The sequence below is a fragment of the Pseudooceanicola sp. NS-SX9 genome (assembly GCF_057380705.1).
Window position 1 is genome coordinate 2248619 of record NZ_CM170818.1, and the last position, 226466, is coordinate 2475084.

195 protein-coding genes, 4 tRNA genes and 1 riboswitch (2 of these 200 running past the window's edge) are annotated in these 226466 nt (G+C 67.9%); of the genes, 90 read left to right on the forward strand and 109 right to left on the reverse strand.

The genetic code is table 11. The features are described from left to right. The 7 genes from bamA to pyrH all read right to left on the reverse strand — a co-directional run. Nucleotides 1-1295, reverse strand: partial view of an outer membrane protein assembly factor BamA gene (gene bamA / locus AC2ITM_RS10750; RefSeq protein ID WP_486466644.1) — the 5' portion only. 1057 nt of this gene lie to the left of the window's left edge; 1295 of the gene's 2352 nt are visible here — the first part of the coding sequence; its start codon is at nucleotides 1293-1295; its stop codon lies off the left edge, out of view. Nucleotides 1296-1449: 154 nt separating this feature from the next. Continuing rightward, nucleotides 1450-2808: an RIP metalloprotease RseP gene (rseP, locus tag AC2ITM_RS10755; RefSeq protein ID WP_486466645.1), complete on the reverse strand. Its 1359-nt coding sequence runs from the start codon at nucleotides 2806-2808 to the stop codon at nucleotides 1450-1452. Then, the gene (gene dxr, locus AC2ITM_RS10760) at nucleotides 2805-3989 is read right to left on the reverse strand and encodes a 1-deoxy-D-xylulose-5-phosphate reductoisomerase (RefSeq protein WP_486466646.1); all 1185 of its coding nucleotides are present in this window, start codon (nucleotides 3987-3989) and stop codon (nucleotides 2805-2807) included. The genes rseP and dxr overlap by 4 nt, the downstream gene beginning before the upstream one ends. Before the next feature lie 4 nt (nucleotides 3990-3993). Continuing rightward, nucleotides 3994-4782 carry a phosphatidate cytidylyltransferase gene (locus AC2ITM_RS10765; RefSeq protein ID WP_486466647.1) on the reverse strand — a complete coding sequence of 263 codons (789 nt, stop codon included), beginning with the start codon at nucleotides 4780-4782 and terminating at the stop codon, nucleotides 3994-3996. Between the two features lie 2 nt (nucleotides 4783-4784). Continuing rightward, nucleotides 4785-5519 (reverse strand): polyprenyl diphosphate synthase, encoded by a 735-nt coding sequence (gene uppS / locus AC2ITM_RS10770; RefSeq protein WP_486466648.1) that lies wholly within the window; start codon nucleotides 5517-5519, stop codon nucleotides 4785-4787. Nucleotides 5520-5560: 41 nt separating this feature from the next. Then, complete coding sequence (gene frr / locus AC2ITM_RS10775) at nucleotides 5561-6124, reverse strand: ribosome recycling factor (protein WP_486466649.1); 564 nt, start codon at nucleotides 6122-6124, stop codon at nucleotides 5561-5563. A gap of 165 nt (nucleotides 6125-6289) precedes the next feature. Next, a complete protein-coding gene (gene pyrH / locus AC2ITM_RS10780; protein WP_486466650.1) occupies nucleotides 6290-7021 on the reverse strand; it encodes a UMP kinase in 732 nt (243 codons plus the stop codon). 113 nt (nucleotides 7022-7134) lie between these two features. On the opposite strand from pyrH, the gene miaA reads away from it, so the two are divergent. From miaA to AC2ITM_RS10795, 3 genes are all read left to right on the forward strand, one after another. Further along, nucleotides 7135-8034, forward strand: a complete 900-nt coding sequence (miaA, locus tag AC2ITM_RS10785; RefSeq protein ID WP_486466651.1) for a tRNA (adenosine(37)-N6)-dimethylallyltransferase MiaA — start codon at nucleotides 7135-7137, stop codon at nucleotides 8032-8034. Between the two features lie 123 nt (nucleotides 8035-8157). Then, nucleotides 8158-8958, forward strand: a complete 801-nt coding sequence (locus tag AC2ITM_RS10790) for a helix-turn-helix domain-containing protein (protein WP_486466652.1) — start codon at nucleotides 8158-8160, stop codon at nucleotides 8956-8958. A gap of 181 nt (nucleotides 8959-9139) precedes the next feature. After that, nucleotides 9140-10780, forward strand: coding sequence for an ABC transporter substrate-binding protein (locus AC2ITM_RS10795; protein ID WP_486466653.1), 1641 nt, complete (start codon nucleotides 9140-9142; stop codon nucleotides 10778-10780). Between the two features lie 19 nt (nucleotides 10781-10799). On the opposite strand, the gene AC2ITM_RS10800 is transcribed toward AC2ITM_RS10795, so the two are convergent. Continuing rightward, nucleotides 10800-11312 (reverse strand): lytic transglycosylase domain-containing protein, encoded by a 513-nt coding sequence (locus tag AC2ITM_RS10800; RefSeq protein ID WP_486466654.1) that lies wholly within the window; start codon nucleotides 11310-11312, stop codon nucleotides 10800-10802. Between the two features lie 326 nt (nucleotides 11313-11638). Between AC2ITM_RS10800 and ssb the strand changes: the two genes are divergently transcribed. Continuing rightward, nucleotides 11639-12190, forward strand: coding sequence for a single-stranded DNA-binding protein (ssb, locus tag AC2ITM_RS10805; RefSeq protein WP_486466655.1), 552 nt, complete (start codon nucleotides 11639-11641; stop codon nucleotides 12188-12190). Nucleotides 12191-12504: 314 nt separating this feature from the next. Here the strand turns inward: ssb and AC2ITM_RS10810 are convergent, their stop codons facing one another. Next, the gene (locus AC2ITM_RS10810) at nucleotides 12505-12705 is read right to left on the reverse strand and encodes a hypothetical protein (protein WP_486466656.1); all 201 of its coding nucleotides are present in this window, start codon (nucleotides 12703-12705) and stop codon (nucleotides 12505-12507) included. A 45-nt stretch (nucleotides 12706-12750) separates the two neighbouring features. Between AC2ITM_RS10810 and AC2ITM_RS10815 the strand changes: the two genes are divergently transcribed. Further along, nucleotides 12751-13560: a GNAT family N-acetyltransferase gene (locus AC2ITM_RS10815; protein WP_486466657.1), complete on the forward strand. Its 810-nt coding sequence runs from the start codon at nucleotides 12751-12753 to the stop codon at nucleotides 13558-13560. 70 nt (nucleotides 13561-13630) lie between these two features. Continuing rightward, a complete protein-coding gene (gene typA, locus AC2ITM_RS10820; RefSeq protein ID WP_486466658.1) occupies nucleotides 13631-15448 on the forward strand; it encodes a translational GTPase TypA in 1818 nt (605 codons plus the stop codon). A gap of 78 nt (nucleotides 15449-15526) precedes the next feature. Here typA and AC2ITM_RS10825 read toward each other — a convergent pair whose 3' ends face one another. The 4 genes from AC2ITM_RS10825 to recA form a co-directional block, all read right to left on the reverse strand. Beyond that, nucleotides 15527-16309 (reverse strand): pyrroline-5-carboxylate reductase family protein, encoded by a 783-nt coding sequence (locus tag AC2ITM_RS10825; RefSeq protein WP_486466659.1) that lies wholly within the window; start codon nucleotides 16307-16309, stop codon nucleotides 15527-15529. 97 nt (nucleotides 16310-16406) lie between these two features. Continuing rightward, complete coding sequence (locus AC2ITM_RS10830) at nucleotides 16407-16697, reverse strand: DUF1330 domain-containing protein (protein ID WP_486466660.1); 291 nt, start codon at nucleotides 16695-16697, stop codon at nucleotides 16407-16409. Between the two features lie 11 nt (nucleotides 16698-16708). After that, nucleotides 16709-19363 carry an alanine--tRNA ligase gene (gene alaS / locus AC2ITM_RS10835; protein WP_486466661.1) on the reverse strand — a complete coding sequence of 885 codons (2655 nt, stop codon included), beginning with the start codon at nucleotides 19361-19363 and terminating at the stop codon, nucleotides 16709-16711. Between the two features lie 238 nt (nucleotides 19364-19601). Further along, nucleotides 19602-20681: a recombinase RecA gene (gene recA, locus AC2ITM_RS10840; RefSeq protein WP_486466662.1), complete on the reverse strand. Its 1080-nt coding sequence runs from the start codon at nucleotides 20679-20681 to the stop codon at nucleotides 19602-19604. A 210-nt stretch (nucleotides 20682-20891) separates the two neighbouring features. Between recA and AC2ITM_RS10845 the strand changes: the two genes are divergently transcribed. Continuing rightward, nucleotides 20892-21485: a gamma-glutamyl kinase gene (locus AC2ITM_RS10845; protein ID WP_486466663.1), complete on the forward strand. Its 594-nt coding sequence runs from the start codon at nucleotides 20892-20894 to the stop codon at nucleotides 21483-21485. Here AC2ITM_RS10845 and AC2ITM_RS10850 read toward each other — a convergent pair. From AC2ITM_RS10850 to AC2ITM_RS10860, 3 genes are all read right to left on the reverse strand, one after another. Then, nucleotides 21467-23821, reverse strand: a complete 2355-nt coding sequence (locus AC2ITM_RS10850; RefSeq protein ID WP_486466664.1) for a hybrid sensor histidine kinase/response regulator — start codon at nucleotides 23819-23821, stop codon at nucleotides 21467-21469. The two genes, AC2ITM_RS10845 and AC2ITM_RS10850, sit on opposite strands and share 19 nt — an antisense overlap. Before the next feature lie 98 nt (nucleotides 23822-23919). Then, nucleotides 23920-25098, reverse strand: a complete 1179-nt coding sequence (locus tag AC2ITM_RS10855) for an RsmB/NOP family class I SAM-dependent RNA methyltransferase (protein ID WP_486466665.1) — start codon at nucleotides 25096-25098, stop codon at nucleotides 23920-23922. Continuing rightward, nucleotides 25095-26498, reverse strand: coding sequence for an FAD-binding oxidoreductase (locus tag AC2ITM_RS10860; protein WP_486466666.1), 1404 nt, complete (start codon nucleotides 26496-26498; stop codon nucleotides 25095-25097). The genes AC2ITM_RS10855 and AC2ITM_RS10860 overlap by 4 nt, the downstream gene beginning before the upstream one ends. 571 nt (nucleotides 26499-27069) lie before the next feature. Between AC2ITM_RS10860 and AC2ITM_RS10865 the strand changes: the two genes are divergently transcribed. Beyond that, nucleotides 27070-27993 carry a carbohydrate kinase family protein gene (locus AC2ITM_RS10865; protein ID WP_486466667.1) on the forward strand — a complete coding sequence of 308 codons (924 nt, stop codon included), beginning with the start codon at nucleotides 27070-27072 and terminating at the stop codon, nucleotides 27991-27993. A 55-nt stretch (nucleotides 27994-28048) separates the two neighbouring features. Here the strand turns inward: AC2ITM_RS10865 and xylB are convergent, their stop codons facing one another. Both xylB and guaB read right to left on the reverse strand, forming a co-directional pair. Then, a complete protein-coding gene (gene xylB / locus AC2ITM_RS10870; protein WP_486466668.1) occupies nucleotides 28049-29503 on the reverse strand; it encodes a xylulokinase in 1455 nt (484 codons plus the stop codon). Between the two features lie 136 nt (nucleotides 29504-29639). After that, nucleotides 29640-31088: an IMP dehydrogenase gene (guaB, locus tag AC2ITM_RS10875; protein WP_486466669.1), complete on the reverse strand. Its 1449-nt coding sequence runs from the start codon at nucleotides 31086-31088 to the stop codon at nucleotides 29640-29642. A gap of 429 nt (nucleotides 31089-31517) precedes the next feature. Between guaB and AC2ITM_RS10880 the strand changes: the two genes are divergently transcribed. The 3 genes from AC2ITM_RS10880 (at nucleotide 31518) to AC2ITM_RS10890 (ending at nucleotide 34939) form a co-directional block, all read left to right on the forward strand. Next, the gene (locus AC2ITM_RS10880) at nucleotides 31518-33563 is read left to right on the forward strand and encodes an ASKHA domain-containing protein (RefSeq protein ID WP_486466670.1); all 2046 of its coding nucleotides are present in this window, start codon (nucleotides 31518-31520) and stop codon (nucleotides 33561-33563) included. 79 nt (nucleotides 33564-33642) lie between these two features. Then, nucleotides 33643-33716: transfer RNA gene (locus AC2ITM_RS10885), tRNA-Gly, on the forward strand. A 140-nt stretch (nucleotides 33717-33856) separates the two neighbouring features. Further along, nucleotides 33857-34939, forward strand: a complete 1083-nt coding sequence (locus AC2ITM_RS10890) for an AbrB family transcriptional regulator (RefSeq protein WP_486466671.1) — start codon at nucleotides 33857-33859, stop codon at nucleotides 34937-34939. Here the strand turns inward: AC2ITM_RS10890 and AC2ITM_RS10895 are convergent, their stop codons facing one another. The 3 genes from AC2ITM_RS10895 to AC2ITM_RS10905 form a co-directional block, all read right to left on the reverse strand. Further along, entirely contained in the window at nucleotides 34940-36751 is a 1812-nt protein-coding gene (locus tag AC2ITM_RS10895) for an ABC-F family ATP-binding cassette domain-containing protein (protein WP_486466672.1), read from the reverse strand. Nucleotides 36752-36966: 215 nt separating this feature from the next. Continuing rightward, entirely contained in the window at nucleotides 36967-37704 is a 738-nt protein-coding gene (locus AC2ITM_RS10900) for a GNAT family N-acetyltransferase (RefSeq protein ID WP_486466673.1), read from the reverse strand. Between the two features lie 88 nt (nucleotides 37705-37792). Next, entirely contained in the window at nucleotides 37793-38212 is a 420-nt protein-coding gene (locus AC2ITM_RS10905) for an outer membrane protein assembly factor BamE (RefSeq protein WP_486466674.1), read from the reverse strand. A 121-nt stretch (nucleotides 38213-38333) separates the two neighbouring features. Between AC2ITM_RS10905 and AC2ITM_RS10910 the strand changes: the two genes are divergently transcribed. From AC2ITM_RS10910 to AC2ITM_RS10945, 8 genes are all read left to right on the forward strand, one after another. Beyond that, nucleotides 38334-38894 carry a YceD family protein gene (locus AC2ITM_RS10910; protein WP_486466675.1) on the forward strand — a complete coding sequence of 187 codons (561 nt, stop codon included), beginning with the start codon at nucleotides 38334-38336 and terminating at the stop codon, nucleotides 38892-38894. A gap of 184 nt (nucleotides 38895-39078) precedes the next feature. Next, nucleotides 39079-39285 (forward strand): 50S ribosomal protein L32, encoded by a 207-nt coding sequence (gene rpmF, locus AC2ITM_RS10915; protein WP_486466676.1) that lies wholly within the window; start codon nucleotides 39079-39081, stop codon nucleotides 39283-39285. Between the two features lie 29 nt (nucleotides 39286-39314). After that, complete coding sequence (gene plsX / locus AC2ITM_RS10920) at nucleotides 39315-40448, forward strand: phosphate acyltransferase PlsX (RefSeq protein ID WP_486466677.1); 1134 nt, start codon at nucleotides 39315-39317, stop codon at nucleotides 40446-40448. Beyond that, nucleotides 40445-41419, forward strand: a complete 975-nt coding sequence (locus AC2ITM_RS10925; RefSeq protein WP_486466678.1) for a beta-ketoacyl-ACP synthase III — start codon at nucleotides 40445-40447, stop codon at nucleotides 41417-41419. Before plsX ends, AC2ITM_RS10925 begins: the two co-directional genes overlap by 4 nt. Nucleotides 41420-41531: 112 nt before the next feature. After that, the gene (ihfA, locus tag AC2ITM_RS10930) at nucleotides 41532-41837 is read left to right on the forward strand and encodes an integration host factor subunit alpha (RefSeq protein ID WP_486466679.1); all 306 of its coding nucleotides are present in this window, start codon (nucleotides 41532-41534) and stop codon (nucleotides 41835-41837) included. An 11-nt stretch (nucleotides 41838-41848) separates the two neighbouring features. Then, entirely contained in the window at nucleotides 41849-42874 is a 1026-nt protein-coding gene (locus tag AC2ITM_RS10935; protein ID WP_486466680.1) for a MerR family transcriptional regulator, read from the forward strand. A gap of 130 nt (nucleotides 42875-43004) precedes the next feature. Next, nucleotides 43005-43081 (forward strand) — tRNA-Pro (locus tag AC2ITM_RS10940). Between the two features lie 107 nt (nucleotides 43082-43188). After that, a complete protein-coding gene (locus tag AC2ITM_RS10945) occupies nucleotides 43189-44265 on the forward strand; it encodes a 2'-deoxycytidine 5'-triphosphate deaminase (protein WP_486466681.1) in 1077 nt (358 codons plus the stop codon). Here the strand turns inward: AC2ITM_RS10945 and AC2ITM_RS10950 are convergent, their stop codons facing one another. From AC2ITM_RS10950 to rlmB, 8 genes are all read right to left on the reverse strand, one after another. After that, complete coding sequence (locus tag AC2ITM_RS10950; RefSeq protein WP_486466682.1) at nucleotides 44266-44445, reverse strand: hypothetical protein; 180 nt, start codon at nucleotides 44443-44445, stop codon at nucleotides 44266-44268. A 153-nt stretch (nucleotides 44446-44598) separates the two neighbouring features. After that, complete coding sequence (gene scpB, locus AC2ITM_RS10955) at nucleotides 44599-45285, reverse strand: SMC-Scp complex subunit ScpB (RefSeq protein ID WP_486466683.1); 687 nt, start codon at nucleotides 45283-45285, stop codon at nucleotides 44599-44601. Next, on the reverse strand, nucleotides 45278-46102 hold the full coding sequence (locus AC2ITM_RS10960; protein ID WP_486466684.1) for a segregation and condensation protein A: 825 nt from the start codon (nucleotides 46100-46102) through the stop codon (nucleotides 45278-45280). Before AC2ITM_RS10960 ends, scpB begins: the two co-directional genes overlap by 8 nt. Before the next feature lie 14 nt (nucleotides 46103-46116). After that, complete coding sequence (gene nagZ, locus AC2ITM_RS10965) at nucleotides 46117-47112, reverse strand: beta-N-acetylhexosaminidase (protein ID WP_486466685.1); 996 nt, start codon at nucleotides 47110-47112, stop codon at nucleotides 46117-46119. Nucleotides 47113-47116: 4 nt separating this feature from the next. Beyond that, nucleotides 47117-48004, reverse strand: a complete 888-nt coding sequence (locus AC2ITM_RS10970; protein WP_486466686.1) for an SPOR domain-containing protein — start codon at nucleotides 48002-48004, stop codon at nucleotides 47117-47119. A gap of 111 nt (nucleotides 48005-48115) precedes the next feature. Beyond that, a complete protein-coding gene (gene argS, locus AC2ITM_RS10975; protein WP_486466687.1) occupies nucleotides 48116-49861 on the reverse strand; it encodes an arginine--tRNA ligase in 1746 nt (581 codons plus the stop codon). Between the two features lie 187 nt (nucleotides 49862-50048). Continuing rightward, a complete protein-coding gene (locus AC2ITM_RS10980) occupies nucleotides 50049-50495 on the reverse strand; it encodes a CoA-binding protein (protein WP_486466688.1) in 447 nt (148 codons plus the stop codon). A gap of 202 nt (nucleotides 50496-50697) precedes the next feature. Beyond that, on the reverse strand, nucleotides 50698-51474 hold the full coding sequence (gene rlmB / locus AC2ITM_RS10985; RefSeq protein WP_486466689.1) for a 23S rRNA (guanosine(2251)-2'-O)-methyltransferase RlmB: 777 nt from the start codon (nucleotides 51472-51474) through the stop codon (nucleotides 50698-50700). A gap of 252 nt (nucleotides 51475-51726) precedes the next feature. Between rlmB and AC2ITM_RS10990 the strand changes: the two genes are divergently transcribed. Further along, nucleotides 51727-51810 (forward strand) — tRNA-Tyr (locus AC2ITM_RS10990). 113 nt (nucleotides 51811-51923) lie between these two features. Here the strand turns inward: AC2ITM_RS10990 and AC2ITM_RS10995 are convergent. Next, the gene (locus tag AC2ITM_RS10995; protein WP_486466690.1) at nucleotides 51924-52799 is read right to left on the reverse strand and encodes a LysR family transcriptional regulator; all 876 of its coding nucleotides are present in this window, start codon (nucleotides 52797-52799) and stop codon (nucleotides 51924-51926) included. A gap of 96 nt (nucleotides 52800-52895) precedes the next feature. On the opposite strand from AC2ITM_RS10995, the gene AC2ITM_RS11000 reads away from it, so the two are divergent. Continuing rightward, nucleotides 52896-54110 carry an MFS transporter gene (locus tag AC2ITM_RS11000; RefSeq protein WP_486466691.1) on the forward strand — a complete coding sequence of 405 codons (1215 nt, stop codon included), beginning with the start codon at nucleotides 52896-52898 and terminating at the stop codon, nucleotides 54108-54110. 3 nt (nucleotides 54111-54113) lie between these two features. Here AC2ITM_RS11000 and AC2ITM_RS11005 read toward each other — a convergent pair whose 3' ends face one another. Continuing rightward, on the reverse strand, nucleotides 54114-54665 hold the full coding sequence (locus tag AC2ITM_RS11005; protein ID WP_486466692.1) for a helix-turn-helix domain-containing protein: 552 nt from the start codon (nucleotides 54663-54665) through the stop codon (nucleotides 54114-54116). Between the two features lie 130 nt (nucleotides 54666-54795). Between AC2ITM_RS11005 and AC2ITM_RS11010 the strand changes: the two genes are divergently transcribed. Further along, on the forward strand, nucleotides 54796-55881 hold the full coding sequence (locus AC2ITM_RS11010; protein ID WP_486466693.1) for an LLM class flavin-dependent oxidoreductase: 1086 nt from the start codon (nucleotides 54796-54798) through the stop codon (nucleotides 55879-55881). Between the two features lie 215 nt (nucleotides 55882-56096). After that, nucleotides 56097-56240: a hypothetical protein gene (locus tag AC2ITM_RS11015; protein ID WP_486466694.1), complete on the forward strand. Its 144-nt coding sequence runs from the start codon at nucleotides 56097-56099 to the stop codon at nucleotides 56238-56240. 9 nt (nucleotides 56241-56249) lie between these two features. Here AC2ITM_RS11015 and AC2ITM_RS11020 read toward each other — a convergent pair whose 3' ends face one another. Then, complete coding sequence (locus AC2ITM_RS11020) at nucleotides 56250-56708, reverse strand: hypothetical protein (protein ID WP_486466695.1); 459 nt, start codon at nucleotides 56706-56708, stop codon at nucleotides 56250-56252. 500 nt (nucleotides 56709-57208) lie between these two features. Here AC2ITM_RS11020 and AC2ITM_RS11025 point away from each other — a divergent pair, with 500 nt between their 5' ends. Then, a complete protein-coding gene (locus AC2ITM_RS11025; RefSeq protein WP_486466696.1) occupies nucleotides 57209-57730 on the forward strand; it encodes a response regulator in 522 nt (173 codons plus the stop codon). A gap of 364 nt (nucleotides 57731-58094) precedes the next feature. On the opposite strand, the gene AC2ITM_RS11030 is transcribed toward AC2ITM_RS11025, so the two are convergent. Beyond that, on the reverse strand, nucleotides 58095-59639 hold the full coding sequence (locus tag AC2ITM_RS11030; RefSeq protein WP_486466697.1) for a hypothetical protein: 1545 nt from the start codon (nucleotides 59637-59639) through the stop codon (nucleotides 58095-58097). 284 nt (nucleotides 59640-59923) lie between these two features. Between AC2ITM_RS11030 and AC2ITM_RS11035 the strand changes: the two genes are divergently transcribed. After that, nucleotides 59924-60124 carry a hypothetical protein gene (locus AC2ITM_RS11035; protein WP_486466698.1) on the forward strand — a complete coding sequence of 67 codons (201 nt, stop codon included), beginning with the start codon at nucleotides 59924-59926 and terminating at the stop codon, nucleotides 60122-60124. Between the two features lie 18 nt (nucleotides 60125-60142). On the opposite strand, the gene treY is transcribed toward AC2ITM_RS11035, so the two are convergent. Genes treY through AC2ITM_RS11050 form a run of 3 tightly spaced genes read right to left on the reverse strand, consistent with a single transcriptional unit; the run spans nucleotide 60143 to nucleotide 65814 of the window. After that, nucleotides 60143-62392: a malto-oligosyltrehalose synthase gene (gene treY, locus AC2ITM_RS11040; protein ID WP_486466699.1), complete on the reverse strand. Its 2250-nt coding sequence runs from the start codon at nucleotides 62390-62392 to the stop codon at nucleotides 60143-60145. Then, nucleotides 62389-64146 (reverse strand): malto-oligosyltrehalose trehalohydrolase, encoded by a 1758-nt coding sequence (treZ, locus tag AC2ITM_RS11045; protein ID WP_486466700.1) that lies wholly within the window; start codon nucleotides 64144-64146, stop codon nucleotides 62389-62391. The genes treY and treZ overlap by 4 nt, the downstream gene beginning before the upstream one ends. Before the next feature lie 30 nt (nucleotides 64147-64176). Further along, nucleotides 64177-65814: an alpha-amylase family glycosyl hydrolase gene (locus AC2ITM_RS11050; protein WP_486466701.1), complete on the reverse strand. Its 1638-nt coding sequence runs from the start codon at nucleotides 65812-65814 to the stop codon at nucleotides 64177-64179. Nucleotides 65815-66028: 214 nt separating this feature from the next. Between AC2ITM_RS11050 and glgB the strand changes: the two genes are divergently transcribed. Genes glgB through glgX form a run of 4 tightly spaced genes read left to right on the forward strand, consistent with a single transcriptional unit; the run spans nucleotide 66029 to nucleotide 73180 of the window. Beyond that, a complete protein-coding gene (gene glgB, locus AC2ITM_RS11055; protein WP_486466702.1) occupies nucleotides 66029-68248 on the forward strand; it encodes a 1,4-alpha-glucan branching protein GlgB in 2220 nt (739 codons plus the stop codon). Next, a complete protein-coding gene (gene glgC, locus AC2ITM_RS11060) occupies nucleotides 68245-69516 on the forward strand; it encodes a glucose-1-phosphate adenylyltransferase (protein WP_486466703.1) in 1272 nt (423 codons plus the stop codon). Before glgB ends, glgC begins: the two co-directional genes overlap by 4 nt. Nucleotides 69517-69527: 11 nt before the next feature. Further along, entirely contained in the window at nucleotides 69528-71009 is a 1482-nt protein-coding gene (glgA, locus tag AC2ITM_RS11065; protein WP_486466704.1) for a glycogen synthase GlgA, read from the forward strand. Then, entirely contained in the window at nucleotides 71006-73180 is a 2175-nt protein-coding gene (gene glgX / locus AC2ITM_RS11070) for a glycogen debranching protein GlgX (protein WP_486466705.1), read from the forward strand. Before glgA ends, glgX begins: the two co-directional genes overlap by 4 nt. Nucleotides 73181-73396: 216 nt before the next feature. Here the strand turns inward: glgX and AC2ITM_RS11075 are convergent, their stop codons facing one another. Next, a complete protein-coding gene (locus AC2ITM_RS11075) occupies nucleotides 73397-74116 on the reverse strand; it encodes a dimethylsulfonioproprionate lyase family protein (protein ID WP_486466706.1) in 720 nt (239 codons plus the stop codon). A gap of 1123 nt (nucleotides 74117-75239) precedes the next feature. Beyond that, the gene (locus AC2ITM_RS11080; protein WP_486466707.1) at nucleotides 75240-76586 is read right to left on the reverse strand and encodes a methyl-accepting chemotaxis protein; all 1347 of its coding nucleotides are present in this window, start codon (nucleotides 76584-76586) and stop codon (nucleotides 75240-75242) included. A gap of 122 nt (nucleotides 76587-76708) precedes the next feature. Between AC2ITM_RS11080 and AC2ITM_RS11085 the strand changes: the two genes are divergently transcribed. Beyond that, entirely contained in the window at nucleotides 76709-77545 is an 837-nt protein-coding gene (locus AC2ITM_RS11085) for an inositol monophosphatase family protein (RefSeq protein ID WP_486466708.1), read from the forward strand. On the opposite strand, the gene AC2ITM_RS11090 is transcribed toward AC2ITM_RS11085, so the two are convergent. From AC2ITM_RS11090 to AC2ITM_RS11100, 3 genes are all read right to left on the reverse strand, one after another. Further along, the gene (locus AC2ITM_RS11090) at nucleotides 77520-78719 is read right to left on the reverse strand and encodes an MFS transporter (RefSeq protein ID WP_486466709.1); all 1200 of its coding nucleotides are present in this window, start codon (nucleotides 78717-78719) and stop codon (nucleotides 77520-77522) included. The genes AC2ITM_RS11085 and AC2ITM_RS11090 overlap by 26 nt on opposite strands. A 4-nt stretch (nucleotides 78720-78723) precedes the next feature. Then, entirely contained in the window at nucleotides 78724-79401 is a 678-nt protein-coding gene (locus AC2ITM_RS11095; protein ID WP_486466710.1) for a YbhB/YbcL family Raf kinase inhibitor-like protein, read from the reverse strand. Between the two features lie 88 nt (nucleotides 79402-79489). Continuing rightward, complete coding sequence (locus AC2ITM_RS11100) at nucleotides 79490-80353, reverse strand: AraC family transcriptional regulator (RefSeq protein ID WP_486466711.1); 864 nt, start codon at nucleotides 80351-80353, stop codon at nucleotides 79490-79492. A gap of 281 nt (nucleotides 80354-80634) precedes the next feature. On the opposite strand from AC2ITM_RS11100, the gene AC2ITM_RS11105 reads away from it, so the two are divergent. The 3 genes from AC2ITM_RS11105 (at nucleotide 80635) to AC2ITM_RS11115 (ending at nucleotide 83727) form a co-directional block, all read left to right on the forward strand. Beyond that, entirely contained in the window at nucleotides 80635-81960 is a 1326-nt protein-coding gene (locus AC2ITM_RS11105; RefSeq protein ID WP_486466712.1) for a hypothetical protein, read from the forward strand. Nucleotides 81961-81994: 34 nt separating this feature from the next. Next, nucleotides 81995-82855 (forward strand): right-handed parallel beta-helix repeat-containing protein, encoded by an 861-nt coding sequence (locus tag AC2ITM_RS11110; protein WP_486466713.1) that lies wholly within the window; start codon nucleotides 81995-81997, stop codon nucleotides 82853-82855. An 89-nt stretch (nucleotides 82856-82944) separates the two neighbouring features. Continuing rightward, entirely contained in the window at nucleotides 82945-83727 is a 783-nt protein-coding gene (locus tag AC2ITM_RS11115; protein ID WP_486466714.1) for a siderophore-interacting protein, read from the forward strand. Nucleotides 83728-83900: 173 nt separating this feature from the next. Here AC2ITM_RS11115 and AC2ITM_RS11120 read toward each other — a convergent pair whose 3' ends face one another. From AC2ITM_RS11120 to AC2ITM_RS11150, 7 genes are all read right to left on the reverse strand, one after another. After that, nucleotides 83901-84953: an ABC transporter ATP-binding protein gene (locus AC2ITM_RS11120; protein WP_486466715.1), complete on the reverse strand. Its 1053-nt coding sequence runs from the start codon at nucleotides 84951-84953 to the stop codon at nucleotides 83901-83903. Nucleotides 84954-85090: 137 nt separating this feature from the next. Then, nucleotides 85091-86347, reverse strand: coding sequence for a hypothetical protein (locus AC2ITM_RS11125; RefSeq protein WP_486466716.1), 1257 nt, complete (start codon nucleotides 86345-86347; stop codon nucleotides 85091-85093). 81 nt (nucleotides 86348-86428) lie between these two features. Further along, on the reverse strand, nucleotides 86429-87274 hold the full coding sequence (locus AC2ITM_RS11130) for a carbohydrate ABC transporter permease (protein WP_486466717.1): 846 nt from the start codon (nucleotides 87272-87274) through the stop codon (nucleotides 86429-86431). Beyond that, nucleotides 87271-88218: a carbohydrate ABC transporter permease gene (locus AC2ITM_RS11135; RefSeq protein ID WP_486466718.1), complete on the reverse strand. Its 948-nt coding sequence runs from the start codon at nucleotides 88216-88218 to the stop codon at nucleotides 87271-87273. The genes AC2ITM_RS11130 and AC2ITM_RS11135 overlap by 4 nt, the downstream gene beginning before the upstream one ends. Before the next feature lie 14 nt (nucleotides 88219-88232). After that, entirely contained in the window at nucleotides 88233-89510 is a 1278-nt protein-coding gene (locus tag AC2ITM_RS11140) for an ABC transporter substrate-binding protein (protein WP_486466719.1), read from the reverse strand. Between the two features lie 127 nt (nucleotides 89511-89637). After that, nucleotides 89638-90132 (reverse strand): hypothetical protein, encoded by a 495-nt coding sequence (locus tag AC2ITM_RS11145; protein WP_486466720.1) that lies wholly within the window; start codon nucleotides 90130-90132, stop codon nucleotides 89638-89640. Between the two features lie 64 nt (nucleotides 90133-90196). Further along, nucleotides 90197-91075 (reverse strand): DAPG hydrolase family protein, encoded by an 879-nt coding sequence (locus AC2ITM_RS11150; RefSeq protein WP_486466721.1) that lies wholly within the window; start codon nucleotides 91073-91075, stop codon nucleotides 90197-90199. Nucleotides 91076-91267: 192 nt separating this feature from the next. On the opposite strand from AC2ITM_RS11150, the gene AC2ITM_RS11155 reads away from it, so the two are divergent. From AC2ITM_RS11155 to AC2ITM_RS11165, 3 genes are all read left to right on the forward strand, one after another. Further along, on the forward strand, nucleotides 91268-91756 hold the full coding sequence (locus AC2ITM_RS11155; protein WP_486466722.1) for a MarR family winged helix-turn-helix transcriptional regulator: 489 nt from the start codon (nucleotides 91268-91270) through the stop codon (nucleotides 91754-91756). Nucleotides 91757-92532: 776 nt separating this feature from the next. Next, nucleotides 92533-93600 carry a porin gene (locus AC2ITM_RS11160; RefSeq protein WP_486466723.1) on the forward strand — a complete coding sequence of 356 codons (1068 nt, stop codon included), beginning with the start codon at nucleotides 92533-92535 and terminating at the stop codon, nucleotides 93598-93600. A 189-nt stretch (nucleotides 93601-93789) separates the two neighbouring features. Next, nucleotides 93790-95142 (forward strand): hypothetical protein, encoded by a 1353-nt coding sequence (locus AC2ITM_RS11165; RefSeq protein WP_486466724.1) that lies wholly within the window; start codon nucleotides 93790-93792, stop codon nucleotides 95140-95142. Here the strand turns inward: AC2ITM_RS11165 and AC2ITM_RS11170 are convergent. The 3 genes from AC2ITM_RS11170 to AC2ITM_RS11180 form a co-directional block, all read right to left on the reverse strand. Beyond that, nucleotides 95139-95813, reverse strand: coding sequence for a YoaK family protein (locus AC2ITM_RS11170; protein ID WP_486466725.1), 675 nt, complete (start codon nucleotides 95811-95813; stop codon nucleotides 95139-95141). The genes AC2ITM_RS11165 and AC2ITM_RS11170 overlap by 4 nt on opposite strands. A 9-nt stretch (nucleotides 95814-95822) precedes the next feature. Next, a complete protein-coding gene (locus AC2ITM_RS11175) occupies nucleotides 95823-97151 on the reverse strand; it encodes an LLM class flavin-dependent oxidoreductase (protein WP_486466726.1) in 1329 nt (442 codons plus the stop codon). Nucleotides 97152-97323: 172 nt separating this feature from the next. Continuing rightward, on the reverse strand, nucleotides 97324-98670 hold the full coding sequence (locus AC2ITM_RS11180) for a dicarboxylate/amino acid:cation symporter (RefSeq protein WP_486466727.1): 1347 nt from the start codon (nucleotides 98668-98670) through the stop codon (nucleotides 97324-97326). Between the two features lie 203 nt (nucleotides 98671-98873). Next, a riboswitch (TPP riboswitch) is annotated at nucleotides 98874-98994 on the forward strand. Between the two features lie 121 nt (nucleotides 98995-99115). On the opposite strand from AC2ITM_RS11180, the gene thiC reads away from it, so the two are divergent. From thiC to AC2ITM_RS11210, 6 genes are read left to right on the forward strand one after another with little or no spacing between them, the layout of a single operon-like run. Next, nucleotides 99116-100900, forward strand: coding sequence for a phosphomethylpyrimidine synthase ThiC (gene thiC / locus AC2ITM_RS11185; protein WP_486466728.1), 1785 nt, complete (start codon nucleotides 99116-99118; stop codon nucleotides 100898-100900). Further along, entirely contained in the window at nucleotides 100900-101838 is a 939-nt protein-coding gene (locus tag AC2ITM_RS11190) for an FAD-dependent oxidoreductase (protein ID WP_486469420.1), read from the forward strand. The genes thiC and AC2ITM_RS11190 overlap by 1 nt, the downstream gene beginning before the upstream one ends. Next, complete coding sequence (gene thiS / locus AC2ITM_RS11195; RefSeq protein ID WP_486466729.1) at nucleotides 101823-102020, forward strand: sulfur carrier protein ThiS; 198 nt, start codon at nucleotides 101823-101825, stop codon at nucleotides 102018-102020. Before AC2ITM_RS11190 ends, thiS begins: the two co-directional genes overlap by 16 nt. A gap of 3 nt (nucleotides 102021-102023) precedes the next feature. After that, nucleotides 102024-102782, forward strand: a complete 759-nt coding sequence (locus AC2ITM_RS11200; protein WP_486466730.1) for a thiazole synthase — start codon at nucleotides 102024-102026, stop codon at nucleotides 102780-102782. Next, entirely contained in the window at nucleotides 102779-103387 is a 609-nt protein-coding gene (locus AC2ITM_RS11205; RefSeq protein WP_486466731.1) for a thiamine phosphate synthase, read from the forward strand. Before AC2ITM_RS11200 ends, AC2ITM_RS11205 begins: the two co-directional genes overlap by 4 nt. Then, complete coding sequence (locus tag AC2ITM_RS11210; RefSeq protein ID WP_486466732.1) at nucleotides 103384-104292, forward strand: HesA/MoeB/ThiF family protein; 909 nt, start codon at nucleotides 103384-103386, stop codon at nucleotides 104290-104292. Before AC2ITM_RS11205 ends, AC2ITM_RS11210 begins: the two co-directional genes overlap by 4 nt. 57 nt (nucleotides 104293-104349) lie before the next feature. Here AC2ITM_RS11210 and AC2ITM_RS11215 read toward each other — a convergent pair whose 3' ends face one another. The 3 genes from AC2ITM_RS11215 to AC2ITM_RS11225 all read right to left on the reverse strand — a co-directional run bounded on the left by AC2ITM_RS11215 (nucleotide 104350) and on the right by AC2ITM_RS11225 (nucleotide 106789). Then, nucleotides 104350-104772 (reverse strand): DoxX family protein, encoded by a 423-nt coding sequence (locus AC2ITM_RS11215; protein ID WP_486466733.1) that lies wholly within the window; start codon nucleotides 104770-104772, stop codon nucleotides 104350-104352. A 219-nt stretch (nucleotides 104773-104991) separates the two neighbouring features. Further along, complete coding sequence (locus tag AC2ITM_RS11220; RefSeq protein WP_486466734.1) at nucleotides 104992-105183, reverse strand: hypothetical protein; 192 nt, start codon at nucleotides 105181-105183, stop codon at nucleotides 104992-104994. A gap of 160 nt (nucleotides 105184-105343) precedes the next feature. Further along, nucleotides 105344-106789 carry an MFS transporter gene (locus AC2ITM_RS11225; protein WP_486466735.1) on the reverse strand — a complete coding sequence of 482 codons (1446 nt, stop codon included), beginning with the start codon at nucleotides 106787-106789 and terminating at the stop codon, nucleotides 105344-105346. 94 nt (nucleotides 106790-106883) lie between these two features. On the opposite strand from AC2ITM_RS11225, the gene AC2ITM_RS11230 reads away from it, so the two are divergent. Continuing rightward, the gene (locus tag AC2ITM_RS11230; RefSeq protein WP_486466736.1) at nucleotides 106884-107786 is read left to right on the forward strand and encodes a LysR family transcriptional regulator; all 903 of its coding nucleotides are present in this window, start codon (nucleotides 106884-106886) and stop codon (nucleotides 107784-107786) included. 287 nt (nucleotides 107787-108073) lie between these two features. On the opposite strand, the gene nikR is transcribed toward AC2ITM_RS11230, so the two are convergent. Beyond that, the gene (gene nikR / locus AC2ITM_RS11235; protein WP_486466737.1) at nucleotides 108074-108541 is read right to left on the reverse strand and encodes a nickel-responsive transcriptional regulator NikR; all 468 of its coding nucleotides are present in this window, start codon (nucleotides 108539-108541) and stop codon (nucleotides 108074-108076) included. A 184-nt stretch (nucleotides 108542-108725) separates the two neighbouring features. Here nikR and cbiM point away from each other — a divergent pair, with 184 nt between their 5' ends. From cbiM to AC2ITM_RS11250, 3 genes are read left to right on the forward strand one after another with little or no spacing between them, the layout of a single operon-like run. Further along, on the forward strand, nucleotides 108726-109784 hold the full coding sequence (gene cbiM, locus AC2ITM_RS11240) for a cobalt transporter CbiM (RefSeq protein ID WP_486466738.1): 1059 nt from the start codon (nucleotides 108726-108728) through the stop codon (nucleotides 109782-109784). A gap of 8 nt (nucleotides 109785-109792) precedes the next feature. Beyond that, nucleotides 109793-110662, forward strand: a complete 870-nt coding sequence (gene cbiQ, locus AC2ITM_RS11245) for a cobalt ECF transporter T component CbiQ (RefSeq protein ID WP_486466739.1) — start codon at nucleotides 109793-109795, stop codon at nucleotides 110660-110662. After that, nucleotides 110659-111396 (forward strand): energy-coupling factor ABC transporter ATP-binding protein, encoded by a 738-nt coding sequence (locus AC2ITM_RS11250; RefSeq protein ID WP_486466740.1) that lies wholly within the window; start codon nucleotides 110659-110661, stop codon nucleotides 111394-111396. Before cbiQ ends, AC2ITM_RS11250 begins: the two co-directional genes overlap by 4 nt. 4 nt (nucleotides 111397-111400) lie before the next feature. Here AC2ITM_RS11250 and AC2ITM_RS11255 read toward each other — a convergent pair whose 3' ends face one another. The 6 genes from AC2ITM_RS11255 to AC2ITM_RS11280 form a co-directional block, all read right to left on the reverse strand. Beyond that, a complete protein-coding gene (locus tag AC2ITM_RS11255) occupies nucleotides 111401-112300 on the reverse strand; it encodes a metal ABC transporter solute-binding protein, Zn/Mn family (protein WP_486466741.1) in 900 nt (299 codons plus the stop codon). Nucleotides 112301-112318: 18 nt separating this feature from the next. Further along, nucleotides 112319-113191, reverse strand: coding sequence for a metal ABC transporter permease (locus tag AC2ITM_RS11260; protein ID WP_486466742.1), 873 nt, complete (start codon nucleotides 113189-113191; stop codon nucleotides 112319-112321). Beyond that, the gene (locus tag AC2ITM_RS11265) at nucleotides 113188-113940 is read right to left on the reverse strand and encodes a metal ABC transporter ATP-binding protein (RefSeq protein ID WP_486466743.1); all 753 of its coding nucleotides are present in this window, start codon (nucleotides 113938-113940) and stop codon (nucleotides 113188-113190) included. The genes AC2ITM_RS11260 and AC2ITM_RS11265 overlap by 4 nt, the downstream gene beginning before the upstream one ends. Before the next feature lie 170 nt (nucleotides 113941-114110). Next, the gene (locus AC2ITM_RS11270) at nucleotides 114111-115007 is read right to left on the reverse strand and encodes a LysR family transcriptional regulator (protein WP_486466744.1); all 897 of its coding nucleotides are present in this window, start codon (nucleotides 115005-115007) and stop codon (nucleotides 114111-114113) included. 74 nt (nucleotides 115008-115081) lie between these two features. Further along, the gene (locus AC2ITM_RS11275; protein WP_486466745.1) at nucleotides 115082-115480 is read right to left on the reverse strand and encodes a nuclear transport factor 2 family protein; all 399 of its coding nucleotides are present in this window, start codon (nucleotides 115478-115480) and stop codon (nucleotides 115082-115084) included. 21 nt (nucleotides 115481-115501) lie between these two features. Further along, on the reverse strand, nucleotides 115502-116512 hold the full coding sequence (locus AC2ITM_RS11280) for a zinc-binding alcohol dehydrogenase family protein (protein ID WP_486466746.1): 1011 nt from the start codon (nucleotides 116510-116512) through the stop codon (nucleotides 115502-115504). Nucleotides 116513-116722: 210 nt separating this feature from the next. On the opposite strand from AC2ITM_RS11280, the gene sbmA reads away from it, so the two are divergent. The 3 genes from sbmA to AC2ITM_RS11295 all read left to right on the forward strand — a co-directional run bounded on the left by sbmA (nucleotide 116723) and on the right by AC2ITM_RS11295 (nucleotide 120863). Continuing rightward, a complete protein-coding gene (gene sbmA / locus AC2ITM_RS11285) occupies nucleotides 116723-118054 on the forward strand; it encodes a peptide antibiotic transporter SbmA (protein ID WP_486466747.1) in 1332 nt (443 codons plus the stop codon). A 246-nt stretch (nucleotides 118055-118300) separates the two neighbouring features. Continuing rightward, complete coding sequence (locus tag AC2ITM_RS11290; RefSeq protein WP_486466748.1) at nucleotides 118301-119302, forward strand: YcjF family protein; 1002 nt, start codon at nucleotides 118301-118303, stop codon at nucleotides 119300-119302. After that, nucleotides 119289-120863: a GTPase family protein gene (locus tag AC2ITM_RS11295; RefSeq protein ID WP_486466749.1), complete on the forward strand. Its 1575-nt coding sequence runs from the start codon at nucleotides 119289-119291 to the stop codon at nucleotides 120861-120863. The genes AC2ITM_RS11290 and AC2ITM_RS11295 overlap by 14 nt, the downstream gene beginning before the upstream one ends. Nucleotides 120864-120867: 4 nt before the next feature. Here the strand turns inward: AC2ITM_RS11295 and AC2ITM_RS11300 are convergent, their stop codons facing one another. Then, nucleotides 120868-121761, reverse strand: coding sequence for a helix-turn-helix domain-containing protein (locus AC2ITM_RS11300; protein ID WP_486466750.1), 894 nt, complete (start codon nucleotides 121759-121761; stop codon nucleotides 120868-120870). Between the two features lie 101 nt (nucleotides 121762-121862). Here AC2ITM_RS11300 and AC2ITM_RS11305 point away from each other — a divergent pair, with 101 nt between their 5' ends. Both AC2ITM_RS11305 and aroE read left to right on the forward strand, forming a co-directional pair. Further along, nucleotides 121863-123419: a GMC family oxidoreductase gene (locus tag AC2ITM_RS11305; RefSeq protein ID WP_486466751.1), complete on the forward strand. Its 1557-nt coding sequence runs from the start codon at nucleotides 121863-121865 to the stop codon at nucleotides 123417-123419. A gap of 13 nt (nucleotides 123420-123432) precedes the next feature. After that, nucleotides 123433-124281: a shikimate dehydrogenase gene (aroE, locus tag AC2ITM_RS11310; RefSeq protein WP_486466752.1), complete on the forward strand. Its 849-nt coding sequence runs from the start codon at nucleotides 123433-123435 to the stop codon at nucleotides 124279-124281. A gap of 551 nt (nucleotides 124282-124832) precedes the next feature. Here aroE and AC2ITM_RS11315 read toward each other — a convergent pair. The 3 genes from AC2ITM_RS11315 to AC2ITM_RS11325 form a co-directional block, all read right to left on the reverse strand. After that, a tRNA-Leu gene (locus AC2ITM_RS11315) sits at nucleotides 124833-124916 on the reverse strand. 158 nt (nucleotides 124917-125074) lie between these two features. After that, complete coding sequence (locus AC2ITM_RS11320; RefSeq protein WP_486466753.1) at nucleotides 125075-125863, reverse strand: inositol monophosphatase family protein; 789 nt, start codon at nucleotides 125861-125863, stop codon at nucleotides 125075-125077. Between the two features lie 80 nt (nucleotides 125864-125943). Then, complete coding sequence (locus tag AC2ITM_RS11325; protein WP_486466754.1) at nucleotides 125944-126909, reverse strand: LysR family transcriptional regulator; 966 nt, start codon at nucleotides 126907-126909, stop codon at nucleotides 125944-125946. A gap of 91 nt (nucleotides 126910-127000) precedes the next feature. On the opposite strand from AC2ITM_RS11325, the gene metF reads away from it, so the two are divergent. After that, nucleotides 127001-127867: a methylenetetrahydrofolate reductase [NAD(P)H] gene (gene metF, locus AC2ITM_RS11330; RefSeq protein WP_486466755.1), complete on the forward strand. Its 867-nt coding sequence runs from the start codon at nucleotides 127001-127003 to the stop codon at nucleotides 127865-127867. 238 nt (nucleotides 127868-128105) lie between these two features. Here metF and AC2ITM_RS11335 read toward each other — a convergent pair whose 3' ends face one another. The 5 genes from AC2ITM_RS11335 to AC2ITM_RS11355 all read right to left on the reverse strand — a co-directional run bounded on the left by AC2ITM_RS11335 (nucleotide 128106) and on the right by AC2ITM_RS11355 (nucleotide 136505). Next, nucleotides 128106-129170, reverse strand: coding sequence for a DUF2235 domain-containing protein (locus AC2ITM_RS11335; protein WP_486466756.1), 1065 nt, complete (start codon nucleotides 129168-129170; stop codon nucleotides 128106-128108). After that, nucleotides 129148-131445 carry a xanthine dehydrogenase family protein molybdopterin-binding subunit gene (locus AC2ITM_RS11340; RefSeq protein ID WP_486466757.1) on the reverse strand — a complete coding sequence of 766 codons (2298 nt, stop codon included), beginning with the start codon at nucleotides 131443-131445 and terminating at the stop codon, nucleotides 129148-129150. Before AC2ITM_RS11340 ends, AC2ITM_RS11335 begins: the two co-directional genes overlap by 23 nt. Before the next feature lie 166 nt (nucleotides 131446-131611). Then, nucleotides 131612-134737 (reverse strand): valine--tRNA ligase, encoded by a 3126-nt coding sequence (locus AC2ITM_RS11345; RefSeq protein WP_486466758.1) that lies wholly within the window; start codon nucleotides 134735-134737, stop codon nucleotides 131612-131614. Nucleotides 134738-134841: 104 nt separating this feature from the next. Further along, a complete protein-coding gene (locus AC2ITM_RS11350; RefSeq protein WP_486466759.1) occupies nucleotides 134842-135078 on the reverse strand; it encodes a DUF2842 domain-containing protein in 237 nt (78 codons plus the stop codon). Nucleotides 135079-135209: 131 nt separating this feature from the next. Further along, complete coding sequence (locus AC2ITM_RS11355; RefSeq protein WP_486466760.1) at nucleotides 135210-136505, reverse strand: adenylosuccinate synthase; 1296 nt, start codon at nucleotides 136503-136505, stop codon at nucleotides 135210-135212. Between the two features lie 321 nt (nucleotides 136506-136826). Here AC2ITM_RS11355 and secG point away from each other — a divergent pair, with 321 nt between their 5' ends. From secG to AC2ITM_RS11370, 3 genes are all read left to right on the forward strand, one after another. Beyond that, nucleotides 136827-137216, forward strand: a complete 390-nt coding sequence (secG, locus tag AC2ITM_RS11360) for a preprotein translocase subunit SecG (protein WP_486466761.1) — start codon at nucleotides 136827-136829, stop codon at nucleotides 137214-137216. A 263-nt stretch (nucleotides 137217-137479) separates the two neighbouring features. Then, nucleotides 137480-139123 carry a CTP synthase gene (pyrG, locus tag AC2ITM_RS11365; protein WP_486466762.1) on the forward strand — a complete coding sequence of 548 codons (1644 nt, stop codon included), beginning with the start codon at nucleotides 137480-137482 and terminating at the stop codon, nucleotides 139121-139123. A gap of 412 nt (nucleotides 139124-139535) precedes the next feature. Further along, nucleotides 139536-140564, forward strand: a complete 1029-nt coding sequence (locus tag AC2ITM_RS11370) for an Atu2307/SP_0267 family LLM class monooxygenase (RefSeq protein ID WP_486466763.1) — start codon at nucleotides 139536-139538, stop codon at nucleotides 140562-140564. Between the two features lie 114 nt (nucleotides 140565-140678). On the opposite strand, the gene AC2ITM_RS11375 is transcribed toward AC2ITM_RS11370, so the two are convergent. Then, complete coding sequence (locus AC2ITM_RS11375) at nucleotides 140679-141980, reverse strand: MFS transporter (RefSeq protein ID WP_486466764.1); 1302 nt, start codon at nucleotides 141978-141980, stop codon at nucleotides 140679-140681. Nucleotides 141981-142247: 267 nt separating this feature from the next. On the opposite strand from AC2ITM_RS11375, the gene ppk2 reads away from it, so the two are divergent. The 7 genes from ppk2 (at nucleotide 142248) to AC2ITM_RS11410 (ending at nucleotide 148944) form a co-directional block, all read left to right on the forward strand. After that, a complete protein-coding gene (ppk2, locus tag AC2ITM_RS11380) occupies nucleotides 142248-143180 on the forward strand; it encodes a polyphosphate kinase 2 (protein WP_486466765.1) in 933 nt (310 codons plus the stop codon). Between the two features lie 228 nt (nucleotides 143181-143408). Next, a complete protein-coding gene (locus AC2ITM_RS11385; protein WP_486466766.1) occupies nucleotides 143409-143855 on the forward strand; it encodes a tellurite resistance TerB family protein in 447 nt (148 codons plus the stop codon). 94 nt (nucleotides 143856-143949) lie between these two features. Continuing rightward, a complete protein-coding gene (locus tag AC2ITM_RS11390; protein WP_486466767.1) occupies nucleotides 143950-144720 on the forward strand; it encodes an ABC transporter ATP-binding protein in 771 nt (256 codons plus the stop codon). Between the two features lie 167 nt (nucleotides 144721-144887). After that, on the forward strand, nucleotides 144888-145607 hold the full coding sequence (locus AC2ITM_RS11395) for a transporter substrate-binding domain-containing protein (RefSeq protein WP_486466768.1): 720 nt from the start codon (nucleotides 144888-144890) through the stop codon (nucleotides 145605-145607). Between the two features lie 146 nt (nucleotides 145608-145753). Then, nucleotides 145754-146629 carry an ABC transporter permease gene (locus AC2ITM_RS11400; protein WP_486466769.1) on the forward strand — a complete coding sequence of 292 codons (876 nt, stop codon included), beginning with the start codon at nucleotides 145754-145756 and terminating at the stop codon, nucleotides 146627-146629. Then, complete coding sequence (locus AC2ITM_RS11405; RefSeq protein WP_486466770.1) at nucleotides 146626-147462, forward strand: ABC transporter permease; 837 nt, start codon at nucleotides 146626-146628, stop codon at nucleotides 147460-147462. Before AC2ITM_RS11400 ends, AC2ITM_RS11405 begins: the two co-directional genes overlap by 4 nt. A 165-nt stretch (nucleotides 147463-147627) precedes the next feature. Next, nucleotides 147628-148944 (forward strand): glutamine synthetase family protein, encoded by a 1317-nt coding sequence (locus tag AC2ITM_RS11410; protein WP_486466771.1) that lies wholly within the window; start codon nucleotides 147628-147630, stop codon nucleotides 148942-148944. A 153-nt stretch (nucleotides 148945-149097) separates the two neighbouring features. Here the strand turns inward: AC2ITM_RS11410 and AC2ITM_RS11415 are convergent, their stop codons facing one another. After that, entirely contained in the window at nucleotides 149098-150126 is a 1029-nt protein-coding gene (locus AC2ITM_RS11415; RefSeq protein WP_486466772.1) for a nucleoside hydrolase, read from the reverse strand. Between the two features lie 195 nt (nucleotides 150127-150321). Here AC2ITM_RS11415 and AC2ITM_RS11420 point away from each other — a divergent pair, with 195 nt between their 5' ends. The 3 genes from AC2ITM_RS11420 (at nucleotide 150322) to AC2ITM_RS11430 (ending at nucleotide 153765) form a co-directional block, all read left to right on the forward strand. Then, entirely contained in the window at nucleotides 150322-151017 is a 696-nt protein-coding gene (locus tag AC2ITM_RS11420) for a type 1 glutamine amidotransferase (RefSeq protein WP_486466773.1), read from the forward strand. Further along, nucleotides 151014-152378: a glutamine synthetase family protein gene (locus tag AC2ITM_RS11425; RefSeq protein ID WP_486466774.1), complete on the forward strand. Its 1365-nt coding sequence runs from the start codon at nucleotides 151014-151016 to the stop codon at nucleotides 152376-152378. The genes AC2ITM_RS11420 and AC2ITM_RS11425 overlap by 4 nt, the downstream gene beginning before the upstream one ends. An 82-nt stretch (nucleotides 152379-152460) precedes the next feature. Then, nucleotides 152461-153765, forward strand: coding sequence for an NAD(P)/FAD-dependent oxidoreductase (locus tag AC2ITM_RS11430; RefSeq protein WP_486466775.1), 1305 nt, complete (start codon nucleotides 152461-152463; stop codon nucleotides 153763-153765). A 75-nt stretch (nucleotides 153766-153840) separates the two neighbouring features. On the opposite strand, the gene AC2ITM_RS11435 is transcribed toward AC2ITM_RS11430, so the two are convergent. Next, complete coding sequence (locus AC2ITM_RS11435) at nucleotides 153841-154683, reverse strand: 3-oxoadipate:acetyl-CoA acetyltransferase (RefSeq protein WP_486466776.1); 843 nt, start codon at nucleotides 154681-154683, stop codon at nucleotides 153841-153843. Between the two features lie 140 nt (nucleotides 154684-154823). Here AC2ITM_RS11435 and AC2ITM_RS11440 point away from each other — a divergent pair, with 140 nt between their 5' ends. Together AC2ITM_RS11440 and AC2ITM_RS11445 are read left to right on the forward strand one after the other, a co-directional pair. Next, entirely contained in the window at nucleotides 154824-156044 is a 1221-nt protein-coding gene (locus tag AC2ITM_RS11440; RefSeq protein ID WP_486466777.1) for a DegT/DnrJ/EryC1/StrS family aminotransferase, read from the forward strand. A 162-nt stretch (nucleotides 156045-156206) separates the two neighbouring features. Continuing rightward, nucleotides 156207-156572 (forward strand): hypothetical protein, encoded by a 366-nt coding sequence (locus AC2ITM_RS11445; protein WP_486466778.1) that lies wholly within the window; start codon nucleotides 156207-156209, stop codon nucleotides 156570-156572. A gap of 26 nt (nucleotides 156573-156598) precedes the next feature. Here the strand turns inward: AC2ITM_RS11445 and AC2ITM_RS11450 are convergent, their stop codons facing one another. The 3 genes from AC2ITM_RS11450 to truA all read right to left on the reverse strand — a co-directional run bounded on the left by AC2ITM_RS11450 (nucleotide 156599) and on the right by truA (nucleotide 159418). Beyond that, nucleotides 156599-157552, reverse strand: coding sequence for a dioxygenase family protein (locus AC2ITM_RS11450; protein ID WP_486466779.1), 954 nt, complete (start codon nucleotides 157550-157552; stop codon nucleotides 156599-156601). 88 nt (nucleotides 157553-157640) lie between these two features. After that, nucleotides 157641-158591, reverse strand: a complete 951-nt coding sequence (locus tag AC2ITM_RS11455; protein WP_486466780.1) for an isopenicillin N synthase family dioxygenase — start codon at nucleotides 158589-158591, stop codon at nucleotides 157641-157643. 50 nt (nucleotides 158592-158641) lie between these two features. Continuing rightward, a complete protein-coding gene (gene truA, locus AC2ITM_RS11460; protein WP_486466781.1) occupies nucleotides 158642-159418 on the reverse strand; it encodes a tRNA pseudouridine(38-40) synthase TruA in 777 nt (258 codons plus the stop codon). A gap of 114 nt (nucleotides 159419-159532) precedes the next feature. On the opposite strand from truA, the gene AC2ITM_RS11465 reads away from it, so the two are divergent. The 4 genes from AC2ITM_RS11465 to ileS all read left to right on the forward strand — a co-directional run bounded on the left by AC2ITM_RS11465 (nucleotide 159533) and on the right by ileS (nucleotide 165701). Next, on the forward strand, nucleotides 159533-160942 hold the full coding sequence (locus AC2ITM_RS11465; RefSeq protein ID WP_486469421.1) for a YcjX family GTP-binding protein: 1410 nt from the start codon (nucleotides 159533-159535) through the stop codon (nucleotides 160940-160942). After that, nucleotides 160939-161400, forward strand: coding sequence for a GNAT family N-acetyltransferase (locus AC2ITM_RS11470; RefSeq protein WP_486466782.1), 462 nt, complete (start codon nucleotides 160939-160941; stop codon nucleotides 161398-161400). The genes AC2ITM_RS11465 and AC2ITM_RS11470 overlap by 4 nt, the downstream gene beginning before the upstream one ends. After that, nucleotides 161397-162410, forward strand: coding sequence for a YcjF family protein (locus AC2ITM_RS11475; RefSeq protein ID WP_486466783.1), 1014 nt, complete (start codon nucleotides 161397-161399; stop codon nucleotides 162408-162410). Before AC2ITM_RS11470 ends, AC2ITM_RS11475 begins: the two co-directional genes overlap by 4 nt. 384 nt (nucleotides 162411-162794) lie before the next feature. Then, complete coding sequence (gene ileS / locus AC2ITM_RS11480; RefSeq protein WP_486469422.1) at nucleotides 162795-165701, forward strand: isoleucine--tRNA ligase; 2907 nt, start codon at nucleotides 162795-162797, stop codon at nucleotides 165699-165701. Nucleotides 165702-165973: 272 nt separating this feature from the next. Here the strand turns inward: ileS and AC2ITM_RS11485 are convergent, their stop codons facing one another. Beyond that, nucleotides 165974-166288: a hypothetical protein gene (locus AC2ITM_RS11485; protein WP_486466784.1), complete on the reverse strand. Its 315-nt coding sequence runs from the start codon at nucleotides 166286-166288 to the stop codon at nucleotides 165974-165976. 427 nt (nucleotides 166289-166715) lie between these two features. On the opposite strand from AC2ITM_RS11485, the gene AC2ITM_RS11490 reads away from it, so the two are divergent. Continuing rightward, nucleotides 166716-167171 carry a methylated-DNA--[protein]-cysteine S-methyltransferase gene (locus tag AC2ITM_RS11490; protein WP_486466785.1) on the forward strand — a complete coding sequence of 152 codons (456 nt, stop codon included), beginning with the start codon at nucleotides 166716-166718 and terminating at the stop codon, nucleotides 167169-167171. 64 nt (nucleotides 167172-167235) lie between these two features. Here the strand turns inward: AC2ITM_RS11490 and phaZ are convergent, their stop codons facing one another. After that, complete coding sequence (phaZ, locus tag AC2ITM_RS11495; protein WP_486466786.1) at nucleotides 167236-168498, reverse strand: polyhydroxyalkanoate depolymerase; 1263 nt, start codon at nucleotides 168496-168498, stop codon at nucleotides 167236-167238. A gap of 137 nt (nucleotides 168499-168635) precedes the next feature. On the opposite strand from phaZ, the gene AC2ITM_RS11500 reads away from it, so the two are divergent. The 4 genes from AC2ITM_RS11500 to AC2ITM_RS11515 all read left to right on the forward strand — a co-directional run bounded on the left by AC2ITM_RS11500 (nucleotide 168636) and on the right by AC2ITM_RS11515 (nucleotide 172864). Further along, nucleotides 168636-170444 carry a PHA/PHB synthase family protein gene (locus tag AC2ITM_RS11500; RefSeq protein WP_486469423.1) on the forward strand — a complete coding sequence of 603 codons (1809 nt, stop codon included), beginning with the start codon at nucleotides 168636-168638 and terminating at the stop codon, nucleotides 170442-170444. Between the two features lie 154 nt (nucleotides 170445-170598). Then, a complete protein-coding gene (locus tag AC2ITM_RS11505) occupies nucleotides 170599-171054 on the forward strand; it encodes a phasin, PhaP (RefSeq protein ID WP_486466787.1) in 456 nt (151 codons plus the stop codon). A gap of 294 nt (nucleotides 171055-171348) precedes the next feature. Continuing rightward, nucleotides 171349-171900 (forward strand): polyhydroxyalkanoate synthesis repressor PhaR, encoded by a 552-nt coding sequence (gene phaR / locus AC2ITM_RS11510; protein WP_486466788.1) that lies wholly within the window; start codon nucleotides 171349-171351, stop codon nucleotides 171898-171900. A 1-nt stretch (nucleotide 171901) separates the two neighbouring features. After that, nucleotides 171902-172864 (forward strand): LysR family transcriptional regulator, encoded by a 963-nt coding sequence (locus tag AC2ITM_RS11515; protein WP_486466789.1) that lies wholly within the window; start codon nucleotides 171902-171904, stop codon nucleotides 172862-172864. Nucleotides 172865-172990: 126 nt separating this feature from the next. On the opposite strand, the gene AC2ITM_RS11520 is transcribed toward AC2ITM_RS11515, so the two are convergent. The 7 genes from AC2ITM_RS11520 to AC2ITM_RS11550 form a co-directional block, all read right to left on the reverse strand. Further along, a complete protein-coding gene (locus tag AC2ITM_RS11520) occupies nucleotides 172991-173980 on the reverse strand; it encodes an ABC transporter substrate-binding protein (protein ID WP_486466790.1) in 990 nt (329 codons plus the stop codon). Nucleotides 173981-174017: 37 nt separating this feature from the next. Further along, nucleotides 174018-174863, reverse strand: coding sequence for an ABC transporter permease (locus tag AC2ITM_RS11525; protein WP_486466791.1), 846 nt, complete (start codon nucleotides 174861-174863; stop codon nucleotides 174018-174020). Nucleotides 174864-174881: 18 nt separating this feature from the next. Then, complete coding sequence (locus AC2ITM_RS11530; protein ID WP_486466792.1) at nucleotides 174882-175802, reverse strand: ABC transporter permease; 921 nt, start codon at nucleotides 175800-175802, stop codon at nucleotides 174882-174884. Between the two features lie 243 nt (nucleotides 175803-176045). Continuing rightward, nucleotides 176046-176828 carry an ABC transporter ATP-binding protein gene (locus tag AC2ITM_RS11535; RefSeq protein ID WP_486466793.1) on the reverse strand — a complete coding sequence of 261 codons (783 nt, stop codon included), beginning with the start codon at nucleotides 176826-176828 and terminating at the stop codon, nucleotides 176046-176048. Between the two features lie 115 nt (nucleotides 176829-176943). Next, nucleotides 176944-178404, reverse strand: coding sequence for a dihydropyrimidinase (gene hydA, locus AC2ITM_RS11540; protein WP_486466794.1), 1461 nt, complete (start codon nucleotides 178402-178404; stop codon nucleotides 176944-176946). A 46-nt stretch (nucleotides 178405-178450) separates the two neighbouring features. Continuing rightward, nucleotides 178451-178732, reverse strand: coding sequence for a hypothetical protein (locus tag AC2ITM_RS11545; RefSeq protein ID WP_486466795.1), 282 nt, complete (start codon nucleotides 178730-178732; stop codon nucleotides 178451-178453). A 37-nt stretch (nucleotides 178733-178769) separates the two neighbouring features. After that, nucleotides 178770-180020, reverse strand: coding sequence for a Zn-dependent hydrolase (locus AC2ITM_RS11550; protein WP_486466796.1), 1251 nt, complete (start codon nucleotides 180018-180020; stop codon nucleotides 178770-178772). Between the two features lie 240 nt (nucleotides 180021-180260). Here AC2ITM_RS11550 and AC2ITM_RS11555 point away from each other — a divergent pair, with 240 nt between their 5' ends. After that, a complete protein-coding gene (locus AC2ITM_RS11555; protein WP_486469424.1) occupies nucleotides 180261-180875 on the forward strand; it encodes a TetR family transcriptional regulator C-terminal domain-containing protein in 615 nt (204 codons plus the stop codon). Nucleotides 180876-180887: 12 nt separating this feature from the next. Here the strand turns inward: AC2ITM_RS11555 and AC2ITM_RS11560 are convergent, their stop codons facing one another. From AC2ITM_RS11560 to AC2ITM_RS11585, 6 genes are all read right to left on the reverse strand, one after another. Next, nucleotides 180888-181265, reverse strand: coding sequence for a YigZ family protein (locus AC2ITM_RS11560; RefSeq protein ID WP_486466797.1), 378 nt, complete (start codon nucleotides 181263-181265; stop codon nucleotides 180888-180890). Nucleotides 181266-181364: 99 nt separating this feature from the next. After that, the gene (locus tag AC2ITM_RS11565) at nucleotides 181365-182837 is read right to left on the reverse strand and encodes an amidase (protein ID WP_486466798.1); all 1473 of its coding nucleotides are present in this window, start codon (nucleotides 182835-182837) and stop codon (nucleotides 181365-181367) included. Then, entirely contained in the window at nucleotides 182834-184003 is a 1170-nt protein-coding gene (locus AC2ITM_RS11570; protein ID WP_486466799.1) for a M20/M25/M40 family metallo-hydrolase, read from the reverse strand. The genes AC2ITM_RS11565 and AC2ITM_RS11570 overlap by 4 nt, the downstream gene beginning before the upstream one ends. Continuing rightward, the gene (locus AC2ITM_RS11575; RefSeq protein ID WP_486466800.1) at nucleotides 184000-185169 is read right to left on the reverse strand and encodes a M20 aminoacylase family protein; all 1170 of its coding nucleotides are present in this window, start codon (nucleotides 185167-185169) and stop codon (nucleotides 184000-184002) included. Before AC2ITM_RS11575 ends, AC2ITM_RS11570 begins: the two co-directional genes overlap by 4 nt. 1012 nt (nucleotides 185170-186181) lie before the next feature. Further along, entirely contained in the window at nucleotides 186182-186502 is a 321-nt protein-coding gene (locus AC2ITM_RS11580; RefSeq protein ID WP_486466801.1) for an H-NS histone family protein, read from the reverse strand. 247 nt (nucleotides 186503-186749) lie between these two features. Then, entirely contained in the window at nucleotides 186750-188912 is a 2163-nt protein-coding gene (locus tag AC2ITM_RS11585; protein WP_486466802.1) for an anthranilate synthase component I, read from the reverse strand. A 424-nt stretch (nucleotides 188913-189336) separates the two neighbouring features. Here AC2ITM_RS11585 and AC2ITM_RS11590 point away from each other — a divergent pair, with 424 nt between their 5' ends. Further along, complete coding sequence (locus AC2ITM_RS11590; protein ID WP_486466803.1) at nucleotides 189337-190365, forward strand: ketopantoate reductase family protein; 1029 nt, start codon at nucleotides 189337-189339, stop codon at nucleotides 190363-190365. A gap of 128 nt (nucleotides 190366-190493) precedes the next feature. Here AC2ITM_RS11590 and AC2ITM_RS11595 read toward each other — a convergent pair whose 3' ends face one another. Together AC2ITM_RS11595 and AC2ITM_RS11600 are read right to left on the reverse strand one after the other, a co-directional pair. Then, nucleotides 190494-191303, reverse strand: a complete 810-nt coding sequence (locus tag AC2ITM_RS11595; RefSeq protein WP_486466804.1) for a UPF0280 family protein — start codon at nucleotides 191301-191303, stop codon at nucleotides 190494-190496. Next, nucleotides 191300-192748, reverse strand: coding sequence for a 6-hydroxynicotinate reductase (locus tag AC2ITM_RS11600; RefSeq protein ID WP_486466805.1), 1449 nt, complete (start codon nucleotides 192746-192748; stop codon nucleotides 191300-191302). The genes AC2ITM_RS11595 and AC2ITM_RS11600 overlap by 4 nt, the downstream gene beginning before the upstream one ends. 117 nt (nucleotides 192749-192865) lie before the next feature. Here AC2ITM_RS11600 and AC2ITM_RS11605 point away from each other — a divergent pair, with 117 nt between their 5' ends. Beyond that, nucleotides 192866-193303 carry a MarR family winged helix-turn-helix transcriptional regulator gene (locus AC2ITM_RS11605; protein WP_486466806.1) on the forward strand — a complete coding sequence of 146 codons (438 nt, stop codon included), beginning with the start codon at nucleotides 192866-192868 and terminating at the stop codon, nucleotides 193301-193303. Between the two features lie 15 nt (nucleotides 193304-193318). On the opposite strand, the gene AC2ITM_RS11610 is transcribed toward AC2ITM_RS11605, so the two are convergent. The 6 genes from AC2ITM_RS11610 to AC2ITM_RS11635 all read right to left on the reverse strand — a co-directional run bounded on the left by AC2ITM_RS11610 (nucleotide 193319) and on the right by AC2ITM_RS11635 (nucleotide 199507). Next, entirely contained in the window at nucleotides 193319-194017 is a 699-nt protein-coding gene (locus tag AC2ITM_RS11610) for an ABC transporter ATP-binding protein (RefSeq protein ID WP_486466807.1), read from the reverse strand. Continuing rightward, entirely contained in the window at nucleotides 194004-194729 is a 726-nt protein-coding gene (locus tag AC2ITM_RS11615) for an ABC transporter ATP-binding protein (RefSeq protein ID WP_486466808.1), read from the reverse strand. Before AC2ITM_RS11615 ends, AC2ITM_RS11610 begins: the two co-directional genes overlap by 14 nt. Beyond that, nucleotides 194726-195664 carry a branched-chain amino acid ABC transporter permease gene (locus AC2ITM_RS11620; RefSeq protein ID WP_486466809.1) on the reverse strand — a complete coding sequence of 313 codons (939 nt, stop codon included), beginning with the start codon at nucleotides 195662-195664 and terminating at the stop codon, nucleotides 194726-194728. Before AC2ITM_RS11620 ends, AC2ITM_RS11615 begins: the two co-directional genes overlap by 4 nt. Next, on the reverse strand, nucleotides 195661-196587 hold the full coding sequence (locus tag AC2ITM_RS11625; protein ID WP_486466810.1) for a branched-chain amino acid ABC transporter permease: 927 nt from the start codon (nucleotides 196585-196587) through the stop codon (nucleotides 195661-195663). Before AC2ITM_RS11625 ends, AC2ITM_RS11620 begins: the two co-directional genes overlap by 4 nt. Nucleotides 196588-196676: 89 nt before the next feature. Continuing rightward, nucleotides 196677-197924: an ABC transporter substrate-binding protein gene (locus tag AC2ITM_RS11630; protein ID WP_486469425.1), complete on the reverse strand. Its 1248-nt coding sequence runs from the start codon at nucleotides 197922-197924 to the stop codon at nucleotides 196677-196679. Between the two features lie 212 nt (nucleotides 197925-198136). Beyond that, nucleotides 198137-199507, reverse strand: a complete 1371-nt coding sequence (locus AC2ITM_RS11635) for a hypothetical protein (RefSeq protein ID WP_486466811.1) — start codon at nucleotides 199505-199507, stop codon at nucleotides 198137-198139. 170 nt (nucleotides 199508-199677) lie between these two features. Here AC2ITM_RS11635 and AC2ITM_RS11640 point away from each other — a divergent pair, with 170 nt between their 5' ends. From AC2ITM_RS11640 to AC2ITM_RS11655, 4 genes are all read left to right on the forward strand, one after another. After that, nucleotides 199678-201729 (forward strand): hydantoinase/oxoprolinase family protein, encoded by a 2052-nt coding sequence (locus tag AC2ITM_RS11640; RefSeq protein ID WP_486466812.1) that lies wholly within the window; start codon nucleotides 199678-199680, stop codon nucleotides 201727-201729. Between the two features lie 55 nt (nucleotides 201730-201784). Beyond that, nucleotides 201785-203521, forward strand: a complete 1737-nt coding sequence (locus tag AC2ITM_RS11645) for a hydantoinase B/oxoprolinase family protein (RefSeq protein ID WP_486466813.1) — start codon at nucleotides 201785-201787, stop codon at nucleotides 203519-203521. 1257 nt (nucleotides 203522-204778) lie between these two features. Continuing rightward, nucleotides 204779-205756: an NAD(P)H-dependent flavin oxidoreductase gene (locus AC2ITM_RS11650; protein ID WP_486466814.1), complete on the forward strand. Its 978-nt coding sequence runs from the start codon at nucleotides 204779-204781 to the stop codon at nucleotides 205754-205756. 197 nt (nucleotides 205757-205953) lie between these two features. Further along, a complete protein-coding gene (locus AC2ITM_RS11655) occupies nucleotides 205954-206586 on the forward strand; it encodes a TetR/AcrR family transcriptional regulator (protein WP_486466815.1) in 633 nt (210 codons plus the stop codon). Between the two features lie 163 nt (nucleotides 206587-206749). Here the strand turns inward: AC2ITM_RS11655 and AC2ITM_RS11660 are convergent, their stop codons facing one another. The 3 genes from AC2ITM_RS11660 to AC2ITM_RS11670 all read right to left on the reverse strand — a co-directional run bounded on the left by AC2ITM_RS11660 (nucleotide 206750) and on the right by AC2ITM_RS11670 (nucleotide 209110). Beyond that, a complete protein-coding gene (locus AC2ITM_RS11660) occupies nucleotides 206750-207976 on the reverse strand; it encodes an aminopeptidase P family protein (RefSeq protein ID WP_486466816.1) in 1227 nt (408 codons plus the stop codon). A gap of 220 nt (nucleotides 207977-208196) precedes the next feature. Beyond that, entirely contained in the window at nucleotides 208197-208682 is a 486-nt protein-coding gene (gene bfr / locus AC2ITM_RS11665; RefSeq protein WP_486466817.1) for a bacterioferritin, read from the reverse strand. A 173-nt stretch (nucleotides 208683-208855) separates the two neighbouring features. Further along, complete coding sequence (locus AC2ITM_RS11670; protein WP_486466818.1) at nucleotides 208856-209110, reverse strand: (2Fe-2S)-binding protein; 255 nt, start codon at nucleotides 209108-209110, stop codon at nucleotides 208856-208858. A 303-nt stretch (nucleotides 209111-209413) separates the two neighbouring features. Between AC2ITM_RS11670 and AC2ITM_RS11675 the strand changes: the two genes are divergently transcribed. Next, on the forward strand, nucleotides 209414-211450 hold the full coding sequence (locus tag AC2ITM_RS11675) for an oxidoreductase (protein WP_486466819.1): 2037 nt from the start codon (nucleotides 209414-209416) through the stop codon (nucleotides 211448-211450). Nucleotides 211451-211592: 142 nt separating this feature from the next. On the opposite strand, the gene AC2ITM_RS11680 is transcribed toward AC2ITM_RS11675, so the two are convergent. From AC2ITM_RS11680 to AC2ITM_RS11705, 6 genes are all read right to left on the reverse strand, one after another. Further along, on the reverse strand, nucleotides 211593-211811 hold the full coding sequence (locus AC2ITM_RS11680) for a formate dehydrogenase subunit delta (protein ID WP_486466820.1): 219 nt from the start codon (nucleotides 211809-211811) through the stop codon (nucleotides 211593-211595). A 5-nt stretch (nucleotides 211812-211816) separates the two neighbouring features. Then, nucleotides 211817-212629 (reverse strand): formate dehydrogenase accessory sulfurtransferase FdhD, encoded by an 813-nt coding sequence (fdhD, locus tag AC2ITM_RS11685; RefSeq protein ID WP_486466821.1) that lies wholly within the window; start codon nucleotides 212627-212629, stop codon nucleotides 211817-211819. 3 nt (nucleotides 212630-212632) lie between these two features. Beyond that, complete coding sequence (fdhF, locus tag AC2ITM_RS11690) at nucleotides 212633-215509, reverse strand: formate dehydrogenase subunit alpha (RefSeq protein WP_486466822.1); 2877 nt, start codon at nucleotides 215507-215509, stop codon at nucleotides 212633-212635. 97 nt (nucleotides 215510-215606) lie between these two features. After that, entirely contained in the window at nucleotides 215607-217124 is a 1518-nt protein-coding gene (locus tag AC2ITM_RS11695; protein WP_486466823.1) for a formate dehydrogenase beta subunit, read from the reverse strand. Next, entirely contained in the window at nucleotides 217121-217588 is a 468-nt protein-coding gene (locus tag AC2ITM_RS11700) for a formate dehydrogenase subunit gamma (RefSeq protein WP_486466824.1), read from the reverse strand. The genes AC2ITM_RS11695 and AC2ITM_RS11700 overlap by 4 nt, the downstream gene beginning before the upstream one ends. A gap of 90 nt (nucleotides 217589-217678) precedes the next feature. After that, nucleotides 217679-218575, reverse strand: a complete 897-nt coding sequence (locus AC2ITM_RS11705) for a LysR family transcriptional regulator (protein WP_486466825.1) — start codon at nucleotides 218573-218575, stop codon at nucleotides 217679-217681. A 242-nt stretch (nucleotides 218576-218817) separates the two neighbouring features. Here AC2ITM_RS11705 and AC2ITM_RS11710 point away from each other — a divergent pair, with 242 nt between their 5' ends. After that, nucleotides 218818-220209 (forward strand): bifunctional enoyl-CoA hydratase/phosphate acetyltransferase, encoded by a 1392-nt coding sequence (locus AC2ITM_RS11710; protein WP_486466826.1) that lies wholly within the window; start codon nucleotides 218818-218820, stop codon nucleotides 220207-220209. Next, entirely contained in the window at nucleotides 220206-221378 is a 1173-nt protein-coding gene (locus tag AC2ITM_RS11715; protein ID WP_486466827.1) for an acetate/propionate family kinase, read from the forward strand. The genes AC2ITM_RS11710 and AC2ITM_RS11715 overlap by 4 nt, the downstream gene beginning before the upstream one ends. Nucleotides 221379-221532: 154 nt before the next feature. Here AC2ITM_RS11715 and hemP read toward each other — a convergent pair whose 3' ends face one another. Beyond that, a complete protein-coding gene (gene hemP, locus AC2ITM_RS11720; RefSeq protein ID WP_486469426.1) occupies nucleotides 221533-221694 on the reverse strand; it encodes a hemin uptake protein HemP in 162 nt (53 codons plus the stop codon). 594 nt (nucleotides 221695-222288) lie between these two features. On the opposite strand from hemP, the gene AC2ITM_RS11725 reads away from it, so the two are divergent. From AC2ITM_RS11725 to AC2ITM_RS11740, 4 genes are all read left to right on the forward strand, one after another. Further along, the gene (locus AC2ITM_RS11725; RefSeq protein ID WP_486466828.1) at nucleotides 222289-223410 is read left to right on the forward strand and encodes an extracellular solute-binding protein; all 1122 of its coding nucleotides are present in this window, start codon (nucleotides 222289-222291) and stop codon (nucleotides 223408-223410) included. Nucleotides 223411-223539: 129 nt separating this feature from the next. Further along, entirely contained in the window at nucleotides 223540-224655 is a 1116-nt protein-coding gene (locus AC2ITM_RS11730) for an ABC transporter ATP-binding protein (protein WP_486466829.1), read from the forward strand. Continuing rightward, a complete protein-coding gene (locus AC2ITM_RS11735) occupies nucleotides 224652-226076 on the forward strand; it encodes an ABC transporter permease (protein ID WP_486466830.1) in 1425 nt (474 codons plus the stop codon). The genes AC2ITM_RS11730 and AC2ITM_RS11735 overlap by 4 nt, the downstream gene beginning before the upstream one ends. A 103-nt stretch (nucleotides 226077-226179) precedes the next feature. Further along, on the forward strand, nucleotides 226180-226466 hold the 5' portion of the coding sequence (locus AC2ITM_RS11740; protein WP_486466831.1) for an ABC transporter permease. It continues 541 nt past the right edge of the window; only the first 287 of its 828 coding nucleotides appear in the window; the start codon lies at nucleotides 226180-226182; its stop codon lies beyond the right edge, outside the window.

Genomic DNA, 226466 nt, shown 5'->3' on the forward strand with positions numbered 1-226466 from the left:
ACCTGGCTATCGCTGCTGCCCTTGCGGGCCTGCACGTCCGAGGTCTTGAAGAAGCCAAGGGCGCGGATGCGTTCGGCGGCCTCGCGGATGGCGCGCGGGTTGAACGGGTCGCCTTCGACGGTGTGGAACTGGTTGCGGATCACCCGGTCCAGCGTCGTGGTGTTGCCCTGGATGTTGATCCGTTCGACGAAGATGGGCTTGCCCTTGTTCAGCTCGAAGGTGACATCCAGCGTCTGGTCGCGGTCGTTGCGGGTGATCTTGGGATCGACGCGCAGGAAGTCGAGGCCGTTGCGCACTGCCAGACGTTCCATCCGGGTGACCGAGTTGTCGATCAGGTTCGGCGAATAGACCATGCCGGGATGGATCTTGATCGCATCGGCATAGGCCTTGGCATCGACGCCCGGGTAATTGCTGACGGTATTGACCTTGCCGAGGTGGAACTGCTGCCCTTCCTCGATGTTGTAGGTCACCACATAGCCGTCACGCTCGGGCGAGAGCTCGGCGTTGACTCCGGTGATGCGGAAATCGACATAGCCGCGCGAATGGTAGAAATCGGTCAGCGCCTGCTTGTCGAACTGCAGCCGGTCGGCGACGAAGGTGTCGTTCTTGAACAGCGCGCGCAGGATGTTGGCCTGCTTGGACTGCAGCACCTGACGCAGGCGGCGGTCGGAATAGGTGCGGTTGCCGACGAAGGAAATCCGCTCGACCGAGGTGACGCCGCCCTCGAAGATTTCAAAGACCAGATCGACGCGGTTGTCGGACCGGCGGATGATCCGCGGCGTGACCTTGGCGGCCAGACGACCCTGGGCAGTATAGGACTGGCTGATCAGCGCGGCATCGGCCTCGGCCTGCGAGGGCGAATAGACCTGGCGCACCTTCGACTTGATCAGCTTGGCCAGATCATCGTCCTTGAGGCGCGCGTTGCCCTCGAAGTCGATCTTGTTGATCGTGGGATATTCCGCGACGTGGATCTTCAGCGTGCCGCCCGAGGGCGTCAGCTCGACCGTTTCGAACAGGCCCGAGGCGACGATGCGCTGATAGGCGTCGTTCAGATCCGCCGCGCTGACGGCCTTGCCGCGCGCGATTCCCGCATAGGACAGGATCGTGCCGGTGGGGATCCGGGTGTTGCCGTCGACGGCCACGCTGCTGAAGCTGTAGCTTTGTGCGGCGGCGACCTGCGGAAGGGCCATCGAAAAGCCGGACACGGCCACGAAAAGCGCCGCTGCAAGCGGCGCGGAATAGAGGCGGGGGCGGACCGGTGCTGCGGCGGCTCCCGCTTCGGGGTTCTTCGGCATGTGACTGTCCCGTCTAGACTGCTCTTCTTTGGCAATCTGAGTACCGGGTATGTGACCCCTTGTCAAAACACGACCCGCCTTCTTTTCAGCTTGCAGGCCGGGGTCCGCCTGCCGGACCGGCGCGCCCCAGTGGCGGTCCGGTCCGGTGCCTTTTTCAGGGGCAGGTGACGTCGTTGGTCAGCGCAAACAGCATCAGCGCCAGCACCAGCGTCATGCCCGCGATCATCAGCACCCGCAGCGCCCCGTCCGAGGGCGGACGGCCGGTGACGGCCTCCCAGGCGTGAAAGACCAGGTGGCCGCCGTCCAGCACCGGCACCGGAAAGAGGTTCAGCAGCCCCACCCCCGTCGACAGCGCCGCGACGAACCACACGAAGCTGACCAGGCCCTGGCTGGCCATCGCACCGGATGTCTTGGCGATGCCGATGGGCCCCGTCATGTTGCACGACGAAATGGCGCCGGTGGCGATGTTCCACAGCCCGTCAAGCGAGGTCACGATGACCTGCCAGGTCTGCACCACCCCGCCCGAGATCGACTGCCACAGCCCCGCCCGGGTGGTGGCCAGTTCAAAGGCCATGCCGCCGGCGATGCCGATGCGCCAGTGGGTGACGAAACCGCCATTGGCAGCCGGTTCATCGACGCGGCGCGGCACAAGGGTGAAATGCAGATCCCCGGCCTGCCCCGGTCGCCAGACCGTCAGCGCCTGCGGCGCGCCGTTCGATCCCTCGACCTTCTGGCGCAGCTGGTCGAAGGCGACGATCGGATCGCCACCCACGGCGGTGATCACGTCGCCCTGTTTCAGCCCCGCATCATAGGCGGCGGAATTGGGCGACAGCTGCACCACCAGCGGCGGATAGGGATAGGGGCCGGGCACGGTGATCTGTTCCCCGTCGCGCTTGACGGTATAATCGACCAGCGGGTCCTGCGGCACGGTCTTGGTTTCGCTGGCATCGGTGTCGTCGCTCATGCCGGGCAGCGTGACGCCACCGATGGCGACGATCTGGTCGCCCGGCTGCAGTTCCGACTGCATCGAGCCCGCAACCGGCGGCAGCGCCCGCAGGCTGCCCACGGCAATCGGCTGGGCCACGTCGCCGCGTGCGAACAGCAGCACCGCGAACAGCACCGACGACAGGATGAAGTTAAAGACCGGCCCCGCCGCCACCGTCGCGGCCCTGGCCCAGAGCGGCGCACCCATCATCGTCTCGCGCCGTTCGGCGGCGGTCATGGCGCGGATCGCCTCGCCGTCCTGGGTGGCCGAGGCCGCATCGCCGTCGCCGCGGAAACGCACGTAGCCACCGAAGGGCAGCGCCGCGATCTGCCAGCGCGTGCCGTGCCGGTCCATCCGCGACACCAGCACCGGCCCGAACCCCAGCGAGAAGACCTCGGCCTTGATGCCCGACCAGCGGCCGACGATGTAATGCCCGTATTCATGGATGGCGACGATGATCGACAGCGCGATCACGAAGGCCACGACCACGTAAAGCGTGCTCCCGAAGAGGGGCAGAAGAGAAGTCATGCGGTCCCAGTTCCTGTAACGGCGGGCAGGTCGTCGCGCGCCCATAGCCTACCCATCTGGTCCGCGCCGAGCACGTTATCAAGGGTGAAATCCGCGTCGATCAGCGACGTATCGCCATCGGCGCGGTCAAGAACCCGCGACACGGTGCGCGCCATGTCGTTGAAACCGATCCGCCGGTCGATGAAGGCATCCATCGCGACCTCCTTGGCGGCGTTCATCACCGCCCCCGACAGGCCGCCGCGGCGCATCACCCGCTGGGCGATCTGCAGCGCCGGATAGCGCGCCGGATCGGGCGCCCGGAAGGTCATCTGGCCGATCTTGGCGAAATCCAGCCGCTCGACCGGCAGGGGCGCGCGGGCGGGCCAGTTCAGCGCATAGCCGATGGCATGGCGCATGTCGGGCGGGCCCACATGGGCCAGCAGGCCGCCGTCGACATGGCCCACCATGGCGTGGATCAGGCTTTCGGGATGGATCAGCACCTCGATCTGGTCGGGATCCAGGTGGAAGAATTCGCGCGCCTCGATCACTTCCAGCGCCTTGTTGAACATCGAGGCGCTGTCGATGGTGATCCGCTGCCCCATCGCCCAGTTCGGATGGGTCGAGGCCTGTTCCGGCGTCGCCTGCGACAGCGCCTCGATCGGCCAGTCGCGGAAGGCGCCGCCCGAGGCGGTGATGATCACCCGCTCGACCGAGGCCATGTCTTCGGTGCCAAGGGCCTGGAAGATCGCCGAATGTTCGCTGTCGACGGGCAGCATCCGGGCGTCGTGGGCGGTGGCCTCCGACAGCATCAGACGGCCGGCGCAGACCAGGCTTTCCTTGTTGGCCAGCGCCAGCGTCGTGCCCTTGCGCAGCGCCGCCAGACCCGGCGCCAGACCCGCAGCCCCGATGATCGCCGACATCACCCAGTCGGCCGGACGTTCGGCCGCCTCGACCAGCGCCTGCGCGCCGGCGGCGGCCTCGATCCCGGTGCCCGACAGCGCGTCGCGCAGGTCGTCCAGGCGGCTTTCATGGGCGGTGACGGCCAGCCGGGCGTTCAGCCGGATCGCGTCCCGCGCCAGCTGGGCGATGTTGTGGCCGCCGGTCAGGGCCTCGGTGGCATAGGCGTCCGGGTCCCGGGCAATAAGGTCGATGGTGCTCTGACCGATGGAACCGGTCGCACCCAGGATGGTGATCCTGCGCATGGGTTTACCCCGCGATGAAGAAGAGCCCGGTCCAGGGCCCGGTGATCAGCAGCATGAGCGTCGCGCCCAACATGCCGTCGAACCGGTCCAGCAACCCGCCGTGGCCGGGAATGAGATTGGAGCTGTCTTTCACGCCCACCCGCCGCTTGGCGGCGCTTTCGGCGATGTCGCCCATCTGGGATGCCATCGACAGAGCGACGGAAACGGCCGCGATTTCAACGCCGTGGTCGGTGTAATGGCCGACCCATGCGCCCAGGATCGCAGAGGCGACCCAACCCGCCGTGGTGCCCGCCCAGGTCTTCTTGGGGCTGACGCGCGGCCAGAATTTCGGCCCCCCGATCAGCCGGCCCGCGAAATAGCCCGCCACATCGGTGACGACGACAACGGCCACGACCCAGGCCAGCCAGCCCAGGCCCTGATCGTCGCGCAGCCGCACCATGCCGTAGCCCGCCAGCAGGATCATCGCGCAGAAGGTCAGGAACATCGAGCGCCGCTGCGGCACTACCGCGATCCCCGCCATCGAGGGGATCAGCAGGAACGGCAGCGCCAGCCCCCCCGGCAGGTAGATCGCCGCCGCCAGGCAGACGGTGGCGATGGCGCCCATCAGCAGCGCCTCGCGCTTGCAATAGGGCGCGATCATCCGCGCCAGCTCCCAGGCCATGCCCCCGCAGACCAGCGCGATGAACAGCCGAAACCAGGTGCCGCCCGCCCAGATCAGCGCGCCGCCCCCCAGCACCATCACCACCCCCGACAGCACGCGGGGCATCAGGTCGGACCAGTTGCGCCCTGCCATGATCAGCCCTTCACCCCGCCAAAGCGGCGGTCGCGACAGGCGTAGTTCTGGATCGCACGGCCAAAGACCTCGCGCGAGAAATCGGGCCAGAGCGTGTCGACGAAATCGTATTCCGCATAGGCCGACTGCCACAGCAGGAAGTTCGAGATCCGCGCCTCGCCGCTGGTGCGGATCACCAGATCGGGATCGGGCAGCACGCAGGTATCCAGGTATTTCGGCAGCGTTTCCACGTCGATATCGGCCGGGTTCAGGCGACCGGCGGCGACATCCTCGGCCAGGCGCTTGGTGGCGCGGGCCACCTCGTCGCGGCCGCCGTAATTCAGCGCGATGGTCAGGTTGGTGCCGGTGCAATGCGCCGTCATCTCTTCCAGCTCGTCCATCAGCGCCTGCAGCTTGTGATCCAGCCCCGGGCGGTCGCCGATGAAGCGCACGCAGACATTCTGGTCGCGCAGCGCCCGCGCCTCCTTGCGGATATAAGAGCGGAAGAGGCTCATCAGCCCCGCCACCTCGATCTGGGTGCGTTTCCAGTTCTCGGTCGAGAACCCGAAGATCGTCAGATACTTGACCCCGAAATCGGGGCAGGCCTCGACGATCTCGCGGACGCGCTTGGCGCCCGCGTGGTGGCCGAACAGCCGCGGCCGGCCGCGGTTCGTCGCCCAGCGGCCGTTGCCATCCATGATGATCGCCACATGACGCGGACCGGGCCTGACCGGAACGGATGCCTCGTCCTGCGCCATGGGATCTCCTTCCGTCTTCTGCCGATGCGCGGGGGCGCGCATCAGACCTGCATGATCTCGGCTTGTTTGACCTCCAGGGCCTTGTCGACCTTGGCGATATAGGTGTTGGTCAGGTCCTGCACCTCGGATTCCCAGAACTTCTGGTCATCCTCGGACATGCCGTCGGCCTTGGCCTTCTTGATCTGGTCCATGCCGTCGCGGCGCACGTTGCGCACGGCCACGCGGGCGTGCTCGGCATATTGGGCGGCGACCTTGGTCAGCTCCTTGCGGCGTTCCTCGTTCAGCTCGGGGATCGGCAGCATGATGATCGTGCCGTTGAGCTGCGGGTTGATGCCAAGACCGCTTTCACGGATCGCCTTTTCGACCTTGCCGACCATGCCGCGGTCCCAGACGTTGATCGTGACCATGCGCGGCTCGGGCACGTTGACGGTGCCCAGCTGGTTGATCGGCGTCGGCTGACCATAGGCGTCGACGGTCACCGGCTCCAGCATCGAGGCCGAGGCACGGCCGGTGCGCAGCGAGGCGAATTCCGTTTTCAGGTTGGTCATCGCACCATCCATGCGGCGCGAGAGAGCGTCGGTATCGAGCTCGAATTCGTCGGACATCTGCTCTTTCCCCCTCGGGTATGCTTATTCGCTGCTCCTATAGCCCCAGTCACGGCATGTTGTATAGAGCAGCGCCAAATTTCACGACGCCGGGCAACGCAAAGGCAGGTCCCGTCCACCGGGGCGGACGGGGCGGCAGTTCGCGAAAGCGCCGGCAGGCGGCCCTCAGTCGTGGACCGTGGTATAGGTGCCCTGGCCGGCCAGGATACCCTTGAAGCCGCCCGGCTCGTCCAGCGGGAAGACGATGATCGGCTTGTGGTTGTCACGCGCCAGCGCAATGGCCGAGGCATCCATCACCTTCAGGTTCTTCTGCAGCGCCTCGTCATAGGACACATAGTCATAGCGCTTGGCATCGGCGTGCTTCTTGGGGTCCTTGTCATAGACCCCGTCGACGCCGTTCTTGCCCATGAAGATCGCCTCGCAGGCCATCTCGTTGGCGCGCAGGGTCGCGGCGGTATCGGTGGTGAAATAGGGGTTGCCGGTGCCGGCGGCGAAGATGCAGACGCGCTTCTTCTCAAGGTGGCGGACGGCACGGCGGCGGATGTAGGGTTCAGCCACCTCGTCCATGCGGATGGCGCTGATGACGCGGGTGAAGACGCCAAAGCCTTCCAGCGCCGACTGCATCGCCAGCGCGTTCATCACCGTCGCCATCATGCCCATGTAATCGGCCGTGGTGCGTTCCATGCCCTGCGCGGACCCCGCCAAGCCGCGGAAGATGTTGCCGCCGCCGATCACCATGCAGATCTCGACGCCGAGGTCATGCACCGACTTCACTTCCAGCGCCAGGCGCTCGACGGTCGGCGGGTGCAGACCGAATCCCTGCGGACCCATCAGAGCTTCGCCGGAAATCTTAAGAAGAACCCGTTTGTACTTGGGGTCCTGGGCGGTTTCGGACATAGTGCACTCCTCTGCGAGCCGGGCTGGATGGGGTCCGGCGCAAAATGTCCGAAATGCCCGGGGGGTTCAATGCGGGAAATCATGAACTTGCACCGGATGATTAGGGTGTGCCGATGATGCAGGCATTGCGCCTTCTGCCCGGGCAGCATGTTCTGATTGCCGGACCGACGGCCTCTGGCAAGACCGCGCTGGCGCTCGACATCGCGGAACGCCAGGGCGGCGTGATCGTCAATGCCGACGCGCTGCAGGTCTATGACAACTGGCGCATCGTCTCGGCCCGGCCATCGGTCGCGGAAACCGCCCGGGCGCCGCACCGGCTGTTCGGCCATGTCGGGCGGCAGCAGGCCTACAGCGTCGGCGACTGGCTGCGCGAGGTCTCGGGCCTGCTGGACGGCCCCGAGCGGCTGATCATCATCGGCGGCACGGGCCTCTACTTTACCGCCCTGACCGAGGGCCTGGCCGAGATCCCGCCGATCCCCGAGGTGGTGCGCGCCCGGGGCAATGCGCTGCGCGCCGCAGGCGGTCTGGCGCAGATGATCGCGGAACTGGACCCCGAGACCGCCGGCCGGATCGACCGCGCCAACCCCGCCCGCGTGCAGCGCGCCTGGGAGGTCCAGCAGGCCACCGGCCGGGGACTTGCCGCCTGGCAGGACGACACGCCGCAGCCCCGGCTGCCGCTGTCCGACGCGCTGCCGCTGCTTTTGCAGGCACCCAAGGACTGGCTGACCCCCCGCATCGAGAGGCGATTCGACCAGATGCTCGCGGAAGGCGCGCTGGAGGAAGCGCGGGCCAACCTCGACGGGTGGGATCCCGCCCTGCCCTCCTCGCGGGCCATCGGCGGACCGGAACTGATCGCGCATCTGCGCGGCGAAATTTCGCTGACCGAGGCCCGCGAACGGGCGATCATTGCCACCCGCCAGTATGCAAAACGCCAGCGTAGCTGGTTTCGCGCGCGCATGACGTTGTGGAACCCGCTGATCCCGGGTGAGGTTTTGCAATTTTCCGCGGAGTAGGTAGTATTGCGCGATCCAAGGACGATGCGCCCCGGCCATCTTCCGCCCCTCGATCCTGACACCCCGGCCCCACCCTTGCAGACAGGACCGGAGCCATCCGCGCCTTAACCGGAGCCTGCCACCTTGAACGACCAATCGCCCCCTGCCGTCACCAGCATGACCCTTTCGCGGCTCACTGCCGGCGGCAACTGGCGGCTGCAGCTGCCGCATGAGCGCGACCACCATTTCTTCCTGTTCCTGGCCCGTGGCCACGGGCGCTGCGTGGTGAACGGCCGGCGCCGGGGGCTGTCGACCAATGCCGCGCTGTTCGTGCCCGCGCATGTGCTGATGAGCCTCGACATCGGCCGCCAGAGCTATGGCGAGGTGGTGCTGATCCCGCCCTCGGCGATGGTGCAGGTGCCGAACGAGACGGTGCTGATCTCGGTGCGCACGCCGCCCGCCCAGGCCGAGCTGACGATGGGCCTCGATGCCATCCGCCGCGAGCAGGAAGAGGCCCGCCCCCATGCTGCCGAGGCGCTGGAGGCCCATGCCGCGCTGCTGTCGATCTGGATGCGGCGGATGCTGCGGGCCGAACGCTCGATCCCGCGCCCCCATAACGAGGACGAGGCCCTGGCCGCGGCCTTTGCAGGCATGGTGTCGCGCGACTATCGCACCAACCGCGGCGTGCCCGAGCTGGCCGATGACCTGGGCGTCAGCACCCAGGCGCTGACCACCAGCCTGGCCCGCACCGCCGGCGTCGACCCCGAGGACCTGCTGGCCGGCCGCCGCCTGCACGAGGCCCGCGCCATGCTGGAAGACGGCCGCCTGCCGCTCAGCCTGATTGCGGACATGCTGGGCTTTGGCGGGGCGGCCAAGTTCTCGACCTTCATCCAGCAGCAGACCGGCCTGCTGCCCGATGCGCTGCGCCGCCGCCCAGGCGCCTGATACCGCCCCTTTTGCATCGCAATCCCGCCACAGGGACATGCGAAGGATTTGACCGGCACCGGATGCATCCTGTGCTATGCAGATCCCAGGGCCGCCCGGCGGACCCCGGCACCATCCGGGGCCGCCGCGGTGCATCCCGGCCCTACGGCCGGGCGGGCCCCAGGCACAGGGGGGAACCGTCATGACCAGCACCACACGCCACCCGGGCAGACCGCATCCGGCCGCCCGCATGTATGCCCGCGAATTCCGCGCCGGCCTGCTGGAGCGACGAGAGTTCCTGGCGCGCGTCTCGGCCCTGGGGGTCAGCGGTGCGGCGGCCTATGCCCTGGGCGGCCTGCCCGGCCCCGCGAGCGCCCAGGAGGCGCCGCGCCGGGGCGGCACGCTGCGCGTCCAGATGACCACCCGCCCCCTGAAGGACCCACGGACCTTCGACTGGCCCGAGATGGCCAATTTCACCCGTGGCTGGCTGGAATACCTGGTGGAATACGACCGCGACGGCACGTTCCACGGCCGCCTGCTGGACCATTGGGAGGTCAGCGAGGACGCCGCGCATTACCGGCTGCACCTGCGCCGGGGCGTGCGCTGGTCGAATGGCGACGGCTTCGTGGCGCAGGACGTGGTCTTCAACCTGCAGCGCTGGTGCGACACGACGGTGGCGGGCAATTCCATGGCGACGCGGCTGGCGTCACTGGTCGATCCGGCCACCGGCCAGCTGCGCGCGGGCGCGGTGACGATCGTCGATCCGCATACGCTGGATGTCACCTGCGCGGTGCCGGACATCACCCTGATCCCCAGTTTCGCCGATTACCCGGCAGCGGTGGTGCACCCGTCCTATGACGGCGGCGATCCTTCGGTGGCGCCGCTGGGCACCGGGCCCTACCTGCCCGCCGAAAACCTGGTGGGCGAACGTCAGGTGCTGGTGCGCAACAGCGCCCATGACTGGTGGGGCGACGGCGCCTGGCTGGACCGGATCGAGCTGATCGACCTGGGCACCGACATGGCGACCTGGGCCGCCGCGGCCGAAGACGGCCAGATCGACATGACCTACCAGACCACCGGGGATTTCATCGCCGCCCTCGACCGGCTGGGCTGGACGCGCTCCGAGGCGATCACCGCCGCCACGCTGACCGTGCGCTTCAACCGCGCCCATGCGCCCTATGACCAGCAGGCCGTGCGCCGGGCGCTGGTCGATGCGGTCGACAATGCCGTCATCCTGGAACTGGGCTATGGCAACCTGGGCACCGTGGCCGAGAACCACCATGTCTGCCCGATCCATCCCGAATATGCCGCCGTGCCCGGCATTCCCACCGACCCGAAAGGCGCGCTGGCGCGGCTGCAGTCGTTGGGCCAGGCGGAGACGGAATTCGAGCTGATCTCGCTCGATGACCAGTGGCAGTCGGAAACCTGCGATGCCGTCGCCGCCCAACTGCGCGATGCGGGCATCCGGGTGCGGCGCACGATCCTGCCGGGCTCGACCTTCTGGAAGGACTGGCAGGGCTATCCGTTCTCGGCCACGGAATGGAACATGCGGCCGCTCGGAGTGCAGGTGCTGGCGCTGGCCTACCGCAGCGGTGCCTCTTGGAACGAGACCGGCCATGCCGATCCCGCCTTCGACGCGCTGCTGGATCAGGCGCTGGCGCTGGCCGATGCCGGGCAGCGCCGGGTGATCATGGCACAGCTGGAAACCCGGCTGCTGGAGGATGCGACGATGATCCAGCCCTACTGGCGCTCGCTCTTCCGTCATGCCCGCCCCGGGGTCCAGGGCGCCGAGATGCACCCGACGCTGGAGCTGCACCATTACCGCTGGTGGCTGGACGCCTGACCGGCAGGCGCCCGTCCGCTCAGATCTTGCCCCAGATCGCCCGGACGTAGTTCTGGGTTTCCTCGAACGGCGGGATGCCGCCGTACCGCTGCACCATCTGCGGGCCGGCATTATAGGCCGCCAGAGCCAGCGGCCACGAGCCGAAGCTGCGGTACTGCGCCGCCAGATAGCGCGCGCCGGCATCCAGGTTCTGGTAGGGGTCATGGGCATCCGCCCCCATCAGCCGTGCCGTCCCCGGCATCAGCTGCGCCAGCCCGATCGCCCCCTTGGCCGACACCGCCCGGGGGTTCCAGTTGCTCTCGCGCTGGACCAGCCGCAGGAACAGCGCCTCGGGGATCGAATGGCGCGACGCGGCAGAACGCGCCATGTCCAGATAGGGGCCGGAATACGTGCCCTGGTAAAACAGCGCCGCCGCACCGCCATCCCATTTGCTGGGGGCCGCGAAGCTGCGGGGGGTCAGAGAGATCTCGGAAGCGTAATCCTGAGAGATGCGGGCATCCAGAACCTTGGTCCTGGCCTTGAACTGTGCCATCCGCGACCTGTCCGATGACGTATCCGCACCTGCCGGCTGGCTCATGCAGATGGCCAGCCCGAACGCGACCGCTGTCGCGACCCCCGTACCCTTCATGTCCCATGCGTCCTTGTTGTTGCGCGGTGCCTGTAGAGCACAGGCGGCGGAAAATTGCACCCTTCCCCTTGCGCTTGTCGGCAATGGGCCGCGCATGCGATGAAACAATGGAACCCGGGGGAAAGCGGCGGAAAGATTCGCAGCGCTTTACCTTTTGCGCCCGCTTTGGTGTAACGCTCGGAACCGACGCACCCGGATTCGACCGGGACTACAGATATGGGGAGATGCGAATGGCCGGATCCGTCAACAAGGTGATCCTGATCGGCAATCTCGGGCGTGACCCGGAGGTCCGCTCGTTCCAGAATGGCGGCAAGGTCTGCAACCTGCGCATCGCCACGTCCGAGACCTGGAAGGACCGCAACTCGGGCGAGCGCAAGGAACGCACCGAATGGCACACCATCGCGGTCTATTCCGAACCGCTGGTGCGCGTGTGCGAGCAGTACCTGAAGAAGGGCAGCAAGGTCTATATCGAGGGCCAGCTGGAAACCCGCAAGTGGCAGGACCAGAACGGCGCCGACCGCTATTCGACCGAGATCGCGCTGCGCCCCTACCGCTCGGAACTGACGATGCTGGATGGCCGCGGCGAAGGCGGCGGCGGTGGCAGCTACGGCGGCGGCGACAGCTATGGCGGCGGCAGTGACGGCGGCTATGGCGGCGGCCGGTCCTCCGGGGGTGGCGGGCGCTCTTCGGGCGGTTACGACGACCGTGGCGGATACGGCGGTGGCAGCAGCCAGGGCGGCGGGGCACCCAGCCGCGATTTCGACGACGAAATCCCGTTCTGAGGGCCCGGCCCTGACCCCCTGACATCCGACCGCCCCCGCAGTGCCGCTGCGGGGGCGTTTCTGTTTCGGCAGCGGGCCTGTTCTGGTGTTGTGGAGGGGCATGTGAGCCGGCTCCCGCCCGGATGCCCGCTGTCTTTGGCCGCGCGGCCCCTTGCAGGGGATCGGCACATCCTGCCGCCGGGCGCCGCGCCCCTTGCCCGGCCCAGCATGACCGACGCGGCGTGTTCCGCGTAGCGTGTTCGGTGTCCCTTGCCCCGCGCCGCGCGGCCAAAGGCGGGCGGCCCCAATTGAGCGGCCAAGGCGGGGCACCGGGGTCAGTGCCGGGGCGGCGGCAGCAGCGGTTGCAACTGCGCGGGAATATCGGGATCCAGCGGCGGCCCCCGCGGCGTCACCAGCCAGGATACGGCCGTCAGCGCCAGAAAGGTCGGCACGCCCGCGGCACAGGCCAGCAGCAGCGCCGACTGCCAGGTCGGATGCGGCGGCTCGATCTTCGGAAGGGATGGGGTGCGGCTCATGCGGTCATTAACCGGGAAGTAGGTTTCCACATGCTTAACAGGGGCATGATGGATGGAATCCGCCCCCTGCCGCGGTTGCGGCAGCACCCGTTCTACCCCAAGGTCCTGCAGCGGCTGGGCCATGACCCGCAGCCGCTGCCGGGCGGCGGGCTGGTGCTGCGGCGCCGCGCGGGGCCCCTGCCCCTGGCCTGGCTGCCCGAACCGCCCGAGCTGCCGGACCTGACGGGCTGGCCCGGCATCGTGCTGATCAACGCCGCCGATGCGGCGGGCGACCGGGCGGCCCGCGCGCAGGGCGCCGTGCCGCTTCTGACCCCGCAAAGCCACGCCCTGCTGCCGATCACCGAACCGCAGCAGATGCAGGCCACGCTCTGGCCGAAATGGCGCAACCGGCTGCACCGGGCCGAACGGCTGGAGGTCCGCCATGCCCCCCTGCCCGCCGATCCCGGCCACTGGCTGCTGGCCGAGGAAGCCCGCCAGCGCCACGCCCGCCGCTACCGTGGCCTGCCCGACGCGCTGGTGCTGCACTGGCCGCAGACGCGGCTGTTCACCGCCCATGCCGGGGCCGAGCCCATCGCGGCGCTGCTGCTGCTGCTGCATCCGCCCTCGGCCAGCTACCAGATCGGCTGGAGCAGCGCCGAGGGCCGCGCCGCCTGCGCCCAGCATCGCCTGCTGTGGGAGGCGATGCTGTGGCTGCACCGCCAGAAGATCGCCCAGCTGGACCTGGGCACGATCGAGACCCGACAGGCCCCGGGGCTGGCGCGGTTCAAGCTGGGCACCGGGGCGCGGATCTTTCGCGCAGGCCATGCCTGGGGCTGGCAAAGAGGTGTCGCGGGGCTGCTCAGGCGGATAGGATAGGCGCTTTCTTCTGGCCTTTTGCGCCTTCCCGGTATAGGCGCGGGCGCGAACCCAAGAGGAACCCCATTCAATGGATCTGCGAAATATCGCCATCATCGCCCACGTCGACCACGGCAAGACCACGCTTGTCGACGAGCTGCTGAAGCAGTCCGGGGCCTTCCGCGCGAACCAGGCCGTCGCCGAGCGTGCGATGGACTCGAACGACCTGGAACGTGAACGCGGCATCACCATCCTTGCCAAGGCGACTTCGGTCGAGTGGAAAGGTCACCGCATCAACATCGTCGACACGCCCGGCCACGCCGACTTTGGCGCGGAAGTCGAGCGCATCCTGTCGATGGTCGACGGCGTGGTGCTGCTGGTCGACGCCGCCGAAGGCCCGATGCCGCAGACGAAATTCGTGACCTCGAAGGCGCTGGCCCTGGGCCTGCGTCCGATCGTGGTGCTGAACAAGGTCGACAAGCCCGACGCCGAGCCCGACCGGGCGCTGGACGAATGCTTTGACCTGTTCGCCAACCTGGGCGCGGACGAGGACCAGCTGGACTTCCCGCATCTTTACGCTTCGGGCCGTTCCGGCTGGGCAGACACGACGCTGGACGGGCCGCGCAAGAACCTGGACGCGCTGTTCCAGCTGGTGCTGAACCATGTGCCGAAGCCCAAGCAGCTGACCAAGCAGGATGACGATTTCCGCATGCTGGCGGTGACGCTGGGCGCCGACCCCTTCGTGGGCCGGATGCTGACGGGCCGCGTGGAATCGGGCAAGCTGAAGGTCGGCCAGACCGTGCAGGCGATTTCCCGCATCGGCCAGAAGATCGAACAGTTCCGCGTCACCAAGATCCAGGCCTTCCGTGGTCTGGGCCAGCAGGACATCGAGGAAGCCGTGGCCGGTGATATCGTGTCGCTGGCCGGCATGACCAAGGCGACCGTGGCCGACACGATCTGCGCCCTGGCCGTGGACGAGCCGCTGGAAGCCCAGCCGATCGACCCGCCGACCATCACCGTGACCTTCGGCATCAACGACAGCCCGCTGGCAGGTCGTGACGGCAAGAAGGTGCAGTCGCGCGTCATCCGCGACCGCCTGATGAAGGAAGCCGAGACCAACGTCGCCATCAAGATCAAGGACACCCCCACGGGTGACGCCTTCGAAGTGTCGGGTCGTGGCGAACTGCAGATGGGCGTTCTGATCGAGAACATGCGCCGCGAAGGGTTCGAGCTGTCGATCTCGCGTCCGCAGGTGATCCTGAAGGAAGACGAGAACGGCCAGAAGCTGGAGCCGATCGAGGAAGTCACCATCGACGTGGATGACGAGTACTCGGGTGCCGTGATCGAGAAGATCACCGGTGCGCGCAAGGGCGAGATGACCGAGATGAAGCCCGCCGGCGTCGGCAAGACCCGCATCATGGCGCTGGTCCCGGCCCGTGGCCTGATCGGCTATCACGGTGAATTCCTGACCGATACCCGCGGCACCGGCGTGCTGAACCGCGTGTTCCACAGCTGGGCCCCGTTCAAGGGGGCGATCCCCGGCCGTCGGGCTGGCGTGCTGATTTCCATGGAACAGGGCCAGACCGTGGCCTATGCGCTGTGGAACCTGGAAGAGCGCGGCCGCCTGTTCCTGGGTGCGCAGGCGGATGTCTACCAGGGCATGATCATCGGCGAGCATTCGCGCGACAACGACCTGGAAGTGAACCCGCTGAAGGGCAAGAAGCTGACCAACGTGCGCGCCTCGGGCACCGATGACGCGGTGCGTCTGACCACGCCGATCACGCTGTCGCTGGAAGAGGCCATCGCCTACATCAACGACGACGAGCTGGTGGAAGTGACCCCGAACGCGATCCGTCTGCGCAAGCGCTACCTTGACCCGCACGAGCGCAAGCGCATGTCGCGCGGCTGATCGGGCGAACTGGCGCCGCCCTGCGGCGCCAGGCCTCCGGCGGAGGTATTTAGGAACAAGAAAATGGGGCGCGTCGGATCAGATCCGGCGCGCCTTTTCCGTGGCCGCGGTCAGCGCGCTGGAGAGGGCGCGGTCGAAGGAACCGTGCTGGAGGGTCTCGAGCCCGGCGGCGGTGGTGCCGGCATAGGCCAGCATCCGCTGCACATGCATCGCGGGCGTTGGATCGTGGCGCAGCATTTCGCCGCTGGCGTGGAAGAGCTGGCGGATGGCGCGCAGGGCAATGTCCTCGGGGATGCCGCAGGCGGTGGCGTGGCGGATCATGCTGTCGGCCATGTAGGCCACGAAGCCCGGAACCGGGCCGGTCATGGCGGTGAAATCGTCGATATGGCGTTCCTCGGGGATCTCGTCCGTGGTGCCAATGGCGCCGAAGAGCGCCCGGGCGGTGGCGCGGTCGGCCTCGGAGACATCGGGCGTGGCGATCCAGGGGGTATAGGCCAGGCGCTGTTCGGCGGCGGGGCTGGACATGGCGCGGATGCAGCGGGGGCTGCCGGTGGCCTGCTGCATCTGCTGAAGCGTCAGGCCCGCGACCACGGAAAGGATCAGCGTGTCCGGGGCGTCGAGGCGCAGCGCGGGCATGGCGGCGGGCGGGATGCACAGCAGCACCGCGTCGCAGGACGCCACCAGCGCCTGGGGATCGGTGGTGAAGGTGACGCCTTCGGCCGCGTCCAGAGGCACCGGGCGGGCACTGCGGTTGCACAGCATCAGGTTGGCGCCGGGCAGACCCGCGTGAAGCAGGCCCTGCGCGATGGCGCGGCCCAGCATGCCGCTGCCGATGATACCGAAACGGATGGATGAAAGCATGGCCTGACCTCCCCTGTCGGGATCACGATAGCAGGCGTGCGGCCATGAAAAAAGCCGCGCGAGGGGCGCGGCTTTTTCCGGACGATGGGAGGGCGGTTTATTCGTCGCCCTCGACGATCATCAGATCGCGTTCCGAGGCGCCACGGGCGTGGCTGAGGGCCTCCTGGTATTCCGGGCCGCGATAGCAGGCTTCGGCCTGTTCGAGACTGGGGAAGACCGCCAGGACGTTGCGGACGCGCTCGTTGCCTTCCAGCCAGACATAGCGGCCGCCGCGGGCCAGGAAGCGGCCCTCGTACTTGGCGATCGCGGGACCTGCAAGTTTCGCGTAGCGGCCGTAGGCCTCTTCATCGGTCACGCTGACATGCGCGATCCAGTACCCTTTGGACATTCTGGTTCTCCTTATCCGGCAATCGCGGCACGACCGGCCGCGATGGCATCCTCGGCACCGGCAAAGTCCTTGCCGCCGCCCTGGGCCATGTCCGGGCGGCCACCGCCGCCCTTGCCGCCGACAGCCGGCACGGCCGCCTTCAGCACATCCACGGCCGAAACCTTGTCCGTCAGGTCGTCGGTGACGCCACAGGCGACCGCAACCTTGCCGTCCTCTTCCGCGACCAGCAGGATCACGCCCGAGCCCAGACGCTGCTTGTGCGCATCAATGAGCGCCCGCAGATCCTTGCCCGAGACGCCCTGCAGCGCCTGGCCCAGGAAGGGCACGCCGTTCACCGTCTCGACCTCGGGGCCGGCACCGGTGCCCGAGCCACCCATGGCGATCTCGCGCTTGAGCTGCGAGACCTCGTTCGAGAGGTGGCGGCGTTCCTCCAGCAGCGCCTTGACGCGTTCGATGGCATCGCTGCCGGTGGCCTTCAGCAGGCCCTCAATCGTGGCAAGGGCGGTGTCGCGGCCGCGCAGTTCCGCAAGCGCCGCGGCGCCGGTCAGGGCCTCGATCCGGCGGACACCGGCCGAGGAGGCGCTTTCCGAGGTCAGCGCGAAGGCACCGATGTCGCCGGTGCGGGTGACGTGGGTGCCGCCGCAAAGTTCCAGCGACCAGGTCTTGCCGTCGGCGCCCTTGCCGGTGTCGGCGCGGCCCATCGAGACCACGCGGACCTCGTCGCCGTACTTTTCCCCGAACAGCGCCTGCGCGCCCAGGGCGCGGGCGTCATCGGGGGTCATGATGCGGGTTTCGACGGGGGTGTTCTGGCGGATGAAGGCGTTCACATCGGCCTCGACCTTCGCCAGTTCCTCGGGCGTCAGCGCCGCGGAATGGGTGAAGTCGAACCGCAGGCGGTCGGGCGCGTTCAGCGAGCCGCGCTGCGCGACGTGATCGCCAAGCGCATCGCGCAGGGCCTCGTTCAGCAGGTGGGTGGCCGAGTGGTTGGCGCGGATCTGGCCACGGCGGGCATGGTCGACCTCGAGGATCGCGGCGGCACCACGGGTGATCCGGCCCTGGGTCACCTCGCCCATGTGCAGGAAGAGGCCGTTGACCTTCTTGGTGTCGGTGACGCGGAAGATGCCGCCTTCGACGCGGATCTCGCCGGTGTCGCCGACCTGACCGCCGCTTTCGGCGTAGAACGGCGTCTGGTTCAGCACCAGGGTGACGGTGGCGCCGGTCTCGGCGGCCTCCTGCGCGGCGGCATCCTTGACGATGGCAAGGATCTGGCCTTCGGCGGTCTCGGTGTCATAGCCCAGGAACTCGGTCGCGCCGTGCTGGTCGGCCAGGTCGAACCAGATGGTCGCATCGGCGGCCTCGCCGGTGCCGGACCAGGCGGCGCGGGCCTTGGCCTTCTGTTCGGCCATGGCGGCATCGAAGCCGGTGGTGTCGACGGTGCGGCCCTTTTCCCGCAGCGCATCCTGTGTCAGATCGAGCGGGAAGCCGTAGGTGTCATAGAGCTTGAAGGCCGAGGCGCCGGGCAGCTCTGCCCCTTCGGGCAGGTGCGTCAGCTCTTCGTCCAGCAGTTTCAGGCCACGGTCGAGGGTCTGGCGGAACCGGGTTTCCTCCAGCTTCAGGGTTTCCTCGATCATCGGCTGGGCGGCGCGCAGTTCCGGGTAGGCATCGCCCATCTGGCGTACCAGTTCCGGCACCAGGCGGTGCATCAGCGGATCCTGAGCGCCCAGCAGGTGGGCGTGGCGGGCGGCGCGGCGCAGGATGCGGCGCAGCACGTAGCCGCGGCCGTCATTGCCGGGCATCACGCCATCGGCGATCAGGAACGAGGTCGAGCGCAGGTGGTCGGCGATGACCCGGTGATGGGTCTTGCCGGGGCCGTCGGGATCGCTGCTGGTGGCATTGGCCGAGGCCTCGATCAGCGCGCGCATCAGGTCGGTGGCGTAGTTGTCGTTGGTGCCCTGCAGGAGGGCCGCGACCCGTTCGATGCCCATGCCGGTGTCGATCGACTGCATGTCGAGCGCGCGCATCGAGCCGTCCTCGAACTGCTCGTTCTGCATGAAGACGACGTTCCAGATCTCGATGAAGCGGTCGCCGTCTTCCTCGGGGGATCCGGGCGGGCCGCCCCAGAATTTCTCGCCGTGGTCGTAGAAGATTTCCGAGCACGGGCCGCAGGGGCCGGTCGGGCCCATCTGCCAGAAGTTGTCGGAGGTGGCGATGCGGATGATCCGGCTTTCCGGAACACCGAGCTTCTTCCACAGCTCATAGGCCTCGTCATCGGTGTGATAGACGGTGGTGGTCAGCTTGTCCTTCGGGATGCCGAATTCCTTGGTGACCACATCCCAGGCGAAGGGGATCGCCTCGGTCTTGAAATAGTCGCCGAAGGAGAAATTCCCCAGCATTTCAAAGAAGGTATGGTGGCGGGCGGTATAGCCCACATTGTCGAGGTCGTTGTGCTTGCCGCCGGCGCGCACGCATTTCTGCGCCGACGTTGCGCGGGTGTAGTCGCGGGTCTCGACCCCGGTGAAGCAGTTCTTGAACTGCACCATCCCGGAGTTCGCGAACATCAACGTCGGGTCATTGCGCGGCACCAGAGGGGAAGACGGCACGACCGTATGTCCCTGAGCCTTGAAATAGTTCAGGAATGTCGAGCGGATCTCGTTCAGCGTCTGCATTCTTGTCGGCCTTTTCCGGTTGCACGGCGTTCTGGTGATTTAGCGGGGCGGGCGGGCAGTGTCTACAGGGGGTGTGGCTGCCGCCGCGCCCAAAGTCACAGGGCGTGGAAGGGGGGCTCTGCCCCCGTCCCCTTCGGGGACTCCCCCGGAGTATTTGGGGCCAGATGACGGGGAACCATGCGAAAGGGGGGCGGCATTGCGGCCACCCCCCTGCGAATGCGGTTGCGGGCGAAGGGCCTCAGCCCTCCATCACATCGTCGCCGTCGCCATCGTCCTTGTAGCCCGCGCCGAAGTCGATGCCGTGGGCGGCGCGGATCTTTTCCTCGATCTCGTAGGCGAGGTCGGGGTTTTCCTTGAGGAAGGTCTTAGCGTTTTCACGACCCTGGCCGATACGCTCGTCCCCGTAGGAATACCAGGAGCCGGATTTCTCGACCACGCTGGCCTTGACGCCAAGGTCGAGGAGTTCGCCGGTCTTGGAGATCCCCTCGCCGTACATGATGTCGAATTCGACCTGCTTGAAGGGCGGGGCCACCTTGTTCTTGACGACCTTGACGCGGGTGGCGTTGCCGACGACCTCGTCGCGGTCCTTGATGGCGCCGATGCGGCGGATGTCGAGGCGCACGGAGCTGTAGAATTTCAGCGCGTTGCCACCCGTCGTGGTTTCGGGGCTGCCAAACATCACGCCGATCTTCATGCGGATCTGGTTGATGAAGATCACCATGCAGTTCGAGCGCGCGATCGAGCCGGTGAGCTTGCGCATGGCCTGGGACATCAGCCGGGCATGGACGCCGACGTTGCTGTCGCCCATGTCGCCTTCGAGTTCGGATTTCGGCGTCAGGGCCGCGACCGAATCGACGATGACCATCGAGACCGCGCCCGAACGCACCAGCGTATCGGTGATTTCCAGAGCCTGTTCACCGGTGTCGGGCTGCGAGATCAGCAGCTCGTCCAGGTCGACGCCCAGCTTGCGCGCATAGCCGGGATCAAGGGCATGTTCGGCGTCAACGAAGGCGCAGACGCCGCCCTTCTTCTGTTCCTCGGCCACGCAATGCAGCGTCAGCGTCGTCTTGCCCGAGGATTCGGGGCCGTAGATCTCGATGATGCGGCCCTTGGGCAGGCCGCCGATCCCCAGGGCAATGTCGAGGCCCAGAGAGCCGGTCGAGGTGGATTCGATCTGCTGGATGGCATCCTTGCCCCCCAGTTTCATGATCGAGCCCTTGCCGAACTGACGTTCGATCTGGGCCAGAGCGCTTTCCAGCGCCTTCTGCTTGTTCGGGTCGCGTTTGTCGCTCATGGAAAGTAGATCTGCCGTTGCCATTCTTTGCACCCCTTATTTCACACCCCCGGCGGGGCGGCAATCTTTGTGGATGTTCGCCTCTTGTTCACGACTTTATGGGATCAAAGCGCGAACATTGCAAGTCATACTTCGTCAACCATGCTTCTCCGACACCGGTTAAGGAGTGGTTTACCGCACACCCCGCAGGATGGCAGTCTGACAAGGGTCTGAGAGGGGGTCGGGATTTCCGCCATGCTGGTGTTCCACAGCGCAAAGCTGGTGATGCTGTCGGTGCCGAAGACCGGCACTACATCCTACGAAATGGCGCTGGCGCCGCTGGCCTCGATGGTGGTGCGCGACCCGCCCGAGCTGAAACATGCCCCCGTCTACCGCTACAACCGCTTTTTCCGGCCAATGCTGGAGAAATTCCTGGGCGAAGGGATCGAGGTGATCGCGGTGATGCGAGAGCCGCTCGACTGGCTGGGCAGCTGGTATCGCTACAGGCAGCGCTCCTTCCTGGAGGGGCAGCCGGTGTCGACCCGGGGGATCAGTTTCGACGCCTTCGTGCAGGGCTACCTGCAGGGCCAGCGCCCCGCCTATGCCGATGTCGGCAGCCAGGCCAAGTTCCTGGAGCCCGCAAAGAACGGCTGCGCCGTCAGCCGGATCTTCCGCTACGAGGACCCCGCGCAACTGCTGGCGTTCCTGCAGGACAGGCTGGGAACGGCGATCGAGCCCGGGCGGATGAACATCTCTCCGCAGATGGAGCTGACCCTTACCCCCGAGACCGAGGCGCATCTGCACCGCAAATGCGCCGAGGATTTCGACCTTTATGCCTCGCTGCGCTGAGCCTTCGCGGTCTCGACCTGGGTGCGGACCGTCTCGGTCAGCTCGGCCAGCGAGAAGGGCTTGGGCAGGAAGACCGAATTCGGGATGCGGGCGGCGGATTCGCTGAAGCTGTCCTCGGCATAGCCCGAGACGAAGACCACCCGCACGTCGGGACGGTCCACCAGCGCCTTGCGCACCCAGCTGGGGCCGTCGAGGCCGGGCATGATCACGTCAGTGACAAAGACGTCGATCTGCATCTTGCTGCCCGCAAGAGTTTCCAGCGCCTGTTCGGCATTCTCGGCCTCCAGCACCGAATAGCCCTTGAGGCGCAGCGCCCGGCTGGCGAAGGCGCGCACCGGCGCCTCGTCCTCGACCAGCAGGACGACGCCGTCGCCATTGGCCTCGGTGCGGGCGGCGGCCTGCTGCGCCACCGGCAGCGCCGCGCGCATGTCGCGCAGCGCCGGGAACAGCAGGGTAAAGCAGGTCCCCACCCCGGGCGTGCTGTCGACGAAGATGAAGCCGCCCGACTGCTTGACGATGCCATAGGCGGTCGACAGGCCCAGCCCCGTCCCCTCGCCCACGCGCTTGGTGGTAAAGAAGGGCTCGAACACTTTCGAGAGCTTGTCGGCCGGGATCCCCACCCCGGTATCCGTCACCTTGACCGAAACATATTCCCCCGCCGCCACCAGGGCGCGGTCGCGACTCATGTCATCGGAAAGGTGCAGGACCTCAGTGGTGATGCGGATCTCGCCGCCCGAGGGCATGGCGTCGCGGGCGTTGACCACCAGGTTCATCAACACCTGTTCCAGCTGACGCTTGTCGGCGCGAATCTCGGGCAGGACGGGTTCGTGGTTGAACGACAGGCGCACCTTCTCGCCCACCAGGCGGTTCAGCAGATGCGTCAGATCCGACAGCGTGTCCCGCAGGTCGAGCGTCTCGGGGCGCAGCGTCTGCTTGCGCGAGAAGGCCAGAAGCTGCCCCACCAACGCCGCCGCGCGATTGGCGTTCTGGTTGATCTGGATGAGGTCGCCATAATCGGGATCGCCCGCATCATGGCGCAGCAGCAGCAGGTCGCAATGCCCCGAGATCGCCGTCAGCAGGTTGTTGAAATCATGCGCCACACCACCGGCAAGCTGGCCGATGGCCTGCATCTTCTGGGTCTGGACGAACTGCGCCTCCAGCGTCTTCAGCTCGGTCGCGTCGCTCAGGACGGCGACCAGCGCCGGGCGACCCTCATGGCGCACGGGCCGAATTGCCACCTGCACGAAGACCTCGCGCTCGGACCGCGACAGGCGCAGGAATTCCGAATGCGGCTTGCAGGGGATGTCGCCGTCATGCTCGGCCACCTCGCGCAGCCATTCCGGCAGCGAACGCCCCAGCCCCTCCATCAGGTTGATCAGGTTCTCGTCCGGGCAGGCATCAATATCGAGCAACATGCAGGCGGCGGCATTGGCCAGCTCGATCCGGCCGTCCACCGACAGCCGCAGGATCGGCACCGGCAGCCCATCGACCAGGTCCCAGATCGTCGCCGTGCCGGTGGCGGCGGCGGTGCGCCCCTCGGCGCCCCCCAGCGGCAGCAGCAGCACGTCGCGGCGGCCGTCCTCGCCGGGAATCTCGATCATCTGGCGGCGGGCGGGGCCGGCGGCTGCGCGCAGCTCGACCTCGTGCCCCGGCCGGGCGGGGCCGATGAACAGATCGTCCAGACGTTGCGGGCGGCGTCCCAGCAGGGTGCGGGCGGCGGCGTTCATGTAAAGGACCGCGCCGCCGCGGCCCAGGGTGATCAGCGGCAGGCGGCCGTCCAGCTCGGCCTCGCCGCGGCCACGGCCGAAATCCTCGAGCCGCCAGTAGTAGCGGCCGTCCTGCAACGCCTGCACGCTAAGGCGCGCATGGCCGGACAGCGTCACCACGTCCTCGCGCGCGGCGCCATCCTGCAGCGCGGCCTCCTGCAGGCGGTCGATCACCGGGCCGACGCTGCTGATGCGTTCCGACAGGGCGGCATCGACGCTGCGCAGCTGCGCCGCATCCAGGTCGCGCCCGGCCACGCCATTAGCAAAGCGCACCGCACCGTCGCCATCTGCCACCAGCACCGCCGCCGGATCGCCTTCGGCAAAGCTGCGCAGGGCGGCCTCGGCCCCCGGCAGGGGATCGTTGCGGCCGCGACCACGCAGCGCCAGCCCCCCCAGCACCGCCGCCAGCAGCGCCCCCGTCAGGGCAAATGTCAGCGCGACCTCGGGCGAGGGCACCAGGAAGGCCAGCAGCAGGAAGGCGAAGCTGCACAGCATCACCAGATGCCTGCGCGCCACCAGGCGCCGCATTGCCAGCCCCATCACCTCTCTGTCCGCGCCGATGTCGACCATGAGAGACCTCCCCGTCCGAAACCCTCTGTTAACATCAGTGAAGCGTACTGATTAAACGCAAGTTAACGGAAGGGGGCGGTCTTCACCAATCGTCAGCCTTATGTCCGGCGGAACCGCGCGAGGAAGAAGCCGTCGCCGCCATCAAGGGGCGTCAGCGCCAGGCGCTGCTCTTCCTGCCACTGGGCGCCATGGCGGGCCAGGAAGGCATCCGCCTGGGCGCCGTTTTCCTGATCGAAAAGCGAGCATGTCGCATAGGCCAGCTGGCCGCCCGGCGCCACCAGGCTGCACGCCTGATCCAGGATCTGCGCCTGGATGCGGCAGACCTCGTCCAGGCGGTCGGGGGTCAGCAGCCACTTGCCCTCGGGGGCGCGGCGCCAGGCCCCGCTGCCGGAACAGGGCGCATCGCACAGCACCAGATCATAGGGTCCCTGGGCGGCCAGGTCGCGGGTATCCGACAGGCGCACCGCCAGACCCGCCCGCGCCGCGCGGCCGGGCAGGTCCTTCATCCGCGCGGGCGCGGCATCATGGGCGGTCAGGTTCAGCATCATCCGCGCGCCAAGCGCCAGCGTCTTGCCGCCGCCACCCGCGCAATAGTCCAGCACCCGCGCACCGGGGGTCAGCGGGATCGCGGCACAGATCGCCTGGCTGGCGGCGTCCTGCATTTCAAACAGGCCCTCGGAGAAGGCATCCAGCTGCTGCAGACGGCGCGCGCCCGCGGTGACCTCAAGCGCCGTGTCGGCCAGCGCCAGCGGCACCGTCGCCACCCCCTGCCCGTCCAGCAGCGCCGCCAGATCGGCCACGGAAATCCGCGCGGTGTTCACCCGGATCTGCACCGGGGCGCGGTGGCGCAGCGCCTCGGCCACGGGTCGGGCGCGTTCGCCCAGGGCGCGCTCCATCAGCGGCCAGACCCAGCCCGGCATATCCAGCCGAACCGCCGGATCGTCGGGCAGCGCGAAGGGGCCGGCCTCTTCGGGGCGCAGCACTGCGGGGGCGTGGCCCTCGCCGGTAAAGACCGTCTCGGGCGCCTCTCCGGCGGCCCGCAGCAGCCCCAGCACCAGCGCGCGGCCGGTCTCGGGCGCCGCGCCATGGCCAAGCGCGTTGAAGCTGCGCCGGCAGCGCAGCGCATCAAAGACGTGATCGCGGATCGCCGCGCGGTCCTTGGACCCGGCAAAGCGCGAGCGCCTTGCCCAGCCCGTCAGGGCCTTTTCCGCGGCCGTGCCCGCGATCACCTGGTCGAGGATCTCGGCCGCGGCGGCCAGTCGTGCCGCCGGGGTCATTGGACCTCGCCGAAGATCTTGGCCGGATTCAGGATGCCCTTGGGATCCAGCGCCGCCTTGATGGCGCGCATGACGTCCAGCGCCGGGCCCACCTCGTCGGCGAGCGAGGCCATCTTGCCCTGCCCCACGCCATGTTCGCCGGTGCAGGTGCCGCCGCAGGCCTGCGCCCGCCGGGTGATGCCCTTGAGGAATTCCTTGACCTGCACGCCTTCGGCCGCATCCGCCGGATCGGTCATCAGCACGACGTGAAAATTGCCGTCGCCGACATGGCCCAGGATGGTGCCCACCAGGCCGCGGGCCTCAAGATCGGCAGCGGCGGCGATGATGTTGTCCGCCAGTTCGGAAATCGGCACGCAGGCGTCGCTGACCAGCCCCTTGCAGCCCGGCCGCAGCGACAGCGCCGCCCAATAGGCATCGTGACGGGCGCGCCACAGCTTGTTGCGGGCATCGCGGTCGGCGGTCCAGTGAATGTCGGTGGCGCCATGTTCCTCCGAGATCTCGGCAAAGACGCGGGCATTGTCGCGCGCGCCCGCATCGGTGCCGGCGCATTCGAAGAACAGCGTCGGCATCTCGGCCAGATCGAGCTTGGAATAGGCATTGCAGGCCTTGATCTGGGTGACATCCAGCAGTTCGACCCGCCCCACGTCGAGGCCGATCTGCACCATGGTGATCACCGCCTCGGAGGCCGCCTGCAGCGTCGGGAAGACCGCGACGCCGCCCAGGGTTTCCTCGGGGATGCCGCGCAGGCGCAGCGTCACCTCGGTGATGATGCCCAGCGTCCCTTCCGAGCCGATCATCAGCCGCGTCAGGTCATAGCCTGCGGCGCTCTTGATGGCGCGGGTGCCGGTGCGGATGATCCGGCCATCGGCCAGAACGACCTCCAGCGACAGGACGTTTTCCGCCATGGTGCCATAGCGCACCGCATTGGTCCCCGAGGCCCGCGTCGCGCACATGCCCCCGATCGAGGCATCCGCACCCGGATCGATCGGGAAGGTCAGGCCGGAATGGCGCAGTTCCTGGTTCAGGCGCTTGCGGGTCAGGCCGGGTTCGACCACGGCGATCATGTCCTCGGGCTTGACCTCGCGGATCGTGTCCATGCGGCTCATGTCGATCGACACGCCCCCCAGCGGCGCGTTCAGCTGGCCTTCCAGCGACGACCCCGCGCCGAAGGGGATCAGCGGCACGGCATGGTCCCAGCAGGTGCGCGCGATGGCCGAAACCTCGGCGGTGGTCAGCGGAAAGGCCACCATGTCGGGGGCCTCGGTGCCGCGGCCGGTGGCCGTGTTGGCATGTTGCTCGCACATCGCAGCCGAGGTCTGCAGGCGCTCCCCGAGCATGTCCTGCAACGCGGCGCGTACCGCCTCGAGCGCTGCCTGACCGGGTTTCACCATCACGTTCATGGCCTGCCTCCTTGGGGGGTCGGGAATTGGGGTCCGAAGGGATGTGACACTTCGCTGACAGGGCGATCCCTACTCCTCCCCCCCGGGCGAGGCAAGCACCAGTCGGGCGCCCGCACAGTCCTGCCGCACAAGGCCCGCGCGGAATATCCCCAGATACTTGTTGCCCTTAGGGAATATACAATCACAATCATAGGTTGCACATTGTTTCCAACCCTCACAGCGACCCAAAGTGCCACCTTTGGACGACCGCCGGGTCAGCGGCGCGGACTCGTCGTACAAATCCATGATCTTGCGTGTCTTTTCACCAAATGCCGGGCTTTCCGGCAAGCCGTGGCGGTTCGCCGCAACAGAGGGGCGAAAACCCTACGCATCCGGGTTTTCCACGATATATCCAGAGATTACCCCACAGTTATGCACGCCCGCCCACAGGCTTATCCACAGGCCGTCCGGGAATTACATGTGATCATCATGCATCTGGCGCATCCCGGCCATGACATCTCGACAGGCCCGGCGGAATCTTCTACCCCTGCCTCCGGATAACGCTAACACCCTCGCGGGAGGACAGGACCCCATGATCATCTGCTGCGGCGAAGCCCTGATTGACATGATCCCCGGCACCAGCACCGAGGGCGACATCGCCTTCCGTCCACTGGTGGGCGGCGCGATCTTCAACACCGCGATCGCGCTCGGCCGTCTGGGGGCGGATTGCGCGATGCTGTCGGGGATCTCGACGGACCTGTTCGGCAACCGCCTGGCCGATGCGCTGGCGCAGGCGGGCGTGTCAACCGACCTGCTGGTGCGGCTGAACCTGCCGACGACGCTGGCCTTCGTGACCCTGGTCGACGGCAAGGCCAGCTATGATTTCTATGACGAGAACTCGGCCGGAAGGATGATCACCGCAGCCGACCTGCCGGCGATCCCGGATGCGGCAAGGGCGCTTTACTTCGGGGGCATCTCGCTGGCCGTCGAACCCGGCGCCGAGGCCTATGCGGCGCTGTGCAAGGCCGCGCCTGCCGACCGCGTGGTGATGGTCGATCCGAACATCCGCCCCGGCTTCATCCGCGACGAAGCCGCCTTCCGCGCCCGCCTCGAAGGCATGCTGGCGCGCGCCGACATCGTCAAGATTTCCGACGAGGACCTGGAGTGGCTGCGCCCGGGCCTGGGCTCGCTGGCGGAAAAGGCGGCGACGCTGGCGCCCCAGGCGATCACCGTTGTGACCCGCGGCGCCGACGGCGTGCTGGCGCTGCTGCGCGGCCAGGAACTGCTGGTGCCCGCCCGCAAGGCGCAGGTCGTCGACACCGTGGGCGCGGGCGACACGTTCAACGCGGGCCTGCTGTTCCGCCTGGAAGAGCTGGGGATGCTCAGCCGCGAGGCGCTGCAGACGATCAGCCCCGAAGACCTGTCCCAGGCGCTGGATTTCGGCGCCCGCGTGGCGGCCGTCACCGTGTCGCGTGCCGGGGCCAACCCACCCTTCCGCGCCGAAGTGCCCGAATAAGGCCAAGCGGACTTTCTGCAAAGAAAACGGGCCCCTGTTGGGGCCCGTTGATGTTTTACTGGATGCTGCGGATCGCCGGATAGGCGGCGCGGTGCTTCTGGTAGGCGGCCTCGTAGGCATCGACCAGCGCGGCCTTCGGTTCGATCGTGCGGCCGATCTCGGGGCGGGTCATCAGCGCCGTGGGATCGCCCCCGGTGGCCGCGATCAGGCCCAGCCGCGCAGCCCCCAGGGCCGCACCGAATTCCCCCGCCTTCGGCAGCATCATCGGCAGGCCCAGCACTGTCGCGATCATCTCGACCCAATGGGCCGAGGCCGATCCGCCGCCGATGATCAGCAGCGGGCCCAGCCGCGCCCCGGCGCTGCGCAGCGCCTCGGCGGAATCACGCAGACCGAAGGCCACGCCTTCCAGCACGGCGCGGGTCATGTCGGCGCGGGTCGTGTCGCTGCCCAGCCCGGTGAAGGCGCCGCGAATGAAGGCATCGTTATGCGGCGTGCGTTCGCCCGCCAGATAGGGCAGGAAGCGTTCCCGCCCGGGCGCCGCCAGATCGCCCAGTTCAGCCGTCAGGGCGGCGGGCTTCAGCCCGGTGATCCGCGACAGCCAGTTCAGGCTGTCAGTCGCCGACAGCATCACCCCCATCTGGTACCACTGCCCCGGTACCGCGTGGCAGAAGGTGTGCAGCGCGCTCGCGGCCTCGGGGTGGTAGCCATCGCGCGCCGCCAGCAGCACCCCCGAGGTGCCCAGGCTGACGAAGCCCTCGCCCTCGGCCAGGGATCCGGTGCCGCAGGCCGAGGCCGCGTTGTCCGCCGCCCCGCCCGCCACGACCGCGCTGCGCGGGATCCCCCAGCGATCGGCCAGCTCGGGCTTCAGGCGGCCCGCGACCGCGCAGCCCTCGACCAGCGCGGGCATCTGCGCGCGGGACAGGCCCGTGGCGGCCAGCAGGTCGTCGGACCAGTCGCGGGCGCCGCAATCCAGCCAGGCCGTGCCCGCCGCATCCGACATGTCACTGACGAAATCGCCGGTCATGTAATAGTTCAGATAGGCAGCAGGCAGCAGAACCTTCGACGTCTTTTCAAAAACTTCCGGCTCGTTCTTCGCAACCCACTTTAACTTGGGCGCGGTAAATCCCGGAAAGACGATATTGCCCGACAGCGCCCGGAACGCCGGCATCGCATCCAGCTCCGCCGCCTCGGCATGGCTGCGGGTGTCGTTCCACAGGATGCAGGGGCGCAGCACCGCGCCCGCCCCATCCAGTAGCGTCGCCCCATGCATATGCCCCGAGACCGCGATCCCCGCCACCTCGGCCATGGCATCAGGATGGCCCTTCGCCAGCTCCGCCATCGAGGCCTCCAGCGCCGCGACCCATTGCGCCGGATCCTGCTCGGACCAGCCGGGATGCGGATTGGTCGCCACGGCGCTTTGCGCGGCCGAGGCGATGACGCGGCCATCCTCTGCCATCAGCAGGGCGCGCAGCCCCGACGTTCCCAGGTCAAGCCCCAGTGCATTGGCCATGACGACCTCTCCCAAATTCAGTTTCCAGGCCCCCTTGGGACCCCTCCCAAACGGCACGGGCGCCCCAGAGGGCGCCCGTCCAGTCGGTTCGGAAGATTGCGGCTTCGCGCCGGAAAGTCTAGTACGCGTTCGGCAGTTAACCGATACGATAATTCGGGCTTTCGCGGGTGATCTGCACGTCATGCACGTGGCTTTCCGACAGGCCCGCATTGGTGATCTTCACGAAATTGCAGTTCTTGCGCATCTCGTCGATCGTGCCATTGCCGGTATAGCCCATGGCCGCGCGAAGACCGCCCACCAGCTGGTGGATCACCGCGCCGGCCGCGCCCTTGTAGGGCACCTGACCCTCGATGCCTTCCGGCACCAGCTTGTCGCTGGCAGCATCTTTCTGGAAATAGCGGTCGGCCGAACCGCGCGCCATGGCGCCCAGGCTGCCCATGCCGCGGTAGGACTTGAACGAACGGCCCTGGTACAGGATCACCTCGCCCGGCGCCTCGTCGGTGCCCGCGATCATGCTGCCGACCATTGCGCAGGACGCGCCCGCCGCAATCGCCTTGGCAAAGTCGCCCGAGAACTTGATGCCGCCATCGGCGATGATCGGCACGTCGCCCGCTTCCTTCGCGCAATCCATGATCGCGGTCAGCTGGGGCACACCCACGCCCGCCACCATCCGCGTCGTGCAGATCGAGCCAGGGCCGATACCGACCTTGACCGCATCCGCCCCCGCATCGATCAGCGCCCGGGTGGCCGCGGCGGTGGCCACGTTGCCGGCGATGATCTGCACATTGTTCGACAACGCCTTGATGCGGCTCACCGCATCGATCACGCCGCGCGAATGGCCATGGGCGGTATCCACCACCAGGATGTCGACCCCCGCATCAATCAGCGCCGCCGAGCGTTCAAACCCCGCATCCCCGACCGAGGTCGCCGCCGCCACCCGCAGCCGCCCCAGGTCATCCTTGCAGGCGGTGGGGTTCAGCACGGCCTTTTCGGTATCCTTCAGCGTCAGCAGGCCGGTCAGCTTGCCGTTGCCATCGGTCACCAGCAGCTTCTCGATCCGACGTTCGCGCATCATGGCGATCGCCTGCGCCCGGTCGGCGGGTTCCACCAGCACGGCCAGGTTCTCGGTGGTCATCATGACCCGCACCGGGGTTTCGTCCTTCTGGGCGAACCGCATGTCGCGGTTGGTCACGATGCCGACGACGCGCTTGTTCTCGTCCACCACCGGAAAGCCCGAAAAGCCGTAGCGTTCGGTCAGCGCCTTGGCATCGGCCAGGGTCTGATCGGGGGTCAGCGTCACCGGGTTGTAGACGATGCCGCTCTCGAACCGCTTCACGCGGCGGACTTCCTCGGCCTGTTTCAGGGTATCGAGGTTCTTGTGGATCACACCGATGCCGCCGGCCTGGGCCATGGTGATGGCCATGCGGGCCTCGGTCACCGTGTCCATTGCCGAACTCAGCAGCGGGATGTTCAGGGAAATCGCCCTGGTGACCCTCGTGCGCGTATCGGCCGTCGACGGCAGAACCGAAGAGGCAGCAGGTACGAGCAGAACATCATCGAAGGTGAGAGCCTCGCGAATCTCCATTGGTCACTCCATGGGCAAGTTCACTTGGCGCCCCCCTATTGCATGACTTCGCCGGGGTGGAAAGCCGAAAAGCGGCCCCGCCGCCCCGCACATCACCCTGTGCGGTGCGGGCACTGGACGCCACCGCCGATCCATCCGATACGCAAGGGGTTTGGCCCGCCCGCACCGGCACCGCCTTCCCCCACCTCCACCCCTCCTTTTCCGACCCCGCCCCTCCCTTTTCCGACCCCGCCCCTCATTTTCCGACCCCGCCCCTCATTTTCTTGTCCCAAATACCTCGGGGGAGGCAGCCGCAGGCTGACGGGGGCAGCGCCCCCCTTGCCCCCCTCCATCGCCCGGCGCCCCGGGTCTGCCCTTTCCCTTCGCCGCCCCCCCGCTTAAGTTGCCGCCAAAGCGCCCCAAAGGGCCACGCAGCGAAGGACATCCGGCATGAGCGAACAGGACCCCCTGGTCATCTTCACCCCCTCGGGCAAGCGCGGCCGCTTCCCGAAGGGCACGCCCGTCCTGCAGGCCGCCCGCAGCCTCGGGGTCGATCTCGAATCCGTCTGTGGCGGCCGCGGCATCTGCTCGAAATGCCAGATCACCCCCAGCTATGGCGACTTCCCCAAGCACGGCGTGCATGTGCAGCAGGACGCGCTCTCGGCCTGGAACGCGGTCGAACAGCGCTACGACGACAAGCGCGGCCTGAAACCCGGCCGCCGCCTGGGCTGCCAGGCCCAGGTGATGGGCGATATCGTCATCGACGTGCCCCCCGAAAGCCAGGTCCACAAGCAGGTCATCCGCAAGCGCGCCGATGCCCGCGCCATCCACATGAACCCCGCAACCCGGCTGCTTTTCGTCGAGGTCGCCCAACCCGACATGCACGAACCCTCCGGCGATTTCGAACGCCTTTCCCAGGCGCTGGCAACGCAGTGGCAGGTCGAGGGGCTGACCGCCGATCTCAGCTTCCTAGCGAAACTCCAGCCGGTGCTGCGCAAGGGCGACTGGAAGGTCACCGTCGCGGTCCACAAGGACCACACCGGCGCCGCCCCCCGCGCGATCGAGATCTGGCCCGGCCTGCAGGAAGACGGCCTCTACGGCCTTGCCATCGACCTTGGCTCGACCACCATCGCCGCGCATCTGACCGACCTGCGCACCGGCGCCGTCACCGCTTCGTCGGGGCTGATGAACCCGCAGATCCGCTTCGGCGAAGACCTGATGAGCCGCGTTTCCTACGTGATGATGAACCCCGGCGGCGATGTCGAGATGACGAAGGCCGTGCGCGAGGCGCTCTCGGATCTGGCGAAGGCGCTGGCCGAGGAGGCCGCCATCGATCCGGCGCTGATCGTCGAGGCGGTGCTGGTCTGCAACCCGGTGATGCACCACCTGATGCTGGGGATCGACCCGGTGGAACTGGGTCAGGCGCCCTTTGCGCTGGCCACCTCCTCGTCGCTGTCGCTGCCCGCGCGGGCGCTGGATTTCACCACCATCAACCCGCGTGCCCGCGCCTATGTGCTGCCCTGCATCGCTGGCCACGTGGGCGCCGATGCCGCCGCCGTGGCGCTGTCGGAGGCGCCCGAGAAATCGCAGGACCTGGTCCTGGTGATCGACGTGGGCACCAATGCCGAGATCCTGCTGGGCAACACCACGCGCGTCCTTGCCTGCTCCTCGCCCACCGGCCCCGCCTTCGAGGGCGCCCAGATCAGTTCCGGCCAGCGCGCCGCCCCCGGCGCCATCGAACGGGTCGAGATCGACCCCGCCACCAAGGAACCCCGCTTCAAGGTGATCGGCTGCGACCTGTGGTCGACCGAAGAGGGTTTCGACCAGGCCGTGGGCAAGGGCGGCGTCACCGGCATCTGCGGCTCGGGCATCATCGAGGCCGTGGCCGAGATGCGCATGGCGGGCGTGCTGGATGCCTCGGGCCTGATCGGTTCGGCCGAGCAGACCGGCACCGCCCGCTGCATCCCCGAGGGCCGCACCCATGCCTATGTGCTGCATGACGGCACTGCCGCCGGCGGCCCGCTGGTCAGCGTCACCCAGGGCGACATCCGGGCGATCCAGCTGGCAAAATCGGCGCTTTATGCCGGGGCGCGGCTGCTGATGGACGAGATGGGCGTCGATCACGTCGACCGCGTGGTGCTGGCGGGGGCCTTCGGCGCGCATATCTCGGCCAAACATGCCATGGTGCTGGGGATGATCCCCGACGTGCCGCTCGATCATGTGACCTCGGCCGGCAATGCCGCGGGGACCGGTGCACGCATCGCGCTGTGCGACATCGATGCCCGCCACCTGATCGAGGACAACGTCCGCCGCATCGCCAAGATCGAGACCGCCATCGCCCCCGCGTTCCAGACCCATTTCGTCAATGCCAACGCCATCCCCCATGCCACCGACCCGTTCACCCTGCTGCGTCAGGGAACCCCCCTGCCCGATGTCAGCTTCAACAGCGGCGGCGCCGAGGGCGGCGGCCGCGCCCGGCGTCGGCGCCCGCGCTGAGGCGCCGCTTGCCGCTACGGCGGCCGCAGGTTTCGTCTTGACGACACCGCGGCCGTCGCTTAGATCCGAAAGCGTCGCGGCGGGTATGATGTAATGGTAGCCTGTCAGCTTCCCAAGCTGAACGCGCGGGTTCGATTCCCGCTACCCGCTCCAGATATTCCCCTTTGAAAGCAAAAGCGTAGCTGCATCCCTTCGGGGTTATTCGCGGTTGTGTCCGGCGCATTGCGGGGCGATCTTGCGGGCGGGCCCGGCGCCCTTCCCCTCTTTGATTGCCTCTGCCCGAAGGGTCTGCCTTGACGACATTCCTCCGCTCTTTGCCGCTTGCCATCGGATTGTGCCTGCTGGGCGGCATCGGCGGCTGGATCGCCAGCCATCTGCATGTGCCGCTGCCCTGGATGCTGGGGTCGCTGTTCATGGTGGCGCTGGTGACGGGGCTGGTGCCGCGGATCCTGCCGCCGGGCTATGCCTACCCCGAGAGCATCCGGCGCTATTTCATCGGCGTGATCGGTGCCGCCATCGGCGCCAAGATGACCGTCGATGTGGTGGCACAGATGCCGCAATACCTGCTGTCGCTGCTGGCGCTGGTGATCTTCGTGCCGGTGGTGCAGTACCTGAACTTTCAGATGTTCCACCGCCTGGGCGGCTATGACCGCCCGACCGCCTATTTCGCCGGCGCCCCCGGCGGCATGATCGACGCGCTGATCCAGGGCGAGGAAGCCGGCGGCGACATCCGCCTGCTGGCGATCCAGCAGTTCCTGCGGGTGATCATGGTGGTGACGCTGCTGCCGGTGGGTCTGTCGATCTGGTACGGCCATCCGGTGGGCTCGGCCGCGGGCGTGTCGCTGAACAGCACGCCCCCCGGCCCCTGGGCGGTGCCACTGGTCTTTGCCGCCTCGATCGCCGGGGTGATGCTGTTCCGCCGCCTGCACATCCCGGCCTCGCAGCTGATCGGGCCGATGATCCTGGCGGGCGTGCTGAACCTGACCGGGCTGATCACCATCGAGGCCCCGGGCTGGCTGATCTGCCTGTGCCAGGTGATGATCGGCGCCAGCCTCGGCTGCCGCTTTGCCGGGCTGAAGGCCTCGATGCTGCTGCGGGCGGCGGGGCTGTCGCTGGCATCGACACTGCTGATGCTGGGGATCGGGGCGGCCATGGCCTTTGCCCTGGCCCCCTTCATGCACGGCCAGCATGTCGATGTGCTGCTGGTCAGCTTCGCCCCCGGCGGCGTGACCGAGATGGCCCTGGTGGCGCTGTCGCTGAACGCGAACCCGGCGGTGGTGACGCTGCACCACCTGTTCCGGATCCTGCTGACCACGACCTCGCTGGTCTATGTGCGCAAGCGCGGCTGGGTCAGCCAGCCGCGCCCGCGGGACTGATCAGGCCCCGGCCGCCTTCTCTTCCAGCTCCAGCCATTCCTCTTCGGCCTTCGACAGCGCGTCCTGGCGCTGCGTCAGCATCTCGGTGCCCTTGGCGAATTTCACCGGCTCCTTGCTGTAGAGGTCCGGCTGCGCCAGAAGATCCTGCAGCTTGGCGATCTCGGCCTCCAGCCGCTCCATGACCGAAGGCAGTTCCTCAAGGCGGTGCTTTTCGGTGAAGGACAGGCCGGATTTCTTCGCCTTGGGGGCGGGTTTCGCCGCCTCGACCTTCGGCGCGGCCTTCGGCCGGGTCTCGGCCAGGCGCTCCTGCCGCTGGTCCTGGTAGTCGGACCAGCCGCCGGCATAGACCGTGGCCCGCCCGTCGCCTTCCATCGCGATGGTGGTCGAGGCCACCCGGTCCAGGAAATCCCGGTCGTGGCTGACCAGCAGCACCGTGCCGTCGTAATCGTCCAGCAGTTCCTGCAGCAGGTCGAGCGTCTCGACATCGAGGTCGTTGGTCGGTTCGTCGAGGATCAGCAGGTTCGATTCCCGCGCCATCAGCTTGGCCAGCAGCAGCCGCGCCTTCTCGCCGCCGGACAGCGACTTGACCTGCGCCCGCGCCTGCCCCTCGTCAAACAGGAAATCCTTCAGATAGCCCACGACATGCTTGGGCGTGCCGCGCACCATCACCTGGTCCGCCTGCCCCGAAACCCGCATGTCCTTGTCGCCGGTCAGGCTTTCCCACAGCGTCATCTCGGGATCGAGCTGCGCGCGCGACTGGTCGAAGATCGCCGGGATCAGGTTGGTGCCCAGCTTGACCTCGCCGGCATCGGGGGCCTCCTGGCCCATCAGCATCTTGATCAGCGTGGTCTTGCCGACGCCGTTCGGACCCACGAAGGCGATGCGGTCGCCGCGGTTCACCAGCAGGTCGAACCCCGAGACGATCTGCTTGCCGCCATAGGCCTTTTCAAGCCCCGTGACCTCGATCACCTTCTTGCCCGAGGTCGGACCGCTGTCGAAGGCCATGGCCGCCGTGCCCTTGCGGCGGATCTGGCTGGAGCGTTCCTCGCGCAGGGCGGCAAGGTTGCGCACCCTCCCCTGGTTGCGCTTGCGCCGGGCGCTGATGCCCTCGACGGCCCAGCGGGCCTCGGCCTTGATCTTGCGATCCAGCTTGTGGCGGGCGATGTCTTCCTCTTCCCAGATCTTGTCGCGCCAGATCTCGAAATCCTCAAAGCCCTTCTCCTGCCGGCGCACCTGGCCGCGGTCGATCCACAGCGTCGCGCGGGTCAGGTTGCGCAGGAAGGCGCGGTCGTGAGAAATCAGCACGAAGCCCGCCCGGGTCTGCGACAGCTCGCTTTCCAGCCAGGCGATGGCCTCGATATCCAGGTGGTTGGTCGGTTCATCGAGCAGCATCAGTTCCGGCGCCTCGGCCATCAGCCGCGCCAGCGCCGCACGCCGCCGCTCGCCCCCCGAGGCGGTCTCGACCGGGCGGGCGGGGTCGAATTTCAGACCCTCGCCGGCGATCTCGACCTTGTACTGCTCGGACGGGTCCAGCCGCGCCATGGCGAAATCACCGAGCGTGGCAAAGCCCGTCATGTCGGGCTCCTGCTCCATGTAGCCGACGGTGGTGCCGGGGGCGGTGACGACCTCGCCGCGGTCGGCCTCAACGAGGCCGGCCATGACCTTCATCAAGGTCGACTTGCCCGAGCCGTTGCGCCCCACGAGCGCCACGCGGTCGCCGGGCTGGACGGCAAGGGAAAGCCCGTCGAAAATGGGATCGCCACCGTAGGTGAGCGCGATGTCGGAAAGCTGGAGGAGCGGTGTCTGTGCCATGGCGCGCAGCTAATCAGGCGTAACGTCCGCGTCAAGCGGGGTTGGGGGGGCTCTGCCCCCGCCGCGGCTGCGCCGCGCCTCCCCCGGAGTATTTACGGCCAGATGACGGGGAACCCGTCCCTTCTTTCATCTTTCCCCAAATATGTCGGGGGAGTCGCTCCGCAGGAGCGGCGGGGGCAGAGCCCCCTGCGCCGGCATCCACGGGATCTGCGGTTTCAGGCCGGCGCCGCGCGCAACAGGCGCTTGCGGGCCGGTGGAATGGCGGCGATCTCGACCCCGGTGAAGACATGCAGCGTGTTCATCTGAGGGTCCACCACCGCATGGTCGCTGACCCAGCCGCCCATCGCCAGATAGCTGCGCAGCAACGGGGGCATCATCTGCATCGCGCGCTTCGAATCAGGCGGGCGGCGGAGCAGACGCGAGAAGCGGAAGACACGGGGCGCCTTGACCCGGGGCAGCCAGCGTCGGGGTGCCAGGTGGCGGTCCCGCAACAGGGTAAAGGCATCCAGATAGGCTTCGGCATCCGTGCCCTTGAAGGAGGAACAGCCGAAGAGAAGCTCGACCCCGTGGCCATCGACATGATCCGTGACCGCGCGCCAGGCCGTGCGCAGGATGTCGGGATCGCGGCGGCCGGGTTCGATGCAGAAGCGGCCCAGTTCGACCATCGGGCCCGAGAAGGCCTCGAGTGCGGCAAGGCCGTAGTATTGCGCCGAGTAGCTGCGCCCGATCTCCGCCCCCGAAAGCGGCAACATCCGAAAGCAGCCCGCCAGGCTGCCGTCACGGCGGTCCTCGATCAGGATATGGGTGCACAGGGCGTCGAAATCATCGGCATCGCGGGCATCTTGCGCCTGTCCGGGCAAGAAGGCCCGTGCCCGCAGCCTTTGGGCGGCCAGCAGGTCGGCCTCGTCCCGGGCAGGACGGGCAAGGTAGCGGGGCACGGCAGGCTGGCTCATGGGGCGGCTCCGGGCGGCAGGGACACGTTGCCGTTCCCTACCCTCCAGATGTGACCGCGCCGTGACGCCGGCAAGGCCCCGCCGGGACTTATTCGGTGCCCAGAACGCTTGCCGCGTTGAAGTTGCCGAGGTTGGTCATCAGCTGACGCAGGAAGGTATGGTCGCGGCCGCCTTCGTCCGTCACGCGGCGATCCAGCGCCACCACCTGGCCATCTTTCAGGCCGAAGGTCTCGATGTTCGACACCACGCCCTTCTTGTCGAAGTCGATGGCGACGATCTCGCGGCTGACGATCTGCGGCCGGGCGGCGCCGAAGGTCCGCTCGCGCGAGCGGACGTAGTAGAAGGCGCTGTCGTCCTGCATGCCCGATGTGGTCGGCGGGCCGATCGTGCGCGCCACGGTTTCCCGCGTGTCCTTGCCGACGGTGATCTGCTGCAGGGCCGCCGCATCCGGCACGAAGCCGTGATTGCGGTAGAGCGGCGTGCAGCCCGCAAGGGCAGCCACCACCACGAGAACGGCGCACGCTCCCGCCCGGTTCCTAGTAAGACCCATCTCTGCCCCTCTTGTCTTTCCTGCCACAGGCTTCTACCTCGCTTACAAAAGGAACGCAGGCTGTTCAAGAAAGGATGCCATGACAGGCTTTTCCGACCATAGACTTGCCGTAGCGGAATTGGCACGAACCCGCCCGACCGGCTTTGAGATCCGCCCCGAGAAGGCCGATCTTGCAGCACTGGCGCTGGAGCTGGAACTGTCGGACCTGCGCAAGCTGTCGTTCACCGGCACGCTGCGCGCGGTCGGCAAGAAGGACTGGCTGCTGGAGGCCATGCTGGGCGCGACCGTGGTGCAGCCCTGCTCGATCACGCTGAAGCCGGTAACCACCCGCATCGACGAGGCCGTCAGCCGCCGCTTTGTCCCCGAGCTGCCCGACGAGGCCGCCACCGGCGACGAGATCGAGATGCCCGAGGACGAGACGCTGGAACTGCTGGGCAGCCATATCGACCCGGCCGCCGTGATGATCGAGGCGCTGGCCCTGGCCGTGCCGCTTTACCCGCGGGCCGACGATGCGTCGCTGAATGAAACGACCTTTACCGAACCGGGCCAGCAGGCGATGACCGACGAGGACGCGAAACCCTTCGCGGGCCTGGGCAAGCTGATGGCGCTGAAGGGCGGCAAGGCCAGCGAGGACGAGTGAACCGGCCGGAGGCGCGGCAACGAATCGCTTGCGGAAGGACGATTTCGCAGTATTTTCGCGCCTTCATCCGAATTTGGGGTTGAATGCGACGGGCCTGTCCGACTAAGAGCCTCGCATCCACGAGAAACCGGGCCCGGGTGTCTGAATGATCAGCGCCCCGGCCCCCGAATTGATAGGTTGTGACATGGCTGTCCAACAGAACAAAGTCTCCAAGTCGCGCCGCAACAACCGCCGCGCACATGACGCACTGACGGCTGCAAACCCGAACGAGTGCTCGAACTGCGGCGAACTCAAGCGTCCGCACCACGTCTGCCCCTCCTGCGGCCATTATGGCGACCGTGAAGTCGTTGCCATGGCCAACGAAGTCGACCTGGACGAAGACGCGGCATAAGCCGAAGCCCAGGAGGACGGTCGGACGAGATGAGCGTGACGCACCATCCGTCAGCTAATTCTGACGAGATCGCGAAGCCGAATACGACCACCGCCTCCAGCGGCCGTATCGTCATTTCTGTCGACGCCATGGGCGGCGACCGCGGGCCGGCAACTGTTGTTGCCGGTCTATCGCGCTCTGCGCATATGAATCCCGACATCGACTTCATTCTTCACGGTCCTCAGGACGAGCTGGAGAAACTGGTGGCGCGCAAGCGGAACCTGGCCGACAGGGTCAGCATCCGCCACGCCTCCGATGTCGTTACAATGCATGACAAACCCAGCCAGGTGGTGCGCCAGGGCAAGCAGACCTCGATGTGGTCGGCGCTCGAATCGGTGCGCGCGGGCGAGGCGCAGATCTGCGTCTCCTGCGGGAACACCGGGGCGCTGATGGCGCTGTCGATGCTGCGCCTGCGCAAGCTGCCGGGGATCAACCGCCCCGCCATCGCCGTGCTGTGGCCGTCGCGCAATCCGCAGGGCTTCAACGTCATGCTGGATGTCGGCGCCGATATCCGCGCCGATGAAAAGGACCTGCTGCAATACGCGCTGATGGGCGCCTCTTACGCGCGCAACGGGCTGAACCTGGCCCGGCCGCGCGTCGGGCTGCTGAACGTCGGCACCGAAGAGCACAAGGGCCGCGCCGAGCTGAAGCTGGCGCAGGAGCTGATCGGCAAATCCGCCGAAGCGGCGAATTTCGACTTTGTCGGCTTCGTCGAGGGCGGCGACATTCCGGGCGATGTCTGTGATGTCATCGTCACCGACGGCTTCACCGGCAACATCGCGCTGAAGACCGGCGAAGGCACGGCCTCGCTGATCGGCGATCTGCTGAAAGAGGCCTTCCAGTATTCGCCGCTGTCGCGGATCGCGGCGCTGCTGGCGCTGACCTCGATGCGGCGCCTGAAGAAACGCATCGACCCGCGCCGGGTCAACGGCGGCGTCTTCCTGGGGCTAAACAGCCCGGTGGTAAAGTCGCATGGATCCGCCGATGCCACCGGCGTTTCCGCCGCCATCAAGCTGGCCTATCAGCTGGTCGAGTCCGGTTTCCAGGACAAGATCGCGGCACGGGTTGCAACCGCCGTTTCGCTGGCACAGGATGCCGCGGAACGAGGGACGGGAACTGAATGACACTTCGCGCAGTAGCCATCGGCATCGGGCACTACCTGCCTGAACGAATCGTACCGAACAGCGAATTCGAAAAGACACTCGACACGTCCGACGAATGGATCCGCACCCGCACCGGCATCGAACGGCGCCATTTCGCCGCCGAGGACGAAACGACGTCCCAGATGGCCGTGATCGCTGCCGAACGCGCGCTGGCGATGGCGGGGCTGAAGGCCGATGACATCGACGCCATCGTCGTTGCCACCTCGACCCCCGACCTGACCTTCCCGTCTGTCGCCACGATGGTGCAGCAGGGCCTGGGCATGACCAAGGGCTTTGCCTTCGACGTCCAGGCGGTCTGCGCGGGCTTCATCTATGCGCTGACCAATGCCAACGGGCTGATCCTGTCGGGCCAGGCCGAGCGCGTTCTGGTCATCGGCGCCGAGACCTTCTCTCGTATCATGGACTGGACCGACCGGGCGACCTGCGTGCTGTTCGGCGACGGCGCCGGCGCGCTGGTGCTGGAGGCCCGCAACGGCTCTGGCAACCCGCAGGACCGCGGCATCCTGGCCTGCGACCTGAATTCGGACGGCCGCTACCGCGAGATGCTTTATGTCGATGGCGGGGTCTCGACCTCGGGCGAGGCAGGCAAGCTGCGGATGCAGGGCAACGCCCTGTTCCGGCAGGCGGTGTCCAAGCTGAGCGAAACCGCCGAGACCTGCCTGGCCAAGGCGCGCCTGACGGCAGATGATGTCGCCTGGATCGTGCCGCACCAGGCCAATATCCGGATCATCCAGGGCACTGCCAAGAAGATGGGCCTGCCGATGGAGAAAGTCATCGTCACGGTGCAGGATCACGGCAACACCTCGGCGGCATCGATTCCCCTCGCCTTGTCGGTGGGGGTGGCCGAAGGCAAGATCAAGACCGGCGACCTGCTCGTAACTGAGGCAATCGGCGGCGGTCTGGCCTGGGGATCGGTCGTGATCCGCTGGTAAAGTGTCACCGGCTGCCCTCTTCCCGCTGCTTTACGTAAAAGCAGCAGGGCGTTGTTATTGACTTGTAAAATTTACCGCGACTAAGCTGTGCACAACCAGAAGGGGACTTCGCATGAGTGAGAAGACTTTAACCCGGATGGACCTCAGCGAAGCGGTGTTTCGCGAGGTCGGACTGTCCCGGAACGACTCGGCCCAATTGGTCGAAGCCGTGCTGAACCACATGTCCGACGCTCTGGTCCGGGGCGAACAGGTCAAGATTTCGTCCTTCGGGACCTTCTCGATCCGGGAAAAGGCGGCGCGTGTCGGCCGCAACCCGAAGACCGGGGAAGAGGTGCCGATCAACCCCCGGCGGGTCCTGACCTTCCGCCCGTCGCACCTGATGAAAGAGCGTGTTGCTGCGGGCAACAAGGACGACTGAAGGTCCCCGCCATGAGCAAGAGCGCGGACGCCTTCCGGACCATCAGTGAAGTCGCGGACTGGCTGGATACGCCCGCGCATGTCCTGCGATTCTGGGAAAGCAAGTTCAGCCAGATCCGCCCCGTGAAGCGCGCGGGCGGGCGGCGCTATTACCGCCCCGCAGACATGGAGCTGCTGGGCGGTATCAAGCGGCTGCTGCACGAGGAAGGCCTGACCATCAAGGGCGTGCAGAAGATGCTGCGCGACAAGGGGGTCGGGCATGTCTCGGCGCTGTCGCAGCCCCTGGGGGACCTTGCCGTTCCGCTGGACCCCGAGGTTCCGCCGCTTAGCGGGCCCGGCCCGAAAACGCCCCCCACGATCGACGACCTGCCAGCCGAGGCACCCGATGCGGCGGTGCCCCCAGGCGATGCCGGTGCCGACCTGCCCCCCCCAGAAGGCAACACCTCTGCCCCAGAGCCTCTCACAAACGAGGCCAATGCAGAGGCAACCGCGCCTGAAGGCGACGCCCCTGCCGATCTGGAGCCGGGCAATGCCAGTGCCGAGGCGACCGCGTCCGAAGGCAATGCCCTTGCCGGCCCGGAGCCCCTCACAAACGACCCCAGTGCCGAGGCGACAGCCCCCGAAGGCGAAACCCTTGCCGACCCGGAGCCCCTCACAAACGCCCCCGAAGGCGATGCTCAGGACGCACCGGTGCCAGAGGCGGAAACCGCCGGCGCTCTCTTGGCAGAGGCCGATGCAGCCCGCGATCTGCCCCCGTCAGATCCCGAAGCACAGATGCTGGCCCCGATCACCTTCCCCGCCCATCTGGGACAGCCCGAAGGCGATGGGCCGATGGCCCTCGACAGCACCGACACCGGCCCGGACCGCCTGCAGCAGCTTCACGCGGCTCTGGCCGCCGTTCCCGCCGATCCGCCGAACGATGCCCTGCCGGTCGCCGATGGCCTGCTGCGCCTTCTGGCGCAGCGCGCCCGCCCCCTGCCCGCCGGCCAGGCCGAACAGGCCCTGGACCTGTGCCGCAAGCTGCCGTTCGCGGTCTGAAGCCTGTTTCACAAGGCCTTCTGGCCATTGAATAAATCTCTCTTTGCATTCCCTTGCGGCAGCGCAAGAAGAAAGTCGAAAAAAGCCCTTGTGCTCGCGCTCAGATAAGGTAGAAACCGCTTCATCAAGTCGGGCTATAGCGCAGCCTGGTAGCGCGTCCGTCTGGGGGACGGAAGGTCGCAGGTTCGAGTCCTGCTAGCCCGACCAAAACTCTCCGGCTTGATCCGAAGGGGACTACACAAAAGGCCGCGTGGGTGCTTCCCTCGCGGCCTTTCGTCTTTTAAAGCAGTCGCATCGCGACCCGAGGAGGCAACATGACGGGTATCCTGCCAAGCCAGACCCTGAAGCAGATGGTGTCCCGTGGCGAGATCGCCGCGACCCCGGCCATCACCGAAGCCCAGGTGCAGCCCGCCAGCCTCGACCTGCGGCTTGGCACGCGCGCCTGGCGGGTCCGGGCCTCGTTCCTGGCGGGTCAGGGCCGCACCGTCGCCGAGCGGCTGCAGGAATTCGAGATGCACCAGGTCGACCTGACCCAGGGCGCAGTGCTGGAAAAGGGCTGCGTCTACGTGGTGCCGCTGATGGAATCGCTGGCCCTGCCGCAGACCGTCGCCGCCATGGCCAATGCCAAAAGCTCGACCGGGCGGCTGGATCTGCTGACCCGGCTGATCACCGATGGCGGCACCGAATTCGACCGCATTCCCGCAGGCTACACCGGCCCCCTTTATGCCGAGATCTGCCCGCGCAGTTTCTCGGTTCTGGTCCGGCCGGGGATGCGGCTGAACCAGGTGCGCTTCCGCGCCGGCGAGGCCCGGCTGAGCGATGACGCGCTGCGCGCCCTGCACGCCACCACGCCGCTGGTCGACGGCCTGCCGGTGATCGAGCAGGGCCTGGGCTTTTCCGTCGATCTGCGGCCCGGTCAGGACGGTCTGGTGGGCTATCGCGCCAAGCCGCATACCGGGGTGATCGACCTGGACCGGATCGGCGCCTATGACGCGCGCGAGTTCTGGGAAGCCGTGCGCACCGATGCGCGCCGCAGCATCATCTTGGATCCCGGCGCCTTCTACATCCTGGTCAGCCGCGAGGCCGTCACCATCCCCCCCGATTACGCCGCCGAGATGGCCCCCTATCTGGCCATGGTGGGTGAATTCCGCGTCCATTACGCGGGCTTCTTCGACCCGGGCTTTGGCCATGCCGAGGCAGGCGGGCAAGGCTCGCGCGGGGTGCTTGAGGTGCGCTGCCACGAGGCGCCCTTTGTGCTGGAACACGGTCAGGTCGTCGGCCGTCTGGTCTATGAACGCATGTCCGAACGCCCCGAGACGCTGTATGGCGCGGGCATCGCGTCGAACTACCAGGGTCAGGGCCTGAAGCTGGCCAAGCACTTCCGCGCCTGATCACCGCCCCTTCGAGATCAACCGGATGATCCGCTGCGCCTGACGGGCGCGGCGGGCCATCTGTTTCGACTGGCGGGCGCGCCTGCGGCCCTCGGGGCTGTCGCCCGCCATGTGGTCGATGCCCTTGTTCAGCGCCTGGCCGAACAGACGTCGCAGCAGCATGGTGATCAGACGGTTCATAGGCGCCTCCCTGCCCCGGATGAGGGCAGGATAGCACACTCTATACGGGAGTCATCGCCAAACCCAACGGTCAGGCCTGCCCGGGACCCGGGACGGAATGCCCCCGGCGCGGCATCACAGGCCAGGCAGGACCGGGCGCCCGACGCGCCCGTGTCAGGCCTCGTCTTCGGGGAAATCCTCGTCCTCGAACATGTCGGGGGCGTCGTCCTCGGGATCCTCGTCCTCGACCTCTTCGCGGCCGGGGATCGGGCGGTTGTCCAGAAGGCCCGCGGCGCGCAGATCCTTCAGCCCCGGCAGATCGCGCGGGCTTTCCAGGCCGAAGTGATCCAGGAAGCCCGGCGTTACCACGAAGGTCACCGGACGGCCGGGCGTCATGCGGCGGCGGCCGAAGCGGATCCACTCCATCTCGAGCAGCTGGTCGACCGTGCCGCGCGACACGGTGACACCGCGGATCTCCTCGATCTCGGCGCGGGTGACGGGCTGGTGGTAGGCGATGATCGCCAGGGTCTCGATCGCGGCGCGCGACAGCTTGCGCTGCTCGACCGTTTCCTTCTGCATCAGATAGCCCAGATCGGGCGCGGTGCGGATCGCCCAGGCCTCGCCCACGCGCACGACACGGACGCCGCGCCCCTCGTAGCGGCGCTGCAAATGCACCAGCGCCTGAGCGGCATCGCAGCCATGGGGCATCCGGGCGGTCAGCTCGGTCAGGCCGACGGGCTCGGAGGAGGCGAACAGGATCGCCTCGGCCATGCGTTCCTGCTCGGCCATGGGGGGGGCCTCGAACAGGCTGTCCCGCGGGATCTGCTGCGCCTGCGCGGGCGCGTCGGGGGTGTCAGCCATCTGTCTTGCGGCCCTCTTTTCGGCGCAGCTGGATCGGTGCGAACGTGTCGGATTGGCGGATCTCGATCTGGCCCTGCTTGGCCAGTTCCAGCGAGGCCGCGAAGGTCGCGGCCGTCACCGAACGCCGGCGCATCCCGTCGCCGTCCCAGCCCACCGGCATGTAGGAGGCCAGATCGGTCCAGGTCCCGGCAAAGCCGATCATGCCGCGCATGTGGTCCAGCGCCTGTTCCATGGTAAAGACATTGTCGCGGTCCATCACGAAGGGGCGGAATTCGTCGCGGGTGCGGATGCGGGCATAGGCCTGCATCAGATCCAGCAGGTTGGCGGAATAGACCACCCGGCGCATCCGGGTGACGCTTTCCGGCAGACCGCGCACGAAAAAGTCACGCCCCCGCTGGTCGCGCGCCATCAGCCGGGCGGCGGCATCGCGCATCGCCTGCAGCCGTTCCAGCTGGAAGGCCAGATGGGCGGCCAGTTCCTCGCCCGAGGGGCCCTCTTCCTGGGGATCGGGGGGCAGCAGCAGGCGCGATTTCAGGAAGGCCAGCCAGGCCGCCATGACCAGGTAGTCGGCGGCCAGTTCGATCCGCAGGGACTTGGCGCGTTCGACGAAGGCCAGGTACTGCTCGGCCAGCTTGAAGACCGAGATCTTGCGCAGGTCGACCTTCTGCGTCCGCGACAGCGTCAGCAGCACGTCCAGCGGCCCCTCGAAGCCCTCGACATCGACGATCAGCGCCTCGGCCGCCAGCCGTTCGGCGACAGACAGCGGCGGGTCGCCCGCATCGCGGGACGCAAAGTCTTCGTCATCGGGATCGCTCATGGGGTGCGGCCTGCCTATCCGTTGAGGATGGCGTTCAGCCTGCCCTCCATCGCCGATATGTCAAGATCGGGGGCCGGGCCGCGCAGCGCCATGACACGGTCGGCCCGGGCCTGGGCGGCAGGCGTCATGCGGCCCGCGGCGGCGGCGACACGCACGCGGTCGGCGAAATCGGCATTGCACAGCAGCACCACGTCACAGCCCGCAGCCAGGGATTCCTCGGCGATGCGTTCCATCCCGCCGCTCAGCGCCTTCATCGAGATGTCGTCGGTCATGATCAGGTTGTCGAACCCGATCCGGTTGCGGATCGCCTGCATGACGACGGGCGACAGGGTGGCCGGCAGATCCGGGTCCAGCGCCTCGAAGACGATATGGGCGGTCATGCCCATGGCCAGATCGTTCAGCACCTTGAAGGGCGCGAAATCCACCCGATCCAGCTGATCGAGCGGCGCGCTGACGCGCGGCAGTTCCTTGTGGCTGTCGGCGCGCGCCCGGCCATGGCCCGGCATGTGCTTGACCACCGGCAGCACGCCGCCCTGCATCAGCCCCTCGGCCACGGCGCGGCCCAGGCGGGCGACGGTGGCGGGATCGGTGCCGTAGCAGCGGCTTTTCAGGAAGGGATGGGTGTCGGCTTCGGCCACATCGACCAGCGGCGCGCAGTCGACATCAATGCCCAGGGCCCGCATCTCGGTGGCGATCAGCGCATAGCGCAGCCGCATCGCCTCTTCGGCATGGGCGCCGGCCCGGGCGGCAAAGTCCAGCGGCTCGTCCCACTGGCGGCCCAGCGGCGGACGCAGGCGCTGCACCCGGCCGCCCTCCTGGTCCAGCAGGATCGGGACGTCGCGGCCCACGGCCTCGCGCAGGTCGCCGCACAGGCGGCGGACCTGCTCGGCGGTCTCGATATGGCGGGCGAACAGGATGAAGCCGAAAGGATCGGCCTCGCGGAAGAAGGACCGTTCCTGATCGCTCAGGACCGGCCCCGTGGAATCGAGGATCGTGGCTCCGAAGGGCATCTTCTTACTTCGTCAGAACGGGAATGCAGTCCACCCGCCCCGCGACCAGCGCGGCGCAGAAGCGGCGGGCGTCGGACAGGTCCGAGAAGCCCATGACACGCAGCCGGTAGAAGGTCCGGCCGCCGGTTTGCGCCACCTCGATCACCCGCTTGCGGTCCTGCAGGTAAATCGAGAAGTCCTTGGCGATGCGGTCCCATTCGGATTTCGCGATGGCTTCGCTGGCGAAGGCGCCGACCTGGGCCAGGAAGGTGCCCGGCGGCACGGCCGTGGGCGCGACATCGATCGGGCCGCTGGCGGCGGCAGGCACCGGGGCCGCAGCTGCCGCAGGCGCCACAGCCGGGTTCGGCGCCAGCACCGTCGGCCGCAGCTTGGGACGCACGGCCGCCGCGACACCCGATCCGCTGGCTGCGGGCGCGGGCGTCGCGGCATCCTGCGTGGAATCGAGCGGCGTCGTGCCGTCATCCGACATGGTGGCAATGCGCGAGGCGATGTCTTCCAGCGACTGCGGCTTTTGCGCCGCGGCGGCAGCATCGGCCTTGCCCTGCGCGGTGGCCTGGCCCAGCTGTTCCGGCGTCAGCGCATCATCGCCCAGATCCACCGGACCGGGCGCCAGCTGCACCTTGTTGGGCGGCGCGGCTGCGGTGCCGCCCTCGGCCACATGGTTGACGGACAGGCCCTGGAATTCCGCCTCGGATCCGCCGGCCTCTTCGGGCACGCGGCGGGTTTCGCCGGTCATCGCCTTGACCACCGGCACGCCCGAGACGTCCCGGATCACCATCCGGTAGCCCCAGAAACTGATACCGGCCACGATGGCCAGGGACAGCACCGCACCGGCCCGTCGCATCGCCCGGCCGCCGTTTTCGGGTTCGGGGGGATCATCGTAGCCGGACATGTAAGGCCCGTCTGCCTGGAAATCTGCCATAACGCCTCAACCGCCGGGGCTCGAACTGGCCCGGTCTCGCTGTCACTATACCTGAACTGCTCGATCCCGGCGGCGTGGCTTTCAGCGCATTTCTTCCGCCGGGGTCACCCCAAGGATAGCAAGACCTGCGGAAATGACAACGGCCACGGCACGGGCCAGCGCCAGTTTGGAGCGGCTCTGGTCGTGATCGCCCTCCTGCACGAAGCGCAGCTGGGTCTCTTCATTGCCCCGATTGTAGAGCGCATGAAGGTCCGAGGCCAGTTCATAGAGGTAGAAGGCGATGCGGTGCGGCTCGTTGGTGCGGGCAGCGATCTCGACCAGGCGCGGCCATTCGGCAAGTTTCCGCGCGACGTTCAGTTCCGACTCGTGGGTCAGGCCCGACAGGTCGGCGGCCGCCAGCGCCGCATCATCACAGGCAATCCCCGCCTCGGTCGCACGGCGGATGGCCGAACAGACCCGCGCATGGGCGTATTGCACGTAGAAGACCGGGTTGTCCTTCGACTGCTCCAGCACCTTGTCGAAATCGAAATCGAGCGGCGCGTCATTCTTGCGGGTCAGCATGACGAAGCGCGTCACGTCGGGGCCGACCTGCTCGACCACGTCGCGCAGCATGATGAAGGTGCCGGCGCGTTTCGACATCTTGAACGGCTCACCGTTCTTGAACAGCTTCACCAGCTGGCACAGCTTGATGTCGACCGGCACGGCGCCGTCCGACAGCGCCGAAACGGCGGCCTTCATCCGCTTGACATAGCCGCCATGGTCGGCACCGAAGACGTCGATCAGCAGGTCGAAGCCACGGCTGACCTTGTCATAGTGATAGGCAATATCGGGGGCGAAATAGGTCCAGGACCCATCGGACTTCATGATCGGCCGGTCGACATCATCGCCATGTTCGGTCGATTTGAACAGGGTCTGCTCGCGCGGCTCCCAATCCTCGGGCAACTTGCCCTTCGGCGGCTCCAGCACGCCGCGATAGATCAGCCCCTTGGCGCGCAGGCTATCGATGGCCGCCTCGATCTTGCCAGTGCCGTACAGGCTCTTCTCGGAATAGAACACGTCCATCCTGACGCCCAGCAGCGCCAGATCCTCGCGGATCAGCGCCATCATGGCCTCGGTGGCGAACAGGCGCACCTCCTCCAGCCAGGTCTCCTCGGGCTGGTCGACATAGGCATCGCCCACCTTCGCCTTCAGCGCAGCCCCCACCCCGATCAGGTAATCGCCCGGATAGGTGCCGTTCTCGAAGGCCACTTCACGGCCGAACTGCTCCAGGTAGCGCAGGTAGACGGACCGCGCCAGCACGTCGACCTGGGCGCCGCCATCGTTGATGTAGTATTCGCGCGTAACGTCATAGCCCGCGTAATCCAGCAGCGCCGCCAGCGCATCGCCAAAGACCGCGCCCCGGGTATGGCCCACATGCAGCGGCCCGGTCGGGTTGGCCGAGACATATTCCACGTCGACCTTCTTGCCCGCCCCCATATCCGAACGGCCATAGGCCCGGCCCTCGCGCAGCGCCGCCAGCACGACCGTCCCCCACAGCTCCGTCGACAACCTCAGGTTCAGGAACCCCGGCCCCGCGACCTCGGCCGCCGCGATACGCGGATCGGCCACCAGCAGCGCCGCCAGCTTCTCGGCGATGTCGCGCGGCTTCATCCCGGCGGGCTTGGCCAGCACCATCGCGGCATTGGTCGCCATGTCCCCATGGGCGGCATCTCGCGGCGGCTCCACGGCAACATTGTCGAAGGAGAGATCGCCCGGCAGATCCCCGGTCCCCTGAAGGGTCGAGAGGCTGTCCAGAACGAGGCTGCGGATATCGGTAAAGAGGTTCATAACGCTTTCCTGACGGCTTCCGGGCGGGTTTACCACCCGCATCCCGAAGGTCAATGCATCTAAGGGATAGCGCCCGGCTGCGCATTCCCGCCGCCGGGCTCATTTTCTTGTCCCAAATACCTCGGGGGAGTCTCCGCAGGAGACGGGGGCAGAGCCCCCTCTTCCCTGTCCGCCGCTCTACCCGCGCCTACCGCTGCACCCCAGCCGGAAACAGCCGCGGAATGTCGATGGCCGGGCAGCGATCCATCACCACACCGACCCCGGCCGCCTCCGCCATCGCCGCGGCCTCTGCGCTGACCACCCCCAGCTGCATCCAGGCCCCTTTCAGCCCCGGCAGCGCCGCCAGCGCCGCGGCCATCACCTCGGGCACCGCCTCCGAGCGGCGGAAGATATCGACCATGTCCACCGCCGCACCATGCCGTGCCGCCACCTCGTCCAGCGTCGCGCAGACCGTCTCGCCTGCCACCACCTGCCCCGCGGCGCCGGGGTTCACCGGGATCACCCGATAGCCCGCCGCCGCCAGAAAGGCCGCCACCCGGTTGCTGGGCCTTGCGGGGTTCGGCGACCAGCCCACCAGCGCGATGCAGCGCACCTCCCGCAGCAGCTGCCGCAGCCCGTCATCCGTCGTGATCATGGCACCCTCCCTGCCCGGCTGCCCCAAGAAAAAGGCGCCCAAGGAAAGCCTTGGGCGCCAGTGCGGAACGAGGGACAGTGAAAGGAAACATCGGCGTTCCAGGCCGGTGCTTCTGAACGATACCTAGGGTAAACGTACCGGACTTGAAGAGGCTGTAATAAGAATGTGAACGAATCGTTACGCTCACCACAGTCTCCGGCGCTCACCCCCGCGAGGCATAAAGCGCCACGGCCGCCGCGTTCGACACGTTCAGCGACCCGAAGGCGCCGGCGAAATCGATCCGCACCAGCGCATCGCAGAATTCACGCGTCTTTTCGCGCAGCCCCGGCCCCTCGGCCCCCAGAACCAGCGCCACGGGGCGGTCGCGACGACCCTCCAGGGCGCTCTCGATGGTGGCCTCGGCCTCGCCCGCCAGACCCAGCACCACATAGCCCATGTCCTGCAGTTCGCGGATCGCATCCGCAAGGTTCTTCACCCGCAGGTAGGGCTGGCGTTCCAGCGCCCCCGAGGCGGTCTTGGCCAGCGCCCCGGTTTCCGGCGCCGAATGGTGGCGCGGCGCGATCACCGCACAGGCGCCGAACACCTCGGCCGAACGCAGGATGGCTCCGACGTTATGCGGATCCGTCACCCGGTCCAGCAGCACCACCCGCGGCGGCCGCGTGCCATCGCCCAGGCAGACATCGGGGATGCGGCCCCAGTCCAGCGGCTTGACCTCCAGCGCCACGCCCTGGTGCACCGACTGCGGGTCGATGGGCGCCGCGAATTTTCGCGGGTCGCAGATCTCGGGCTCGATGCCCGAGGCGGCGACCACGTCCTCCAGTTTGTCGAGCGCATTCTTCGTGATCACCAGCCGCAGCTTGACGCGCGCGGGGTTTTCCAGCGCGTCGCGCACCGCATGCAGCCCGAACAGCCAGACCGTTTCGGCCGACGAGGCGCGCTTGGCCTGTTCCTTCTCGATCACCCACTTCGGTTTCTTCATCGTTTCCGTCCTGTGCCTCCGGGCCTGTCCCGGCGTTTTGCCAACCTTACCCCGTGCAGACGCCGGGCGCTGCACCGAAGTTGCGCTTCTGCCGGGGGCCGTGGCCCCGCGCAAGGGCCGCCTCTTGCAAGCTGACGCAAGGGCGTGAAAATTCCTGCCGCTTTCCCGGATTTTTCCTGTTGACGCCCCCCGAGGCCGCCAGTAGATACCCGCTCACGGTCAGCGACGGACGGCAACGAACGACGCAGATCAGGGCGACGAGCTGCAAGGTGCGGCAGCGGACTGTAACTCCGCCGGGGAGACCCATGCCTGGTTCGATTCCAGGGTCGCCCACCACTTCCCCCTTCGGGTCTGGAAGTGGTGGGATCAAAATCCAGAAAATCAAACATCTGAAAAATCGACGAAATGACACGCTTTCGGGCGCGTTTCGGCATGTCTGCCACCTGCGCTCAGGCGGTCTCCAGGAAGGCGCGCAGCACCGGCGACAGCGGCCCGCGCTGCATGGCCAGCGCCAGCACCACGCAGGGCGATTGCCCGCGCAGGCGCTTGTAGACGATATTCTCGATCGACAGCTGCGACATGGTTTGCGGCACCAGGGTAAAGCCCAGCTCGGCCGAAACCAGCGACAGGATCGAGGCGATCTGCGGCGCAAGCTGCCCCAGACGCGGCTCGAACCCCGCCGCCCGGCAGGTTTCAAGCGCTGTGTCATGCAGGCTGATGCCCACCTCGCGCGGGGTCAGGATCAGCGGCATCCCGGCCAGCTGCGCCAGGTCGATCTCCTCCGAGGCCGGCGCCGGATCGACACCGCGCGGCAGGGCCGCCAGCAAGGGCTCGGACAGCAGCGGCCGCAGGCGCATCTCGGGCGGATCATCGGCACTGGGGCGCAGGATCGCCACGTCCAGACGCCCGGCCAGCAGGTCGCGGCGCAGCAGGATGGAATTCGCCTCGACCAGCCGCAGGCGCACCTCGGGCCGGGCCCGCCGGAAGGTGCGGATCAGCCGCGGCACCGCCGGGTTCAGCGCCGCGGTGCCGGTAAAGCCCAAGGCCAGCTCTCCGGTTTCGCCGCGATCAGCGCGGCGCGCGGCATCTGTGGCCCGCAGCGCCTGCGCCGGCATCGCCGCGACCTCGGCCTGAAAGGCCCGTCCCGCCTCGGTCAGCTCGGCCCCATGTGGCAGGCGGTGGAACAGCCGCGCGCCCACCTCCTCCTCCAGGTTGCGGATCTGCTGGCTGAGCGGCGGCTGACCGATCCCCAGCCGTTCCGCCGCGCGGGTAAAGCTCTGCTCCTCGGCGACGGCCAGGAAATAGCGGATGTGGCGCAGCTCCATGGTATCTGCCCTGCATATGGAAAACGCCACTCCAATATATTGGAAATATCGAGGGGCCGAAAGTAGCTCTGACAGGACCCGCTGAAGGAGCCTCTCATGTCCCTCTCCCCCTCCCCTTCGCTGCCCGCAGGCATCCTGCGCGGCAGCCCCGCCTATCGCAACACCGGCCTGGCGCTGTTTCTGGCCGGCTTTTCCAGCTTTGCACTGATCTACTGCGTGCAGCCGCTGCTGCCCGCATTCGCCCGCGCCTTCGACCTGAGCCCGGCGCACAGTTCGCTGGCGCTGTCGCTGACCACCGGCTGCCTGGCGCTGTCGATCCTGCTGCTGGGGGCGCTCAGCCAGCAACTGGGGCGCAAGGGGCTGATGCTGGCCTCGATGCTGGGGGCGGCGGCGCTGAACCTGGCGGCGGCCGTATCGCCCGGCTGGTCCACGCTGCTGGTGTTGCGCGCCCTTGAAGGGCTGGCCCTGGGCGGCGTACCGGCAGTCGCCATGGCCTATCTCGCGGAAGAGATCGCCCCCCGGGACCTGGGCCGGGCCATGGGGCTTTACGTCTCGGGAACGGCCTTCGGGGCGATGATGGGCCGGGTCGGCATGGGCCTGTTGCTGAGCCTTGGCGACTGGCGGCTGGCCATGGCGGTGCTGGGCCTGGCCTGCCTGGCCGCCGCCCTGGGCTTTTGGGCGCTGTTGCCGCCGTCGCAGCGCTTCGTGCCGGCCCCGCCCCAGGGCCCCGGGCCGCATCTGCGGGCATGGGCGCAGCATCTGGCCAATCCGCGGCTGCGGCGGCTGTATCTGCTGGGCTTCTGCCTGACCTCGATCTTCGTCACCATCTTCAACTACGCCACCTTCCGACTGACCGGCGCGCCCTACGGGCTGGATGCCAGCCAGGTCAGCCTGATCTTCCTCGCCTTCGGCTTCGGGGTGGTCTCGTCTTCGGTCGCGGGGCGGCTGTCGGACCGGATCGGGCGCCGCCCGCTGCTGCTGAGCGCCTTTGCCATCGTGCTGGTGGGCATCGGGCTGACACTGTTCGCCCCCGTCGCCGCGATCTGCGCCGGGGTGGCGCTGATCGCCACCGGCTTTTTCATCGGCCATTCGGTGGCCAGCGGGGCGGTGGGCGCCGCCGCCGAGGGCACCAAGGGCCATGCCGCAGCCCTGTACCTGCTTTTCTACTACATGGGCTCCAGCCTGATGGGGTCGCTGGGGGGCTGGGTCTGGCAGCACCAGGGTTGGGACGGCATCGCCGTGATGACCACGCTGGTCTGCCTGCTGGCCCTGAGCGTCGCCGCCTTTGGCCCGCGCGTCACCCCGCGCTGACCCCTAGCGGCGGTGCGTCGCGACCACGCGGCTGGCGGTCTCGTAAATGCCGCTCAGCATGTTCAGCGTGCGCACCGCCTCCTGCATCCGGGGCCGGAAATCGGCAATGTCGTTGACCTCGGACAGCAGCAGGCGGCGGCGCAGTTCAGCATAGCTGTCGGTCACCGCCCGCCCCTTCTCGGTCGCCTCATAGCTGACCCCGGTGCGGCTGGAGCCCTGCTTGGCCACCAGCCCTTCCGAGACCATCTTGCGCAGCGAATACTGGATGTTCGCAATGTCGTCGCGGTTGGTCAGCCGGGCCATGTCCTTGACCGATTTCGCCCGGTCGTTCATCCGGATAACATGCAGCAGCGCGTTCTCGGGGCCCGACAGCTGCAGCTGCGCCGCCCCCGCCAGGCATTCCGCCTGCCAGCGTCCGAAGCTTTCGAAGGTCCGCATCAGCGCAAATTCCAGCTCGGTCGTCGCAATCTCGGCCTCATCCGCCGACAGGTGCCAGCGGAAATCCAGCCCCGTCCCCTCGGTCGGCCCGGCCTGTGCTGCCGCTTTGTCGCTCACGTTCCGTACTCCCGTCCAGTGCCGCACCAGTGTCGCCCCGTGCGGCGCTTGACACAAGGCGGCAGCATGCTTCAGGTTTAAAATAGATTTTTAATTTAAAAATCGAATCAAAAACCAACAGGACGAGATCATGACAAACAGGATGCTGGCCCGGCAGGGCTTCAAGCTGGGCACGTTCGCGACCAACTGCAGTTCGGGGATGACAGTCAGCACGCTGCCGGAACGCTGGGACAACAGCTGGCAGAACAACCTCGCGCTTGGGCAGATGCTGGATGCGGCGGGGATCGATTTCATGCTGCCGATCGCGCGCTGGATCGGCTATGGCGGCGAAACCGATTTTCACGGTGGTGTGCTGGAAACCATCAGCTGGGCCACGGCGCTGCTGGCCAGCACCCGGAACATTTCGGTCTTTGCCACGGTCCATGCGACCGCCAACCACCCGGTGGTGGTGGCCAAGCAGATCGCCACGATGGACCAGGTCGGCGCCGGCCGTGCCGGGCTGAACGTCGTGGCCGGCTGGAACAAGCCCGAATACGAGGCCCTGGGACTGTCCCTGCCCGAGGACCATGAGACGCGCTATCGCTATGCGCAGGAATGGCTGGACGTGATCACCCGCCTCTGGACCAGCACCGAAGCCTTCGACTGGGCCGGAGACTACTTCAACCTCAAAGCAATCAAGGGCGATCCCCGACCGGTGAACGGGCGGGTGCCGATTCTGAATGCCGCCGGATCGGGGCTGGGCCGCGACTTTGCCACCAGCAATGCCGACTACCTGTTCACCCCGGCCATCGACCTGGAACGCTCGCGTGCCGAGATCGCCGCGCTGAAGGCGCAGGGCGCACAGAAGGGGCGCGATGTCGGCGTGCTGACCTTCAGCCATGTCATCTGCCGCCCGACCGAGGCCGAGGCCCGCGACTATCATGATCACGTGATGGCCCATATCGACTGGCCCGCGACCGACAATCTGGTGAAGCTGCAGTTCGCCCATGCCCAGAGCTTTCCGCACGACCTGCTGGCACAGATCCGCAACGTGATGGCCCTGGGCCACGGAGGCTTCCCGCTGGTCGGCACCCCCAGCCAGGTCGCCGAGGGGCTGATCCGCCTGCACGAGACCGGCTTTGCCGGGACCACCCTGTCCTTCGTCGATTACCTGGCGGAATTCCCGCTGTTCCGCGACGAGGTCCTGCCGATCCTGGCCGAAAAGGGCCTGCGCTGAAACGATCCGGGGCAGCCATCTGCCCTGCCCCCGCCCCCCCCTTTGGAAACAAGACTGGCCATTGTCACAATTAAAGATATATTATGCATACAACCTGGAGGAGACGGGCGCGGATGGAATCGCCCCGGGTGTGCTCCAGGGGGCAAGGGAGGGTCTTCACTTTGACCACAGACAGTCCACAGACGCTGGTCCTCGACCGCATTCTGGGTGCCCGAATGACCCGTCACGAAGACGGTCTTCTGGATCAGTGCGAAATCCACGCCACCACGGCAACCGGAGACATACGGATCCGTCTGGATCGCGCCGCGACGCAGCGCCTGATCGAACTGGTGCAGTCTGCGCGCAGCGATTTCCTGTAACCTGCCGCGTCAATCAAGCGGGATCCGCAGAGCGGCCTCGATTTCGGCCCGCAGATGCCGGGCCCTGGCGCGCCAAGCGGTGATCCGGGCATCCTCATGACAGCGCCGGGCCTGTCCCAGCAGAAAGTCCCGCCGCGCCGACATCTGCAGCTGCAGGATCTCTTCGGCCCGCGCCCCCGACAGGCGATCGGCCAGACGCGGATGCCGCCACATCGCGATCCGCGTCGCCAGGGCCTCGACCTCGGCCATGCCCGGCCCCTCGGGACAGGGCGAGACCCGGCCTGCCGCGCGCGCATATTCCCGAAGATCCAGCGCCATCAGCTCGCGACGGTTGCCGCTGGCGATCACCGCCTGGCGCAGCATCTGTTCAGCGGCATAGAAATATGGCAGCGGCGTGGGATCGGCACAGGCCATGGTCGCGCAGATCGCCACGGCCGCAGCGCCCGCCCCTGCCAGTTCTGCCCTCATGAAGCTCTCCGTCCCAGCTGCGCAGGCAGCCCTAATCGGCCCCGAAACGCCCCACCTGTTCACGATATCGGAATTTGAAAGGTTTTAGTAAGGTTTTATCGGTCGCGGCGGGGCGTCAAAGCGGATCGCGGATCACAATCCGGTGAGCCTACGGTGCCGTTGGGCCTGTTTGCGCTGCCATCGCGGCGGGGCCCTCCGGCAGGACGGACCAGGTGGCGCATGTGGCCTGGGCCTGCGAAGGGGACAAGCCGGTGCGGCCCCGATCCACGGCAGGTCCGTTTCCGCGCGGCCAAGCTCGCCTTGCCGAGCGCACCGGTCGGACCACGGTCGCCGGGTACACCAATGTGCAGCGCCTTGTCGCTGTCCCGCCCGCACCGGCTTTCGCTGGCGAAGCAGGGGCCCGTGCCAGGGCGAAAGGATCGGCCTCTCCAGGGCATTCACCATGCGTTAATCAGAACGCCTTTTAGTCTCGGACCGAGAGACGTCAGCAAGAGACAGGCATGGGCACCGCGCAGGCACCGACGGCAGGGATTGTCATCATCGACGATGAAGCGGATTTCCGTGTCATGCTGACCGAAATTCTACGCAGGAACGGGTATCGCGTCACCGCCTATGACAGTGGCAGGGCCTTCCTGTCATGCCTGCCCCACATCCGTGGCCCGGCGGTGATCCTGCTTGATGTCAACATGCCAGAGTTCGACGGCATCGACATCGCCCATTTCCTGATCAACTGCGGCCTGTGGTTCCGGCTGCATTTCATGACCGGGGGCGGCAGCACCACTGCGCTGATGGCCCGGCTGATGGCCGAGGGCCGGGGGATCGACGTTGGCCACCCGCTGTACAAGCCGATCCCGCGGGCAGTGCTGCTAAAGACGATCAGCGACAGCGCCGCGCGGCTGCAGCAGGGCCATGGGGCCGACCGGCCGATCCCGTCCCGCGCAGGGCCGCAGCTGTCGGCCCTGCCCCGCCCCGGCAGTCCCCTGGACCTGCCGCCATCCTGCCTGCCCGCCCTGCGGAAATGACGGGCCTTGCCGGAAAGTCCGGCGCAGATGCGCGAAAACGGCGATGCCCTGCCCTTTGACCGGGGAGTCATTTTGCAACCGTTTATGACAATTTTTCCCCGTCATAGGACGAAGTTGGGCGAAGCCGGCCCGGTGCGAAACGGCGTTCAGCAGCGCCTGTCGCAGTCCTGTTGGTAACGAGTCACGCCGGCTTTGCCCGCCCGCCCCGCCCCGAACATCGGCAACAAGACGCCGCCCGGCGGGCTGGGCAATTGACCCAATACATATCAAATATCACACTCAGTTCCGGGGCCGGCGGTGTTTCCCTGGCATGCCGCAAAGCGAACCTCCCCGCTGAACGGAAAGCCGGCCCCATCCAGGGATCTCAACGCGATACGCCCCGCAGCGCCGCAAGCTCGGCCACCTCCGAGGGGTGAAACGCCCGGTCGGCGACCAGCGCGATCTGGATCTGCCCCCGCAGCCCCCCGATGCCCGAGGCATCGGTGCCGCCCAGATACAGGCCCGCCCCGGGCGGCGGCACGGCCATCTCGGCCCGGCCCAGAAGCTGGCCGTCGCCATGCAGATGCAGCCGCCTGCCATCCCAGCCCAGCACCAGCCAGAGCGGCTGCCCCGGCACCGGCCGGAACGCAGCGGCCAGCCGCACCCCCCCGTCCTGCTCGACCACCAGCGCACCGGGCCGCGCCGCGTAATGCCATCGCAGCGCACCGGGCGCCGCACCTGTGCCGGCAATGCCGTGGCTGTCGCCATCCGAGAACGCCAGCCGCAGGGCCAGCGCATAGCCCGCCTGCGGCAACGGCTGGGCGCGCAGCAGCGGGCGCCCCTCGCCTTCGGGCAGGTCGCAGACGGCGGTCCCGAAGGCCTCGGACCAGCGCACCAGCGGCGGCAGACGCTCTGGCGGCTGCTGCAGGTCGGCCTGCCCTTTCCAGTCGACCGGCAGACCGCTGCGCCAGTCATAGAGGCTGGAGAGGGTATCGTAGATCCCGAGGTCAGGCAGTGGCGCGCGCGGATCGGCATTGGCGGCCGCCCGCGGCAGGGCGGCATGGATCAGGCGGCCCTTGGTCAGCTCTCCGACGCGGTCGGCATGGACGCCGTCGAAGGGATGGACAGGCAGCTGCGTGCCCTCGACCCCGGGCTGCCCGGCCACGACGTCGATGGCCCCGGTCCAGGGCCTGCGGTAGCCGATCGCCGTGCCCAGGGCATGGGCCACCGCATAGCCTGGGCCCAGGGCCCGGATCTGGTGCAGCGTCATCGCATTCGTCACCAGGATCGGCGTATCGGGCCCGATCCCGTCGAACCCCGCGCGCAGGAAATCGGCCAGGGCATCCTGATCCGCGCAATAGCGCCGCATCGAAGCAAGCCCGGTGCCGCGCGCCTGCAGGCGAATGTGATTGCTGTCGGGGCGACTGTTCAGAAACACCGCGCCCAGGGTCTCGACCGGTCCGCCCTGGGCCAGCAGATGCGCCCGGCAGGCGTTCCAGCGGGTCTGCGCGCGGGTCAGCCGGTTGGGCTGCCGGGCGGGATCCGGCGACCAGACGCCATCGCGGATGCCGGTCGATCCCTGCGCCTCGGAGACGAAGACCAGACGCGACGGCGGACCGCCCCCCTGGTCGGCGCCAAGCGCCCAGGCGCAGGACAGCATCGGCGACAGGCGGTCCGGCCCGAAGGCCTTCGACGTGTCACCGGTCTCAAGCGCCGTGGTGGTGATCCGCGCCAGCCCCCCCTGCCGGGTCCATTGCCAGGCGTCCTCGGGGAAGGCATCCGAGGGCGCCGCCGGAACCCGCCCGTCGCTATGCGAATTGCCCAGCACCAGGATCATCCGGGCCGCAGACGGCGGCTCCTGGGCCCGCAGCCCCCCGGCAGGCCCAAGGGCCAGGCCAGCCGCCCCCAGGATCACCCCGCGACGGCCCATGGCCCCACGCCTTGCCCTGCCCCGTCCTGCCGTCATCTGCCGCTCCTGATCCTGATGCCCGCGGACCACGCCCGCCGCGACAAAGGCTAGCCCGCCCCCCCGGGCAGGTCCCGCCACAGCCGCGTGAACCGGCGGCAGACCGCCACTGCCGCTCTGGCTGCCGCAGCGACAGCCCTCAGGGCGGCAAATGCGCCGGCAACCAGCCGGATCGTGGATATATCCTTGCATACCGCCGGGAGCCGCCCCACGTTCCGCACCTACTGGAAGTAATGTGAGAGGGTGACATGCCGATCCCCGGTACCACGGACGACCTGAAGACCTACCTGCAGCAATACCTCGGGGAGGCCGCCGACGCCCTGCTGATCGACTGCCTGATCATCGCCATCCGCCGCCGTCAGAACGAGGCGCCCGAACTGGCCGAAGCCGAGGTGCGCCTGCTGCTGCAGGCCCTGGAAAAGGACGCCCGGCTGCACCGCGTGGCCTGACCCGCCTCTGCCTGGCCGTCACAGCGCGTCGCAGCGCGTCACCGGATCGGCCGAAAGGATCTCGACGCAGGCCTGCGGGCCCGCCGCCGGATCAAGGCGCAGCCGCAGACCTGTGCCACGTTCCAGCACAAGCGCCCGCCCCTCGGGGCGCAGACGCAGGGGGCCGGTCAGGAACAGCTGCGGATCGGCCCGCCGGCAGGCCAGCAAGCGGCGCGTCAGCCGGGCCTTGTCGCCCCGTTCGGCCTGCAGCGCCGCCAAAGACACCGGACGACGGTTGTCAGGGTCGGTCAGCTCGTGGCGGAAGTGCTCGCAGCCGCGGTAGATATCCGGGATCCCCGGCATCGCCAGCTTCAGCGCCAGCTGGCACAGCGACAGCGCCCGGGCGCGCTCGGCCACCTGCACCAGCGCCTCGGGCGGGGTCTGCCAGGCTGCCATCACCGCAAGCGACAGCGCCCGCACCGGGTCTTCGACCGCCGCGACGGGGCGGGTCCAGAAAGTCCGCTGCTTGGCCTCGCGCAGAGCCTTTTCCATATGCGCCGCCAGCCGCGGACCGGTGTCGCCCTCCTGCGGATCCCAGATCGCCGCCGCGCTCTGCGTCAGGTACCACAGGGTCTCGGGTGCCACGCCCGCCGCCTCGCGACGGGCCGAAACATCCGCCAGAAGCCGCGCGAAGGCGCCGGGCAGATGGCCAAGCGCCACCAGCCGCATCCGGGCATCCTCGGAGCGCTTGGTGTCATGCGAGGAAGTCAGCGTCAGCGCCCCGGGCCAATGCTGCACACGCTCGGCGCAGAAGGCCTCGAAGGCTTCGGGGGCCGTGGTCGGCTGGTCGGGTTCAAAGCCCACCTCGTTCGCGGCCAGATAAGGGGTGTGGCGAAAGCCCGCAGTATCCTCGTGCGACTTGGCAATCAGCGCCCCCGAGACCTGCTGGAACCGCACCCGCAACGCCGCCGCCGCAGGGCCCGCCCCTTCGGCGATCCAGCGGCCAAGCGCGCGCAGCACGCGGTCGTCGCGCAGATGGCGCGCGGCGCGGTCCTGCACCTGCGCCCACAGCGCGCGATCCTCGGGGCGGGGCGCGCGGTCGGTGAAATAGCTGCGATAGCGTGGCATCTCGACCAGCAGGGCGATCAGGGCTTCGCGCAGGGTTTCGGGGCCGGCGGCAAGGGTGGGATCGGTCGCTGCACAGGCCCGGGCCAGCGCGCAAAGCTGCCACAGTTCGGACGCCAGTTCCTGCAACAGCACCTCGGGCTTGGCGGCCTGCAGGGCGGCGTGGAAATCACCCTCGCAGCCGGTGCGGCGTTGCCAGTCGGTGGTCAGCCGGGCAATGCCGTGGACATCCCCCAGAACCCCGGCGATCGCCCGGGCGGCCTCGTAGCCGGTGGTTCCCTGCACCGGCCAGGCAGGAGCCAGCGCCTCATTGCCCGATAGGATCTTTTCGATCCAGACCGGGCAGCCGGGCAGCCGGGCCGCGAGGCGCCGCAGATAGCCCTCGGGGTCCGCAAGGCCGTCGACGTGATCGACCCTGAGCCCCTGCACCAGCCCGCGATCCACCAGATCGAAGATCAGCGCATGCATGTCCTCGAAGACCTGCGGGTCCTCGATCCTCATGCCGATCAGCGAGGTGACGTTGAAGAAGCGCCGGTGCCGCAGGCTGTCGCGTTCCAGCACCCAATGCGCCAGTTCCCACGGCTGGCGGGCGATCAGCGCCTGGGCCTGCGGGGCGGCAAGCTGGCCTGCGGCGGGCGCGGTCGAAGGATCAAGGGGCACCTCAAGCCCCGCCAGTTGCAGCACCGGCCCGTCAAAGGCCTGCGCCACCCGGGCGGTTTCCTGCGCCAGCACCTCGGGCAGCGGCGCGGTCAGCATCGGCAGCAGCAGGGGCCCCGCGTCAGCGTCGATGTTGAAATGCGGCGCGTAGCGGCTGGCGCGCCCGTGGCGCAGCACGTCCCGCAGCCACAGGTTCTGGAAATTGAACGCCGTGTGGTTGGGCACGATATCAAGGATCACCCCCAGCCCCTGCGCCCGCGCGGCCTGCGCCAGCCGGGTGAACCCCCCGATCCCGCCCAAGGCAGGGTCCACCTGGTCGGGCCGCGTCACGTCATAGCCATGGCTTGAGCCGGAGGTCGCGGTGAAGATCGGCGACAGATAAAGATGCGAGACCCCCAGATCCGCCAGATAGGGCAGCCAGTCGCGGACGGCATCGAAATCGACCCCGTTCCTCAGCTGGATGCGGTAGGTGGCGGTGGCGTGGCGCAGGGCGGGATGCAGGCTCATGCGGGGCCTCCGGTGGCGCGGGCGATCAGGGCGTAATGTCCGGTGTCCCAGTCGCCCACCGTCAGGTCGGGGGCGAAGGGCGCGGGCGGGGCGGGATCGCCGAAGGTCACGGCCAGTTCGACCCCGCAGGTGGTGCCCGTCCAGCGCGCCCGAAGCGCCCGGGGCGACAGCAGCTGCACCTCCGAGGCCGCGCCGATCGCCGGGATCTGCCGGATCAGCGGCACCACATGGGCCTGCCGCCAGGCCAGCAGCAGCCGCGTCAGCGCCCGCCATTCCGCCTGCCGCGCCGGATCGCCGCGATAGGGGCGCGACATCTCGTACGTCTGGGCCGAGATCGGATCGGGCACCTGCCCCGAGAACGAGGCGAAGCGTTCGAATTCGCGCTGGCGGCCCTTGCGGGTGGCATCCGCCATGGGTTCGGGGAAATCAGCGAAGAAGCAGAAGGGGGCCTCTTCGCCCGCTTCCTCGCCCATGAACAGCATCGGCACGAAGGGCGACAGCAGCAGCAGCGCATGGGCGGTGCGGGCGGCGGCCTCGCCGGTCAGGGCGATCAGGCGGTCTCCGCGGGCGCGGTTGCCCACCTGGTCATGGGTCTGGTTCGAGATCACGAAGCAGCCGGGCGGCAGATGCGCCGAGGGCTCGCCCCGGGGGTGGTCGGCCCGGGGTCGCGGCTGGCCCTGATCGACCTGGCCTTCCGACAGCGCCCGCAGCAGGTCGGCGGCGGGATCGACGGCGAAGGGGGCGTAATAGCTTTCGTCCTCGGCGGTCAGCAGGCAGTGCAGCGCGTGGTGGTAGTCGTCGTTCCACTGCGCATCGTACAGCCCCGCGCCGGGGGTGACGGGGCCGGCTTGGTTGCGCTCGTCTTCAAGGATCAGCCAGGGGGTGCGGGGATGGGCGGTGGCGCGGGCGGTGCGGGCCATCTCTTCCAGCATGGGGGGATCGGAGGGGTCCCGGATCTGATGCGCGGCATCCACCCGCAGGCCGTCGATGTGGAATTCGCCGATCCACTGGCGGATGTTCGACAGGAAGAAGTCGCGCACCGGCGCGGTGGTATAGTCGATGCCCGCACCCCAGGGGGTGTGGCGGTCGGGGTCGAAGAAGCCGGGCGCGATCTGGTGCAGATAGGCGCCATCGGGGCCGAAGTGGTTGTAGACCACATCCAGGATCACCGCGATGCCCGCCGCATGGGCGGCCGCCACCAGCGCCTTCAGACCCTGCGCCGGGCCATAGGCCGCATGGGGCGCGAAGGGCAGCACCCCGTCATAGCCCCAGCCCCGCCGCCCCGAGAACTGCGCCACGGGCATGATCTCGATCGCGGTGATGCCCTGCTCTGCCAGCTCTGGCAGGCGGGGGATGGCGGCGGCAAAGGTGCCCTCGGGGGTGAAAAGGCCGATGTGGATCTCAAGGATCACCGCCTCGGAGAGCGGCCCGGGGGACCAGCGGGCCTCGGCCTCGGGCCAGTCGAACGCGGTGTCGACCAGGACCGAGGGCCCGTGCACATCGCCCAGCTGCCCGCGCGCCGCCGGATCGGGGCGCATCCCCTGCCCCAGGTCAAAGCCATAGGGCGTGCCGGGGGCGGCCACAAAGGCCAGACGGTGCACCCCGTCGGCCCCCCTGGCCATCGGCATCGCCTGCCCCTCCAGCACCAGCGCCACCTGCGGTGCCTCGGGCGCCCAGAGCGCGGCCTGCCAGCCACCCCGCCCATCCGGCAGCACGCCCCAGTGGCGGGTCCTGTCCTTGGAAAGTGCCGTCATCGTCGATCTTCCCTGAACATGTGGTTGGGCCTAAAGCGCCAGATGCATCCAGCCGTTCGGCCCCAGTGTCAGCGTGCTGCCCGCCAGATCCGCCGCCTGCGAGGGCCCAAAGGGCGTACCCGTCACCCCCCGCACCGTCACCGGCGCGGTCGAGAGGTTGTAGAGGCAGTCAAGCGTGCCGCCCCGGGTGAAGCGCAGCAGCGGATCCTCGGCGGTCAGGATCTCCATCTTGCCGGAGGCCAGCGCCGGGGTGGCCTTTCGGTGGGCGATGATGCTGCGGTAGAATTCCAGCGTGCTGCCGTCGACACCTGCCTGGGTATCGACGGCGCGGGCGGCCTGAGGCGCCTTCACCGGCAGCCAGGGCGTGCCGGTGCCAAAGCCCGCATTGGGCGCATCGGCCTGCCAGCACATGGGGGTGCGGCAGCCGTCGCGGCCCTTTTCCGCGGGCCAGAAGCGCAGGCCCATGGGATCGGTGATTTCCTCGTACAGCAGATCGGTCTGGGTCTGGCCCAGCTCTTCGCCCTGATAAAGGCACAACGTCCCCTCGAACGAGGTCAGCAGCGAGATCGCCTGCCGCGCCAGCGCGTCGCCGCCTGCGTCCTTGGCGGCCCAGCGGGTGGCATGGCGCACCACGTCATGGTTCGACATCGACCACAGCGGCCAGCCCTCGGGGGCGCCGGTGAAGAAGCCCTCGATCACGGTGCGGAAATGTTCGGGCGTGTAGTGCTGCGACAGCATGTCGAAGGAATAGGCCATGTGCAGCTTGTCCTGCCCCGAGGTATATTCCCCCATGATCGCGATGGCGCGTTCGGCATCGCCGATCTCGCCCACCATCATGATGTCGTCGTATTCATCCGCCACCGCGCGCATCCTGCGCAGCAGCTCCAGGTTCTCGGGGCGGGACTTGGAATAAAGCTGCTGCTGCCAGTCGTAATGGTTCACGGGCTTCGGCTTGCCCGTCAGATCCAGCGCCGGGTTGTCGCGCAGCAGCGCATCCTTGGTCATGTGGTTGCAGGCATCGACCCGGAAGCCCTTGACGCCCCGCTCCAGCCAGAAGCGCATGGTGTCCAGCACCGCCTCGACCAGTTTGGGGCAGCGATAGTTCAGGTCGGGCTGCTGCGGCAGGAAGGAATGCATGTAGTACTGCTTGCGCACCCCGTCCCAGGTCCAGGCCGGGCCGCCGAAGACCGCGGGCCAGTTGTTGGGCGGGCTGCCGTCGGGCTTGGGATCGGCCCAGATGTACCAGTCGGCCTTCGGATTGTCGCACGAACTGCGGCTTTCGACGAACCACGCGTGCCGGTCCGAGGAATGGTTCAGCACCTGGTCGATGATGATCTTCAGCCCCAGCTGGTCGGCCCGCGCGATCAGCGCGTCGAAATCCGCCATGGTGCCGAAGATCGGATCGACATCGGTATAGTCCGACACGTCATAGCCCATGTCCGCCATGGGCGAGCGGAAACAGGGCGACAGCCAGATCCCGTCACAGCCCAGATCGGCGATGTGGTCCAGCCTGCGGGTGATCCCCTTCAGGTCCCCCATCCCGTCGCCGTCATCATCCTGGTAGGAGCGGGGATAGACCTGATAGAGCACCGCTCCGCGCCACCAGCCGGCCTCGGGGCCGGTTCGTTTCGCAGCGCGGGTCGGGGCCTTTCCGGGGGGACGTGTCATCCGTGCCTCCTGTCGGGGTGGGATGCCTGCCGTTGCGGCAGGACACCTGCCGGAAAAGGTGACACGTGGCCCCGGGAAATCAATCTCGAAGCGCCGCAAGGGGGGTGCGGCATTTTCAGGCCATTGAAATTTTGCGCAAACCGGACACTCTCAGGGGTGCAGGGGCGTGCCATGGCCGCCCTGCCCGACGGCCCGACCAGAACTGGAACTGCATGTGACCAAGGCCCCCTCCCGCCCGCGCCCGTCCGATGCTGCCCGCCTCGATCCCGATCAGGCCCGTGCCCTGAGCGAGGGCCGCCACGGCGCCCCCTTCGATGTTCTGGGCCTGCATGGCCGGGTCCTGAGGGTGCTGGATCCCGGTGCCCAGCGCATCTGGTGCCTGCGTCCGCGCGGCGCCCCCCTGGAACTGAGCGCGCTGGGGGGCGGGCTGTTCCAGCTGGATGACGTGCCCGTCGCGCTGGCCCGCAGCCGCAATTACCGGCTGAAGGCGCAGGGCCATGGCGCCGAATGGACCTGGGACGATCCCTACCGGCTGGGGCCGGTGCTGGGGCCCCTCGACGAACACCTGATATCCGAGGGGCGGCACCTGCGCCTGTGGGACCGTCTGGGCGCCCATCCAATGCAGCACGAGGGGCTGCAGGGCACCGCCTTCGCGGTCTGGGCGCCGAATGCGCGGCGGGTGTCGGTGGTGGGGGATTTCAACGGCTGGAACCCGGTCCGCCACCCGATGCGCCCGCGCGGCACCACCGGCATATGGGAGCTGTTCCTGCCCGGCGTCTCCCCCGGCGCGACCTACAAATATGATATCCTTGGCCCCCATGGCCCCCTGCCGCAGAAGGCCGATCCGGTGGGCTTCGGGGCCGAGCACCCGCCCGCCACCGCCTCTGTCGTGCGCGCCCTGCCGCCCCCCGCCCAGGCCCGGCGCGCGCCTGCGGGGCCTGATGCGCCCGTCTCGGTCTACGAGGTCCACCTGGGCTCCTGGCGGCGCAAACCCGAAGAGGGCGACCGGCGCCTGTCCTATGACGAGCTGGCGCAGGATCTGGTGGCCTATGCCTGCGACATGGGCTTTACCCATCTGGAATTCATGCCGGTCAGCGAATTTCCCTTCGACGGCAGCTGGGGCTATCAGCCGGTGGGCCTTTTTGCCCCCACCATCCGCCACGGCACGCCCGATCAGTTCGCGGGCCTGATCCGGGCCGCGCAGGCGGCGGGGCTGGGGGTGATCCTCGACTGGGTGCCGGGGCATTTCCCCACCGATCCCCACGGCCTCGGCTGGTTCGACGGCACGCCGCTTTACCAGTACGCCGACCCGCGCGAGGGCTTCCATCGCGACTGGAACACGCTGATCTACGATTACGGACGCCGCGAGGTGAAGAACTTCCTTGTCGCCAATGCGCTCTACTGGTTGCAGCATTATGGCGTCGACGGGCTGCGGGTGGATGCGGTGGCCTCGATGCTGTACCGCGACTATTCCCGGCCACCCGGCGAATGGGTCCCCAACATCCACGGCGGCCGCGAGAACCTGGAGGCCATCGCCTTCCTGCGCGAAATGACCACCGAGGTCCGCGCCGCCTGCCCCGATGCCCTGACCGTGGCCGAGGAAAGCACCAGCTTTCCCGGCGTCTCGCATCCCGCGGCGCAGGGCGGGCTGGGGTTCGACTACAAGTGGAACATGGGCTGGATGAACGACACGCTGGAGTACATCCGGCGCGATCCCGTGCACCGGCGCCACCACCACGGCCAGCTGACCTTTGGCCTGCAATATGCGTTTTCCGAACAGTTCATCCTGCCGATCAGCCATGACGAGGTGGTCCACGGCAAGGGCAGCATGATCGAGAAGATGCCCGGGCAAGGCCCCGAGCAATTCGCCAGCCTGCGCAGCTACTACGGCTTCATGTGGGGCCATCCCGGCAAGAAGCTGCTGTTCATGGGCTGCGACTTTGCGCAAGGCCGGGAATGGAGCCACGACCGATCGCTCGACTGGCACCTGCTGGAACGCCCGCAGCACGCGGGCATCCAGGCGCTGGTGCGGGATCTGAACCGGATCTACCGCGCGACGCCCGCGCTGCATCGCGACGGGCTGGGGCCTGCGGGCTTTGAATGGCTGGTGGCCGATGATGCGGACCAGTCGGTGCTGGCCTTCCTGCGGCGCGATCCCGGCGGGCAGGACGTGGCGGTGCTGTGCAACTTTACCCCCGTCGAGCGCCGCGACTACCGGCTGGGCCTGCCCTGCGCCGGTCCCTGGGACGAGATCCTGAACACCGATGCCACCGATTACGACGGCGGCGGACGCGGCAACCTGGGCCGGGTGATGGCCGAACAGGTCCCCTCGCACGGGCGCCCGGCCTCGGCCCGGGTGGTGCTGCCGCCGCTGTCGGTGATTTTCCTGCGGGCCCCCGTGCCCGACGCGCCCTGGGGAGGGGGCAACCCATGAAACCCACACCCGGAACCCGCCTGGCGCCGCGCGCCATGGCCTTCGTGCTGGCCGGTGGCCGCGGCAGCCGCCTGCGCGAACTGACCGACATCCGCTCGAAACCGGCGGTCTATTTCGGCGGCAAGAGCAGGATCATCGACTTTGCCCTGTCGAATGCCTACAATTCCGGGATGCGCAAGCTGGCCGTCGCCACCCAGTACAAGTCGCATTCGCTGATCCGTCACCTGCAGCGCGGCTGGAACTTCTTCCGGGCGGAACGCGGCGAATATCTGGACATCCTGCCGGCCTCGCAGATGGTGTCGGAAAGCCAGTGGTACCTGGGCACCGCCGATGCCGTGTCCCAGAACATCGAGATCATCGACAGCTACGGCATCGACTACATGGTCATCCTGGCGGGCGATCACGTCTACAAGATGGATTACGAGGTGATGCTGCGCGAACATGCCGACAGCGGCGCCGACGTGACGGTGGGCTGCCTGAGCGTGCCGCGCGCCGAGGCCAGCGCCTTTGGCGTGATGGCCATCGACGCGCAGCAGCGGATCACCGATTTTCTGGAAAAGCCCGCCGATCCCCCCGCCCGTCCCGGCGCCCCGGACGAGGCGCTGGCCTCGATGGGGATCTATGTCTTCCGCTGGGACTTCCTGCGCGAAATGCTGATCGAGGACGCCGCCAGCCACGGCAGCAGCCATGATTTCGGCAATGACATCATCCCCAAGCTGGTCCGGGGCGGCAAGGCGATGGCGCATCTCTTCGAGGACAGCTGCGTCACCTCGGGGGCCAACGAACAGATCTACTGGCGCGATGTCGGCACCCTTGATGCCTATCACGCCGCCAATATCGCGCTGACCGAATTCACCCCCGAACTCGACATCTTCGACAATTCCTGGCCGATCTGGTCCTACGGCGAGGTCACGCCGCCGGCGAAGTTCATCCATGACGAGGACGGGCGGCGGGGCTCGGCGGTGTCGTCGATGGTGTCGGGCAACTGCATCATCTCGGGAACCGAGGTGCGGGAATCCCTGTTGTTCACCGGTGTGCGCACCCACAGCTACGCCGAGCTGTTCCAGGTGGTGGCGCTGCCCCATTCGGCGGTGAACCGGCGCGCGCGGCTCAGCCGGGTGATCCTGGACACCCATGTCGAGATCCCCGCGGGCCTTGTGGCGGGCGAGGACCCGGAAGAAGATGCGAAATGGTTCCGCGTCAGCGAGGGCGGCGTGACATTGATCACCCGGCCGATGGTGGCGCGATGGCTGGCAGCAAACGGCTGAAGGAGCAGGCGATGGACGGGATGAGGACGGGCGGACAGATCCTGTCGGTGACCTCCGAGGCGGTGCCGCTGATCAAGACCGGCGGGCTGGCCGATGTGGCCGGCGCCCTGCCCGGCGCGCTGAAGGCGCTTGGCTGGCGGATGCGGGTGCTGCTGCCGGGCTATCCCGGGCTTGCCGCGCGGCTGCAGGGGGCCACGGTGCTGGCCGATCTGCCCGATCTTTTCGGCGGCCCGGCGCGGGTGCTGGCGGGCCTTGCCGGCCCCGGTGGCTACGAGGTCCTGCTGCTGGAGGCCCCGCATCTTTACGACCGCGCGGGCGGCGCCTATCTGGACACCGACGGCAGAGATTATCCCGACAATGCCGAACGCTTTGCCGCCCTCTGCCTGGCCGCGGCCGAGATCTGCGACGGCGCGCTGACGGACGGCTGGCGCCCCGATCTGGTCCATGCCCATGACTGGCAGGGGGGGCTGGTGCCCGCCTATCTGAAGGCCCGCGCCCTGCCCCAGCCCAGCCTGCTGACGATCCACAACATCGCCTTCCAGGGGCTGGTCCCGGTCGAACGGCTGGGGCCGCTGCGGCTGGATCCGGCGCAGTACTACCCCACCGGGCCGCTGGAATATTTCGGCAAGATCTCGTTTCTGAAGGCGGGGATGACGCTGGCAAGCCAGGTCACCACCGTCTCGCCCCGCTATGCCGCCGAGCTGGAGCACCCCGCCTTCGGCATGGGGATGGAGGGCGTCATCGCGCAGCTTTCCCCGCCGATCCGCGGCATCCTGAACGGCATCGACACCGATGTCTGGTCGCCCGCCACCGATCCGCATCTGGCCGCCCCCTTCAGCGCCGGCCAGCCCGCCGCCCGCGCTCGCAACACCGCCCGGCTGGAAGAGCGCCTTGGCCTGGCCGCCGCCCCCGGGCCGCTGGTGGGCGTGGTCAGCCGGCTGACCCGGCAAAAGGGCCTCGACCTGCTGCCCGAGGTCCTGCCGGGCCTTCTGGCGCGCGGCGGGCGGCTGGCGGTGCTGGGATCGGGCGATGCCGATCTGGAACACGCCTTCCGCATGGCTGCCGCCGATCACCCCGGGCAGGTGGGCTTTGTGCAGGGCTATGACGAGCCGCTCTCCCATCTGATCTACGGCGGCGCCGATGCGCTGCTGGTCCCCTCGCGGTTCGAACCCTGCGGCCTCAGCCAGCTTTACGCGCTGCGCTACGGCGCGGTGCCGGTGGTGGCGCCGACGGGGGGGCTGTCGGACACGGTGATCCCCGCCAGCCCCGCCGCCCTGGCGCAGGGCGTGGCCACGGGGGTGATGCTGCCCTCGGTCGATGCGGGGGGGCTGGCGCGTGCCCTCGACCAGCTGTGCGACCTGCATGGCGACCCCGCCCGCTGGCGGCAGATCCGCCGCAACGGCATGAAGGCCGATTTCGGCTGGCAGGCCTCGGCCGCCGACTATGCCGCGCTCTACGACAGCCTGACCGCCCTGACGGAGCCCGCCGCATGACCCATCCCCCCCGCGGCCCGCAACCGCATCTGGCCGCCCCCGCCCTGCGCGCCGGCGCCAGCGGCATCCCCACCAAGCTGCCGCACCACGGCCTGTCGGCGGGCCGCCCCGATCCGATGGGCGCCACCTTCGACGGTCAGGGCGTCAACTTTGCCGTCTTCTCGGCCGAGGCCGAGGCCATCGACCTGTGCCTGTTCTCGCCCGACGGGCGGCGGGAACTGGCGCGCATTCCGCTGCGCGAACGCGATGGCGATGTCTGGCATGTCTACGTCGCCGGGCTGCTGCCGGGGCAGCTTTATGGCTGGCGGGTGCGCGGGCCGCACCGCCCCGAAGAGGGCCTGCGCTTCAACCATGCCAAGCTGCTGCTGGACCCCTATGCGCGCAAGATCGCCGGGCGGTTCCGCTGGTCGGATGCGCTGCTGGGCTATCGCCCCGGCACCCAGAAGGCCGACCTGGGCCTCGACAGCCGCGACAGCGCCTTTGCCATGCCCAAGGCGGTGGTCTGCGACACGGGCTTTGCCTGGGGCAAGGATGAACCGCTGCGCCACCGGCGCTCGATGTCGGTGCATTACGAGGCCCATGTGAAGGGCATGACCGCGGGCCATCCGCAGGTCGATCCGAAACGGCGCGGCCGCTTCCTGGGGCTGGCCAGCCAGCCGATCCTGGATCACCTGGACCGCATCGGCGTCACCACGATCCAGCTGATGCCGGTGCAGGCGCATCTGTCGGAACGCTTTCTGACGGAAAAGGGCCTGACCAACTATTGGGGCTACCAGACCATCGGCTTTTTCGCCCCCGATCCGCGCTACCTCTGCGAGGGCGAGATCTGGGAATTCCAGACCATGGTGCGCCGCTTCCATGCCGCCGGCATCGAGGTCATCCTGGATGTCGTCTACAACCACACCGCCGAGGGCAACCAGCTGGGCCCGACGCTGTGCTTCCGGGGCCTCGACAACCGCGCCTATTACCGCCTGGCCGAGGACCCGCGCTATTACATCGACGACACCGGCTGCGGCAACACGCTGAACCTGCGCCACCCGGCGGTGCTGCGCATGGTGATGGATTCCTTGCGCTACTGGGTCGAGGTGATGCATGTCGACGGCTTCCGCTTCGACCTGGCGACCGCGCTGGCGCGCGGGCCGCAGGGATTTGACGCGCAGGGCGGCTTTCTGGCGGCCATCGGCCAGGACCCTACGCTGAGCAAGGTCAAGCTGATCGCCGAACCCTGGGACCTGGGCCCGGGCGGCTATCAGCTGGGCGCCTGGCCGCATCCCTTCCTGGAGCTGAACGACCGCTACCGCGACGACGTGCGCCGCTTCTGGAAGGGCGATGCGGGGGCGACCTCGGACATTGCGGGGCGGCTCTTGGGCTCGGCCGGGCTGTTTGATCACGACGGGCGCTCGGCCACCTCCTCGGTCAACTTCCTGGCCTCGCATGACGGCTTCACCCTTGAGGATGTCGTCAGCTATTCCGCCAAGCGCAACTGGGCCAACGGCGAGGACAACCGCGACGGCCACGAGCCCAACCATTCCGACGGCATCGGCGCCGAAGGCCCCACCACCAACCCCGAGATCCTGGCCGCCCGCGCCCGGCGCAAGCGCAACATGCTGGCGACGCTTTACCTGTCGCAGGGCACGCCGATGCTGCTGGCGGGCGACGAGACCGGCAATTCCCAGGGCGGCAACAACAATGCCTATGCCCAGGACAATCCCATCGCCTGGGTCAACTGGGACCGCCCCGACCAGGAGCTTCTGGCCTTCACCGCCTGGCTGGCCAGGATGCGGCGCGATCACCCGGTGCTGCGCCAGCGGCTGTTCCTGCACGCCAAGGCCCGCGCCCTGGATGGCAACCGCGACGTGATCTGGCGCCGCGCCGACGGCCAGGAGGCGCGCACCGAGGACTGGCACGACCCCGCCTTCCGCACCCTGTGCATCGAGATCCGCCTGGCCTCGCAGACGCCGTCGTATTCCATGAGCAAGGACGTGCTGCTGGTGGCGCTGAACGGCGGGCCTGCCTGCCCACTTGTGCTGCCGCCCGCCCCCGCGCATTGCCGCTGGCGCCGGATCCTCGACACTTCGGTCGCCCGACAGGTCGCGCTGCCGCTGATGCCCGACACGCCCGAACTGATGCTGCCGGCCGACAGTGTCGTGGTGCTGGACGCCTTCCGCTAGCACGGTTTGCAGGCCGCCCGCTTGACCTGTCGGCAGTTTTCAGAGGGGATGGGCCCCACACCGGGGGCACGCAGGCCGCCAGGCCTGCCGCAGGGGTCCTATTGCCTGCGGCCCGCCGGGGCACCCCGCCGCCCTATCGGGCAGCCGTCCCCCCGTCACCGGGACCAGCGCCGGACGGCACCCGGCGCAGCGCTGACCTGGCCTGAGGCCCCGGGCCTAGATGCCCCGGGCAGCCCGCGCACGGCGCGGCGCGGTCAGCTTCATGCCGGGGGCGGCCAGCCGGTCCTCGGCGCCGATCCAGGCATAGGCCAGCAGGCAGGGATCCAATTCCCCGGTGGTGATGCGGTGTTCATCTCCGGGCCGGTTCAGGATCAGCGAGCCGGGCGTGTAAACCGCCTTGTCGTTTTCGGACCAGGCGCCGGCAATCGAGATATAGCTTTCCTCGATCTCGGCATGGCTGTGCTGAGGATAGGTGGTGTTGGGCGCGAACAGCACGAACCCCAGGATCAGCCGGTCAGACTGGACCGGTCCGACGGGCCCCGCGATCTCGCAATAGGCGTATTTCCGGGCCAGCGGCTTGGGCATGGATTCGTATCCGTATTGCCAATGCAGATGGCCGCGCATCTCGCGCAGGGCGCGCGCCATCCCCTGCATGGACCCGCGCTCCCCCAGATCCAGCGCCCTGGAGAAATGCGCGGTGACGGGCTTTTCCGCCGGTGGCAGACCGGTGATCACCGGATCCCGCGCGATCACCATCGACAGCGTATCGCGCACCTTCTTGCGATGCGCACGGATATGCTTGCTGCCCCCAGCCGAACCATGCCGGTAAAGCGCCTCGAATTCGCGCAGCAGGTAGAGCCAGCCGGGGCTGTCGCGCAGGCAGGTCTGGTCAGGGGTCGCCAGGGTCGGCGGCATCTCTTCGGGAAGATCGGTCATGGGGATCTCGGGACGTTGAAGTCATGAAAAACAGGGTCCTGCGGCGGCAAGTGCCACCGAAGACAGGGCTTGGGGGCTTACAACGGGAGGAGCCGTCGAAAGCGGGATCCCCGGAGGCCTGCTGGTCGACGCCCCCCGGGATCGGGCCCCCAACATCCGGCGGCGGAACCATGGCGGCAGGATCCGGGTCCCGGCCGGTCGCGCCGCAGCCCCCCTGTGACGACGACAGGATCGACAGGCAATCGCGGGTGCGGAACGGCAGTGTCATGCCATCTTCTAGAAAGATTCGCCCATTCCCGGAAAGCGCCATACGAAAGCGCCGCGAGTGCCGCATCGCTACATTGAAAACTGATTTTAAAATAGTCATTTGCCCCGGATCGGCAGCCCCATGTCAACTGTTCTGCTGTTCTGCCCGGCCTGATCCGCCGCACCACCGGACCTGTCGCCCGCCTTGCCGACACCGCATGCGGGGATATCCGCCAGGCCAGCCCCTTCATCTGAGCCGACCCGAGACGGCATTCCCTCTGCCTGACCCGTCGCCTCGGTCGGTGGAGGCCGTCGTGCAGCCCGGCCCAGATCCCGGAGGGATCGCACCCGACGTGCCTGCGCATCGGCCCTTTCCTTCGCCCGCCCGGGATGGCGACCATATCTGCGCCACGGGTCCCACCCGTCCAAAGGCGCCGCCCCAAACGGAGACGGAGACGGAGACGGAGACGGAGACGGAGACGGAGACGGAGACGGAGACGGAGACGGAGACGGAGACGGAGACGGAGACGGAGAAATTTATCCTGCGTCCAGTCTGCAAGACAACCCGGCCGAACCCAAAGGCCATCCGATCCCGCAATGGCACCATCCGCCGATCGTGTTGAAAAAGTTGTTGAGCTGGCCGAACCGGCCAGATCTGCTGGATGGTTTCCCGTCAGGCCGCCCCTATGCAAATAGGGCTCCCCAAAGGGCGGCCTGACGGAACAATATTCCCAGATTTCAAGACAATTTTCGGGTTGCAGCGTTTTGCAACACAATCCGCCCTGACCAGACACAACGGCAGTCCCGGCCCGCTTCCCTGCGCCAGGACAGGTTGCGACATGCCGGACAGGTCGCCTGAATCTCGCGGGCAATCCCTTCAGCCGGTGCGGCGCTGCAGACCAGGCGTTCCGCTTTCGCCACCGCGTCCGACCGAGAATTGCGAGGTCCGCTCGCGCAGTTCGGCGCTCCGGCCTTCAAGGTTGCGCGTCGCATCGGCGGTCTCGATCGCCATGGCGGCATTGCGCTGTGTGAACTGATCCAGGTTGTTCACCGCAGTGTTGATTTCACGGATGGTGCGGGTCTGCTCGTCGATCATCCGTGCCACCGCCTGCATCCGGTCGGACATAGAACCCACACGCTCGAAGATTTCGCCCAGCTCCTGGCCCGTGCGGTCGACCAGTTCGGTCCCTTCAGAGACATGGGTCGAGCTGCTGGCGATCAGCTGCTTGATCTCGCGCGCGGAATCAGCGGTCCGGCTGGCCAGCAGCCGCACCTCTGAGGCCACCACGGCAAAGCCGTAACCCGCCTCGCCCGCCCGCGCCGCCTCGACACCCGCGTTCAGCGCCAGCAGATTGGTCTGGAAGGCGATGTCGTCGATCACCGTCAGGATCTGCGCGATGGCGGTGGCCGAATGGGAAATCTTGGCCATTGCCTGGACGACTTCCTCGACCAGGCCGCGGCTTGATTCGGCGGCATTGCGGGCCTCGTTCGCGGCATTCTGGACGCTGACCGCGTTCTCGGCCGCCTGTACCGCATTGGCGGTCAGTTCCTCGATCGCGGCGGCGGTCTGCTCCAGCGTGGCGGCCTGGCTTTCGCTGCGGCGCGACAGCTCGACCGTGGTGGCGCCGATCTGGCCGCTGACGGCCTCGAAATCCGAGGCCACCGACTGCACATCCATCAGCATCCGGCCGATCGTCTGGACCGAGACGTTATAGGCCTCGCCCAGGACCTCCAGATCGGGGACACCGCAAGGTTCCACCCGATCGCCAAGATTGCCTTCGCGCAGCCGTTCCATCGCCTGTGACAGCCGTTCGATGGCGTTGCGGCGCGCGGTGACATCGGTGGCGATCTTGGTGACCCGGATCACCTGCCCCTGGGCGTCGCGGACCGGCGCGTAGGTGGCCTGGATCCAGACCACCTTGCCAGACTTGGCGATCCGCGGGAACTGGTCGGTCAATGGTTCCCCGGCGCGCAGGCGCTGCCAGAACCGTTCATATTCGGGCGAAGACACGACCTCGGGGGCGACGAACATCGAATGATGCTTGCCGCGCACCTCCTCGGCGGAATAGCCGAGCGTGCGCAGGAAATTCGCATTGGCCTGGATGATCTTGCCGTCGGGTTCGAAGTGGATCACCGCCTGGGTGGCTTCCACGATCTGCAACACGGCCGTATCCTCGGCCGTCAGCGTGTTGGCGCCATGCGCCGAACGTTTCCAGATGCCCATTCCACTCTCTCCGGTCCAGGTCGGCAAAGGCTAGGGCCCATTTCTTGCAATAGAATGAACCGTCACGCGGATGTCACCCGCGCCCGCTACTGCGGCCCGACGCCGCCTGAAAGGACCCTGGAATGCCTCTGCCCGCCGCCTGCCCCGATGACGCTCTTGCCGCCCGCGCCGCCTTCCTGACAGCGCTGATGCCCAGGGTTGCGGCCCGGTCGCTGCAGGGGTTCCAACACCCGGGACAGATCACCCTGAAAGGCCCCCAGGACGTCCTGACCGAAACGGATCTGGCAGTCGAAGCCCTGATCCGGGAGGAGATCGCCCGGGCTTTTCCAGATGATGCCATCCTGGGCGAGGAAGGCGGCGGCACCCCCGGCCCCGACACCTGGGTGATCGATCCGATTGATGGCACCGCCAACTTTGCAAAGGGCATTCCCCACTTTTGCAACATCGTGGCCTTTTGCCAGGACGGCCGGTGCGAGCTGGGCGCGATCAGCCAGCCCGTCACCGACGAACACTGGTTCGTCCGGCGCGGTCAGGGCGCCACGCTGAACGGCCAGCCGCTGCGGGTCAGCACCACCGCGACGCTGGACACCGCCAACCTGGAGCTGGGCTGGTCCCGTCGTGCCGCAACCGAGCGCTACCTGGGCATCCAGCGTCGTTTGCTGCAGGCGGGCGCCAGCATCCGGCGCGGCGGCTCGGGCGGGCTGGCGCTGGCCTATGTGGCGACGGGACGCTCGGACGGCTATCTGGAGGTGTCGATGAACAGCTGGGACTGCCTGGCGGGCCTGCTGATGGTGCAAGAGGCCGGCGGCTGCACCGGCCCCTACCCGGAGGGTCTGGAGGATCTGCTGCGCACCGGCCCGGTGCTGGCGGCCCCCCCGGCGCTGGCGCCGGATCTGGCGCGGGCGGGCTTTGGCGCGCTGGCACTGCGCGGCCCTAGCGACGCGGGTTCCGCAGGCTGAGGACCGCCATCGCCGCCATGATCAGCGCGATGGCCCAGAACACCGCCCGGGGACCCATGGCGGATGCCACCAGCCCCGCCGTCACCGGCCCCACCACCTGTCCAAGGTACTGCGCCGACACGGAATAGCTGAGGATCGCGCTGCTGTGCCCTTCCGGGACGGCGCGGCGGATCAGGGTGCTGACGCAGGGCATCACCCCGCCCATCGCCAGCCCCATCGCCAGCCGCAGCGCCACCAGTTGCCAGGCCTGGGTGACCAGGGCCTGCGGCACCAGCAGCACCGCCGCCACCGCCAGCGACAGGCTGAGGACCCGGCCCGGGCCGAACCGGTCCGCCAGCCGCCCCAGCACCGGCCCCGAGACCGCCGCCCCGACGGCCACCGCCGCCAGCACCACGCCCGAGACCGCGCTGACCTGCCCCGGCGCCACGAAAAGGCCGACGTAGCTGGCCAGGATCGGCTCGATCGAGACGCTGGCCACCGCCAGCAGCCCGGCAAAGCACAGCAGCAGCCGCACCTGGCCCGGATGCGCGACCGAGGCCCAGGCGCCGCGACGATCCGTGGCGGCTCTGGCGGGGCGCGGCCGGGTGTCCTCGTGCAGCAGGAAGGTGGTGGCAAGGAAGGTCAGGAAGATCACGCCTCCGGCAGCAAGGAAGCTGCCGCGGATGCCGATCAGCGCCGGCAGGATGCCTCCGATCAGCGGCCCCGCCAGCGTGCCCGCCATCACCCCCGACGACAGCGTGCCAAGGGCGCCGGTCAGCCGGTCCTTCGGCGTCTGCGCCGCCACCAGCAGCATCGACCCCGAGGAATACCCCCCCAGCAGCCCCACCAGCAGCCGCAGCGCCGTCAGCTGCCAGACATCCTGCGCCAGCCCCATCAGCGACATCGCCACCGCCATGCCCAGGCTGGCCCGGATCAGCATCAGCTTGCGGCCATAGCGATCCCCCAGCCGCCCCCAGAGCGGCGCGGTCAGCCCGGCACTGACGAAGGTCGCCGCATAGGCCAGCCCCGACCAGCGCATCACCGCGCCGGGATCGCCGACCCCCAGCCCCGCGATATAGCCCGGCAGCACCGGCAGCAGCAGGGTCATCGCCACGATCGTGGTGAAGGACCCGAAGGTGCAGACCCAGAGGTTGGCGCGCCAGTGCTGCGCGCCCTGATCTTCGTTTTCGCTCATGGCCTTACTCCTTTCCGGCGGGGGCCAGGGCATACCAGCCCGTCACCTGCCCCTCGGCCAGAACATGGCCGCGGGTGGCCTGCTGCAACTGGTCCGCGTCGAACCCCGGCGTCAGCCCGGCCAGGGTCACATCCAGCGCCAGCACCCGGATCACGTAGCGGTGGCGAAGGGCGTCGTTCACGGGCGGGCACGGGCCGTCATAGCCCAGCCAGTCACCCGCCATCGCGGGAACCCCGGCAAAGGCATCGTGGTAGACGTTGCGCCCAGGGGTGCCGGGGCCTGCCCCCTGCGGACGGCCATGGGGCACCCTGCCCTGCCCGCCCGCCCCTGCCGGCAGCGCCGTGACGGTGGCGGGCAGATCGGCCAGCAGCCAGTGATCGCCCCGCACCCTTGGCGCATCAGCGGCAATGGTCTGGCCGGGTTGGTTGGCGTGGCTCAGATCGCGGGGGATGTCGAGGTCGCTCATCACCAGCGCATAGCTGCGGGTGCCTGCGGGCCCCGCCTGCCAGTGCAGCGCCGGGCTGATGTCGGGCCCCGGGGTGCCGTCGGCGCGGCAGAAGGCCATGCTGTCGGGCAGCCGCCCGTCCGCCGCCAGCCCCGGCAGCACGACCTGCAGCGCGGGCGCGGCCGCCAGCGGCTGGGCAAGACAAAGGGTCAGGGGCAGAAGATGGATCAGGCGCATGGAAGCCTCCGGTGAATGACTGCCCGGGGTCTACGCGGCGCGGGGCGCGGGCGTGTGCCCTGGCCGCGCAGAATTGCGCCCGAAGCGATCATCCCCGCAGATCCGACGGCCGCAGCCCGTAGCGCGCCTGGAACTGCCGCGCGAAATGCGAGCGCGACCGGAACCCGGTCGCCGCCATGGTTTCCGCCACATCCGCGCCGCGCTCCTTCAGCAGCAGATGGGCGGCGGCCAGGCGTTCGTCGCGCAGGATCGCGGCAAAGCTTTCGCCCTCGCGCGCAAGGCGGCGGCGCAGGGTGGCCTCGGACAGCGACAGCGCCTCGGCGGCGCGGGCGGCCGTCCAGTCCAGGTGCAGCCGGTGGCGCAGCACCAGACGCAGCCCCTCGGCCACCGATCCGGCGGTGTATTTCGGCTGCAACCGCAGGGCGCCGGCCTCGGCCAGCACCAGCATGACCTCAAGCAGGCGGTGCTCGAGCTGGGCGGGGGAATGGTGCGCGCGGTCCGAAAGCCCCTCGGCGTAATGCACCAGCGTCTCGGCCAGTGCGCCCTGCAGCGGGCAAGGCTGAAGCGCCGCCATCGCGCCCACATGACCGGGCCAGCGGCGGGCGGCCTCGATCTCGGAGCGGCGGGGAAAGCCCAGGAACAGCGCCCGGTAACGCCCCGTGGCAGGATCGGGCAGGTTCACCACGTCCAGCCGCACGCCTGCGCGCAGCACGATGACCTGCCCAGGGGCAAAGCTGCGGGTGTCGCCGGCCAGGCCCAGCTCCTTGCGGCCCTCCAGCACCACCACCAGCGCGGCCGAGGGCAGGTGCAGGTCGCGAATGACCTCTCTCTGCCGGGCGATGAAGGCCGACAGGAAGGGGGCGCTTTCCGCCATCCCCGCCAGCGGCACCGCGGCGCGGGTGTCGCGCAGGGCGTGGTGGTCCAGCAGGCGCAGGGCGGTGGCGGTATCCATGGGGGATCTTTCGGCAATGGCTTGGGGGCGGTTCTACACCGGGCGCCGCGCCGGGGAAACGGCGGCACCGGGATTGTCGCCCGCCCGGCACGCTAGATTTGCGCGATTGCCGATGGCACAGGGCGACCCGCCCCCCTTACCTGTTTTCAGAACCAGCCCGTTCCAGAATGACAACCGGGAAGGAGGCCCGGGCCCGATAGGGTGTCAACCTGCTGGAACGGCTGCGTTCCGGGCCCTGGCCACCGCCGGAGCCCGTCATGCCGCACGAGGAGGACCGTTGCATGAAAGCCCCCAAGACAACCCTGGCACACTGGCTTTGGCCGCTGCTGGCCAGCACCTGCGCCCTGACCTTTACCAGCCCCGCCTGGGCGCTGGAGGCCGGCGCGGCCCGCGCCACCGTCACCCTGCCCGCCGCCGTCTTTCCGACACCGGGCGAACGCTTTGTCCGGGTGGCCGATCCGCTGAAGGTGCGCGCGCTGGTACTGAAGGATGGCCAGACCGGCCTGGCGCTGGTCGAGGTCGACCTGACCTCGATCTTCGATCCGATGATCCAAAGCTACCGTCAGATCGTCGCCCAGGCCACCGGCCTGCCCGAGGATCACGTGATGATCCAGGCCAGCCACACGTTCTCGGCGCCGCATATCGACGTGACCAGCAAGGACCCCAAGGAACAGGCAATGGCCGCGGCCTTTGCGGATGCGGTCAGAACCGCCGCGACGCAGGCCGCCGCCCATCTGCAGCAGGCCCGCGTGGGCTACGGCACCGGCGAAAGCCACGTCAACGTCAACCGCCAGGTGAAGACCGCCGATGGCTGGTGGCACGGCTATGACGAACAGGGGTCCTCGGACCATCAGGTGAATGTGCTGCGGGTCGATGGCGCCGACGGCACGCCGATCGCGGTGCTGACCAACTTCGCCATGCAGCCCTCGGTCATGGACGGCACCGAGACCGAGGGCGGCGGCCGCCTGATCACCGCCGACATCGCCGGCGCCCTGTCGGATTACGTCGAAGGGCAGTACGGGCCGCAGACCGTGGCCTTCTATTCCATCGGCGCGGCGGGCGATCAGGTGCCGCTCTACATGTCGAACCACTATACCCTGTCGAAGGACGGCCACTGGGGGCGGGTGTCCGAAGGAGATGCCGGGCTGCTGCTGCAGCGCCTGCAGGCGGAACGCCTGGGGCAGGAGGTCATCCGCGTGGCCCAGGGCATCACCGCCCAGCCCGACCTGTCGCTGGGGGTCGTCACCGGCAGCGTCACCGTGCCGAAGCAGGTGATGATCGACCGCGACAGGATGCAGCCCAGCCTCGACTACAGCTACCAGCCCGACGGCACCGGCACCGCCCCCGTCACCATCTTCGAGATCGGCCCCGACATCGCCATGGTCGGCGTGCAGGCGGAACTGTCGGCGGCGACCGGGGTGGCGATCCGGCAGGCCTCGGGGCATCGCGACACCTTCGTCGCCACCATGGTCAACGGCGCGGCCAAGTACATGCCGGCGGAGCAGGACTACAACCGGTTCGACTACATGGCGCAGGGCACCTTCTGGGCGCGGGGCGCGGCGGAAACGCTGGCCACCGGCATCGAAACCCTGCTGGCAAAGCACTAGGGGGGGGCACATGATCAGATCCAGTTGTAGGCCCATGGGGGCCGCCACCGCGCTGGCGCTGCTGCTGGGCGCCCCCGCCATGGCCGCCACCATCCCCGTCGACTGCGACGCGGGCGGCGACCTGACGGCGGCGCTGAAGGGCGCCTCGGGCGGGGACGTGATCGCGCTGTCGGGCACCTGCCGGGGCGTGGTGGCGATCGGCCCGGCGCTGTCGGGGATCACGCTGCAGGGACCTGCGGTGCTGCAGGGCCCCGACCCCGCCACCGCCCCGCCCGGGGCCGCAGGATTTACCGTCTTCGTCTCGGGCAGCAGCGTCACGCTTCGCGATCTTGAGATAACGGGCGGGACCCAGGGCATCCACCTGTCGGGCCCCGCCGTGCTGAACGCCGACAAGCTCCATATCCACGGCACCAAGGGCGGCCTGCATGCCGACCGCAATTCCGCGGTGATCCTGACGCAGTCCCGGATCGAGGACAACGACGGCTTCGGGATCGAGCTGATGGAGGGCGTCACCGCCCGCATCGGCTTTGCCATCCCGCCGGTGCCGCCGCCGCAGCCCGATACCATCGCCCGCAACAGCGGCCCCGGGATCATCGTCAGCCGCAATTCCCACGCCTGGATCACCGGCAACACGATCCAAGGCAACGGCGGCGACGGCATTCTGGTCGACCGCATGAGCCGCGCCGACATCACCGCCAATGCCTTTGCCGGCAATGGCGGCGCGGCGATCCGGGTGCAGTACGGATCGGGCGTGACGCTGCAGACCGAGGGCTCGGAACGCCACGACGGTCCCAACAGCAGCCCCGACGGCAGCGCGCTGGTCTGCGGCACCGGATCCTGGGCCTACGGGCCGCTGGGGACGCTGACCGGATCGACCGACTGCACCGCTTCGTGACCGATGGGGGGCGGCAGCGCCCCCTTGACTTGCATTTCGTTATATCGCAAATATCGTTATATCGAAAAGAGACAGAGAGAACACCCGTCATGACCATGACCGAGACCCCGGACCGATCCCGGGACCGCGCGGAGGGGATCATCATCCGCCACCGCCACGAGGCCCGCCGCCGCAGCCTGACCGTCCGCGACACGACCTATCTGACGCCCCACATGATCCGGATCGAGCTGACCGGAGAGGACCTGGCGGATTTCGTCAGCCTGGGCGCCGATGACCATATCAAGCTGTTCTTCGACACCGGCGCCGACAAGCCCGCGATGCGCGACTACACGCCCCGCCGCTATGACACCGACGCCCGCAGCCTGACGCTGGACTTTGCCGTCCATGACGCGGGCCCCGCCACCGCCTGGGCGCTGGCCGCGAAACCCGGCGACACACTGGAGATCGGCGGGCCGCGCGGTTCGGCCGTGGTGGCGCCGGTCTTCGACTGGTACCTGCTGATCGGGGACGAGACCGCCCTGCCCGCCATCGGCCGCCGGGCCGAGGAACTGCCCGCCGACGTGCAGGTCCTGACGCTGGCCGCCGTGCCCGGGGCCGCCGACGAACAGACCTTCGACACGGCCGCCGCCACGACCACGACCTGGGTACACCGCCCCGTGGCGCTGGCGGCCGACCCCGAACCGCTGCTGGCCGCCGCCCGGGCGCTGGATCTGCCCGCCGGCAAGGGGTTCATCTGGATCGGCGCCGAGGCCCGGGTGGCGCGCGCCCTGCGCGACCACTTTGCCGAACGCGGCCATCCGCGGGAATGGACCAAGGCCTCGGGCTACTGGGTCGAGGGCACGGGCGGCACCAGCGACAAGAAGCTCGACTGACAGGAAAACGGCGGCCCTGCGGCCGCCGTCTCTTGCCCTGCGGCAGCCCCTTTGCAAGGACGACCTGCCCCACCCGATCCCCGCGTCCCTGGCCGCCCCGGGCTGGCGCAGGGGACAGCCCGGCCCTCTGGCGGCAGCGGACCCGAGGGATCGCGCCGCCACCGCCAAGGCCCCTAGACCTCGATCCGCGCGCCGCTGCCCGCCTCGAACAGGTGATAGCGCTCGACGCGCACCGGCAGCAATGCCCCGGGCCGCGCCGCCACCCGGTCGCGCAGGGTGAATGTCACCTCCTGCCCCGCCATCTGCGCCACCACATGGGTTTCCGCCCCCGTGGGTTCCACCGTCAGCACCTGCGCCTGCAGGCCGCCCTCGCCGACCGAGACATGCTCGGGCCGCACCCCCAGCGTCACCGCACAGCCCTCAAGCCGGCCGGGCAGACCGCCCAGGGCGATGCGCGTGCCGTCCTGCGCGGTAAAGGCGCCCTCGACGATGCGGCCCGGCAGCGCGTTCATCTCGGGCGAGCCGATGAAGCCCGCCACGAAAAGGTTCGCCGGTGTATCGTACAGCTCCAGCGGGGTGCCGACCTGTTCGATCCGGCCGCGGTTCAGCACCACGATGCGGTCGGCCATGGTCATCGCCTCGATCTGGTCATGGGTCACATAGACCGCGGTGGTGCCCAGACGCATGTGCAACTGCTTGATCTCGCTGCGCATCTGCACCCGCAGCTTGGCATCGAGGTTGGACAAGGGTTCGTCGAACAGAAAGACCTCGGACTGGCGGACGATGGCGCGGCCCATGGCAACGCGCTGGCGCTGGCCGCCCGACAGCTGGCGCGGATAGCGTTCCAGCAGCGGCGCCAGGCCCAGGATCTCGGCCGCAGCGCGGATGCGGCGGGCCTGTTCGGGCTTCGGCACCTTCGCCAGCTTCAGCGCAAAGCCCATGTTGTCGGCCACCGTCATGTGCGGATAAAGCGCGTAGGTCTGGAACACCATGGCGATGTCGCGATCCTTGGGCGGCAGGTCGGTGACCAGGTTTCCGGCAATGGAAATCCCGCCCGACGTGGTGTCCTCCAGCCCCGCGATCATCCGCAGCAAGGTGGTCTTGCCGCAGCCCGAAGGCCCCACCAGCGCCACGAATTCCCCGTTCGGGATGTCCAGAGAGATGCCGTGCAGCACCTCCAGCGGTCCATAGCTCTTGCGTACATCGTCAATGAAGACAGCGCCCATGTTTCTCCTCCTCCTGGAAAACGGCTGTATGTCCCGATCCCCCCGGCGGGCAGGAGCCGCCCGCCGGGGCGCGAGGGGTCGGGCCCCCTCGGGCGGGCGAAACCGGAGGGAGGCCCGGTCCCGCCCGATCCGCTGTGCTAGATGCCGCGCGCGTTCACCGCCTCGCGGATCAGCCCCGCCATGCCCTCGACGATGGAATGGCGGGCAAAGCCCTGCACGATGGGGCAGCCCTCGGCGGCCTGGGTGCGGCGGTCATAGCTTTCGTCATCGGGCAGGTAGCCGATGCGGGCATTGGCGTTCGAGACCACCAGCGTGATTGCCAGCGGCGAGGCCGCAGCCAGCGCCTGCGCCACCGGCACCGTCACCTCGCCCGAGACGCCGGCAAGGGCGACCGGGCCGATGGTCAGGCAGGTCAGCGTCAGATCGACGGTCTCGACATCGGCCTGTTCCATGCCCGGGGGGACCTCCAGCTTGCGGGCCGGACAGGCGACCACCTGCAAGCCGCCGGAAATCCGCGCCTGCCCTTCGTGGCGTTCGGTGGTGCGGATCAGCCGGACGGCGGTTTCCCCCAGCAGGAAGCCCTGCGCGGCAATCGCGGCGGATGCATAGGCACGGTCGCGCGCCGGATCCTTGCCGGGGTTGCCCAGCTGCACCTTCGGCGCCTGGTCGCCAAGCGCGGCCGAGGTCCAGAAGGCCATGGCATCGGGCCCGAAGGCGGCTTCGACATGGGCGGCGGTGACACCGGCCAGATCGGCACTGACCTCGCGCACGCCCAGCATGACGGTGGAATGCACCGCATAGTTCAGCAGCGCCGCCACCAGCCGCCCGCGGTCATCCATCAGCGACACCACCGTCAACCGCTTGTCCGAGACCCCCTCGGGGCGGTGGCCCAGCGTCCAGCGGCCCTCGACATAGGCTTCGCGGTTGACGTTCACGTCGACGGCTTCCTGGGCCACACCCATGCGCACGGGCCGCAGCTGGCCTGCCGCCTGCCGGACCAGCGCCACCAGCGTGTCGTAGATCCGGTCGGTATAGACCAGCGATTCCGGCGTCGGGATGCGCGCCTTGCCCCCCGCCGGCACCAGGCCGATGCGGGGCGCGTTGTGCGAATGCGATGGCGCCAGCAGGATGCGACCGGCGGGAATGCCGGTCTCGGCCTCGATACGGTTGCGAATGTCGGTGGTGTCTCCGACCTCGACCAGATCGAGGGCAATGAGGGCCGCGCGGTCCCCGGCATTGTCGAGCACCAGGGCGCGGGCCTGCAGCGGATCATGGACCGACAGGAAATCGGGACCGAAGGGATTGAGGCCACGCAGGTCGCGGGGGGTGATGTCGGCGCGGGCAGTCCCGGCCAGCAGGCGGTCGTTCGCCGCCTCGGACAGAGGGTCGAGCATGGGGGTCTCCTGAGAGGGGGGCGCCTTCGGGGCGCCGGTCTTGGGGGGTCTGCCCGGTCGCGGGGCAGGCCCGGGAAGGCATCAGCCGGTGACGCCACCTTCGGTCAGCCCCGACATCACCCGGCGCTGCAGCACGACATAGGCCACCAACAGCGGCAGGCTGGTCAGCAGCACATGGGCGAAGACGAGGTTCCAGCGCACGCCGTACTGGCCGGCATTGGCAAAGTTATAAAGCGTCAGCGGCAGGGTCGCGTTGGCCGCCCCCTTGGTCATGTAGAGGGCAAAGAGGAAGTCGTTCCAGACGTTGATCACCGTCATCACCGCGGCGGTGAACAGCACCGGGCGCAGCAGCGGCAGGATCACGTGCCAGTAGGTCTGCCAGCGGCCGGCGCCATCCATGCGGGCGGCGTCCTCGAAATCCTGGGGCAGACCGCGGATGTAGCCGGTGGTCAGAAAGACGATCCCCCCCACCCGGGTGCCGATCAGGGCCAGGATGTAGCCGGCCTCGGATCCGGTCAGGCCGGTCTTCGCCAGCATGACGACGGTGGGCACGATGGCGGGCGGCAGGATGATCGACAGGGCGGTGATGTAATAGGTGACCATCAGCGATTTCGACCGGGTGCGGGCATAGCTCCAGGCCGCCATCGACCCCAGCAGCAGCACCGCCAACACCACCGGCACCGCCACGATCAGGCTGTTACGCAGCCCCGTCAGGTAATGGCCTTCGGTGATCACCGTGCCGAAGTTCTGCGCGATGGCCCAGACCCTTGGCAGCGCCACCGAGGGCACGGCCGCCTCGGCATCGGTCTTGACCGAATTGACCAGCAGCACCCAGAAGGGCAGCACCACCCAGGGGATCGCGAAGACCGTCAGCGCCAGGTATTTCAGCCGCTCGGCGCGGCCCGTGTCCGTCTTGACCCAGCTCATGTCTGAAGCTCCCTTCTGCGCAGGTAGGCGATCAGCGGCAGCGCGGTGACGATGACCATCAGCGCGATGGTAAAGCCAAGGGCGCTGGATTGTCCGAACAGCCCTGCGCCGTACTGCGTGTAGACCGCCGCGTTCAGCACCGAGGTCGCATCCCCCGGCCCGCCCTTGGTGGTGGCAAAGATCACGTCGAGCGCACTGAAAGAGCCGACAAGCGTGATGGTGATGTTGAAGGTGAAGGCGGGCGCCAGCAGCGGCAGCTCGATCCGGCGGAAGCGCTGCCAGGCGGTGGCGCCGTCCAGATAGGCGGCCTCGATGATCTGCTTGGGGATGCTGTTCAGGCCGGCGATGTAGACCAGGGTGACAAGGCCGCTCCATTTCCAGCCGTCGACCAGCCCCACCATCAGCAGCGCCGATCCCGGATGGCCCAGCCAGGCGTAATGCACGCCCCCCGGCACGAAGAGCGACAGGAAGGCGTTGACCGGCCCCTCGGGCGCCAGCATCGCCGCCCAGATGTAGCCCGCCGCCAGCGGCGACATCAGCACCGGCAGGAAGAAGACGGTGCGGAAGATCGTGTTCTTCAGCGTCCGCCGTTTCAGCGCCTTGGCCAGCATCAGCCCGACCAGGTTCTGCGCCAGCATCGTGGTCACGGCGAAGATCACCGTGACCACCACCGCATGACCCAGGATGCCCAGGGTCAGCAGGTCGCGGAAGTTGTCGAAGCCGTTGAAGCGGATCGCCCGGCTGAAGCCCGTCCAGCGGGTAAAGCTGAGCACGCCATTGGCGATGAAGGGTCCGGCGAAGAAGAAGGCCACAAGGGCAATCGCGGGCAGCGCGAACAGCAGCCGGTAGGCGCCCCTGCCCCGTGGCGGCTGCCGCCGGGTGACGGATCCCGCCCGCCCGACCGGCATCGCGGACCCCGCCAGAGTGATCGTTTGCTTGGACATCTTCCGCGCTCCGTTCAGGGTTGCTGGGCCATGATCGCCTGCTGGACGAACGTGTTCCACTTGTCGGCCGCCTGCTGCGGCGTCTGCTGTCCGATCACCACGCTGACGGCGAGCTTGCCGAAATTGCCAAAGCCCGGGATCGAGTGGTTGAAGGCAGGGGTCGCGTCGGGATCTTCCAGCAGCTTGGCCAGATCGGCATCGAGGCCGGTCATCGCGGGCGCCTCGAAGCCTGCCATGGTCGGCACGATGCGCGCCTGCGCCACGTAATCGGCATAGCCCTTGGTGGTGACCCAGGTGATGAAATCGCGCGCCGCGGCCTCCTTCCTGGCGTTGCCGGTCTTCGGCACGAAGTAGGTGGCATAGGGCCCGGCCGAATAGGGCGGCGTCGCCGCATGGGCCGAAAACGCCGCCAGCCCGATCTTCGCATCGACCGCCGCCTTGTCGTTGCCGCCCTCGGCGTAGAACTGCGGGATGAAGTCGCTGGGCAGCACCGTCAGCGCCGCCTTGCCGCTGTAGACCGCGCGCACCGCATCCTGGAAGGTGGCAGTGGCCGTATCGGCATTCAGGCAGCCCGCCTGGCGCAGATCATCCACCGCTGTCAGCCCGGCCACGACGGGGCCCTTGGGATCATTGACCTTTTCCTTGCCCGCCGCGACCGCCTTGCCATAGGCATCGCCGGCGTTGAAATCGGCCATCCAGGCGAAGCCCGCGATCATGTTGGCCGGAAATTCCGAGGCCGCCCCCACGAAGGCCGGCACCGCCCCCGCCGCCTTGATCGCCGGACAGTCCGCCTTCAGATCGGCGAAGGTCCGGGGCATCGACACGCCCGCCGCCTTCAGCACGTCCTTGTTGTAGAAGGCCGCGAAGGTGGTGATCGGACCCAGCACAGCGCCGTAGGTATGCCCGTCCAGCGTCCCCTCGACCTGCGCCAGCTTGCCCTCGGCCTTGACGAAGGCCATGTCGCTGAGATCGACCATGTTCTGCGCCATGTTCAGCTGCCGCATGTCCTGCGGGGTCGGCATGTATTCCATGATGTCGGGCCGGTCCCCCGTCGCCCATTTGATCTGGGTCGCGGTGGGGAAGGTGTCGGCCGGGATGTCGATCAGCTCGATCCGGTTGCCGCTGGCGGCCTCGTAGGCCTTGTAGAGGTCCAGCACCGCATCGGGATCGCCGGTGTTGTGCCACAGCGTCAGGGTCAGTCCCTGCGCCGCCGCAGGCCCGCCCGCCAGACAGGCCGAGGCCAGCAGCACGGCACAAAGGGTCGCGGGCGTACCCGCCTTCGCATTCTTCATTTTTCTCTCCTCCCGAGGGGACCCTCCCAAGCCCCCTTCCCCGGATCGGCACCGGTTGGAACCGGCCCCTCTCCGAATTGCATTTAGTTTATAGCTCCGAATTAACTCGTCAAGAACAGCCTTTCGTTCAGGCCACGGTCACGGCCACGCCGACCATCCAGGCGATGTTCAGCAGGCTAGAGAACAGCGGCATCCAGCCGGGGTGCTTCTGGCGGTTGGCGGTCTTTGCCAGCCGCACCAGGAACAGCAGCGCATGGGCCGTGCCGATCAGCGCCAGCGGCAGGCTGTTGCTCCAGCCGGCGCCGATCAGCCAAAGCGCGGCGATCACATGGACCCCGGCGCGGAACGGGCCCACATCGACCGGCGTACCCGCCAGATCGGCCGCATCCAGCATGATGTCCAGCAGCATCCACGCCAGCCCCGCCGCCACCGCCCAGAGCGGCGCCGGCAGGATCGCGATCGCCGGCAACATCAGCGCGTGATAGCAGACCCCCATGACCCGACCGGTCCGTTTCGGCACATAGGCCAGATGCCAGCCGCCTTCCTGCCGCAGCGGCAGCTTGACGTGGAAGCCGGCAAAAAGCGCCGCCGCAACCAGCGTGGTGACAGTTTCGATCTGCATTCAAATCCTCCCGGAAATCGTGCCCGCACCGCAGCCCTCCTGCTGCGGAACGGGGGCCTGCGCCTCAGTCGGCGTCCAGCGGCCGGTCCTTGTATTCGGCATAGAGCTGCGGCAGGAACTTGCTCAGCTGCATGGCCTCGGTGGTGGAATGGGTGATGACCTTCTTCAGGTAATCCTCGGTCAGCATCCAGTCGGGGGTCGTGGGATCGCGGACGATCTTGCCGTTCTCGACCCCGTAGCCGATCCATTCGCGGGTCACTTTCTCAAGGATTCCCCAAGGGTTGATCCGCGACAGGGTCATGAACAGATGGGTGCCGGGAAGGCGTTTCGACGGGTCGTTCATGTCGTGGAACGACTCAAAGCAGCAATCGACGAAGCAGCCCGCCGCCTTCAGTTCGTCCGCGCGCGCCTGGCTCAGGCCGAAGTCCCGCGGATCCAGCGCATTGCGCACCGTCCAGGCCATCTTGTCCTGCCCCGCCCCCAGGTCCAGCGTCTCGACCGTGTAGATCCCGCCCGACTTGTCGACCCCGTTGATAAAGCCGTGATCCCAGTGATCGGCCTGGTTCCAGATCTTGTAGCGGATGTTGCCGACCCCCTCGGGCGTGCCCTTCGAGCGGATGTTGATCCACTTGAAATACCAGCCCAGCATCTCGGGCGTGCAGCCGGGATAGGTGGTGTAGACGGCCAGATAGCCGGTACCGTCCTCGCGCATGCAATAGCCATATTCGACCTCCTCATAGCCCACCGGGCGCAGCAGGTCGGTAAAGTCCTCGGGCAGCGTCGCCCTGGCGGGATCCATCGGCCCGGCCTCGATCAGCTGGCGCTGCAGGGGCGCCACGCGGTGCAGCGGCATGTCCCAGTATTTCTTCAGCGGCAGCGCCTCCTCGGCCTCCGACAGGGCAATGCGGCTCGTGACCAGCATATCTTCGGGATAGTCCAGCATGTTCATCCTCCCTTGCCGCAACGGGGGTCGGCCCGCCGTGGCAGAATCATCCGTTCCCGACCAAACTAGTTCGGTGTACTTAACTAGATTGATCCTGTCCAGCACCCCTTCCCGGGCGCCGCGGCATTGCCGCCCCCGCCGTTCCAAGCTACCGTCCCCGCCGATCGACGCGGCGCGAGACGGAGAAGAGCGATGTGGGAAAAAAGCCCGACCCTGGTCAGCGAGGCCTCGGAGTTCACCGATATGCTGGGTTCGCTTTGGCGATTCGCGACGCTGACCTCGCGGTCGCGCGCGCAACTGCCGGTGCTGGCGCCCAGCCAGGCGCGGGCCCTGCAACTGATCATCGCCAGCGCCGAGGTCACCCCCGCGGCGCTGGCCGAACAGATGGACATGTCCCGCCCCCTGGTCAGCGAAGTGGTTCGCAAGCTTGAGGAAAACGGACTGATCGAAAGGCGCCGCTCGACCTCGGACCGGCGCTCGATCATCGTCACGCCGACGGAACGCGGCACCTATGTGCAGCAGCATTTCCGGCTGGGACTGGTCGATGCGATGGCCGAGGCCTTCGCCGAAATGCCCCATGGCGAGGTGCGCCGCATCATGGAGGCAATGCCCTCTCTGGCCGTTCTTGAGGCGCGCCTGTCGCAGATCGCCGAACGTGAACGCGCACAGCCCACCCCCTGACAGGCGCCCACCGCACTCGCCCCAAAGGGGCAGGACCGATCTGCGACAGACCACCAGATCCCCCCGGAAACAGGGGGATTTTTCATTGTGCGTCGGACTTTGGTGCAGATCCGTTTCCATGAGGATGCAAGTGTTCCGTGCAAAAAACTGTTGACGGGCGCCGCACCTGCTTCATACAGAAAGGCAGGTACTGACTGGTACCGTTAATCAGATCGCGCCATCCTGCAAGTCCTGTTTTGGAGCGGAACCGCAGCTTTTCCCGACACGCATCCCAGCGAACCGGCCCCTGTCCGGCGCGCCGGGCGGGGCTTGCCCGGGCCGTCCTGCAGGAGGCGCTGCGGGGCCGTTTCCCTTGAGGAGGGGGAGCGGCACTGCCCAGAGGATCCGTGGCGCAACCACGGTCAGAGCGCGCCGTCGCGGCGCGAGGGAGGACCAGATGACAAGACCCCGTAAGAGCCGCCGGAAACGACGAGGCGGCGCCGGTCGCCGCCGCATGGATGCCGCGTCCCGGCCCTGACGGCCGCGCACCGGCCCGCTGTTCCACGCCCCGCCCCCATTGAACCGGCCGTCCCGTTGCGGGCGCGGCCCGGGGGGGGGGCTGTGCCGTGCCCCGGCCACGGCCGCGCGCAGTCCCTTGGGGCTGCCCGGCCCGGCCGCTTGCCGCCGCTGACCCCAGGCGGCGTTTTCCAGCCCCACCCCTTTTCGGGGGGCCGTCCCCGGTGCCGCGGCACCGGACGATGCCCCCTGCCCTGACATCAGCAAAAGAGACCCACCCCATGTACCTGCGTACCGTTTCGGCCCTTGCCCTGCTGGCACTGGCCTGGCTTCCTGCGGCCGCCCGCGCCGACGTCACGATCAAGAGCGACGCCTACCTGGGCTATTCCAGCGTCGCCGACACCGGCCCCACCGGCGCCTTCGGGGTGCTGACGACGACGCTCGACGCCAGCCGCGTGCTGGACAACGGCGTCAGGCTGTTCGGCAGCTTCCGGCTGCGGATGCGCAGCGACCGGGACGAGATCGGCCAGCGCGACAATGATCTGGTCGATGGCAAGGTCGGCATCGACATGGGCAGCTACGGCACGCTCAGCTATACGACCTTCAACGATTACAACACGTTTCCCTGGGCCGACGGGATCTGGATGCGGCGCGGCTCGATCGCGGTGATACCGACCATGGGCCCGGCCTTCCGCGGCGTCGGCAATGACCAGACGATCAATGGCATCGACTACGACGAAGAGAGCTACTTTCAGTATATCAACACCGTCGGGCCGCTCGACATCGAGCTGAACGCGGATCCCGACCTGAATTACGGCCCCTACAGCGGCAACGGCTATGCGCCCGATGCACCCACCTGGTCCAGCAAGCTGACGCTGCATATGGGGCCCGCGCATGTGAAGCTGCTGAACAACAACCTGGGCGACTACGCGCTGGAACTGGGCACCAAGCTGCCCGTCGAGGGCTGGCAGGTCGCCATCAGCCGCAGCACCAACACCGACAATGCCTCGAAGAACTTCGATGACATCACCGTGGAATACCACCCCTCCGGGCCGGGGCTGCTGCGCAGCGTCTGGGCGAATTACGCCGTGCCGGACGAGGGCGACACGAAAAGCTGGCTGGTCAGTGCCGCCTTCGGCCGCGAGGACTGGCAGGTCGGGCTGGCGGTCGACCAGGACTTTGACAAGGCCGTGTCGGTGCGTCGCAAGCTGTCGAAGAAGGCGACGCTGTTCCTGGGCTGGGACAGCGGCTTTGGCACCGGCGACGGCAACTGGTACATGACCGATCCGGGCGGCAATGCCCCGGCCCGCGGCCAGGCCTGGGAGCTGGGCGTGGATTACACCTTCTGATCCCTAGCGCGCGATCTGCCCCGCGCCCGACCGGCGCGGGGCAGATCGCGGTCCCGGCAAAGTGACCCGAGTTCGGCCCCGGGCGCAATTGACGGCTGCGCCGCGCACCCAACTTATGGTACCAAACAGTCCCGCCCCTTTGACCCCGCCCCACTTTGACCCCGCCCCACTTTGACACGGACCCGACGCATGACAGACCCCGCCCCTCGCCCCGACCGCCGCAGTTTCCTCGGGATGGCAAGCGCCGCACTGATGCTTGGGGCGACGCGCGCGCAGGCGGCCGAAGACGCCACGCACCTGACCCTGCTTGCAGGGCGGGCCGACGTGGTCTTCGACACCCTGCCGGTGGGCGATTTCGGCGCCCAGAACGATCCGCTGCAGGTGCGGGTGCTGATGCTGGACGACGGGCACCGCAAGGCGGCGCTGGTCAGCGTCGATCTGACCTCGATCGGGGCGCCGCTGGTGGCGACCTTTGCGCAGAAGGCGGCCGCGATCCTGGGTTGCGCCGCCGATCAGGTCAATGTCGGCGCCGGCCACAGTTTTGCCACGCCGCATGTCTTTGCCAAGGGCGCGGCGCCGGCCGACACGGATCCCGCCGACAACGACCGGCTGCGCGCCGCCTACGAAACCGCCCTGGAAGCCGCCGCCACCCGGGCCGCCGCCGCGCCGGTACGGGTGCGCATGGGGATCGGCACCGGGACCTCTCACATGGCGATCAGCCGGGACCGCAAGTATCCGCAGGGCTGGTGGCTGGGGTCCGACCCCGAGGGCTTTGCCGACACCGTCGTCACCGTGCTGCGCTTTGACCGCGCCGATGGCACGCCCGCCGCGATCCTGGCGAATTACGCGATGCAGCCCTCGGTGATGGATGGGGCCAGGGACGACCAGGGGCAGCTTTTGCTGTCGGGCGATCTGACCGCCGCCTTCACCCGCGAAATCGCGGCGCAATATGGCAATGACACGCTGGGGCTGTTCCTGCCGGGCGCCGGCGGCGATCAGGCGCCCTATCTGAAGATCACCCGCAACGGTGTCGATGCCGACGGCAAGGCCACGCTGACCAGCGCCGGCCCCGAGGCCACCGTCCTTCTGGACCTGCTGTCGCTGCGGCTGGTGCAATCGGCGACCGAGGCCGCGATGCAGCAGGCCGATGCGCCGCGGCTGGCGATCAGCGACGGCAGCGTCAGCGTGCCCTCGTATGATCATCCCCATGGCCGTCCCGAAGGTCCCGTGGCCTCGGTCGAGTATACCCAAGGGGCGGCCGTCGGGATCCCCTACCGGCTGCTGGCGATCGGCCCGGCGGTGCTGGTGCTGACCGCCCCCGAGCTTTCGGCCAGTCTGGGCGTCGCGCTGCGCGCGGCCTCGCCCTATGCGGCGACGATGGTGGTGACGATGGTCGGCAATGCCGCGAAATACCTGCCCGATCAAAGCGCCTATGATCGCTTCACCTACGAGGCCCGCAGCTCTGGCTATGCCCCCGGCGCGGGCGAGGCCTTTGTCGCCGCCGTCACCCAGGCGCTGAAGGACCTGCACGCCCGCGGTTAGGGCGCGTGCCGGGCCTGCCGCAGCGCCGGCAGGGCGATCCCCAGAAGCACCAGCGCGGCGGCCAGGAAGATGCCGCCGCCCAGCAGCCCGTAGCCCAGCGCCCCCAGCACGCCGCCCGCCAGAAAGGCCACGAGCGTGCCCAGATGCAGCAGCAGCCGGGCCCGCAGCACCGCATCCGCCCGCCCCGCCGCCAGCCCCGCCAGCGCGATGCCGATATCGGTTGCCACGCCCGACAGGTGGGTCGTGCGCACCCGCCCGTCCGAAATCCGCGTGGTGGCGGCATTCTGCACCCCCATGGCAATGCTCAGCCCCGAAAGCGTCGCCAGCGGCGCATGAAGCCCCGCCAGCGCCGCGATCAGCAGCGCCTCCAGCAGGATCGAATAGGCATGGATGCCGCGGATCCGCCGCGCCGTGCCAATCCCGATCAGCAGCGACGACAGGAAGGCGCCGCCGACGAAGGACAGCAGCAGCAGCCCCGCCACCGCCGCCAGCCCGATCCGACCCTGCACCAGATGCTCGCTCAGCAACGAGACATTCCCGGTCATGTTGGCCGAGAAATACCCCAGATCCCGGAACCCCGCCGCATTCACCGCCCCCGCCACCGCCGCCAGCAGCATCGCCAGCCGCAGATCGACCGCAGTGCTGCGCTCGGGGCCAAGGTGGATCAGCATGGCGCCCCCTCAGCCCGCGAAACGGTTGGCGGGGGGCATCAGGCCAAGGTTCTCGCGCAGGGTGGTGCCTTCGTATTCGGTGCGGAACAGGCCGCGGCGCTGCAGTTCGGGCACGACCTCGGTGGTGAAGCGGCGCAGATCGGCGGGGAAGACGTTGCTCATGACGCTGAAGCCGTCGGTGCCGTAGCTTTCAAAGCGTTCCTGCATGGCATCGGCGATATCGCTTGCCGTGCCCATCACCTGGTAATGGCCGACATTGCCGACGATCTTGCGCGCCAGCTGGCGGATCGACAGGCCCTCGCGCCGGGCCATGGCGACCAGCAGGTCCTGACGGCTTTTCTCGCGGTTGGTTTCGGGCAGGTCGGGCAGCGGGCCGTCCAGATCGCAATCCGACAGATCGACGCCCAGCCAGCCCTCCAGCCGGTCCATCGCCAGATCGGTGGGGATCAGGTCCTGCAGGGCGGCATAGCGGTCCTCGGCCTCCATCCGGGTGGCGCCGACCACCGGCAGGATCCCCGACATCACCTTCAGCGACGCGGGATCGCGGCCAAAGGCGGCCATCCGGCCCTTGACGTCCTTGTAGAAGGCCTGCGCGGCCTCGTTGGTGTCATGGGCGGAAAAGATCGCCTCGGCGGTGCGGGCCGCCAGCTGCATCCCCGGCACCGAGGCCCCCGCCTGAACCAGCACCGGCCGCCCCTGAGGCGAGCGCGGCACGTTGAGCGGCCCGCGCACCCGGAAATGCGCGCCCTTGTGGTCCAGCAGATGCACCTTGCCGGGATCGAGGTAACGCCCGCCCGCGCGGTCATCCAGAAAGGCGTCGTCCTCCAGCGTGTCCCAAAGGCCGGTCACCACATCGACGAATTCCTCGGCCCTGGCATAGCGGTCGGCATGCAGCGCCTGTGCATCGAGGCCATAGTTCATCCCCGCGAAGGGATCCGAGGATGTCACCATGTTCCACCCCGCCCGCCCCTGCGACAGCCGGTCAAGCGAGGCATAGAGGCGGGCGACGTTGTAGGGCTCGTTGAAGCTGGTCGAGGCGGTGGCGATCAGCCCGATGTTGCGGGTCACCATCGACAGCGCCGACAGCAGGGTGATCGGCTCGAACGGGCGGATGCCGTTATGGGCGGCGATGGCCGACAGATGCGGCTTGTTGAAGGGCATGGCGGGCACATCCGCCAGGAAAACCGCATCCATCTTGGCGGCCTCGGCCAGCTGCACCAGTTCCAGATAGTGCGCGACCTCGAACCCGGATGAGGCCTGCGGATCCCGCCAGGCGGCGGGATGCATCCCGGTGAAGGTCAGGAAGGCGTTCAGCTTGATCTGGTCGGGGCGGCGCATCGGAGGGCTCGGGCATTGAGGAGGTTACCCGCACCCTAGGAGCGTGACGCCCCCCGGACAAGGACCAGGGGACTGCAGGCCGCCCCTTCCCGCGGGACAGCCTGCCGCGACTGCCCGGCGCGGTGGCAGGGGCCGTCACGGCCCGGGGGAAGGCCCCATTGGTCCCGGGACCTCAGTGCGGGCGGGCGGCCTGGGCCAGATGGGCCTCGGCCTCGGGGTCGATCCCCAGACTGTCGGCGTCAAGCCCCGCCATCGGATCGGCATAGACCGCCATGTCCAGCTGCCCCTCGCTTTTCGCCACGATGGTCGAGACCACCGCATCCCCCGAGATGTTCACCGCCGTGCGGATCATGTCCATCAGCCGGTCGACCCCCAGGATCAGCGCGATCCCCTCGATCGGCAGGCCGACCTGGTTCAGCACCATGGTCAGCATGACCAGCCCCACCCCCGGCACGCCCGCCGTCCCGATCGAGGCCAGCACCGCCATGACGATCACCGTCAGATAGCCGCTGACGCCCAGATCGATGCCATAGACATTGGCCAGAAAGACCGTGGCGACGCCCTGCATGATCGCGGTGCCGTCCATGTTGATCGTCGCACCGAAGGGCACGGTGAACGAGGCCACGCCATTGCTGACCCCGATCCGTTCGGTGACGCAGCGCAGGGTGACGGGGATCGTGGCGTTCGACGAGGCGGTCGAGAAGGCAAAGACCTGCGCCGGGCGCATCTTGCGCAGGAACACCGCCGGGCTGAGGCCCGACAGCCCCTTCAGGAACAGCATCAGCGTCCCGAAGAGATGCAGCAGCAGCGCCCCCACCAGCACCAGCACATAGGTCAGCACCGGCAGGAACAGCCCGATGCCCTGTTCGGTGAAAGTCTTGGTGATCAGGCAGAAGACGCCGATGGGCGCAAAGGCCATGACGATCTGCACCACCTTCATCATCAGCTCGTTCAGGTATTCGCAGGCCTCGACGAAGGGTTTCGAACGGTCCCCCAGCATCAGTGCCGCCACCCCCAGGATGATGGTGTAGAAGATGATCTGCAGCATCTCGCCATTGGCGAAGGCCGCCACCGGGTTCCTCGGCACGATGGCCGCGAACGTGTCCCAGACCGAGGGCGCGGCCTTGCCCGCGACCCCCGCCGTCTCGACGCCCGACATCTCGAAGCCGCGGCCCGGCCCGACGATCAGCGCGATGACGATGGCAACCGCGATCGCCGTGGCGGTGGTCAGCAGGTACAGCACAAAGGACTTGCCCCCCACGCGCCCCAGCACCCGCACATCGCCGATCCCCGCCACCCCGCAGATCAGCGAGAAGAACACCAGCGGCACCACCAGCATCGACAGCGCATTGACGAACATCTTGCCCACCATGGCGAACAGCCCGCCGATGATGGTCTGGTTGACAAAGCCGATCTGCAGCTGGTTCAGGATCACCCCCAGCACCAGCCCCGCCCCCATGCCGATCATCACCTGTGTCGTCAGCGACATGCGGTCCGCTTTTCCGGAAAGTTCTGCCATGCTCATCCTCCTGATCCGGGCTGTGCGACGGGTGGCGCCCCGGCCGCCCCAAAAGTGACTTAGCGTCAATCCTGCGCAGGTCACGGGCCCGTGTCTTCCGGTTTCGCCCGAAATGCCTGCCCCCTGCCGCGATTCCGGGCCGGGGTGCCGCCGGTTTCGGCACCCCGGCCCGCTTGACAGCCGCCCTGCCCCCGCCGATAACACCCCCACGTCAGGGGAGTCCCGCCTAGGGGACTGAGAGGCTGACAGGGGGAAACCCCGGTGACGCGACCCTTTGAACCTGACCCAGTTGATGCTGGCGTAGGAAGACCGAAGGGCATTTCCGCATTCTCTGTGAACCAGGGGCGGTCCTTTCGGGCCGCAAGGGCCCAGTCGCGCAGGCACCGGGTCCCCATGGCCCCTTTCTGCCAATAGTCTCAATCGGGTCTCTGAAAAGGAGACCGATATGAAAGACACCGTTCCCGCCATCACCACCGGCGGCCTGCCCGCCTCGCGCAAGGTCTATGTCGAAGGCGGCAGCCACCAGATCCGCGTGCCCATGCGCGAGATCGCCGTGACCGGCGAGGCGCCACTGACCGTCTACGACGCCTCGGGGCCCTATACCGATCCCGCCGCCGCCATCGACATCGCCCGGGGCCTGCCGCAGGTCCGCGGCGGCTGGCTGCAGGCGCAGGGCCATGTCGAGGCCTACACGGGCCGCACCGTCACCGAGGCCGACAACGGCTTTGCCACCGGCGCCCGGCTGACCCCCGCCTTCCCCGAGGCCCGCACCGTGCTGCGCGCAACCGAGGGCCGCGCCGTCACCCAGCTGGCCTATGCCCGCGCCGGCATCATCACCCCCGAGATGGAATTCGTCGCCATCCGCGAGAACGAGGGCCGCGCCGCCTCGGCCGGCCCCCGCGACGGCGAGGCCTTCGGCGCCGACCTGCCCGATCTGGTCACCCCCGAATTCGTCCGCCGCGAGATCGCCGAAGGCCGCGCCATCATCCCCGCCAACATCAACCACCGGGAGCTTGAGCCGATGATCATCGGCCGCAACTTCAAGGTGAAGATCAACGCCAATATCGGCAATTCGGCCGTGACCTCCAGCATGGAGGAAGAGGTCGAAAAGATGGTCTGGGCGATCCGCTGGGGCGCCGACACGGTGATGGACCTCTCGACGGGTCGCAACATCCACAACATCCGCGACTGGATCATCCGCAACGCCCCCGTGCCGATCGGCACGGTGCCGCTTTACCAGGCGCTGGAAAAGGTCGGCGGCGTGGCCGAGGACCTGACCTGGGAGGTCTTCCGCGACACGCTGATCGAACAGGCCGAACAGGGGGTGGACTATTTCACCATCCACGCCGGGCTGCGCCTGCACATGATCCCGATGACCGCCCGGCGCGTCACCGGCATCGTCTCGCGCGGGGGGTCGATCATGGCGAAATGGTGCCTGCACCACCACCGCGAAAGCTTCCTCTACGAGCATTTCGAGGAGATCTGCGAGATCTGCCGCCGCTACGACGTCAGCTTCTCGCTGGGGGACGGGCTGCGCCCCGGCTCCATCGCCGATGCCAATGACGAGGCCCAGTTCGCCGAGCTGCGCACCCTGGGCGAACTGACGCAGATCGCCTGGGCAAGGGACTGCCAGGTGATGATCGAGGGCCCCGGCCATGTGCCGATGCACAAGATCAAGGCCAACATGGACGAGCAGTTGAAACACTGCCACGAGGCGCCCTTCTATACGCTCGGCCCGCTCACCACCGACATCGCGCCGGGCTATGACCACATCACCAGCGCCATCGGCGCGGCGATGATCGGCTGGTTCGGCACCGCGATGCTGTGCTACGTGACGCCCAAGGAACACCTTGGCCTGCCAGACCGCGACGACGTTAAAACGGGCGTTATAACGTACAAGCTGGCCGCCCATGCCGCCGATCTGGCCAAGGGGCATCCGGGCGCGCAGCGCCGCGACGACGCCCTGTCGCGCGCGCGGTTCGAATTCCGCTGGGAAGACCAGTTCAACCTTGGCCTCGACCCCGACACCGCCCGCGAAATGCATGACGAGACCATGCCCGCCGAGGCCCACAAGGTCGCGCATTTCTGCTCCATGTGCGGGCCCAAGTTCTGCTCGATGCGGATCAGCCACGACATCCGCGCCGAGGCCGCCAAGCAGCAGGGCCTGCAGGAGATGGCCGGCAAGTTCCGCGAGGCAGGGGAACTCTATATCCCGGCCGGGGCGGAATGATGCATTCGGTGCTGGGATCGGGGGTGGCTGCGCTCTGCGCGGCCACGGCCCTGACCGATGCGGGGCTGGCGGTCGAACTGATCGCCCCCGAAGACGCGCCGCCCCCCGCCTCGCGGCTGGCGGGGGGGATGCTGGCGCCCTATTGCGAGGGCGAGGCCGCCCCCGAGGTCATCGTCACCCGCGGCCAGGCCGCGATCGACTGGTGGGAGGCCCATGTGCCGGGCGTCATCCGGCGCGGCACGCTGGTCGTGGCGCCGCCCCGCGATGCGGTGGAACTGGACCGCTTTGCCCGTGCCACCCGTGGCCATGCCCCGGCCGATCCCGGCGTGCTGGAACCCGACCTGCAGGGCCGCTTTGCCCGCGGCCTCTTCTTTGCAACCGAGGCGCATCTGACCCCGCGCCGCGCGCTGGCCGCGCTACGCGACGGGCTGGCCGCACGCGGCGTGGCGATCCGCGACGGCGGCGCCCCCCGGGGCCGCATCATCGATTGTCGCGGCCTGGGCGCCCCCCTTCCCGGCCTTCGCGCCGTGCGTGGCGAGATGCTGCAGCTTTACGCCCCCGACGTCACCCTGACCCGGCCCGTGCGGCTGCTGCATCCGCGCTTTCCCTGCTACATCGTGCCCCGCGGCGCGGGCCACTACATGCTGGGCGCCACCATGGTCGAAAGCGCCCGCCCCGGCCCCGTCACCGCCCGCGCGGTGATGGAGCTTCTGTCGGCCGCCTACACCATCCACCCCGCCTTCGCCGAGGCCGAGCTGACCGCCACCGCCGCCGGTCTGCGCCCCTCGCTGCCCGACAACATCCCCGCGATCACCCGCGCGGGGGACCGCATCCACCTGAACGGCATGTATCGCCACGGCTTCCTGATGGCGCCGGTGCTGGCCATGGACCTTGCCGCGATGCTGACCAAGGAGAGCCCCACATGCGCATCGAGCTGAACGGAACCCCGCTGGACACGGACGCGATAACGCTCGCCCAGCTGCTGGATCTGCAGGGGGTCGAAGCCGCCTGCGTGGCCACCGCCCTTGACGGGCAGTTCATCCCGCGCGAGGCCCGCGCCGACACCCCCCTGCAGCCGGGGATGCGGATCGAGGTCCTGTCGCCCATGCAGGGAGGCTGAGCGATGTTCTACGGAACCGAACTGGACAGTCGGCTGATGCTGGGCACGGCGCAATACCCCTCGCCCGCGGTGCTGCAACAGGCGATTGCCGCCTCGGGCACGCAGGTGATCACCGTCTCGCTGCGCCGCGAAGGCGCCGAAGGTGCGGCCTTCCGCGAGATCCTTCAGGCCAGCCCCTGCCGCATCCTGCCCAACACCGCCGGCTGTCATAGCGCCCGCGAGGCCGTCACCACCGCCCATATGGCGCGCGAGGTCTTCGGCACCCCCTGGATCAAGCTTGAGGTCATCGGCCATGCCGACACGCTGCAGCCCGATCCCTTCGCGCTGCTCGAGGCCGCAAGGATCCTGTGTGCCGAAGGCTTCCAGGTCTTTCCCTACACGACCGAGGACCTGATCCTGGGCGAAAAGCTGGTCGAGGCCGGCTGCCGGGTGCTGATGCCCTGGGGGGCGCCCATCGGATCGGGCCGTGGCCTCAGCAACATCGACGGGCTGCGCCGGATGCGGGCGCATTTCCCCGACCTGCCGCTGGTGATCGACGCCGGGATCGGCGCGCCGTCGCAGGCGGCACGGGCGATGGAGATGGGCTTTGACGCGGTGCTGCTGAACACCGCCGTCGCCAGGGCGCTCGATCCCGTCGCCATGGCCCGCGCCTTTGGCCAGGCGGTCCAGGCGGGCCTTGCGGCGCATCGCGCGGGCCTGATGCCGGAACGCGACATGGCGCAGGCCTCGACCCCGATCTTTGGCATGGCGGAACTTTCATGACCCTCGACCCCTTCTACCTGATCGTCGGAGACGTTTCCCTGGCCGAACGCCTGGTGCCGCTGGGCGTCCGGCTGATCCAGCTGCGCCTGAAGGATCTGCCCGCGCCCGAGCTGCGCCGCCAGATCGCCCGCGGCCGCGACCTTTGCGCCGCACATGGCGCGCAGCTGGTGGTCAATGATCACTGGCAACTGGCGCTGGAGCTGGGCTGCGATTTCGTCCACCTGGGCCAGGAGGATATGGACCTTGCCGATTTCGACGCCCTGCGCCGGGCGGGCGTGCGCTTTGGCCTGTCGACCCATGACGGCCCCGAGCTGGAGCGCGCCCTGGCGGAACGGCCTGCCTATGTGGCGCTTGGGCCGGTCTATCCGACGGTGCTGAAAAAGATGAAATGGGGGCCGCAGGGGCTGGAGCGTGTGGCCGCATGGAAGGCCCGGGCGGGCGATGTGCCGCTGGTGGGGATCGGCGGGCTGACGCCCGAACGCCTGCCGGGGCTGTTCGCGGCCGGGGCCGACAGCGCCGCCGTGGTGACCGATATCGTCATGGCCGAGGACCCCGAGGCGCGCACCCTGCAGTGGCTGGCCGCCACCCGCGGGATCCCGGCATGAGCCGCTATGACCGCCAAACCCGCCTGCCCGGTTTCGGCGCCGAAGGGCAGCAGCGGCTGGCGCGGGCCCGGGTGCTGGTGGTGGGTGCGGGGGGCCTGGGCTCGGCGCTGCTGCCGCTGCTGGCGGGCGCAGGCGTCGGGCAGATCCGCATCGCCGATCCCGACCGGGTCGAGGCACACAACCTGCACCGCCAGACCCTGTATCGCATGGCCGACATCGGCCAGCCCAAGGCGCAGGTTGCGGCCCGGGCCCTGCAGGCGCTGAACCCCGAGATCCATGTTGCCGCCGATCTGCTGCGCGTGGATCCGGCACGGGCCCCCGGTCTGGTCGAAGGCGCGGATCTGGTGATCGACGCCGCCGACAGCTTTGCCACCAGCTATGCGCTGTCGGATCTGTGCGAGGATCTGCGGCTGCCGCTGATCAGCGCCTCGGTCACCGGGCGGGCGGGCTATGCGGGGGGCTTTTGCGGCGGCGCGCCGGGCCTGAGGGCCGTGTTTCCCGACCTGCCCGCGCGGCTGGGCAGCTGCGCGGAAACCGGCGTCATGGGGCCTGCCGTCGCGATGATCGGCGCGCTGCAGGCACAGATGGCGCTGGCGGTGCTGCTGGGCCAGCAGCCCGCGCCCCTGGGGCAGCTGATGACGCTGGATCTGGCCACATGGCGCACCGGCGGTTTCCGCTTTGATCAGGCGCCCGCGCCCGAACGCCTGCCGCAGATCCTGGCGGCCAGCCAGACCGGCCCCGGGGATCAGCTGATCGACCTGCGCGATGCCGCCCCGCCCCCGCCCGATCCCGACCGCCGCGTGGTCTTTCGCTGCACCACCGGCCTGCGCGCCTGGCGCGCGGCCCGGGCGCTGGTGCAGCAGGGCCACCCGAATGTCGCCATCATCGGCGACGGTCAGGGCTGAATGCGAAAAGGCCCCCGCAGGGGGGCCTTTTCCGTCACTCTGACCTTGCACGAAGGCTTAAGCCTTGTCGCGGCCCAGCAGCGCATCGACCGAGATCGGGCCGCCGCCGAAGACGCTGATGTAGCCCAGGCCACCGGCCATCGACAGGTTCTTGAGGAAGTTCACCATCTGGGTCGAGGCATCATCGGCCCCGCTGAGGACGTCGGGCAGGTGGAAGATCAGCCCCGAGATCACCGAGAAGCCCGCCAGCAGGAAGGCCACGATCCGCGTCTGCCAGCCCAGGGCCAGCGCCAGGCCACCGCCCAGCTCGGTCAGGATGACCAGCGGCAGCAGGACGCCGGGGACGCCCATGGCCTCCATGTAGCCAGCGGTGCCGCCATAGCCCGTGACCTTCTGGTAGCCCGCGATGATGAAGATGGCCGCTGCCAGGATGCGACCGCCCGGCAGCGCAGCTGCACGGTAAATATCGATGATTTTCATAAGGTTGCCCTTTGGCTTTCCTGTAAGGAATTTCGGTTTCGCCGCACCGGCGGCTCTGATCCCGATCTAGACAACCTGCGGATTTCTATAAATTCAGAATTTTCGGACCATATGCGTGCATTTTTGCACGGTCAAATCCCCGTGTCAGGAACGTGAACGGCCAGGGTGGGTGCCCTGGCCGTCCGGATCTGCCATGGTCCCGGATCGCCCGGGCCGCCTTCAGTCGCTGTCAACCTCCGAAGGGACGGCGGCGGGCACCGCCCGTCCCAGGCGCCGCGCCCGCAGATCGGCGGTCCGGGCCGCGCGCAGGCCGGCCTCGGTCTCGGGCAGCCAGTCGATGTCAAGATGGCTGAGCGCTGCCTCGATCCGCAGATTGCGGGGCAGGCTGATGGTCTTGTCCTTGCGTGTCATGCGACCCTCCGTTGGGAAGATGGACACCGTCAGAACATCCACTCTGACGGGCCGGGGAAGACGTCTGGGAGCGAAATGAAGAACCTGTTCCCATATACTTACGCTGCACTGCCCCGGCTGGCAAAGGAAAAGCGGCGGCGCCTTGCGCTTTCCCCGACGCCTAGCTCCGGGGCAGCCGGCGGCGCAGGAAGGCCAGCACCAGCAGCGTCAGTGCCGCCAGGCCCCAGAACAGCCAGCGATTGGCCTCGGTCACGGCGGGGCGCAGCTCGGGCGGCACGGCGCCGCCCGACACCAGCGCCAGCGCCCGCGCTCCCGGCACGTGGCCGAAGGCGCCGATCAGCCCCGCCTGCCCGGCCGAGACCAGCGCCAGCACGATCCCCTCCGAGGCGACCCGGACCGTGGCGAACAGCCCCGTTGCAACCCCAGCCTTCTCGGGCGGTGCCAGCTCGACCGCGAGGCCGTCCATCACCCCCCAGGGCAGGCCGATGCCGGCGCCGATCAGCATCAGCGCCGCAATCAGCGGCAGCAGCGGACCGTCAAAGCGCAGCCCGCCCAGCAGCACCAGCCCCCCGGCCGCCACCGCCAGCCCCGCCAGCGCCAACCGCCCGCGTCCCAGCCCCGGCCAGCGCGACAACAGCAGCGGCACCAGAAAGACCGGCGCCGACAGCGCCATCAGCACCCAAGCCGCCGTGGTTTCCGAATGCCCCGCCCCAACCAGCTGCAGCGGCACCACCACCAGCAGCGACACGAAGCCAAAGCAGGTTGCCACCGGCAGCGCCTGCACCGCCTGCACAGCCGGATCGCGCAGCAGCGCCAGGTCGATCATCGGCGCCGGACAGCGGCGGCCATGGCGCAGGATCAAACCCAGCCCCAGCAGCGTCAGACCCGCCAGCGCGATTTCGGGCCCCGAGGCCAGGCCGCGGGCCGGAAGCTCGATCGCCCAGGCCGTCAGCGCGCAAAGCGTCCCGGCAAAAAGCACCGCACCACGCCGGTCGAAGGGCGCCTGCGCGGCTGCCCGGCTTTCCGTCAGCGCCCCCCGCCCCAGCAGCAGCGCCGCCAGCGCCAGCGCCGGGGACAGCAGGAAGACGCAGCGCCAGCCGCCCAGGGCCAGCGCCTCGCTGGCCAGCAGCGGACCAAAGGCCAGCCCCAGCCCGAAGGTGGCCCCCAGCAGGGAAAAGGCCCGGCGGCGTCGGTCAGCCTCGGGGATCTGGGCCAGCAGCGCGGTGCCCCCCGCCAGCGTCGCCGCCGCGCACAGCCCCTGCAGTCCGCGCAGCAGGTCCAGCACCGCAAGCCCCGGCGCCAGCACCATCAACCCGCCGCTGACGGCAAAGCCCGCCGCCCCCAGCCGGAACATCCGGCGCCGTCCGATGCGGTCCGCCAGCGCCCCCGCGACCAGCGGCAACGCCCCGAAGACCATCATGAAGGCATTCACCACCCAGCTCAGCAACGGGCCCTGCTGGTCGAAGGCGCGGGCCAGCGCCGGCAGGGCGATCGCCCCGCCCGAGAAGGTCACCGGCAAGGCCGCTGCCGCCAGGCAGATGGCCAGCACCGGGCGCAGGGAAGCGGGCCGCGCCAGCGGGCGCAGCGGATCGGAAAGGGCAGTCATCGGGATCTCCTGTCAGGACTGGCGACAGGATAGGCCTTATGATCCGGTCCGGAATGATCTATCCTGTCCGCTCATTACGGACATGAGGTTGTGAATGCCCCCTCCCAGCCTGAGCCTTCTGGAAAGCTTCGCCACCACCGCCCGGGCCGGGTCCTTTGCGGCGGCGGCGCGGCGGCTGGGGGTCTCGGCCTCGGCCATCGGCAAGGCGGTGCAGCGGCTGGAGAGCGAGCTGCAGGTGACGCTCTTTCATCGCACCACCCGCCAGCTGGAGCTGACCGAGGCCGGGCGTGGCCTGCTGGCGGGCCTGACCCCGGCGCTGGCCGCGCTGGAGGACACCCTGGCCGAGACCCGGGACCGTACCGGCCGCATCGCCGGGCCGGTGGTGCTGACGGTGCCGCTGGTGGGCTACCATCTGGTGAACGCGCGGCTGAAGACCTTCCTGGCGCGCCACCCCGAGGTCTCGGTCGAGCTGCGGCTGACCGACAACCTGGTCGATCTGGTGGCCGAGGGCGTGGACCTGGGGCTGCGCAACGGGCCCTTGCGCGACAGCAGCCTGACGCAGCGCCGTTTCGGCGGGTTCCGGCACGGGCTGTTCGCCGCGCCCGAATACCTCAAGGCCCGGGGGATGCCGGACCTGCAGAACCTGGACCGCCACGACCGCATCGGCTTTCGCTTCGAAACGACCGGACGGCTGCAACCCTGGCTGCGCCGCGATGGCACGGTGCTGGCGCTGTCACCGCCGCGCATCCTGACCACCGCCATCGAAGGCGCCCGCACCGCCGCGCGCTGCGGCATGGGGGTGGCCTGGCTGCCCGACTTCATCCTGCAGGACGACCTGGAGCGCGGCCTTCTGGTGCCGGTACTGCCCGAGACAATGGGCGAAGAAGGGGAATTCTTTCTGGTCTGGCCCGCCAGCCGCGCCCTGCCCCGTCGGATCCGGGCGCTGATCGACCACCTGGGCTGTGCCGCCCCGCAGGATGCCGCTCTTCGGCCCTGACAGCGATGGATCCGAAAGGTCCGGCCGGGACCTATGCCCCTCGGGGCGCGACTTGCACCGGTCGGGATCAAGTCGGCCATCGGCCCGCTTTCCGGGCTGGACCAAGACGGCCCGCCCTGCCGCATGGGCTGCGCGTGCCTTCGAAGCCCCGGCGATCCAAAGGCCCTGCCACGCTTCTGAAGACCACCGCACCCCGGCGATTCCGCCGTGGCGGCCCCCAGGCCTGTCTGCCTGCAGGGGCTGCCCAGGTCCGCGCCTGCCACCGGACAGCCAGGCCAAGGCGCCCGTCAGAAGCTGTCCTGCACCCGCAGATGGCTGTGGCGATGCGCCCCCTGGGCACCGTGTTCATGTTCCTCGAACTCGGTCGCGACGGGGATCAGCGCCAGACGGCCATGGCGCACGCCGCGCTCCAGAAACAGCGAGCCCGCGAAATCCTCGACCTCGGCGACCTGGCCACGCATCACCGTCACCTCGACCGCTTCCTCGTGGTCGATCGGCACCGAGAGCGAGGCCACCGTGCGGTCATGCCGTTCATGGCGCCGCAGCGGCACCCGGCGCACCAGATCGCGCTTCGACAGATCCAGCGTATAGCTGATCACGCCGACGCATTCCGCCGCCTCGGGCGCCTCGCGCGCAAGCGACCGCCGCATCAGATCGCGCATCGCCTCGGACCGGTTCTTGGCCCCCGAACGCTCCATATAGGCGTCCAGCGCCTCGAGAAGGTCCTTGTCCAGGGTCATCGTGATGCGCTCCAAGCTGGCCTCCTGTCTGATCCGGCTGCGCCCTGTGTCGCCCAGATGGCGGCAAAAGTCCAACCTGCGGCGCAAGAACGCGGTTGTATGAAAAACAATGCCGGAAATCATATTCCCGATTGAGACCTCCCCCCCGAAGGGCGTATGGTCCGACCCCAGACCGACCCTTCCGAAAGGCCCCTTTCCAATGCACATCCCCGACGGATACCTCTCGCCCCAGACCTGCGCCGTGGCCTATGCGGTGGCCGCGCCCTTCTGGTACGTGACCTCGAAACGGGTGTCGCAGCTGATGCAGACCCGCACCGTGCCGCTGATCGCGGTGGTCTCGGCCTTCAGCTTTGTCGTGATGATGTTCAACCTGCCGCTGCCGGGGGGGACCACGGGACATGCGGTGGGCATGGCGGTGGCGGCCATCGTGCTGGGGCCATGGGCGGCGGTGGCGGCGGTGTCGATCGCGCTGCTGGTGCAGGCGGTGTTCTTCGGCGACGGCGGCATCACCGCCTTTGGCGCCAACAGTCTGAACATGGCCATCGTCGGCCCCTTCGTGGCGCATTGGATCTATCGTGCGGTCTCGGGCGGATCGGCGGTGACGGCGCGGCGGCGCGTGGTGGCGGCGGCGCTGGCGGGCTATGGCGCGATCAATGTCTCGGCGCTGCTGGCGGCGGTCGAATTCGGCCTGCAACCGATGTTCTTCCATGATGCGAGCGGCACGCCGCTTTATGCCCCCTATCCGCTGTCGGTGGCGGTGCCCGCGATGATGCTGGGCCACCTGACCTTCGCGGGTCTGGCCGAAGCGGTGATCACCGGCGGCATCGTGGCCTATCTGCAGGGCGCCGACCCGGCGCTGCTGACGCCTCCGGGCCAGGCCGCTGCCCCCCGCACCGGCTGGCGCCCGACGCGCAAGCTGTGGGCCGGGGTCGCCGCGCTGATGATCCTCAGCCCCCTCGGCCTGCTGGCCGCCGGCACCGCCTGGGGCGAATGGAGCGCCGAGGATTTCGCCGATCCTGCCGGTCAGGCGGCGATCTCGGCCGCGTCGGGCCATGCGGCGGCGCCGGAAACCGTGCCTGCGGGGCTTGAGAAACTCTCGGCCTTCTGGACCGCGCCGATGCCCGATTACGCGCCCGCCTTCCTGCACAGCGAGGCCTTCGGCTATGTCCTGTCGGCGCTGCTGGGCGGCGGGGTGATCCTGATCGCCTTCCTGGCCCTGCAGGCGCTGACCCGCCGCCGCCCGCTGAGCGCGGGCTGAGACCGGCCATGGCGCTGCCCGAAGCCTCGTTCGGGGCCTGCGACTGCACCCGGGCGCCCGCAGGGCGTGGCCGGGCGCTGGACCGGCTGCTGCGCGGCCTGGCCAAGGTCGCGGCCCATGCCCGCACCGCCGAAGACACCGCCGCGCGCCCCGGCCTGCTGCAGGCCCTTGATCCACGGATCAAGGTGGCGGGGATGGTGGCGCTGATCGTCTCGGTCACGCTGGTGCATCTGCTGTGGGCGCTGGCGGCGCTGTTCGGGCTGGCGGTCGCGCTGGCGCTGGCGTCGGGCGTGGGCCCGGGGCGGCTGGCGCGACAGGTCTGGATCGGCGTCGGGCTGTTTTCCGGCGCGCTGGCGCTGCCGGCGCTGGTGGTGGTGCCGGGCCCGGCGCTGTGGCATCTGCCGGGCCTGGGCTGGCCCATCACGCAAACCGGCCTGCGCAGCGCCGCCTTCCTGCTGGGCCGCGCCGAGACCGCCGCCACCTTCGCCGTGCTGCTGATCCTGACCACCCCCTGGCCGCATGTGCTGAAGGCGCTGCGCAGCCTCGGGCTGCCGGTGGCGCTGGTGGCGATCCTGGGGATGACGCATCGCTACATCTTCCTGTTGCTGCAGGCAGCCGAGGACATGGCCGAAGCGCGCCGGTCCCGCGTGCTGGGCGCCCTGCCCGCCGCGACCGAGCGTCGCCTGGTGGTCGGTGCCGCGGGCGCGCTGCTGATGCGCTCGCTGGCGCTGGCCTCTGACGTGCACATGGCGATGATTGCCCGCGGCTATCGCGGCGAGCCCCGCCTGATCGACGATTTCCGCACCCGTCCGCGGGACTGGCTGGCGCTGCTGCTGGCGCTTTCGGTCCCTGCGGCGATCCTCTGGCTGCAAAGATGACGACACCGATTTTCGAACTGACCGACCTGCATTACGCCTATCGCGACACCCCCGCGCTGCGGGGGCTGGAGCTGACCATCCACGCGGGCGACCGGGTGGCGCTGCTGGGGCCGAACGGGTCCGGCAAGTCGACGCTGCTGCGGCTGCTGGACGGGCTGGCCTTTGCCGATAGCGGCACGCTGATGGCCTTCGGCGCCGCGCTGACCGAAACCCGCCTGATGGAGGCCGCGGAAAACCACGCCTTCCGCCGCCGCGTCGGGCTGGTCTTCCAGTCGCCCGACGTGCAGCTGTTCAACCCCACCGTCCTGGACGAGATCGCCTTCGGCCCGCTGCAACTGGGCTGGCCCCGCGAAGAGGTCCTCTCGGCCGTCGAGGAGGCGCTGACCACCTACGATCTGGGCGCGCTGCGCGACCGGGCGCCACACCGGCTGTCGGGCGGGCAGAAAAAGCGCGTGGCGCTGGCTTCGGTGCTGGTCAGCCGCCCCGAGGTGCTGCTGCTGGACGAACCGACGGCGGCGCTGGATCCGGCCAGCCGCCGGGCGCTGGTCGAGGTGCTGAACGGCCCCGCCCTGCGGGACCGCACGCTGATCATCGCCACCCACGAGCTGGGCCTGGTCGAGGCCGTGGCCGAACGCGCCGTGGTGGTGCTGGACGGCCGCGTCATCGCCGATGACACCCCGGCCGCGATCCTGTCGGACCGCGACCTGATGCGCCGCGCGGGGCTGGGCTACTAGGGGATCACGACCGCGGGGCGATCGCCCTGACGATCTGGTCGGTGTTGTACTGCATCAGCTGCAGATAGCTGGCGGCAGGTCCGTCGGCGCCCGACAGCGCCTCGGGGTAAAGCTCCCCACCGGCCTCGGCGCCGGTGGCCTGGGCGATCTGCTTGACCAGCCGGGAATCGTTCGAGTTCTCGAGGAAATAGACCTTGACCCCCTCGTCGCGGATCTGGCCGATCAGCGCCGCCACATCAGCGGCCGAGGCCTCGGTCTCGGTCGAGACGCCAAGCGGCGACAGGAATTGAACCCCATAGGCCTGGCCGTAATAGCCGAAGGCATCGTGGCTGGTCAGCACCTTGCGGTCAGCCGCAGGGATCGCGCCGATTTCGCTGCGGATCTTCGTATCCAGTGCCTTCAGCTTGTCGCGGTAGGCGGCGGCGCTGGCGTGGATTGCGGCGGCATCCCCAGGGTCGGCCTTGACCAGGGCGGCCTCGATATTGTCGGTCCAGACCAGCACGTTGGGGATGCTGTTCCAGACATGGGGATCGGTGACGGTGCGGCCATCCTCGTCAAAGACATGGGTCTTGATCCCCTGCGAGACGATCACCGGCGGCTGAACCGCCCCCGAGGCCTTGGCCAGCCGCTCGAACCAGCCCTCCAGCCCCTCGCCGCTGAGGAAGGTGACGGCGGCGTCTTTCACTGCGCGGGCATCCTCGGGCGAGGGTTCATAATCATGCGGGTCGCCATTGGCGGGGACCAGGCTGCGGACATGGACGTGATCGCCGCCCACCTGGGCCACCACATCGGCCAGCACGGTAAAGCTGGCCACCACGTCGATGGTCTTTGCCTGGGCGGCGGGGCTCAGGGCAAGGCCCAGCACCCCGGCGCCCAGAAGGGCCAGCAAAGGTCGTTTCTGCATTTCGGTGTTTCCTTGGGTTCAGCCCGCCAGATGCGGGCGTTTCAACAGCCTGCGCAGCGCCCCGGAAGGGCCCAGAAGCAGCGACAGGACATAGATCAGGCTGGCGGTCAGGATGATCGTCGGCCCCGAGGCCAGCCTGAGGTGATAGGACAGCAGCAGCCCCACAAGGCCCGATCCGGCGGCACTGAGGGCAGCGATGGCGAACATCCCCGGCAGGCTGCGCGCCCAAAGCTGTGCAATCGCCGCTGGCAGCATCATCAGCCCCACCGCCATCAGCGTGCCGAGGGACTGGAAGCCCGCGACCAGATTCAGCACCACCAGCAGCAGGAACAGCAGGTGATAAAGCGGCCCCCTCCCGCCGACGGCACGCAGGAACCCCGGGTCAAAGCATTCCGCCACCAGCGGCCGGTAGATCAGCGCCAGCACCAGCAGGGTCAGCGTGGTGATCGCCCCGATCAGCATCAGCGCCTGGGCATCGATCGCCAGGATGGTGCCGAACAGGATGTGCAGCAGGTCGATGTTGGACCCCCGCAGCGACACGATCAGCACCCCGAGCGCCAGCGAGGTCAGGTAGAAGCTGGCAAAGCTGGCGTCCTCCTTCAGGCGGGTGGTGCGGCTGACCAGCCCCGACAGCAGCGCCACCCCCAGCCCCGCGACCAGACCGCCCAGCCCCATCGCCAGCAGCGACAGATTGCCCGCGATCAGGAACCCCACCGCGGCGCCGGGCAGCACGGCGTGGCTCATGGCGTCGCCCACCAGGCTCATGCGGCGCAGCATCAGCAGCACCCCCACCGGCCCCGCGCCAAGGCCCAGCGCCAGCGACGCCACCAGCGCCCGCCGCATGAAGCCGAAATCGGCGAAGGGGGCGATCAGCAGGTCATGGGGGCTCATGCCGGATCCCCCGGGATGTCGCAGACCGGGGCGGCCTCGTCCCAGCCCTCGGCCATGGCGCGGGCGCGCAGCAGGTTGGCCGGCGTCAGCGTGGTTTCGGTCGGGCCCCAGCCGATCAGCCCGCGCGCCAGCAGCAGGGTCTGCGGGAAATGCGCCCGCACCTGGTCAAAGTCATGCAGCACGGCGATCACGGTACGCCCCTCTCCGTGCCAGCGGGTGACGATCTGCAACAGGTCGCGGGTGGTGCGGGCGTCGATGGCGGTGAAGGGTTCATCAAGGATGATCACAGGGGCATCCTGCATCAGCAGCCGCGCGAACAGCACCCGCTGGAACTGCCCCGCCGACAGCGCACCGACGGGACGGGCATCAAAGCCCTCCAACCCCACGGCCTGCAGGGCGCGGCGGGCGCGGGCATCCAGCGCCCGGGTGATGCCGCCGAAGGCTCCGATGCGCTGCCAGGCCCCCAGCAGCACGGTATCAAGGACACTGATCGGGAATTGCCGCTCGATGGCAGCAGCCTGCGGCAGATAGCCCAGATCACGGCGGCTCAGCCCCTCCAGCGTGATCCGGCCCTGGGCCGCGGGCAGGTCCCCCATCAGCGCCTTCAGCAGGGTCGACTTGCCCGCACCATTGGGCCCGGCGATGGCGGTCAGGCTGCCCGGCGCGAACTGCCCCGAGACATGGTGCAGCGCCGGATGGCGGTCATAGGTGACGGTCAGATTGTCGAGGCGGATCGCGGGCCGGGTCATGGCAGGGCCACCGCCCAGGCAATCGCCCCCCACAGCAGCAGCGCCAGCAGCGCAGCCCCCAGCAGACGCTGATGCGCCGGGCGGGCCAGCAGGGACGGGAAACGGGATCTGGACATCGGAAAGGGCCCCGGTTGGATCGGATGGCCCTGCCTATGTGTAATGTTATACTATTACAACTGTGGATCCGAAGGGTTCACGGGGTCGTGATCTTCTCCCCGGGCGTCGGCCAGCCGGGCGCGCAGTGCCTCGGCCAGGGTTTCGGCCACCAGCCGGACCCGGGCCGAGCGGCGGATATCGGCATGCAGCACCAGAAACAGCGGTCGTTCAAAGGCGGGCTGGCGGGCAGGCACGGGAACCAGGGCGGGCTCGCCCTCGGCCAGAAAGGCGGGCAGCATGGCGATCCCCAGCCCCGCCCGGGCGGCCTGGGCCATGGTGGCCAGGTCATTGCTGCGCAGCAGCGGCGGCGCATCGGCCTCGGCCTCCAGCCAGTGTTTCTGCGGCAGGTCGGGCAGGCTGTCGTCAAAGCCGATCCAGGCGCGCGGCGCCCCGGGCGCGGCGTAAAGGCCATAGCGGATCCGGGCGATGCGACGGGCAATCAGCGCGCCGTCAGAAGGCAGGCCGATGCGCAGGGCGATGTCGGCCTCGGCGCGCAGCAGGTCGGCCTCGCGGCGGGTACCCTCCAGGTCGAGGACCAGGCCCGGATGCGCCTGCCGCAGCCCCTGCACCACCGGCATCAGCAGCGCTGCCAGCAGCACCGGCGGCGCCGAGATCCGCACCCGCCCCACCATCGGCTCCTGCGCCTGGGCGCCAAGACAAAGGCCCAGCACCTGCGCCTCGACCGCCGTGGCATGGGCCAGCATCCCGGTGCCCTCGGGCGTCAGGCGCCAGCCGGTCGCCAGCCGGTCGAACAGCCGCAGCGCCAGCGCCTCTTCCAGGGCGCCGACGCGGCGGGCGACGGTGGAATGTTCGACCCGCAGGTCACGGGCGGCCTGCGACAGGCTGCCGGCGCGCGCCAAGGCCAGGAAAAAGCGGATGTCGTCCCAATGCAGGGCGGCAGTGTCGGTCATGGGCCCCTCTCCTGGGCGGATGGCGCGACAGAAGCAGGGATTGGCGGCACAGCCAAGCCCTGCCCTCGGTTGCCTCAGGCGCTGGCGCGCGTCAGGGCATCGCTGTCCTCGTAGAAATGATACAGGCTCAGTCGGTCGCCCTCGACCCGGGTGATCAGCGCCCAGTCGCTGGCAAAGGCCTTACCGGTGGCGCGCACGGTATGGCGGAAGCGACCATAGAGCGCGGCATGGGTGTCATCGCCGAAGGCGGCCTCGATCTGGAAATCGCCCGGCTCAAGCACCTCGGCAAAGCGCAAGAAGAAGTCGCGCGCGCCCTCGGGACCGGTGAAGGTGCCCTGCAGCGGATGCTCGGCGCTGGCCTCGGGGCTGACCGAGATGAAGCGGGCCTGGGCGTTGGTCATCGCCAGCGCCGCATCAATGTGCCCCGAGAACACGGCCTGCAGGAAGGTTTGGGTCAGGGTAACGGCAGACATGCAAAGGTCTCCTGTTGGGGGTCAGAAACCGGCAAGGACAATCTTGCCGATGGTGTGGCCGCTCTCGATCCGGCGATGGGCCTGGGCCAGTGTCGCGGCCGAGATCGGAGAGAGGGTTTCGGTGCCGGTGGGCCGGATCTGCCCGCGGGCGGCCAGCCCTGCCACGCGGGTCAGGATACGCCCCTGGCGGGCGCGGTCGGGGGTGGCGAACATGGCGCGGGTGAACATGAACTCCCAAGCGAGGGTCGCGCTTTTCTGCATCAGCAGGTTCAGATCCGGTGGGCGGGCGAAGGGGACGAGGCAGCAGATCCGGCCCTCGGGGGCGATCAGCCCGGCCAGCGCGGGGAAATGCCGGTCGGAATCGTTGGCCAGCAGGATCAGCCCCGGCGGCGGCAGGCCCAGATCGGCTATCTGCCGGCCCATGTCGTCGAAATGGCTGATCACCGCATCGGCGCCCAGCGACAGGCACCAGTCGCGCGAAGCCGGCCGCGAGGCGGTGGCGATCACCGTCAGCCCCGGCACCAGCCGCGCCAGCTGGATCGCCATCGACCCCACACCCCCCGCGCCGCCGACGATCAGCAGGCTGCGGCTGTCGGGCATCGCCGGGTCCAGCCCCAGCCGGTCGAACAGGGCCTCCCAGGCGGTCAGGGCGGTCAGCGGCAGGGCAGCGGCCTGTTCGGCCGGCAGGTTGTCGGGGCAGTGCCCGGCCAGCGCCGCCTCTACCAGATGGAAGGCGCTGTTGGCGCCGGGCCGCGTCAGATCGCCCGCATAAAGCACCCGGTCGCCCGGGGCAAAGCCCTGCACTGCGGCACCGGTCGCATGCACCCTGCCCGCCACGTCCCAGCCCAGCACGGCGAACTGCCCGTCATCGGCCTTGCGCTGGCGGACCCGGATGTCGGCAGGGTTGACCGAGACCGCCTCGACCTGCACCAGCAGGTCCTGCGGCCCGGGGACGGGCATCGGCAGATCGGCCTCGACCAGCATGTCGGGGGCGTCCGACGGCAGGGCCCGAAAGGTGCCTATGGCTTTCATCGCGCGTCTCCTTCTGCGGCTCGGGGCCCGGGATAGAAGAGGTGCGCGGACCACGGCAGGGGGAAAGCATCGCCAGCCCCTGTGCATGGTTTCCCGGGCGGGCTCTCGGGCTGGTCCCGAAGCTGTGCTTGGACGTGAGGCCGCGGGCGCTTTACCTCCGCTTCCAATGGCCGGACGCGCGCCCCGAACGGCCGGGCCCCCTCGGGGCCCATGCGACAGGCACCGGGGCCAGGTTTCGCCGCAGAAAGGTTGCTGCCCGTGTTCTCTTCGTTCTTCCCCAGGCCCAGGCTTTTCTTCCTCTCCGCGCTCGGGTGGACGGCGCTTGGCATGGTGTTCTGGTACACGCTGGGGCCGGGACTGGGCCGGACCCTGGGCTTTGCGCTGTCGGATGCATCCGCGCAGGTGGTGGGCATCCAGTATTTCTGGACCCCGGATTTCCTGTGGTTCTACCTGGTCTATGCGGTCTGGGTGGCGCTGTTCGCGGGCGCCTGGTTCGTCCTGTCGCCGCACCGCTGGCAGCGCTGGTCGATCCTGGGCACCGCCTTCCTGCTGTTTGCCACCTATTTCGACGTCCAGGTCAGCGTCGCGCTGAACAACTGGCGCGGGCCCTTCTTCGACGATTTCCAGAAGGCACTGTCGGGACAGGGCGGCATCACCGCGGCACAGCTTTACGGGCTGCTGGCCACCTTCGCCGAGATCGCCATGGTGTCCGCGCTGCTCTACGTGCTGACGCGCTTCTTCGTCAGCCATTACGTGTTCCGCTGGCGCACCGCGATGAACGATTACTACATGGCGCGCTGGCCGCGGATCCGCCGGATCGAGGGCGCCTCGCAGCGGGTCCAGGAAGACACCATGCGCTTTGCCACCATCATGGAGGGGCTGGGCGTCTCGGTCGTGGATGCGCTGATGACGCTGATCGCCTTCCTGCCGGTGCTGTGGGGCCTGTCGCGCTATGTGACAGAGCTGCCGCTGGTGGGCGCGATCCCGCATCCGCTGTTCCTGGCGCTGATCTTCTGGGCGGCTTTCGGCACCGGGCTGCTGGCCATCGCCGGGATCCGTCTGCCGGGGCTGGAATTCGCCAACCAGAGGGTCGAGGCCGCCTATCGCAAGGAACTGGTCTATGGCGAGGACGACGCCGCCCGCGCCACGCCCCCCAGCATCGCGCAGCTGTTCGGCCGGGTGCGGGCGAATTACTTCCGCCTGTATTTCCACTACATGTACTTCAACATTGCCCGCGGGCTGTTCCTGCAGGCCGACAACATCTACGTCAACGTCATCCTGGTGCCGACCATCGTGGCGGGCAAGATCACCATGGGCATCTGGCAGCAGATCCTGACCGCCTTCGGGCAGGTCAGCGATTCCTTCCAGTTCCTCGTCGGATCCTGGACCACCATCGTCGAGATGCTGTCGATCTACAAACGCCTGCGCGCCTTCGAAGCGGCCTTCGACCATCCCGGTGACGGCGCGGGCATCGTGCCGCCGCTGGCCGATCCGGCCCCCGGCAACATCGGCCATCACCAGCCGCACGACATCAGCCACTAGGGGCACGGCCTGTCTGGGCGCGCCCCGGTATCCCGCCCCGGCCGGGTCCGCCTGCGGGCCGCAATGCGGCATCGCGCCTGCATCGCGGGACGCCCCTGCGACACGCCCCCCGTTGAACCTGCGCCCGTTTTGTCCGAACCTGCACTCCGGGCCAGGCAGGACGGACCGCGACGCAGAATGCTGAACAGGATATGGAAACGCCCCCCCGCGGGCAGGGATGCGGAAACGGCAGACCGGATCCTTCCCGTGGTCTGGCTGCTGGGCAAGACCGGGGCGGGCAAGTCCTCGCTGGTCTGTGCGCTGACCGGGCAGGACGCGGCACAGGTGGGCGACGGCTTTCGCCCCTGCACCGCCTTCGCCCGCCGCTACGACTTTCCCGCCGACGCGCCGCTGCTGCGGTTTCTCGATACCCGCGGCCTGGGCGAGGCGGGCTATGACCCGGCCCAGGACCTGGCCGCCTGCCAGGCCGGCAGCCACGTCCTGCTGGTGGTCTGCCGCCTTGAGGACCCCGTGCAGGGCGAAGTGGCCGAGGCCCTGTCGGACGTGCGGCACCAGTCGCCCGGGCTGCGGGTGATCCTGGTGCTGACCGGCCAGGACCTGATCCCCGACCCCGAGGCCCGCCTGCGCGCCGAGGCCACCCTGTGCGCCCGGATGGAGCGCGCGGCCGGCCACCCCCTGCCGAAGGTATGCCTGACACTGGCGCCCGGCACCCCGGACGAAGCCGGCCTGGACACCCTGCGCGATCACCTGCTGGAGGCCCTGCCCGCCGCCGGCCTGCTGCTGGAACGCGCCCGCGCGGGCGATGCCGAACAGGCCGAGTTCCAGAAGCACAAGCGCTGCGTGCTGTCCTATGCGGGGCTGGCGCTGACCAGCGATCTGGCGCCGGTGGTCGGGCTGGTGGCGGTGCCCGCGACCCAGATGAAGATGCTGCACGCCCTGGGGCTGCGCTACGGGATGCGCTGGAACCGCAAGGTCTTTGCCGCTTTCCTCAGCACGCTGGGGCTCAGCCTGGGGGCGCGCTATGCCACCACCTTCGGGCTGCGGGAACTGACCAAGCTGATCCCCGTCTACGGCCAGACCGTGGGCGCGGCCACTGCAGGCGCGATCAGCTTTGCCACCACCTATGCGCTTGGCCGCAGCGCCGCCTATTACCTTTACCGCAGCCGCAACGGCGCCCCCCCGACCGAAGCCGAGCTGCGCCAGGTCTATCAGCGCGCCTTCCGGAGGTCCTCTGATGACGCTTCTTGACCGTCTGCGCCCGGCGCTGCTGCGGTGGGACCGCGTGCTGGCGGGCACCGCGCTGGCGCTGCCCTTTGTCGTCGCCATGGTCGCGGGCTTTGCCTGGATGGCCGAACACGGGCTGATCATCGCCTTCATCCTGGCCTCGATCGCGCTTGGCGGCGGGGTCGCGGGGGCGCGGCTGGTGGCCCGCTGGTGGGCGCGCCGCCGTCCCGCGCCCGCCGCCCCCGAAACCGCCGTGCCGCCCCTTCATGCCCCCCACAACCCCGATTGGGGCCCGGCCGAAGATACAGCCTTCCGCACGGCCCAGGCCCGCATCCGCAGCCTGACCGCCGCCCCCCTGCCCTGGGACCAGCTGCAGCCCGCCGCCCAACAGGTGATCACCGACATCGCCCGCGCCATGGGCAAGGGCGAGCGCGGGATGCTGGATTTCACCATCCCCGAGGCCCTCTTGCTGCTGGATCGCGTCAGCCTGCGGCTGCGGCGCGACCTGCGCGACAAGATCCCGTTCTCGGACAGCATATCGGTGGGCACGCTGCTGTGGCTGTGGCAGCAGCGCGATCTGGCGCTGAAGGTCGCCAAGCACGGCCAGACCGCCTGGCGGGTGATCCGCGCCATCAAGGCCCTGCCCGTCGCCATCCTGCGCGAGATCGAGGGCGCGATCTCGGAGGGGCACAGTTCCTTCATGACGACCGAGGGCACCGCCATCCTGCAGGCCCTGCTGCTGGAAGAGGTCGCCGCCGCCGCGATCGACCTTTATTCCGGCCGGCTGCGCTTTTCCGAGGCCGAGCTGCTGGAGCTGGGACAGACCGACAGCGATCTGGACCGCGCGCGTCTGGCCTCGGAGGACATGCCGCTGCGCATCGCCGTGGCGGGCCAGATCAGCGCCGGCAAGTCGAGCCTGGTGAACGCCCTCCTCGGTCAGGACCTGGCCGAGGTCGATGTGATCGCCACCACCGATGCGGTGCACAGCTATGAGGTGGATTTCGACGGCGTGGCGGCGATGCTGCTGGACATGCCGGGCCTCGACGGCGGCCCGAAGCTGGCGCAGCGCCAGCTGGAGGAACTGGCGCGCGCCGACATGATCCTGTGGGTGCTACGCGCCAACCGCCCCGCCCGCGAGATCGACCGCGCCACCCTGGCGGATCTGCAGGCCCGCATCACCGCCGATCCGCGCCGCCGGATGCCGCCGGTGCTGCTGGTGGTCAGTGGCATCGACATGCTGCTGCCGGTCTGGCCCCGTCCCGAAGGCCAACTGGACGATGCCGACATGGTCCGCCTGACCGAGGTCATCGAGGCCGTGCAGCAGACCGTGGCGCCTGCGGACCTGCCCTGCAGCACCCTGCCGGTGGTGCTGACCCAGCCCGACTGGAACATCGACCGGCTGCACACCCGGATCGAAACCCTGCTGGGCGCCGCGCTTGAGGCCCAGCGCAACCGGCTGCGGCTGGCGGGCCGGACCTCGGGCGTGCGGCAGGAGGCGGCGCGGGCCGGGCGCGGGCTGCTGGGGGCCGTGCGGGCGCTGGAACAGCGCTACCTGCACCGCGACACCCCCGGCGACGACGGCTGAGCCCTCAGCGCCGCATCGGGAAGGCGCCGGTCGGGCTGGGGGGCCCGGCCGCGCGCAGGTCGCGGCGATGCGCGGTCGGGGTGCGGCCCGTCACCTCGCGGAACTTGCGGGCGAAATGCGCGGCATCGTGGAAGCCGCAGCGCCGGGCGATCTCGGCCATGGGCAGTTCGGTGCGCGTCAGCAGGCCCGCAGCGCGGCCCACCCGCAGCCGGGTCACGTAGGCGCTGACCGACAGGCCGGTGCTGCGCCGGAACACCCGCTGCAGCTGACTTTCCGTCAGATGCGCCAGCGCGCACAGCGGCGCCAGCCGGATCGGCGCGTCCAGATGGGCATGCAGATGCGTCAGCACCGCCTCCATCCGGCGGCGGTCGCGCGGCAGCGCCTGCGGATCCAGGCTGCGCGCCGACAGCACCCGCCGATCCGCCTGCGCCGCCAGCCGCTGCAACAGCGCCACCAGCGCCAGCGCGCGCGCCCGGGGCGGCAGATCGCAGAGCGCCAGCAGATCCGCCCGGATCGCCGCATCGGGCCCGAACAGCACGCCGCCCTCGGCCTCGGCCAGCAGCGGCGCCAGGCCCGAGAGTTCCGGCAACAGCCGCATCAGCGCGCCGATCCAGTCGGCGGTGAACCAGCAGACCACGGCGCGATGCTCGGCCGCGCCCTCGGCCAGGTCATGGGATTGCCAGGCATGGGGCAGGTCCGGGCCGATCAGCGCCAGGTCGCCCTCGGCATAGGGGGCGACATCGTGACCGACAAAGCGCGTGCCGCGGCTGCCCAGGGTCAGCGTCAGCTCGTATTCCGGGTGGTGGTGCCAGTTGAAGTCGAATTCCGGCAGGCGGCGGTCGTAGACCAGGCAGCTGAGGCCCTCGGGGATGGTGACGGCTTCGAACCACGGCTGCATCGGTCCCTCCGGTGAAATGCGGGGATCGTACAAGAAGACGCCGGGGTTGGGAATGGTGCCACGGCCCGCCACCGCTACAGTGACAGCGGGAGGACCAGACCATGACCGAACCCCTGAAGCCCACCTTGATACGCGGACCAAGTGACCCGGACGTCGTCGTGATCGGCAGCGGTGTCGGCGGCGGCAGCACCGCCCTGCAACTGGCGCGCGCCGGCCTGCGCGTGCTGCTTCTGGAACGCGGAGAGCGCCTGCCGGACGAACCCCAGCTGACCGACCCCGAGGCCGTCTTCGTGCAAAACCGCTACCGCACGCAGGAGGAATGGCAGGATCCGACCGGCCGCCGCTACCGGCCGGGGATGCATTACTACCTGGGCGGGCAGACCAAGTTCTTCGGCACCGCCATGTTCCGCTTTCGCGACAGCGACTTTGCCGCGCGGGCGCATGAAGAGGGCACATCTCCGGCCTGGCCGCTGGACTATGCGACGCTGGAACCCTGGTATGCCGAGGCCGAGGCGCTGTTCGGTGTCCGCGGCGCCGCCGGCACCGATCCGACCGAGCCGCCGCGCAGCGCGGGCTACGGCCATGCGCCGGTGCCCCATGCGCCGCTGATCGCGCAGATGGCAGACCGGCTGACGGCCGCCGGGCTGCACCCCTTTCCCATGCCCGCCGCCGTCGATTACGGCCCCGCAGGCCGCTGTACCCTATGCGGCACCTGCGATGCCTTTGCCTGCCGCATTGGCGCCAAGGGCGATGCCGAAACCCGCCTGCTGCGCCCCCTGCAGGACATGCCCAATGTCGAGATCCGCACCGGAGTCGAGGTCCTGCGCCTGCTGCATGATGCCGAAGGTCACCGCATCACTCAGGCCGAGGTCCGCGCCAATGGCAGCCTGCAACGCATCAGCGCGCCGCAGTTCGTGCTGAGCGCGGGCGCCGTCAACTCGGCGCTGATCCTGCTGCGTTCGGCCTCGGAACACTGGCCGCAGGGGCTGGCGAACCGTTCGGGCGTGGTGGGGCGGCACCTGATGAACCACCACCTGACCGGGCTGATGGCGGTGCTGCCCTTCACCGTCAACGACACGCCCTTCCCCAAGACGCTGGCGGTGAACGATTTCTACCACGGCATCCCGGGCGATCCGATGGCGCGCGGCAATCTGCAGATGCTGGGCAACATCCGCGGGCCGATGATCCGCGCCGCCTATCCGGGCGTGCCGCGACCGCTGGCCAACTGGCTGGGCCGCCACAGCCTCGACTGGCTGGTGATGTCCGAGGACCCGCCCGATCCCGGCAACCGCGTCCGCCTGCTGCCCGACGGCACCCCCGAGGTCACATGGACCCCACCGGACCTGGCCGCCCATGACCGCCTTGTCCGCCATGCCCGGCGGCTGCTGCGGCAGATGGGCATGGCGCTGGTGCTGCGCCACAGCTTCGGGATCCAGTCCCCCTCGCATCAATGCGGCACCGTCCGGATGGGCCACGACCCGGCGCAATCGGCGCTGGATGACCTGTGCCGCGCCCATGACCACCCCAACCTGCACGTCGTCGACGCGGGATGCTTCCCGTCCTCGGCCGCGCTCAATCCCGCGCTGACGGTGGCGGCCCTCGGGCTGCGCGCCGGCGCGCATCTGGCCCGCAGCCTGACCACGCCGCAGGCCGCCTGAGAAAGGACCCCCCATGCCCCATGATTTCCTGCAACCGCTGACCGGCTCCTTCGCCTGCCCCGCCGCCGAGAACCCCACCGTCGCGATGATCGAGGCCGCCTTCCGCCACCACGGGCTGAACTGGCGCTACATCAACTGCGAGGTGACACCCGAAAACCTGGGCGCCGCCGTCGCCGGGGCCCGTGCGATGGGCTGGCGCGGCTTCAACTGCTCGATCCCGCACAAGGTCGCGGTGATCGAGCACCTGGACGGGCTGGGCACATCGGCCAGCCTGATCGGCGCCGTCAACACCATCGTCGCCCGCGACGGCCGCCTGATCGGCGAGAACACCGACGGCAAGGGCTTTGTCCGCGCCCTGTCGCAGGTCTGCGACCCGCGCGGCCAGCAGGTGGTGCTGCTGGGTGCAGGCGGCGCCGCGCGCGCCGTCGCGGTCGAACTGGCCCTGGCGGGCGCCGCGCAGATCACCGTGGTCAACCGCTCGGCCCCCCGCGGCGAGGCCCTGGCCGAACTGCTCAACGACCGGACCGAAGCCCGCGCCCGCTACCAGCCCTGGACACCGTGCTACGCGATCCCCGAGGGCACCGGCATTCTGGTCAACGCGACCTCGGTCGGGCTTTACCCCGATGTCGAGGCGACGCCGGACATCGATCATGACAGCCTGCATGCGGGAATGGTGGTGGCCGACGGCATCCACAACCCGCCGCTGACGCGGCTGCTGAAGGCGGCACAGGCGCGCGGCTGCCGCACCGCTGACGGTCTGGGAATGCTGGTCGGTCAGGGGGTGATCGGGCTGAAATACTGGACCGGGATCGATGCCGATGCCGGGGTGATGCGACAGGCGCTGCTGGACCTCGGGCTCTGACCCGACCACACCGACACGCCCCCGCCCGGGGGGCCGCACCGGCATCGGATCCGGGGAGCGGCCCGCACCGGCACCGGACCTGCCGGCTCAGGCCGGGCCCTCTCGACCCGCAGCTGCGGCGCGCCGTCACAGGCACACCGCAGGCTGCATCCGGAGACATCGCTGGTGCCACCCCGGTGCCAGTCCGAGACGCTTTCGAAGAAGACAGCGTCGATCGGATCATCCAGGGAGATGGCGATGCCCGACCGGCCCCGAAAATCCGGCCCCCCGCAAGCCTGCCCCGTATGGCGGCCGTAGGCGCGCAGGCCCAACCATCGGTCCACGTGAAGGGTTTCCCCGAGGAATCGGGATCGGCGCCCCGGCAGACCGCGTCGGACAAGGGCATCCGGCTCGCTCCAGATCCACTGCGGTCATGGGACCGTGCCGAGACCCGCACAAATGCGGCACCCACAGCCTGTTGGCTTGGTCGGATGCGATTTAAACAAATTTTTCAATAAAAACAGCCCCCTGAAGGGGGCTCAGGCGAGAGGATTTGATTGAAATCCATTGGCTGGTACCCGCGACCGGACTCGAACCGGTATAGCCGAAGCCGAGGGATTTTAAGTCCCCTGTGTCTACCATTCCACCACGCGGGCCCGGGGGGCCGGAGTGCGACAATACCCGGCCCCGCCGCCGTGTAAAGACGATCCCGCCCGGTGCCGCGCCCTAAAACGCAAGAGGGGCGCCCGCAGGCACCCCTTTCATCTTTCCCCAAATACGGCCTCCCCCGGCTGCACCCCGGGAACCGCCGCAGTCATTCGTCGCGAATGATCTTCGCGAACTTCTCGTAAAGCGGTTCGTTGGCGCAGACGACTTCGCCATCCGCCAGCATGTCGCCCTCGGGGTTGATCGGCTCGATCATGCCGCCCGCCTCGCGCACCAGAACGATGCCGGCCGCGATGTCCCAGGGCTTCAGCCGGCGTTCCCAGAAACCGTCGTAGCGGCCCGCCGCCACATAGGCCAGATCCAGCGAGGCCGCGCCCCAGCGGCGCACGCCGGCGCAGGCCGGCATCAGCCGCGCCAGATCCTTCAGGGTTTCCGGCAGGTCCGAACGGCCACCGAAGGGCAGGCCCGTGGCATAGATCGACTCGATCATGCGGATCCGGCCCGACACCCGGATACGCTGATCGTTCATCCAGGCGCCCGCGCCCTTCTCGGCCATGAACATCTCGTCCTTGGCCGCGTCATAGACCACGCCCGCAACGACCTGGCCCTTGTGCTCCAGCGCGATCGAGATCGCCCAGTGCGGCAGGCCGTGCAGGAAGTTGGTGGTGCCGTCCAGCGGGTCGACGATCCAGCGCCGGGTCGGATCCTCGCCGCCCTCGGCACCGCCTTCCTCGGCCAGCCAGCCATAGCTCGGGCGGGCGCCGCGCAGCTCTTCCTTCAGGATGGCCTCGGCCGCGATGTCCGCCTTGCTGACGAAATCGCCGGCGCCCTTCATCGAGACCTGCAGGTTCTCGACCTCGCGGAAGTCTTTCACGAGCGACCGGCCCGCCTTGCGGGCAGCTTTCATCATGATGTTGAGATTGGCGCTGAAGGACATCGGGAAGGCTCCTGGTTTCGAAAGGCGCGTATAGACGTCAAGACCCCGCTTGCCAAGGGCCTGCGGCTCTGCAAAGGGCCTCAGCCGCCGATATCTGGCCGGGTTTGCGGGGTTTGCGGGGCCTGGACCCGGGGAGCGCCGCCGCCCCGCTGCAACTTCACCGCCTCGGTGCGGGCCAGCCGGTTGAAATGCGCCATGTAGGGCTTGCTGACATCCTCAGAGCGGCAGGCTGCGAACATCCGCCGCGTCAGCCCCTGCGCGGTGATCGGCCGGGTGATGTAATCGGAATGGTACTTGACCTCGCGCAGCACCCAGTCGGGCAGCACCGCCACCCCCCGCCCCGAAGCGACCAGCAGCAGGATGACCTCGGTCAGCTCGACGCGGCGGATGTGGTCGGGCTCGACCCCGGCGGGTTCCAGCAGCAGCTTGAAGATATCCAGCCGAGAGCGGTCCACCGGATAGGTCAGCAGTGTCTCGCCGCGGAAATCCTCGGGCTCGACATGGGACCTGCCCGCCAGCGGATGGTTGGCCGCCGCCACGAAGACCGGCGAATAGTCAAAGAGCGGCACGAAGGTGATCCCCGGCATCTCCTCGGGGTCCGAGGAAATCACCACATCGACCTGCTCGCGCTCCAGCGCCTCCATGGCGGTGAACGACAGCCCCGGGCGGATATCCACGTCGACATCGGCCCAGGTGTGGCGGAACAGCTCCAGCACCGGCAGCAGCCATTCGAAACAGGCATGGCATTCGATGGCGATGTGCAGCCGCCCGGCACTGCCGTCGCGCAGCCCGTCGAACTCGGCTTCAAGGGACTCGATCTCGGGCAGGACGCGCTCGGCCACCCGCAGCAGACGCAGCCCGGCGGCCGACAGCCGCATGGGCTTGGTCCGGCGCACGAACAGCTCCATCCCGGCCTGGTCCTCCAAACCCTTGATCTGATGCGAAAGCGCGCTTTGCGTGATGTTCAGAAGCTCGGCCGCACGCTGCAAGCCGCCGGCCTCATGGATGGCGCGGACGGTGCGAAGGTGGCGAAGCTCGATATGCATCTCAAGTCTGACTCATGATAATCGTGAATATTATGAAGTTGTCTCATGCGGGCGTCTCGGCGACAAGAGGGCAAGAGACATGGAGTTGCAGATGACGCTGCCTGAAATTTCGTTCGAATTCTTCCCGCCGAAGAACCTTGAGGCGTCTTTCCGGCTGTGGGACACCGTGCAGGTGCTGGCTCCCCTGGCGCCCCGCTTCGTGTCGGTCACCTACGGCGCCGGCGGCACCACGCGCGAACTGACCCGCGACGCGGTCGCCACCCTGCACAAGAACGCCGGGCTGAACGTCGCCGCCCACCTGACCTGCGTGAATGCCACGCGCGAAGAGACCCTGGCCGTCGCCGACAGCTTCTCCGAGGCCGGCGTGACCGAGATCGTCGCCCTGCGGGGTGATCCGCCCAAGGGCGCGGGCAAGTTCACCCCCTGCGAGGGCGGCTTTGCCAATTCGGTCGAGCTGATCGAGGCCCTGGCCGCCACCGGCAAATTCACCCTGCGCGTCGGCGCCTATCCGGAGCGTCACCCCGACGCCCCCGATGCCGATGCCGATGTCACCTGGCTGAAACGCAAGTTCCAGGCCGGCGCCTCCGAGGGGCTGACCCAGTTCTTCTTCGAGGCCGACACCTTCCTGCGCTTCCGCGACCGCTGCGTGGCGGCGGGCATCGACCAGCCGATCGTGCCGGGCATCCTGCCGATCGAGAACTGGAAGGGTATGCGCCGGTTCGCGCTGAACTGCGGCGCCAACGTCCCCGCCTGGATGGACGAAGCCTTCGAAAAGGCCGCCCGCGACGGCCGCGAAGACCTTTTGGCCACCTCGCTGTGCACCGAAATGTGCGACCGCCTGATCCAGGAAGGCGTCGACAAGCTGCATTTCTACACGCTCAACAAGCCCGAGCTGACCCGCGACGTCTGCCATGCCCTGGGCGTGACCCCGAAAAGCAAGCTGGAAAACGTCGCCTGATTTCCAGGCCCGCGACCCTGCCCCCCCGGCGCGCCCGTTTCCTACGGCGCGCCGGTGCATATTTATGGAAAGATGAAACAACACGTCAGCGCCCGGGGCGCGCCGTTTTGCCATCCCGAGGGCGCGCCCGCCGAACCGGCGCACCGTCACCTGCCCGTCACCGTTCCCTGTCATCTGGCCATAAATACTCCCGCCGGAGGCATCCCCGCGCCTTCCACCGGACCACCGCAGGGGTGTCTCAGGCCGGCAGGTGGTGGCGCGGATAGGTCCCCCGCGCCAGGGCGCTGTCATGCAGCCGCTCCGAGGGATCCGCGCCCACCAGCCGCGGCCGGCGCAGCAGGAACAGCTTGGAGATGCCACGCCATTGCCCAACCGAAGGCGCCTCGACATCGCCGGGGAAGCGCGCGCGCCAGCCTTCGGGCAGCGGCAGGCCACGGAATTCCGCCTGGCCCAGCATCCAGACCAGCGGCAGATTCGACAGCCCCCGCCCCGCGTTGAAGCCACCCAGCTGGCCGCCGACATCGCTGTGGGTGCCGGCGAACCAGACCTGCTCCAGCCGGCCGTGCCAGTCGGGATCGCTGTCCCACAGCACCGGCGCATAGACCGAACGGGTTTCCTCCAGCGCCAGGGCGTGGAAGCCCGAGCGCACGCAGGACGACAGCTGGTGATTGTGGAAGGCATGTTGCGCCTCGGCATAGCGCCAGATGAGCGGCAGCCGCAGCCCGAGGCTCTTGACCGTATCGAAGGCGCCGATCATCTCGATCTCGACGGTCTCGTGGCAATGCGCCTTGCGGAAGGCCGTGCGGGTGTCGGTGCCGTTCGGTTCCTGATACAGCCGGTAGGCCTGGCGGATATTGCGTTCCGTCGCCTGGTCCGCGCGCACCAGCCCCACCCGGTCGATCACACCCGCAAGCGAGCGCACCGCATAGGCGCCCCGCGAATAGCCCAGCAGGAAGATCCGGTCCCCCGGCCGGTAGCGCGATGCAAGATAGCCATAGGCGCGCCGGATCTGCCGGTTGATGCCCCGGCCCATCAGCACGTCCAGCGTGTTCGACCAGCTGGTCCACTGGATGCCCGCCTCGTAGAAGACCGACAGTGCCACCCCGGCCTTTTCCGCCAGCAGCTTGTAGATCAGGCCGATGTTCGTCTCCTCGCCCTCGGCCAGAGAAGACATCGTGCCGTCCAACAGGATCACGTGGATGACCGGGCCGCGGCGACGGGCCACCGTGGTCCGCCTGTTGCGGGCCAGCCAGCGCGGCCGGACCAGCCGCAGCAGCAGATCAAGCGGGCCGTGCGCAGGCATCTTGCAGCAGCGCCCAGACGCGGGCCGGCGTGAAGGGCATGTCGGCCCGTTCCACCCCGCGCGCAGCCAGCGCATCCATCACCGCATTCGCCGCGGCCGCCATCGATCCCACTGTCCCCGCCTCTCCGCAGCCTTTCATCCCCATCGGGTTGTTGGTCGAGGGCACAGGCACCACCGAGAAGCCGATCATCGGCACATCCCCCGCCCGTGGCATCGCGTAATCCATGAAGCTGGCCGTCAGCAGCTGGCCCTCGTCATCGAAGCTGACGTTTTCCATCAGCGCCTGGCCGATGCCCTGCACCACCCCGCCATGGACCTGCCCCTCGGCCAGCATCGGGTTGATCATGTTGCCGAAGTCATCGACCACCGTGTAACGCTCCAGCCGCACGGCGCCGGTGTCGGGATCGACCTCGACCTCGGCCAGATGGGCGCCGTTCGGATAGGAGCGCCCGGGCAGGCGGGCAGTGCGTTCGTGCACCAAAAGATCGTCACGCCCGGCTTCGCGCGCCATCGCGGCCACGTCCAGCATGTCGGGCGCGGCATTCGAGCCCTCGATGCGGAAACTTTCGTCGTCGAAGCTGACGGCCGACCGCGGCACAGCCATGCGTTCGGCCAGGAAGGTCGAGAAGGCCTCGACCATGCTGCCCACCACCGCAAGCGTCGCGTTGTTCTGCGTCGTCACCGAACGAGAGCCACCGGTGCCGCCGCCGGTCGCGATCAGGTCGCTGTCGCCCTGGATGACGCGGATGCGCTCCATCGGGATGCCGCACTGGTCGGACAGGAAACGGGCATAGACGGTTTCGTGCCCCTGTCCGTTCGACTGCGTGCCGACGTAGATATTGACGTGACCTTCTGGCATGAACTCCACCTTCGCCGTCTCGGAAGGATCGCCCAGAATGCTTTCGATATAATAACAAAGACCCAGCCCGCGCAGTTTTCCCTGCCCCTCGGAGGCGGCGCGGCGGGCGGCAAAGCCCGCCCGGTCGGCGGCCTGTTCCACCGCATCCAGCAGGCGGGCGAAATCGCCCACGTCGTAGGTTTCGCCGGTGACGGTGGCATAGGGGAAGGCCTCGGGGGGGATGAAGTTGCGGCGGCGTAGTTCGAATTCGTCGATGCCCAGTTCGCGCGCGGCATAGCTCATGCAGCGTTCCAGCAGGTAATTCGCCTCGGGGCGGCCAGCGCCGCGATAGGCATCGGTGGGGGTGGTGTTGGTATAGAACCCCTCGACCTCGAGCAGCGCGGCCTGGATATCATAGACGCCGGTCAGCACCCGGGCGAACAGGTGGCTTTGAATGTATTGCCCGAAGTTCGAGTTGTAAGCCCCCAGGTTGAAACGGGTTTTCACATGATAGGCGGTGATCCGGCAGGCCGCGTCGAAACCAAGCGCGACCTCGTGCACCAGATCGCGGGCGCCATTGTCCGACAGCATAGATTCCGTCCGGTCGGCGATCCAGCGCACCGGGCGGCCAAGCGCACGCGCGGCAAAGCACGACAGCGCATATTCGGGATAAAGCTTGGCCTTCATGCCGAAGCCGCCGCCGACATCGGGATGGGTGACGCGCACCGCCTCGGGCGGCAGGCCGAAGATCGCGGCCAATTCCGCCTTGGGCCCCCAGACACCCTGCCCGTTCATCGACAGGTGCAGCCGGCCCGCGTCCCATTCGGCATAGCAGCCGCGCGGCTCCATCGAGACGACCATGACGCGGTTGTCGGCCACCGAGGCGCGCAGCACATGGGCCGATCCCGCCAGCGCCGCCGCGACCGCCGCCGCATCCCCCACCGCATAGTCGAGCGCCCGGTTCCCCGGTACGCCGTCGTGCAGATCGGCCACCGGATCGCCAAGGGTCATCTGGACCGGACGGTCGCGGGTTTCGAAGGTGATGACCTCGGCGGCGTCGCGCGCGGCATCGAGGGTCTCGGCCACGATCATCGCGATGGGTTCGCCGACAAAGCGCACCCGGCCCTCGGCCAGAAGCGGATAGCGGACATCGGCGCCCCGGCTGCCGTCGCGGTTGGGCGCCAGGCTGGCAGAAAGGCCCCGGGTGATGCCGCCTGCCCGCAGGTCTTCGGCGGCGATGACCAGATGCACGCCGGGCATGGCGCGGGCCTCGGTCAGATCCAGCGACAGCAGATCCGCATGGGCCACGCTTGAGCGCAGGAAGACCGCATGAAGCGCCTCTTTCGGGGCGATGTCGTCCACGTAACCGCCGGTGCCGGTGACAAAGCGCAGATCCTCGGTGCGCTTGACCGGCTGGCTTCGACCGAATTTCTCCATCTGCGCCTCCCCCATCCCTCTTTTTCCGAGAGTAGCCTCTGTGGGCCACCTGTCCAGAGAAAGCCGGGGGATTCCGCAAGGTTGTGCCAGATCAAGTGGCGCAACCGGAAACGGAAACGGCCCGCCACGGGGGGCGGGCCGTCTGCAGATGTCAGGCGCCGAGGGCTCAGCCCAGTTCGGCCATGCGCGCCAGCGCCGCCTTCAGCTTGGATTCCTCGTCCTGGCGGGCGGCCAGGTTGGCCTGGGTTTCCTCGACCACCTCGGCGGGGGCACTTTCGGCGAACTTGGGGTTCTTCAGACGCCCGGCCAGACCACCGATTTCCTTCGCCAGCTTTTGCAGCGACTTTTCAAGACGCGCCTTTTCCTCGGCCACGTCGATGATGTCGGCCAGCGGCAGGCCAAAGGTCGCGCCCTCGGCCGGCACCGTGATCGTGCCCTTGGGGAAGTGGTCGACCGGGGTCAGCGCCTCGATGCGCGCCAGACGCTGGATCAGCGCCTCGTTCGCGGACCAGGCGGCCTGGGCCTCGGGGCCGAAGCCGGTGACGACCAGCGGCACATAGGCGCCGGCGGGCACATGCATCTGCGCACGGGCCGAGCGGATGTCCTCGATCAGGGAAATCACCCAGTTCATCTCGCGGTCGGCGGCGGGGTCGATCAGCTCGGCGCCATAGGTCGGCCAGTCGGCATGGACCAGCATCTTGGGACGCGCCGCGGTGGTCGCCCACAGCTCTTCGGTGATGAAGGGCATGATCGGGTGCAGCAGGATCAGGCACTGGTCGATCACCCAGCCCATCACCGCCTGGGTTTCCGCGCGTTCCGGCGCACCTTCCGCCAGCAGCGGTTTCGCCAGTTCCACGTACCAGTCGCAGACCTTGCCCCAGACGAAGGCATAAAGGCCAAGGGCGGCCTCGTTGAACTTGAACTCGGTCAGGGCTGCATCGACGGTTTCGCGGATGCGGGCGGTTTCACCGATGATCCACTTGTTCACCGTCGCGGTGGCCACGGGCACCTCGGTCACGGGCGCACCGCTGTCGAAGACGCCGTTCATCTCGGCAAAGCGGGTGGCGTTCCACAGCTTGGTGCCGAAGTTGCGATAGCCCTTGATGCGTTCTTCCGACAGCTTCAGCACGCCGCCGATCGCCGCCATCGAGGCATTGGTCATGCGCAGCGCATCGGCGCCGTATTCCTCGACGATGACCAGCGGGTCGATGACGTTGCCGGTGGTCTTGGACATCTTCTTGCCCTTCTCGTCGCGGACCAGCTGGTGCAGGTAGACGGTGTGGAAGGGCTCTTGCTCGACCACGGCCAGCTGCATCATCATCATCCGGGCGACCCAGAAGAACAGGATGTCCTCGCCGGTGATCAGCACGTCGGTGGGGAAATACCGGGCCAGCTCGGGGGTTTCCTGCGGCCAGCCCAGCGTGCCGATCGGCCACAGACCGGACGAGAACCAGGTGTCCAGCACATCGGCATCACGCCAGACCGGATAGACCAGCACGGTCGGATCCTGCGTCGCAGTGAACTGCGCCAGGCTTTCCGCCAGCATGTGCTGGGCCGCCTTCTTGTCCGCCACTTCCACGATGCGGGCATGCGACAGCGGCGAGGGCAGATCGGCATTGGCATCGCGGAAGGTGTCGATCACACCCTCGAACGAGGCACCGCAGGCCTCGACATCGCCCATGTGGACCATGTGGTCATCGACAAAGAGGGTCAGCATGTCCACCAGGTCCAGCTCGCCTTCGCCGCCCTGTTTCAGCGTGCCCATGTCGACACCGTACCAGACGGGGATCTGGTGGCCCCACCACAGCTGGCGCGAGATGCACCAGGGCTCGATGTTCTCAAGCCAGTGGTAATAGATCTTCTCGCCGCTCTCGGGCATGATCTTGGTGCGGCCTTCGCGCACCGCATCCAGCGCCGGGCCCACGATCTGCTGGCTGTCGACGAACCACTGGTCGGTCAGCATCGGCTCGATCACCACCTTCGAGCGGTCGCCGAAGGGCTGCATGATCGGCTTGGCCTCGACCAGCGGCACGATCACCTCGCCCTCTTCGCCTTCCGGGCGCTTGCCGCCCAGACGGGGATCCGAGGCCTTGGTCATCACCGCCAGACCGGCGGCCGTGATGTCCTCGACCACGGCCTTGCGGGCGGTGGCACCATCCATGCCGCGGTATTTCTCGGGCACCAGGTTCAGGCTGTCGATTTCCATCTCGGTGGCCTGGGCGCCGGCCGCGATCTCTCGCGCGCGGGCGACGCAGGCCTCATAGGGCAGACCATCGGCACGCATGTGGCCGCGGGTGTCCATCAGGCGGTACATCGGCAGGCCGCAACGCTTGGCGACCTGGTAGTCGTTGAAATCATGCGCGCCGGTGATCTTCACCGCGCCCGAGCCAAAGGTCGGATCGGGATATTCATCCGACACGATCGGGATCAGACGGTCACAGAGCGGCAGATGCACCATCTTGCCGACGATGGGCGCATAGCGTTCGTCCTCGGGGCTGACCGCCACGGCGCCATCGCCCAGCATGGTCTCGGGGCGGGTCGTCGCGATCGAGATATAGTCGCGCTCCTCGCTGAAGGTGACGGTCCCGTCCTCGTCCTTCTCGACATAGGTATAGGTCTCGCCGCCCGCCAGCTTGTACTTGAAATGCCACATGAAACCGGCGACCTCGGTGTTCTCGACCTCAAGGTCGGAAATCGCGGTCTCGAAATGCGGGTCCCAGTTGACCAGCCGCTTGCCGCGGTAGATCAGGCCCTTCTGGTACATCTCCACGAAGACCTTGATGACGGCATCGTGGAAGTTCGGCGAATTCTCGTGCCCGGTGCGCGGATCGCCCGGCGCGCCCGCCATGGTAAAGGCATTGCGCGACCAGTCGCAGGACGACCCAAGGCGCTTCAGCTGCGACACGATGGTGCCGCCGTACTGGCCCTTCCATTCCCAGACCTTCTCCAGGAACTTCTCGCGGCCCAGCTCGCGGCGGCCCAGGTTGCCCTGCGCCGCCAGCATCTTCTCGACCTGCAGCTGGGTGGCGATGCCCGCATGGTCCTGGCCCGGCTGCCACAGGGTGTCATGGCCCTGCATCCGGTGCCAGCGCACCAGGATGTCCTGCAGCGTGTTGTTGAACGCATGGCCCACGTGCAGCGCGCCGGTCACGTTCGGCGGCGGGATCATCACACAGAAGCTCTCGGCGCCTTCCTTCGCATTGGCACCGGCCCTGAAGGCGCCGGAGCTCTCCCAGGCCTCGTAGATCCGGGCCTCGGCATCGGCGGCGTTGAAGGTCTTTTCCATGGCCATGGTCATCATCCTCGGATTGCGCCCCGGGGGCGCCGGTCATCGCTTAGCCCGAGGGGATAGCGCACCGTCGCAGGAAGGGAAAGGCCCCGGGGGCCCCGCCGCCGCTAGGTTTCCGGCCCCGTCCCCCCGGCATCGGGATCGGCCTTGCCCACCCCCAGGAAGACAAAGCGCAGCGGCAGCGCCCAAAGCACCCCCAGACCGACATAGACACCCAGTTCCACCAGCTTCGGCGGCCGCTGCAGCAGGTTCATCACCGTGACGCAGGCGACGATGTAGACCGGCAGCCCCACCACCAGCACCACCAGCGACCAGCGCCGCCGCGCCCTGTAACTCAATGCCATGATCCCCTCCCCGGAAATGAAAATGGGGCGAAGCACCCTTCACCCCATTTTCTTGTCTCAAATATCTCGGGGGGAGTCAGCCCCCGGCTGACGGGGGGCAGAGCCCCCCTGCCCGGGTCCCCGCCCGCGCCTCAGTCGGCGAAGGGATCGGTGACCAGGATGGTATCGTCGCGCTCGGGGCTCGTGGACAGCAGTGCCACCGGGCACTCGATCAGTTCCTCGACGCGGCGCACGTACTTGATGGCCGCCGCCGGCAGATCCGCCCAGCTGCGCGCACCTTCGGTCGACTCGCTCCAGCCGTCCATCTCTTCGTAGATGGGCGTGCAGCGCGCCTGCTCGTCCGAGGCGATCGGCAGAAAGTCCAGACGCTTGCCATCCAGCTCGTAGCCGACGCAGATCTTCAGCGTCTCGAAGCCGTCCAGCACATCCAGCTTGGTCAGCGCGATGCCGTTGACGCCCGAAACCGCACAGGTCTGACGCACCAGCGCCGCATCGAACCAGCCGCAACGCCGCTTGCGCCCCGTCACCACGCCGAACTCGTGACCGCGCGACCCCAGACGCTCGCCATCGTCATCCAGCAGCTCGGTCGGGAACGGGCCTTCGCCCACGCGGGTCGTGTAGGCCTTGACGATGCCCAGCACGAAGTCGATCGACCCCGGCCCGATGCCCACGCCCGTTGCCGCCTGGCCCGCGATCACGTTCGACGAGGTAACGAAGGGATAGGTGCCGAAATCGATATCCAGCAGCGAGCCCTGCGCGCCCTCGAACAGGATCCGCTTGCCGGCCTTGCGCTTGTCGATCAGCACTTTCCACACGGGGGCGGCATATTGCAGGATCTCGGGCGCGATGTCGCGCAGCTTCGCCAGCAGCGCATCGCGGTCGACGGGCTCCATGCCCAGGCCCTTGCGCAGGGCATTGTGGTGCAGCAGTGCACGGTCGACGCGGGCTTCCAGCGTCGCGTCATCCGCCAAGTCCGCCACGCGGATCGCCCGACGGCCGACCTTGTCCTCGTAGCAGGGGCCGATGCCGCGACCGGTGGTGCCGATCTTGGTGCCCTTGCTGGCCGCATCCTCGCGCGCGCGGTCCAGCTCGCCGTGCAGCGGCAGGATCAGCGGCGTGTTTTCGGCGATCATCAGCGTCTCGGGGCTGATCTCGACGCCCTGTTCGCGGATCTTGGCGATCTCGCCGACCAGATGCCAGGGATCCAGCACCACGCCATTGCCGATGACCGACAGCTTGCCGCCGCGCACCACGCCCGAGGGCAGCGCATTCAGCTTGTAGACCTTGCCGTCGATGACAAGGGTGTGACCGGCATTATGCCCGCCCTGGAAACGTGCGATGACATCGGCCCGTTCGGACAGCCAGTCAACGATCTTGCCTTTCCCTTCGTCACCCCACTGGGCTCCGACAACGACGACATTGGCCATGTCCGGTCCTTTCTGACTTGGCTTGAACGACTCCGGTCCCCCGGGACCCGGGCCGGTATAGCGAAGCCCGCCGCCCGGCGAAACCGCAATCTGCGGGCCTTCCTCAACGAAGCCCTGCGGCCCGCAAACCGCCCCCATCCCCTTCATCTTTCCACAAATATGCCCGCCGGAGGCCCGCCGCACCCGGGGCCACCCCGCCCTGCCCCGGCCCTTCCGGCCATTCGGGCTTGCAGCGCGGGCCGCTCTGGCTTAGACAGCCGCAAATCTGCGCGCGCCCTGCGGTGCGCCTCTGCCCGCAATCCGAGAGAGGCCGACCTCCCGATGCAAAACATCGTCCTGATCATCCACCTGATCCTCGCGCTGTCGCTGATCGGCGTGGTGCTGCTGCAGCGCTCCGAAGGCGGTGGCCTCGGCATGGGCTCGGGTGGCGGCGCAATGACCGGACGCGCAGCCGCTTCGGCGCTGTCGAAGGTGACCTGGGTGCTGGCTGCGGCCTTCATCGTCACCTCGCTGGCGCTGACGCTGATCGCCGCCAAGAAATCTTCGGGCGCTTCGGTGCTGGACCGGATCGGCAATGCCCCTGCGGCATCGGCCCCCGTCAACAGCGACGGCGCCGCCGACACCACGGGCACCCTGCCCGGTGGCGGTTCGCTGCTGCCGCCGCCCTCGGGGTCCTCGGACACCAACGACCTTACTCCCTCGGCCAACTGAGGCCGGGGCCGGCCCTTGGGCCGGACCGCAGACACTCCCGGGCGCGTGGCTTCCGAAACGGTCGCGCGCCCGTTGCTTTTCGTCACCCCTGATCCACAACACCTTGCGGGCAGTTCCTGTCCCAAGGGCAGCATCTTGCGGGCCCTGTTGCCGAACGGCCCCGAATCTGTTACCGGTTAAATCCCGTGATGCTGCGGCCCGAAAGGGCCGTTTGGGCTTAGAACTGCGCAATGGCGCCGACCACTCACGGGAGCCTTTGATCCATGGCAAGATACATCTTTATCACGGGCGGCGTCGTGTCGTCCCTCGGCAAGGGTTTGGCCTCTGCCGCCCTGGGCGCGTTGCTCCAGGCGCGGGGTTACTCCGTTCGCCTGCGCAAGCTTGACCCCTATCTGAACGTCGATCCGGGCACCATGTCGCCCTTCGAGCACGGCGAGGTCTTCGTGACCGACGACGGCGCCGAAACCGACCTGGACCTGGGTCACTACGAACGCTTCACCGGCGTTGCGGCACGGATGACGGACTCGGTCTCGTCGGGCCGGATCTATTCCAACGTGCTGGAAAAGGAACGTCGCGGCGACTACCTGGGCAAGACCATCCAGGTGGTTCCCCACGTCACCAACGAAATCAAGGACTTCCTTCACATCGGTGAGGACGAGGTTGATTTCATGCTGTGCGAGATCGGCGGCACGGTCGGCGACATCGAGGGCCTGCCCTTCTTCGAGGCGATCCGCCAGTTCAGCCACGACCTGCCGCGCGGCCAGTGCATCTTCATGCACCTGACCCTGCTGCCCTATCTGGCGGCGAGCGGAGAGCTGAAGACGAAACCCACCCAGCACTCGGTCAAGGAACTGCAGTCGATCGGCATCGCGCCCGACATCCTGGTCTGCCGGTCCGAACAGCCGATCCCGCAGAAGGAACGCGAGAAGATCGCGCTGTTCTGCAACGTGCGCCCCGATGCCGTGGTGCCGGCCTATGACCTGAACTCGATCTACGAGGCGCCGCTGGCCTATCACCGCGAGGGGCTGGACCAGGCGGTTCTGGATGCCTTCCAGATCAGCCCGGCGCCGAAACCCGACCTGTCGCGCTGGCAGGACGTGCAGGACCGCATCTGGAACACCGACGGCGAGGTCAACATCGCCATCGTCGGCAAGTACACGCAGCTGGAAGACGCCTACAAGTCGATCAAGGAAGCGCTGATCCACGGCGGCATGGCGAACCGGATCCGGGTCAACGTGCAATGGGTCGATGCCGAGGTCTTCGACCACGAGGACGCCGCGCCGCATCTGGAAGGCTATCACGCGATCCTGGTCCCCGGCGGCTTTGGCGAGCGCGGCACGGAAGGCAAGATCAAGGCGGCGCAATTCGCCCGCGAGCACAAGATCCCCTATCTGGGCATCTGCCTGGGCATGCAGATGGCGGTGATCGAGGCGGCGCGGAACCTGGCGCATATCGAAACCGCAGGCTCCGAGGAATTCGACCACGAGGCCGGCCAGAAGCGGTTCGAGCCGGTGGTCTACCACCTGAAGGAATGGGTGCAGGGCAACCACGCGATCAAGCGCAAGGTCGGCGACGACAAGGGCGGCACGATGCGCCTTGGCGCCTATACCGCGACGCTGGCCGAGGGGTCGAAGGTGGCCGAGGTCTATGGTGCCACGTCGATCGAGGAACGCCACCGTCACCGCTATGAGGTCGACATCAAGTACCGCGACCAGCTGGAGGGCTGCGGCCTGACGTTCTCGGGGATGTCGCCGGACGGCAAGCTGCCGGAGATCGTCGAGGTCGAGGACCATCCGTGGTTCATCGGCGTGCAGTTCCACCCGGAACTGAAGTCGAAACCCTTCGAGCCGCATCCGCTGTTCAAGGATTTCGTGCGCGCCGCGAAAGAGATTTCCCGCCTGGTCTGAGGCGCGATCCGGGCGGGGTCCCGGGGGTAAGGACACGAGTAAGAGACAGGGCGCGGGAACCATCCCGCGCCCTGTTTCGTTTTGTCACCGAAGCGCCCTGAACCCGGCGCAACCTCAGGAGAGCCACCATGAATTCGATCATTTACCTCGTCGGTCTTGTCGTCATCGTTGCCGCCATCGTCGGCTTCGTCTTCTGACCAGGGGCACATCCCTGAACGGCCGGTCCTGGGCCTGCGCGGGTCCCCCTTGGGCGCGCGTGGCAGGGGGCTCTGCCCCCGCCGCTCCTGCGGAGCGCCTCCCCCGGAGTATTTCCGGCCAGATGATAAAGAACCCGCACAGCCATTGTGCGGGTCTTTTCATGGCCGCCGTGCGGTGGCACCGGTAGGATCGGCGCCAGCACAAGGAGCATGCCATGGAAGTGGGACTTTACACCTTCGGCGACATCGGGACCAACCCCGTGACCGGCGAGGTCGTCGATGGGAACAAGCGCCTGACCTACCTGATGGAGGAGATCGAGCTGGCCGATCAGGTGGGCCTCGATGTCTTCGGGCTGGGCGAGCATCACCGGCCGAACTATGCCGTTTCGGCCACGGCCGTGGCGCTGGCGGGGGCGGCGCGCACGACGAAGCGGATCCGGCTGAGTTCGGCGGTGTCGGTGCTGAGCTCGGATGATCCGGTGCGGGTGTACCAGCAGTTCTCGACGCTGGACAACCTGTCGGGGGGACGGGCCGAGCTGATGGTGGGCCGCGGCAGCTTCATCGAGAGCTTTCCGCTGTTCGGCTACGAGCTGAAGGATTACGACGCGCTGTTCGAGGAAAAGCTGGCCATGCTGATGGCCATCAACGACGGCGAAAGGCTGAGCTGGCCGGGGACCGAGTTCACCCAGAAGGTCGAGGGGCTGGGGGTCTATCCGCGCCCCGTGAAGGGTGAACTGCCGATCTGGATCGCCGCCGGGGGCACGCCGCAGTCGATGGTGCGGGCGGGGGCCTATGGCGCACCTCTGGCGCTGGCGATCATCGGCGGACAGCCGCGGCGGTTCGCGCCGCTGGCGGATCTGTACCGCAAGGCCGCGGCCCAGGCGGGCCATCCCGAAAAGGCGCGGGTGTCGCTGAACGTGCACGGCTTCGTGGCCGAGGATGGCAGGGCCGCGGCCGACATCTTCTTCCCGGCGCAGAAGCAGGTGATGGATCAGCTGGGACGTGAACGTGGCTGGCCACCGCAGAGCCGGGCGCAGTTCGATGCCGGCATGGGGCCTGAGGGCGCGATGTTCGTCGGCAGCCCGGCGCAGCTGGTGGACAAGATCCTGGGCCTGAAGGAGGATCTGGGCTTTGACCGGGTGGTGATCCAGATGGCGATCGGGGTGATCGAACAGAAGGAGATGCTGAAGGCCATCGAGGTGCTGGGCACCAAGGTCGCCCCCGAGCTGCGCAAGGCTGGCTGAGCGGCGGGGGGCACGGGGGGGATCTGCCCCCCGGACCCCCTTGGCCACAGGACAGCGAAAGGCGCCGGGAGACCCCGGCGCCTTTCGCGTTTTCCGTTGAGGGGGTGAGGTCCCTCAGATCTTGTTGCGGCCCATCGCCAGGATGCAGACGAAGGTGATCACCGCCGCCGCCAGCATGTAGTAGCCCACATAGGCCATGCCGTAGTTGGCCTGCAGCCATTTCGCGATGAAGGGCGCGAAGGAGGCACCGACAATGCCGGCAAAGTTGAAGGCCAGCGAGGATCCGGTGTAGCGCACCTCGGTCGGGAAGGGCGCGGCCAGCGCAGCACCGATGATGCCGTAGGTCACCCCCATCAGCGCCATGCCGATGGTCACGAAGATATAGACGCCGGTGGCACCCATGGCCGGATCCAGAAGCGGCCCCAGGGCGAAGGAGAAGACGCCGATCAGGAAGGTCACGCCCGCCAGCACCGTGTAGCGGGTCATCCGGTCCGCCAGCTTGCCGGCGATCGGGATGAAGACCCCGAAGACCACGGCACCCCAAAGCTGGATGTGCAGGGCCTGCGGCAGGGTCATCTTCAGCGTGCCGACGTTGTAGGACAGCAGATAGGCCGTGCCGATGTAGAACAGCACAAAGGTCGCCAGCGCCACGAAGGTGCCCAGGAACAGCGACATCTTGTGGGCACGGAACACCTCGACGAAGGGCACCTTGACGCGTTCTTCCTTGTCGATGGCCTTCTGGAAGGCGGGGGTTTCCGCCAGCGACAGGCGCACCCACAGACCGATCACGATCAGGATCGTCGAGGCCAGGAAGGGCACGCGCCAGCCCCAGGCCAGCATGTCGTCACGGCTCATGAAGCCCAGCATGACGGCGAACAGGCCCGAGCTCAGGAACAGGCCAACAGGCGCGCCCAGCTGCGGGAACATGCCGTACCAGGATTTCTTGCCCTCGGGGGCGTTCTCGGTGGCGATCAGCACCGCACCACCCCATTCACCGCCCAGGCCAAAGCCCTGCCCGAAGCGGCACAGCGCCAGCAGCGCGGGCGCGATGATGCCGATGGAATCGTAGGTCGGCAGCAGGCCGATGATCACCGTCGAGGCGCCCATCGTCACAAGCGCCGCCACCAGCGTCGTCTTGCGGCCGACACGGTCGCCGAAATGGCCAAAGACCAGCGCGCCGAAGGGACGCGCAAAGAAGGCGACCGAGAAGGTCGCGAAGCTGGCCAGCAGTGCGGTGGTGGCATCCTCGCCCGAGAAGAAGAGGTGCGGGAAGATCAGCACCGCGGCGGTGGCGTAGACGTAGAAGTCGAAGAATTCGATGGTCGTGCCGATGAGGCTCGCCAGCAGCACGCGCGAGGGCTTGTTGAGCGGGACAGCACCCGCCGAAGCCGGCGCAGTGGAAGTTGCGTCAGTCATGTCATCCGTCCGGTTCTTATGGCAGGCCGCGGACGCGCTCACCTCACGTCGGGCCAAGATTTTGGCGGCGTAACGCAACAATCCTGCGCCCGAAAGCCATTTCTGGAAATTTTACGCGCGGTCATAGCGGCGTTGCACAAATTGCATACCTTACGTGCCCGGATAATTGGCGCCGCGCATGACATGGATCCGTTACAAGCGCATGCGACAAGCGGAAAAACGCCCGTGCCTGGTGCCGCAGGCCAGGCCTTCTGCCCGAGGATCCCGATGCCCGAAGACACCCTCCCCCCCAGCCGCCTCGACGCGGCGCAGGACTGGCTCGAGGCGGAACTGCGCGACACGCTCGACGAGGATTACGAGATCGAGCTGGAGGACGCGATCCTGTCGATGCGCCTGCGCGAGATCTACGACAAGGCCCATGGACCGACCCTGCCGCGCGCCGACTACTTCCGCGCGCTGCTTCACCTGCAGGCCGAGCTGATCCGCCTGCAGGACTGGGTGGTACACCACAACGAAAAGGTCGTAGTCATCTTCGAGGGCCGCGACAGCGCCGGCAAGGGCGGGGTAATCAAGCGCCTCTCCCAGCGTCTGAACCCGCGCGTGGTGCGCACCGTCGCCCTGCCCGCGCCCAGCGAGCGGGAAAAGTCGCAATGGTACTTCCAGCGCTATGTCCCCCACCTGCCCGCCGGCGGCGAGATCGTCCTTTTCGACCGCTCCTGGTACAACCGCGCCGGCGTCGAGCGCGTCATGGGCTTTGCCAGCGAGCCCCAGGTGGCGCAGTTCTTCGACGATGTGCCGGATTTCGAACGGATGCTGGTACGCTCGGGCATCCGACTGGTGAAATACTGGTTCTCGATCACCGACGAAGAACAGCAGATGCGCTTCCTGATGCGGATCCATGACCCGCTGAAACAATGGAAACTGTCCCCCATGGACCTGCAGAGCCGGGTCAACTGGGAGGCCTACACCAAGGCCAAGGAAGAGATGCTGGCCCGTACCAACATCCCCGAAGCCCCCTGGTACATCGTCACCGGCAACGACAAGAAACGCGCGCGGCTGAACTGCATCGACCACCTGTTGTCACTGATGCCCTACACAGACGTGCCGCACGAGGACATCACCCTGCCCGAGCGCGTCTACAATTCCGACTACGAACGCGCTGTCCTGCCCCCGGAACTCTACGTACCCTCCCGCTACTGACCGGTTCCCTCATCTGGCCGGAAATACTCCGGGGGGAGGCGCGCAGCGCCGGGGGGCAGCGCCCCCCTTCCGACGTCTGCCCTGGCTGCAGCCCGCGCAGGGGGCTCTGCCCCCGTCTCCTGCGGAGACTCCCCCGAGGTATTTCGGAACAAGAAAATGAAGAAAGGCCCCGGACGTTTCACGGTCTTGCTCATTGGCGGCGGACCGAGGGCGTCTTATAGTGAGGCCATGTTCGGTGATTTCCTGACCCGCCTCATCACACCCGCTCCCTCGCCTCTGGACGAAGGGGGGGGCCGTCTTGCGCTGAGCGCGCTGCTGGTGCGCGTGGCGCGCTCGGACGGCGAGTACGACCTGCGCGAGCGCGACGTCATCGCCCGGATCCTGGCCAGCCGTTATGCTCTGTCGCCCTTCGAGGCCCAGCGGCTGTTGAGCGATGCCGAAGAGCTGGAGGCCCAGGCGCCCGACACCGTGCGCTTTACCCGCGCGATCAAGGACGCCGTGCCCTACGAGGACCGCCTTTCGGTCCTTGAGGCGCTCTGGCGGGTTGTGCTGGCAGATGGCGACCGCGACCCGGAAGAGGATGCGCTGCTGCGGTTGGTAAGCTCGCTGCTGGGGATCACCGACCAGGACAGCGCGCGCGCGCGGCAGAAGGCCGACCGCCCGGGCGGCGCCTGAGCCCGGGCAACGCCACGACACCCCGCAGGCAGAGGTTGATTTTCGCCCGCTTTCTCGGCCTAATCGGCCATCCCCCGCAAAAGGACCTTGCCCCGTGAACCAGCCCGTCATCGAGATCCGCGACCTCCACAAGGCCTATGACGAGCTTGAGGTGCTGAAGGGCGTGTCGCTGACGGCGCACCGGGGCGATGTGATCTCGCTGATCGGGTCGTCGGGGTCGGGCAAGTCGACGCTGCTGCGCTGTGCCAACCTGCTGGAGGACAGCCAGGCCGGCGAGATCCTGTTCAAGGGCGAGGCGGTGCACTGGAAGGGCCATGGCCGCCACCGCCGCCCGGGCGATGCCCGCCAGGTGCTGCGCATCCGCACCAACCTGTCGATGGTCTTCCAGCAGTTCAACCTGTGGTCCCACATGTCGATCCTGCAGAACGTGATGGAGGCGCCGATGACGGTCCTCGGCAAATCCCGCGAGGAGATCGAACCGAAGGCCCGCGAATACCTGGAAAAGGTCGGCATCGGCGACAAGGCCGACGCCTGGCCCGCGCAGCTGTCGGGCGGCCAGCAGCAGCGCGCCGCCATCGCCCGGGCCCTTGCCATGGAGCCCGAGGCACTGCTCTTTGACGAACCGACCTCGGCGCTCGATCCCGAGCTGGAGCAGGAAGTCGTCAAGGTCATCAAGGCGCTGGCGGCCGAAGGGCGCACCATGATCATCGTCACCCATGACATGCGCATGGCCCATGATGTCTCGGACCACGTCGTCTTCCTGCACCAGGGCCGGATCGAGGAACAGGGCGCCCCCGAAACCCTCTTCGGCAATCCGCAAAGCGAACGCCTGCGCGGCTTCCTGTCGGCCACATCCCCGGTCTGAGCACGGCCGGTGCCGCTCACCGCGGCGTGACGTCACGTGAAAGCCGGAAATGGGCCGGAGCGTCAAGAAAACCGCTTGTCAACCCGGGCGTGAGTGGGAACCCTTGACCCCAGAACCGCACAGAACGGTTCCGGGGCCGGAATGCCCCGCAAGTCTGGGAGACACACATGAAGACGACCATCCTTACCACCGCGCTTCTGGCGCTGATGGCCGCCCCCGTACTGGCACAGGACGTGGTGCGCATGGGGACCGAGGGCGCGTACCCTCCGTACAATTTCATCGACGACAACGGCCAGGTCGCGGGCTTTGAACGCGATGTCGGCGACGAGCTGTGCAAGCGCGCCGCGCTGAGCTGCACCTGGGTGACCAATGACTGGGATTCGATCATCCCGAACCTGGTCTCGGGCAATTACGACACGATCATGGCCGGCATGTCGATCACCGACGAGCGCAAGCAGGTCATCGACTTCACCCAGGATTACTATCCCCCGACGGAATCGATCTACATCGCCCCCGAAGGTGACGTGGACCTGAAGGGCGGCGTGATCGCCGCACAGACCGGCACGATCCAGGCGGGCTACGTGGCCCAGACCGGCGCCACGCTGCTGGAATTCGCGACCGGCGATGAAACCATCGCCGCCGTCAAGAACGGCGAGGCCGATGCGGTCTTCGCCGACAAGGACTTCCTGCTGCCCTACACCACCGACGGCGCGCTCCAGGTCGTGGGCGATCCCGTGGCCCTCGGCGGCGGCATCGGCATGGGCCTGCGCAAGTCCGACACCGCGCTCAAGGACAAGTTCAACGCCGCCATCACCGCGATGAAACAGGACGGTTCGCTGAACGCGCTGCTGGTCAAGTACTTCGGCAAGGACGTCAAGCAGTACTGATCCCAAGGGGCACCCCGGTCCGCCGCCCGCGCGCCGGGGTTCCCCGTCATCTGGCCATAAATACTCCGGGGGAGTCAGCCGCAGGCTGACGGGGGCAGCGCCCCCGCCCCGGTCCGGGCCCAAGATCCCGCCGCCGACGGAGCCCCATGTTTTCCTACTGCGCCGATCCCGCCACCCTCGACCGCCTGCACTGGTTCGCCTGCTACCTGACGACCGCCAAGCAGATCATGTTCTACCAGAGCTTCCTGGTGGTCATCGTGCTGATGCTGATCACCGCTCCCATCGCGCTGGCTGCAGGCCTGCTGGGGGCGCTGGCGGGGCGCGCCCATTTCGCGCCGCTGCGCTGGATCGGCTGGGCCTATGCCAACATCGTCCGCGGCGTGCCCGACATTGCCTTCTTCCTCTTCGTGCCGATCGCCCTCGACCAGGGGATCGAATACCTGCGGCTGAAGGTGAAATGCCCCGACTGGACCCAGCCGGTGCACCAGGGCAACGATTTCGTCGTCTGCGCCGCCGCCAAGATGCCGCTGAACTCGGCGCCGCAATACGTGCATGAACTCTACGGCATCGCGCTCGCCATCGCGGCCTATACCTTCGTCTTCGGCGCCTTCGGCGCCAATGTCCTGTCGGGCGCCATGCGCGCCGTGCCCCGCGCCCAGCTGGAAACCGCCGAGGCCTACGGCATGAGCCGCGGCCAGATCACCCGCCGGATCCTGCTGCCGCAGATGTGGGTCTATGCCCTGCCCGGCCTGTCGAACCTGTGGATGATCCTGATCAAGGCCACGCCGCTTCTCTTCCTGCTGGGGGTCGAGGACGTGGTCTACTGGGCACGCGAACTGGGCGGCTCGAAGACCGCCGCCTATACCTATGCCCATCCCGACTGGCGGCTGTGGTACTTCCTGGTGCTGCTGGTCTTCTACCTGGGCCTGACGCGGCTGTCGGAAATCATCTTCGCGCGGCTCGCCCGCCGCCTCTCGCGCGGCCAGGCCACCGCCGCCGGCATGAAGGAAGCCCGCGCATGAGCCTCGTTCCCTGCCTCGATGTCATCCACCACTACGGCCTGCGCTCCATCGGCCTGGGAGAGCGCCTGCTGCCGCGCAATGATTTCACCCTCTGCGACCAGGTCGTGCTGATCGGCTCGGGGATGGTGTGGAACCTCTATTTCGGCCTCCTGGCGCTGGCCTTCGGCTTTTTCAGCGCGATCGCCGTGGCGCTGGCACGCAACAGTTCCCACCCCCTGCTGCGCAAGCCCGCCGACACCTTCGTCTTCGTCTTCCGCGGCTCGCCCCTCTTCATCCAGTTCTTCCTGTTCTACCAGCTTTTCACCATGATCCCGCGCGACGACATCACCCTGATGGGCATCGACATCTCCGGCTCGTGGCTGTCGCGGGCCTGGGCGGGGGCGCTGATCACGCTGTGGCTGAACACCACCGCCTATGCCGCCGAGATCTTCCACGGTGCCCTGCGCTCGATCCCGAAGGGCGACCTGGAGGCCGCCGATGCCTATGGCTTCTCGGGTTGGAAAAAGTTCCGCCGCATCATCTTTCCCACCATGCTGCGCCTGGCCTGGCCCGCCTATACGAACGAGGCGATCTTCCTGTTCCATGCCACGACGCTGGTCTTCTTCTCGTCCTTCCCGGCGCGCCAGCAGCAGGGCGATGCACTCTATTATGCCAGCTATTTCGCGCAGAAGACCTTCAACCCCTTCATCCCCTACCCGATCCTGGCCTGCTATTTCATCGCCCTGACCATGGCCGTGGTGCTGGTCTACGGGCTGATCTATCGGCGCCTGAACCGCCACCTGCCCAGCAACACCCGGCCGCGCCTGCGCGTGCGCCCGCAGCTGGTCCGGTGATCCGGTGCCGGTTCCCGCGCCCGGCCATAATTTAATCAAATCACCAGATCTTCGGCACCCCCCTGTCACAAAGGGGGTTTCCGATGCTGTTTTCCTGGCGCATGATGCTTATGTAATTTGATCATATTTAAGAACCCAGAGACGCTGGGCGCAACAGAGGACCCCATGACCTTCGACCAGTTTCGCACCTTCCGCGTGGCCGCCAGCGATCTCAACGGCCAGATGCGCGGCAAGCGGATCCCCCTGGCGACCTATGACAAGCTGCATGCCGAGGGCACGCGGATGCCGCTCTCGGTCCTCAATGTCGACATCTGGGGCGCCGATATCGAAGACAGCCCCCTTGTCTTCGATTCAGGCGACGAAGACGGCATCCTGAAACCCACCGAACACGGCCCCGTGCCGATGCCCTGGCTCGACAGCCCCTCGGCGCTGGTGCCGATGTGGATGTTCCACGACGACGGCACCCCCTTCGCAGGCGATCCGCGCCACGCGCTGGCCCGGGTGCTGGATCGCTACGCGGCCCGCGGCTGGCGCGTCCAGGCGGCGGTGGAAATGGAATTCTACCTGGTCGACGACACCGGCCATCAGCTGGCGGCCCCGCAGAACCCGATCTCGGGGCGGCCGGTCTTCGGCAATGCGATCCTGTCGATCCGCCAGCTCGATGCCTTCGACAGCTTCCTGACCGCGCTCTATGACGCCTGCGAGGCGATGGACATCCCCGCCGACAGCGCCTCCTCCGAGGCAGGCCTCGGCCAGTTCGAGATCAACCTCGCCCATCGTGACGCCATGGCCGCCGCCGATGATGCCTGGCTCTTCAAGGCGCTGGTGCGCGGCATGGCCCGGCGCCATGACATGGCCGCGACCTTCATGGCGAAACCCTTCGCCAATGACGCGGGCAACGGGATGCATGTGCATTTCTCGGTGCTGGACGAGGCGGGCAACAACATCTTCGACAATGGCGGCCCCGAAGGCACACCCCTGCTGAAGAACGCCGTCGCAGGCTGCCTTGCGGGCCTGGCGGGCGGCACGCTGATCTGGGCCCCCCATGGCAACAGCTATGCCCGCTTCACCCCCGGCGCCCATGCCCCCACCGGCAACTGCTGGGCCTATGAAAACCGCACCGCCTCGATCCGCATCCCCTCGGGCCCCGCGAAGGCGCGCCGGATCGAACACCGCGTGGCCTGCGGCGACATCAACCCCTACCTGGCGCTGGCCGCGATCCTCGGCTCGGCGCTGGCCGGCATCGAGGACGGGCTGGAACCGCCGCCCCCGATCACCGGCAATGCCTACGGGCAGGACCTGCCGGGCCTGATGCCCGACTGGCAATCGGCCATAGAACGCTTCGAAACCGACCCGATGATGGCCCGCATCTTCCCGCCCGAGATCATCCGCCACTTCACCATGACCAAGCGCCAGGAACTCCGCCGCCTGGCCGAGCTCCCCCCCGAGGAGCACTGGCTGGTCTATCTGGAAACCGTCTGAAAGGTTCTTTCATCTGACCCGAAATACTCCGGGGGGAGGTGCGCAGCACCGGGGGGCAGCGCCCCCCTCCGCCGCCGGTCAGGGGGCGCTGCCCCCGAGGCTCCTGCCGGAGCCTCTCCCCCGGCATATTTGGGGAAAGATGAAAGCGCCGGCCTAGGCCTGCATCTGCAGTTTCAAGAAGAAATCCTCGAAGGTCAGATTGTGATCGATCCGCGTATAGACCCTGATCTGCCGGCCCCCGGAGGCCGCGTCATAGCCGCCCGCCGCGGTGATCCGCCGAGCCGGGCGCCACAGGTATCGGCTGGAGCTCGGGTCGGGCTGGAACGAGGCCTGCAGCGCGGTCAGCGTGACCAGCGGACTGTCGCCCAGGATGTAGGTCTCGCCGATGTTGATCCCGTAGCGGGGCAGCCTCTGCATCAGATCGTCGATGCTGTCGGCCAGGAAGGCGCCCAGCGGGCCTGCGGGGCGGACGCGGGCCTGCAGCTGGGCCTGGCTGACCAGCATCTGGCGGTAGGCATCGCGCGGCACCTGCCACAGGGGCAGGTCGCTGTCGTTGAAGACGATGCGCGCCGCGGGGATGTCGATGGCGAGGTTGTATTCCACCGCATCCGCGCCGGGCGGCGGGGCGGCCAGATCGGGATATTCCGGGCCGCCGATCCAGATCAGCGTCAGGCGTTCGGCAATCGCGGGGTGGGCCTTCCAGGCCAGGGCGATCTCGGTCAGGCCGCCGCCCGCGCAGTAGTAGAGCGGCCGGTCGTCGTCACGCAGCGCCTCTTGCAGGATCGCCTGGGTCGCCGGGCTGGCTGGCAGGGGCGCGCCTTCGGTGATCGCGACCTCGGTGCCCTGCACCACCTTCGGGCCCCGGGCCGCATAGCCCATGACCTCCAGCAGCTTGCCCACCCGCGTGACCGCATGGGCGGCCTGGGCATCGGAGGGGTCGAAACCGTCGCCCTTCCCCAGGTGAGAGCCCACGATCAGCGCCACCTCGACCGAGGGCGACAGCAGGTGATGTGCGGTCTGGAACAGATCGTCGGGATCGCCCGCGAAATCATTGTCGATGATCACCCGTGCCCGCGGCGTGATCAACGGGTTGGCCAGGGCCCGCGCCAGCGTTGGCATCCCCATGCCTCCCAGCCCGGCAAGGGCCCCCAGCCCGGCCAGCGTGCCGCGTCGTGTTACCATGGCGAAATCCTCCTCGGGGCGGCCGCGACGGATCATCCGCTGGGCGCCACACCAATACCTAACATCAGATAGGTTTTCGAAAAGGGCCAGCCTGGCTGCGATGCGGGCAAGGCGGGATTGCACCCGCCCCCGGCCCGCAGGCTTGCCGTGCCCGGCCCGCTATTCTACCCTTTGCCCTGCAACAATCGGTGTTTCATGAAAATCGGCATCCTTCAGACCGGCTACGCGCCGGATGACATGCGCGAAACCCTGGGCGACTACCCGACCCTCTTCGCACAGCTGCTCGACGGCAACGACTTTACCTTCCAGACCTGGCCCGTGGTCGACGGCGTCTTTCCCGACAGCCCCGAGGTCTGCGATGGCTGGCTGATCACGGGCTCGCGCCATGGCGCCTACGAGGGCCACCCCTGGATCCCGCCGCTGGAAGACTTCATCCGCGCGATCCGCGACGCCGGGCGGCCGCTGGTCGGCGTCTGCTTCGGCCACCAGATCATCGCCCAGGCCCTGGGCGGCAAGGTCGAGAAATTCCCCGGCGGCTGGTCCATCGGCTCGAATGTCTACGAGACCCCCGAGGGCCTGGCGATCCTGAACGCCTGGCACCAGGACCAGGTGACGGAACTTCCGCCCGGCGCCCGGGTGGTGGCCTCGTCGCCGTTCTGCGCCAATGCCGCTCTGGCCTATGGCGACACGATCTATACCGTGCAGGCGCATCCGGAATTCACCTCCGAGGCCATCGCCTCGCTGCTGCGTTCGCGCGCCGAAGGGGTGGTGCCGGATCCGCTGATCGCCCAGGCCACTGCCAAACTCCAGACCCCCACGACCGCCCAGGCCGAGGCCCGGCGCATGACCGCCCTGTTCAAGGGCGAAGCTTTTGAAGGCACATCCAAATGAGCGACGACGACTGGACAAGCCAACTGCCCGAAGCGGCCCAGACCTATCTGGAGAACCGCCGCCTCGACGAGGTGGAATGCATCATCTCCGACCTGCCGGGCATTGCCCGCGGCAAGGCCGTGCCGGCGACGAAATTCGCCAAGCAGAAGAACTTTCACCTGCCGAACTCGATCTTCTTCCAGACCATCACCGGCGACTGGTCGGATGCGGCGGGCGAAGAGGGCTATACCGAGCCCGACATGATCCTGCTGCCCGACTTTACCACCGCCACCGCCGCCCCCTGGACCGGCGACTGGACGCTGCAGGTGATCCATGACGCCTTCGACCGCAAGGGCGTGCCGATCCCCTACAGCCCCCGCAACGTGCTGAAGCGCGTCTGCAAGCTGTACGAGGCGCAGGGCTGGAAGCCCGTCGTCGCCCCGGAGATGGAATTCTACCTGGTCGCCCGCAACATCGACCCGGCGAAACCGATCCAGCCGATGATGGGCCGCTCGGGCCGCCCGGCCGCAGCCCGCCAGGCCTATTCGATGACCGCCGTCGACGAATTCGGCCCCGTGATCGACGATATCTACGATTTCGCCGAGGCCCAGGGCTTTGAAATCGACGGCATCACCCAGGAAGGCGGCGCCGGCCAGCTGGAAATCAACCTGCGCCACGGCGACCCGGTCAAGCTGGCGGACGAGGTGTTCTACTTCAAGCGGATGATCCGCGAGGCCGCGCTGCGCCACGACTGCTTTGCGACCTTCATGGCCAAGCCCATCACCGATGAGCCGGGCAGCGCCATGCATATCCACCACTCGATCCTCGACATCGAGACCGGCAAGAACATCTTCACCGGCCCCGCGGGCGGCGAAACCGATGCCTTCTTCTGCTTCATCGGCGGCATGCAAAAGCACCTCCCCGAGATGATCCCGCTGCTGGCGCCCTACGTGAACTCCTACCGGCGTTACGTGAAGGACCATGCCGCGCCGATCAACCTGGAATGGAGCCGCGACAACCGCACCACCGGCATCCGCATCCCGATTTCCTCGACCGAGGCGCGCCGGATCGAGAACCGCGTGGCCGGCATGGACTGCAACCCCTACCTCGGCATCGCGGCCTCGCTGGCGGCGGGCTATCTGGGCCTGATGAACGAGGAACGCGCCTCGAAGCAGTTCAAGGGCGACGCCTACGAGGGCGAGGGCGACTTCCCCCGCACCCTGGGCGAGGCGCTTGACGTGATGGACGAGGCCACCGCCATCGCCGATGTGCTGGGCCCGGAATTCCTGCGCGTCTACTCGATCGTGAAGCGCACCGAATACGAGGAATTCCTCAACGTGATCTCCCCCTGGGAGCGCGAGCACCTGCTGATCAACGTCTGACGGCCAAAGGCCCCGACCGATCCCCCAGCCGCCCCCTTGCCCCAGGGGGGCGGCCCCCGTCCTGCACCCTGCCGAGACCGACATGAACCTTCTCTATGCCAATGACCGGAAGGGCGAATACCCGCAAAGCTGGTACGCCGCCACCGCCCAGCCCCTGGCCCCCTTCGCGCCCCTGCAGGGCACCGCACGCGCCGATGTGGCAATCGTCGGCGGCGGCTTCACCGGCCTCTCCGCCGCGCTGCACTGCGCCGAGGCCGGCCTTTCGGTGATCCTGCTGGAGGCACAGCGCCTGGGCTTCGGCGCCTCGGGACGCAACGGCGGCCAGCTGGGTTCGGGCCAGCGGCCCTACCAGGACGACCTTGAAAGCTGGCTGGGCCCCGACGACGCCCGCAAGCTCTGGGATCTGGCGGAAGACGCCAAGCAGCTGGTCAAGGACCTCTGCACCCGCCACGCCATCGACTGCGAGCTCAGGCCCGGCGTCGCCTGGACCGGCTGCAGCGACGGCGACACCCGGCACCTGCACGACTATGCCCGCCACCTGCGCGACCGCTACGGCTATAGCCATATCGACTGCCTCTCGGCGGACGAGGCCCGCCAGATCTGCCCCTCGCCCGCCTATCGCGGCGGCATCCTCGACCATGACGCGGCGCATCTGCACCCGCTGAAGTTGGCGCTTGGCCTGGCGCGTGCGGCCCTGGCCGCGGGCGTGCAGATCCATGAGGGCACCGAGGTCCTCTCCCTCACCCCCGGCCGCCCCGCCCACCTGAAAACCGCCGCCGGAGAGGTCCATGCCGGTCACGTCCTGCTCGCCGGCAACGGCTATCTGACGCCGCTGCACCGCGAACCTGCGCGCCGCGTCCTGCCGATCAACAACTACATCGCCGTCACCGAACCCCTGGGCGAAGACGCCGCCCGCGTGCTGACCCGCGACATCGCCGTGGCCGACAGCAAGTTCGTGGTGAACTACTACCGCCTGACGCCCGACCGCCGCCTCCTCTTCGGGGGCGGAGAAAGCTACGGCGACCGCTTCCCCACCGACATCGCCGCCAAGGTGCGCGGGCCGATGACCCAGATCTACCCGCATCTGAAGACTGTCCGCATCGACTATGCCTGGGGCGGCACGCTGGGGATCACGATGAAACGCGCGCCCTATCTCGCGCGCCTTGCCCCGAACATCCTGACCGCTTCGGGCTATTCCGGCCACGGCGTCGGCACGGCCACCCATGCGGGCCAGCTGATGGCCCGGGCGATCACCGGCCAGGCCGCCGGTTTCGACACCATGTCCCGGATGCCCGCCCCCGCCTTCCCCGGCGGCGCGGCGCTGCGCACGCCCCTTCTGGCGCTGGCCATGACCTGGTTCTCGCTGCGCGACCGCCTCGGCTTCTAGACGGTTCTTTCATCTGACCCCAAATACTCCGGGGGAGTCCGGGCCCCAGGGCCCGGACGGGGGCAGCGCCCCCTTCTACACCTCCGCCGGCATCCGCAGCCCCAGCATTTCGCGCGCCTGGCGCCAGCTGGCCACCGGCCGCTCGTACTTGCCGCACAGATCGACGACCCGCGCCACCAGCGCCGCGTTCGAGGGCGCCAGATGGTCGCGGTCCAGCCGGATGTTGTCCTCCAGCCCGCAGCGCGCATGGCCGCCGGTCTCGACCACCCATTCGTTGATCGTCAGCTGGTCACGCCCGATCCCGGCCGCACACCAGCGGCTCTCGGGCAGCAACCGCTTCATCGTCGCGCGGTAATAGTCGAACACGTCCCGGTCCACCGGCATGGCGTTCTTCACCCCCATGACGAACTGCACATAGGGGCTCTCGACCAGACGGCCATCGGCATACATCTTCGCCGCCTGGTGGATGTGGCTCAGGTCGAAGGCCTCGATCTCGGGGCGCACGCCATGGGCCTTCATCTCGGCCGCCAGCCAGTCCACCAGATCCGGCGGGTTCTCATAGACGCGGGTCGGGAAATTGTTCGATCCCACCGACAGCGACGCCATGTCGGGCGCAAGCGGCAGCATCCCGCCACGGGTCTGCCCCGCCCCGGACCGGCCGCCGGTCGAGAACTGGATGATCATGCCCGGACAGTGCTTTTCCAGCCCCTCCTTCAGGGCGGCGAATTTCTCCGGGTCCGAAGACGGCGATTCGTCATCGTTGCGCACATGCGCATGCACGATCGAGGCGCCGGCCTCAAAGGCTTCGTGGGTCGATTCCACCTGCTCCGTCACGGTAATCGGAACGGCAGGGTTATCGCTCTTGCGGGGCAGCGAGCCTGTGATGGCCACGCAGATGATGCAGGGATCCATGGTCATGCGGTCAGCGTTGCGCGGGAAAGTTGGCTGTGTCAACGACTTCGCACCGGCCATCCCCCGCCTGTCATCGAGAATTCATTTGATCCTCTGCCCCCGTCCTTTAGCTTTCCTGAAAGACGGATTCAGGAAAGCCGAAGAAGATGCCTCTGCCGCCCAATGTCTATGACGCCGAGCCGATCCCCGACGCCGCCCGTGCCGAGATCGAGCACCTCCTGTCCAGCGGCGACCTGTTCCGCTACACCGCCGCCGGCGATGCGCCGGTCACGCTGCTGGAAACCGATTTCGCCGCGATGCTGGGGACGCGCTATGCGCTGGCAGTGTCGTCCTGCTCGGCGGCGCTGTTTCTGTCGCTGAAGGCGCTCGATCTGCCGCGCGGCGCCCGGGTGCTGATCCCGGGCTTCACCTTCGCGGCCGTGCCCTCGGCCATCGTGCATGCGGATTGCACGCCCGTGCTGTGCGAGGTCGGGCCGAACTACCGCATCGACATCGCCGATTTCGAGGCCCGCCTGCCCGGCATCGACGCGGTGATCATCAGCCACATGCGCGGCCATACCTCGGACATGGATGCGATCCTGGCCCTGTGCGAGGCCCGCGACATCCCCGTGATCGAGGACGCGGCGCATTCCCTGGGCACCACCTGGGGCGGGCGCAACATCGGCACGCTGGGTCGCATCGGCTGCTTCAGTTTCCAAAGCTACAAGCTGATCAATTCCGGCGAAGGCGGCATCCTGGTGACCGACGATGCCGATCTGGTGGCCCGGGCCATCATCATGTCGGGCGCCTATGAGCACATGTGGAAAAAGCACAAGGCCCGCCGCGGCGAGAATTCCGACGATCTGGTGCGGGCGCTGGAACGCTGGCAGAACCGCCTGCCGCTCTATAACCTGCGGCTCAACAACCTGTCGGCGGTGATCGCGCGGGCGCAGCTGACCGAGGTGCCCCGCCGGGTCCGCGACGGACGGCGCAACCATGATCACACCGCCGCGGCGATCAGCCAGAGCCCCTGGATCGAGGTCCCCGCCAAGCTGCCCCCGGAAGAGCGCGCCCCCGACAGCCTGCAGTTCAACCTTGCCGGCCTGAGCGACGAGCAGACCCTGGCCTTTCAGGCGGCGGCGGCAGCGCGCGGCGTCAAGGTGCAGGTCTTTGGCCTGTCGACCGACAATGCCCGCGCCTTCTGGAACTGGCAGTTCATCCCCGACCTGCCCACCCTGCCCGCGACCCGCGCCATGCTGATGCGCGCCTGCGACTGCCGTCTGCCCGCCCGGCTGACGCTGGCGGAATGCGACCAGATCGCCCAGGCCCTGGTCGCGGCCGCCCGCGATGTCATGTCGGGCCCTGAGGTGGTCGCCGCAGCCGAATGACCCCGGCCGCTGGCCTGGCCGCAGGGGTGGTTTGCCGCTCTGCTCGGCAAGGCCGCGCGGGGGGCTGTTTTACGGCGCCCCGCACAACCCATGGGCTTGCCGCCCTTCCCCGTGCCGCAAATAGTTTTCCAGACGGGAGACACGCCAGGGGGGGAACGGGACATGGCCGATGCGGCGACACTGACGGACACCATAGCGGAGGGCGCCGGAGAGGTCGCCCGCACCTTGGGCGACAGCCCACTGCTGATCGTGGGCCTGTGCGTCCTGGCGACCGTCGGCATCGTGATCATGTGGAGCGGCTTCTGGAAGGCCGTCGCCAGTTCGAACGACAGCATCCTGGACATTCTGGGGGCGCCGGCCTTCTTCAAGACGGTGGTGGTGATCGGCGTCATCGCCGCCACCGTGGTCCTGAGCCTGGCCGACAAGCTGGAGGGCCCCATCACCGGCGCCATCCTCAGCGGAATCGCGGGATATGTGATGGGCCAGATCTCGGCCCAGCACAGGAAGGACGATACGTCCTCAGGCTGACGCGGCGCGGGGCCCGGGCCCTGCGATCATTCGCTGTCGGGCCAGGTCGGGGGTTTGCCGCCGGGCGGCGGACCCTTCGGCGGCTGACCGAATGGCGGCTTGCCCTGCGGCGGCCCGCCGGGGCCGCCCTGCGGCGGCGGTCCCCCGGCAGGGCCTCCGGGCGGCGGGCCTTCCAGCCCGGCCGGACGGCTGGCGGCGGGATCGACAGGCAGCGTCACGCGCCCCAGATAGCCCTGGCCGCTGCGGGTCATCGTCAGGGTCTGCTGAGCGATCTGCGCGCTGGTATTGTCGCCAAAGACATTGTCCTGCGTGATCGAGATCGCCTTCAGGTTCGCCGTGCTGCCGGCATAGCGCGCATCCCCCGCATAGACCTGCGCCGCGACCTGCTGCGGCAGGGCGATCTGCGCGGTCAGCACCGCCGCCGCGCCGCTGACGGCATGGGCGGCGTCGCGGAAGACCTCGAAATGGATATGCGGCCAGCGCCCGGCATAGCAGCCCGGCACGATGGTGGTGAAACGGATCCGGCCCGCAGCATCGGCCACCGCAAGACCGCGCAGCCAGTTCGCCCCGGGTGCGTCATACAGCGAATAGTGCCCCTGGCTGTCGCAATGCCACAGATAAAGGGCATGTCCGGCCAGCGGCGTGCAGCCTGCCGCCTCCTGCAGCGTCAGTTCCAGCGTCAGAGGCGTGCCCTCGGCCCGGCCGGTCATTCCCGCGAAGGAGGGGCGCAGATCCCCGCGCAGGATGCCCTGCTGGTCCAGCGCATTGACGACCTGCCCGGCACGGGTGCTGTTGCTGCCATCCGCGGGATAGGGTCCGGCGGTTTCCCAGGGCAGGGCCACGCATTGCGCCGCCTGTGCCGCGGCGCCGGACCCGGCGGCCAGCCCCAGCCCGCCCAGCACCGCCAGCATCCGGCGGCGGCCGATCATCCGGGGCAGATCCCGGGCCAGGCCATGATCGTGGCTGTCTTGCTGCGTCATGAACACTCCTTTCCCAGGCAAAGGCCCGGCTGTCCTGATTGCAGTCTTTTACGCAGCCGCCCCGCCGCGCCGTCGCAGCAACGCAACGTCAGCCGTTCGCAGCGGCGAATTTGCCCATCAGATAGGGCCCCGACAGCACGCCCGCGGCGCCTTCGCCCTGCAAAGGCGTGATCCGGGCGTGCCAGTTCGGCTGGTGGAAGAAGGCCAGCGACATGCGCCGCCGCGCCGCCGCCTCGGGCGGGGTGACGACGCGGTGCAGCGTCGAAACCCACCGCCCCCCGGTCCAGAGCGCCATCAGGTCGCCGATGTTGATCACGAAGGCGCCCTCGACCGGCGGCACCGGGCGCCAGTCCCCTTCGGGCGTCAGGATCTCGAGGCCCCGGGACCCCGGTTCGGGCATCAGGATGGTCAGCGATCCGTAATCCGTATGCGCCCCGGCACGCAGCTGTCGTTCCAGCGGCGGGCGGTCCTGCGCCGGGTAGTTCAGCGCCCTGAGCGCCGAGATCGGCCGGTCGATGAAGGGCGCGAAATGGTCCTGCGGCAGATGCAGCGCCACGGCAAGGACCTGCATGATGCGGGCGGCCAGATCCTCCATCGCGGCGTAATAGGCGCTCCAGGCGGCGCGAAAGCCCTGCGGTGCGTCAGGCCAGGGGGTGGGCGCATAGCAAAAGGCCAGCGCATCGGGATCGGTTTCCCCCGGCGGCGGCGCCAGCGGCCCGCCGTTGAAGCTTTCCTTCAGGTCGGGGGGCGTGTCCTCGCCGCGCGATTTCGCCAAGGCCTCGGTGCCGGTGCCCAGATAGCCATAGGGCTGGCCGGGCCCCGGGCGCAGCGCGTCCTTGGCGGCCTGGGGTTGGTCGAAGAAGGCCGAAAGCTGCGTCCAGACATCTGTGATCACATCCGCCGGCACACCATGGTTGCCCACCGCCAGAAAGCCCGTCTGCCGGCAGGTGCGGTCGACCTCGGCGCCGATCCGGGCGCGGGTTTCGGCATCGGCTGCGGCAAAGGCTGTCAGATCAAGGACAGGGAAATCGGCGGTCATGGCGGGCTCCGGTCTGGGTCAGCCACAGGGTCAGGCGGCGGCCGCGCCTGTCAAGCCCTTGGCGCGAAAGGATCCTGCGGATAGCCCACCCCCGAGAGGTAAAGCCCCTGCGGCGGGCAGACCGGCCCGCAGGCAGCGCGATCCTTCGCCTGCAGCGCGTCGCGGACCTGTTCGGGCGCCCAGGCACCGCAGCCGACGCGCTCCAGCGTGCCGACGATGGAGCGCACCTGGTTGTGCAGGAAACTGCGGGCCCGCAGATGGAAACGCAGCTCGGGGCCGGAGGTGCCCGTGACCTCCTCGATGCGGATCTCGTCCAGCGTCTTCTGCGGCGAGGCCGCCTGACAGATCGAGCTGCGGAAGGTGGTGAAATCGTGATTGCCCACCAGATAGGCCGCCCCCGCCCGCATGGCCGCGGCATCAAGGGGATGCTTGACCTGCCAGACCAGCCCGGCGTCATGGGTCGCGGGCGCGCGGCGCATCAGCAGGCGGAACAGGTAGCGCCGTTCCAGCGCCGAGAACCGCGCGTGCCAGTCGTCATCGACCCGCGCCGCGTTGACGATGGCCACCGGCAGGGGCTTCAGGTGGTGGTTCAGCGCCTCGGACAGGCGGAACGGATCCCAGTCCCGGTCCATGTCGCAATGGGCGACCTGCCCCAGCCCGTGCACCCCGGCATCGGTGCGCCCGGCGGCGGCGATGGTGTGTTCGCGCGGCTCCAACCGGGCCAGAGCGGCCTCGATGGCCCCCTGGACCGAGGGCTGATCCGCCTGCCTCTGCCATCCGGCAAAGGGGGCTCCGTGATATTCGACCTGAAGGGCATAGCGTGGCATGAGCGCGATCTACGATGCAGACCCGCCGCCCGCAATCCCTTCGTCTTGGAAACCGGGACTGCGGCCTCTATCTTGGGGATACGGATTTCGAGACGGCAGGATTTGCGCTTGGCACTGGACATCACCTCGCTGGCCGACGGGCTGACACGGCAGATCGAAAGCGTGGGGGACCAGCTGTCCGAAGCCTTCCTGGAACCCGTGATCCGGCTGGGCGTCACCGGCATGGCGCGGGCGGGCAAGACGGTCTTCATCACCTCGCTGGTGGCGAACCTGCTGAACCGCGCCCGGATGCCGGGGCTGGTGGCGCAGGCCGATGGCCGGATCCTGGCCGCCTATCTGCAACCCCAGCCCGACGACACCCTGCCCCGCTTTGACTACGAGGCGCATCTGGCCGCGCTGACCGGCCCGCAGCCCTGGTGGCCCGACAGCACGCGCTCGATCTCCGAGCTGCGCATCAGCTTCCGCGTCCGCCCCACCGGGCTGCTGGGCAGCGTCGGCGGCCCGCGCACGGTGCATCTGGACATCATCGACTATCCCGGCGAATGGCTGCTGGACCTGGGCCTGATGGAGAAATCCTATGCCCAGTGGTCCGAAGAGGTCCTGAACCGGATGCGCACCCGCCCCCAGGCCACGGGCAGCCTGTCGGCACTTGAGGCGATGCGCGGCCGCGAGACCTGGGCCGAGCCCGAGGTCCAGGCCCTGACCCGCGGCTACACGCAGTACCTCGCAGAGGCGCGCAAGGCGGGCCTGTCGGACGTGACCCCCGGCCGCTTCCTGCTGCCGGGTGATCTGGAGGGCTCGCCCGTGCTGACCTTCGTGCCGCTGCTGACGGAACCGCATCCGCCCCGCCGCGGCCTCTGGCGCGAGATGGAGCGCCGGTATGATGCCTACAAGGCCCGCGTCGTGCGCCCCTTCTTCAGCCGCCATTTCGCCCGCATCGACCGCCAGGTGGTGCTGGTGGATGCGCTTTCGGCCATCCACGCCGGCCCCGCTGCGGTCGAGGACCTGAACCGCGGGCTGGAAGGGATCCTGGCCGCCTTCCGCCCCGGCCGCAACGCCTGGCTGTCGCGGCTGCTGCTGGGCAAGCGGGTGGAACGGATCCTGTTTGCGGCCACCAAGGCCGATCACCTGCACCACGCCCAGCACGCCCGCCTGACCGCAATCCTGGAGGCGCTGGTGGCCCAGGCGGCCTCGCGCGCGGATTTCGCGGGGGCGCGCACCCAGGCGCTGTCGCTGGCCTCGCTGCGCACCACGGTCGAGGAAACCCGCCGCCACGGCGGGACCGATCTGATGTGCGTGCGCGGGCGGCTTTTCGACGGCCGCCAGGCAGCGCTCTATCCCGGAGAACTGCCCGAGGATCCCGCCCGGATCACCCGCGGCTACCTCTCGGGCGAGAAATGGCTGGACGGCGACTACCAGTTGATGAACTTTGCCCCCGCGGTGATCTCGCTGAAGCCGGGCGAAGGCCCGCCGCACATCCGCCTGGACCGCGCCGCCCAGTTCCTGATCGGAGACAAGCTGTGAGCCCCCCTCGCATCGAACGCGCCCGGACCCGGGACATTCCCGCCCTGGCGCGGGTTCTGTGGAATTTCACCCGCCGCACATCCTGGATGCCCAGGGCGCGCTCGCACGCCCAGGACATCGCGCTGCTGACGCGGCTGGTGCTGCGCGGCGCGGTGCGGCTGATCCGCGACGCCCGGGGTCCCTGCGCCTTCATCGCCCGCATCGGCGGCGAGGTGCTGGCGCTCTACGTCCATGAACGCGCCCGTCGCCGCGGCCTGGGCCGCATCCTGATGCGCGAGGCCCAGGCGCAATCCGACTGGCTGGCGCTCTGGACGCCCGCCGCCAGCCACGAGGCGCGCCGCTTCTACGCCGCCCATGGCTTTGCCACCGCAGGCTATGGCGATGGCAGCGGCAATGACGAAGCCCTGCCAGAGGTGCTGATGATCTGGCATTCCACCCCGGAGCACGCGCCCGCATGACCGACACCCCCCGCAAGCCCCCCGCCCCGGTGCTGATCGAGCTGGACGAGGCCCCGGCCGCCCCCGACCTTGCCCCCCCCATCCCCGAGCACGAAGACGACACGCCCGCCCGCACCGGCCTGCAGACGGCGGCGCTGCTGGCGGGACGCAGGCGCTCGCGGCTGACGGGCTGGTTCTGGTCGCTGCTCTTGGCACTCGTGGGGGTGGTGGCCTCGGCCGCGGCCTGGAATTTCGCCACCGGGCTGATCGCCGCCACGCCCTGGCTGGGCTGGCTGGTCAGCGCCCTCATCCTGGCCTTCGCGCTGGTGACGCTGGCCATCGTGGTGAAGGAGCTGACGGCCTTCGCCCGGCTCTCGCGGGTCGACCGGCTGCACACGATGGCCGAGGAGGCCGCATCGCTCGACGATCTGGCCCGCGCCCGCGCCCATGCCCGCGCGCTGACGGCGCTCTATGCCGGCCGCGCCGACCAGAGCTGGGGCATCACTCGCCTGACCGAGCGCCTCGACGAACAGCTCGACGCGACATCCCTTCTGGCCCTGACCGAAACCGAATTGCTGGTCCCCCTCGACCGCGCCGCCCGCGCCGAGGCCGAGGCCGCCGCCCGCCGTGTCGCCACGGTGACGGCGCTGGTGCCGCTGGCCTTTGCCGACGTGATCACGGCGCTCTCTGCCAACATCCGCATGATCCGCCGCATCGCCGAGATCTACGGCGGCCGTTCCGGCACGCTGGGCTCGCTCCGGCTGCTGCGGGCGGTGATGACACACCTGGTCGCCACCGGCGCCGTGGCGGTGGGCGACGACCTGGTGCATTCGGTGCTGGGCGGCACGATCCTGTCGCGCCTGTCGCGCCGTTTCGGCGAAGGCGTGGTCAACGGCGCCCTCACCGCCCGCGTCGGCGTCGCCGCGATGGAGGTCTGCCGCCCGATGCCCTTCTCTCCGACGCGCCGCCCAAAGGTCGCCCAGGTGATCCAGCGCGCCCTGACGGGCCTTTTCGGCACCAGGGAAAGCTGACCGCCCCTGTCAGGCGCCAGACCGCCTCCGGCGGGAGTATTTATGGCCAGATGAAAGAACCACGGCGCCCGGATCCGCGCGGCCTCCTTTTGACACCGGACCGCGATCGGGTGCCGAAAGGGCGCCGCATGGCCTGGCGCGATTTTCCATGTCATCTGACCATAAATACTCCCGCCGGAGGCGGCCCGACATCTGCAGGGGCGAGGCTCTGGACGGTTGCGCGGACCGGGTGTAGAAGCCCCGGCATGATGACCCGATTTCACTTCGCCATCATCATTCGAATTACATGCCCGGCGCTCTGATATCTGAGCTGCCGGGCAAAGGCGTATGGGACACCGCGCCGCCACTCTTCCAGACATGACCGAGCCTGAACGGATCGAAAAGATGTGCGCCGAGACGCCTGACTACAAAGACACCCTGAACCTGCCGAAGACCGATTTCCCGATGCGCGCGGGCCTGCCCCAACGCGAGCCCGCCTGGCTGGACCGCTGGGCCCGCATCGGCGTCTACGAGCGCCTGCGCGAGAAGACGGGCCGCAGCCCCTTCACGCTGCATGACGGCCCTCCCTATGCCAACGGTCACCTGCACATCGGCCACGCGCTGAACAAGACGATCAAGGACATGATCGTGCGCAGCCACCAGATGATGGGCCATGATGCGCGCTATGTCCCCGGCTGGGACTGCCACGGCCTGCCGATCGAATGGAAGATCGAGGAGCAGTACCGCAAGAAGGGCAAGAACAAGGACGAGGTGAACATCGTCGACTTCCGCCAGGAATGCCGCAAGTTCGCCGAGGGCTGGGTCGACATCCAGCGCGAGGAATTCAAGCGCCTGGGCATCACCGGCAACTGGGCCGATCCCTACCTGACCATGAATTTCCATGCCGAGCGCGTCATCGCCGAGGAATTCATGAAGTTCCTGATGAACGGCACGCTCTACCAGGGCTCCAAGCCCGTCATGTGGTCGCCCGTCGAGAAGACCGCCCTGGCCGAGGCCGAGGTCGAGTATCACGACAAGGAAAGCTTCACCATCTGGGTGAAATTCAAGGTCGCGAACGAAGGCCACGACCTGCAGGGCGCCCATGTGGTGATCTGGACCACCACCCCCTGGACGATCCCCTCGAACAAGGCCGTCGTCTTCGGCGCCGATTATGCCTATGGCCTCTACGAGGTCACCGGCACGCCCGAGGAATGCTGGCTGAAGGTGGGCGAGAAATACCTGCTGGCCGACAAGCTGGCGGCCCAGACCTTTGCCAAGGCGCGGCTGAACGACGACCAGTGGACCCGTGTGCGCGACGTGCCGACCGAAGAACTGGCAAAGCTGTCTCTGCAACACCCCCTCGCCGGTGCCGAAGGCGGCAATGGCGAATGGGATGACCTGCGCGACTTCCGCGCCGCGCCCTTCGTCACCGACGAGGAAGGCACCGGTTTCGTCCATTGCGCGCCCTCCCACGGGATGGAGGAATATGAACTCTACCGTGACCTTGGCATGCTGGAGCAGGTGCTGACCTACAACGTCATGGATGACGGCGGCTTCCGCGCCGACCTGCCCTTCTTCGGCGGCAAGTACATCCTGAACCGCAAGGGCGGCGAGGGGGATGCCAACAAGACCGTCATCGACAAGCTGATCGAAGTCGGCGGGCTGATGGCGCGCGGCAAGATCAAGCACTCCTACCCGCATTCCTGGCGCTCCAAGGCGCCGGTGATCTTCCGCAACACGCCCCAATGGTTCGCCGCCATCGACCGCAAGGTCGGCGACGACCAGGACGAGTATGGCGAGACGATCCGCGCCCGCGCCCTGAAATCCATCGAGGACCTGGTCAAGTTCACGCCGCAATCGGGCCGCAACCGCCTGCATTCGATGATGCAGTCGCGGCCCGACTGGGTGCTGTCGCGCCAGCGCGCCTGGGGCGTGCCGCTGACCTGCTTCACCAAGGTCGGCGCCCTGCCGACCGATCCCGACTTCCTGCTGCGCGATCCGGCCGTCAATGCCCGCATCGCCGAGGCCTTCGAGGCCGAGGGCGCCGATGCCTGGTACAAGGACGGCGCCAAGGAACGCTTCCTGGGCGCGGGCTACAACGCCGACGAATGGACCAAGGTCGATGACGTGCTGGACGTCTGGTTCGACAGCGGCTCGACCCATGCCTTCGTGCTGCGTGATCGCGCCGACGGCACCCAGGACGGCATTGCCGATGTCTACATGGAAGGCACCGACCAGCACCGCGGCTGGTTCCACTCGTCCCTGCTGGAGGCCTGCGGCACCCTGGGGCGCGCGCCCTATCGCAACGTGGTGACCCATGGCTTCACGCTGGACGAGAAGGGCAACAAGATGTCCAAGTCCCTGGGCAACACCATCGTGCCCGAGGAAGTCATCAAGCAGTACGGCGCTGACATCCTGCGCCTGTGGGTTGCCCAGGTCGATTTCACCGCCGACCAGCGCATCGGTCCCGAGATCCTGAAAGGTGTCGCCGACAGCTATCGCCGGCTGCGCAATACCATGCGCTTCCTGCTGGGCTCGCTGGGTGATTTCCGCGAGGAAGACCGCGTGGCGCCCGCCGACATGCCCGAGCTGGAACGCTGGGTGCTGCACCGCCTGAGCGAGCTGGACGAGACCGTGCGCGCAGGCTACCGCAGCTTCGACTTCCAGGGCGTGTTCCAGGCGGTGTTCAACTTTGCCACGGTCGAGCTGTCGTCCTTCTACTTCGACATCCGCAAGGACGCGCTTTATTGCGACGGCGAGACCGCCCGCGCCAAGGCCGCCCGCACCGTGCTGGACCTGCTGTTCCACCGCCTGACGACCTGGCTGGCGCCGGTGCTGGTCTTCACCATGGAAGAGGTCTGGCTGGAGCGCTACCCGGCCGAGGACGGTTCGGTCCACCTGGTCGACTTCCCCGAGACCCCGGCAGACTGGCGCGACGATGCCCTGGCGGCGAAATGGACCAAGGTGCGTTCGGCCCGCCGGGTCGTCACTGCAGCGCTGGAAAAGCAGCGGGTCGAGAAGGTCATCGGTGCCTCGCTGGAGGCAGCCCCGGTGGTGCACCTGGCCGATGCCGATGTGCTGTCCGCGCTGAAGGACGTGTCCTTCGCCGATGTCTGCATCACCTCGGCGCTGGAACTGACCGACACCCCCGCCCCGGCCGAAGCCTTCCGCCTTCCCGAAGTCGAAGGCGTGGCGGTGGTCTTTGAAAAGGCCGAGGGCGAGAAGTGCCAGCGCTGCTGGAAGATCCTGCCCGACGTCGGCCACCATGCCCATGCGGGCGTCTGCGGCCGCTGCGACGACGCACTGGCCTGATCACGGGCCCCTATCGCACCGAAACGCCCGTCCCGGATCCCGGGGCGGGCGTTTGCCTGTCTGGGATCATCTTGGCGATCATTTCGGGGATCATTTCCGGGACCGTGTTCAAAATCCTGCCCGTATTCATGCCGGGATCAGGATACCGGTTCGAAGGACCGGATCAGGACCGGATGTGCCAGTCCGTTCAGCGCACGGGAAAGCCGGGCCAGCCCAGGGCCCGGCTTTCCGATCCGCATCTGACGGCAGGTCCAAAGGCCGGGACCGCTTCTTCAGGCAGCGTGGGACTGAACCATGGAAAAGAGGCGCTGCACCATGACATAAAGCCGCGAGCTGCCGCCGGGGATGTTTGTGCCGTTGGCCTCGGCCTCGGCCACCAGGCCGCGGAACAGGGACATCCGGTCCATACCCGAAGGGCGCCCGCTGCTGCCCTGATCGGATTCCACGATCGCCTGCTCCAGCGGGACCGCCACGGTTTCCTCTCCCGAGGAAGTCGGGCGGGCAATGCTTTGTGGCCGGCGCTCGGGCACCGGCAGGGGCTGAAGCGCGATGGCCTCGGTCCGGGTGGTGGCCGCCACGGGCGGCATGTGACCACCCGGATCCGACAGGGTCGTCCCGGCAGATACCGCACCGACCGGTATCGGCCGAACCTCTGTCGGAGCGGCCGGGCGGAAGGATGAAATCGCATCCGTCATCATCTGGCGTACTCCTGTCTGTACCAGTGCAGATCCCTGCACCTCGGCATGGCTCGATACAGACAGAGTCCGCCTGTTGCCTTTCCAAAAGATGAACACGACCCGTGCTTTCCCGCCGCAATGGCGAAAATTGCACAGATTTACGCTGCACCGCAGCGAAATTCAGGACAGCGCGAGGGTCGCGCCGCCATGTCGATCCGATTTGCCCCACCGCTTGGGGGCAAAGCCCACCCGGGCGCAAAGGCCCGCCTGCCGCGAGAGGCCATCGCCCCTCGCAGCGGATCGCGTTATGAACGATTCTCCCTTCGAAAGGATTGAGATGCCCGTTTTCAGTCTGGACACCCCCACCGGCCGCTTCTGGATCGAGGAAGCCGACGGAATGCTGACCCGCAGCGGCTGGGGCCTGCCCGGGATTGAGGCATCCACGGCCCTGCTGCAGAATGCCGCAGCTCAGATCCGCGCCTACTTTGCCGGAGAGCTGAGGCGGTTCGATCTGCCGCTGAAGGTCTCGGGATCGACCTTCCAGATCCAGGTCTGCCAGCAGATCGCCGCCATTCCTTTCGGCGAAACACGGCGTTACGGGGATCTTGGGCGCGATCTGCAGGCCCCGGCGCGCGCGGTGGGCCAGGCCTGCGGCCACAATCCCCTGCCCCTGCTGATCCCCTGCCACCGGGTCATGGGCACCCGGGGCCTGGGCGGATTTTCCGGCGCCGGCGGCATCGAGACCAAGGTCGCCTTGCTGCGCCACGAAGGCGCGGCCTCGTTGCTGATCTGAGCGCGGGCATGAAAAGGGGCGCCCCGGTCGCCCGGAACGCCCCCTTTGCGCCTTCCCCGAAGGATCAGGGAACGGCGGTCAGCTTGGCCTTGGGGCTGCGGGCGTTCTGGTCGATGAACTCCAGCACCAGGGGGCGGATGTTGTTGCGCCAGGACGAACCCGCGAAAATGCCATAGTGGCCGGCGCCGGGCTCCAGGTGGTTGGCCTTCTTGCTTTCGGCCAGGCCCGTCAGCAGCTTCAGCGCCGCAACGCATTGACCGGGCGCGGAAATATCGTCCTTCTCGCCTTCGACGGTCTTCACGGCCACATCGGTGATCTTGCCGATGTCGACCGGGTGGCCGTTGATGGTGAAGCGGTTCTGGGCGATCTCGCTGTCCTTGAAGATGCGTTCCACCGTGGACAGGTAGAATTCGGCCGTCATGTCCATCACCGCCAGATATTCATCATAGAAGCGGTTGTGCGGATCAAGGTCCGTCGCCTCGCCACGGGCCACGCGGAAGATCTGGTCGGTAAAGGCCTTGGAATGCCGGTCGAGGTTCATCGAGATGAACGAGGTCAGCTGCAGCAGACCCGGATAGACCTGCCGGCCAAAGCCCTTGTATTTCGCGCCCACCGTCTGGATCGACATCTGCTCCAGCTGGCCCATCGAGATGCGGTTGCCGAAATCGGTGACCTCGGTCGGGGTGGCATCGGGGTCGATCGGGCCGCCGATCAGCGTCAGCGTCGAGGGCTGCGCCTCGGGGAAGATCTCGGCCAGATAGGCGGTGGCGGCCAGCACCAGCGGCGCCGGCTGGCAGACCGCGATGACGTTCACGTCCGACCCCAGTTCCTTCATGAAATCGACGCAGTAGAGCGTGTAATCCTCGATGTCGAACTTGCCCTCGGACACGGGGATGTCGCGGGCATTGTGCCAGTCGGTGATGTAGACCTCGCAGTCGGGCAGCAGCGACACCACGGTCGAACGCAGAAGGGTCGCATAGTGTCCGGACATCGGCGCCACCAGCAGCACCTTGCGCAGCTTTTCGTCGCGGTCCTGGACATGGAAGTGGATCAGATCGCCGAAGGGCCGTTCCACGACCTTTTCGACGCTGACCAGGTGATCGCGGCCGTCTTCGCACAGAACCGAATGGATACCCCAGTCAGGCTTGGCGACCATGCGCTTGTAGGCGCGTTCCGTGACCTCGCCCCAGGCCGCCATCAGCGTCAGCGCCGGGTTCGGCACCAGCGCGAAGGCCGGGTAGGACGCGAGGCTGAGCGCAGAGGATCCCATCCATTGCTGGGTATTGCGCACAGTCTCCATAAGGTCATAGCTTGGGAAGAAACGCATTGCCGTCTCCTGTTTGCGGGGCTTTCCCCCGCGGTTTCGATGCATTGGATCCCATACCGGTGTCCGCGCCAGAGAGAGACGGCGACAGGGGCAGAGGTCTCATGCTGCAGAGCAGAAAATAAGGGGGAATCATGAATATGACAACCGAAGACACCCGAGGCGAAACGTCCTCACCCCCCAAACATCTGGAAAAACTAAACGAAAACCTGACCCGCGTGGAAGCGCTTCAGCAACGCCTGCTGAGCGCGGTCAAGGAACGCCACGCGGCCAACCCCGGCCTGAACGGCCCCGATCCGGCACTTTTTGCACGTGCCGCAGGGGCTTACTGGGCAGAGATGATCCAAAATCCGGCCCGCATCTTTGAGCATCAGCTGGATTACTGGGGCGCCTCGGTAAAGCATTTCCTGGAGGCCCAGCAGGCGCTGGCCACCGGCAAGCTGATCGCACCGGCGGATCTTGGCCCGGCGGATCGCCGCTTTGATAACCCGATCTGGAAAAATCATCCGTATTTTAACTTTATCAAGCAGCAGTATCAGCTGAATGCGGCGGCGATCTCGAAGGCGGTCGAGGATGCCGGCGACATGGCCCCGGTCGAGAAGAAGCGGCTGAAGTATTTCACCCAGCAGATCGTCGACATGATGGCGCCGACGAATTTCCTGGCGACCAACCCCGACGCGCTGGAAAAGGCGATCGAGACCGATGGCGAAAGCCTGATCAAGGGCCTTGAGAACCTGGTCAACGACCTGGAGCACAACCACGGCGAAATGCTGGTGCGCCTGTCGGACGAAGCGGCCTTCGAGGTGGGCGGCAACATCGCCACCACCGAGGGCGAGGTCGTCTACCGCAACCGCCTGCTGGAGCTGATCCAATACGCCCCGCGCACGGAAAAGGTCCATGCCACGCCGCTGCTGATCTTCCCGCCCTGGATCAACAAGTTCTACATCCTCGACCTGAAGGAAAAGAACAGCCTGATTCGCTGGATCACCGAACAGGGCTACACGCTGTTTGTCGTGTCCTGGGTGAACCCCGACCGCAGTTACCGCGACATGGGCATCGAGGCCTATATCGAAGAGGGCTTCCTGGACGCCATCGCCCAGGTCAAGCAGATCACCGCCCAGCGGCAGATCAACGTCGTGGGCTACTGCATCGCCGGCACCATGCTGAACCTGACGCTGTCGCTGATGAAAAAGCGCGGCGACAAGTCGATCAAGTCCGTGACGCTGTTCACCACGCTGACCGATTTCGGCGATCAGGGCGAATTCACCCCCTTCCTGACCGACGATTTCGTCGATGCGATCGAAAACGAGGTCCAGGAAGAAGGCATCATGCGCAGCTTCATCATGTCGCGCACCTTCTCGTTCCTGCGCGCCAATGACCTGATCTACCGCCCCGCCATCCGTGCCTACATGATGGGCGAGGCGCCGCCTGCCTTCGATCTGCTGTTCTGGAACGGCGACGGCACCAACCTGCCCGCCCGCATGGCCACCGAATACCTGCGGCTGCTGTGCCAGAAGAACCAGTTCGTGAACGACGGCATCGAGATGTTCGGCGAGCGGCTGCACATCTCCGATGTCGACCTGCCGATCTTCTCGATCACCTGCGAGACGGATCACATCGCCGCCTGGCGGGCCTCCTACGCGGGTCTGATGAAGACCTCCTCGAAGGACCGCACCTTCATCGTCTCGCAGTCGGGCCACATCGCCGGCATCGTCAACCCGCCCTCGAAGAAGAAGTACGGCCATTACGTCAACCCCGCCCTGCCCGAGACCGCGCAGGACTGGTGGGACGGCGCCGACTTCCACGAGGGGTCCTGGTGGCCCCGGTGGGAGGCCTGGCTGTCGGGCCGTTCGGGCCGGATGATTCCCGCGCGAGAACCGGGCGATGCGACTCATCCCCCGCTTGCACCGGCCCCCGGAACTTACGTAAGGGCGGCTCTGCCTGCCTGATAAGCAACAGAAATGCCTGCAAACACGGTCGTTCCCCCTGTGACATTCTGCAACGCAGAAAAATCTTGATTTTCTGCACTGCAGCATTCATACTCTGATTAACGGAATTAAGGAGGAGCACCCGCTCCACCTGCTGCCAGAAGAGGATGGACTAATGGCAAAGACCCAGGACTTCACCGCAATCATGAAAGACTTCATGGGCGCCTTCCCCGTCGACACCACGGCGATGGAAGATGCGTTCAAGACGCAGGCAACCCTGGGCGAAAAGCTCTCGGCTGTCGCTCTGGAAGCCGCCACCAAGTCGACCGACCTGTCGACCAAATGGACCAAGGACACGCTGGCCAAGATGACCGACCTGTCCAAGGCCAAGGCCGAGCCCGCCGACTACGCCAAGGCAATGACCGATTTCGCATCGGCCTATGCCGAGATGTCGGCCGAGAACATGGCCGCCTTCGCCGAGATCGCGAAGAAGGTCCAGACCGACACCGTCGAGCTGATGATGGCCGCCGGCAAGGACATGTCCGAAGAAGCATCGGCCATGATGCAGAAGGCCACCAAGGACGCCTCGGCGACCGCCAAGAAGGTAACCACCGCAGCCGCGGCCAAGTAAGCTGATCTGCTCGGGGGGCGGGGCCTGGATCCCCCCGCCCCCCGACCCGGAATTTCAGCGCCCCACGCTCCTCCCCCCCAAGATCGGGGCGCGATCAAGCAGGGCGGGTCCTCGGACCCGCCCTTTTTGCTGTCCAGCGACCGGCCCTGCCGGCCATACGCAGGCGGATACTATGCTGCGACGCAGCATTGTCCGCAGCAAACAAGCTGTCCCTGTGGGTGTCGTCGCGCTTTCCTTTTGCGGAACGGTCCTCTAGGCTCTGCTGCATCGCTGCATCTTCTGGAGGGAAAGCCTGTGGCAGACAACCAGTCCCCGCTTCTCATCAAGCGTTACGCCTCGCGCCGTCTCTACAACACCGAGACCAGCGATTATGTCACTCTCGAGGATATCTCGGGCTTCATCCGCGAAGGCCGTGACGTCCAGATCGTCGATCTGAAATCCGGCGACGACCTGACGCGCCAATACCTGCTGCAGATCATCGCCGAGCATGAAAGCCGCGGCGAAAACGTCCTGCCGCTGAACGTGCTGACCGACCTGGTGCGCAGCTACACCACCAATGCCGGATCGGTGGTGCCGCAGTTCCTGGCGGCCTCCTTCGAGATGCTGCGCGACGGCCAGTCGAAGATGATGGAAAACATGAAGACGGTGAACCCGATGATGGCGAACATGCCCGGGTTCGACGCCATGCAGGCGCAGCAGCAGGCCTTCCTGAAGGCGATGACCGGTGGCTTCACCGGCGGCTGGAGCGCCCCCGACAAGGCCGAGACCGACGCCGCTGGCGATGACCTTGGCCAGATCCGCCGGCAACTGGCGGAACTGCAGCAGAAGCTCTCCAAGCTCAGCTGAGATGACGGCCGCCCCCGGCCGCATCACCCTGTGGGGGATCGAGGTCTTCGTCGCCACGGCCGAGGAACGCTCGATCTCTGCCGCGGCACGGCGCCTGGGGGCCAGCCCCTCGGCGGTGTCGCAGCAGCTCAGCAATCTGGAAACCGCGCTCGGGGTCACGCTGCTGCATCGCAGCGCCCGGCCGATGGTCCTGACCCCCAAGGGCGAGGCCTTCCGCCGCCGCGCGCAGTCGATCCTGAACGAGGCCGCCCAGGCCCGCGCCGAACTTGCCTTTACCGGTTCGCCCGCGCTGACGCGCCTGCGCCTGGGCATGATCGAGGATTTCGACGCCGAAATCACGCCTCCCCTACTGATCCGTATGGCCGAGGTCTTTGCCGATGCCCGCTTTCTGCTGGAAACCGGCCCCAGCCATCTGCTTTATGACCAGTTGGAGGCCGAGGCGCTCGACATCATCCTGGCGGCCGAGCTGGCGCCCCCCGCCCCCTGGGCCGAGGTTCATCCGATCCTGACCGAAAGCTTCATCGCCGCCACGCCACGCGGCGCCGTGGCCCCCGGTGCCCGGCCGCTCGACACGCTGAAGCGCCTGCCACTGATCCATTACACGACGCGCCACTACATGGGCCGGCTGATCGCCACCCACCTGGCGCAGCAGAACCTGCGCCTCGCCCACCGGTTCGAGCTCGACAGTTATCATGCCATCCTGGAACTGGTGCGCGCCGGCACCGGCTGGACGATCCTGCCGCCCCTGGCCCTGATCCGCGCCCGGACCCTGCTGCCCGACCTCGACCTGCTGCCGCTGCCCTTTCCGCCGCTGGAACGGCGCATCGTGCTGACCGCGCGGGCGGGCCTGCTGCAGGACGCACCGGCCCGTATCGCAGGCGAACTGCGCCAGCTTCTGGTGGCCCGCCTGGCAGGCCCCCTCCCGCCCGAGCTGCCCGCAGCCATCTCGGTCGCCTCTGCCTGAACCACCCGATTTCGGCCATTGCCACAGGCCGCCGCCAAAGGCAGCGACCGGCCCGGGTGGCGATCCGCCCCGACGAAAAAGGCCGGGCACCCGGCCCGGCCTTTCCCTTACCGTTCCCCCAGGCGCTTACTTCAGCGCCTTGTCGGTGATCTCGTGCGTCCAGGCGCCGGTCGGCTCCTTGGTGATGGCGGGGTTGTCCTCGGACACGGCCGACAGCAGCGTCTTCACGGTCTGCTCGTAATCGGCCGGATCCAGCGCGCCGTTCGACCCTTCGGTCAGCTTGGCGACTTCCTTCATCATGTATTCCTGGTGCTCCAGGGTCTGCGCACCGGTCTCGTCATTGTCGATGACGATCTTGGCGGCTTCATCGGGATGCGCCTCGGCGTATTTCCAGCCCTTCATCGAGGCCCGCACGAAGCGCACCATCTTGTCGTCGAACTTGGGATCCTTCAGGTCGTCTTCCTTGACGTAGAGGCCGTCCTCCAGCATCCCGAAGCCCATGTCGAGGTAGTTGAACACGGTCAGCTCCTCGGGCTTGTAGCCCGCATCCAGCACCTGGCCGTATTCGTTGTAGGTCATGGTCGAGATGCAGTCAGCCTGCCCCTGGATCAGCGGATCGACCGAGAACGCCTGCTTGACCACCGTCACGCCATCCTTGCTGCCATCGGTCTTCAGACCCAGATGCGCCATCCAGGCATAGAACGGATATTCGTTGCCGTAGAACCAGACGCCCAGGGTGTGACCGGCCAGGTCCTCGGGCTTTTCGATGCCGGCGCTTTTCAGGCAGGTCAGCTGCAGGCCACCCTTCTTGAAGGGCTGGGCGATGTTGACCAGCGGCACGCCGCGTTCGCGCGCGGCCAGCGCCGCCGCCATCCAGGTGGTGATCACATCGGCACCGCCGGCGGCGATCACCTGTTCGGGGGCGATGTCGGGACCGCCGGCCTTGATGGTGACATCCAGGTCCTCGTCCTTGTAGAATCCCTTGTCCTGCGCCACGTAATAGCCCGCGAACTGCGCCTGGGTGACCCATTTCAGCTGCAGCGTCACGTGATCGGCCGCCTGTGCCATCCCGCTCGATGCCCCGAGCGCCAGCGCCCCGACAATCCAAGTCTTCATCTTCATTCTCCCAGTTGGTCCCCGTTTTCCGGAGGGACTATCTTCGTTGAGACGGGTGCCAGAAGGTCACCCCGCGTTCCACAAGCGCAAGCGCCCCGTAGAAAAGCGATCCCGACAGGGCAGCGACGACGATCTCGGCCCAGACCATGTCCAGCGCCAGCTGCCCCACCGATGTTGAGATGCGAAAGCCCATGCCCGCAATGGGCGACCCGAAGAACTCGGCCACAATCGCGCCGATCAGCGCCAGGGTCGATGAAATCTTCAGCCCGTTGAAGACGAAGGGCATCGCGGCCGGCAGGCGCAACTTCCAGAAGCCCTGCCAATAGCTTGCGGCCCAGGTCTTCATCTGGTCGCGCTGCATGGCGCTGGTTTCCTGAAGGCCCGCGGTGATGTTCACCAGCATCGGGAAGAAGACCATGACGACGACCACGGCCGCTTTCGATGACGGGCCGACGTTGAACCACATGACGAAGATCGGCGCGATGCCGACGATCGGCAGGGCGGCCACGAAGGCCCCCACCGGCATGACGCCGCGCTTCAGGAAATCGCTGCGATCCACCAGGATGGCCACGACAAAGGCCGCCGCACAGCCGATCACATAGCCCGACAGCACGCCCTTGACGAAGGTCTGCACGAAATCGGTCCACAGGATCGGCAACGAGGCCGAGAATTTCACCGCGATCTGGCTGGGCGGCGGCAGCACCACCATCGGCACGCCAAGGCCCCGCACCAGCATCTCCCACATGCCGATCAGCGTCAGCCCGAAGATCACCGGCACCGCCAGGCGCACGGCCCGGCTGCCCCGCGCCGGCCCGTTCGCCAGCCGCACGTTCAGATACCACGCGACGCCCCACAGGACGATGGCTGCTACGACAAGTCCCATCTCAGCTCTCCTTCCTGCTCATCGTGCCAGGCCCATGCGCTTCAGCGTGCCGCGTTCCAGCACCCCGATCAGCGCCACCAGCCCGGCCGCCAGGATCGCGGTGGCCAGCAGCGCCGACCAGATCTGCACGGTCTGACCATAGTAGCTGCCCGCCAGCAGCCGGAACCCCAGCCCCTGCCCGCCGCCCGCCGGCAGCTCGCCCACGATGGTGCCGACAAGGCTTGCCGCCACGCCAACCTTCAGCGAGGTAAACAGATAGGGCACCGAAGCCGGCAGCCGCAGTTTCCAGAAGGCCTGCGACTGGGTGGCGCTCCAGGTCCGCACTAGGTCCAGATCCATCGCCGAGGGGCTGCGCAGCCCCTTCACCATGCCGACCACGACCGGAAAGAAGCTCAGATAGGCGGAAATGATGGCCTTGGGCATCAGGCCCTGGATCCCGAACGAGGCCAGCACCACGATAATCATCGGCGCGATCGCCAGAATCGGAATGGTCTGGCTGGCAATGGCCCAGGGCATGACGCTCATATCCATGGCGCGGCTGTGCACGATGCCCACCGCCAGCAGGATCCCCCCGACCGAGCCCATGACGAAACCGGCCAGCGTCGCGCTCAGCGTCACCCAGCCATGGAACACCAGGCTTTTCTTCGAGGTCGGCGCCACGTCGATGGTCGTTTTCCACAACTCCTGCACGATCTGGTGCGGCGCGGGCAAACGCGGCTTCTGCTGGTCCCAGGTCAGCGCCCACTGCGCGGGATTGCGCGCTGCCAGCACGAAGGCCGACATGTCGCGCCGCGCGGCAATCCCCTCGGGGCTGACAGTGGCCCCATGGCGTTCGGCCGTTTGCAGGGCGAAGCCGATGTTCATCGGAATGCAGGCCGCGTACCAGAAGGCCATGATCGCCGCCACGACCACGACGACGGGAAAAATCGTCCGGGTCATGGGCGCGCCCTCCTGGTTTCATCTTTCCCCAAATATGCATGTCGTGCCTCCTGCAGCTGGTGCGACGTGCATATTTTTAGAAAGATGAAAGGATTATCGGCTCTCTTGTTCGGGCGGTACAGGCAGGCATGCCGATGACCGCGAAAGGTGAAAGGAGAGCCCGCGTCTTCACCCCAACCGCGGGGCGGCACCGGGGGACGGAGGGCGCCCGACGTTCTCCGGGCCGCAGCGGGGGCTTTCAGGTCAGTCATAGGCATGGCCGGCCCTCAGCCCGTCGCGGACGCGGTGGGCGATTTCCAGGAATTCCGGCGTATCGCGGATGTCGAGGGGGCGATCCTTCGGCAGCGGGCTTTCGATGACGTCCGTGATCCGGCCGGGGCGCGGCGACATGACCACGATCTTCGTCGACAGATAGACCGCTTCGGGGATCGAGTGGGTGACGAAGCCGATGGTCTTGCCGGTGCGCGCCCAGAGCTTGAGCAGCTCTTCGTTCAGGTGGTCCCGGACGATTTCGTCCAGGGCGCCGAAGGGTTCGTCCATCAGCAGGATGTCGGCATCGAAGGCAAGCGCCCGAGCGATCGAGGCGCGTTGCTGCATCCCCCCCGACAGCTGCCAGGGAAATTTCTTGCCGAAACCCGAAAGCTCGACCAGGTCCAGGACCTTCTCGACGCGCTCGGCCTGTTCGGCCTTGGAGAAGCCCATGATCTCCAGCGGCAGGCGGATGTTGCCGGCGATGGTGCGCCAGGGATAAAGGCCCGCCGCCTGGAAGACATAGCCATAGGCGCGGGCCCGGCGGGCCTCGTCCGGGGCCATGCCGTTGACCGAGAGCTTGCCGCCCGTGGGGGTTTCAAGGGCCGCGATGCAGCGCAGGAAGGTCGTCTTGCCACAGCCCGAGGGGCCGATGAAGCTGACGAAATCACCCTTGTGGATGTCGAGATTGACGTCGCGCAGCGCCTGCACGGGGCCATCATTGGTCTGGAAGGTCAGGTCGAGATGCCTGGCCTCGATGACCGGTTTGCCGTTCACGGTAGAGGTCTCCCTGTCTTGCGGCCCCTTCGGGGGCTCTTGTCGCCGCATGGGCGTGGTCCGGGCCGGGGCGGGCCGCGGAAGACCCGGCCCCTGGCGGGACCGGGCCGTCGGATCAGATCCCGGCGGGGATGTTCAGCGGATCACGCACCACCGAACGCGGCGAATTCAGCGCCTTCCATTTCGACAGCGCCTTCGCGGCCGAATTGAAGGCCGGGCGCGGCACGAAGCGCCCACGGCCGGGCTGGGGCTGCGAATTCTGACCCCAGGCCCAGATGACCTCGCCGCGCGACAGCGTGTAGCGCGCCTGGGCCGTGACCTTGGTGCCCTCGAAGACGTTGTAGTCGATGATCGACTTGTGGTTCGAGGCCGAGATGGTTTTCGAAATCTTCGGATCCCAGACCACGATATCGGCATCGGCGCCGGGCATCAGCGCGCCCTTCTTCGGATAGATGTTCAAGATCCGCGCGATGTTGGTCGAGGTGACGGCGACGAATTCCTCGGGCGTCAGGCGGCCGGTTTCCACCCCTTGCGTCCAGAGCACCGCCAGGCGTTCCTCCAGCCCATTGGTGCCGTTGGGGATCTTGGTGAAATCGCTCAGGCCCATGCGCTTTTGCTCGGTGGTGAAGGCGCAGTGGTCGGTGGCCACGACCTGAAGGGATCCCGATTGCAAGCCGGCCCAGAGGCTGTCGTGGAATTCACGGCCCCGGAAGGGCGGCGACATCACGCGGCGCGCCGAATGGTCCCAGTCGGTCGAGAGGTATTCGTCATGATCCAGCGTCAGGAACTGCACCAGCGGCTCGCCATAGACGCGCATCCCCTTCTGGCGGGCGCGGCGGATGGCCTCGTGTGCCTGTTCGCAGGAGACGTGGACGACGTAAAGCGGGGTGCCGGCGGCATCGGCCACGGTGATGGCGCGGTTGGTGGCCTCGCCCTCGAATTCCGGGGGGCGCGAGCGCGCGTGCCATTCCGGGCCGGTCTTGCCCTCGGCCAGGAATTTCTTCTGCATCAGGTCGACCAGATCGCCGTTTTCGGCATGGACCATCGGCAGCGCGCCCAGTTCCACGCAGCGCGAGAACGAGGCGAACATCTCGTCGTCCTCGACCATCAGCGCGCCCTTGTAGGCCATGAAATGCTTGAACGAGTTCACGCCCGCATCGACGGCATATTTCATCTCGTCGAAGATCAGCTCGTTCCAGCCGGTGATCGCCATGTGATAGCCGATGTCGGAACAGATCTGCGGCGCCGACTTGCGGTGCCATTCGTTGATCGCGTTCTTGATGCTGCCATCGGCGCCCGGCAGGCAGAAGTCGATGACCATGGTGGTGCCACCGGCAGCGGCGGCCCAGGTGCCGGTCTCGAAGGTCTCGGCGGCGGTGGTGCCCATGAAGGGCATTTCCAGGTGGGTGTGCGGGTCGATGCCGCCGGGGATGACATAGGCGCCGGAGGCGTCGATATAGTCATCGCCCTTCAGGTCCGGTCCGATCTCCTTGATGGTTTCCCCATCGATCAGGATGTCGGCTTCGACCTGCCGGTCGGCGGTGACGACGATGCCACCCTTGATCACCTTGGTCATGTCTGGCTCCCTTGCCTGGTGCCGGAGCCCCGCCCCGGCGGGCCGGTCAGCTGGCTTGCTGGCCCGCAGCCGGCTCCTTGTTGTCCTTGCTGTCGCATGTGCCCGCACAGGCCTCGGCCGCCGGGGCCGCCGGCAGCAGCCGGTCGGTTTCCTGAGGGACCAGGGGCATGTAGCAGACGGTCTTCACGTCGCAGACAAGCGGCGTGGCCTTCGGTTGCGGCGCGGGCGCGGCGGCATTCTGCGAAGCGGCCGCGCCCAGGCAGGGCACCAGGGCCAGCACCGTTACCGCAAGGATCCCGATCCCCCGTCCCGTCACGCGCTTGACCATGGCTGTCCCCTGTCCTTTCGATGTTTCGGGGCGAAGATTACTCGACGATGACGGCGGTCTCCAGCACGGCGTGCAGAAGAACGTCGGCCCCGGCGGCGGCCCATTCGGAACTGATCTCTTCCGCCTCGTTATGGCTCAGGCCATCGACGCAGGGGCAGAAGATCATCGTGGTGGGCGCCAGCTTGGCCGCCCAGCAGGCATCGTGCCCGGCGCCCGAAACGATATCCATGTGGCTGTAGCCCAGGGTTTCCGCGGCCGAACGCACCCGCGCCACCAGTTCGGGGGTGAAGGTGACGGGATCGAAATGGCCCACTGCCTCGACCGAACAGCCCACGCCCAGATCGGCGCAGATCTCCGCCGCGCGGGCTTCGATCGCCGCCCGCATCCGGTCCAGCTTGGCCTGGTCGGGGGTGCGGATATCGACGGTGAAGACCACCTTGCCCGGCAGCACGTTGCGCGAGTTCGGCGTGAATTTCATCTGGCCGACACCGCCCACCGCATCGGGCTGCTCGCCCATGGTGACCTCCTGGACCATCTCCAGAATGCGGCTCATGGCCAGGCCCGCGTTCACCCGCATCGCCATCGGGGTCGAGCCGGTATGCGCCTCTTTCCCGGTCAGGGTGAATTCCAGCCACCACAGGCCCTGGCAATGGGTGACAACGCCGATCTGCTTTTCAGCGGCCTCCAGGATCGGGCCCTGCTCGATATGGTATTCGAAATAGGCGTGCATCTTGCGCGCGCCCACCTCTTCCTCGCCCTTCCAGCCGATGCGCTCCAGCTCGGCACCATAGCTGGCGCCCTCCAGATCGGTGCGCCCATAGGCATAGTCGATCGAATGCACGCCTGCGAAGACGCCCGAGGCCAGCATGGCAGGGGCAAAGCGCGCACCCTCCTCGTTGGCCCAGTTGGTCACCACGATCGGGTGCCTGGTCTTGATCTCAAGATCGTTCAGGGTGCGCACCAGTTCCAGCCCCGCCAGAACGCCCAGCACGCCATCGTACTTGCCGCCCGTCGGCTGGGTGTCCAGATGGCTGCCCACATAGACCGGCAGGGCCTCGGGGTCGGTGCCGGGACGGGTCATGAACATGGTGCCCATCTTGTCGACGCCCATGGTGCAGCCGGCGGCCTCGCACCAGGACTGGAACAGACGCCGCCCTTCGGCATCCGCGTCGGTCAGCGTCTGGCGGTTGTTGCCGCCAGCGATGCCCGGCCCGCATTTCGCCATCTCCATGAGGCTCTCCCAGAGTCTCTCACCGTTGATGCGCATGTTTTCCCCGGGTGCGGGCATGGCCTGTCTCCGTCGCTGTCCGAAAATCCTTTTGACCTTTTGGTCAAAGCCACGCTAGCAGAGGCAAGGGGGCAGTCAAGAAATTCGCCCCCGGGTGTCAAGATCCCCCGCCTTGCGGCCGAGGCATCTGCCCAATCTCGCGGCATCTTGCTTTCCGGGCCGCCGAAACTCTGGACTGCCCTGCCGAAAACCGATGAAAAGCCGGGACTTCCGGACCATTCTTGAGGACTTTTCATGGCCATGGACAAGCCCGTGCCCCGCACCCGAATCCAGAAGAAGAACATCGCGCGGATCTCAGAAGCGGCGCTGTCGGTCTTTTCCACCTATGGCTTCCGCGGCTCGACGGTCGACCAGATCGCGAAAGAGGCCAAGCTCTCCAAGCCGAACCTGCTCTACTACTTCCCCTCCAAGGAGGCGATCCATACCCATCTGCTGTCGATGCTGATGGACACCTGGCTGGATCCGCTGCGCGAGATGAAGGACGACGGCGACCCCCTGGACGAGATCCTGACCTACCTGCGCCGCAAGCTGCAGATGAGCCGCGACCACCCCCGCGAAAGCCGCCTCTTCGCCAACGAGATCGTCCAGGGCGCGCCCCGCATCCTGTCGCTGCTGGAAACCGATCTGAAGGATCTGGTCGACTGCAAGGCCGCCGTCATCGCCGGCTGGATGGCCGAGGGGCGCCTGGCGCCCGCCGATCCGCATCACCTGATCTTCTCGATCTGGTCACTGACCCAGCATTACGCGGATTTCGACGTCCAGGTCCGGGCGGTCCTCGGGCCGGAAAAGGCCGATCCCTTCCCCGAAGCCGAAGCCTACCTGGTCACCCTCTTCACCCGGATGCTCGAACCCTGATCACACCCTGGCCTACTCGGCCACAGGTGCCACGCCGATCTCGGCCATGTAGATCCGCACGGCCTCCTGCACATGGCGAAAGCGGTCGCCGCCCAGATGGGTGCCGCCGAACCAGCGGGTGACGACGATCACATGGTTCTCCAGCGCCGCGCGCTCCAGCATCCGCAAGATCACCATGCCCGCGCCCGCCTCGCCATCATCGGCCTTCACCGGCTCCCCCGGCAGCAACAGCGCCCAGGTGTTATGCGTGGCCTTGGCGAATTTCTTCTTCCGCTTCAGCGCCTTCAGCATGGCCTCGGCCTCGGCCCGGCTCGCCGCCGGCCCGCCCGACACGGCATATTTCGACCCCCGGTCAGAAATCACGCCGTCAAATGTCGTCAACTCGCCCATACCCCCGCCTAACGCCCCGCGCCCGCCCCCGCAACCCGTCGCATTTTCTTGTTCCAAATACCTCGGGGGAGCGCCGCCAGGCGCGGGGGCAGAGCCCCCTCACCCGACCTCCGCCCAATGCCCCCGGTTGCCGGTGGGCTGCGCCAGCGCCGCCTCCCAACCCAGCCCGAAGCGCAGCAGCTGCGCCTCCGCCCCCGGCCGGGCGATGATCTGCAGCCCCACCGGCGCCGCACCGTGAAAGCCCGCCGGCACCGCCAGCACCGGACAGCCCGCCATCGTCCCAAGCGCCACCACCTCCATCCAGCGGTGATAGCTGTCCATCCGGCGCCCCGCGATCTCCTGCGGCCAGTCCCAGCCCACCGGGAAGGGATGCATCTGCGTCGCAGGCAGCGCCAGCAGGTCGTGATCGCCAAACAGCACCATCACCTGCCCGAAGACGGCTGATCGCACCGCCCCCGCCGCCGCCACATCCGCGGCACTCAGCCCCAGAAAGCCGTCGTATTCCCAAAGCTGCTGCGCATTCAGCCCGGCCCGCTTCACCGGATCCGCCCAAAGCGGCGCCACCTGCGGCCCGACCGCGAACTGCCGCAGCACCACGAAGGCCCGCCACAGCGCTGCGGGATCAAACCCCGGGCCCGGGCGCGTCAACCGAATCCGGCCCGCATCGGCCGCGCGCTCCAGCGCCGCCTCGCAGGTCGCAAGGATCCCCCCCTCCATCGGCAGATGGCCCTGCAGATCGCCCAGCCAGCCCAGCCGCAGCCCGCTCAGCGGCCCCGCCTCCAGCGCCGGGCGCACAGGCACCACCGGCGGCGACAAGGGCGCGCGCGGATCGGGACCGGACTGCACGTCCAGCAGCAGCGCCAGGTCGCGGATCGTGCCCGCCATCGGCCCCTCGGTGCCCATCTGCGACAGGAACACGTCAGTCGAGGGCAGATGCGGCACCCGGCCCTGCGTCGGCCGCAGCCCGAAGATATTGTTCCAGGCGGCCGGATTGCGCAGCGATCCACCGTAATCGCTGCCATCCGCCAGCGGCAGCATCCCCGTGGCCACCGCCACCGCCGCCCCGCCCGAGGACCCGCCCGCGCTGCACCCCGGCAGGAAGGCATTCTGCGTCGGCCCGTGCAGCGCATTGGTGGTATGCGATCCCAGCCCGAAGACCGGCGTGTTGGTCTTGCCCAGGATCAGCGCCCCGGCGGCCCGCATCCGCGCCACCACCAGCGCATCGTCCCCGGGGATGAAATCGGAGAACAGCGGCGATCCGAAGGTCGTCCGCAGCCCCTTCGTCAGCGCCAGATCCTTGACCGCCAGCGGCAGCCCTGCCAGCGCCCCGGGCGCCCGCCCCGCCGCCCGCGCGGCGGCAATGGCGTGATCGGCGGCCTCGGCCTCGGCCAGCATCTCGGCCCGGGGCCGCAACGAGACGATGGCATTGACCTGCGGATTGATCGCCTCGATCCGGTCATAGGTCCGCGCCATCAGCGCCACCGCGCTCAGGCGGCCGCTGTGCAGCAGGGCCAGCAGCGCCTCGGCCGGGGCGAAGGGCGCCAGCAGGTCGGGCGACAGCGTGGCGCTCATGCCAGATCCCCCAGCGTCGCGAACAGCCCCGCCAGCAGGCGGGTACGCGGCAGCAGCGTCGGGATCAGCAGGTGTTCCTCCAGCGTATGGTACATGTCCCCCGCCGGTCCCAGCGAACACAGCGACGCAATCCCGAGCGCACCGGTAAAGTTGGTGTCGGCCCCCCCGCCCGAGGATCCCCCGGGCAAGGGCAGCCCCATGCCCGCCGCGATCGCAACCGCGCGGTCATATAGCGCCACGGACCCCGCATCCCCCTCGGTCCAGACCGGGCGGGTGACGGTCTCGTGCGCCTCGAAGCGCACGCCGTTGCGCAGGCCCGACATCGCCAGGATCGCCGCCGTCCCCGCATCCAGATCCGCCTGCGTCTTGGCCATCGACAGCACCTGCGCCCGGGCGTGCGAGGGCACGCAGTTCACCCACCGCCCCGAGGTCACGTCATTGACCGAGAAGGTGCAGCTGTCGCTGGTCATCGCCTCGATCTCAAGGATGCGCTGCGCCAGTTCGCGCACCGCCGAAACCCCGGCCTTCAGCTTGGCCCCCGCATGGCTGGGCTGGCCATGGGCGGTGATCTCGTAGCGGGCGATGGCGTAGCGGCCGGTGGTGACGGCATTGCCCTCGCGCGCCGGTTCGGGGCACAGGACATAGCGGTTGCGCCGGGCCTCGGCCTCGATCAGGGCGCGGGTGACGGGGGTGCCGATCTCTTCGTCGGGGGTGAACAGGAAGGTGACCGGCAGGGGCGGCATCACGCCCTCGGCCAGCAGGGCGCGCAGGGCCTCAAGCGCGATGTAATTGCCGGATTTCATGTCCAGCACCCCGGGGCCATAGAGCCGGTCGCCCTCGACCCGGTAGGGGTTCTGCGCCAGCGTGCCCAAGGGATGCACGGTGTCGAAATGGCCGCTGACCAGGATGCCGGGCGTGCCCGCCTTGGGATGCGGCAGCACCGCGCGCACCGACGGCCCGACACCGCCCCGCGCCGGCAGGCGTTCGACGCTCAGGCCCATCTCGGCGCAGTCATAGGCCACCAGATCCATCATCCGGCCGACGGCCTCGGGGTCATAGGTGGGGCTTTCGCATTCGACCCAAGGCTTCAGCCCGGCGATGATGCGCTCTTGCGACAGCGGCAGACGCGCCAGCAGCCCCTGGATATCCGTCAGATCGAGGCTCATTCCGCGGCCTCCGGCAGGGCGCCACGGGTTTCCACCATGCGGGCCAGGAAGCTGGCGCCGACCGGCAGCGCGGCATCGTCGAAGACGAAGGCGGGATTGTGCAGCGCGACCGAGCCCCCGTGGCCCAGCGTGCAATAGGCCCCCGGCACGACGCGCAGCATGTCGGCGAAATCCTCGGATCCCATCTGGATCTCGTCCTTGTAGCCCGCCAGATCGCCCACGATGTCGGCCGCGCCGGCCAGCAGATCGGCCGAGCGCGCCTCGTCATTGACCAGCACGTCGAAGACGTTGCGGATGTCGACCTCGATCTCGCAGTCATGGGCGATGGCGAAGCCCGCGCAGATGGCGCGCATCCGGGTGGCGATCAGCTGTTCGTCCTCGGGGTCGAAATAGCGCACGGTGCCCGACAGTTCGGCGGTCTCGGGGATGACGTTATAGGCGGAACCGGAATGGAACTGGGTGATCGAGACGACGGCGGATTTGCGCGGCGACAGGTTGCGCGAGACGATGCCCTGGATTTCCTTCACGATGCCCGCGCCGATCACCACCGGATCCTTCGAGCCCTCTGGCCGGGCGCCGTGGCTGCCCAGACCGGTGATGCGGATGTCGAAGAAATCGGCCCCCGCCATGGCAGTGCCGGGCTTGATGCCGATGACGCCGGGATCGTGGAAGGGCGAATTGTGCAGGCCGTACAGCTCGTCACAGGGGAAGCGGTCGAAGAGGCCGTCGGCGATCATCGCCCGCGCCCCGCCCAGGCCTTCCTCGGCGGGCTGGAAGATGAAGACGGCGCGGCCGGCGAAATCGCGGGTCTCGGACAGGTAGCGCGCGGCGCCCAGCAGCATCGTGGTGTGGCTGTCGTGACCGCAGGCATGCATCACGCCCGGCGTCTTCGAGGCATAGGGCAGGTTCGTCTGTTCATGGATCGGCAGCGCATCCATGTCGGCCCGCAGCCCGATGGTGCGGCCGGGGCGCGCGCCCTCCAGCACGCCGACGACCCCGGTCTTGCCGATGCCGCGGGTGACCTCGATGCCCCAGCCTTGCAGCAGCTCGGCCACCTTGCCCGAGGTGCGGACCTCTTCAAAGCCCAGCTCGGGGTGTTCATGGAAATCGCGGCGCAGGGCGGTCAGGTCATCGGCAAAGGCCTGAATGTGATCGATCACGGGCATCGGGGGCTCCTGGGGTCTGTCGGTCTGGCCCGGCGGGGCAAGGGCCTGCACCGGGGCGAAAACGGTCCCGGATCGGGTCCGGGGCGCGCAAGAAAGAAGCATCGGGGGCAAATCGCAGGCAGCGCGATGCGCCCGGGGCCACCCTGCGCCGCCCCACGCGCAGCACACAAGCCGCGCGATGCCGTGGCGGCAGCAAGAAAATGCAGAGCGGCCAATAAGGTGGCATTCCGGGGCGGCGTCACGCATCGCGCCACCGGGGGTTGCATGGGCGCGTCACAGGGTGACCCGGCGGCATCGAATGCCGATCTCCCGGCAGGCATGATCCCCGGATGGCAGGCCGGTGCCGGTCCCACCGGCGACCACTGCCCCTCAGGCGCCGCAAGCCCCCTGTGACGCCGAGCGGCCCGATTGTGGCGAGGGTCCAAAGGCCCGTGCCTGCCCTGTCATCCAAGGCCGCCCATCGCCCCGCACCTGCCCCATGCATCCCGGCGCGCCTGCAAAATCGAAAACCGGTGCCGTCCCCCAAGGCCCGCTCCGGCCACGGCTTGGCGACAGGGGTTGCCCGCCGCGACGCCTTGCCGATCGACCGGGGCGCCGCATGCGACAGGCATACGCCCCGCCCCCGGACGGAGCCCGTCGCATTCCCTTCGGCAGAGCCGGGCGCCGCGCCCTGCGACCCGGACACGACTGGCACTGGCACTGGCACTGGCACTGGCACTGGCACTGGCACTGGCACTGGCACTGGCACTGGCACTGGCACTGGCACTGGCACTGGCACTGGCACTGGCACTGGCACTGGCACTGGCACTGGCACTGGCACTGGCACTGGCACTGGCACTGGCATCGCGCGGCCGGGGGGCGGGTGTCCACCGCCTTTCCCCTTCCAGTTCGGCGGCCACAGCGCGCGGCCTTCCCGGCAGTCAGACATGAAAAGAGGCCCTTGCGGGCCTCTGTCCGAAAACGCGTCCGGAAACGACAGGGAGTGAAGCTGCGCCGCCGGTCGCGCGCCCGGTCACTTGACGATGAGGTATTCGTCCAGGTTCTCGCCCCGGCCGAGGGCATCCTTGACCCAACCCGGCTGGCGACCACGGCCGCTCCAGGTCTGGGTGGGATCTTCCGGATTGCGGAATTTCGGCGGATTGACCTTGCCTTTGCGCGCCGGGGCGCCCGTCAGCTCGGAAAGGCTGAAGCCCAATTCAGCCGCCTTTGCCTCCAGTTCGGCCAGCGCCATTTTGCGCTGACGGTCCTCATAAGTCTTGATCGCGGTGCTGACCTTGCCTTGCAGCTTCTTCAATTCACCGAGGGACATCACGTCCAGGTCCTGATCCAGCATGTCCATGCTTCCTTTTTCGACTTCCCGGGAAAGGCCGTAATTTCATTTCCCGCGTTTCCGATACTCCGGGAAATTAATCCAATCAACCATAAAGGCGTCAATGAATTCCTAACATACATCGGCAAAAGAATGCCGAGCCGAGTCTTCGTCAATTTCGGAAGAAGCTGTTCCTATTAAGAAAACGCCGGCAGGTTGAAAACCCGCCGGCAATTAACTTTTCATAAATCTGACGCCAAATAGCGCCAATTCAGACAGGCGCTGAAACTTTCCCCAGCGTCATCACGACATTTTCGATCATTCGCATCCCGGCGGACTGGCCAAGGGACATGATCGATTCCGGGTGGAATTGCACCGCGGCAATGGGCCTGTCCCGATGTTCAATGCCCATGACCACGCCGTCAGCGGTGGTTGCGGTCACGAAAAGGTGTTCCGGCAGGCTGTCGGCAGGGGCATGTAGCGAGTGGTAGCGCCCGATGGTGACCTCCTCGGGCATCCCCGCAAAGACCGTGCCGGGGCGGGTGATGCGAATGCGCGAGGGCTTGCCATGCATCGGCTCGTCCAGGCGTTGCAGGGTGGTGCCGAAATACTCGGCAATGGCCTGCAGCCCCAGGCAGACGCCGAATAGCGGCAGATCACGGTCCAGCACTTTGCGGATCGTCTGCGCGCAGCCGAAATCCGAAGGCGAACCCGGCCCCGGCGAAAGCACCACCAGATCCGGCCCGAATTCGTCAAAGACACGGTCATCGACCGGGCTGCGGGTGGTCAGGACCTGCGCCCCGGTCTGGCGGAAGTAATTCGCCAGCGTATGCACGAAACTATCCTCGTGATCGACCAGCAGAATACGGCGCCCCTGCCCGGCGGCAGGCTTGTCGAAACCGGCTTCCCTTTCCTCGGGGCGGATGTCACCGCGAATGGCGGCGCGCATCGCGCTGGCCTTCAGTTCGGTTTCCGCCTCTTCCGCATCGGGATCGGAGTCATTCAAAAGCGTGGCCCCCGCGCGCACTTCTGCAACGCCATCCTTGATGCGAATGGTGCGCAGGGTCAGGCCGGTATTCATCGAGCCGTCGAATTGCACCGCGCCCACCGCACCGCCATACCATTTGCGGGTGCTCTTTTCATGGGTTTCGATGAAACGCATGGCCCAGAGTTTCGGCGCCCCGGTCACCGTCACCGCCCAGGCATGCGACAGGAAGGCGTCGAAGGCATCCATGCCGGCGCGCAGCCGCCCCTCGATATGATCGACGGTGTGGATCAGGCGGGAATACATTTCGATCTGGCGGCGCCCGATGACGCGCACCGATCCCGGCTCGCAGACGCGGGACTTGTCGTTGCGGTCGACGTCGGAACACATCGTCAGTTCGGATTCATCCTTCTTGGACTGCAGCAGCTTCAGGATCTGCTCGCTGTCCTCGATGGCGTCGCGGCCGCGCTTGATGGTGCCGGAAATCGGGCAGGTTTCCACCCGGCGCCCGGTGACGCGCACGAACATCTCGGGGCTGGCGCCGACCAGATATTCCTGTTCCCCGAGGTTCATGATGAAACCGAAGGGTGCAGGGTTGATCTGCTGCAGCCGCCCGAAGATCGCCGAGGGGCTGTCCTTGCAGGCCTCGTAGAAGACCTGGCCGGGGACGACCTCGAACAGGTCGCCGCGGCGGAAGCTTTCCTTGGCATCGACGACCAGCTTGGCATATTCGCCCGGCTCGTGATCGCCGCGTGGCAGGTTTTCCGGGCCCCGGCGGAAGGGTTCGGGCTGGCAGGCGGCTTCGGTCCCGGCGGTGGTCAGATCCCCCATCGAGAATTCGTAGCGGTAGCGCGTGGCCGAGGTCGAATAGTGGTCGCCCACCAGGATGTCATCGGCCAGGAACAGCACCAGGTCGCGCTGGTCCGCGGGACGTTCCAGGCTGAAGGTGATCGGTTCGAACTGGAACGCCAGATCATAGCCGAAGGCGCCATAGAGACCCAGATGGCCGTCCTCGTCCGAGAAGAACAGCGCCACGATCGCCCGCAGCACCGAAAAGACCGACGGCGCGCGCGAGCGTTCTTCCTCGTTGTAGACCCGTTCGGGGGTGCGGATCTGCAGCAGGATGTCGGTGTCCGAGACCTCGGCCGTCTCGACGGCTTCAAGGCCGGTGACGGCGGGGCCGATCATCTTCAGCAGCACCGCGCCGCGGGCGTTCAGCGCGCCGATGCGCAGGGCGCGGCCACGGGCCTCGATGATCACCGGCGGCTCGGCAAAGCCGAAATCCCAGCGGGTGTAGCGGCCGGGATATTCGTAATTCGACGACAGCAGCACGCCACGGTGGCTGTCGAGCTTCTCGGCCAGCTTCTGGGTGTCGGTCAGATAGGTTGCGGGCAGTTCACGTCGGGAGACAGTGACGCCTCCCTTGGTCTGGAAGGTCAGGTCGGTCATCTCGGGTGGTCTCTGTTGCGGGGCGGCACGGTCCACGCGGGGCCGGGTGCAGGTGTGCAGGGATCTGGCCAGAGGCCGGGCCGCCAAAAGGGGAAAGGGTCAACGGGACGACGGGGTTACCATCGCCAGGTCAGGGTCCAGCCTTGCCATCGTTGCACGGTCATTATCCGCGTTCCCTGCCGGGGGTACCGGCGTTCTGACCGGCCTGGGCCGGTCGCCTCCTCATGCGGCCGGAAGATCCGGCCCGGTGTCGCGGGCGCCTTGCGCCACGCTCAACTGCGACTTCATCCGATCAAAGCGGGGCGCTGTCAAGTCCATGTTTGGCGCAGGTCTGGCCGGGGCGCCCCTGTCGGGCCTGCGGCCTTGCCGTCCGGGCCGGGGCGTGAAACGCTGCCGCCCTGCAATGCCCCGACGGAGAGCCCCGATGACCCAGATCCCCCTTCCCCCCCTGCCCGACCGCCCGCTGTCGGTCTGCATCGTCGGCGCGGGTGCCATCGGCGGCACGCTGGCCGCGCGGATTGCGCAGATCGCGGGCGGGCCGCTGGTGTCGGGCGTGTCGGTGGTGGCGCGGGGGGCCACGCTGGCGGCGATCCGGGCCGATGGGCTGCGCCTGCAGCCGCCCGAGGGCCCCGAGGTGGTGGCCCGGGTCGAGGCCACCGACGATCCCGACACGCTGCCGCCGCAGGACATCGTGATCACGGCGCTGAAGGGGCACCAGATCCCGCCGATGGCGGACAAGCTGGCCCGGCTGCTGGCCCCCGGCGGGCGGATCCTGCCGGTGGTGAACGGGCTGCCCTGGTGGTACCCGATCAGCGACGGCAAGGGCGGCCGGCGCGGCGCGTCCGAGGTCGACCCGGGTGGCGTGCTGTGGTCTGCCATCGGGCCCGCGCGCGCGATCGGGGCGATTGCCTATCTGGGGGTGCGCCAGCCGCAGCCCGGCGTGGTCAAGATCGACATCGACGGCTATTTCGACATCGGCCGGCTGGGCCCCGGCCCGCACCCCGATGTCGACCGGCTGCAGGCGCTGCTGCAGGCGGCGGGCCTCAGGATCGAGCGTTCCGATCCCTTCGGCGGCGCCCTCTGGCACAAGCTTTTGACCAATGCCTCGACCAATTCGGTCTGCGCGATTTCCCGGGCGCCGATGAACATGATGATGCAGGATCCGGCGTTGTCGGCCCTGTCGGTGGCCATCATGCACGAGGTCATGGCGATTGCCGCGGCCGAGGGGATGCCCTTCGAGATGGACATCCCGGCCCGGCTGGAAAAGGTGCGCAAAGGCGCGCCCTTCAAGCCCTCGACCCTGCAGGATGTCGAGGCCGGGCGCCCGCTGGAGGTCGAGCCGATCTTTGCCGCCCCTCTGTCGGTGGCGCAAAGCCACGGGATCGACTGCCCGAACCTGCGGCTGGTCACGGCCTTCCTGCGCCAGATCGACCGGGCGATCCAGGCAGGATAGCGGAAAGCGGCCCTGCCGGGCCGCTGCCTCCGGCGGGCATATTTAGGGGAAAGATGAAAGGCTGGGCGGCCGGCTCCGCAGGAGACGGCAGGCGACGGCCCGGCTCGATGCCGGGGCGGCGCCTCGGCTCAGGCAGAAAGTGTCGGCAGGGCACCGACCTGAAGGCTGCGACCGTCGAGCGACAGATGCGCGGAACCGATCAGGTCCCGCGCCAGCAGGGTCCGCGCATGGCGGGCGCCGGCCTCCAGCGCGGCAGCCACCTCGGCGGCGGACAGCGGGCCCAGCCCCGTGGTGACCAGGCGATCCCCCAGGTCGCTGTCCGGCGACAGCAGGCAAGCCGGGGTGCGGGTGATGGCGGGATGCCCGGGCAGGTCGACCGCATTGGCAATCATCGTCGCCGCCGCATCGGCCATCGCGGCCCGGGGCGCCAGCACCGTCACCGCATCGGCAATCCCGAGAGAATGGCTGCGTCCGCTCCGCCCCGACGTCGCACAGCCCCGCCAGGGACTGCTGGCTGGCACCGCCACCATGCCCCCCTCCATCGCCAGGCGCATCTCGCCTTCGTGGATCTGCCAGGCGATGTCGCCGCCATTGTTGACCCAGAGCTTGGCGTATGGGGCATCGGCCGCCATGGCCTGCAGGATCTCCTCGGCGACGGCACCGGCGACGGCCGCCATCGGGGTGATGAACTGCGGCGCATAGGGCGATGTGGCAGCGGCCATGCGACGGCCGACCACGCCCTGAGGCTGGCCGCCCTCGCGGCGCAGCTCGGGCAGTTCGGCCGCCAGCCCGGCCAGCAGACCCTCGAACCGGTTGATCGCCGCCCGGTAGGCGCCGGGACGCACCGGCGCCTCGGCCCACAGGATCAGGTCGATCGGGCCTTCGTGCAGGTGCAACCGCTGCCCATCGGGCAAAAGCGCCGCCTGCGCGCCGTTCATTCCGCCGCCCGGGGGGCCCCAAGGCCAAGGCTGCGGAAGCTGTCGCCGTATTCGCCGCCCTCTGCCAGCACCTGCCCGATCGGGCGCACCGCGCCGTCATGGCCGCCAAGCGCCACGTAAAGGTCGCGCGCCATGGTGAATTCCAGCGGCGCCACCAGCGCCGGCGTCGGCACATAGCCAAAGCTCTGGCCGGGCATCGTCAGCACGTCGACCATCACCGTGATGCCGCCACCGGGCCACAGGAAGGCCTCTGCGCCCCCCAGCGTCACCTTGACCGAACCGTCATGCACCGCCCGCGTCAGCCGCACCGGGTTCCGCGTCACGCCCGAACGCAGAGATCCCCCCGCGCCGGCACAGAACATCACCGAACACAGCGCCGGTTCGCAGTTCTCGGCGATCAGATCGACACTGGGGCGCAGCGCCTCGGGCATCTCGTGGCGTTGTGGCACCAGATCGTCGTCGAGGACGAAATATTCCGCATGTTCCCCCGTGGTCGAAACCATCAGCAGCGACAGCCCCGGCCTTGCGCCCTTCTTTTCCAGCCAGGGGCCCAGGATCGTCAGCGGATCCTGGATATCGGTGCCGCCCCAGCCAAGCCCCGGTTCCGCCACCTGGAAATACCGCCCCGGGGTCGAGCGCCGCCCCTTGATGCGGATCCCGGTGTCGGGCCAGCCGATGACCTTGCCGGCCTGGTGTTCCGACACGACGCCGGTGATGTGGTCATCGACCACCACCACCTCGTCCACCAGCCCCTGCCATTGCGACGCGAACATCCCGATGGTGGCCGAACCGCAGCCGACGCGCATCCGCACCTCGGGGGTGCCATCGACGATGGGCGGCTGACCCGCCTGCACGATGACCGAAGAGCCCCCCTCGATCTGCAGCTCGACCGCCTCGCCATTGCACAGCGCCATCAGCGTGTCGCAAGTGGCGCGGCCCTCGGCCTTCGAGCCCCCGGTCAGGTGATCCACCCCCCCCAGCGACAGCATCTGAGAGCCGTATTCGCCCGTCGTCACATGGCCGATCGGTTCGCCCTTCGACAGCACCCGCGCGGCCTCGTCGCCCAGGTGCCGGTCGGTGTCGATCTTCACCTTGACGCCGCAGTAGGAATAGATCGCCTCGGTCACCACGGTCACGGTGTCGACGCCCTCGATCTCGCGGCTGACGATGAAGGGGGCGGGCTTGAAGTCGGGATAGGTCGTCCCCGCGCCCAGACCCGAGACGAACAGGTCCTCGCCCGCGATCATCTCTCCGTCCCAGTCGGCGCGCAGGAAGGGGCGCACCTCCTGGCCCGCGGCCAGGCGCCGGTCCAGCACCGTCACGGGATCGCAGCGCACGATCCGTCCGCCCTCGTTGGCATAACGGTCGCAGGCCCCCGTGCGGCCCTCGGCCACGTAGCACATCACCGGACAGGCATCGCACCTGATCTTTTCACCGCTGGCCATGGGACCTCCTTCGACGCCCAAGTTTGTTCGTATGCAAACGGATTTTGGGAAGCCCGCGAGGCGCTGTCAAATTCTTTCCGCCTTGCCAATCGCCGCAGGGCCGGAGATACCAAGTTCATGCATCATGAGTTCAAGGAACAGGCAGCAAATGCCTACCGGCTGGAGGAACAGGTGGGCTTTCTGCTCCGCCGGGCCTCGCAGCGGCACCTGGCCATCTTCGCGCAGATGCTGCCCGAGGTGACCTCGACGCAATTCGCGGCCCTTGCCAAGCTGTGCGAGCTGGGGCCGACCTCGCAGAATGCCCTGGGGCGCGCCACGGGGATGGATGCGGCGACCGTGAAGGGCGTCGCGGACCGGCTGCGCGCGCGCGATCTGGTGACGGCCCTGCCCGACCCCGAGGACCGCCGCCGCCATTACCTGATGCCGACCGAGGCGGGGCTGGCGCTCTATGAACGCCAGGCGCGCACCGGCGTCGCGATTTCCGAGGAAACCCTGGCCCCCCTCGATGCGGGGGAACAGGCGCTGTTCCTGGAGCTGCTGCGCAAGCTTTGCTGAGGGGCGGGCCGCGCGTCAGACCCCCAGATGGGCGCGCAGCCGTGCCTCGCCCGTGATCAGCTGGTCGCGGGTGAAATCCTCGGCGTTGCGGCCCATCTCGATGACGCTGACCTGATCGGCCAGCCCCAGCACCGCGTCGATGCGCTGTTCCACCAGCAGCACCGCCAACCCACGGTCGCGCATGGTCAGCATGACCTGGCGGATCGCCTCGATCATCGAGGGCTGCAGCCCCTCGGTCGGTTCATCCAGCAGCAGCAGCTTTGGTTTCAGGCACAGCGCCCGGGCGGTGGCCAGCATCTGCTGTTCGCCCCCCGACAGGGTGCCCGCGCGCTGGTGCAGCCGTTCCTTCAGCCGCGGGAACAGCGCCAGCATCTCGGCCCGGGTCTGGGCGCGGCCCTGCGCGGGCCCGGCGCCCAGCCCCATCTGCAGGTTCTCCTCGACCGAAAGCTCGGCAAACAGGCGGCGGCCCTGCGGCACATAGCCCACCCCCCGGCGCGGCACCTGATGGGCGGGAAGGCGCGTCAGCTCATCCCCATCCAGCCGGATCGCGCCGCGGGCGGGCACCAGCCCCATGATCGCCTTCATCAGCGTCGTCTTGCCGGCGCCGTTGCGCCCCATCAGCACGGTGATCTGGCCGGGTGCGGCGCGCAGATGGACGCCGCGCAGCACCTCGGCGCCGCCGTAACCGGCGCTCAGCCCCTCAATGTCCAGCATCGGCACTGCTTCCCAGATAGGCGGCCTGCACAGCCGGGTTGGCATGGATCTGCGCGGGGGTGCCGCGGGCCAGGACCTCGCCGAAATTCAGAACGGTGATGCGATCGGCCAGTTCCATGACGACGGACATGTTGTGTTCGATCAACAGGACGGTGGTGTCGGGCACCAGCCCCCGGATCAGCGCCTTGAAGGCCGCGACCTCGGATTCCGCCAGGCCCTGTGTCGGCTCGTCCAGGATCAGCAGGCGGGGGGTCTGGGCCAGGCCCATCGCGATCTCCAGCAGGCGCTGGTGCCCGTAGGAGAGATCCCCCGCGATGTCCGCGGCCCGATCCCCCAGCCCCACCTGCGCCAGCGCCCGGGTGACGGCGGCGGCAACCGCCGAGCGGTCGCGCCCCAGACGGCGCCGCGCCGCCAGCGCCACGTTTTCCGCACAGGACAGACGCCCGAAGACCGAGGTGATCTGGAACGTGTAGGCCATGCCAAGCGCCACCCGCCGGTGCGCCGGCAGCCCGGTGATGTCGCGGCCATCGAAGGTGATCCGCCCCTCGGACGGGGCCAGCCTGCCGATCAGCATCGACACGAAGGTGGTCTTGCCGGCGCCGTTCGGGCCGATCAGGGCGTGGATCTCGCCCTGCGCCAGATCAAAGTCGATGGCATGGTTGGCGCGCAGCCCGTCGAACTGCTTGCCAAGCGCGGTGGTGGTCAGGATCACGGCAGGTCCCTCCAGAGGCGGCGGCGCAGTTCGCCCACGATGCCCTGCGGCGCAAACAGCGTCAGCGCCACCAGCGCCACCCCCGCGATCAGCATGTAGGCATCGGTGATCCCGGTGGCCAGGTCGATCAGGTAGAACATGAAGAGCGTGCCGACGAAGGGCCCCAGCACCGTGCCCGCGCCCCCCAAGAGCACCCACAGCAGCGCGAAGATCGAATATTGCACCCCCGCGAAGGTCGCGCCCACATAACCAAAGAGCGCCGCATATCCCGCCCCCGAGGCCGCCGAAACCGCCCCCGAGATGACCAGCGCCGCCAGTTTGCGCCGCCCCGTGTCATAGCCCAGCAGGCGGGCGCGGTCCTCGTTCTCGCGGAGCGCGATCAGGACGCGGCCGAAGGGCTGGCGCACCAGCCACAGGCTGAACAGCAGCGCAGTGGAAAACAGCGCCCAGGCCACCAGATAACGCACCCCCTCGTCGCTGAGGGTCCAGCCCAGCAGGGTGCGGCTGGCATCCGGCACGACAAAGCCGTCGTCGCCATGGGTGAAGGTGCCGAAATACAGCAGCGCCAGATAGGCCACCTGCGCGAACATCAGCGTCACGATCATGAAGCTGACGCCTTGGGTGCGCAGCGCCAGCAGCCCCACCACCAGCGCCAGCCCCGCCCCGCAGGCCGTGCCGATCAGGAAGGCCGGAAAGGCCGGAACCCCGAAATGCAGCCCCGCAAGGCCCATCCCATAGAGCCCCGCGCCAAAGAACATCGCATGGCCCAGCGACAGAAGCCCGGTATAGCCGAAGGCGATGTTGTAGCCGATGGCATAGACCGCCAGCACCATGATCCGCGCCAGGATGCCATGGTGATAGGCGGGCAGGACGAAGTTCAGCGCGAACAGCACCGCCACCAGCCCCAGATGCAGCGTCAGGTCGCGGCGGCTCATCCTGCCTTGGCTCCGAACAGGCCCTGAGGCCGGAAGACCAGCACCAGCGCCACGGCAAGCGTCGCGATCATCTTGGCCAGCGTCGGGGTGAAGAAGACGCTGATGATGCCGTCCGACAGGCCGATCAGGATGGCGGCGACGATGGTGCCCGTCAGGCTGCCAAGGCCGCCGATGATCACCACGATGAACGACAACAGCAGCGCATCGCCCCCCATCAGGTAATGCGCCTGCTGGATCGGCACGATCAGCACCCCCGCCAGCGCCGCCAGCGCCGCACCGCCGCCGAAGACCAGCGCATAGACGCGCTCGACCGGCACGCCGAAGGCGGTGGCCATGTCGCGATCCCCTTGGGTCGCGCGCATGATCAGCCCGGCGCGGGTCCTTGCCATGAACAGTTTCAGCGCCACGATCAGCACCACGGCGGCGGCGATCACGAACAGCTTGTAGCTGGTGGTCGACAGCCCCCAGGGGAAATAGAAGGACAGCCCCCCCTCGCCCCATTCGACCCAAGGCAGCGCGATGCGGGTGTTAAAGGGCGCCACCACGGGGCGCGCATCGGCGCCATAGGTCATCAGCGTCAGCTGCTGGATGATGTACAGCAGCCCGATCGTCGCCACGATGGTGCGTTCCGCATCATAGTCGAGGCGCTTCAGGATCACCATGTCGGCCGCCGCCGCAATCGCCCCCACCAGCAGGGGCGCGATGATCAGGGCGGCAATGAAATTCACCACCGGCCCCGCCCCCAGCAGCGTCGTCACCGCCCAGGCCAGCACCGCGCCCAGCATGTAGAATTCTCCATGCGCGACATTGACCACGCGCATCACCCCGAAGACGAGGCTGAGCCCGCTCGCCATCAGCGCCAGCACCGCCGCCAGCACCGCGCCTTCCAGCACGGCGAGCATCAGGTAGGGTCCGAAATCCATGAAACAGCCTTCCCGGCCCGCAGGCCCCCGGGGGGCGCGGGCGATTTCGTTCACCAGACGGGCCCGAACGGGGCCCGCCCGGGCGGTTCTCAGAAGCTCTTGGTCGTGTAATCGACCTCGTCGGGATAAAGCGTATCCTCAATCGAGGCGGTATGGACGACGTTCAGCCGGCCCTTTTCCACCTTCGAGATATACTGCGGCCCGAAGACCTGATGGGTCTTGCCGTTGAACTTTTTCGGCCCCTGCGGGTGATCGGGACCGGCAGGCATGTCGCCCAATTGCTCGACCGCCTCGATCAGCGCCTGGCGGTCGGCGGGACCGGCGTAGTTGCAGGCCTCCATGCCCTGCTTGATCACATGCAGCGTCTCCCAGCAGCCGAACATGTGCGCGGCGGTCGACACGTCGCTCGGGTCGGTCTTCGAGGCGCCGTTGTCGTCCAGCCCCACCGCGTCGCGATAGGCCTTGACGTAATCGGGCGCATCGGGCTGCAGGTAGCGCGGCATCCCTTCCCAGAAATAGGTACCCTCCAGGAATTCCAGCCCCGGCGAGGTCAGGTCCACCGCCTCGATGGAATCGATGAAGCCGAAGATCTGCGGCCGCGACGGCCCGAAGAATTCGCCCATCTCCTTCACGAAGGTCAGCACGCCCGGGCCGATCATCACGTGATAGATCACCTCGGTCTCGCGCGGGATCTTGGGGAAATACTTGGTAAAGCTGGTTTCCGTCGGCGGGATGGCGATCTTGGCCACGACCTCGCCGCCCAGGGCCTCGATGGCGGCGGTAAAGTTATCGCGGTGGTCATAGCCAAAGGAATAGTCGGGGAAGATCATCGTGACCTTCTTGCCCAGCGTGTCATGCACGAAGGGCGCCATCGCCTTCACCTGGCTTTTCACATCGGTGATGCCGGGCTGGACGGTCCAGCGGTTCAGCATCCCCGAGGCCACGTGATGCCCTTCCGAGACGACGAAATAAGGCAGCTTCAGCTCGGCCGCGCGGGGGGCCGCGCCGATCACCACATGGCTGAACAGCGTGCCATAGGCGATGTCGCAGTTCGACTGGTTGGCGAATTTCTCCAAGAGTTCGGCGCAGCGCTTGGGGTCGGTGCTGTCATCCTCGGTGACCAGCTCGACCGGGCGGCCGTTGATGCCGCCCTCGGCATTGATCTTGGTGACCGCAGCCTGGCTGACGCGGTCGTACCAGCGCCCGTAGGCGGCGCCGATGCCGGTGGCGTGCTTGGCAAAGCCGATGCGGATGGGCTGGGCCGTCTGCGCGCCCGCATGGCGCGCCCACAGCGGCAGGGCGGCCGCCGCCGCGCCCCCCAGGGCCAGCGTCTTCATCGCCTGCCGGCGCCCCGGCAGAACCAGCCCCTTTCCGGGGGTCTTCTTCACAGTCTCGTCCATCTGGCACCATCCCTGTCGATGTGATTTTCCCGGGCCTTATTAGGCTGACCCCAAGGCACAGTCTGTAGGCACGCCAACGACCTGTCCACTTCTACCTGCGGGCCTGAAATCATGTGCACACACCCGTTCCCCGGTTGCCCAAGCCTTGATCACGTCCCCCGGGGCGAGGCCAGCAGCCACAGCCCGAACAGGGTATAAAGCACCATGAACACCGCCAGCGGCGCATGGGCGCGCACCGCCCGGCGATGGCTGCCGTGCAGATCCAGCGCGATGGCGTGGCTCAGCAGGATGGCCAGCACATGGCCCCCCACCACGCAGCCCGCCTGGAACAGCCAGATCGCATGAACCGAGGCCTTCGTCTGCAGGAACCCCGTGGTCACGACCACCTCTGGCCCGCCCACCAGATCGCTCAGCACATGCAGCAGGTACTGCCCCTGCACCAGAGCGGCGGTGGTGTAATGGGCGACGTGATAGGCAAAGGCGATAGGCAGCACCGCAGGCGCCAGCGCCCGCACCGCCAGCCCCGTCCGTTGATCCCCCGCCAGCCGCCCGCCCAGCCAGACCGCGCCCGCAAAGACCAGCGGCAGGGCCACGCAGCTGCTGGCCAGCCCGACGGCATTCTGCATCACCACGGCGGATCGCCCGGTGAATTCCAGCGGGTTGATCCCGATCCAGCCCAGCCAGCGGAAGGTCTCGTTCAGCCCGTCGAAACTGCCCTCCGCCAGGGCCAGAAGGCACAGCATCGCCAGAGACCAGTCCGGCACGCCCGATGCCCGGATGCCCCAGCCCGGCACCCCCAGCCCGCCGCGCCAGATCGGGGACAGCCGCGCATAAAGCCCCAGCAGCACCCCGATCCCCTCGCCCCGCCGCAGCCAGACCGGCCCAAAGACCACCACGCCCAAACCGACATAAACCAGATACCCACAGACCATCCACGCCAGCCGGTCGGGATCCGCCGACGCCACATCCACCAGCAGCACCGCCGCCAGGGCCAGGAACGCCGCCACCCCGGGCCAGCACCCCCAGCCTGCCGGATAGCGCCACAGCGGCCGCCGCCCGACCAGCGCCAGCCCCCGGAACGGCGACACCCATCTCCACAGATCCCCGCACACCCCCGTCGCCGCCACCAGCAGCACCCAGATCACGGTCCAGACCAGCAGCGTCAGGGGATTGTCCACCGGATCCTGCTCGCCCCGGACCCCCGCCACCACGCAGACCACCAGCACCGCTCCCGACACACCCGACAGCCACAGCCCCCCGGTTCTCTCATCTGACCCGAAATACTCCGGGGGAGCGCCGCCAGGCGCGGGGGCAGAGCCCCCCCTTCCCCGGAACATCCCCCGCGCCCAGGCCTCCGGCACCCACAGCACCATAAGCACCGTCAGCGCCACTGCCGCCGCCCCGCCCGCGATGTAGTACCCCGTCGGCAGCAACAGCACGAATCCCCCCTCCGAGGCATGGGCCAGCGCCGCCCCCGGCCACAGCCCCAGACCCAGCCCCCCGCAAACCACCCGCCGCATGTCCGCACCCCTTCACCCCGATCCCGGCCCCGATCATGGCCATGGCCTCATTCCAAGGCAAACCCCCGAAATCTTCCGCCCCGCCCCGCTGCCGACGATTGACAGCCTGCTGCACATCCGAAAATCATTTGCACACAAACGTATTCGAACAACACCGACAGGAGGCCCCAATGGGCAGGCGACAGGTTATCGGCGTCGATGTGGGCGGCACCTTCACCGATCTCATCCTCATGGATCCCGCAACCGGCGAGGTCCGCCTGGCCAAGGTTCCCTCCACCCTCGACGACCAGTCGCGCGGCGTCCTCAATGCCGTGGCCGAGGCCGAAGCCGCCCTGCCCGACACCGCCCTCGTGGTGCACGGCACCACCACGACCACCAATGCGGTGCTGGAACGCAAGCTTGCCCGCACCGGCATCATCACCACCAAGGGCTTCCGCGACGTGCTGGAACTGGGCCGCCGCACCCGGCCGCAGGCCTACGGGATGAAGGGGGATTTCCTGCCGCTGATCCCCCGCGACCTGCGCCTTGAGGTCCCCGAACGCATGGATGCCCAGGGCCGCGTCGTCACGCCGCTCGACGAAGACGCCCTGCGCGCCGCCGCGCAGCAGCTGCTCGACAAGGGCTGCCAGGCGGTGGTGATCCACTTCCTGCATTCCTATCGCAACCCCGCCCATGAACAGCGCGCCGGAGAGATCCTGCGCGACCTCTGGCCCAACCCCTACGTGACCCTTGGCCACGCGCTGCTGTCGGAACCGCGCGAATTCGAACGCGGCGTCACCGCGGCGGTCAATGCCTCGGTGCAGCCGATCCTCGATCGCTACGTGCAGAACCTTGCCTCGGGGCTGGCGCAGGGCGGCTATCAGGGCGACCTGCTGGTGATGAACGGCAATGGCGGCATGGTTTCGGCCACCCGCGTCGCCGAAGAGGCCGCCCGCACCGTCATGTCGGGCCCTGCCTCGGGCGTGATGGCCGCGGCCTTCACCGGCCGTGCCGCCGGCATCACCGATCTGCTGACCTATGACATGGGCGGCACCTCGACCGACGTGGCGCTGATCCGCGGCGCCGAAGCCGCCGTCTCGAACGAGATCGAGGTCGAATATGCCATGCCGATCCACGTCCCCATGGTCGACGTGCGCACGGTGGGCGCAGGCGGCGGCTCGATCGCGCAGGTCAATGCTGCGGGCCTTCTGGAAGTCGGCCCCGAAAGCGCCGGCGCCACCCCGGGGCCCATCTGCTACGGCCGCGGCGGCACCCGGCCGACGATCTCGGATGCCAACCTGCTGATGGGCCGCCTCGATCCCGCCCGGCTGAAATCGGTCGAGGGCGGCGTGACGCTGGACACCGTCCGCAGCATCTTCGCCGACCAGCTGGGCACCCCCCTGGGCCTCTCCCCCGAAGAAGCCGCCGAAGCCGTCATCCGCATGGCCAACGTCAAGATGGCGGGCGCCATCCGCATGGTCTCGGTCTCGCTCGGGGCCGATCCGCGCGACTTCGCGCTTTTCGCCTTCGGCGGCGCCGGCCCCCTGCATGCCGCGGCCCTCGCCCGCGAACTGGGCGTGCCCCGGGTCCTCGTGCCCGCCCGCCCCGGCATCACCAATGCCCTCGGTTGCCTGGTCGCGGACCTGCGCCACGATTTCACCGCCTCGGTGGGCCAGCCCCTCGATACGCTCGACCTCGATGCGCTGGCGGCGACGCTGCGCGCCCAGGCCGCCCAGGGCCGCGCCCTGATCGAACGCGAAGAGGTCGCCGTCGAGGACATTCGCACCACCCATGTGCTGGAAATGCAGTTCATCGGCCAGACCCACCTGCTGCGCGTCCCCCTGGAGGCCCCGGACATCACCCGGGACGCCCTGCAGGCCCGCTTCGAACAGATCTACTGGGACCGTTTCCAGGTCCGGCTGGAGCGCATCCAGGCCGCCGTCGCCACCGCCAACACCGCCGTCATCGGCCGCCGCGCCGCCTTCGACCCGGCCCGCCTGCTGCCGGCCGAAAACCGCGCCGCAACGCTCGCCGAAGCCTGCCGCGGCACCCGTCCCGTCCTCTTCGACGGCCAGTGGCACGACACCCCCCTCTACCAGCGCGACCGCCTGCCCGCCGATGCCGCCTTCGACGGCCCGGCGATTCTCGAACAGATGGACACCACCACCCTCGTGCCGCCGGGGGATCGCGTCACCCAGGACGCCTGCGGCAACATCCTGATCGAAATCGCAGGCGCCGCATGATCCTTTCATCTTTCCCCAAATATGCATGCCACCCCCTCCACCAGGAGACCCCCGCATGAGCCTTGATCCCATCACCCTCTCGGTCATCCAGGCAGGCCTGCAGCAGGTCTGCGACGAGATGGACCTGGCCTTTTCCCGCGCCGCCTTCTCGCCCGTCATCGCCGAGGCCAACGACCGCTCCGACGGCATCTATTCGGCCACCGACGGCGCGCTGATCGCCCAAGGCGCCCAAGGTCTGCCGGTCTTCGTCGGCACCATGCAGGACAGCACCCGCCAGCTGATCGAACGGATCGAGGCCGGCCTGACCGCCGCCCCCGAACCCGATGACGTCTACATCGTCAACGATCCCTACCTGGGCGGCACCCACCTGATGGACGTGCGCTTTGCCCGCCCCTACTACCGCGATGGCAAGCTTTTCTGCTGGCTGTCGAATACCGGCCACTGGCCCGATACCGGCGGCGCGGTGCCGGGCGGGTTCTCGGCCTCGGCCACCTCGGTCGAACAGGAAGGCCTGCGCCTGCCACCGGTGAAGCTTTTCAAGAAGGGCGTGCTGGACCAGGAGATCTGGCAGATCATCTGCTCGAACATCCGCGTGGCGGACCAGCGCATCGGCGACGTGCAGGCGCAATCGGCCGCGCTCAAGACCGGCGCCGCACGCCTTGACGCGATGCTCGACCGCTACGGCGACGACACCGTGGCCCAGGCGATCGAGGAACTGCGCCAGCGCGCCGCCACCCAGATGCGCGCCTTCCTGCAGGACATCCCCGAAGGCCGCCACCTGGCCTCGGCCTGGATCGACAGCGACGGCGTGGTGAACGAACCGCTGGAAATCCGCCTGGCGGTCAGCCGCACGGGCGACACGGTCACCTTCGACTTCTCCGGCTCCTCGGCGCCCTGCATGGGCCCGATGAACTCGGTCCGCGCCACGACACTGTCGTCAGTCTACCTCGCCATGCGCCACATCTTCCCCGAGGTCCCGATCTCGGCCGGCGCCTTCGAGCCGCTGATCATCACCGGGATCAAGGGCACCTTCCTCGATGCGCAATACCCCCGCCCCGTCTCGGGCTGCGCCGCCGAAGTCAGCCAGCGCATCGCCGAGGCGGTCTTTGCCGCCCTCGCCCCCGCCCTGCCCGAGCGCGTCACCGCCGCCCCCGCAGGCACCTCCGGCAACTTCGCCCTTGGCGGCCATGACCCCGAAACCGGCGCCGATTACGTGATGTACCAGCTTTCGGGCGGCGGCTATGGCGGCAATGCCGATCACGACGGTCTGGCCAATGGCTGCTCGACCATCGGCATCTCCAAGGCCCCCCCGGTCGAGATCATGGAGGCCCGCTTCCCGGTCCTCTATCTGCACTACGCTCTTCACGAAGGCTCGGGCGGCGCCGGGCGCCATCGCGGCGGCTTCGGCCTCGACTATGCGCTGCAATTGCGCCGTGGCGCGGCGCGCGCGAGCTTCGTGATGGACCATGGCCGCGACGGCCCGCTGGGCGCGCTCGGCGGCCGTGACGGCGCCCCGAACCGCGTCAGCGTCACCCGAGGCGACACGGTGCACGTCCCCGACCACCTGTCGAAGGAACAGGACATCCCCCTCGCCCCCGGTGACATCGTCCACGTCCGCACCCCCGGCGGCGGCGGCTATGGCGATCCCTTCACCCGCCCTCCCGAAGCGGTGGCCGAAGACGTGCGCCTCGGCCGCTACACGCCGGAAGAGGCAAGCCACCTCTTCGGCGTCGCCCTTGCCGATGATGGCCGCCCCGACGGGACCGGTACCGCCACCCTGCGGCAAGGATAGTGCCCCTCCCGCCGGTGGCAAACTGCACCTCCGGCGGGCCTGTCCCTCTGTGAGGACCTGTTGGGCGGATCGAACGACAGCCCCGGCAGGCCCTTTCCACAGAGGCGTCCGGCGACGGCTTCGATGTGGGTCCTTCCCAAAGCCTGGCCCTGGGTCCGGGTGGCCATACGGATCCTGTTTCCGGCCGCCTGGCGGTCGGGCCCGCGTGCCAGGATACCCGCCCCGAAAAGCGCCAGGTGGCCCATGCTGTGGCCGCCCGGACAATGGCACGAAACTGCCCCGACAGATCGGGCCACTGCGGGACGGACACCCGATCCATGTCCGTCAGACCGGCGGGCCCGGACACCGCGTCTCCCAGACGATCATCTTGCGCCAGATCGTGTCCGGGCCCTCTGGTTGCCCTGACGCGACCATTGCGCCGGATGCCGGATGGGCATGCTCGGCTTCGCGCGCGTTCAGGGATCGTCAGATGGCAGCGGTGCGTCTCACAAACCCCGACCGCAAGCCGTCGCGACGATTTCCCCGCTGCACCCGGGACGAATTCGACCGCGCGACTGCCGCCCCAATCCGTGCATTCAACGCGCCAGATCCGCGCCGACACCCAAATTTCGCCTCAACAACCTCCAGGCCGCCACGCATGCCTTCGCCGTCATCGGCCCTGCCATTCTCCTTCCGGCACTATGGACCAGAGACCCGGGCCCGGCATCAAAGGCGAAACCGGCCAATGCACCGGGGCCCGGTCGGTGCATACGGACGTCCGCGCCCGCAAGCGCCCACCGCAGCGCCGTGACGGCCGCCCCCCGATCCAGCCGGGGCCGCCCCGTCTCAACGGCCAGATCGCACCCGGACCAGAGGCATTCTGGCTGGCGCCGGGCCTGCACGAGCCCGCACAGGACGGCCGTTTGCCGAAGGACGGCACATGCCCCATCGGCAGCATCCGCACGACAGCCCGCGCAGCCCGGCGGCCCGTGATCGGGAAAAGGACCGGGGCCGCCCATACCCTCGACAGGGCGTTCATTGCACCCGAAGACATATGGCCATGGCATAGCCCCAATTGCACCGAAGTCCCGTGGGTCCCCCGATTTACCCTCAGCAGATCAAGACCCCCGGTTCCCTGTCATCTGGCGGGAAATACTCCGGGGGAGTCTCCGAAGGAGACGGGGGCAGCGCCCCCTTGCCCCCTCTGACGCAACGAAGCGGGTGACTTCGGAGCGCAAAAATGGCACATCTCCCCGACGTCAACCGAAGGAGACCGCCATGACCCTTCCCGCCGTCCTGAGCCATCTCCGCCTGCCCCTGATCGGCAGTCCGCTGTTTCTCGTCTCTGGCCCCGAGCTGGTCATCGCCCAGTGCAAGGCCGGGATCGTCGGGGCCTTTCCCGCGCTCAATGCCCGCGAGGCGCCGGGCGAGCCGGTCGAACTGGACCGCTGGCTGACCCGCATCCGCGAGGAGCTGGACCGTCACAACCAGGCCCATCCCGACCATCCCGCAGCCCCCTTCGCGGTGAACCAGATCGTGCACCGCTCGAACGCCCGGCTGGATCGGGACGTCGAAATCTGCGCCCGTCACGAGGTACCGGTCTGGATCACCTCGCTGGGGGCCCGCGAGGAGGTGAACGAAGCCGCCCATGCCGCAGGTGGGATCGTCCTGCACGACGTGATCAATGACCGTTTCGCCCGCAAGGCCATCGCCAAGGGGGCCGACGGGCTGATCGCGGTGGCGGCGGGCGCCGGGGGCCATGCCGGAGCGCAGTCTCCCTTTGCGCTGATCCAGGAGATCCGCGCCTGGTTCGAGGGGCCCTTGTTCCTGTCGGGCGCCATCGCGCGGGGGGAAAGCCTGCTGGCGGCGCTCGCGCTTGGGGCGGATGGGGGCTATGCCGGGTCGGTCTTCATCGCCACCGAGGAGGCCCGGGCCGAGGACAGCTATAAACGGATGATCCTTGAATGCGGCGCCGAGGATATCCTGTCGTCGGATGCCTTCACCGGGGTGATGGGTAATTATCTGCGGCCCTCGGTGCTGAGGGCGGGGCTGGATCCGGAGCGGCTGGCGCGGGGCGAGGCGATGGATTTCGGCCAGGACCGGCCGCGCACCTGGTCAGAGATCTGGGGATCGGGCCAGGGGATCGGCGCGGTGAAGGAGATCCGGCCCGCGGCCGAGGTCGTCGACCGGCTGGAGGCCGAGTTCCGTGCCGCCCGGGTGCGGCTGGCGCAGCTTTCGGGGGTCACGGCGGGCTGAGGAAGGGGGCTCTGCCCCCGTCCCCTGCGGGGACTCCCCCGGAGTATTTACGGCCAGATGACGGGGAACGCGTCGTGATCGGTTCGGCGGTGGGCCGCGCGGCTGTCTGACCGGTCGGAACCTGGGCCGTGGCGACAGGGTTTTCCCTGCAAGCCCGGGCACCCCTGCCCGACCGATTGCAGAAAGAGGACGACCCCATGGCCAACTGGAATGGCGAAGTCGCCACCCGCGAGGAACTGCGCGAACAAAAACGCCGTGCCGCGCTGCGCGTGGCGGCGAAACTTTTCAACGAACGCGGCTACCATGCCGCATCGCTGGACGAGATCGCCGAGCAGATCGGCGTCACCAAGACGGCGCTTTACTACTACTTCCGCAACAAGGAGGAGCTGCTGGCGGATTGCCTGTCGCTGACCCTGGGCTGTGGCGAGGCAGCACGTGCCGAGGCAGAGGCCTCGGGCGGGGCGGCTTCGGCCCGGTTCCGCCGATTCTTCGAGCATTTCATGGCCCGTGCCGCAACCGAGGCCGGTGTCTTCCTGTCCCGTCCCAACATCAGCGCCCTGCCCGCACGGGGGCAGGCCGAGGTCACGGCCCGCAAGGCCGCGCTGGAGGCCTATGTCACCAGCCTGCTGGAAAGCGCCATGGACGAGGGCAGCCTGCGGCGAATGGATCCGGCCGCTACATCATGGTTCCTGACCGGAGCGGTGAACTGGGTCATCGCCTATGATCAGGAATTCGACGGCGCCGACAGCGCCGCAGTGGCCCAGCGGCTGATGGATACCGTGCTTCATGGCCTGACAGCCCAGCCCACCGCCGGACGGCTGGCGGGCTAGGCTCAGGGCTCAGGGCTCAGGGCTCAGGGCTCAGGGCTCAGGGCTCAGGGCTCAGGGCTCAGGGCTCAGGGCTCAGGGCTCAGGGCTCAGGGCTCAGGGCTCAGGGCTCAGGGCTCAGGGCTCAGGGCTCAGGGCTCAGGGCTCAGGGCTCAGGGCTCAGGGCTCAGAGGATGTTGGCGTCGGGACCGTAGGGGAAGTGCGTGATGTTGGTCGCGCCCGTCTCGCCCACGACGAGGATGTCGTGCTCGCGGTAGCCGCCGGCCCCTGGCTGGCCCTCGGGGATCCAGAGCATCGGCTCCATCGAGACGACCATGCCGGGTTCCAGCACCGTGTCGATGTCCTCGCGCAGCTCCAGCCCGGCCTCGCGGCCGTAGTAATGGCTGAGCAGGCCAAAGCTGTGGCCGTAGCCGAAGCTGCGGTACTGCAGCAGGTCCTGATCCGACAGGACGCGGTTCAGTTCGTCGCAGATCTGCGCGCAGGAGATGCCCGGGCGGATCAGCGACAGGCCCAGTTCATGCACCGCCACATTGGCCTGCCAGACCTTCAGCGAAGCCGCATCGGGTTCACCCAGAAACAGCGTGCGTTCCAGCGCGGTGTAATAGCCCGAAATCATCGGAAAGCAGTTCAGCGACAGGATGTCGCCCGGCTGCAACGCCCGGGTGGTGACGGGGTTGTGGGCGCCATCGGTGTTCAGCCCCGACTGGAACCAGACCCAGGTGTCGCGCAGTTCGCTGTCGGGATGGGCGCGGGCGATCTCTTGCTCCATGGCGTCGCGGCCGGCGATGGCGATGTCGATCTCGCGGGCGCCCTCGCGGATCGCATCGCGGATCGCGGCGCCGCCCAGATCGGCGATGCGGGCGCCTTCGGTGATCAGGGCGATCTCTTCCGCCGACTTGACCATGCGGGCGGCCATGACGGGGGCGGCGATGTCGACGACCTCGGGCGCCGCCAGGAAGTCCGACAGGCGTGCGCGCTGGTGCAGGGTCATGTGGTCGCCCTCGATCCCGATGCGGCGCTGGCCCGCCAGCAGGTCGCGCAGCGCGCGCCAGTAGTTGTCGCGTGCCCAGTCGGTGTAGATGACGTTCTCGGCCACCGAGCGCCGCCAGGGCTGGCCCGCGTCGATATTGGCCGAGACCGTGGTGCAGATCCGGTCGGTCACCACCAGCGCATAGGGCCGCCCGAAGCTGCAGTAGAGAAAGCCGGAATAGTAGGCGATGTTGTGCATCGAGGTGAACAGCACCGCCGGCACATCGGCCGCGGCCATCATCGCGCGCAGCGCGGCAAGGCGGCGGTCATATTCGGCGGCGCTGAACGGCAGCGGCGCCTTGTCGCCATTGTGGCAGGTGAAGGTGGCAAGCCGGGTATCAGGCCGGGTGTCATACTGGGCCATGGTCGTATCCTCGTCCGAAGCCGGGCGAAGACGTCAGCACCCGGCATGACGTCCGGGCGTGCAGGACAGCGATCGCCCGTTCGGGCGATGTGCTCCGGTGAAATGCGATCGACGCCATCGTCGCCCGGGCACGTCCCTGATCTAGCGCGCCATGCCGCGCCGATCAATGTCCGCGTGCAGGCAGGGCGGCGCCATCGACCGCCCTGCCCGAAATCCGCGCTTACTCGGCCTCGTCCGCCGAAGAGGCGTTCAGCATGCCATAGTTCTGCTCGCCGATGGTGCCATAGAGGTCCAGCTGCGTTTCCAGGAAGTCGATATGGCCTTCCTCGTCGCCCAGCAGTTCATCGAACAGCTCCTTCGAGATATAGTCGCCGATCTCGGCGCAATATTCGCGGGCTTCCTTGTAGAGCTTCCAGGCATCGTGTTCCGCCGCCAGGTCGGCCTCGAGGGTTTCCTTGAGGTTTTCGCCGATGCGCAGCGCGTCCAGCTTTTGCAGGTTTGGATGGCCCTCCAGGAAGATGATGCGCTGGATCAGCTTGTCGGCGTGGTGCATCTCCTCGATGCTTTCCTCGCGGGATTTCTTGGCGATCTTTCCGAACCCCCAATCTTCCTGCAGCCGGAAGTGCAGCCAGTACTGGCTGACCGCCGTCAGTTCACTGCGCAGGGCTGCGTTGAGGTACTCGATGACCTTCGCGTCGCCTTTCATCGGATCTCTCCTTGTCCGTCGCGCACCGCGGTGCGCCGAATTTCCCGTGACAGGAGGTTAGCCCGAAGGCACGCGGTGTCAGCAAGATAAAACACCGCAGGCGGCGTTTTTCACCACGACGGGGCCCCCGCGATTGGGCAGGCGGCCCCTGGCAGGCCCGGATCAAACCCCGATCAGGCCCCCGCACCCAGCCGGCGCTGCTGGCGGCGGTCGCGCAGGTTGCGCAGCGTCTCGGGCACTTCGAACTTGTCCGAGCGGCACATCGTCTCGACGAAAAGCGGCAGGCAGCCGCCGCAATCGGCCTTCTTGCCAAGCGCGCGGTAGATCTTGCCGGGGGTGATGATGGTGTCGGGGTCGGCGGATCGCATCCAGTCGATCGCGGCATGGATGTCGCGATCGGTGATCGACATGCAGTGACAGACCATCATGAGCGCGCCCCTTCCGTCCTTCGATCCAGCCAGGCTGCGGCGACACCGGGCCCATGCGCCCTGCCGCTGCGTCCGGTCTTTTCTGACTGATTTACTCGGACACGTCAATCCCGAGCATTTCCATCAGGCATGAATCCCCCGCAGCGCCCGAAAACCGGGCAGCGCGGGCGGGCGATCTTGCCGGGCCATCGGTGCTTTGCGACGCCTTGCCCCCCGGAAGCGACGCGGGGTCAGCAAGCCCCTTGGCAGGGCGCGCAGGGCCGGTGTCTGCTGCGGCCGACGACCGAATGCCAAGAGGCCACCATGTCCGCCGATCCGCTTTTGCAGCCGTTCCAGCTGAAACACCTGACGCTGAAGAACCGGCTGATGACCTCCAGCCACGAACCCGCCTACCCCGAGGACGGCATGCCGAAAGAGCGCTACCGCGCCTACCATGCCGAACGCGCCCGGGGCGGCCTGGCCCTGACGATGACCGCGGGATCCGCGATCGTGTCGCGCGACAGCCCCGCCGCCTTCAACAACGTTGTGGCCTGGAAGGACGAGGTCGTGCCCTGGATGAAGGCGCTGGCGGACGACTGCCACGACCATGGCTGCGCGGTGATGATCCAGCTGACCCACCTGGGCTGGCGGACCCGCTGGGACACCGGCGACTGGCTGCCCACCATCGCGCCCGGTCCCGCCCGCGAACCCGCCCACCGCGCCTATCCCAAGGTGGCCGAAGACCACGACCTGGCCCGCATCATCCGCGACTATGCCGATGCGGCGGAACGGATGCAGCAGGCGGGCCTCGACGGGATCGAGCTTGAGGCCTACGGCCATCTCCTCGATGCCTTCTGGTCGGCCGAACTGAACCAGCTGGAAGCGCCCTGGAACGGCGATCTGACCGCCCGGATGCGCTTCCCCGAGGCGGTGCTGCAGGCGATCCGCGACCGCACGGGCCCCGATTTCATCGTCGGCATCCGCTTTACCGCCGATGATTACCACGCCAACAGCATCACCGTGGATGACGGGCTGACGGTGGCAAAGACGCTGCGCGACAAGGGGCTGGTGGATTTCCTGAACGTGATCCGCGGCCGCATCGACACCGATGCGGATCTGGTCGACGTGATCCCCGTACAGGGCATGCGCTCGGCCCCGCATCTGGACTTCGCCGGCCGCATCCGCACCGAAGTAGGCCTGCCCACCTTCCACGCCGCCCGCATCCAGGATGTCGCCACCGCCCGCCATGCCATCGCCGAAGGGCGCCTCGACATGGTCGGCATGACCCGCGCCCATATGGCCGATCCCCATATCGTGCAAAAGATCATCGCGGGCCAGGAACACACCATCCGCCCCTGCGTCGGCGCCACCTACTGCCTCGACCGGATCTATGCCGGCGGCGAGGCCCTGTGCATCCACAACCCCTCGACGGGGCGTGAACTGTCGCAACCGCATCTGATCGCCCCCTCCGACACGCCGAAGAAGGTGGTCATCGTCGGCGCCGGTCCCGCAGGCCTCGAGGCCGCCCGGGTCGCCGCCCTGCGCGGACATGACACGACCGTCTTCGAAGCCGCCGCCAATCCCGGCGGTCAGGTGGCCCTTGCCGCCCAGGACAAGCGCCGGGCCGAACTGATGGGCATCATCGACTGGCGGATGGAGCGCTGCACCGAAGCCGGCGTCACCTTCCGCTTCGACACCTATGCCGAAGCCCCCGAGATCCTGCCCCTGGATCCCGATGTCGTGCTGATTGCCACCGGCGGGCTGCCCTCGACCGCCCTGCGCGGCCCGGGCGAAGACCTGGCCCTCTCCCCCTGGGACATCCTGTCGGGCGACGTGAAACCGGAAGGCCGCATCCTCGTCTATGACGAAGCGGGCGATCACGCCGGCATCCAGGCCGCCGAAATGCTCGCCACCCGCGGCGCCCAGGTCGAGCTCATGAGCCCCGACCGCACCGTCGTCCCCGAGGTCATGGGGATGAACCTCACCCCCTACATGCGCGCGCTGCAGGCCCATGGCGCCACCTTCACCATCGCCCACAGGCTCCTCTCGCTGCGCCGCACCGGCAATGGGCTGAGCGCCCGCATCGGCACCGACTACTCCTCCCTGACCGAGGACCGCCCCTACGACCACGTCCTCGTCAACCACGGCACCCGCCCCCTGGACGAGGTCTATTTCGACCTCAAGCCCCTCTCCCGCAACCTGGGCGCGCTCGACCACGAAGCCCTCCTTGCCGGCCGCGCCCCCTTCCCCGACACCAACCCCGAAGGCGCCTTCCACCTCGCCCGGCTGGGCGACGCGGTCTCCTCGCGCAACATCCATGCCGCGATCTACGAGGCCCTCCGCCTCACCCGCCTGATCTGAAGGATACCCGCCCCTTTCATCTTTCCCCAAATATGCATGTCACCCGACCTGCCAGGGGCAAAACCAAAGGGGCGGCTCACCCCGGCCGCCCCTTTCATCTTTCCCAAAATACCGCAAAAACCGCCCGCGACCCCGCCCCCGATCAGCCGACCGGCGGCGCCACCAGCTCTGCTGCCTCCCGCACCAGCGGATCGAACCCCGGAACGTCCTCGGCCACCATCTGCAGGAACTGCGCCCGCATCCGGGGCTCCCAGAAATCGTTCAGATGCGCCGCGACCTTCGCCGCCTGCCCGCCGCCCGGCTGGCTGCGGAAAAAGGTGGCGATCTGGTTGGCCATCAGGATCAGCTTCTCAGGCGACATGGCGTTCAGGCAACTTCGGCCCCTCCGGTCAGGATGCGTTCGGGATGGGTGTACAGATCAAAGCCCCCGCCGCGCGCGAACCCCGCCAGCGTCAGCCCCGCGGCCTGGCCCTGGCGCACCGCATGGGCCGTCGGCGCCGAGACCGCGACGATCACCCGGGCCCCCACCATGGCGGCCTTCTGCACCAGCTCGACCGACAGCCGGCTGGTCATCACGAAGCCCCCCGACGCCGGGTCGATACCGGCCGTCACCAGCGCCCCGATCAGCTTGTCGAGCGCATTGTGCCGGCCCACGTCCTCGCGCGCCATCACCAGCCCCTGCCCCGGCACCAGGAACCCCGCCGCATGGACGGCGCGCGTCAGGTCATGCAGCGGCTGCCTGCCCCGCAGATCCTCGGCCGCCCGGGCGATCTCTTCTGCCGCAAAGACCGGCCCGCCCTGCAGCACCGGCAGCACCCGCGTCGCCTCGGACAGGCTGTCGATGCCGCACAGCCCGCAGCCCACCGGCCCCGCCATCGCCCGCCGCCGGGTCTTCAGCGCATTGCCGGTGCCCGGCACCAGCCAGAACCGCGCCTCGGTGCCCGTCTCATGCTCAACGATCTCGAAATCACGCACCTCGCCCGGCCCCGCGATGATTCCCTCGGTCAGGGAAAACCCCAGCGCGAAATCCGCGATATCCTGGGGCGAGCACATCATCACCGCCTGGGTCGAGCCATCATAGACCAGCGCCACGGGCCATTCCTCGGGCAGGGATCGGGTCACGTCCCGCACCCCCTCGCCCACGGCCCATCCGGGCAGGCTCTGAACCGGTTTCGCCATCCTTCACTCCGCCGCTGGCAGGATCCGGCGGGCGCGTCCGGCCTGGGCGGCATAGTCCCGCTGCCAGTCCGAAGGCCCGTTCGACAGGGCCACCTGCACCGCCGTCACCTTGTATTCTGGACAGTTGGTCGCCCAGTCCGAGAAATCCGTCGTGATCACATTGGCCTGCGTATCAGGATGGTGGAAGGTCGTATAGACCACCCCCGGGCTGACCCGATCCGTGATCTTCGCCCGAAGCGAGGTTTCCCCCGACCGCGACGCCAGCCGCACCCAATCGCCGTCCTTCAGCCCGCGCAGTTCCGCATCATGGGGGTGGATCTCCAGCCGGTCCTCCTCGTGCCAGCGGGAATTTTCCGTTCGCCGGGTCTGCGCCCCGACGTTATATTGCGACAGGATCCGCCCGGTGGTCAGCAACAGCGGAAAGCGCGGCCCGGTCTTTTCATCGGTGGCGACATATTCCGTCACGATGAACCGTCCCTTGCCGCGCACGAAGCCGTCGACATGCATCAGCGGCGTGCCCTCGGGATGCGCCGCATTGCAGGGCCATTGCACGCTGCCTTTTTCCTCCAGCAGGTCATAGCTGACCCCGGCGAACGAAGGCGTCGTCAGGGCGATTTCCGCCATGATCTGCGCGGGATGGGTATAGTGCCATTCGGCCCCCATGGCATTGGCCAGCATCTGCGTCACCTCCCAGTCGGCATGGCCGTTCAGCGGCTTCATCACCTCGCGCACGCGGTTGATGCGCCGCTCGGCATTGGTGAAGGTGCCCTCCTTCTCCAGGAAGCTGGACCCGGGCAGGAACACATGGGCGTAATTCGCCGTCTCGTTCAGGAACAGGTCATGGACGATCACGCATTCCATCGCCTTCAGCCCGGCGGCCACATGTTTCGTGTCGGGATCGGATTGCAGAATGTCCTCTCCCTGGCAGTACAGCCCCTTGAACGTCCCCTCGACCGCCGCGTCCAGCATGTTGGGGATGCGCAGGCCGGGTTCCGGGTCGATCGCGACCCCCCAGGCCTTTTCGAAGATCGCGCGAACCTCGGGCCCCTTCACATGGCGATAACCGGGCAGCTCATGCGGGAAGGAGCCCATGTCGCAGGACCCCTGAACGTTGTTCTGCCCACGCAGCGGGTTCACCCCCACACCCTTGCGGCCCACATTGCCGGTCAGCATGGCCAGGTTCGCAATCCCCATCACGGTGGTGGACCCTTGCGAATGTTCGGTCACGCCCAGCCCATAATAGATCGCCGCATTGCCCCCGGTGGCATAAAGACGCGCGGCGGCCCGCAGATCCGCAGGCGCCACGCCGGTCAGCATCTGCACCGCCTCGGGGCTGTGGCGCGGATCAGAGATGAACTCGGCATAGGCCAGGTATTCGTCCCAGTCGCAGCGTTCGCGGATATAGGCCAGATCGGCCAAACCTTCGGTGACGATGACATGGGCCATGGCACTGACCACGGCGACGTTGGTGCCGGGCCGCAACGCCAGGTGATGGCTGGCCGCCACATGGGCCGATTTCACCAGGTCGATGCGGCGCGGATCGACGACGATCAGCTTCGCCCCCTCGCGCAACCGCTTCTTCATCCGGCTGCCAAAGACCGGATGCGCATCAGTCGGGTTGGCGCCGATCACCAGGATCACGTCGCTGTCCTGAACCGAGTCGAAATCCTGCGTCCCCGCCGAAGTCCCGAACGTCTGCCCCAGCCCGTAACCGGTCGGCGAATGACAGACCCGCGCACAGGTATCGGTGTTGTTGTTGCCAAACACCGCCCGCGCCAGCTTCTGCACCAGATAGGTTTCCTCGTTGGTGCAGCGGCTGGAGGTAATCACCCCGATGCTGCGCCGCCCGTACCTGTCCTGCAATCCCCGCATCCTGCCGGCGGCAAAGGCCAGCGCCTCGGCCCAGCCGACCTCGCGCCAGGGCTGATCGATGCTGTCACGGATCATCGGACGGGTGATGCGGTCGCGGTGCCGGGCATAGCCATAGGCAAAGCGCCCCTTCACGCAGGAATGGCCGCGGTTCGCCTGCCCATGCTTCCAGGGCACCATGCGCACCAGCTGATCCCCCTGCAACTCTGCCGTGAAGGAACAACCGACCCCGCAATAGGCGCAGGTCGTCACCACCGACCGCGTCGGCGTGCCCATCTCGATCACGCTCTTCTCCTGCAGGGTCGCTGTCGGACAGGCCTGCACGCAGGCCCCGCAGCTGACGCAATCGGACGCCATGAAATCCACGCCCCCCACTGACACGCGGCTTTCAAATCCCCGCCCCTCGATGGTCAGCGCAAAGGTCCCCTGCACCTCCTCACAGGCCCGCACACAGCGGTTGCAGACGATGCACTTGGCCGGATCATAGGTGAAATAGGGATTGCTGTCGTCCTTCGCGCGCCATTCCGGGTTCACCGCGCCCGAACTGTCCCGCACCTCGAAATGGTTCGCCCCCTTGCCATACCGCACATCGCGCAGCCCCACGGCTCCCGCCATATCCTGCAATTCGCAATCGCCATTCGCCGCACAGGTCAGACAGTCCAGCGGGTGATCCGAGATATAAAGCTCCATCACCCCGCGCCGAACCTTCCGGACCTTCTCGGACTGCGTATGCACCACCATCCCCGCCGCCACCGGCGTCGTGCAGGACGCAGGCATCCCCCGCCGCCCCTCGATCTCCACCACGCACAGCCGGCAGGACCCGAAGGCCTCCAGGTTGTCCGAGGCACACAGCTTCGGGATCGACAGCCCCGCCTCGGCGGCCGCCCGCAACACCGAAGTCCCCTCCGGCACCGTCACGGCAACCCCGTCGATGGTCAGCCGCACCGGCTTGCCCGACCGCGCGGGCGTGCCCATGTCCCGGTCATCCCGGGGAATGATGAAATCCTTCACGGCAACACCCTCCGCCCCATTTTCTTGTCCCAAATACCTCGGGGGAATCGCGCGGCACGCGCGATGGGGGCAGCGCCCCCCGCCACCTCGGCCATCCTCACTCCGCCGCCTCCCGCGCGATCCCGAAATCCTCCGGAAACGCCTCCAGCGCCGACATCACCGGATAGGGCGTGAAGCCCCCCAGCGCACAAAGCGATCCGGCCTTCATCGTCTCGCAAAGGTCCTCCAGCAGCGGCACCGCCGCCCCATCGCCCGCCACGATCCGCTCCAGCGTCTCCACCCCACGCACCGCGCCGATCCGGCAGGGGGTGCACTTGCCGCAGCTCTCCACCGCGCAGAATTCCATCGCGAACCGCGCCATCCGCGCCATGTCCACCGTGTCGTCAAAGACCACCAGCCCGGCATGGCCGATCAGCCCGCCCTGGCCATCGAATTCCTCGTAGCCGAAGGGCGTGTCGAACTTGCCGCGCCCGAAATAGGCGCCCAGAGGCCCGCCGATCTGCACCGCCTTCACCGGCCGCCCCGAGGCCGTGCCGCCGCCGATCCCCTCGACGATCTCGCCCAGAGGCATCCCGAAGGCGGTCTCGAACAGCCCGCCAAAGCGCACGTTCCCGGCGATCTGCAGCGGGATCGTGCCCTTGGAATGGCCCAGCCCGAAATCGGCATAGAACGCCGCACCCTTCTCGAAGATCACCGGCACGGTGGCGAGCGATATGACGTTGTTGACCACCGTCGGCCGCCCCAGAAAGCCCTCCAGCGCCGGCAGCGGCGGTTTCGCCCGCACCACCCCGCGCTTGCCCTCAAGCGAGTTCAGCAAGCTGGTTTCCTCGCCGCAGACATAGGCGCCCGCGCCCACGCGGACCTCCATGTCGAACCCCCGACCCGAGCCCAGCACATCCGGCCCCAGCACGCCCGCCGCCCGCGCCAGATCCACCGCGCGCGCCATCACCGCCACCGCATGGGGATATTCCGAACGGATATAGACATAGCCCTGCCCGGCCCCGGTCCCCAGACCGGCGATCGCCATGCCCTCGATCAGGGTGAAGGGGTCGCCCTCCATGATCATGCGGTCGGCAAAGGTGCCGCTGTCGCCCTCGTCGGCATTGCAGACGATGTATTTCGGCGCGGCCTTCGCCAGCCGCACCGTGTCCCATTTCACCCCCGTCGGGAAACCCGCCCCGCCCCGGCCGCGCAGGCCCGACAGCTTGACCTCGTCGACGATGGCCTCGGGCGTCATCTTCAACGCCCGGCGCAGGCCGGAAAGGCCGCCATGGGCCTCGTAATCGGCAAGGCTCAGCGGGTCGATGACGCCGCAGCGGGCAAAGGTCAGCCGGGTCTGGCGCGCCAGGAACGGGATCTGGTCGGTGGGCCCCAGGCTCTCCAGCCGGCCATCGAGCAGCGCCGCCACATCCCCCGGCGCCACCGGCCCCCAGGCGATGCGGCCATGGCCCGCGTCGATCTCGACCAGCGGTTCCAGCCAGACCATCCCCCGAGAGCCCACCCGGATCACCTCGGCCTGCATCCCGCGTTCGGCCAGCCCGGCCACCAGCGCTGCCGCCACCTCATCTGCGCCAAGCGCGATCCCGGCACTGTCCATCGAGACATAGATCTTCATGCCCGGGCCTCCGCCGCCAGTGCCGCAAGGCCTTCGCCGCTGACCCGGCCCAGCAGCCGGTCATCGTACATCGCCGCCGGGCCGCAGGCGCACAGGCCCAGGCAATAGACCGGTTCCACCGTCAGGGCGCCGTCGGGGGTGGTGCCGTGCCAGTCAAGGCCCAGCGCCCGCAGGACACGCGCCGCCATCGCCTCGGCGCCCATGGCCTGGCAGGCCTCGGCGCGGCAGATCTTCAGCACGTGGCGCCCCTGCGGCGCGGTCTTGAAATCATGGTAGAAGGTGATGACGCCATGGACCTCGGCGCGGCTGAGGTTCAGCGCCTCGGCGATCATCGCGGGGGCGGCCTCGGGGATGAAGCCGAAACTGTCCTGCAGATCGTGGAGCAGCGGCAGCATCGGCCCCTCCCGATGCAGGTGCCGCGCGATCAGCGGCGCGATGTCGTCCTGGCCTGGCTGCGGGTGCATGTCGTCTCTCCCCCTGCGCTTGCTGGGAGCAGTGTCATCGCCGCATCATGCGAAATCAATATCGTTATTCCGTCAAACGATTGAAGATTTCTATGACGCTTCCGCCGGATCGGCCAGGCTGCGGGCGGCTGTCAGCAATGCGGCCAGGACGGGCGTATGGGGTTCCTGATAGGGCGCGACCAGCCCCACGGCGGGCCCGCCGCTGCGCGCGCCAACCGGCAGGCGCACCAGATCGCGTCCCCGGGTCAGGAAATCCGCCAGGTGGTCGGGCAGCACGGTGACATGGCCGGTTTCCTCGACCTGGGCCACCAGGACGACGGTCGAGTTGGTCTCGAGCGCCGGTTTCGGATCCAGCCCCGCCGCCCGGAACGCCCGGTCGAGGATGCGCCGGTTCTGCATGTCGGGCGTCAGCAGGCAGAGCGTGCAGGGCGCAAGGTCGGTCCAGTCGAGCGCGCCGCGCGCGGCCAGCGGATGATCGGGGCGGCAGACGGCGGTATAGGCCTCGCGGTAGAGGAAGGCGGTCGAGACATGGCCGAGCGGTTCGTTGTCGAGATAGGAGATGCCGGCATCGGCCTCGAAGTTCTCGAGCATCGACAGGATCCCGGCCGAGGTGCGGCTGAGAATGGTGAAATTGACCCGCGGATGGGTGCGCGCCACCTGCGCCGCCAGCGCCGAGGCCCAGGTCAGCGCGGTCGGGATCACCGCCAGGCGGACATGGCCTGTGAGGCCCTCGCGGGAGAAGCGCATCTCGTCCTTAAGGCGGCGGGTGTCACCGACGATCTGGCGGGCATAGGCCAGCGCGCGCTGACCTTCCGGGGTGAAGCCGCCGAAGCGCGAGCCGCGCAGCACCAGCTTGACGCCCAGCTGGTCCTCGAGCTGGCGGATGCCGGTGGAGAGGGTCGGCTGGGTCAGCCCGAGGCTTTCGGCGGCGCGGCCGAAGTGTTCCTCGCGCGAGAGGGCGATGAGCATTTCCAGTTTGGCAATCATGGGAGGATTCTCGCATGGCGGGAGGCGGTTGGGAAGGCGGAGGGCGTTGAGGGGGCGCTGCCCCCATCGCCTGCGGCGATTCCCCCGAGGTATTTGGGAACAAGAAAATGGGCAGGGGCAGCGCGCCCGGGGGCGGGCGCGATCACAAAGGTGAGGCGTGCCCTTTCGTCGCCTTGCGCCGGCGCGGCGGGCGGCTTCTGCTGCGGAATGCTGCGCATGCAAACAATGGAAGGCCCCCCGTGATGCTGATCGAGAACCGCACCTTCGACGAACTGGCCATCGGTGATCATGCCGAGCTGAAGCGGCTGTGCACCCAGGATGACCTGATCGTCTTTGCCAATGTCTCGGGCAACCACAACCCGATGCATATCGCCGATCTGGACGGCGATGGCGATGGGCGTCCCGAGGCGATCGCGCCGTCGATGTTCGTGGGCTCACTGATTTCGGCGGTGCTGGGGAACCTGCTGCCGGGCGCCGGGACGCTGTACCGGGCGCAGAGTTTCAGCTTTCATGCCCGCGCCCATGCCGGAGAGGAGCTGATCGCGCGGGCCGTGGTGACGGCGCTTGATGCGCAGGCGCAGACGGTGACGCTGGCCACCGAGGTGCGGCGGATCGAGGGCGACGTGCTGATCCTGTCGGGGGTGGCCGAGGTCGAGGCGCCGAGGCGCAAGATCCACATGAACACCCGCGACCTGCCCGGGCTGATCGTGCAGCGGCACCGCCATTTCGAGGCGCTGCTGCAGAAGGCCGAGGCGCTGCCGTCGCTGCCCACGGCCGTGGTCTGCCCGGAGGAGCCCAAATCGCTGGGTGGGGCGTTGCTGGCGATGCAGCATCACCTGATCGAGCCGGTGCTGCTGGGATCGGCGGCGAAGATCACGGCGGCGGCGGCCGAGCTGGGCGCCGATCTGGCGGGGATCGAGGTGATCGACCTGCCCGAGCCGCGCGAAGCCGCCGCCCGCGCGGTGGCGCTGGTGACGCAAGGGCGCGCCCATGCGCTGATGAAGGGGCATCTGCATACCGATGACCTGCTGCGTCCGGCGCTGGACAAGGTGAGCGGGCTGCGCATCGGGCGGCGGTTCACCCATGTCTTCGTGATGGATGTGCCGGGGCTGGAGCATCCGCTGCTGATCACCGATGCGGCGATCAACATCGCCCCCGACCTGAAGACCAAGGTCGACATCGTGCAAAACGGCATCGACCTGGCGCGCTCGCTGGGGATCGAGGTGCCGAAGGTGGGCATCCTGTCGGCGGTCGAGGTGGTGAACCCCGACATCCCGTCGTCGCTGGATGCGGCATTGCTGTCGAAGATGGCGGATCGCGGGCAGATCACCGGCGGGCTGGTCGACGGGCCGCTGGCGATGGACAACGCGATCGACCTGGGCGCGGCGCGGACCAAGGGCATCACATCGCCCGTGGCAGGACGGGCCGAGGTGCTGGTGGCGCCGAACCTGGATGCCGGCAACATGATCGCCAAGCAGCTGACCTTCATTTCCCATGCCGAGGGCGCCGGGCTGGTGCTGGGGGCGAAGGTGCCGATCATCCTGAATTCGCGCGCCGATGACGACATGGCGCGGCTGGCGTCCTGCGCGGTCGCGGCCCTGCATCACGCACACATCACCGGAGCCGCCGCATGAGCCATGTCCTGACGCTGAACGCGGGGTCGTCGTCGCTGAAATTCGCGCTCTTCACCGCCGAGGCCGAGCCGCGCGCCCTGGCCACCGGGCTGGTCGAGCGCATCGGCACCACGCCGCAGCTGAAGCTGAAATCCTCGGCCGGCAGCGTGCTGGCCCAGGCCCGGCTGGAGCTGCCGGGCGGGCGCGACCATGCGGGGGCGCTGAAGGCGGCGCTGGCGCAGCTGAACCACCATTTCCCTGATGCCAGGATCGACGCGGTGGGGCACCGGATCGTCCATGGCGGGCGCAGCTTTGCCGCGCCGCTGGTGCTGGACACGGCCGCCCTGCAGCAGCTGGAAACCCTGGTGCCCTTCGCGCCGCTGCACCAGCCGCACAACATCGCAGGCATCCGCGCCGCCCAGCAGGCCTTTCCGCAGGCCCGGCAGATCGGCTGTTTCGATACCGCCTTCCACCGCCACCATCCCTTCGTCAACGACACCTTCGCCCTGCCGCGGGAATATTACGACAAGGGCGTGCGGCGCTACGGGTTCCATGGCCTCAGCTACGATTACATCTCGGGGCGGCTGAAGCAGTTGGCGCCGACGCTGTGGGACGGGCGCTGCATCGTGGCGCATCTGGGCAACGGCGCCTCGATGTGCGGCATGATCGGGGGGCGGTCGGTGGCGTCCTCGATGGGGTTCTCGGCGCTGGACGGGCTGCCGATGGGCACGCGCTCGGGGCAGATCGACCCGGGGGTGCTGCTGTACCTGATGGACCAGGAGGGCCTGAGTTCGGGCGCCATCGCCGAGCTGCTTTACACGAAATCCGGCCTGCTGGGGCTGTCGGGCCTGTCGGCGGACATGCGCACGCTGCTGGCCTCGGACACCGAGGGGGCGCGGCAGGCGATCGACTATTTCACCTTCCGCATCCGCCGCGAGATGGGCGGGCTGGCCGCCGCGCTGGAGGGGATGGATGCGCTGGTCTTTACCGGCGGCATCGGAGAGAACGCCGCCCCCGTGCGCGAACGGGTCTGTCAGGGGATGCACTGGATGGGGATCGAGATCGACCCCACCGCCAATGCCGCGGGCGACCTGGTGATCAGCGCGGCCCTGAGCCGCGTGCGCGTGCTGGTCATCCCCACCAACGAAGAGCTGGTGATCGCCCGTGCCGCCGTGGCCTTGCAGGCCTGAAATGCGGAACGCCGGAGCCCGCTGTCTGCGGGGCTCCGGCGTCTGTCGCGCTGAACCGGGGGTGGCTGCGGGCGGGCCTGCGCAGATGGCAGCGCACAGTCCGCCCCTGCCCGGCCGGCCTCCCGGGCGGAAGCCGGGGGCAGGTACCGCGTGCCTACTTGGTCAGGATGAGCTTACCCGCGCGGGTAATCCGCAGCGTGTAGATCTGATCGTTGAGCACGATATGCGCGGTGGGACCGCCTTCCGTCAGCTCAACGGCATTGTGTTGCGGCACTGCGGGAATCGCGCTTTCCCGGTCGATCTTCTCAGGCATCATCATGTCTATTCCTTCTCTTCCAGCCGTTCCGGTTGCTGCTTCAGGCCCGGGGTTGCCCTTCGGAGGCACCGCCTGGACACGCAGCCTGCACCGGAGACCTGCCTTCCGGGAAAGGCGGGTACAGGGGGGATGCGCGTTTCGTCGGCAAATCCGCTTGCTCTTGGAATCGGGCTTCCCCGCGCCTGGCGCGAAGTGGCTGGATGGCTAATAGTTGACTTAAGCTGTCGGGAATGTCAATCCGACTAAAACGGTCAATTAAAGGGCGCATGCCGGTCCGAACCGGCCCTGCCCTGAATTCAGGCAGCCCGCAGACCGTGGAAAAACCGCCCTTTTCCTACGCCCTGCCCAAATGTCACGCCCTGCCCTGCGGTTTTGCAACAGATTTTTTCCGTTATCCCTTCGCCACGGGCGGGACCGGCAAGGGATCGCAAACGACCCTGGGGCGAAATTTTTCATTGATCGGTTAATCAACTTCCGCCTTTCATGGCCCTGTCACACGTTCGTCAACACACAGAGTCATTGCGCGGCTAAGGCGTTGCGGCCCGGTTTCCCGGACCGTACCGGGCCCGACACATGACCAAAGGGGAGACCACCATGACTTTCACCCGCCGTACCGCCCTGAAATTCACCGCCGGAGCCGTCGCCGCACCGATGGTGCTGAAGGCCTCGGACGCGCTTGCCTCGTCTGGCAGCGTCAAGGTCTTTGCCTGGCAGGACTACATCCAGCCCAACATCGCCGAGAAATTCGAAGCCGACACCGGCATCAAGCTGGAGCTGACGACCTTCGGCTCGAATGACGAGGCGGAATCGACCGTGCGCGCCAATGGCGGCAAGGGATTTGACGTGATCTTCCCCTCGATCACCAATGTCGCGGGCTATTTCGACGATGCGGGCGAGCATTTCTTCATGGAAGTGCCGAAGGAAGTGAATGTCGATGCCATCATCCCCAGCTTCCTGCGCGACAGCGGCGCGCTTGGCGGGGTGCAGGCGGGCAAGCAGGTCGCGCTGCCCTTCGACTGGGGCACCGAGGGGCTGACGCTGAACCGCGCCACCCTGCCGATCGCCGATGCGGATCTGTCCTATGGCGACATGTTCGGCGAGGCGACCACCGGCAAGGCCGCCTTCCGGCAGAAATCGGCGCTGATCGGGGTGGGGCTTTATCTGGATGCCACCGGCGAGGTGCCCTCGAACCGGATGTACGATGTCTACAAGTCCGAAGAGGACGCCCGGCGCATCTTCGGCGAGGTGGTCAAGTGGATGGTCGCCCGCAAGCAGCATTTCGGCGCCTTCTGGAACAACGCCACCGAGGCGACGGCGGCCTTCAAGGATGCGGGCTGCGTCATCGGCCAGACCTGGGACACCACCGGGCTGCTGCTGAACCGCGAGAGCGCCGATTACGTCTACCGGGCGCCGAAAGAGGGCATCATCACCTGGATGGACAGTTTCGGGATGCTGCGCGGCGCCGAGAATGTCGAACAGGGCGTGGCCTTCATCAACTTCATGCTGAAGCCCGAAGTGGGCGGCATGTTCGCCAACAACACCGGCTACAACTCGGCCGTGACGGGGGCGGCGGATTTCGCCAGCGACGAGTTCAAGAAGCAGTTCAACGAGGTCTATCGCCCCGATGTGCTGAACAACATGTGGTGGTGGCAGTCCGACACGCCCTTCTACGCGCCGGTGGTCAACGAGATGGTCGAGATCATCACCAACGCCTGAGCTTGCGCGGGATCACGGGTGGGGCCGGCGGCGATGGCCGGCCCCTTCCCCGGCGTGGCGCCGGTGGCAGCGTCGCGTTTGCATATTTTTGGAAAGATGAAAGCAGGCGGAGCCCTGCGGGCGGGGAGCATGAGCAAGCTGGAGATGCGTGGGCAGGATGTGCGGCTGGAGGGGATGGGGGTGACCTATCCCAACGGATTCACCGCCGTGCAGCCCACCGACCTGGAGATCCGCGCGGGCGAGTTCTTTTCGATCCTTGGGCCCTCGGGCTGTGGCAAGACGACGATCCTGCGCACCGTTTCGGGCTTTGTGGAGCCCACCGCCGGGCGGGTGCTGATCGGGGGGGCGGACCAGCGCGGCATCGGGCCCAACGGGCGGCCCACGGCGCTGATCTTTCAGAACCTGGCGCTGTTCCCGCTGATGCCGGTCTGGGAAAACGTGGCCTTCGGGCTGGAGGCGCGCGGCTGGTCGAAGCGCAAGCGCCGGGCGCGGGCCGAGGAACTGCTGGCGCTGGTGGCGCTTGGCGACCAGGGGGGCAAGCTGCCCTCGGAGCTGTCGGGCGGGCAGCGTCAGCGGGTGGCGATCGCCCGGGCGCTGGCGGTGGAGCCTGCCGTGCTGCTGCTGGACGAACCGCTTTCGGCGCTGGATCTAAAGCTGCGCCAGCACATGCGGGCCGAGCTGCGGGCGATCCAGCAGAAGACCGGCGTGACCTTCATCTACATCACCCATGACCAGGGCGAGGCGCTGACCATGTCGGACCGGATCGCGGTGATGAACGCCGGGGTGGTGGAACAGGTGGGCAGCGGCGACGAGATCTATTCGGATCCCGCATCCGCCTTCGTGGCCAGTTTCGTGGGCGAGGTGAATGCCCTGCCCGGCCGGGTGAGCCAGACCGAAGGGGCCCTGGCGCGCATCGAGACCGGCGCCGGGGTGCTGCTGGCGCGCAATCCACGGGGGCTGCAGGCGGACGCGGCGGCGATCTTGTTCGTGCGCCCCGAGCAGATGGGATTTGGTCCCCAGGTCAACAGCTTTCGCGCCCGGCTGCTGCGGCGCGACCTGGAGGGCGCCTTCGTCACCTACAGCTTCCGGCTGGAGACCGGCCAGGAGATGGTGCTGCACCAGACCAATGCGGGTCCGGCCGGGCCGGTCATCACCGAGGTCCAGCTGGGCTTTGCGCCGGAGGCCGCGGTGATCCTGCCCGTGGGTCCGATGGCGCGCACCGGCCAGGAACTGGCGGCGCAATGAAGGGGCTGCTGAGGGGATATGGGGCGGGGCTGACGGCGCTGTTTTTCGCGGCGGCGCTGGCCTGGGGGCTGGTGCTGATCCTGCTGCCGCAGCTGACCATGCTGGAACGCGCAGTGACGCCTCCGAAGCGGCAGCTGGACAGTTCGGTGGCGCTGCAGCTGGCGCGCGATGCCCAGACCTGCGCGGTTTTGCTGCAGCAGGTGCCGGCTGCGGCCCCGGGAGCCGCCGCAAGCGGCGGGATGGCCGTGCCCCGGATCGGCGGCATGGCCCTGACCGCCCCGGGCGGAGCCCCGGCCATGGCGATACCGCAGGTGGGCGGGGGCATGGCGGTGCCGCAGATCGGCGCCGGCCCCCGCCCCGCCGCAGCGCTGCCCCTGCAATGCGCCCGCAGCACCACTCACCGGCCCCTGGTTCGCGACGACGGCGGACCTGCCGTCTACCTGGACGAGGCCGAGGGCCTGCCGGCGCTGTCTGTGGCCGGAACCGCACCGGCCGGACAGGTCGCCACGGCGCAGCGGATCCATGGCCTGGCGCAGGATCTCTATGGGCGGCTGAAGGATCGCGAGGCCCGTGCCTTTCCCTATACGCTGGCGAATTTCGAGACCCTCGCAGCGCCCCGGCTGATCCCGATGGCCCCGGGCCAGAAGGCGATCGAGGACCGCGCCCCGGGCAACCGGCTGCTGGATCTGACCGGGCTGCGTTTTGAACGCGACGGTCAGGTCTACGAACGGCTGGGGCTGGTGACGCTGGTGCGCACGATCTTCTTCGCCCTTTGTGCCACGGCCCTGGCGCTGGTGCTGTGCTACCCCATCGCCTTCAAGGTCGCCCTGGCGACGGCGCCGCGGCAGGCGGTCTGGCTGTTCCTGGGGCTGATCATCCCCTATGCCATCGTCGAGCTGATGCGCGTCTACGCCTGGACGACGATCATCGACACCCGCGGGCTGGTCAACTCGGTCCTGGGCTGGGCCGGTCTGATCGAGACGCCGATCCCCTTCAAGCGCTTCCCCGGAACGATCTTCGTGGTGATCGTCTATACCTACGTGCTGTTCATGGTCTTCCCGATCTACAACGTCATGGCGACGCTGGACCGCAACCAGGTCGAGGCGGCCCGCGATCTGGGCGCCCGGCCCTGGCGGGTCCACTGGCGGGTCATCATCCCCCATGCCAAGCCCGGCATCGCGGTGGGCTGCATCGCCACCTTCATGCTGAGCGCCGGGGCGTTTTCCGTCCCCCGGATCATCAGCCGCGGACTGCAGGCGGAATGGTTCAGCCAGACGATCTACAACAAGTTCTTCGAGAGCGAGAATTCCAACATCGGCGCCGCCTACAGTTTTGGATATACGCTGCTGTGCTTCGTGCTGGTGGCGCTGTTCATGCGCCTGATGCGGACGCGGCTGAAAGATTTCGCGAGGGTGCAATGAGGGGGCGGGCCGCGGCCTCGGGCCCGACGGGCCGCTCGGACGCGGCCGGGGGATGCTGCGCATCCCCGGCGCCCGGCAACCAATGTGACGAAAGGGGCCGGACGTGACGTCGAACCGCCTGCTGACTGCCTATACCTGGGCCTTTCTGGCCTTCATGTTCGGACCTCTGCTGCTGATGATCGTCAGCTCGTTCAACGACACCTCGCCGCCTTCGGTCACCGAATGGCACGGGCTGACCCTGAAATGGTACCAGTTCTTCTGGATGCCCGAGGACCAGCTGCGGGCCGACAGCGTATTGCGCAGCCTCGACCGGGACCGTTTTATCAGCTGTTTCGGAAATTCGCTGCAGATCGCCGTAATCGTGGTGCCACTGTCGCTGCTGCTGGGGCT

Excerpts from the sequence above, each read along its gene's own strand:
- AC2ITM_RS11425 (WP_486466774.1), top strand. The coding sequence starts at position 151,014 with ATGAGCGACGACGACTGGACAAGCCAACTGCCCGAAGCGGCCCAGACC.
- bfr (WP_486466817.1), bottom strand. The coding sequence starts at position 208,682 with ATGAAAGGCGACGCGAAGGTCATCGAGTACCTCAACGCAGCCCTGCGC.
- AC2ITM_RS11275 (WP_486466745.1), bottom strand. The coding sequence starts at position 115,480 with ATGTCTGCCGTTACCCTGACCCAAACCTTCCTGCAGGCCGTGTTCTCG.
- AC2ITM_RS11525 (WP_486466791.1), bottom strand. The coding sequence starts at position 174,863 with ATGGGACTTGTCGTAGCAGCCATCGTCCTGTGGGGCGTCGCGTGGTAT.
- AC2ITM_RS10850 (WP_486466664.1), bottom strand. The coding sequence starts at position 23,821 with ATGGTCGACATCGGCGCGGACAGAGAGGTGATGGGGCTGGCAATGCGG.
- cbiQ (WP_486466739.1), top strand. The coding sequence starts at position 109,793 with ATGGCGCTGCCCGAAGCCTCGTTCGGGGCCTGCGACTGCACCCGGGCG.
- AC2ITM_RS11170 (WP_486466725.1), bottom strand. The coding sequence starts at position 95,813 with ATGCTGATCCACCTTGGCCCCGAGCGCAGCACTGCGGTCGATCTGCGG.
- AC2ITM_RS11015 (WP_486466694.1), top strand. The coding sequence starts at position 56,097 with ATGACCCGTCACGAAGACGGTCTTCTGGATCAGTGCGAAATCCACGCC.
- glgX (WP_486466705.1), top strand. The coding sequence starts at position 71,006 with ATGACCCATCCCCCCCGCGGCCCGCAACCGCATCTGGCCGCCCCCGCC.
- AC2ITM_RS11715 (WP_486466827.1), top strand. The coding sequence starts at position 220,206 with ATGAGCCATGTCCTGACGCTGAACGCGGGGTCGTCGTCGCTGAAATTC.
- thiC (WP_486466728.1), top strand. The coding sequence starts at position 99,116 with ATGAAAGACACCGTTCCCGCCATCACCACCGGCGGCCTGCCCGCCTCG.
- AC2ITM_RS11370 (WP_486466763.1), top strand. The coding sequence starts at position 139,536 with ATGGAAGTGGGACTTTACACCTTCGGCGACATCGGGACCAACCCCGTG.
- frr (WP_486466649.1), bottom strand. The coding sequence starts at position 6,124 with ATGTCCGACGAATTCGAGCTCGATACCGACGCTCTCTCGCGCCGCATG.
- ssb (WP_486466655.1), top strand. The coding sequence starts at position 11,639 with ATGGCCGGATCCGTCAACAAGGTGATCCTGATCGGCAATCTCGGGCGT.
- secG (WP_486466761.1), top strand. The coding sequence starts at position 136,827 with ATGCAAAACATCGTCCTGATCATCCACCTGATCCTCGCGCTGTCGCTG.
- AC2ITM_RS11260 (WP_486466742.1), bottom strand. The coding sequence starts at position 113,191 with ATGAGCCCCCATGACCTGCTGATCGCCCCCTTCGCCGATTTCGGCTTC.
- AC2ITM_RS11500 (WP_486469423.1), top strand. The coding sequence starts at position 168,636 with ATGACAACCGAAGACACCCGAGGCGAAACGTCCTCACCCCCCAAACAT.
- dxr (WP_486466646.1), bottom strand. The coding sequence starts at position 3,989 with ATGCGCAGGATCACCATCCTGGGTGCGACCGGTTCCATCGGTCAGAGC.
- recA (WP_486466662.1), bottom strand. The coding sequence starts at position 20,681 with ATGGCAACGGCAGATCTACTTTCCATGAGCGACAAACGCGACCCGAAC.
- AC2ITM_RS11610 (WP_486466807.1), bottom strand. The coding sequence starts at position 194,017 with ATGCTGGACATTGAGGGGCTGAGCGCCGGTTACGGCGGCGCCGAGGTG.
- rseP (WP_486466645.1), bottom strand. The coding sequence starts at position 2,808 with ATGACTTCTCTTCTGCCCCTCTTCGGGAGCACGCTTTACGTGGTCGTG.
- AC2ITM_RS11025 (WP_486466696.1), top strand. The coding sequence starts at position 57,209 with ATGGGCACCGCGCAGGCACCGACGGCAGGGATTGTCATCATCGACGAT.
- AC2ITM_RS10945 (WP_486466681.1), top strand. The coding sequence starts at position 43,189 with ATGACGGGTATCCTGCCAAGCCAGACCCTGAAGCAGATGGTGTCCCGT.
- AC2ITM_RS11590 (WP_486466803.1), top strand. The coding sequence starts at position 189,337 with ATGACCCAGATCCCCCTTCCCCCCCTGCCCGACCGCCCGCTGTCGGTC.
- AC2ITM_RS11095 (WP_486466710.1), bottom strand. The coding sequence starts at position 79,401 with ATGCGCCTGATCCATCTTCTGCCCCTGACCCTTTGTCTTGCCCAGCCG.
- AC2ITM_RS10880 (WP_486466670.1), top strand. The coding sequence starts at position 31,518 with ATGAGCGAACAGGACCCCCTGGTCATCTTCACCCCCTCGGGCAAGCGC.
- AC2ITM_RS10960 (WP_486466684.1), bottom strand. The coding sequence starts at position 46,102 with ATGAGCGATCCCGATGACGAAGACTTTGCGTCCCGCGATGCGGGCGAC.
- AC2ITM_RS11125 (WP_486466716.1), bottom strand. The coding sequence starts at position 86,347 with ATGCTCGACCCTCTGTCCGAGGCGGCGAACGACCGCCTGCTGGCCGGG.
- AC2ITM_RS11730 (WP_486466829.1), top strand. The coding sequence starts at position 223,540 with ATGAGCAAGCTGGAGATGCGTGGGCAGGATGTGCGGCTGGAGGGGATG.
- hydA (WP_486466794.1), bottom strand. The coding sequence starts at position 178,404 with ATGACCAAGGTGATCAAGGGTGGCATCGTCGTCACCGCCGACCGGCAG.
- AC2ITM_RS11585 (WP_486466802.1), bottom strand. The coding sequence starts at position 188,912 with ATGACCGACCTGACCTTCCAGACCAAGGGAGGCGTCACTGTCTCCCGA.
- AC2ITM_RS11595 (WP_486466804.1), bottom strand. The coding sequence starts at position 191,303 with ATGAACGGCGCGCAGGCGGCGCTTTTGCCCGATGGGCAGCGGTTGCAC.
- cbiM (WP_486466738.1), top strand. The coding sequence starts at position 108,726 with ATGCACATCCCCGACGGATACCTCTCGCCCCAGACCTGCGCCGTGGCC.
- AC2ITM_RS10860 (WP_486466666.1), bottom strand. The coding sequence starts at position 26,498 with ATGAACGTGATGGTGAAACCCGGTCAGGCAGCGCTCGAGGCGGTACGC.
- glgA (WP_486466704.1), top strand. The coding sequence starts at position 69,528 with ATGGACGGGATGAGGACGGGCGGACAGATCCTGTCGGTGACCTCCGAG.
- AC2ITM_RS11455 (WP_486466780.1), bottom strand. The coding sequence starts at position 158,591 with ATGACCGCCGATTTCCCTGTCCTTGATCTGACAGCCTTTGCCGCAGCC.
- AC2ITM_RS11735 (WP_486466830.1), top strand. The coding sequence starts at position 224,652 with ATGAAGGGGCTGCTGAGGGGATATGGGGCGGGGCTGACGGCGCTGTTT.
- AC2ITM_RS11120 (WP_486466715.1), bottom strand. The coding sequence starts at position 84,953 with ATGGGCGCTGTCTTCATTGACGATGTACGCAAGAGCTATGGACCGCTG.
- AC2ITM_RS11160 (WP_486466723.1), top strand. The coding sequence starts at position 92,533 with ATGTACCTGCGTACCGTTTCGGCCCTTGCCCTGCTGGCACTGGCCTGG.
- AC2ITM_RS11650 (WP_486466814.1), top strand. The coding sequence starts at position 204,779 with ATGACCCTTCCCGCCGTCCTGAGCCATCTCCGCCTGCCCCTGATCGGC.
- AC2ITM_RS11200 (WP_486466730.1), top strand. The coding sequence starts at position 102,024 with ATGTTCTACGGAACCGAACTGGACAGTCGGCTGATGCTGGGCACGGCG.
- treZ (WP_486466700.1), bottom strand. The coding sequence starts at position 64,146 with ATGACGGCACTTTCCAAGGACAGGACCCGCCACTGGGGCGTGCTGCCG.
- AC2ITM_RS11420 (WP_486466773.1), top strand. The coding sequence starts at position 150,322 with ATGAAAATCGGCATCCTTCAGACCGGCTACGCGCCGGATGACATGCGC.
- AC2ITM_RS10865 (WP_486466667.1), top strand. The coding sequence starts at position 27,070 with ATGATCATCTGCTGCGGCGAAGCCCTGATTGACATGATCCCCGGCACC.
- AC2ITM_RS11530 (WP_486466792.1), bottom strand. The coding sequence starts at position 175,802 with ATGACCCGGACGATTTTTCCCGTCGTCGTGGTCGTGGCGGCGATCATG.
- rpmF (WP_486466676.1), top strand. The coding sequence starts at position 39,079 with ATGGCTGTCCAACAGAACAAAGTCTCCAAGTCGCGCCGCAACAACCGC.
- AC2ITM_RS10925 (WP_486466678.1), top strand. The coding sequence starts at position 40,445 with ATGACACTTCGCGCAGTAGCCATCGGCATCGGGCACTACCTGCCTGAA.
- AC2ITM_RS11220 (WP_486466734.1), bottom strand. The coding sequence starts at position 105,183 with ATGACACGCAAGGACAAGACCATCAGCCTGCCCCGCAATCTGCGGATC.
- AC2ITM_RS11030 (WP_486466697.1), bottom strand. The coding sequence starts at position 59,639 with ATGGGCCGTCGCGGGGTGATCCTGGGGGCGGCTGGCCTGGCCCTTGGG.
- ppk2 (WP_486466765.1), top strand. The coding sequence starts at position 142,248 with ATGCCCGAAGACACCCTCCCCCCCAGCCGCCTCGACGCGGCGCAGGAC.
- AC2ITM_RS11300 (WP_486466750.1), bottom strand. The coding sequence starts at position 121,761 with ATGCAGCCGTGGTTCGAAGCCGTCACCATCCCCGAGGGCCTCAGCTGC.
- plsX (WP_486466677.1), top strand. The coding sequence starts at position 39,315 with ATGAGCGTGACGCACCATCCGTCAGCTAATTCTGACGAGATCGCGAAG.
- AC2ITM_RS11145 (WP_486466720.1), bottom strand. The coding sequence starts at position 90,132 with ATGCAGATCGAAACTGTCACCACGCTGGTTGCGGCGGCGCTTTTTGCC.
- AC2ITM_RS11150 (WP_486466721.1), bottom strand. The coding sequence starts at position 91,075 with ATGCTGGACTATCCCGAAGATATGCTGGTCACGAGCCGCATTGCCCTG.
- AC2ITM_RS11700 (WP_486466824.1), bottom strand. The coding sequence starts at position 217,588 with ATGCACCCGCAGCCAGGCCAGGACGACATCGCGCCGCTGATCGCGCGG.
- AC2ITM_RS11020 (WP_486466695.1), bottom strand. The coding sequence starts at position 56,708 with ATGAGGGCAGAACTGGCAGGGGCGGGCGCTGCGGCCGTGGCGATCTGC.
- AC2ITM_RS11515 (WP_486466789.1), top strand. The coding sequence starts at position 171,902 with ATGACGGCCGCCCCCGGCCGCATCACCCTGTGGGGGATCGAGGTCTTC.
- AC2ITM_RS11445 (WP_486466778.1), top strand. The coding sequence starts at position 156,207 with ATGGCCGATGCGGCGACACTGACGGACACCATAGCGGAGGGCGCCGGA.
- phaZ (WP_486466786.1), bottom strand. The coding sequence starts at position 168,498 with ATGCGTTTCTTCCCAAGCTATGACCTTATGGAGACTGTGCGCAATACC.
- fdhD (WP_486466821.1), bottom strand. The coding sequence starts at position 212,629 with ATGGCGAAACCGGTTCAGAGCCTGCCCGGATGGGCCGTGGGCGAGGGG.
- AC2ITM_RS11645 (WP_486466813.1), top strand. The coding sequence starts at position 201,785 with ATGAGCCTTGATCCCATCACCCTCTCGGTCATCCAGGCAGGCCTGCAG.
- AC2ITM_RS11635 (WP_486466811.1), bottom strand. The coding sequence starts at position 199,507 with ATGCGGCGGGTGGTTTGCGGGGGGCTGGGTCTGGGGCTGTGGCCGGGG.
- AC2ITM_RS11620 (WP_486466809.1), bottom strand. The coding sequence starts at position 195,664 with ATGAGCCGCCGCGACCTGACGCTGCATCTGGGGCTGGTGGCGGTGCTG.
- AC2ITM_RS11010 (WP_486466693.1), top strand. The coding sequence starts at position 54,796 with ATGACAAACAGGATGCTGGCCCGGCAGGGCTTCAAGCTGGGCACGTTC.
- AC2ITM_RS11435 (WP_486466776.1), bottom strand. The coding sequence starts at position 154,683 with ATGACCATGGATCCCTGCATCATCTGCGTGGCCATCACAGGCTCGCTG.
- AC2ITM_RS11350 (WP_486466759.1), bottom strand. The coding sequence starts at position 135,078 with ATGGCATTGAGTTACAGGGCGCGGCGGCGCTGGTCGCTGGTGGTGCTG.
- thiS (WP_486466729.1), top strand. The coding sequence starts at position 101,823 with ATGCGCATCGAGCTGAACGGAACCCCGCTGGACACGGACGCGATAACG.
- AC2ITM_RS11375 (WP_486466764.1), bottom strand. The coding sequence starts at position 141,980 with ATGACTGACGCAACTTCCACTGCGCCGGCTTCGGCGGGTGCTGTCCCG.
- AC2ITM_RS10795 (WP_486466653.1), top strand. The coding sequence starts at position 9,140 with ATGACCAGCACCACACGCCACCCGGGCAGACCGCATCCGGCCGCCCGC.
- AC2ITM_RS11250 (WP_486466740.1), top strand. The coding sequence starts at position 110,659 with ATGACGACACCGATTTTCGAACTGACCGACCTGCATTACGCCTATCGC.
- AC2ITM_RS11255 (WP_486466741.1), bottom strand. The coding sequence starts at position 112,300 with ATGCAGAAACGACCTTTGCTGGCCCTTCTGGGCGCCGGGGTGCTGGGC.
- metF (WP_486466755.1), top strand. The coding sequence starts at position 127,001 with ATGACGCTGCCTGAAATTTCGTTCGAATTCTTCCCGCCGAAGAACCTT.
- AC2ITM_RS10895 (WP_486466672.1), bottom strand. The coding sequence starts at position 36,751 with ATGGCACAGACACCGCTCCTCCAGCTTTCCGACATCGCGCTCACCTAC.
- ihfA (WP_486466679.1), top strand. The coding sequence starts at position 41,532 with ATGAGTGAGAAGACTTTAACCCGGATGGACCTCAGCGAAGCGGTGTTT.
- AC2ITM_RS11630 (WP_486469425.1), bottom strand. The coding sequence starts at position 197,924 with ATGAAGACGCTGGCCCTGGGGGGCGCGGCGGCGGCCGCCCTGCCGCTG.
- AC2ITM_RS11265 (WP_486466743.1), bottom strand. The coding sequence starts at position 113,940 with ATGACCCGGCCCGCGATCCGCCTCGACAATCTGACCGTCACCTATGAC.
- typA (WP_486466658.1), top strand. The coding sequence starts at position 13,631 with ATGGATCTGCGAAATATCGCCATCATCGCCCACGTCGACCACGGCAAG.
- AC2ITM_RS11640 (WP_486466812.1), top strand. The coding sequence starts at position 199,678 with ATGGGCAGGCGACAGGTTATCGGCGTCGATGTGGGCGGCACCTTCACC.
- aroE (WP_486466752.1), top strand. The coding sequence starts at position 123,433 with ATGCCCCATGATTTCCTGCAACCGCTGACCGGCTCCTTCGCCTGCCCC.
- AC2ITM_RS11110 (WP_486466713.1), top strand. The coding sequence starts at position 81,995 with ATGGGGGCCGCCACCGCGCTGGCGCTGCTGCTGGGCGCCCCCGCCATG.
- AC2ITM_RS11405 (WP_486466770.1), top strand. The coding sequence starts at position 146,626 with ATGAGCCTCGTTCCCTGCCTCGATGTCATCCACCACTACGGCCTGCGC.
- ileS (WP_486469422.1), top strand. The coding sequence starts at position 162,795 with ATGTGCGCCGAGACGCCTGACTACAAAGACACCCTGAACCTGCCGAAG.
- AC2ITM_RS11565 (WP_486466798.1), bottom strand. The coding sequence starts at position 182,837 with ATGAGCGCCACGCTGTCGCCCGACCTGCTGGCGCCCTTCGCCCCGGCC.
- AC2ITM_RS10935 (WP_486466680.1), top strand. The coding sequence starts at position 41,849 with ATGAGCAAGAGCGCGGACGCCTTCCGGACCATCAGTGAAGTCGCGGAC.
- AC2ITM_RS11295 (WP_486466749.1), top strand. The coding sequence starts at position 119,289 with ATGACGCTTCTTGACCGTCTGCGCCCGGCGCTGCTGCGGTGGGACCGC.
- AC2ITM_RS11575 (WP_486466800.1), bottom strand. The coding sequence starts at position 185,169 with ATGCCCGTGATCGATCACATTCAGGCCTTTGCCGATGACCTGACCGCC.
- AC2ITM_RS10910 (WP_486466675.1), top strand. The coding sequence starts at position 38,334 with ATGACAGGCTTTTCCGACCATAGACTTGCCGTAGCGGAATTGGCACGA.
- AC2ITM_RS11225 (WP_486466735.1), bottom strand. The coding sequence starts at position 106,789 with ATGACTGCCCTTTCCGATCCGCTGCGCCCGCTGGCGCGGCCCGCTTCC.
- AC2ITM_RS11695 (WP_486466823.1), bottom strand. The coding sequence starts at position 217,124 with ATGAAGATCTATGTCTCGATGGACAGTGCCGGGATCGCGCTTGGCGCA.
- AC2ITM_RS10950 (WP_486466682.1), bottom strand. The coding sequence starts at position 44,445 with ATGAACCGTCTGATCACCATGCTGCTGCGACGTCTGTTCGGCCAGGCG.
- AC2ITM_RS10970 (WP_486466686.1), bottom strand. The coding sequence starts at position 48,004 with ATGTCCGGCTACGATGATCCCCCCGAACCCGAAAACGGCGGCCGGGCG.
- AC2ITM_RS10800 (WP_486466654.1), bottom strand. The coding sequence starts at position 11,312 with ATGGCACAGTTCAAGGCCAGGACCAAGGTTCTGGATGCCCGCATCTCT.
- AC2ITM_RS11050 (WP_486466701.1), bottom strand. The coding sequence starts at position 65,814 with ATGACACGTCCCCCCGGAAAGGCCCCGACCCGCGCTGCGAAACGAACC.
- AC2ITM_RS11105 (WP_486466712.1), top strand. The coding sequence starts at position 80,635 with ATGAAAGCCCCCAAGACAACCCTGGCACACTGGCTTTGGCCGCTGCTG.
- AC2ITM_RS11320 (WP_486466753.1), bottom strand. The coding sequence starts at position 125,863 with ATGTCCTTCAGCGCCAATCTCAACATCATGATGAAAGCTGCCCGCAAG.
- truA (WP_486466781.1), bottom strand. The coding sequence starts at position 159,418 with ATGCCACGCTATGCCCTTCAGGTCGAATATCACGGAGCCCCCTTTGCC.
- AC2ITM_RS11395 (WP_486466768.1), top strand. The coding sequence starts at position 144,888 with ATGAAGACGACCATCCTTACCACCGCGCTTCTGGCGCTGATGGCCGCC.
- AC2ITM_RS11680 (WP_486466820.1), bottom strand. The coding sequence starts at position 211,811 with ATGTCGCCTGAGAAGCTGATCCTGATGGCCAACCAGATCGCCACCTTT.
- AC2ITM_RS11305 (WP_486466751.1), top strand. The coding sequence starts at position 121,863 with ATGACCGAACCCCTGAAGCCCACCTTGATACGCGGACCAAGTGACCCG.
- AC2ITM_RS11280 (WP_486466746.1), bottom strand. The coding sequence starts at position 116,512 with ATGAAAGCCATAGGCACCTTTCGGGCCCTGCCGTCGGACGCCCCCGAC.
- AC2ITM_RS11440 (WP_486466777.1), top strand. The coding sequence starts at position 154,824 with ATGCCTCTGCCGCCCAATGTCTATGACGCCGAGCCGATCCCCGACGCC.
- AC2ITM_RS11130 (WP_486466717.1), bottom strand. The coding sequence starts at position 87,274 with ATGAGCTGGGTCAAGACGGACACGGGCCGCGCCGAGCGGCTGAAATAC.
- AC2ITM_RS11705 (WP_486466825.1), bottom strand. The coding sequence starts at position 218,575 with ATGATTGCCAAACTGGAAATGCTCATCGCCCTCTCGCGCGAGGAACAC.
- AC2ITM_RS10810 (WP_486466656.1), bottom strand. The coding sequence starts at position 12,705 with ATGAGCCGCACCCCATCCCTTCCGAAGATCGAGCCGCCGCATCCGACC.
- rlmB (WP_486466689.1), bottom strand. The coding sequence starts at position 51,474 with ATGAAGAAACCGAAGTGGGTGATCGAGAAGGAACAGGCCAAGCGCGCC.
- AC2ITM_RS11075 (WP_486466706.1), bottom strand. The coding sequence starts at position 74,116 with ATGACCGATCTTCCCGAAGAGATGCCGCCGACCCTGGCGACCCCTGAC.
- AC2ITM_RS10855 (WP_486466665.1), bottom strand. The coding sequence starts at position 25,098 with ATGACCCCGGCGGCACGACTGGCCGCCGCGGCCGAGATCCTCGACCAG.
- AC2ITM_RS11570 (WP_486466799.1), bottom strand. The coding sequence starts at position 184,003 with ATGAGCCTCGATCTGACGGATATCCAGGGGCTGCTGGCGCGTCTGCCG.
- AC2ITM_RS11710 (WP_486466826.1), top strand. The coding sequence starts at position 218,818 with ATGCTGATCGAGAACCGCACCTTCGACGAACTGGCCATCGGTGATCAT.
- hemP (WP_486469426.1), bottom strand. The coding sequence starts at position 221,694 with ATGATGCCTGAGAAGATCGACCGGGAAAGCGCGATTCCCGCAGTGCCG.
- AC2ITM_RS11605 (WP_486466806.1), top strand. The coding sequence starts at position 192,866 with ATGCATCATGAGTTCAAGGAACAGGCAGCAAATGCCTACCGGCTGGAG.
- AC2ITM_RS10765 (WP_486466647.1), bottom strand. The coding sequence starts at position 4,782 with ATGGCAGGGCGCAACTGGTCCGACCTGATGCCCCGCGTGCTGTCGGGG.
- AC2ITM_RS10815 (WP_486466657.1), top strand. The coding sequence starts at position 12,751 with ATGATGGATGGAATCCGCCCCCTGCCGCGGTTGCGGCAGCACCCGTTC.
- AC2ITM_RS11270 (WP_486466744.1), bottom strand. The coding sequence starts at position 115,007 with ATGACCGACACTGCCGCCCTGCATTGGGACGACATCCGCTTTTTCCTG.
- AC2ITM_RS11140 (WP_486466719.1), bottom strand. The coding sequence starts at position 89,510 with ATGAAGAATGCGAAGGCGGGTACGCCCGCGACCCTTTGTGCCGTGCTG.
- sbmA (WP_486466747.1), top strand. The coding sequence starts at position 116,723 with ATGCGACAGGCACCGGGGCCAGGTTTCGCCGCAGAAAGGTTGCTGCCC.
- AC2ITM_RS11215 (WP_486466733.1), bottom strand. The coding sequence starts at position 104,772 with ATGAAAATCATCGATATTTACCGTGCAGCTGCGCTGCCGGGCGGTCGC.
- nagZ (WP_486466685.1), bottom strand. The coding sequence starts at position 47,112 with ATGCCCTTCGGAGCCACGATCCTCGATTCCACGGGGCCGGTCCTGAGC.
- miaA (WP_486466651.1), top strand. The coding sequence starts at position 7,135 with ATGATGCAGGCATTGCGCCTTCTGCCCGGGCAGCATGTTCTGATTGCC.
- AC2ITM_RS11345 (WP_486466758.1), bottom strand. The coding sequence starts at position 134,737 with ATGGCCATGGAAAAGACCTTCAACGCCGCCGATGCCGAGGCCCGGATC.
- AC2ITM_RS10845 (WP_486466663.1), top strand. The coding sequence starts at position 20,892 with ATGCTGGTGTTCCACAGCGCAAAGCTGGTGATGCTGTCGGTGCCGAAG.
- AC2ITM_RS11205 (WP_486466731.1), top strand. The coding sequence starts at position 102,779 with ATGACCCTCGACCCCTTCTACCTGATCGTCGGAGACGTTTCCCTGGCC.
- AC2ITM_RS11555 (WP_486469424.1), top strand. The coding sequence starts at position 180,261 with ATGGACAAGCCCGTGCCCCGCACCCGAATCCAGAAGAAGAACATCGCG.
- AC2ITM_RS11545 (WP_486466795.1), bottom strand. The coding sequence starts at position 178,732 with ATGGTCAAGCGCGTGACGGGACGGGGGATCGGGATCCTTGCGGTAACG.
- AC2ITM_RS11475 (WP_486466783.1), top strand. The coding sequence starts at position 161,397 with ATGACCGACACCCCCCGCAAGCCCCCCGCCCCGGTGCTGATCGAGCTG.
- AC2ITM_RS11560 (WP_486466797.1), bottom strand. The coding sequence starts at position 181,265 with ATGGGCGAGTTGACGACATTTGACGGCGTGATTTCTGACCGGGGGTCG.
- AC2ITM_RS11655 (WP_486466815.1), top strand. The coding sequence starts at position 205,954 with ATGGCCAACTGGAATGGCGAAGTCGCCACCCGCGAGGAACTGCGCGAA.
- AC2ITM_RS11190 (WP_486469420.1), top strand. The coding sequence starts at position 100,900 with ATGCATTCGGTGCTGGGATCGGGGGTGGCTGCGCTCTGCGCGGCCACG.
- AC2ITM_RS11670 (WP_486466818.1), bottom strand. The coding sequence starts at position 209,110 with ATGATGGTCTGTCACTGCATGTCGATCACCGATCGCGACATCCATGCC.
- AC2ITM_RS11400 (WP_486466769.1), top strand. The coding sequence starts at position 145,754 with ATGTTTTCCTACTGCGCCGATCCCGCCACCCTCGACCGCCTGCACTGG.
- AC2ITM_RS11335 (WP_486466756.1), bottom strand. The coding sequence starts at position 129,170 with ATGCCTGCGCACGGCCCGCTTGATCTGCTGCTGCGGCTGGTCCGGCCG.
- AC2ITM_RS11430 (WP_486466775.1), top strand. The coding sequence starts at position 152,461 with ATGAACCTTCTCTATGCCAATGACCGGAAGGGCGAATACCCGCAAAGC.
- AC2ITM_RS11385 (WP_486466766.1), top strand. The coding sequence starts at position 143,409 with ATGTTCGGTGATTTCCTGACCCGCCTCATCACACCCGCTCCCTCGCCT.
- AC2ITM_RS11180 (WP_486466727.1), bottom strand. The coding sequence starts at position 98,670 with ATGGCAGAACTTTCCGGAAAAGCGGACCGCATGTCGCTGACGACACAG.
- AC2ITM_RS11035 (WP_486466698.1), top strand. The coding sequence starts at position 59,924 with ATGCCGATCCCCGGTACCACGGACGACCTGAAGACCTACCTGCAGCAA.
- glgC (WP_486466703.1), top strand. The coding sequence starts at position 68,245 with ATGAAACCCACACCCGGAACCCGCCTGGCGCCGCGCGCCATGGCCTTC.
- AC2ITM_RS11175 (WP_486466726.1), bottom strand. The coding sequence starts at position 97,151 with ATGCGCCGCCCCGACCAGATCAAGCTGAACGCCTTCCTGACCTTCACC.
- AC2ITM_RS11505 (WP_486466787.1), top strand. The coding sequence starts at position 170,599 with ATGGCAAAGACCCAGGACTTCACCGCAATCATGAAAGACTTCATGGGC.
- AC2ITM_RS10900 (WP_486466673.1), bottom strand. The coding sequence starts at position 37,704 with ATGAGCCAGCCTGCCGTGCCCCGCTACCTTGCCCGTCCTGCCCGGGAC.
- AC2ITM_RS11155 (WP_486466722.1), top strand. The coding sequence starts at position 91,268 with ATGTGGGAAAAAAGCCCGACCCTGGTCAGCGAGGCCTCGGAGTTCACC.
- AC2ITM_RS11580 (WP_486466801.1), bottom strand. The coding sequence starts at position 186,502 with ATGCTGGATCAGGACCTGGACGTGATGTCCCTCGGTGAATTGAAGAAG.
- xylB (WP_486466668.1), bottom strand. The coding sequence starts at position 29,503 with ATGGCCAATGCACTGGGGCTTGACCTGGGAACGTCGGGGCTGCGCGCC.
- pyrG (WP_486466762.1), top strand. The coding sequence starts at position 137,480 with ATGGCAAGATACATCTTTATCACGGGCGGCGTCGTGTCGTCCCTCGGC.
- AC2ITM_RS11725 (WP_486466828.1), top strand. The coding sequence starts at position 222,289 with ATGACTTTCACCCGCCGTACCGCCCTGAAATTCACCGCCGGAGCCGTC.
- alaS (WP_486466661.1), bottom strand. The coding sequence starts at position 19,363 with ATGCAGACGCTGAACGAGATCCGCTCGACATTCCTGAACTATTTCAAG.
- AC2ITM_RS11080 (WP_486466707.1), bottom strand. The coding sequence starts at position 76,586 with ATGGGCATCTGGAAACGTTCGGCGCATGGCGCCAACACGCTGACGGCC.
- AC2ITM_RS11450 (WP_486466779.1), bottom strand. The coding sequence starts at position 157,552 with ATGACGCAGCAAGACAGCCACGATCATGGCCTGGCCCGGGATCTGCCC.
- AC2ITM_RS10830 (WP_486466660.1), bottom strand. The coding sequence starts at position 16,697 with ATGTCCAAAGGGTACTGGATCGCGCATGTCAGCGTGACCGATGAAGAG.
- guaB (WP_486466669.1), bottom strand. The coding sequence starts at position 31,088 with ATGGAGATTCGCGAGGCTCTCACCTTCGATGATGTTCTGCTCGTACCT.
- scpB (WP_486466683.1), bottom strand. The coding sequence starts at position 45,285 with ATGGCTGACACCCCCGACGCGCCCGCGCAGGCGCAGCAGATCCCGCGG.
- AC2ITM_RS11325 (WP_486466754.1), bottom strand. The coding sequence starts at position 126,909 with ATGCATATCGAGCTTCGCCACCTTCGCACCGTCCGCGCCATCCATGAG.
- pyrH (WP_486466650.1), bottom strand. The coding sequence starts at position 7,021 with ATGTCCGAAACCGCCCAGGACCCCAAGTACAAACGGGTTCTTCTTAAG.
- AC2ITM_RS11660 (WP_486466816.1), bottom strand. The coding sequence starts at position 207,976 with ATGGCCCAGTATGACACCCGGCCTGATACCCGGCTTGCCACCTTCACC.
- AC2ITM_RS11355 (WP_486466760.1), bottom strand. The coding sequence starts at position 136,505 with ATGGCCAATGTCGTCGTTGTCGGAGCCCAGTGGGGTGACGAAGGGAAA.
- AC2ITM_RS11135 (WP_486466718.1), bottom strand. The coding sequence starts at position 88,218 with ATGTCCAAGCAAACGATCACTCTGGCGGGGTCCGCGATGCCGGTCGGG.
- AC2ITM_RS11115 (WP_486466714.1), top strand. The coding sequence starts at position 82,945 with ATGACCATGACCGAGACCCCGGACCGATCCCGGGACCGCGCGGAGGGG.
- uppS (WP_486466648.1), bottom strand. The coding sequence starts at position 5,519 with ATGGCGCAGGACGAGGCATCCGTTCCGGTCAGGCCCGGTCCGCGTCAT.
- AC2ITM_RS11625 (WP_486466810.1), bottom strand. The coding sequence starts at position 196,587 with ATGGATTTCGGACCCTACCTGATGCTCGCCGTGCTGGAAGGCGCGGTG.
- AC2ITM_RS10995 (WP_486466690.1), bottom strand. The coding sequence starts at position 52,799 with ATGGAGCTGCGCCACATCCGCTATTTCCTGGCCGTCGCCGAGGAGCAG.
- AC2ITM_RS11085 (WP_486466708.1), top strand. The coding sequence starts at position 76,709 with ATGCCTCTGCCCGCCGCCTGCCCCGATGACGCTCTTGCCGCCCGCGCC.
- argS (WP_486466687.1), bottom strand. The coding sequence starts at position 49,861 with ATGAACCTCTTTACCGATATCCGCAGCCTCGTTCTGGACAGCCTCTCG.
- AC2ITM_RS11090 (WP_486466709.1), bottom strand. The coding sequence starts at position 78,719 with ATGAGCGAAAACGAAGATCAGGGCGCGCAGCACTGGCGCGCCAACCTC.
- AC2ITM_RS11550 (WP_486466796.1), bottom strand. The coding sequence starts at position 180,020 with ATGCCCGCACCCGGGGAAAACATGCGCATCAACGGTGAGAGACTCTGG.
- AC2ITM_RS11415 (WP_486466772.1), bottom strand. The coding sequence starts at position 150,126 with ATGGTAACACGACGCGGCACGCTGGCCGGGCTGGGGGCCCTTGCCGGG.
- AC2ITM_RS11600 (WP_486466805.1), bottom strand. The coding sequence starts at position 192,748 with ATGGCCAGCGGTGAAAAGATCAGGTGCGATGCCTGTCCGGTGATGTGC.
- AC2ITM_RS10980 (WP_486466688.1), bottom strand. The coding sequence starts at position 50,495 with ATGATCACGACGGATGACGGGCTGCGGCAGCTGCTGCGGGAGGTGCGC.
- treY (WP_486466699.1), bottom strand. The coding sequence starts at position 62,392 with ATGAGCCTGCATCCCGCCCTGCGCCACGCCACCGCCACCTACCGCATC.
- AC2ITM_RS11165 (WP_486466724.1), top strand. The coding sequence starts at position 93,790 with ATGACAGACCCCGCCCCTCGCCCCGACCGCCGCAGTTTCCTCGGGATG.
- AC2ITM_RS11410 (WP_486466771.1), top strand. The coding sequence starts at position 147,628 with ATGACCTTCGACCAGTTTCGCACCTTCCGCGTGGCCGCCAGCGATCTC.
- AC2ITM_RS11520 (WP_486466790.1), bottom strand. The coding sequence starts at position 173,980 with ATGAAGACTTGGATTGTCGGGGCGCTGGCGCTCGGGGCATCGAGCGGG.
- AC2ITM_RS11490 (WP_486466785.1), top strand. The coding sequence starts at position 166,716 with ATGCCCGTTTTCAGTCTGGACACCCCCACCGGCCGCTTCTGGATCGAG.
- AC2ITM_RS10825 (WP_486466659.1), bottom strand. The coding sequence starts at position 16,309 with ATGCTTTCATCCATCCGTTTCGGTATCATCGGCAGCGGCATGCTGGGC.
- AC2ITM_RS11100 (WP_486466711.1), bottom strand. The coding sequence starts at position 80,353 with ATGGATACCGCCACCGCCCTGCGCCTGCTGGACCACCACGCCCTGCGC.
- AC2ITM_RS11230 (WP_486466736.1), top strand. The coding sequence starts at position 106,884 with ATGCCCCCTCCCAGCCTGAGCCTTCTGGAAAGCTTCGCCACCACCGCC.
- AC2ITM_RS11210 (WP_486466732.1), top strand. The coding sequence starts at position 103,384 with ATGAGCCGCTATGACCGCCAAACCCGCCTGCCCGGTTTCGGCGCCGAA.
- AC2ITM_RS11000 (WP_486466691.1), top strand. The coding sequence starts at position 52,896 with ATGTCCCTCTCCCCCTCCCCTTCGCTGCCCGCAGGCATCCTGCGCGGC.
- AC2ITM_RS11675 (WP_486466819.1), top strand. The coding sequence starts at position 209,414 with ATGTCCGCCGATCCGCTTTTGCAGCCGTTCCAGCTGAAACACCTGACG.
- AC2ITM_RS11340 (WP_486466757.1), bottom strand. The coding sequence starts at position 131,445 with ATGGAGAAATTCGGTCGAAGCCAGCCGGTCAAGCGCACCGAGGATCTG.
- AC2ITM_RS11485 (WP_486466784.1), bottom strand. The coding sequence starts at position 166,288 with ATGCCGCCCGTGGCGGCCACCACCCGGACCGAGGCCATCGCGCTTCAG.